Origin of the sequence: Bacillus sp. EKM420B, from assembly GCF_011065565.1 — a bacterium.
Classification (GTDB): Bacteria; Bacillota; Bacilli; order Bacillales; family Bacillaceae; genus Bacillus; species Bacillus velezensis.
In genome coordinates this window covers 57,380-288,065 of record NZ_JAAMNX010000003.1, presented here as the reverse complement: position 1 = coordinate 288,065, position 230,686 = coordinate 57,380, and the positions used below count along the sequence as shown (strand labels likewise).

The following is a 230,686-nucleotide window of genomic DNA, read 5'->3' as shown; positions in this document are numbered from 1 at the left end:
CCTGTCTGCACGGCCCGGAGCGGACGGAAGAAGAGCTTGAACTCATTGTCGATGAAGGCGTCACCATAAAGGACGTCATTATTGAACACCCCGTATACGGCGATTTAACCGCCGCCATAAGAGTCAGCACACGGAAAGAAGTCAAACAATTCATGGATCACATTAACTCGACAAATGCCGCTTACCTTTCACAGCTGACCGGAGGCGTGCACCTCCATACGTTAAGCGCCCCGACAGAAGAGCGGATTGACCAAGCCTGCCAAGCGCTGGACGACGCGGGTATTTTAATAAAAGATTAAAAAAAAAGCCCCTTGAAGGGCTTTTTTTATATCGAATAGGATTGATATGTTCCCAGAAGCTTGACCCGGCAGCCGAGGGCTTCCATCTCTTGAACGGCACCGGGAATGAGAACCTGATCCATCGCCTGTTCAATATCAATAATAAAGAAATAGTTGCCGAGACCCGTTTTTGTCGGGCGCGATTCAATCTTTGATAAATTCAGGTTTCTCCATGAAAAAGCGGACAGCACCCTGTGCAGCGCGCCTGATTGGTCATCTTGGGGAAGCGTTACCATCATCGTCGTTTTCGGCCGTGAAGACAGTTTCGCATTCACTTCGAATGAGACGTCTTTTTCAGGCGAAAGAATGACAAATCTCGTGTGGTTGTCCTGATAATCCTGAATATCCCGCTTCACGATGCTCAATCCGTATGTAGCGGCCGCCATTTCATTTGCAATCACGCCGATCGGAAGGTCCGAATGCTCACTGACATACTTGGCAGCCGCACCTGTTGACTTCGCATACTCATAAGGAACGGACGAAAAATGCCGGTGAAGAAATTTGTGGCATTGCGCAATCGCATGGGAATGAGAATAAATTTTCTCAAGCTTTTTCCACTCATTTTCTCTCGAAGGGTGAACGAGCAGATGCTGGTGAATTGGCAGCGTCATTTCCCCCACGATCGCAAGAGGCTGCTCATGAATCAAGTAGTCAATCGTTAAGTTAACCGAGCCCTCCAGCGCGTTTTCCAAAGGAACAAATGCAAGATCAACTTCTCCCGCAACCGCCGCATCCATGCATGCCGGTATTGTTTGATAAGGTGCTTGTGTCACGCTGTTTTGAAAGCAGGAACTGACTGCTAGATGTGTAAATGTGGCTTCTGGCCCTAAATAACCGACTTTCATGTCTCTTCTCTCCTTACGCGCCTGACCCTAAGATCTCAACTTTTTCTATAAAATCAAATTTTCTCAGTTTATTCATTAACGTATGAATGTTTTCTTCCATTGCGGACGTACTGATTGAGAGCGTGACATTCGCCCTGCCCTGAAGCGGAATCGTCTGGTGAATGGAAAGCACGTTGCTTCCTGAGTCAGCCACCGCCTGCAAAAGCTGGGATAACGCGCCTGACCGATCCTCCAAATGAAAGAAAAGTGTGATTATTTGTTCTTTAACCATCGTGTAAAAAGGGAAAACCGCATCTCGGTATTTATAAAAAGCGCTTCTGCTTAAATCAACTTTCTGCACGGCATCTGCTACCGATTCAGCCTTTTTTCTGTCCAGCAGTTTTTTGACTTCAAGGGTTTTCCGCATCGCATCAGGCAGAACGTCTTCACGCACTAAATAAAATGTCTCTTCTTTCACCTGCACCCCTCCCTTTTACATCAGAGAGCCTGCATTGCAAGCTCTCCGTCTTTTTAATCAATAAATTCAAATTCAAATTCCAGCAGCCGGATGATATCGCCGTCTTTAGCACCGCGTTCTCTGAGCGCTTCATCAACGCCCATACCGCGCATCTGTCTTGCAAAACGCTTGACGGATTCGTCACGGGAGAAGTCAGTCATTTTAAAGAGACGTTCCAGACTGTCACCTGAAAGCACAAACGCGCCGTCCGGATCACGGGTAATGTCAAATGGAATTTCTTCATCTTCCATCGTGTACATTACGCGGTTTTCCGCCAGTTCTTCTTCATCATACAGCGGGAATTCAGGCGTTGTTTCCAGCTGGTTGGCGACTTCAAACAGAAGATCGCGGAGCCCTTCTCTCGTCACCGCGCTGATCGGGAAGACAGGATGGTCATCCTGAAGCTTTTCTTTAAACGCTTTAAGATTTTCAGCCGCTTCGGGCATGTCCATTTTATTCGCAACGATAATTTGCGGACGCTCCGTCAGCCGCAGATTATATTCACTGAGCTCCTGATTAATGGTCACATAATCCTCATACGGATCACGGCCTTCCATCGCTGACATGTCAATAACGTGAACGATGACGCGCGTCCGTTCGATATGGCGGAGAAATTGGTGGCCTAAGCCGACTCCTTCGTGCGCTCCTTCAATCAAACCGGGCAGATCCGCCATGACGAAGCTTCTTCCGTCATCCGTTTCCACCATGCCCAGATTCGGAACAAGCGTCGTAAAATGATAATCGGCGATTTTCGGCTTTGCCGATGAAACGACAGACAGAAGCGTAGATTTTCCGACGCTCGGGAAGCCGACGAGACCTACGTCTGCAAGCACTTTCAGTTCAAGCACGATATAGCGCTCTTTTCCGGGCTCTCCGTGCTCTGACAGCTGCGGTGCCGGGTTGGCCGGTGTCGCAAAGCGGGTATTTCCGCGTCCGCCGCGTCCGCCTTTTGCGATGACGGCGCGCTGCCCGTGCTCTGTCAGATCGGCAATGACCTGTTTTGTATCGTCATCCGTTACGACTGTGCCGGGCGGAACTTTAACAACCATATCGTCCGCATTTCTGCCGTGCTGGTTTTTAGACATGCCGTGCTCGCCGCGTATCGCTTTGAAATGGCGCTGGTACCGGAAGTCCATAAGCGTGCGCAGTCCTTCATCAACCTCAAAAACGACGTCGCCTCCATTACCTCCGTCACCGCCGGCAGGCCCGCCTTTCGGCACATATTTTTCACGGCGGAACGCAACCATTCCGTTACCGCCGTCGCCGCCTTTTACATATACTTTCACCTGATCTACAAACATAATATCCTCCGTTCTAAACCGTAAAAAACCGCTAGTTCATTCCAATTTCGGCCACACATTCATGGCCGGTCAGCTCAAATTGCATGACATCAAAGTCCTCATACCGCGATTTGCGAAATTCATCAAACACATCTGCATTTGCAATCGTTCCATGAAAATCGAGATATACAATAAGCTGTCTGTCAGGGTGATCTGTCTGCAGCGATACGGTCAGATGATTTTCACTTTCATTGCTTACCGCCAGACCGAACAGATGAAACAGTTTTCTCATCAGATTCGACAGCTTTTGATCATATGCCGATAAATCTTTAATTTCTCCGAGCACTTCGTATTCGAGCCTCATATAACGGGACTTCCAATTAAATGTAAGAAAGTCAAACGCCAAGTGCGGGGTTTTCAGGTTTGAGAGCTTTGACTCGTGTTTTGCATCTATGACCATTTCGTCGATTATTTCAACGACCCTGTCATACTTCTGCAAACTTAAGTTTCCTTTTATCAGCTGCAGCTTATTCATCCAATCATGACGGAAATGGCCCATTAATTGGATCAGTTCATTGATCAGAGCCGCATCGCTTACAGGTTCTTCTTGTTTCTTCGATACATCCTTCATTTTCGCACTCCCAATCGTTTAATTTCTTTTTAGGAGTCTTGATAAGTGTGTACTATGAATTATAACAGAGAAGGCTTTGTTAAAAAAACACTTGTTTTTCCTGGTTCATCATGTTCCTTTTTCGGATCGCATACAATGCGGATGCCAGGCAGAAACATTTTTGGTATCACTGCTTGGGGAACATATCCAGTGGGTATGAGAAGCTGATGTCCTCATTCAAGGCGGGGTTCACTCATGCATCCTCTGCTTTTCATTCTTGATGTTACTCCGCTTACTGCAAAAAAAACTCCAGTCAACGACCGGAGTTTTTTGTGTCATTATTGAGCTACAGGATATACGCTCACTTTTTTGCGGTCACGGCCGAAACGTTCGAATTTAACAGTTCCGTCGATTTTAGCAAAAAGAGTGTCATCTCCTCCGCGGCCCACGTTTTCACCTGGGTAGATTTTCGTTCCGCGTTGACGGTAAAGGATAGATCCGCCTGTTACGAATTGACCGTCTGCACGTTTAGCGCCTAAACGTTTAGATTCAGAGTCACGTCCGTTCTTTGTAGAACCTACACCTTTTTTAGAAGCGAAAAACTGAAGATCTAATCTAAGCATGTAACTCACCTCCTATATTTGGTTTGCAGTCAACCGTAAGTGTTCACTGTAATCCCGCTCGATCGTTTCAAGAGAAACAATCATGCCTTCAATCAGCAGCTGTGCTTTTTGCAAAGCTTCCTGATCAGCGGCTTCAGGGAATTCAAAGTAGAAATAACCCCCGTCCTCGCCTATATCAAGAATCGGTTCGAGAGGAGCCAGCGCGATAACCGCATTGACCGCTCCGAAAACGACAGCCGTGACCCCGGCGCAAACGAGATCTCGTCCATGTTCAGCAAAATCGGCATGTCCCGTCATTTCAAAGGACAAAATGCCCCCGTCATCCTGGGATCTTCGAATTGTTGCCTCAATCATGCTTACGCGTTGATTTTTTCGATTGTCAATTTAGTATAAGGCTGACGATGACCTTGTTTTTTATGAACATTTTTCTTTGGCTTGTAACGGAAAACAGTGATTTTTTTCGCACGGCCTTGTTTTTCAACTTTAGCTGTAACTGTCGCGCCTGCAACTGTTGGGTTGCCGACTTTCACGCTGTCTCCGCCAACAAACAATACGTCTTCAAACGTCACTGTTTCACCTGCTTCAGCAGCAAGTTTTTCGATGTAAACAGTTTGACCTTCTTCAACTTTGATTTGTTTTCCGCCTGTTTTAATGATTGCGTACATTCTCTGCACCTCCTATTAGACTAAGACTCGCCAGCAACAGGGGGCTTTAAAGCTCTTATCACCTGTCCCGAGCGGTTGTAGCATTGGTGCTACATCCATAACATTAAAAAATATATCAGAACCAAAAGGATATGTCAATCTATTTCTAGTAAGGCAGCAGCAGGTCTTCCATAGAGGAATCTGTCCGTTTATCGGCAAAATACGCATGAAGCACTTCATTTTCATCGAGCTGGCTGAGCTTTTCTCCGGCTTTTTCAATGATAATGGGGTGCTTGCATCCCCGTTTGAATTCGGCCATGACATGCTTTACTTTGGCATCGGCCGCGACCGTCAAAGGATGCAGCATGGCGACATCGCGGTTTTTGCCGTAGTATCTCTCCAAAAGAAACCTCAGCTGAATATAATGCCGCTTCCGGTATTCATCCCATAAAGAAGCGGCGAGAAAGACGAACAGCACCCATGCGCTGACCTGAAGGGGGACGGCCAGCACAATCCAGCAGCAGAGCAAAAGAGCGGAAACGGCCGATGTCTGCAGGCTGAGGAGATGCGCTTTTTGAAAAGCCATTTGTTTAGAGAAGTATAAAAACACGAACTTGCCGCCGTCAAGCGGCCAGATCGGCAAAAGATTGATGAAAAGAATGGAGAGATTATAAAAGGTAAACATCTCAAATGTCTGCTCACTTGCAAAGCCTGACATGAAAAAGAGCCAGGCTGCCGCCTGAAGCCACACATGCTGAAGCGGGCCCGCCAAAATGACCGCGAATTCCTCTTTTAGCGGCCGGTTTCCGTGCTCCTCCACCTCAACCGTCCCGCCGAAAGGGAGCAGAAAGATGCGTTTAATGCGCCACGAAAAAAACACAGCCAGAGCAGCATGCCCCAGCTCATGAACGGATACGACCAGCAAAAGACACAGCAGCGCTTTGATGTGCCCCGTCATAAGACCGAGCCCCATAATAATCCAAAGAAAAGGATGGACATGAATTTTAAAAAGGAGGATGAGCCATTTATTCATCAAAAGTGATCACCTGGATCGGATCTATGAATTTATCGCCATCCTGGATCGCGAAATAGTACTGGCCTTTACTTTTATCGTTAAGCTTGATCGAACCGATCTTTTTCCCTTTATCGACAAAGTCGTACAATGAAACGTTAACATCTTTTAGCCGGCCGTAAATGCTGCTTGTATTGTCGGCGTGCTGCACCTTCACCGTCAGCCCTGTTTTTTTATCTTTGCTCACTTCCATAATGTAGCCTTCTTTTACGCTGTCAATGGCTTCACTGGCGGTTTCGACGACGACGCCCTCTCCGTTATTTTGAAAGTCCTGCTGGATTTTCCCCGCGGCAGGAACGGCCATATCCTGACTGACCGCCACCTGACCGTCCTTCTTTTTCGTTCCCGGCGTAAGAAAAGCGAGCGGGTTTCCGAAGGAAGATACGAACCAATTGCTTACGGCAGCAAACTGAAATTCTTTTTGAAAGGTTTGTGCGATTGCCGGTTTGATCTGACTCAGCGGCTGTTTGTCAGTTTTATAGGCAATAGCGGAGATCAGTACGAGACAGGCGGCCAGCAGGCATTTTAAAATAATAGAATGAGCGCTGATCAATGGATGCCGCCCGTTAAATTCGGGCGGGTGTTCCGTTTGATATTCGTAGTCCGGAAGAAGCTTGTGCTTTTCCTGCTCCTTGACCGTCTGCCACGCGGGAAAATTCTGCGTTTGAGCGTTTTGAACGAAAGTCCGTTTTGATTCAGGCCGCTGTTTTCTTCTTTTGGCCAGTCTTTTTCTAATTTCATCAGCTCTGTGACTCATCGCCATCATCCTTTGCAATCGTTGGGTTTGTACATCCTATGTCTTGTCCATTGCAAATATGCGCTCTTAAAAAACAAAAAAGACCTGATAAGCTGGGCTTCATCAGATCTTTGTATTCTGGTATATATTATGAACGCACGCCGAAAAATGACTTGATTTTCGCCATCATCCCTTTTTGCTGCTCTTCAAGCACCTGCAAAGGAACGGATTCTCCTAAAATGCGCCGGGCGATATTGCGGTACGCAATGCTGGCGCGGTTTTTGGAATTCATGGCAATCGGTTCGCCGATATTTGAAGCCCTGATCACTTCATCATCGTCAGCAACGATTCCGAGGAGATCAATAGACAGATGATGAACAACTTCATCCACATCCATCGTGTCACCGTTTTTCACCAGGTGATTTCTGATGCGGTTCACGATAAGGCGCGGCGGTTCGATATCTTCCTGCTCCAAAAGTCCGATAATGCGGTCAGCGTCCCGCACCGCTGATATTTCCGGCGTCGTCACAACAATCGCCTTATCAGCTCCGGAGACGGCATTTTTATAGCCTTGTTCAATTCCGGCCGGACAATCAATAATGACATAATCAAATTCCTGCTTAAGCTCCTGCACAAGCGATTTGATCTGCTCAGGGACAACAGCCGTCTTGTCGCTTGTCTGGGCAGCCGGCATTAAATGAAGCAGATCATCAAAACGTTTGTCTTTGACAAGCGCCTGATGCGTCTTGCATCTGCCTTCAATTACATCTACTAAGTCGTAAATAATTCTGTTTTCAAGACCCATTACGACATCAAGGTTGCGCAGTCCGATATCTGTGTCTACCAAACAGACGCGCTTCCCTAAAATGGCTAAGGCGGTACCGAGGTTTGCAGATGTTGTTGTTTTACCTACTCCGCCTTTTCCCGAAGTTATTACGATAGCCTCACCCAATTTCACATTCCTCCCTCAAGCCTTGTTAGATCAGGTCTTAAATGAGCCAATTGCTGAAGGCGTTCAATGACCATATTTCCGTCAGTATCTAAATAAGCACATTCCATGTCGTTCCCTTTTTGAATGTGGTCTGGGGAGCGATTTAACACGTGATTGATCCTCAATTGTGTCGGCATCATTTCGGATGCGGCGATCACAGCCCGGTTATTTCCGTTATAACCCGCGTGGGCAATCCCTTTTAATGAACCGAGAACAAATATATTTCCTCCGGCTCTGATCGTACCGCCGGGATTCACATCTCCGATTAAAAGCAAATCTCCCGTCACGTGAAGCACCTGGCCCGAACGGACGATTTTGGAAACCGAAACAATTTCCTGCTCCTCTTTCATCCGCTGCGCTTCTTCTTTGGCGATGACTTCACTGTCAATTGAATGCACGACTAAATCTTTCTTTGACGCGATCAGATCAGTCAGCTGCTCTGCCTGTTCCTGATACAGATACCGATGCCCGAGTTTAATATGAACACTGATTTTTTGGCCTTTGCCATCAGTATATTGTTCAATCGACAGCATGTTTTGAAGACCATCGAGAAGCTCATCAAAAGAACACGCATCATCCAGATGCAATGTTAAGCCGTTTTTTGTTCCTTTTATTGTTACATATTGCTGCTTTTTGGTCTTCATCAATGTTCACCTCAACAACATACTCTTTTCGTCAAAAAAAGATAAAATCCTTTTTACTCATCTCTTAATTCTTTCTTCAGACTTATATAAAACAGCCTGAAGGGCAGGACTAATATAACGGCTCCCGCGATATTCAGCAAAGCGGTCGGCAAGAACCGCTGAATGACAAAATCGTTAAACGTCATAGTGCCGCTGCGGATTAACGTCTGAATGCCGTAGACGTAAAATTCAAGCACACATACGCTCAGCACCGCGACCAGAATAACCATCAGGGCGTTTGTCTGCAGCACTTTAAACGCTTTGGCCGCCAGATAGCATAATCCGGCAAAACCAAACATATAAACGCCTAAAACACCCGTATAATTGATGTCATAAAGAAATCCGAAAATGAAACCGTAGATCACCGCATGCTTTTGGTTGATATAAGCCGACATAAAAATCAGCGCAAGCAAAAGAAAATGCGGAACGACCTGCTGCTCGACGGAAACGAAAGGAAAACGCACCAGATCGGTATAGATGCTTTCCGCACAAAAGACCAAAATCATAATCAAAGGGAGAAGGAAACGTTTCACGATCCTTCCTCCCCTGTTGCTACGCTTCGGTTCACGACGATGACATGGTCAAGATCGTACAAGTCGGCAGCCGGTTTCACGTAAGCGATTTTCGTCAGGCCGTAAGCATCTGATTCTACATCGGTCACTTCGCCGACCGTCAGCCCTTGAGGAAATACGCCGCCCGTTCCGGAGGTCTCCACGAGGTCGCCTTTTTTCACTTCACGTTTTTCATCCGGTTCAAGGATGGTCATTTTCAGGGTCTGTTTCTTTTTATCATACCCTTCAATTAAACCGTAGCCTTTGCTTCCCTTTTTGCCGGAGATTTTGGTGGCCACTCTGTTATTGCGGTCAACATCGCTCAGCAGCTGAACGGCGGATGTGAAACTGTTGAGTCCGCTGCTTTTGATCTTCCCGACCAGCGCACCCTTTTCGTTCGTGACAGCCATGTCTTTGGCCACTTTGTGCTTCGTTCCCTTATTGATCATGATCTGCTTGTACCATTGATCAGGGTTTCTGGCGATAACGGTCGCTAAAATCGGATCATAGTCGGAAATTGATTTGACATGCCCGAGTTCATCACGCAGCTTCTTGTTTTCATCTTTGAGTTCTTGGAGCTTCGCTTCATATTGTGTCTGTCCGTCCAGCTTTTGTCTTAAGCGTTCGTTTTCTTTGTACGTGTTTTTCAGGTCTTTTATGTCCCCGAAGAACCCTGCAAAATATTCGGCAGGCGTGTGAAAAATGTTTTGAAATACTCCCGTCGTATCACCGATCAGCTTTTCAGGCCAGGTGGTATTACGGCCGTTCTTCAGCGAGAATCCAATCATAGCCACCAATATGATAATACACAGAAGTAATAGCATTAACCGTTTGTTCGGCATCGTGATACACCTCTTCTATTTAACTCCTGATTATCTTGTTTTTCCTTTGAAAAGATGGATGTGCTCCAGTGCTTTTCCAGTGCCGATCGCAACACAATCCAGCGGATCTTCAGCGATAAGAACAGGCATTTTCGTTTCGTCGCTGATGACTTTGTCGAGATTGCGGAGCAGGGCGCCTCCCCCTGTTAATACAATACCTCTGTCCATAATGTCAGCGGCCAGCTCAGGCGGTGTTTTTTCAAGCGTGCTCTTCACCGCATCAACGATTGAGAGAACTGTATCACGCAGTGCATTTGCAATTTCCGTTCCCGTGATTTCGATCGTTTTCGGCAGACCAGTCAGAAGATCGCGGCCGCGGATTTCCATTGACGCATTTTCTTCACCGGTTTCTGCTGAACCGATTTCCATTTTAATGGCTTCCGCCGTACGGTCACCGATCATCAGATTATATGTTTTTCTGATATAGCTGATGATTGAGTCGTCCATTTCGTCACCGGCTACGCGGATGGACTGGGACGTGACAATCCCGCCTAAAGAAATGATCGCCACTTCAGTTGTTCCGCCGCCGATATCAACGACCATGCTGCCCGTCGGCTCCCATACCGGAAGATTCGCGCCGATTGCTGCCGCAAACGGTTCTTCAATCGGATAAGCGTCACGTGCGCCCGCTTGTCTTGTCGCGTCGATGACCGCCCGTTCTTCAACGGCCGTAATACCTGACGGCACACACACCATAACGTACGGCTTTCTCGCAAACAATCCTTTATTTTTCACAGCCTGATTAATGTAGTATTTCATCATTGTCGCAGTTGTTTCATAGTCAGCGATAACGCCGTCTTTCATCGGACGGAGCGCAACCACGTTGCCCGGAGTTCTTCCGATCATGTTTTTCGCATCGTTACCGACCGCAACGATTGACTTCGTATCCGTTTGCAGAGCAACGACAGACGGCTCTCTCACTACGATTCCTTTACCTTTAACAAACACAAGCGTATTCGCGGTTCCCAAATCTATACCAAGGTCTCTTGTACCAATTCCGAACATATGTATGTATCTTCCTTTCTTAAAGCAAAAATACCCTAAAGGGAAAAACTCATAAAATCTATTATATCTTAAATCAACGAAAAAAAAAGTGTTACAAATATCCTTTTTCCTTTAAACTCACAAATTTTTTATCACCAATGACCAAATGATCCAGCAGCTCGATGCCGATTAAATTTCCGCACTCAAAAAGCCGCCTGGTTACCTCTATATCTTCCCTGCTCGGTGTAGGATCTCCTGAAGGATGATTATGAACGCAAATGAAGGACGCGGCGGATCGTTTGAAAGCTTCTTTAAACACCTCCCGCGGGTGGACAATAGATGAATTCAGACTTCCGATAAAAACGGTGCGTTTATGAATGACTTGATTTTTGGTATTTAAATATAAACAGACAAAATGCTCCTGGGATAAAAAGCGCATATCCTCCATCACATACTTCGCCCCGTCTTCCGGAGAGCGGATGACGCAATGCTCCCCGGCGGATGTCTTATGAATGCGGCTCCCCAGCTCAATTGCGGCAAGAATCTGAACGGCTTTCACCGTGCCGATTCCCGGAATGCTGGAAAGCTCCTGGGCAGAGGCGCCTTTTAACAGGCGCAGCCCGTCAAACGTCCGCAGCAGCCGGTGAGCGAGGTTCATGACGGACTCATGTTTCGTTCCCGTCCGCAGCAGGATGGCGAGCAATTCATTGTTAGAGAGATGTTCGGCTCCGAAGTGCAGAAGCCGCTCTCTCGGTTTTTCTTTTTCGGGGAAATCTCTTAATTTTAACGGCAGATCACGGATGATCAACCCCTCCTTGTTCCCCTTCCCGGTTTGAACATCAAGCTTTTATATTAAATTCTTTCAAGGCTCTCATTGTTTTAGCGACAGGAAGCCCGACGACAGAATAAAAATCACCGTCTATTTTTTTCACTAAAAGCGCGCCTTTTCCTTGGATGCCGTATGCACCTGCTTTATCCATCGGTTCTTTTGTTTCAATGTAGAGCTGTATGTCGTCTTCACTGAGCGGCCAAAACGTCACTTCCGTCGTGTCACAGAATGTTTCTTTCCGGTCATGCGTCTGAATGCTGACCGCCGTAATGACTTGATGGCTTCGGCCGGAAAGCCTTCGCAGCATCTGTGCCGCTTCTTCCCTGTCACGCGGTTTGCCGAGGCACTCGCCGTCTATGCACACCATCGTGTCAGCCCCGATAACGACTGCATCGGGATTTTCGGCCAATACAGCACCGGCTTTTTGCTCGGCCAAACATTGGACGTTTTCTTCCGGCGAAAGGTTTCGATTTAATTTTTCTTCTGTGCGGCTCGCAATAATGCTGTAAGGAATCTGAAGAAGATTAAGGAGTTCTTTTCTTCGCGGAGATTGTGATGCGAGTATTAAGCGTTTTGTCATGGTTGTCATCCTTTCAGGGTTTGCTTAAGAAAAAAAGATACTTGTCTATCCTACCAAATCAAACGGGCAACCACAATTTCAGAAAAATAACTTTTTGATGACAAAATAAAAAATCCCGCCGGATGACGGGAAATGAGATACTATTTTACAACACTTAAAAGCTCTTTTTGGGCTTTCCAGCCGGATTCTGCCCCCGACGTTTCCAGCTCTTTCAGCGCTTGAAGCACGGCCTCTTTCTGCTTTTTGTCAGCGGCGTCTGCACCGTCTGCCGCTTTTGCCGCTTCAGCCACTTCCGTTTTTGAAAGATCTTTGCCGGTAATCGCTTTGGCGGAGAGCTCAGATGCCTGTTTAAAAGAGTCTTCCAGCCCTGAATCGACCGCAAAGCTGAGCTCTTTTCCGCCCCAAGCCTCAAAATCATGGTCTATCAGTGTCTGACCCAATTGCTGTGATAAGCTTTTTTCCGCTGCAAGCCCGGCGATCACGTATGTGTATCCGTCTTCTTTTGCCAGAGAGACGGCCGAGTATCCTTTTTCAGTCAGCTGGTCAACAAGCGTTTGCGCTCCTTTTTCTGATGAAAATTTTCCGGCCTGCACTGCATATGTTTTATAGTTTCCCGCTGAAGATTCCGCATCTCCTGTGCCGGCTGTTTCAGATTTGTCTTTAGAAACATCTCCCGCTTTCACTGTCTGCCCTTGTGAACCTTTGTCAGCTGACGCCGGAGCGGAGGCTTCTTTACTTCCCGACATATTTAAGGCAACAAGGCCGAGTCCGGTGCCTAAAACAGCCGCAACGGCAATTGTCGTGACCGCTTTTTTAACTGGAGAAGACGGCTGCTTTTTTTTCGGAAAATGAGGGCCTGTTTTTTTCTTCTGGTATGGCGGAACGACTTTCGGGTCATCTTCAAATACCTCAGAATTCTTCTCATGATCCCAATTGAAATCTTCTTCTTTCGGATCTTCATGGGAAGCGGCGGTCTCCTGTTCCGCCTTTTTTGTTTCTTCCCAATTGGAAAATGTGACGGTCTTCTCCCCGCCTTCATTCACATCTTCTTGTCCATACATCGTTTCTTCTTGTCCGTTAATGGTTACTTTAAGGGCATTGTTTTTAGCTTTGCTGTTCTTTTTGCTCTTCCTTTTTTTCAACGTCTCTTCCCCCTTGCATTCGTCTTGGCCGTACCTTGAACTGATCATGGTTCACACTTTAGCATAGGCGAAAAAAAAAAGAACAAGACTTTTGTCGTCTTGTCCAAAAAACGTTCGCCAAATTTTTCAAGCCCCGCCTGAAGCGAGCTTGATGTAAAACGAAAACAGCTCTTCTCCGTATAAATAACTCAAAGCGCTCCCGGCTGAGATGGCCGGCGCAAACGGAAATGGCTGCTTTTTACCAAGCCTGCCCCGGGCTGCGGCGCACATACCGTATACGGCTCCGATCATAACGGAAAGAAAGAATGCAATGAGCACGAGCTTCACGCCGAGCGTCAGGCCGATCACCCCAAACAGTTTCACATCACCTGCGCCGATGCCTCCTTTACTGACAAACATGATAAAAACTAGCAGAAAAAATCCGCAAACAGCTCCGGCAAAACCCGCATACCATGAATCCAGCGGAGAAAACATACGGCCGGCGATGAAAAGCGGAAGAAAAAACAGCAGAACTTTGTCAGGAATCAGCATATATTGCAGATCCGTCATAGTAACAATCATGAGCAGAGACAGAAATAACAGCGCGACTAACAGTTCTTTTGAGAAACCGAAATGAATGCCTGCAGCCGTGAATAAACACGCCGTCCAGCATTCCGCCGCCGGATACATAACCGACAGCTTCGCACGGCAGTTTCTGCATCTGCCTCTTTGCAGAATATAGGAGACGACGGGCACAAGCTCCCCCCAGGAGAGCGGCAAGCCGCAGAACGAGCAGGCTGAACGCGGCGAAATAACCGAGATTCGAAGCGGGATACGGCACGCTGCTGTATAAAAAAAAGAACCGAAAATCAAGCCGAGAAAAAACAGAATCAAAAGCACTCAGACCACACCTTTACTATCAATCTGGCTCAGATTATAGCAAAGAAAAACACCATGACTGAAATGGCTGAAAATATATTTTCAGCATAAAAACACCCGGCAAAACCGGAAAATGGTCTGCCGGGCATCCGAGGGGCTGTCAGATAAGCCGCTTTCTCATTTCTGAAATAAAATATAAGGAGCCGGTAATGATGATGACATCATCCGCCCCGTCTTTTTGTTCTATCCATTCTTTCACACTGTCCGGGTTCTCATCGAAGCTCTTAGACGCAAGACTGCTTGCATTGTAAAGAGCTTCGGCGCTTGAAGCACGCGGAAAGTCAAATGATACAAAGTGAATGGAATCTGCTTCGGTTTCAAGCTTTTTAATCATTTCCTGATACGGTTTGTCTTTTAATGCGCTGAATACGACATGGACGTTTTTATCGGCAAAGCGCTGCCTGATCGTTTCTGTCAGCGTTTCAACGCCCTCTTCGTTATGCGCGCCGTCCGCAAACACTAAAGGGCGGCTTTGAAGACGTTCAAACCGGCCCGGCCAGGAAGCTTTTTTCAGGCCGTTTCGCATCGCTTCTTCTGAAATGACTGCGGCTTCCAGGCGATTCAGCCATTCAGCGGCCAATATCGCCAATGCCGCATTCTGCCTTTGGTGAATGCCGATCAGCGACGTTTGAATGTTTTCATAGCATTTCGTTTCTGTTTCCAGCGAAAAGCTTTCGCCGGACGGAAGCGCCGCTTCATTAAACAGTCTGCACGTTTTATAAAGTGACTGATACGGAGCCTGCTTTTTTTCGGCTTCCGCTTCAATAACGCCGAGTGCTTCCGGCTGATTGACGCCCGTAATGACCGGAATGGAATTTTTAATGATACCGGCTTTCTGCCCGGCGATCTCCTCGATGGTATTGCCTAAAATGGCCATATGGTCATGTCCGATACTTGTAATGACCGACAGGAGCGGTTTCACAATATTGGTTGAATCAAATGTGCCGCCGAGCCCCGCTTCAAAAATAACAAAATCGATATCAGCCCGCTTCGCAAAATATAAAAATGCACACGCTGTAATGATTTCAAATTCTGTCACCGTTCCGGCATCAGTCTTATCAAGCTCATCGACTATCGGTTTTATGTCATTAACAAGCGTTCTCCATTCCTCATCGGTAATCGGCGTGCCGTTGACGCTGATACGCTCATTAAACGTAATCATGTAAGGCGATGTGAACGTGCCGACCGTATAACCGGCTTCTTGAAGCACGGAACGGATAAAAGAGACGGTTGATCCTTTGCCGTTTGTGCCCGCCACATGAATGGCGCGAATGTTCTTTTCCGGGTGTTCCAGTTTTTCCATCAGCTTTTCCATACGGAGAAGGCCCGGCTTAACGCCGAACTTGAGTCTGCCGTGAATCCAGCTGATCGCTTCTTTGTACGTATTAAACAATGAAATCCCCTCTTTTATACGACAAGGCGGTTTCTTAGGAAACCGCCCCGCTGTTTTATCAGCCTTTCAGCTCTGCAATCCGCTGCCGGACAGCTTCGCGTTTTGCCGTGTAGTCTTTCTCTTTTCCGCGTTCTTCTTCAATGACATGCTCAGGAGCTTTTTTAATGAATCCTTCGTTGCCGAGTTTTTTCTGAACGCGTTCGACTTCTTTTGTCAGCTTGTCGAATTCTTTTTGCAGACGGGCGATCTCCTCATCAATGTTAATCAGCCCTTCAAGCGGCAGAATGACTTCCGCTCCGGTGACGACCGCTGTCATCGCTTTGTCTGCCGCAGTGATATCCGTCCCGATTTTCAGCGTGCTCGGATTCGTAAAGCGTTCAACGTAAGAACGGTTCTTCTCAAGGCGGCCGGCAATGTCTTCGGTAGATGTTTTAATGTAAAGTTCAACCTGCTTGCTCATCGGCGTGTTGACTTCGCTCCGGATATTGCGGACAGAACGGATTAATTCAACGAGCAGTTTCATATCCGCCGCTGCCTCTTTATCCGTATGTTCCGGCACCGGAACCGGCCAAGAGCTGATCGTGATTGACTCGCCTTCATGAGGAAGGTGCTGCCAGATTTCTTCCGTTAAGAATGGCATAAACGGGTGAAGAAGACGCATCGTCTGGTCAAGCACGTATGCCAGAACAGACCGGGTTGTTTTCTTCGCCGCTTCATCTTCCCCGTACAGCGGAAGCTTCGCCATTTCGATATACCAGTCGCACACATCGTCCCAGATAAAGTTGTACAGGTGGCGTCCGACTTCACCGAATTCATAACGATCCGCAAGCTGTGTTACGTCTTCTATCGTTTCATTCAGTCTTGTCAGGATCCACTTATCAGCAACTGATTTTTCACCGGACAGATCAAGCTCGTCATACGTCATGCCGTCCATGTTCATTAATGCAAAACGGGAGGCGTTCCAAATTTTATTTGCGAAATTCCATGTGGATTCCACTTTTTCATAGCTGAAACGGAGATCCTGTCCCGGTGAACTTCCGGTTGCCAGGAAATAGCGCAGGGAATCCGCTCCGTACTTGTCGATGACATCCATCGGGTCCACGCCGTTCCCAAGGGATTTACTCATTTTTCTGCCCTGCTCGTCACGGATTAAGCCGTGAATCAGCACGTCTTTGAACGGACGCTCGCCGGTAAACTCAAGACCTTGGAAAATCATCCGGGATACCCAGAAGAAAATGATGTCATATCCCGTTACAAGAACATCGGTCGAGTAATACCGCTTAAAGTCTTCAGCGTTTTCATCAGGCCAGCCCATTGTAGAAAACGGCCAAAGCGCGGAGCTGAACCATGTATCAAGCACGTCTGAATCCTGTTCCCAATTTTCGCTGTCCTCAGGCGCCTCAAGGCCGACGTACACTTCTTTTGTTTCTTTATGATACCAAGCCGGGATGCGGTGGCCCCACCACAGCTGACGGGAAATACACCAATCACGGATGTTTTCCATCCAGTGCAGGTACGTTTTCTCGAACCGGTCAGGAACGAAGTGAACTTTCTCTTCTTTTGCCTGAAGGTCAACCGCAGCATCGGCCAGCGGCTGCATTTTGACAAACCATTGTGTGGACAGGTACGGCTCAACAACGGCGCCGCTTCTCTCACTGTGGCCGACGGAATGCATATGGTCTTCGATTTTAAAGAGAACGCCGGATTCCTGAAGATCTTTGACGAGTTTTTTGCGGCATTCAAACCGGTCCATGCCGTTATATTGCAGCGCTTTTTCATTCATTGTTCCGTCTTCATTCATGACGAGAATCCGCTCTAAATTGTGGCGGTTTCCGAGTTCAAAGTCATTCGGGTCATGGGCAGGCGTGATTTTAACGGCGCCTGATCCGAATTCCATATCAACATAATCATCGCCGACGATCGGAATTTCGCGGTTTGTAATCGGCAGAATCACCGTTTTGCCGATTAAGTGCTTGTAGCGCTCATCTTCAGGATGAACCGCGACAGCCGTGTCGCCAAGCATCGTTTCCGGACGGGTGGTCGCGATTTCAATTGAGCCTGAACCGTCTGCTAACGGGTAGCGCAAATGATAAAACGCGCCCTGTACGTCTTTGTAAATCACTTCAATATCGGATAAAGCCGTTTTTGTGGCAGGGTCCCAGTTGATGATATATTCGCCTCTGTAAATCAAGCCTTTTTCGTACAACTTGACGAATACTTCACGCACGGCTTTGTTCAGCCCTTCATCAAGAGTGAAACGTTCGCGTGAATAATCGAGTCCGAGTCCCATCTTGGCCCATTGGCTGCGGATGAAATCAGCATACTCTTCTTTCCACTTCCACGTTTCTTCTAAAAATTTTTCACGGCCGAGGTCGTAACGGCTTGTGCCCTGCTCGCGGAGTTTCGCTTCGACTTTTGCCTGAGTGGCGATGCCGGCGTGATCCATGCCCGGAAGCCAGAGCACGTCATAGCCCTGCATGCGTTTCATACGTGTAACGATATCTTGCAGCGTCGTATCCCACGCATGTCCGAGGTGCAGCCTGCCCGTCACGTTCGGCGGCGGAATGACGACAGAATACGGCTGTTTCGTTTGATCGCCGCCCGCTTCAAAATATTTTCCTTTCAGCCAAAAATCATAGCGGCCTTTTTCAATCGCAGACGGATCATATTTTGTCGGCATTGTTTGTTCGTTTGTATCCATGATAACCCTCCAGCATGTTTAGAAATGGCTGAGCAACTAAAAAAGAGCCTTCATCCTGATAAAGGACGAAAAGCTCTTTCGCGGTACCACCTTTTTTCATGAACAGATTTGTTCATGCACTTAAACGGATAACGGGTGCGGCCCGAATTTCTCTACTGTATGTTCAAGAAATTGTGCTCCCGGGCGACCTTCCAATGAGACGGCATAAGAAGCCTTTCAGCACAGTAGCTTCTCTCTCTTCATGCGTCTTTCTTGTACTCTTCCCGTTCAAAGCAGGTGTATTTATATCAGCTCATGATCTTATTTATTATGTTCTTTATTATAGTAAAAGTGTTTTTGATTCGTCAATCATCTTTTCCAAAAAACGCTGCCGTCATACATAAATGGGCATGCACCCCGCCCTTTCCCTTACATACGATACATAGAAAGGCGAATGTGAGGAGGAATTGCCCGTGAGAAAAAAATTCAATTCTTATTCGCTCCCCCAGTGGGCCAGACAGGTCCGCCTTGTATCCGTGCAAGTCATTATCCCGATTACGATCTTTCAGGGGATCAGGACGATTTTCTTTCCGACGACTTTTGATGTCCTGCTGCTTGCCATCCTGCTGTTTTTAGCGTGCGCCCTGCATTTGGATTGGATATAAAAAAACGAGTCCCGTTATGAAGAGGACTCGTTTTCCGCTTTTATTTTTTTCTCCCGCTCAATCTGATGAACCTTCATGAGAAAAGGTTCAACATTTTTCATCTGCCAAAACGCTCTTAATAATTGCGTGCACTCTTCTTTTTCAGAGCCCCTTTGGCCGGTCTGATACCGTTTCAGCACTTTGTACATGGCGGACGGATAAGCCATATAGCTGAGAAACAGGCTGATTTCCGCTTCACGGAGCGGGAATGATTTGTGATACGTATAAAACCAGTCCAGGCATTCCGGACATGCTTTCGGATAGCTTCTGAACATTCTGGAGTAAAAGCTGAGCAGGTCATTTTGCGGAGGACCCAGCGCAGCTTTCTCGAAATTTGTGAAAAAGCCCGATCCCGCATCATTATACAGAAAGTGGCGGCTCGATAAACTGCCGTGGTTGATCACCGCTCTCGTCTTGTCATGATCCTTTGCCGCGTCAAACCATTCTTCTAGACGTTCGAGAGCAAAATTGACGGCGGAAACCGTTTCTGTAAGATACGTAACAGCCTGCAGTTCAAAAGGTGAAAGGTACCACTCTTTTTCCGCCCGGTCGGCGAATTGTTCATAGACAAGTTTATCATTTTCCCAATCTCTTTTCGTTGCTTCATAAAAGCGGCTGATATCTTCAGTCCGGATTTGGATGTCCCGCACAGTCGCAGAATGGAGCTTCGCGACCTCTTTAAAAAGGTAAACATGTTTTTGGTCCCGTTCTTCTTCCTGATCGTACTGAAGCCAAGGCATTAAATAATAAGAATTCTCCGTCTGTCTTCCCGCAAAAAAATCGCCTGCATACGTGCGGCAGATCGGCACAAATGATCGGTAGCCTTTCTCCTCAATCTCAATCATAAGATCCGTAAATTCACTGCTGCGGGCCGGCTTGAGCTGTTTCAAAGCAAAAATGCCGTAGTTTGAGTAGACCTTCCAAACATGCGGGCTGACAGGCTCAATGTACTCAGCCGTCAGCCCGTATTCCTGAAGCACTGATTGGACTGCTTCCATTCCATTCACCACATTTTTACGGCCTCTTTGTGCTTACACATGGCTGTTATTATATTCAGGTATATACAGAAGCTGACCTTCCTCAAGCTCGTCATCAAACGATAAAGCATTCGTTCGGATGAGCTGCTGGGATGTAATGTCATATCGTTCACACACCCGGTCGATTGTATCTTGCTGCTGTACGATACAAATTTTCATTCTTGAAAACTTTTCTTCTTCCCTTGTAAATAATTTTGTCAAGTAATGAGAGTTGTCATTTTCCTTCTGCTCGGTTCCCGGTGCCGCTTCTTCATTCTTTCTTTCAGGCTTAAGCGGCTCAGGCTGTTCAGCTTGCGCCGGCTCCTCCGGCGGCAGTTTGGAAAACTGAAAAGACAAATCGAGAGGCTTCCCGGTTTCCTCCTCCGGCGGCGCCATCTTCCTTACCTCAATTTCAAACCCTTCTTCATCATGAGCCTCTTCTTCAAGCAGCTTAGGAGCGCTGTAAAACTCCTCTTCCTGCCGTTCCGGAACGAACTCACGATAAACGGGCGCCTGCTCTTCTTGAAAAACCGCAGGCTCACCTTCGTCTTCTGCCGCCTTATGATCGCTCTGACGGAGAAGCGGCTCGGCCTCTGGCTGCTCTTCTTTTTGAAGGAAGGGCTGTTCCGCAATTTTTGGTTTTTCTGCATGCGGAGTCAGAGTGAAAGCAGGGAAAACCGGTTCGATATCATCTTTTGGCTCTTCCTGCGCTTCTGCTGAATCATCCTCAAATACGGGTTCATTCCTCACAGCTGACATGATTGCAGGCTCCTCAGCTTCTTCCGGCTCTTCTTCGTGCTGGAAGGAAACGGGAGGAGGAGGCTCAGTAAAGGAAACAGGTTTCGGCACCTCTTCTTGCTCCCTCAGAAGCGGGGCTGCTTCCTGCTCTTCTTCTTCTTGCTCCCTCAAAATCGGGGCTGCTTCCTGCTCTTCTTCTTGCTCCCTCAGAATCGGAGCTGCTTCCTGCTCTTCTTCCTGCTCCCTCAGAATCGGGGCTGTTTCCTGCTTTTCTTCCTCCTGCCTGAGTAAAGGCGGGATTTCTTCCTCGTTCTTCTCTGTTTCTTGTGCTGCTTCTTCTGATACAGTCAAAGGTATTTCAGGCTCATGGCGTATCATTAATTCTGGTTCATTTTCGTCCTCAGAATGATGTCCGGCAAGATTGATCATTTCTTCTCTGGCAAATTCAGGCGCCACGTACAAAGGGATCTCCGGCTCTTTTGGCTCGGATTCCTCAAGCAGCCCTTCAATTGCCAAATCAGCTTGAATGGTTAAGATCCTTGAATCCGTCAGCTGATAATCAAAGGCATCAATAAATACGAAAACATCATTGAGGTGGCTCACTTTATTTTTCGGAATCGTGATGTCCACCGGGAAACAATGAATGAGCTCGGCCGTACCATCCTCCCTCGCCCTCACTTCCTCTACATGCCTCAGCTCACTATTAAGCTCTTCAAAATGACTGCTGTGATCTATGTTGTACTCGCCAGTAAGTTCTAATGACCCTTTAATTGAGACATAATCATTTACTTCCTGCACCCTGATGTCAGGGTCTAATGAAATCGAAAGTAATTCAGAAACTTCCTGTCCTTTTTGGAAACAGATTGATTCTTCAACAGAAAATTGCAATCGGTGATTATGCGGCAAGTTCATATCCTCCTTTCATCTAATCCATACAATTAGATGTCACTAAAGGTGTATGCCGCAATCCGGGAAAATATGATAATGGAGGCATTGAAAAAAGCCGATACAAGTCTTGCTTGCATCGGCTTTTCGGTATCAGCGGCTGATCGCCTGGAACACTTTCTCAGCGGCTTGAATGGTATTTTCAATATCCTCCATTGTATGCGCAGTGGAGAGAAACAATCCTTCAAATTGAGACGGCGGCAGAAATACGCCTGCGTCGGCCATCCCTTTATAATACTTGGCGAACAGCTTTAAATCAGAAGATTTGGCTGCTTCATAGTTAATGACAGGCTCATTGGTGAAAAAGAAGCCGATCATTGACCCCGCCCGGTTAAACGTGTGCGGAATGCCATGTGCTGCAGCTGCTTTTGAAATGCCTTCTTCAAGCATATCGCCTTTTTTCACAAATTCTTGGTAAGATTCAGGTGTGAGCTGCTGTAATGTCTCAAGTCCCGCTGTCATGGCAAGCGGATTTCCTGACAATGTTCCCGCCTGGTAGATCGGACCGCTCGGCGCGATTCGTTCCATGATTTCGGCTTTGCCGCCATACGCACCGACAGGAAGACCGCCGCCGATGACTTTGCCGAGACACGTTAAATCAGGCGTCACGCCGAAATATCCTTGCGCACAGTTATAGTCCACGCGAAAACCGGTCATGACCTCATCAAAAATGAGCAGCGCACCATACTGTTCCGTAATGTCGCGAAGTCCTTGTAAAAAGCCTTCCTGCGGCGGAACAACACCCATATTGCCTGCTACCGGTTCAACAATGACCCCGGCAATATCTTCACCGTACTCCCGGAATGCGAGTGCAACGCTTTCCAAGTCGTTGTATGGAACGGTAATCGTATTCATTGCTATTCCTTCCGGTACGCCCGGGCTGTCCGGCAGGCCGAGTGTCGCCACTCCGGATCCCGCTTTGATCAGCAGCGAATCACCATGGCCGTGGTAACAGCCTTCAAATTTCAAAATTTTGTTGCGGCCGGTATATCCTCTTGCCAGACGCAGAGCGCTCATTGTCGCCTCTGTGCCGGAGCTGACCATCCGCACGATTTCAACAGACGGCACACGGTCAATGACCAATTTGGCCAGTTCGTTTTCCACTTCAGTAGATGCCCCGAAACTTGTCCCGTTCTCGGCTACTTTTTTCAGGCTTTCAACGACCTGGTCGTTCGTGTGGCCCAAAATGAGCGGCCCCCAGCTCAAGACGTAGTCGATATATTCATTGCCGTCAATATCAAAAATTTTCGATCCTTTTCCGCGCTGCATAAAGATCGGGTCCATATCAACTGATTTAAACGCGCGCACCGGGCTGTTCACTCCGCCCGGCATCAGTTTCTGCGCTTCTTTAAAAGCGGCTTTTGATTTTTCATAGCTTCTCATCTGCCTCAGCTCCCGTCAAATGAAATCGTTACTCAGCAAGCCATTTTGCTGCGTCTTTTGCATGATACGTCATAATCAGATCGGCTCCTGCACGTTTCATGCCCGTTAAAATTTCCAGCACCATTTCTTTTTCTTTAATCCAGCCGTTTTGGGCTGCCGCTTTCACCATGGAATACTCCCCGCTCACATTATATGCGACCAGCGGCAGGTGATGGCGGTTTTTCACATCACGCATAATATCTAAGTATGACATAGACGGTTTGACGATTAAAAAGTCAGCGCCTTCTGCCGCGTCTGATTCAGCCTCACGTAGCGCTTCCAGGCGGTTGGCCGGATCCATCTGATATGTTTTTCGGTCACCGAACTGCGGCGTGCTGTCAGCCGCGTCGCGGAACGGACCGTAAAATTCACTTGAATATTTCACGGCATAAGACATGATCGGAATATTCGTGAAGCCTTCTTTGTCGAGCGCTTCCCTGATCACTGTGACAAAACCGTCCATCATATTTGAAGGAGCGATGATGTCAGCGCCGGCTTTAGCCTGGCTGACGGCTGTCTGCGCCAGCAGTTCAAGCGACTCGTCATTCAGGATTACTCCGTCTTTCACGACGCCGCAATGGCCGTGATCCGTGTATTCACAAAGACATGTATCAGCGATGACGATCATTTCAGGATAATGCTTTTTAATTTCAGCAATCCCTTTCTGCACAATGCCGTGATCGTGAAAAGCCTGGGTACCGCAGGCGTCTTTTTCTTCCGGCACGCCGAAAACGATGACCGACTTAATGCCGAGCGATATCAGCTCAGCCATTTCATCCTTTAACAAATCGAGTGATACATGATAAACCCCCGGCATGGAAGGAACTTCTTTTTTTCCTTCGAGTCCTTCAACGACAAATAACGGGTAAATAAAATCTGAAGGGTGAAGACGTGTTTCTTTTACTAAATCTCTCATCGCAGCGTTCGCGCGCAAACGGCGGTGTCTGTTAAATGTTTGATTCATCATTATCTATCCTTTCCCGACATGCTGCACATGACGTCCAGCATGCCTTCAATCGTATAGGTGTCAGGCACATGGGATGAGATCCCGTATTCCAAGAGCGCTTTCTCTGTCAAAGGGCCGATGCTGATATAGCTCGCACCGCTGTTTTCCCACGCTTTTTCTCCGTCTCCGACCGCATGCATAAACGTATGCACCGCCGATGAGCTGGTAAACGTAATAAAATCAAAATGAGAGCGGGATGCAGCCCGTCTCAGCTCGTCCATGCCTTTTTCATCCTGAATGGTATTGTATAACACCCATTCCCTTATTTGATAGCCAAGCGGCTCAAGCTCCGCTTTTATGACATCGCGTGATAAATTGCCCTTTATCACTGAAATGGGTTCGGCAGCTGATGCGTGCCGTTTTAAAGTATCAGCCAGACATTCCGCCACATACTCGTCAGGCATCGCATCCGTCCGGGCTCCCCGCTCTTTCAGGGCGCGCGCAGTCTTTTCACCGACGGCTGCGATTTTTTTCCGTCCCGGAAGCGCAAGGCCATGCTGACCAAGGTAGGAAAAAAAGAACCGGACACCGTTTACGCTTGTAAACACAAGCCAGCCCGGTTCAGAAAGGTCTTCCCGCAGACTGTCCGCACATTCATCCGGGAGCGCTTCCTGAAAAGCGATCAGAGAGGCGGAAACAGCCGTTCCGCCGAGCGCCTCCACTTTTTTTCGGAACGGTGCTGCCTGTCTTTTGTTCCGGGTGACGAGCACGGTCTTTCCTTGTAAAGGAAGGTCAATTGCCATCCTGATCGAGCTCCTGTTTCACGCTGTCGATTAGTGCTTTGGCTCCTTTTTCAGACATCATCGCCGCACAGCGTTTCCCGATTTCTTCCGGATCATGTCCCGCCGCTGTTTCTTTATAAATCGTCTTTCCGTCCGGAGACGCGACAAGACCGACCAATTCAACCTCATCACGGTCATTGACGGACGCATACCCGGCTATCGGCACTTGGCAGCCGCCTTCCATCGCGTGTAAGAAAGCCCGTTCGGCTGCCACAGTGCGCTGCGTATACTCATCGGTAAATTGCGCAAACAGCTTCAAAAGCTCTTCATCCGACTCTCTGCATTCAATGGCAAGAGCGCCTTGGCCGACCGCAGGCAGACAGCGGTCCGGTTCGAGGAATTCAGATACGACATCATCTTTCCAGCCCATTCTCGAAAGCCCCGCAGCCGCTAAAATAATAGCATCGTAATCTTCCGTTTCAAGCTTTTGAAGTCTCGTATCGATATTGCCTCTGATCCACTTAATTGTAAGATCAGGGCGTTCAGCAAGAATCTGGGCGCTTCTTCTTAAACTGCTGGTGCCGATGATGCCCCCTTCTTTTATGCCGTCCAGCTTTTGATGCCCTTTTGAAATGAGCGCATCACGCGGATCTTCACGTTTCGGTATGCAGCCTATGACAAGACCCTCAGGCAAAACGGCGGGCATGTCTTTCATGCTGTGAACCGCCATATCAATCTCCTGATGCAGCAGTGCCTGTTCAATCTCTTTGACAAACAAACCTTTGCCGCCCACTTTTGACAGTGTAACATCGAGGATGCGGTCGCCTTTTGTGACAATCTCCCGGATTTCAAAGTCATAGGAAGGATTCAATTCCTTCAGTTTGTTAATCACCCATTTTGTCTGGGTCATAGCCAGTTTGCTCCGTCTGGAACCTACCTTAATCGTTCTCATTTTCTTTCCTCCCGAATCTGTTTGGGCGCGTGCGTTAACTGAACCAATGGAATTGTGACAGGCTTCCGAGCAGGAAGTAATTAATCATCAGCACGAGAAAACATGCTGAATTCCATAACGCCGCCACTTTCCCCTGCAGTTCCTTAATCATTCTGATATATAAATAGTAGCTGTATAAAAGCAGCACAATAAACGAGCCGAGCACTTTTGAATCAAACCAGTACAGCGTTTCCAGCGACACATACGCCCAGATCACGCCTAATATCAGGCTCAACAGCAGCATCGGAACCCCGATGACATTTAAAACGTAAGCCATATAATCAAGTTTTGACAAATCTTCAATTCTCAACAGCCATTTTCCCCATTTTTTCTTCTTTAATAAAGAATATTGAAACTGATAAAGAAGCGAAAAGACAAAAGAAAGGGAAAAAGCGCCGTAAGACAGAATCGCCATAGTAATATGAATGACCAAAAGCTCTGAGACCAGCTGGCCGGAAAAGGCGGCCGAATGCTGATCCGTCGGTGAAAACGTATGGATCGCAATCATCGAGAAACCGATGACATTCGTGAAAAACACGATAAAATCAACCCGCAGAATCTGCGTGACCACAAGTGAGAGCGTGACAAGCACCCACGCATAAAAGTAAAGGGCCTCTGTAATATTCAAGACCGGAAATCTGCCCGTCTGCCACATGAAATAAGAAAGATAGACGGTTTGCAGAGTCCAGACAATAGAAAGCAACCAGAAGGCTATTTTTCCAGCCTTCCGGTTGTGTTGAAGAAAATCTATAAAGTAAAAAAGGACGCTTACTGCATAAATAACAATTGTCGCTTCATTAAGTCTTGCCATTGCTGTATCAATCATACAGCCCTCACTCACTTACAAGCGGACGTAAGCCCGTTTTTGCTTCTGCCTTTTGAAACGAATGAACCGTCTGGCGGTTATCCAGGCTTTTGTCCAGCTGGCGGCCGGCCTCTTCCTCAATATCGAAAATCTGCATAAACAGCTTCAGCTTTTCATCTGAATCCGCTTCAGCCGCAAGCTCTTTCGCTTTCAGAATCGGGTCGCGCAGCATTTGGTTAATGATGCTTTTCGTATGTTTGCTGAGAAGTTTTTTCTCTCTTACCGTCAGATGAGGCAGCTTGCGCTCAATGCTCTGCATCGTATCGGACTGGATGGACAGCGCCTTTTCACGCAGCGCCGAAATGACCGGCACGACGCCGAGCGTATTAAGCCACTGCTTAAACTCAACAATTGCCGCTTCAATAAACAGCTCGACTTTTTCAGCGGTTTCGCGGCGTTCTTGTAAGTTGGCTTCAACGATTCCTTCAAGGTCATCAATATCGTACAGAAAAACACCTTCAAGATCGTTAAGCGCCGGATCGAGGTCTCTTGGCACAGCGATATCCACCATAAATAACGGACGGCCTTTCCGCTGTCTGCCCGCTCTCTCCATCATCTCTTTAGACACGACGAAATCACTTGCGCCTGTCGAACTGATTAAAATATCAGCTTCAGCGAGTGCATGTTCAAGCTGGTTTAAGCTGCGCGCTTCTCCGGAGAAACGGTCAGCAAGCGCTTTTGCCTTCAAAAACGTTCTGTTGATGACCGTTACTTTGCCGATACCCTGACCGTGCAGGTTTTCTGCGGCGAGCTCGCCCATTTTTCCCGCACCGAGAATCAAAATGTGCTTATTTGACAATGAGCCGAAGATTTTTTTCGCGAGTTCAACGGCGGCGTAACTGACTGAAACGGCATTGGCGCCGATATCGGTTTCGGCATGCGTGCGTTTGCCGACGGTCACCGCCTGTTTAAACAGCTCATTGAAAATGGTGCCGATCGTCTTTTCTGCCTGCGCCGTTTTAAAGCTCGAGCGGACCTGGCCGAGTATTTGCGTCTCTCCGATGACCATGGAATCCAAACCGCACGCCACACGGAATAAATGCTCGATCGCCGCGTCGCTCTCATAAAATTTCAGAAACGGAGACAGCTCTTCTTTCGGCAGCGAGAACCATTCGGATAAAAATGTCTTTATATAATAACGGCCGGTATGAAGCTGGTCGACCACCGCATATATTTCGGTGCGGTTGCAGGTTGACACGATAATGTTTTCAAGAACGCTTTTTTCTTCTTTTAAACGGAGCATCGCTTCTGCAAGCTCATCCGGCTGAAAACTTATTTTTTCGCGTATTTCAATAGGGGCGGATTTATAATCTACTCCCACAACAAGAATATGCATCGCTTTCATGCACCCCCGTACATCGCAATTTATTTATAATCATTCTAACATAGAATTTATTATTTATAATAATTATAACATAGTTTCTTCGGGAAAATGTGAACAGATTTCAAAAATGTTATGCTATAGTATAAAAAGCTCGTTTCCACTGTAATCATCATACTAAAAATCCTTTACTGCGGGTAGGTGACAGGATGAAAAAAACATCAATTTTATTACCGGGACTTCTGCTAGCCGCTTCATTATTCGCATGGCTTCAGAGCGGACAGGTTCACCTGTTTGCGAATCAGGGGGAATGGCCGGTGCTCCTTATGCTCTTGGGAGCCGTGCTCTTGTATCAGGGCAAAAAGGAAGCGGCCGGGCCTCACGTCCTGATCGGCATGCTTCTTTTCGGCATAGGTTTACACTTTTTCGCCAAACCTGAGCTCTCATGGTGGCCGGGAGATTTTGAAATGATTCTCTTCGTCTTCGGATTCTCCTTATTTGCGGCTGCCAGAAAAGAATATGTATACGAAGCGGCTGCCATGATTGGTTTTTCCCTCTTTTTATACTTCTTTAAACAAATTACGGCGTGGCTGGAGTCCGTCCATATTCCGACGGAACACTTCAAAACATACTGGCCGTATGTTTTCATCGGAATCAGCCTTTTATTATTGTTTATCAAGCGGAACAAAACTATACGATAAAACCCAAAACGCACTGCGTTTTGGGTTTTTCATTACCGGCTGATCATTTTTTTAATGGCTCCCCATGCTTCATCTTTGCCTTTTTTCGTTTCAGAGGAAAATAAGATCAGCTCATCTTCAGGATCCATATCAAGCGTCTGTTTGACAACCTTTAAGTGCTTGTCCCATTTTCCTTTTGGAATCTTATCCGCTTTTGTCGCGATAACGATGACGGGAATGCCGTAATACTTCAGGAATTCATACATGTTCACGTCTTCAGCAGACGGCGCGTGCCTGAGGTCGACAATCTGCACGCAGGCTTTCAGCTCTTCGCGGGTCGTCATATAGGTTTCAATCATTCTCCCCCATGCTTCCCGCTCGCTTTTGGAAACTTTCGCAAATCCGTACCCGGGAACGTCGACAAAATGCAATTCATCATTGATGATGTAAAAGTTTAAAGTCTGTGTTTTCCCCGGTTTTGATGACGTTCTGGCCAAGTTTTTCCGATTGATTAATGAATTGATAAAAGATGACTTTCCTACATTTGATCTTCCCGCCAGCGCGATTTCCGGAAGCCCCCCATCAGGGTACTGTTCGGGTTTGACCGCGCTGATCACGATTTCTGACTTTGTGACTTTCATTTCTTCTCTCCTACTAAGGCATGTTCCAAAACGTCATCCAGGTGAGACACGAATATAAACTTCAGTCCTTCTCTGACGCTTTCTGGAATATCCTCTATATCTTTTTCGTTATCTTTAGGCGCAATAATAGTGGTCAGGCCCGCTCTGTGCGCGCCGAGCGCCTTTTCTTTCAGTCCGCCGATCGGAAGCACGCGGCCCCGCAGCGTGATTTCTCCCGTCATACCGACTTCGCGTTTTACCGCACGGTCCGTTAATGCTGAAACGAGCGCCGTGGCCATCGTAATTCCGGCAGAAGGGCCGTCTTTCGGCACCGCTCCTTCAGGGACATGGATATGAATGTCATACTTCTCATGGAATTTCGGGTCAATTCCGAGCTGCTCCGTTTTCGAGCGGACATAACTGAAAGCGGCCTGCGCGGATTCCCGCATGACATCTCCAAGCTTCCCGGTCAGAATCAGCTTTCCTTTTCCCGGTGACAATGACACTTCGATTGACAGCGTATCTCCGCCGACCGTCGTATACGCGAGCCCCGTGACAACCCCGATTTGATCTTCGGTTTCCGCCTGTCCGTATCTGAATATCCGTTTTCCGAGATAGTCGGCCAGATTTTTCTCTGTAACGGTAATGCGTTTTCTCTCCTCAGACACAATGGCTTTCGCAGCCTTTCGGCAAATGGCGGCAATCTGGCGTTCAAGCGTTCTCACGCCGGCTTCCCTCGTATAGTAGCGGATGATGTCCGTAATCGCCTGATCCCGAATCTGCAGGTTGCTCTTTGTGAGCCCGTGCTCTTTGATTTGTTTCGGCAGCAGGTGATCTTTCACAATCTCCAGCTTTTCGTTTTCAGTGTAGCCTGACAGGCTGATAATCTCCATTCTGTCTCTGAGAGGGCCCGGGATGGAAGCAAGGTTATTCGCAGTCGCGATAAACAGTACTTTCGATAAATCGAACGTCTCTTCAATATAGTGGTCGCTGAATGTGCTGTTTTGTTCCGGATCCAGCACCTCAAGCATCGCCGAAGACGGATCGCCTCTGAAATCAGATGACATTTTGTCGATCTCATCCAGGAGAAAAACCGGATTTTGTTTGCCGGCTTTTTTCATTCCCTGGATAATCCGGCCCGGCATCGCCCCGACGTATGTGCGCCGGTGCCCGCGGATTTCAGACTCATCGCGCACTCCGCCCAGTGAAATTCTCACAAAACGGCGCCCCATGCTCGTACTGATTGATTTTGCAAGAGATGTTTTACCGACTCCCGGAGGTCCGGCGAGACAAAGAATCGGCCCTTTCAGCGTTTTCGTCAGCTGTTTCACGGCCAAATACTCCAAAATCCGCTCTTTCACTTTCTCTAAGCCGTGATGCTCTTTATCTAAGATTTCCCCGGCTTTTTTTATATCAAGTTTATCTTCTGTTTCATCCGACCACGGAAGGGCGATGAGCCAGTCGATATAGTTGCGGATAACAGAGCTTTCCGCTGAGCTTGACGGCACTTTTTCGTAACGGCTTAATTCCTTAAGCGCCGTTTCTTTGACACGCTCAGGCATGCCTGCTTCTTCTATCTTTTCCGTGAGCGACTGAACTTCGCCGGTTTTTCCTTCTTTGTCGCCAAGTTCCTTCTGAATGGCTTTCATCTGTTCACGCAAGTAGTATTCCTTTTGAGTGCGTTCCATCGAACGTTTGACGCGCTGACCGATTTTTTTCTCAATCTCCAGCACTTCTTTTTCATTATGAATGGAACGAATGACCTTATTCAGACGTTCTTTAATATCCGCCGTTTCTAAAATGTCCTGCTTGTCCTTTAATTTCAGCGGGAGATGAGAAGCGACGATATCCGCCATTCTGCCGGGCTCTTCAATATCAGTCACAGCCGCATACGTTTCTGCGGAGATTTTTTTAGAAATTTTTATGTACTGGTCAAAATGGTCCAGCAGCGTCCGCATAAGCGCTTCGTCTTCCACGTCTTTTGAATCATCCTCATGCATCAGCTGTATATCGACCGAAGTATAATCTTCGAGTTCGGTGTATTCAAGGATCTGCGCCCGCTGAATGCCTTCTACAAGCACTCTGATCGTACCGTTGGGCAGCTTCAGCATCTGTTTAATTTTTGTATAAGTGCCGACGGCGAAAATATCCTCTTCACCCGGTTCGTCTATCGAAATATCCTGCTGAGTGGCTAAAAAAATCATATGATCATGCATCATTGCCTGTTCAAGAGCCTGAACCGACTTGTCACGGCCTACATCTAAATGTAAAACCATTGTCGGGTATACCAATAAGCCTCTTAAAGGGAGGAGCGGGATGCTGCGTTTTGTATCTTCTGCCATGTGACTGACACCTCCGTGACTTTAGTATGAACCATTATAATACAACTTTTTCATCGTTGTACAATTCCGGGATCGGGCTTTAATCGGCTTATCCGCCTGCCCTGTATATAAAACAGTCTCTTCGTAGTATACCCTTTCTTTCTGTTCTGAAAAAGGAAAAGATGTCCTCCATAAAAAAACCCCATTATAAAAATGGGGTTTATACAGATTCTTTATTCATTTGGATATCAAACGGTTTTTGTTCTGAAGGAGGGTCAACCAATATGACGTCAAGCACTTCCTGGAACGTTTTTACCGCTTTAATGGTGATTCCGTCTATTCGTTTCAGAATGGACTGCTGATTTTCATATGGGATAATGACCGTTTTTGCTCCGGCCTGTTTTGCGGCTTTAATTTTCGGAATGACGCCGCCGATCGGTTTGACAAGCCCCGTCAGGCTGATTTCTCCCGTCATCGCCACCGTATGGTCGATCGGGATGCGGTGAATCGCGGAAAAAATCCCCGCGGCCATCGCGATACCTGCTGAAGGTCCGTCAATCGGGCCTCCGCCCGGAAAATTGACGTGAATGTCATAGTCTGAAGGTTTGATGCCCATTGTGCGGAGAACCGTCAGAACATTTTCCACAGATCCCTTCGCCATGCTTTTGCGGCGGATCGACTTCGATTGGCTGCCGATGCTTTCTTCCTCTGCAATTCCCGTGATATTCAGGCTTCCTTTGTCCTGCGCAGGTGTGACATTCACTTCGATTTCCAGCAATGCGCCGCTGTTCGGCCCGTAGACGGCGAGTCCGTTCACGATGCCGACTTGCGGTTCATCGGCGATTTTCTGCTCATTTTTAGGTGTGAGCTGACTGGAATGAACAACCCATTCTATATCTTCTGTCGTGATTTCTTTTCTGTCCTCAGTCACCGCCATGCCGGCGGCGATCTGGATCATATTGACGGCTTCACGTCCGTTTCTCGTATATGCGGTCAGCACGCTGAGAGCTTCGTCAGAAATCTCTTTCTGAATTTTGTCGGCTGCTTTCTTCGCAACGATTTTAAGTTCATCCTTTTCCAGCTCGCGGAAAAATACTTCAAGACAGCGCGAACGGATGGCCGGCGGAATTTCAGTCGGCATTCTCGTTGTCGCTCCGATCAAACGGAAATCCGCCGGAAGCCCATTTTGAAAAATATCATGAATGTGATTCGGTATTTGCGTATTTTCTTCACTGTAATACGCACTGTCTAAAAATACTTTTCGGTCTTCAAGCACCTTCAGCATTTTATTCATCTGAATCGGGTGAAGCTCGCCGATTTCATCAATAAACAATACCCCGCCGTGAGCATGGGTCACAGCCCCCTGTTTCGGCTGCGGAATGCCTGCCTGGCCCATCGCACCCGCTCCCTGATAAATCGGATCATGCACTGAACCGATAAGCGGATCGGCAATCCCCCGTTCATCAAACCGCGCGGTCGTCGCATCAAGTTCAACAAAAACAGCCTGCTTTTGAAACGGTGACTGTTTATGTTTTTTCGCTTCTTCCAATACCAGCCGCGCCGCAGCCGTTTTACCGACTCCCGGAGGACCGTAAATAATGACGTGCTGCGGGTTCGGTCCGCAAAGCGCTGCTTTTAACGCTTTAATTCCGTCTTCCTGGCCGACAATGTCCTGAAAGCTTTTCGGCCGCACCTTTTCTGATAAAGGTTCTGTTAAACTGATGGCGCGCATTTTGCGCAGCTGTTCCATTTCCTTTTTTGATTCTTTATCTATCGTCACTTTTTGTGTTCGCTGGTTTTTGAGCAGATTCCAAAAATATAGTCCGATGACTATCCCGAAAAACAGCTGTACAAATAATGCGATCCCTGTCCAACTCATGCTGGTCCCTCCTGAAAAAACGATTTATGTATCCAATTCATTCCTCTGTCCGCTAGTATCTCCCAGCAAAGCCCGGAATAAACATTTTCAGAAGGGTCAGGACAAGAAAAAAAACCTCCTGATTAATTCGAGTCAGGAGGTTTTGTCGTGTTATGCTGATGTTTTATCTTGGCCGACAACAGTACCGTCTTTTAATACAAGACGCGGCGCTTCACCGTCTGCGACTGTCGCTCCGGTAATGACACATTTTTCAATATCATCGCGGGACGGCAGATCAAACATGACGTCAAGCATGATGCCTTCAATGATAGAACGCAGGCCGCGTGCGCCTGTTTTACGCTCGATCGCTTTTTTCGCAATTTCAGATAATGCCTCGCCTTCAAATTCAAGCTCGACATCATCAAGTTCTAACATTTTCTTGTATTGTTTGACGAGTGCGTTTTTCGGTTTAGTCAGAATTTCAACCAGTGCCGTTTCGTCAAGCTGCTCAAGGCTTGCAATGACAGGAAGACGGCCGATGAATTCAGGAATCAGACCGAAACGGAGCAAGTCTTCCGGAAGAACTTTAGAAAGCAGTTCTTCTTTTTCCAGGTCTGCCGCTTTATTATCAGAGCCGAAGCCGATGACTTTTTGTCCGAGACGGCGTTTGATGATTTGTTCGATGCCGTCAAATGCACCGCCGCAAATGAACAGAATGTTCGTCGTATCGATCTGGATGAATTCCTGATGAGGATGTTTGCGTCCTCCTTGAGGCGGCACGCTTGCAACCGTTCCTTCAAGAATTTTCAGCAGCGCCTGCTGAACGCCTTCGCCTGATACGTCGCGTGTAATGGACGGGTTTTCAGATTTCCGCGCTACTTTATCGATTTCATCGATATAAATAATGCCTTTTTCTGCTTTTTCCACATCATAGTCTGCTGCCTGAATCAGCTTGAGGAGGATGTTTTCTACGTCCTCACCGACATATCCGGCTTCAGTCAGAGATGTAGCGTCCGCGATCGCAAACGGAACGTTCAGAATACGCGCAAGCGTCTGGGCAAGAAGTGTTTTCCCGCTTCCAGTCGGTCCGATTAAAGAAATATTACTTTTAGAAAGTTCGACATCATCCACTTTACTGTTGGAATTGATGCGTTTGTAATGGTTGTATACCGCAACCGCAAGTGATTTCTTCGCCTGATCCTGTCCGATGACATATTCATTCAGAATCTCGCGGATTTCCTGCGGCTTCGGAACGTCTTTAAATTCGACTTCTTCTTCCGTACCAAGCTCTTCCTCTACGATTTCTGTACAGAGCTCAATACATTCGTCGCATATATATACACCCGGTCCTGCAACCAGCTTACGAACCTGATCTTGCGTTTTTCCGCAGAACGAGCATTTCAATTGTCCTTTTTCCTCGTTGAATTTAAACATTCTTTCACCCCTTAATCTTGTCTCACTTTTTCTTTTACCTGAAGGGCAAAAGAAAACGGTTCTTGCTACGATCGAGTATGTATTGCATTTTACCATACTTTCCAGTAAGACGGTAACAATGTGTTTCGCACTTGCACATTCTATATGTATGACGAAAAACAGCCCGGCAATGACTATCTTGCCCCAAGAAAAAGAGTTATATCATAATTGTACAAAACAAGGCACGAATTAATCGCGCCCTGTTTTATTATGTCTATTATTATGAACCATATTAACGGTTTTCTACAAGAAAATCAATTGCTTTTCGAACTTTTAAATCTTCTTTCATCGCGTCAGTTGAACCGATTGCCTGCTTGATGTTTTCAACCGGCATGTTGTAAGCTTCAGCCATTTTAGTCAGCTCAGCTTCAACTTCTTCGTCCGTTACTTCAAGGTTTTCTGCTTGAGCGATCGCTTCAAGAGTCAGGTTTGATTTTACGCGTTTTGCGGCATCTTCTTTCATTTGCTCTTTTAACGCGTTTTCGTCTTGGCCTGAGAATTGAGTGTAAAGCTCAAGGTTCATGCCTTGCATTTGCAGACGCTGTTCGAATTCTTTCAGCATGCGGTCAAGCTCAGTGTCGATCATCGCTTGAGGAACATCAGCTTCAGCGTTTTCAGATGCTTTCAGAACAAGCTCTTCACGCAATTTAGCGTCAGCTTCGTTTTCTTTTGCTTCTTCAAGGCGTTTTTTTGTTTTCTCAGTTAATTCAGCAAGCGTTTCAACTTCTTCGTCAATGTCTTTTGCGAATTCGTCGTTAAGCTCAGGAAGCTCTTTCGCTTTGATTTCATGAATTTTCACTTTGAAAACAGCTGGTTTTCCGGCAAGCTCTTCAGCGTGGTACTCTTCAGGGAATGTTACTTCAACATCCTTTTCAGCGCCTGCTTCAAGGCCTGTTAACTGCTCTTCGAAGCCCGGGATGAATGAACCTGATCCTACTTCAAGTGAGTAGTTCTCAGCTTTTCCGCCTTCAAACGCTTCGCCGTCAACGAAACCTTCGAAGTCAAGAACGACTGTATCGCCGTTTTCAACAGCGCCTTCTTCTTTCACGACAAGCTCAGCCTGACGCTCTTGAAGCGCTTTAAGTTCGTTTTGTACATCTTCGTCAGTAACGGCAGTGTCATCTTTTTCGATTCCTAAGCCTTTGTAATCGCCAAGTTTCACTTCCGGTTTTACAGTCACTTTTGCAGTGAAAATTAAGCTTTCGCCTTTTTCGATTTTTTCAACATCGATTTCAGGGCGGTCTACAGGCTCAATGCCGGCTTCTTCAACCGCTTTAGGGTATTCTACAGGAAGTAAAATATCTAAAGCATCCTGGTAAAGAGCTTCAACGCCGAAACGCTGTTCGAATAAACCGCGGGGAACTTTCCCTTTGCGGAATCCAGGAATAGAAACCTGTTTTACTACTTTTTTAAATGCATCATCAAGAGCTGTTTTGAACGTATCCGCATCAACTTCAACCGTTAATACGCCTTCGTTGCCTTCTTGTTTTTCCCATTTTACAGACATGTGTTTCCCTCCAAAAATCTATTCAGGTTGTGTCGGTCTTCCATTCTAAAGCAATCCGCGGCTTTGTCAAAGAAAAAACCGCTTTGAATCAGAATCATTATGTAATGAACTGGCAGCCTGTCCAACCGTAATTCTCATTTCAGTTAAACCGCTATACATAAATACAACCACTATATTATAACATAACGCCTACCGCTTTCAACTATATGGTGTGATTTACAAATAAGAAATTTCTTCAATATCCTTAATCATCGTGCAGGCTTCTTCGAGTTCGCGGCTGTCAAACTCGTACATCATATGAAGTTCCTCCGGCTCAATGTCAATGCCGTGCATCTCGTAACCGACCTTATGAAGCGCAGCCGCCCATAAATCCGCGTTCAAAAACTTCGGCATAAAAGGGTGCAGAACGTACAGATGCCTTCTCCACAGCTCCTCGACGGCAGCGTATAATGTAGGGTTTTCATTGCCGAGCGTTTCATCAAGCACCCGGAGAACGCGGTGCAAAATCGGAGCCGCATCAGGCTGAACCGTTTCACTCGGAACCGCGGTCATTGAATCGCCGAATTTTGTAATATGAACCGGCTTGCTGTAGTCATGCTCCGCCATCAGCGTCAAAATCATCGTCTTGATAAGCGGATGCGCGCCCGGATCTTGAAGAATTGTTTTTAAGAGACCCGTGTATTTTGCAATATTGCGGTCTTTAAGAGAATGAATCAGATTCATTTGTTCAGCGGGGCTGTTCAGCACTTTTTCCGCATCAAGAATGTCCTCGTATTCCTCCTCCCACGCCTCATCCTGCTGATCGGGATCGGTCATTTTGCGGCTGAATTCGAGCAGCCGGTAGAATTGCTCCGCACTTTCTGCGGGCAGCTGGTTTTCTTCCAGCACAGCTTCAATTGTGCTTTTGACTTCTTCATATTGTTTCAGCTGAATTAAAATGGTCATGTACACCTGCAGCACGGTGAAATAATGGCCGTACCCTTCATTCAGCATTTTCTCGCAAACTTGTTTTGCTTCTTCCAATTCCCCGAGTTCCAGAAAACAAATCGCCATGCCTAAATGTACGTCGGACTCGGTATCGCCGTGGCTTACCGCCTCTGAAAACAGTTCGAGGGCCTCCTCATACTGTTTATCCTTCATGGCGGCCATCCCTTTATCAACCAAGCGTTCTTTCAGACGGGGGAAAGGAATGATATCAGCTTTTTTCTTGTCATGCGTCATACTTTATTTCCTTTCAGGCGCTATTTTGTTCAAGTGTATCAACACGCGTCATGAAACACAAGAAAGGATGATGCACACGGTAAAAAAAGCCGCCGGACAGATGCCGGGCGGCTTTTTTCAGGCTTGAAGCCATGAACTTCTTTTCGATTCAAACTGCTGAATGTCGTCCTCCAGCAGAAGCGTTAATGAAATTTCATCATAACCGTTAATCAGCATTTCCTTCCAGTGAGGATCGACTTCAAATGAAATCTCTTTTCCTTCACTGTCATGAATGAGCTGGTTTTCCAAATCAACCGTCATGTTAAGAGACTGATTTTCATATTGGCCGGTGAGTTTTTTCCACTGATCATACGGCATACGGATGGGAAGCATACCGTTTTTAAAACAGTTTTGATGAAAAATATCGGCAAATGACGGAGCAATGATGATTTTGAAGCCGTAGTCATCCAGCGCCCAAGGAGCGTGCTCACGGGATGATCCGCAGCCGAAATTCTCTCCGGCAATTAATATGGACGCGCCTTCATAGACTTTGCGGTTTAATTCAAATTCAGGATCAGGCTCACCGTTCTCAAGGTATCTCCAATCAAAAAACGCGAATCTGCCGTATCCGGTTCTTTCAATTCTTTTCAAAAACTGTTTCGGAATAATCTGGTCCGTATCGACGTTGATCCGGTTTAAGACGGCCGCTTTTCCCGTATGCGTTTTTAAAGGTTCCATCTTTTCGCGCACTCCTTACACAACTGTTTTTTCTTGATAAAACTTTCTTACATCGACGAAATGCCCGTGAATGGCCGCCATTGCCGCCATCGCCGGACTGACAAGGTGTGTTCTCGCGCCTTTTCCCTGTCTGCCTTCGAAGTTGCGGTTGGAAGTGGAAGCGCATCGTTCCCCTTCAGGCACGACATCATTATTCATACTGAGGCACATGCTGCAGCCTGATTCTCTCCATTCAAAGCCGGCCTCGAGAAACACGCGGTGCAGCCCTTCTTCCTCGGCCTGCTGTTTCACGCTTTGAGAACCCGGCACCACAATGGCTCTGACGCTGTCGGCGACTTTTCGGCCTTTGATCATATCCGCAGCCTGGCGAAGATCGGTCATCCGCGAATTTGTACAGGAGCCGATAAACACATGCTCGACTTTAATATCTTCAATTTTTTGATTCGGTGAGATTCCCATGTATTCGTACGCGCGGATGGCTTCTTTTTTACCGTCTTCAGAATCAATCGTTTCCGGCGCCGGTATTTGGGCATCGACCGGGAGAACCATGCCGGGATTGACGCCCCATGTTACCATTGGAGAAATCTCGCTGCCGTCTAACACGATGGAATGATCGTATACGGCGCCCGGATCGGTTTTTAACGCTTTCCATTCTGCGGCGGCTTTTTCAAATTCCTCGCCTTTTGGCGCGTATTTACGGTTTTTACAGTATTCGATCGTCGTGTCATCAGGAGCGATCAGTCCCGCACGGGCTCCCGCTTCTATTGACATATTGCAGACGGTCATGCGTTCGTCCATAGACATGTTTCTGAATACTTCCCCGGTGTATTCAATGACATATCCGGTACCGAATCTCACCCCGTATTTTCCGATGACCGACAAGATGACATCCTTCGCTGTCACTCCTTTTTGGAGCGTTCCGTCAACTCGGATTTCAAGCGTTTTCGGCCGCTGCTGCCATAATGTCTGTGTGGAAAGAACATGTTCCACCTCACTTGTGCCGATACCGAAGGCAAGCGCTCCGAACGCGCCGTGAGTCGATGTATGGCTGTCTCCACAAACGATCGTTTTTCCCGGAAGTGTCAGACCAAGCTCAGGCCCGACTACATGAACGATCCCCTGGTCTGCGCTGTGAAGATCCGCAAGACGGACGCCGAACTCCTCGCAATTCCGTTCAAGCGCGGTTACTTGGCGCTTTGCGACTTCATCTTTAATGTCAAAACGGTTGACGGTCGGAATATTGTGGTCCATCGTCGCGAATGTGTTCTGCGGCCGTCTGACCTTTCTTCCCTTCTGCCTTAACCCTTCAAACGCCTGAGGAGACGTCACCTCATGAATGAGGTGCAGATCAATATAGAGAAGGTCGGGTTTTCCTTCACCGCTTTTTACAACATGCCGATCCCAAATCTTTTCGATGATTGTTCGAGGCATCATCTTTGTTTCCTCCCTCTACCTATGAACTAAGACCGCTTTCTTTAAAGCGTCATACTATAGATTTTGTATTCGAGCCGGCTAATGCGGCTTTTACTTTTTCAGTAATGTCATGCGTTCCGGCATATTGGCCGTCCCGGGCGATATCACGTGTACGGCTGCCGTCTGCAAGCACCTTTGCGACCGCTTTTTCCACCGCCTGCGCTTCGTTTTCAAGTCCGAAAGATGTTCTCAAAAGCATCGCCGCTGATAAAATTGCCGCAAACGGATTGGCCATCCCTTTACCGGCGATGTCAGGCGCAGATCCATGCACGGGTTCAAACAAGTGAAGACCTGAACTTGATAAACTGGCTGACGGCAGCATGCCGAGCGAGCCTGTCAGCATTGAGGCTTCATCGCTTAAAATATCGCCGAACATATTCTCAGTTACGATGACGTCAAACTGGCTCGGAGCGTAGATGAGCTGCATCGCGGCATTATCGACAAGCATATGTTCAAGCGTCACATCAGGAAATTCTTTTGCGATTTCATCCGCTGTTTCACGCCACAGCCTGCTTGAAGAAAGCACATTCGCCTTATCAACGGACGTCACTTTTCCTTTTCTGCCGGCAGCCATCTTAAAGGCTTCTCTGACAACGCGTTCGATTTCTTCTTTCTTATAAAAAAGGGTATCGACTGCTTCCTTTTCTCCCGCTTCATTGACATACTGTCTGCTCGGTTCTCCGAAGTAGAGGCCGCCCGTCAGTTCCCTGACGATTACAAAGTCGACGCCGCTGATATATTCTTTTTTCAGCGGAGAAGCCTCAGACAGGCTTTCAAATACGGTCACGGGACGCAGATTGGCAAACAGGCCGAGTTTTTTTCTGATGCCGAGCAGGCCTTTTTCCGGTCTGAGCTCTGGAGGATTTTGGTCCCATTTCGGCCCGCCGACTGCCCCGAGCAGGATGGCGTCGGATCTTTCACAAAGAGCCACCGTCTCCTCAGGAAGGGGGTTTTGATGGGCGTCAATAGCTGCTCCCCCGATCAGCCCGTTTTCAAATTCAAATTCATGTCCGAATTGTTCGGCAACGCTTTTCAATACATCTGCCGCTGATTCCGCCACTTCCGGTCCGATTCCGTCACCGGGTAGCAAAGCAATGCGTTTTTTCAAATCAAACGTTCTCCTTTCTATTACGAGCCGACCGCAGTCTGTCTCTTTAATCCGTCTAAATTGCAATCCAGCACCAACTGCCGGTTCACGGCGTTCAGATAAGCTTTAGCAGAAGCTTCCAGAACATCCTGCGCGATTCCCCGCCCTGATGTTTCTTTTCCGTTCACGGTCACTCTGACGTAAACTTGAGCCAGCGCGTCTTCGCCTTTCCGGTTGGATTGGATGCGGTAGTCTGTCAGTTCAATATTTTTATCGATGCAGCGCCCGAGCGTATTATAAACGGCTTCTACGCTGCCCGCCCCCGTTGCCGCCTCTTGCATCAGCTGTTCGTTTTCCTGATTTTTCAAAGAGACTGTTGCAGTCGGCACCTGAGACGTCCCGTAATGCACTTGCAGAGACAAAAATTCATAGCCGATTTTTTTGTCCGTCACTTTTTCTTCTAAAATAAGAGAAATCAGGTCATCATCGGTGATTTCTTTTTTCTTTTCGGTCAGTTCTTTAAACATCGTAAAATATTTATTGATTTCATCACTATCAAACTGGAATCCAAGCGTATTCAGGCGGTCTTTGAACGCGTGGCGCCCGGAATGCTTTCCGAGTACGAGCGCATCAGCAGTCACGCCGACAAGTTCCGGTGAAATGATTTCATATGTTGATTTTTCTTTCAGGAAACCGTCTTGGTGAATGCCGGACTCATGTGCGAAAGCGTTATCTCCGACGATTGCTTTGTTGCGGGGAACGGCCATGCCCGTCAGTTTGCTGACAAGATCACTCGTCCGCTTCAATTCATGAAGATTGAGAGATGAATCGGCTTGATGCGCGTCATTTCTGACATGAAGCGCAACGGCGATTTCCTCTAGCGCGGCATTCCCGGCTCTTTCTCCTATGCCGTTAATGGCGCATTCAATTTGATCAGCGCCGTTCTCAATTGCCGAAAGTGAGTTGGCAACCGCCATTCCGAGATCATCGTGGCAATGGGCTGAGAGTTTTACCCGGCTGATATTCGGAACGTGTTCCTTCATATATTTAAAGATGTTTCCGTATTCAGCCGGCGTCAGGTAACCTACAGTGTCCGGCAGGTTGATGACGCTCGCGCCGGCATCAATCACTTCTTCTACGATTTCAGCCAGAAACGGAAGTTCGGTGCGGCATGCGTCTTCTGCCGACCATTGAACGATCGGAAAGCGTTCTTTTGCATACTTCACCATTTCAACCGCTTTTTTCTTAACCTCTTCCCGCGTCATTTTCAGCTTATGCTTCAGATGAATGTCAGAGGTGGCGATAAAGATGTGAATGCGCGGGCTGGCCCCGTCTTTCAGCGCTTCCCAGGCTGCGTCGATATCACCTTTGACAGATCGGGCAAGCCCTGTTACCGAACAATTTTTAATCGTTCTTGCGATTTCCTGCACGGCTAAAAAATCACCTCGGGATGAAGCGGGAAATCCCGCTTCAATAATGTCCACCCCGAGTCTTTCAAGCTGCTTGGCTATCGCCAGTTTCTCCCGGGAATTGAGGTTGACCCCGGGAGATTGTTCACCGTCACGAAGGGTCGTGTCGAAAACATTAATTTTGCGCAACGGAGACCACCGCTTCCTTCTTCTTGCCTTGTTTGACAAACGGCATCATTTCACGAAGCTGTCTGCCGACCTTTTCAATCTGATGCTCGTTTTCGCTTGCATTGATCGCATTGAAACGAGGACGGTTCACTTGGTTTTCCACGATCCATTCTTTTGCGAATGTACCGTTTTGAATATCCGTTAATACTTGTTTCATCGATTCTTTTACCTTTGCATCAACTACGCGCGGTCCTGATACAAAGTCTCCCCATTGAGCCGTATCGGAGATAGAGTATCTCATGCCGGCCAACCCTTCTTCATACATCAAGTCTACGATCAGCTTCAGTTCGTGCAGACACTCGAAGTATGCGAGTTCAGGCTGGTAGCCGGCTTCTGTCAGCGTTTCAAAACCCGCTTTGACAAGCGCCGTTAAACCTCCGCACAGAACAGCCTGCTCACCGAACAAATCTGTTTCCGTTTCTTCCTTAAATGTTGTTTCAAGAACCCCCGCACGCGCTCCGCCGATTCCTTTTGCATAAGCAAGAGCCGTATCTTTCGCTTCGCCTGATACATCCTGGTAGATGGCAAACAATGCCGGTACGCCCGCGCCTTGTTCATATGTTCTTCTGACAAGGTGTCCAGGTCCTTTAGGGGCGACAAGGAATACATCCACATCAGCAGGAGGCACGATCTGATGGAAATGGACGTTAAATCCGTGTGCGAATACCAATGACTTGCCCGCCGTCAATTCATCTTTGATTTCAGCTTCATATACTTTTTGCTGCTGTTCATCCGGAAGAAGAACCATAATGATATCAGCCTGGGCAGCCGCTTCTCTTACCGAAAAGACTTGATGACCGTCTTCTTGGGCCTGTGTAAATGATTTGCCTTGTCTGACGCCGACAATGACATCAATTCCGCTTTCTTTTAAGTTCAGCGCGTGTGCATGACCTTGTGAACCGTAACCGATAATCGCTACTTTTTTACCTGCCAATACGTTCTCTTTGATATCACCGTTATAATATACTTTTACCATTTTAATCTCTCCCTTTTTTGTGTTATACAATTGAAATTGTTTTATTGGATGACGCCTTCTGCTGGGTTCCCCTCGCAAAAGCCGTTGTGCCCGTTCTCGCGATTTCTTTAATTCCGTAAGGTTTGAGAAGCTCTATGAGCGCTTCGATTTTATTAGATTCGCCGGTAACCTGAACGACGATGCTGTCTCTTGAGACATCAACGACGGAAGCTCTGAACGGCTCAATGATTCCATTGATTTCCGTTCTGGCCGACGGTGCGGAAACAACTTTGATTAATGCCAGCTCACGCTGTACAATCGATTGGTTTGTAATATCCGTCACTTTCAGGACGTCAATTTGTTTGTTAAGCTGCTTTGTCAGCTGCTCTACGTCATTTTCGCCTTCCACATGGACGACAAATGTAATCCTTGAAACACCGCTTGTTTCCGTGTGGCCTACAGTGATGCTTTCGATATTATAGTGTCTTTTTGTAAACAGGCCGGTGATCCGGTTTAATACTCCCGAGCGGTTGACCACCGTTAATGTGATAATGCGTTTCAAGGTTTCACCCCCACCATTTCATGAAGTCCTTTACCCGGCGCAATCATCGGGAATACTTTCTCGCTTTTGGCGACCCGAACGTCAATAACGGCCGGTTCTTTTGATGAAAGCGCCTTTTTAAGCTCTTCTTCCGCCTCTTCTTCCGATGAAATCCGGACGCCTTTAATGCCGTAGGCTTCTGACAATTTGACAAAGTCAGGCTGCGCCGAGAATTTGGATTCAGAATAGCGTTCTTCATAGAAGATTTCCTGCCACTGTCTGACCATGCCCAGACATTCGTTGTTCAAGATAACCACTTTGACAGGAAGATTCAGCTGCCGGATGACATCTAATTCCTGAAGGGTCATCTGAAAACCGCCGTCTCCGAGGATGGCAACGACCGCGGCGTTACGATCGGCCAGCTGCGCACCGATAGCCGCCGGAAGGCCGAAGCCCATTGTGCCGAGTCCCCCCGAGGTCACCCACTTATCAGCCTTTCGGAAAGGATAAAACTGAGCCGCCCACATCTGGTGCTGGCCGACATCCGTCGCCACAATCGCCTCACCGTTTGTGAATTGGTGAATATACTCAATCAGCTTTTGGGGTTTCAAGCCTTCTTCACTGTCGTCTGTATACCAAAGGGGATATTCTTCTTTCCATTCTGAAAGCTGCTGTTTCCATTCCTCTGTCTGTCCCTGTTTTCCGTTTTGCTTCAATAATTCCTGAAGGACGATTTTACTGTCGCCGACCACCGGAATCTGCGTTTCAATAATTTTTCCGATTTCAGCAGGATCAATATCGATATGCGCTACTTTGGCTGATTTTGCAAAATGCTTCAGATTTCCGGTCACACGGTCATCGAACCGCGCTCCTATGCTGATCAGCAAGTCACAGTGGTAAAGCGCCATATTCGCTGTGTATGTGCCGTGCATCCCCGCCATTCCCAGAAAAAGAGGATGGTCTGCCGGGAAACCGCCCAGACCGAGAAGCGTGTGCGCTACCGGAATTTGCTGCTGTTCGGCATAATTTTTTAAATCTTCTGAAGCTTTACCGTGCAAAACACCCGCTCCGGCTAAAATAACCGGCTTTTTCGCACTGCTGACAGCTTCCACGAGCTTTCGGATCTGCAGATAGTTAGGCTCTTTTACCGGCTGATAACCCGGAAGATTGATCTCGTGATCATATCTGAATTCTCCTTCAAATGCTGCGACATCCTTCGGTATATCAATTAATACCGGGCCCGGTCTTCCCGTCGTGGCGATATGGAACGCCTCTTTAATCACACGGGGGAGATCTTCCGGACGGCGGACTTGGTAGCTGTGTTTCGTAATCGGCATCGTAATTCCTAAAATGTCGGCTTCCTGGAAAGCGTCGCTGCCGATGACCGAAGTGGCAACCTGACCGGTAAACACTACGAGCGGCAGTGAATCAATCATCGCATCCGCAAGACCGGTAACTAAATTTGTCGCTCCGGGTCCGGAGGTAGCAATCACAACCCCCGGCTTTCCGGAGACTCTCGCATACCCTTCTGCCGCATGAATCGCGCCTTGCTCGTGGCGGGGCAGGATGTGAACCAATCCTGATTGATACAGTTTATCGTAAATCGGAAGGACGGCTCCCCCCGGATAGCCGAAGATCATCTCGACATTTTCTTTCTTTAATGATTCAATCAGCATCAGAGCCCCGTTCATTGTTTTTGTACAATCGGCAGACAAAGAATCCGCCTGTACATTTGTGCCCATTTTCAGTTCCTCCTTTTCAATGTTCCCTTCTAAAATCCAATTCATAAAACGCAGCGCCGGCTGACGCAAATAAAAAAGCCTTCCCACCCACATTCAGCCAAGCATTTCATGCGATAGCCAAAAGGGGCGAAAAGGCTTTGCTCTCCGCGGTACCACCCTTGTTTACGGTCATATGCAGACCGTCTCATGGATAATGATTATCCGTTTTGATAACGAGTAAACATTGCGTTCACTCGGCCGAGTCCTACTCTTTACATTTCAGACCGGCACTCTGAGGGGAGTTCACTTTGATTTGTTTTACCGGCTCTCAGCGTTACCGGCTCTCTGTGAAAAACTTCAGCAAAGCTACTTATCCTCTTCTGCGCTTTTTATTATGGCAGCTCTTTTATTAAAAAAGAACCTTCATTTGTTTGTTTTTTTCAGTGTTTTATGATTTTTCTTTTTAGCGTGAATCATTTATTTATTTTTGTTTGAACTCATATTACGCCCGTTTGCAGACAGTGTCAACAGCATTTTTATAATTATTAGACAATTTAGATTAATCAATCTACTTTGTATACGCTTTCATTACTGGTACAAAGGGATCTGTAAATATTAAAAGTTTTTATCATTTTTTTATTAATCTCTCAAGATTACATGAAATTTTTCCGTTCATATACGAATATGTCACATTTTATTACGCGATTTTTCTCTGCCCTTCCGGCATGCTTGTCAGATATTCCGTTCGATTGAACAGGCTCTTTATACAGACATACGCATACACTGTTCTTATCTCGTAAGAAATGAGTGATGTCATGAATAAGATGTTATCAGGCATGCAGGGCCTGCCTCCTGGATTTCCGCCTTTACCGGTCTTACCGCCGCAGTCTTACTATCCTCCGGCCCCGATGCATGCAGCACCATATCAAGGCGGCCCTTCTTTTCAGCAGGGATTTCCGCCATCCGGATACGGACAGCAGACCCCGCAAGGCACGCTGTCATTCGCCGGACAGCAATTCGTTCCGTACCCTTATACATCCGGGTACTACGGCCAAACCTTCAGTGACGTCGGCGGAAGCCTCGGCGCCGGGGCACATCCCGGCGCGCTCGGAGGCGGTTTCAGCGGCCATGCCGGGGGCTTCAGCGCTCCGAGCGGATTCAGATGATACAAAAACCGGTCTCACACGGCCGGTTTCTTTTCTTGTTCACAGAGTATAACGGTCATTCCACTGATTCATTTCCTGCTCCGTATAGTAATCAGCCCTTGAAACCTCAACAATGATTAAACCGCATTGAGTGATTAAAAATTGTTTCAGTTCCTCAAACAGCTCGTCTTTTCCGCAAAAGATCGTTTCTATATTGTGATTTTTATATGCAAATGCGTACTTCAAAAGCTAATTCCTCCTGCTGTCTTTCTAACAATCACCGACAAAACGTATGATAGAAATCAGATAATTTATCACTCAAGGGCGCCTTAAGTATCTTTATACATATATTTATTACGGTAAATATTACATTAAGTTTCATTTATATTAAAATTACTTTACAATTTTCATCAAATACGGAACTTTTGTTTCGTAAAATAAAAATAAAATACAAAAAAACCTCAAACCCATTGTCAGGGCTTGAGGTTTTTTATACGTCCCAGGAGAGATTCGAACTCCCGACCGACGGCTTAGAAGGCCGTTGCTCTATCCGGCTGAGCTACTGGGACATGAAAACAAATATCTGCTGATCATTTTACCATGATATCAGCAAATTGACAATATAGTCATCCGATAAAAAAGGCCAGCGGCATCAGTTTTCACTCTGATGTCACCAGCTCTTTTTTTGTACGTCCCAGGAGAGATTCGAACTCCCGACCGACGGCTTAGAAGGCCGTTGCTCTATCCAGCTGAGCTACTGGGACAGCTTTTGCTTTATGTATCAGCGACAAGATTTATTATATACAGGTTCAAATCATAAGTCAATATTTTTTTAAAAACTTTTGATGGGGAAGAATGAAATCTCCCCCATCACTTGTTAAAAACTGATTGTATTCCCCAAGTCCTTCAATTCCCGACCCGTTTCGTCGTAAAATGTCACGGCGCCTTCTCTTTCTGTAAGAGTAAGAATGGCATAGCTTTTCACATTGCGGACTCTCGGAAGACGAATGCTGCCCGGATTAATCAAAAGCTTGCCCCGAAGCACTTCACTCCCGGCAATATGTGAGTGGCCGAAGCAGACGATATCCGCCCCAAGCTCTTCCGCCCGGTAAAAAACAGTTAAAAGTGACTGTTTAATGCCATGAAGATGCCCGTGAACGGCCAGAATTTTCTTTGAGCCGGCGTCCAGAAGGAGTTCATCCTGAAACCCGCCGCCAAAGTCGCAATTGCCTTTTACCGTGTGATACGGCGTGAGCGCCAGATGTGCGGCGTCAAGCTCTGAATCACCGCAATGAATCATCAGATCCGCTTCGTCTTCGTGCCGCTTTGCAATCGTCTCCAGCTCGTCTTCAAGGCCGTGACTGTCACTTATTATCAGCACTTTCATTGCATACGCTCCCCCTTATGAATCAAGCAGCTTTGACAGTTTCTTGAGCGCCTCAGCCCTGTGGCTGATTTTGTTTTTCTCAGCGCTTGTCAGCTGGGCCATGGTTTTATCTTTATCTTTTACAATAAAAATGGGATCATAGCCGAACCCGTTATCTCCTTCGGGTCCTTCCGCAATATACCCTTCAACATGACCTTCGACCGTTTTTGTTTCCTGCCCCGGCATGCTGACGGCAAGGGCGCAGCGGAAACGGGCCGTGCGCTGCTCTTTTTCGATGCCTTTTAATTCTGACAGCACCTTGTCCATATTCGCCTTATCATCTTTTGCTTCTCCGGCATAACGGGCTGAATAAACGCCCGGTCTGCCTCCAAGGTTGTCCACTGATAAACCGGAGTCGTCTGCAATGACCATTTTGTTGACGGCTTTTGCCACGGCTTCCGCTTTTAAGATGGCGTTTTCTTCAAAGGTATGTCCGGTTTCCTCAATTTCTTCCGTAAATCCGATTTCCGCCAAAGAAGAGACGCTGTAGCCTTTCGGTTCGAGTATTTCCTTGAATTCTTTCACTTTTCCCTGATTGTGTGTCGCAATAATGGCTTCTTTCACGGTGATCAGGCCTCTCTTTCTTATTTCAGTTCAGGCAATGTTTCTCCGAGCACTTCTTTTTGCTTTTGAATAAGCGTCTGGATTCCTTTTTCGGCAAGGCTTAACAGTCCGTTTAAATCTTCACGGGAGAATGTGGCTTCTTCGCCCGTCCCTTGAAGCTCTACAAAACGTCCGCTTCCCGTCATGATGATATTCATGTCGACTTCAGCCGCCGAATCCTCTTCATAATTCAGATCCAAAAGAAGGCCTTCTTCTTTATCCATCCCGACAGAAATGGCCGCGAGATAATCTGTCACGGGAGAGGTTTTGATAACGCCGCTTTTTACGAGTTTGCCGGTCGCAATGGCCATTGCCAAGAATGCGCCCGTAATGGAAGCCGTTCTTGTTCCGCCGTCAGCTTGAATGACGTCACAGTCGATCCAGATCGTCCGTTCGCCGAGCTTCTCCAAATCAACGACGGCCCGGAGCGCGCGCCCGATCAGCCGCTGAATTTCCATCGTTCTGCCGGAGACCTTTCCTTTTGAAGATTCTCTTATCGTTCTTTGATTCGTCGCGCGGGGAAGCATGCTGTATTCCGCTGTGATCCAGCCTTTTCCTCCGCCGCGTAAAAATGGCGGCACCCGGTCTTCCACAGATGCATTACAGATGACCTTTGTATTTCCCGCTGTAATTAAAACAGAGCCTTCCGGGTGAGTGATAAAATCCAAATCAAATGTGATAGGGCGCAGCTCATCGTGCTGTCTTCCGTCGTGTCTCATATTTTACCTCCGATTATATGTACATAAACCTTTTGTTCCGGATTGTGAATAAAGAAAGAGGCAGCCGGAACGCTAACCTCTTTTTTACTAGTATATCAAAAATCGCAAATTAAAAACTACCCGTATTCACTTGTGCCGGCCTCGAAACAGGTTTTGAAAGGGATTCTCCTTTTTCATTCACCAGTTCTGATTTTCCGTTTACTTTTATAGAAACACTTTTAATCGACGGCTGTTCGGTTAACGTGAGAACGATGCTGTCCAGTACGCCCGATGACACCATTTTTGTTTTTTCGTCGGCGCTTCCGTAAATAGAGCTGTTAAAGTCCAGTGTAACCTGGCCGTCTTTCACTTTCGGCTTGCTGAGAAGCTTAACATCGTTATTAAAGTCCGTCAAAAGCCCGCTTGCTTTGCCCGGTCCGTCGGTGAGCTGTTCAACGGCAGCGGTGATGTCATTTGTTTCCGAATTGTCAATCCGCTTTGTAACAGGCACGTAGTATTCGCTTGTCTCTGTTTCCGCCAGATAATATACAGTCAGCGGATGGGTGTCTGTCAGATCATTCACTCCGGCCGTTTCAATATTAATCCCGTCTTTTCTGCTTAAGTCGCCCGTAATCGGCGTGCCGCCCACCGGCATTTCTTTCAATTCGTGCCCGTTGATTCTGATTTTGACTTTATCTATTGAGCTGAATTGGGTAAGCGTCCATGTAATCGATTGCAGGATTTTTTGTTCGTCTTCTTTTTTATAGTTTTTAAATTCCTTCGAAAAATCAGCGACGGCAGTGCCGTCTTTTTTAATATCGACATTTACCGTCGTATCCGCAGGGAGCACCGCTCTGAAGCCGTTCGGCAGGATTTCTGATACAGGCCCTCCCTGAACCAAGTACTCAAGGGCCTGCTTTGCGGTTCCCTCACTGTTCGGAAGAGGCAGTGTCTGTGCTGCGACATAGCCGTTTTTATCAATCAGATACAGCTCTCGCATGACTGTATTGGCCGGCTGGTCGGCTTTAGAAGTGCCGTTTTTCTCTGACTGCTTTGGTTTTGCCTGAATTCCCGCTTCATCCTTTACATATGAAATGTCTTGAGGCGGGTCAATTTCCCCGGCTGTTTTATCGGATTGAAACAAACCGCATCCAGATAACACAAAAGCCGAAGTAAGACATGTTGCAGCAATGACTGCAGGTCCTTTTTTCAGCATACTTTTCCCTCCTAAGGCTGTTTGTACTATGATGTATACGAGCCCTGTCCGGGAAATAGACCGGGAAGCGCAAAAAAACCCGCTGTAAACAGCGGGTTTTTTGATTTATTTTCTGACCGGCTCTTGAAGGGAGATGCACTCGACATGGCCGATTTCGTGGCCGAACCAGTCTTCGGCAATTTTTGCGAAGCCGTTCCGCTCTCCCGTTGTAAGAAATTGATGCTCCGGTGCATGTTTCGATTGGTTTAACAAACCTTTATAAGACAAGATGGTGCTCACTTCTCTCGCCGTCTCGTCTCCGGAGGAAATGATTTTCACATGCTCTCCCATATAATTCTGAATCGGGTCTTTTAAAATCGGATAATGCGTACATCCTAAAATCAAGGTGTCAATTGATGTACCTTTTAAAGGTTCAAGCGATGCTTCAACCGCTTCCTCCGCTGATTCCTGAAGAAACCGTCCGCTTTCCACAAACGGCACGAGCAGCGGACAAGCCGTGTTCTCAACTTGAAGTTCTGCGTTTAACCCGAGCAGCGCCTGCTCATATGCTCTGCTTTTAATGGTATTGACCGTGCCGATGACGCCGATATGCTGGTTTTTCGTGACCTTTATCGCCGTTCTCGCACCCGGCTGAATGACGCCGACAACCGGAATATCCGTTTTGCGCTGAATATCCTCCAAGGCAATGGCCGTGGCCGTATTACAGGCGATCACGAGCATTTTGATATGGTGATTTTCCAGCAGGTAATCGGTCATTTCCCACGTGTATTGAAGAACTTCTTCTTCAGGACGCGGGCCGTACGGGCAGCGTTTTGTATCTCCCACATAGATGATATTTTCCTTCGGTAGCTGTCTCATGATTTCCTTAGCAACGGTTAACCCGCCAACCCCGGAATCAATGACTCCTATCGGCTGTTCCAACAAAATCGCCTCATTTTCTTTTCATTTCATGCTGCAGTTTCAATAATGATTTTTCGAAAGCGGCTGTTTCTTCTTCGGAAAATGTCGCAAACATATCCCGCAAATAAGCCTGTCTTTTCAAAATCACTTCTTGGATAATGCGCTCTCCTTCAGCGAGAAGATGAATTCTGACGACCCGTCTGTCAGCCGGGTCTTTGACCCGCTCGACAAGCTTATTTTTTTCCATGCGGTCTATCAGATCCGTCGTCGTGCTGCAAGCCAAATACATTTTGCCTGATAATTCGCCTATTGTCATATCCCCCAATTCATAAAGCCATTGAAGCCCCACGAATTGCGGCGGTGTAATTGCATATTGGTTAAGGATTTCTCTTCCTTTTTGTTTAATGATCGCAGCGATATGGCGGAGTGATTTTTCGATATCCGCAACATGCTCTACAGATTTTGATGTCATTTGTCCATCCCTCACTCAAGGATCTTTCTGGGCTATGCGCTCCGTGTCTATTTTCCTTCTTTTTTTAAGAAAATGCAAGACTGACGGAGAAAAAGGAAAAACCGGGATTTTCACCGCATGCCCATCAGCCCGGGGCCAACGCAAATAACCGGCTCCTTCTCGAAAAGAAGGAAAACCGGCAAGAATCAGAGCTCTAGCTCACCCATTCTAAGAAGCTCGACAACAGCTTGCGAACGCCCTTTCACACCTAACTTCTGCATGGCATTTGAAATGTGATTCCGTACAGTTTTTTCACTGATAAATAGCTCGCTTGCAATTTCCTTTGTTGTCTTGTCTTGAACGAGCAATTCGAATACTTCTCTTTCTCTTTTGGTCAGCAGCGGCTTTGATTGAAAATCTTTCTCCTTCAAGTATTGTAACCCTCCTTGCTAAGGTGAGAGCGAATCTGAAACGAATGGGTTTATATAGTCAAGATATCATATGTAAAGGGCGCTTCGGAGGTGACGTCTCTTAGAGAAATAGTTATCCGTTCAGGCGAGCAGAATGCCTTTCTCCCGCTCCGTCCAGCTGACCGCTTTGCCGCTTTTCTTCGACACTTGAACCATAACGACGGAACCTGTAAAGCACGGCAGGCCCGACTCATTTTCTCCAAGGTAATGAAGGGTGACGGACGCATTTCCGGCAGCGCTTGCTTTCACATAAATCCGCAGATTTTCATACGGCATCACCTGACGCATATAGTCGCACTGCTGGCTTGCGACGACCGTCATCGTTTCCGAGTTTTGCGCCGTTATGCCCCGCTGTTTAAAATAAGCGATCCGTGCTTCTTCAAAATAGATGAAAGGGGTTACATTATTCATATGGCCGAACATATCCGTTTCTGAAAAACGAACCGATACTTCAGTAAAGAAAGAAAACGACTGTCTCCATTCTTCAAACGGAATATCAATATATTGCGGTTGTTTCATCATCTTCAGCTCCTTATAAAAAAACCTCTCCCGTGCGGAAGAGGCTCTTTTTCTCTTTCTTATACTCTGTCGCTTCCGAAGAAATTACGGAATGCTTGTAAATTGGTATCTCTGTTCAAAGCAGCGATTGAAGTCGTAAGCGGAATGCCTTTCGGGCAGGATTGCACACAGTTTTGTGAATTCCCGCAATCTCCGAGACCGCCGTCTGTCATTAACGCTTCTAAACGTTCTGCTTTGTTCATCGCGCCCGTCGGATGGGCGTTAAACAGACGGACTTGCGACATCGGGGCAGGCCCCATGAATTTCGACTTGCTGTTGACGTTCGGGCAGGCTTCGAGGCAGACGCCGCATGTCATGCATTTAGACAATTCATATGCCCACTGGCGGCGTTTTTCCGGCATTCTCGGCCCCGGCCCCAAATCGTAAGTTCCGTCAATCGGCACCCATGCTTTCACTTTTTTCAGTGAATCAAACATTCTGCTGCGGTCAACCTGAAGGTCACGGACAACCGGGAATGTTTTCATCGGCTTCAGACGGATCGGCTGTTCCAGCTTATCAATCAGCGCCGTACACGACTGGCGCGGTCTCCCGTTGATGACCATGGAGCAGGCGCCGCATACTTCTTCAAGACAGTTCATGTCCCATGCGACCGGAGTGGTTTTCTCTCCTTTTGCATTCACGGGATTTCTGCGGATTTCCATCAGGGCGGAAATCACGTTCAGATTCGGGCGGTAATTGATTTCGAATTCTTCATCGTATGGCGCGCTTTCGGGCGTATCCTGACGTGTAATGATAAACCGTATCTTTTTCTCACTCATGATTATTTCGCCACCTTCTTCTTCGAGTAGTCGCGTTTACGGGGCGCAATCAGTGATACATCGACATCCTGATATTCAAATTCCGGAGCTTCAAACGGACCGGCATGTTTAGCCATCGTCGTTTTGAGCCACTCATCGTCATTTCTTTCAGGGAAATCCGGTTTATAGTGCGCTCCCCGGCTTTCATTTCGGTTATATGCGCCGAGCGTGATGACTCTGGCAAGCTGAAGCATATTGGAGAACTGGCGGGTGAACATCGCCCCTTGGTTGCTCCATTTTGTCGTATCGTTGATATTGATTTTCTTAAAGCGTTCCATCAGCTCTTGGATTTTGTCATCCGTTTTCAAAAGCTTGTCGTTGTGGCGGACCACCGTGACGTTGGCCGTCATCCATTCTCCGAGCTCACGGTGAAGCACGTAGGCATTTTCGTCGCCGTCCATCTTCATGATATCGGCCCATTTTTCTTCTTCTTTTTTCACATAGGAATCAAATAATGAAGAAGACAGGTCTTCCGCTGATGTTTCAAGTCCGGAAACATATTTCACCGCATTCGGTCCGGCCACCATTCCTCCGTAGATGGCGGAAAGCAGAGAGTTCGCCCCTAAACGGTTTCCACCGTGCATTGAATAATCACATTCACCCGCTGCGAACAGTCCGCGGATGCTTGTCATCTGATCATAATCAACCCACAGTCCGCCCATTGAATAGTGAACGGCAGGGAAAATTTTCATCGGAAGCTTGCGCGGATCATCGCCCATGAATTTTTCATAGATCTCGATAATGCCGCCAAGCTTAACGTCAAGCTCTTTCGGATCTTTGTGCGACAGATCGAGATACACCATGTTTTCTCCGTTGATGCCGAGTTTCTGATTCACGCACACGTCAAAGATTTCACGTGTCGCAATATCCCGCGGCACGAGGTTTCCGTAAGCCGGATATTTTTCCTCGAGGAAGTACCAAGGTTTTCCGTCTTTGTACGTCCAGACTCTTCCGCCCTCGCCGCGCGCCGATTCACTCATCAGACGCAGTTTATCGTCCCCCGGGATTGCTGTCGGGTGAATTTGGATAAATTCGCCGTTTGCATAATAAGCGCCCTGCTGATAGACGATTGATGCGGCAGATCCCGTGTTGATCATGCTGTTTGTTGATTTTCCGAATACGATTCCGGGTCCTCCCGTCGCCATAATAACGGCGTCAGAACGGAATGACTCGATTTGCATATTGGTCAGATTTTGGGCTACGATACCGCGGCACGTGCGCTCATCGTCAAGAACGGCGCCGAGGAATTCCCAGCCTTCGTATTTTGTGACGAGACCCGCCACTTCATATCTGCGCACCTGCTCGTCCAGTGCGTAAAGAAGCTGCTGACCCGTCGTCGCTCCCGCGTAAGCGGTTCTGTGATGCTGTGTACCCCCGAAACGGCGGAAGTCCAAGAGCCCTTCCGGCGTTCTGTTAAACATAACCCCCATGCGGTCCAATAAGTGGATAATGGACGGCGCCGCTTCACACATCGCTTTTACAGGAGGCTGGTTTGCCAAAAAGTCGCCTCCGTATACCGTGTCATCAAAATGCTCAAACGGAGAGTCTCCTTCCCCTTTTGTGTTGACAGCTCCGTTTATCCCGCCCTGCGCGCAGACCGAGTGAGAGCGTTTGACAGGAACGATGGAAAACAATTTCACGGCCGTGCCTGATTCCGCTGCTTTAATTGTCGCCATGAGGCCGGCTAGACCCCCGCCGACTACGATAATGCTTGATTGACTCATGATAGCCCCTCTCCCTCTAGTAATCTAGTTCTCTTACACAAACGCAAAAATCGCTTTTAAACCTACGTATGAAAGCGCTAAAAATATAATCAGCGTCACGTAAGTCGAAATTCTTTGAGAACGCGGCGTAACCGTGATCCCCCATGTGACCGCAAAAGACCATAAGCCGTTTGAAAAGTGGAAAATGACCGATAAAACGCCTACAATGTAAAAACCGAGCATAAACGGCGAGCTCAGAATATTCGCCATCATATCGAAGTTGACTTCAGCGCCCATCTGCGCGGCAATCCGCGTCTGCCACACATGCCAGCTGACGAAAATAAGGGTGAGAATACCAGTGACACGCTGAAGCACAAACATCCAGTTTCTGAAATAACTGTAGTGGCCAGCGTTGTTTTTCGCAGTAAATGCTATGTACACACCGTAAACCGCATGATAAATTAAAGGTAAGAAAATAATAAAAATTTCTAACGCATACCTGAACGGCAGACTGTCCATAAAGCCGGCCGCCTTGTTAAACGCATCCGCTCCCCTTGCGGCAAATTGGTTGACGACTAAATGCTGGATCAAAAAGATGCCGACCGGAATAACACCGAGCAAGGAATGCAATCTTCGAAAATAAAACTCTCTGTTCCCAGACATTACTTTACCCCCTGTTTGATTTAAGTGCGAAATGTACTAAAATCTCTGCCCCCACTTCGTTTCAATTGTAAGCACTTTATTAAAATTTATTGACAATTTCATTTTACTCCTCCCTCAAAAGGGCGTCAAGAAAACGTGTACATAAATTATAATTTTCGGAATTGATTATCTCGAGGGAAAATTTTATTTTCCTGCGATATCTTTCTCACATTTTTTCGCGTGTTTTATAGGATCATCCTGTAATCCTCCCCCCTGTTTAAGCTATAATAAACGAAGGAGAGAGGGGAATACATAATATGAAGAATAATTATGAAGCAGCTTTAGAACCTTTAACTGAACTCGACGTCAGCGCATACGGCTACGAATTAATCCGGGAAATCGTGCTTCCGGATATCCTCGGCCCGGATCATTCATCGATGATGTATTGGGCGGGAAAACGCCTCGCCCGCAAATTCCCTCTTCAATCGTGGGAAGAAATCCCCGCCTTTTTTGAAAAAGCCGGATGGGGAACTTTGACAAACGCAGGATCAAAAAAACAAGAATTGGAATTTGAACTGGAAGGACCGCTCGTGTCCAGCAGGCTCAAACATCAGAAAGAGCCTTGTTTCCAGCTTGAAGCCGGTTTTATAGCCGAACAGATTCAATTGATGAACGATCAGATTGCAGAATCTTATGAACAGGTAAAAAAGAGAGCGGATAAAGTCGTCCTGACCGTAAAATGGGATATGAAGGACCCTGTATAATTGAAAAAAGGCGGTGACTCCAAGTCCCGCCTTTTTGCCTGCCCGTTTATACGGCAGACGGCTGTTTAGAAAGCTCAAACGCGTCATGAAGCGCTTCGACCGCTTTCACCATATCATTTTCGCTGACAACCGCTGATACTTTTATTTCGGATGTGCTTACCATTTTGACTTGTACATTTTTTTCCGCCAGTACGGCAAACATGTCCGCGGCGACGCCGGGATTTGAAACCATGCCCGACCCGACAATGGAGACTTTCGCCAGTTTTCTTTCGGTTTCAATTTTTTCATAGTCAAGCGCGTTTTTATATTCTTCAAGCACGGCGACCGTTTGCGCGGCATCTTCCGTTTTCACCGAGAAAGAAATATCCGCTTCCCCATCGTCCGACTGTGTCTGAATAATGATGTCAACGTTGATGTTTCGTTTTGCCAGCGCGGTGAAGATTGTTGAAAGTGTTGTCAGTCCGCTTGCAAGGCCCGTAACGGACACCCTCGTGATCTGGTCTTCAAATGCAATTCCTCTGACGATTAAATTCTGCTCCATTGATGATTCCTCCTCAATTAATGTTCCGGCTTCATGCTCCGTGCTTGACCGCACTTCTAAAGGCACTTGGTAGTTTTTCGCGAACTCAACCGCCCGCGGGTGAAGAACACCCGCTCCGAGATTTGCAAGTTCCAGCATTTCATCATAAGAAATCCCCGCCAGTTTTCTCGCTGACCGGACATACCGCGGATCTGTCGTAAATACGCCCGGAACATCTGTATAAATGTCACATTTATCCGCATCCAGCGCTGCTGCAAGAGCGACCGCCGTCGTATCGGAACCGCCTCGTCCGAGCGTCGTGATGCCGCCGTCTTCCGTTACGCCCTGAAAACCGGCAACGACTGTAATTTTGCCTTCTGCAAGCTGCGAACGAATCGCCGTGATATCAATATCCGTAATTCTCGCATTGCCGTGAACGGCTTCCGTGCGGACACCCGCCTGCCAGCCCGTATAAGAGACGGCGTCATATCCTTTTTCCTGAAGCGCCATGGCCAAAAGCGAAATCGTGACCTGCTCCCCCGTAGACAAAAGCATATCCATCTCGCGCCTGCTTGGTTCAGATGTGATTTCAGCCGCGAGGTTAACGAGCGCGTCGGTTGATTTTCCCATTGCCGAAACGACGACTACGACATCATGGCCTTTTTGCTTTTCAGCAATGGCGCGATTTGCGGCATTTTGAATTTTTTCGGCAGAGCCGACGGAAGTGCCTCCGAATTTTTGTACGATAAGACCCATACTAGACCACCCTTTACATTTTGGTTCGTGCGGGTGAGGAGAAAAGAGCGTTTTGTCCACAATAAAAAAAGCAATGAGAGGAATAGCTCTCATTGCTTTTTCATATCAGTACGATTGATTATGAACAACGAGATAGCCCTCCAAGAAAATGAATTCTTGACAGCCTTACATTTATTTAATGCAAGGCCAGCAAATCACACCGATGGGATGTGATACACTTCGGCGACGCTCCCCTTTCAGCCTTTTTCGCAGAATCCATCATTCTCCAAAGGCTTACTATTGAAGTTCGCACCTCTATCTTCACCATATAACACGATCTTATGAAATTAGTTCACATTCTAGCAGATTTTTCAGGAAAGCACAATACTATTTTTTTAATTTTTCAAACAGCAGCTGGGCCGCCGCGGCCGGGACACCGGCTTTTTTGATATCGTCAAGGCTTGCTTCCTTCATCTTTTTGACAGATCCGAAATGTTTTAAGAGCATTTTTTTGCGTTTTTCGCCGATTCCGGGGATATCATCCAGAACGGATTGAAAGACGCTTTTTCCCCGGATCTGTCTGTGAAAGCTGATCGCAAAACGGTGAACTTCGTCCTGAATGCGCTGAAGCAGGTAAAACTCTTGGCTGTTCCGCTCCAGAAACACCGGTTCAAGCGGGTCGCCGATCAACAGGTTCGATGTCCGGTGTTTATCATCTTTCGCCAATCCCGCTACCGGGACATCAAGGCCGAGTTCATTCTCGAGCACGTCGCGCGCCGCGTTAATCTGCCCTTTTCCGCCGTCAATGATGATTAAATCCGGCAGCGGAAGGTTTTCGCGGAGCACCCTCGTGTATCTTCTTCTGACGACTTCCCTCATTGAGCCGTAATCATCAGGCCCTGTTACGGTTTTAATTTTATATTTGCGGTATTCCTTTTTATTCGGTTTTCCGTCTATAAAGACAATCATGGCCGATACGGGGTTTGTGCCTTGAATATTGGAGTTGTCAAACGCTTCAATCCGATGCGGCGTGTAAATATTCAGTGCGTCGCCAAGCCGTTCGGCTGCACCGATTGACCGTTCCTCATCCCGCTCGATTAACGAGAATTTTTCCCGCAGGGCGATTTTCGCATTTTTGTGCGCAAGCAAAAGCAGCTCTTTTTTCGGGCCTTTTTTCGGCTGATGCACGGCGGTTTCCAACAGCTCGCTGATCATGTCCCTGTCAACGCTGTCAGGCACCAGAATTTCCTTAGGCAGAAAGTGATTGTTTTTGGAATAGAACTGGCCGATGAAGGTCAGAAACTCTTCATCCGCTTCCTGATACATCGGAAACATGCTGACATCGCGTTCGATCAGTTTTCCTTGGCGTATAAAAAAGACTTGGACGCACATCCAGCCTTTATCGTAGGCATATGCAAACACATCGCGGTCCAGAAGGTCATTCATGGTCATTTTCTGCTTCTCCATCGTCGATTCAATGTGAGCAAGCTGGTCGCGGAATTCTTTAGCCCGTTCAAATTCAAGCTTTTCGGCCGCTTCTGCCATTTTCGCTTCAAGCTCTTTTTTGATTTCGTTATGCCCTCCCTTTAAAAAACGGGTGATGTCTTCAACAATCTCCCGGTTTGTCTCCTCAGATATATCCTTTACACATGGGGCGAGGCATTGTCCGAGATGATAATAAAGACAGACGCGGTCCGGAAGCTTTGAGCATTTCCTGAGCGGGTAAAGGCGGTCCAGCAGTTTTTTCGTTTCCCGCGCCGCCTGCACATTCGGATACGGGCCGAAATAGCGTCCTTTGTCTTTTTTGACATTCCGGGTGACAATCAGCCGAGGATGGCGTTCATGGGTGATTTTAATAAAAGGATAGGTTTTATCATCTTTCAGCATGACATTGTATTTCGGATCGTATTTTTTAATCAGATTCATTTCCAAAATAAGCGCTTCAAGATTGGAGGAAGTCACGATATATTCAAAGTCCTCAATCTCCGTCACAAGCCGTTGGGTTTTTGCGTCGTGAGAACCGGTGAAATAAGACCGCACCCTGTTTTTCAAGACTTTCGCTTTCCCCACGTAGATGACTGTTTTTTGACGGTCTTTCATTAAATAACAGCCCGGCTGATCGGGAAGGAGGGCCAGCTTTTCTTTCAGTTGTTTATTCATACGTTACCCTTCCTTACATTCATTTCTCGTGTCCATTCAGTGTATCACGAACATTTGTTTTTCTCCATTCTCAGCTTTTGGAAGATCAAAAAAGGCGATTCCCTTTCAAAGGAATCGCCCTGCCGTAACGGAAGCTTTCGGCTTACAGATGTTTGTTTACAAGCTCTTCAAGAGCTTCTTTCGGTTTGAAGCCGACAGATGTTTCAACGACTTCTCCGTCTTTTAGCACGAGAAGTGTCGGGATGCTCATGACGCCGTATTTACCGGCAGTTTCTTGGTTTTCATCCACGTCGATTTTGACGATTTTCAGTTTGTCTCCCATTTCTTGATCAAGCTCTTCAAGAACGGGCGCGATCATTTTACAAGGTCCGCACCAAGGAGCCCAGAAATCAGCCAATACGACACCTTCACTTGTTTCAGCTGAGAACGATTGATCAGTTGCTTTTACGATAGCCATTTGTTATTCCTCCAATTGTCAAATGATGATTTTTAGTATAGCATCTCCCATTCGTTCATGCTAATTTAATGCTTATATTATTTTCTCCCGAACCCGCCGGAAATAATCTTATTTATACAGTGTATTATAACCGGGCGGCGGGCGTTCAAAACTTAAGATGGATCCGCAGGCAGCGTGATTAATACAATCGCCATCGGAGGAAGCTCCGCCTCAAGTTTTCCTCCCTTTTGAGCAAACCCGGAAAACGGCTTCGGTTTGACGTTTTCCGGACTGCTGAATGTATTGTGGGCATTCATTTTTTCCGCGTGCAGAATCGTTCCCGAAGGCGTCCCTGTCTTTTTCATGCCCCGCAGTTCAATCTTCACGTCAGCTTTGTGCAGATGATCGATATTGCAAATGCTGATATGTATGTCTCCGTTTTGCTGTTTGGACGCTGAAATGCTGACTTGCGGGAGCCGGCCGTCATTCCATTCGTACCCGGCTGCATTAGTTTCTGCCGCCAAAAGAGATGCGTCCTGGTGCACCTTAAACATATCAAACACATGATACGTCGGCGTCAACAGCATTTCTTTCCCTTCTGTCAGGATCATTGCCTGAAGCACGTTGACGGTTTGCGCGATATTGGCCATCTGTACGCGGTCTGCGTGCTGATGAAAAATGTGAAAATGCGCGGCGGCGACAAGGGCGTCGCGGATCGTATTCTGCTGATACAGAAAGCCCGGATTCGTGCCCGGCTCAGGGTCAAGCCACGTGCCCCATTCATCAATGATCAGCCCGACTCTTTTTTCGGGATCGTACTGATCCATGATGGCGCTGTGCCTTGTGATCAATTCATCCATATGCGCCGCTTTTTTCATCGTGATGAACCATTCATCTTCCGTAAACTCCGTCGCTGATCCTTTCCCCTTCCAGAAGTCGCCCGGTATTGTGTAATAATGCAGGCTCAGCCCGTCCATGAGATCCGCGGCTTTTTTCATTAAAGTTTCAGTCCAGCGGTAATCGTCGACATTCGCGCCGCCGGCAATTTTATAGATTTCATTACCGCTGTAATTGCGGACATAGGTTTGGAAGTTTCGGTAAAGGTCGGCATAATACTCAGGATGCATGTTTCCGCCGCAGCCCCAGTTCTCATTTCCTATTCCGAAATATTTCAGCTTCCATGGTTTTTCCCGCCCGTTTTCTTTTCTCCAGTCGGACATCGGCGTGCCCGCTTCAAACGTCATGTATTCAATCCAATCAGCCATTTCTTTAACCGTTCCGCTGCCGACGTTTCCGGCGATGTACGGTTCGCATCCGAGCAGTTCACAAAGCATCATAAACTCGTGCGTGCCGAATTCATTGGAATCAATCGTCCCGCCCCAATGGGTATTCAGCATTGTTTTTCGTTTCCCTACGCCGTTTGCCCAATGATATTCATCAGCAAAACAGCCGCCCGGCCATCTGAGGACGGGAATCTGAAGCTGCTTGAGGGCGGCGGCGACATCCGTCCTGACCCCTCCGGTATTCGGAATATCGGAATCTTTTCCGACCCAGATGCCCTCATATATGCCTCTTCCCAGGTGTTCCGCGAAATGTCCGTATATGTTTTTATTAATGGTTCCCCGTGTGATATCAGTTTGAATGACTGCCGTATTGTGAGACAAACTTGATCATTCCTTCCCCTTAATAAGAATGAAAGCACTACAGCCGATCTATCTGGGATGTATGCTGTATGGATAAGTTTGTAAGCGCTTTACAAAAGCTTATTACATTGGTTCGTACATGTCAATCTGTTGTTTTATTAATCTATAATTTGTACGAATCAATTAACGCAAACCAAAACCCTCTGACAAATAAGCCAGAGGGTTTTGATTATGAATGAATATTGGCATTTTTAAATTCCTGGGTCAGAAGCGGAACCACTTCGAACAAATCGCCGACAATTCCGTAGTCCGCTATTTTAAATATTTCCGCTTCCGGGTCTTTGTTAATGGCAACGATGACCTTACTGTTTGACATGCCCGCCAAGTGCTGAATCGCTCCGGAAATGCCGCAGGCTATATACAAATCCGGCGTGACGACTTTTCCCGTCTGGCCGATTTGAAGAGAATAGTCGCAGTAGTCCGCGTCACACGCGCCGCGCGAAGCGCCCACCGCTGCTCCGAGCACCTCGGCAAGTTCTTTTAACGGTTCAAATCCATCTTTGCTTTTTACACCGCGGCCGCCTGCTACGATAATTTTCGCTTCTGATAAATCCACGCCGTCCGCCGTTTTTTTGACTACTTCTTCAATGACCGTCCGCAAATCTGCCGGAGGCGCCGCAAGCTCTTCAATATCACCCGTCCGGTTCGCGTCTTTTTCTAATGCCTGAATATTATTCGGACGAATTGTCGCCAGAATGAAAGGATCGGTTGAAATCACCTGTTCAAAGGCTTTGCCGGAATAGATCGGTCTTGTAAAAACGATGTTATCTCCGGTAACGCTTACATCCGTGCTGTCTGAAATCAGCCCCGTTTCAAACCGGGCCGCAAGCTTAGGTGACAAATCTTTTCCCATAGAAGTGTGGCCGAAAATGACCGCATCAGGCTTTTCATTTTCAATCAAATCCCCGAGAACCGCGGCATATCCGTCCGCCGTATACTGAGAAAGCCCCGGCGAATCGGCCGTAAATACTTTGTCGGCGCCGTACTGAATGAGTTCTGATGCTGCATCAGCCGCGCCCTTTCCCATCAGCACGCCGATGACAACTCCTCCGCCGGAAATGGTTTTGCCTGCGGCTATGGCTTCAAAGGTGACGTTCCGTAAGGCGCCGTCACGAATTTCTCCGAGTACGATCACTTTTTTTCCCATTCTGACATCCCCCAGTTTCTTTAATATCAGTTTATACGACTTTGGCTTCTTTTCTCAGCAGTGATACAAGCTCCTTCGCCTGCTCAGCGGCTTCTCCTTCGATCAGTCTGCCCGCTTCTTTTTGCGGCGGCAGAAAACGTTCGATCGTTTTGAGCTTCGGTGCGGCATCATCTTCATCAATGCCGAGATCATCGAGCTCAAGTTCTTCCAGCGGTTTTTTCTTCGCCTTCATAATGCCCGGAAGCGACGGATAGCGCGGCTCGTTTAAGCCTTGCTGTGCCGTGATGACTAAAGGAAGTGAGGTTTTAATGATTTCGGTATCCCCTTCGTTGTCTTTCTCTGCCACAGCTTCATCGCCGCTGATTGTCAGTTTTGTAATCGTTGTGACGCAAGGAATGTTAAGCAGTTCGGCAAGCCTTGGAGCCACTTGGCCGGAACCGCCGTCAATCGCGACATTTCCGCCGAGAATCAGATCATATTCCCGGTCCTTGAAATAATGATATAAGATAGTTGAAATGGAGTATTGGTCAGGATCGCTCAAATCATCTTCAATATTGATTAACACCGCCTGGTCACAGCCCATCGCAAGGGCGGTTCTCAGTTCTTTCTCCGCATCTTCTCCGCCGACGGTTACGGCGGTCACGGTTCCGCCGTGCTCTTCCTTCAGCTGAATGGCTTCTTCAATGGCGTATTCATCATACGGATTAATGATAAATTCGGCCCCGTCCTCCTGAATCTTTCCTGCTTCAATGACGATTTTCTCTTCTGTGTCAAACGTCCGTTTCATCAGTACAAATAGATTCATATTCTTATCCCCTTTATCTTCGCCCACCGAATTGAGGCTTTCTTTTTTCGAGAAATGCCTGAATGCCTTCTTTTGCGTCATCTGATGCAAATGCTTCCCCAAATCGCTTTGCTTCAAGCTTTAAGCCGCCGTCATAAGAATAGACCTTGTTTGAATAAAGGAGCTCAAGCAGAGAAGCCATCGACTGCGGGCTTTTTTCCGCAAACTTGCCCGCGAGCGTTTTCGCTTTTTGCAGCAGCTCTTCCTCATGTTCGGCGCCTATCGTGACAAGACCGAGGCTGAGCGCTTCTTCTCCGGTCACAGGTTCTGAAGTGCCGATCATTTCAAGCGCTTTCGCCGTACCGACGTACCGGGGAAGCCGCTGCGTCCCGGCAAAGCCCGGAATAATGCCGAGATTCAGCTCGGGCAGGCCGAGCTTTGCATCCAATGTTGCGATTCTGATATGGCAGGCCATGGCAAGCTCAAGGCCGCCGCCGAGCGCAGCGCCGTGAATCGCCGCGATAACGGGCTTCGGAAACCCTTCAATTCTTTCCATCAGCTGCTGGCCTTTATCCGCCATGGCAGAAGATTGCTCAAGATTTTCAAGCGACGTAAATTCCTTTATATCGGCGCCCGCCGAGAAAAATTTCCCCTCTCCGCGAATGATGATGCTTCTGACGCTGTCATCTGTTTCACAGCGGTCGAACAGACCGGACAACTCATCTAAAACCGCACCGGACAGCGCGTTGGCCGGCTGATGATTAATGGTGATCACCGCAACAGATTGTTCTACCGCCATCGAAAGGCTGTTCATCCGTCAACCCCCTTTAGTTTTGATGAATCCCTGACACCAACAGCTCCAATACCTTGTCTGACAAATCCGGAAGATCATATTTCTGATCGTTCATCACCCATGTTGTCACTGTTTCATCTATCGTCCCGAATATCATCTGCCGGGCGAGGCGGACGTCGAGATTATCTTTCCATTCGCCCGACTCGATTCCTTCGGTCAAAATGGTGTCCAGCATGTTTAAATAACCTTTTAAAATATCATTGATTTTCAGGCGCAGCTTGATATTCGACTGTCTGAGCTCAAGCTGGGTCACAATCGCGAGGTGGCGGTCATTGCCGAGCAGTGTGAAATGCTGCTTAATAACGAGAGCGAGTTTTTCTTTTGCCGTCGTTTTTTCTTTCACTTCTTCTTCCATGCGTTCAATGAACTGGCCCATCTTTTCTTTAAAAAGAGAAATGAGTATATCCTCTTTGTTTTTGAAATATAAATAGATGGTGCCGTCCGCAACGCCGGCCTGCTTGGCGATTTTGGACACCTGTGATTGGTGATAGCCGTTTTCCGCTATGACTTCTACTGCTGCATCAATAATCTGCATATACTTTGGCCGTTTTTGGTTCAATGTCATCGTTCCTTCCTTCGATAAATGAATGACTATTCATTCATAACTTCATAATAAAAAGGAATCCGGATTTTGTCAAGTTTTTCTTTTAAGGCACCTTGTTTTCATGGGAAGCATCTTCCTCTTCGACTAAACGCCTTCTTAATATTTTTCCGACGGCCGTTTTCGGAAGCTCTTTTCTGAATTCGTACAGCTTCGGGACTTTGTACGGCGCAAGCCGCTCTCTTGCAAACGCATCAAGCTCATCGGGATCTGCCTCAGCGCCTTTTTTCAAAACGATAAATGCTTTCACCGTTTCCCCCCTGTAGGAATCAGGAACGCCCGCTACGACGATTTCCTGAACGGCTTCATGCTCATAAAGCGCCTCTTCCACCTCCCGGGGGTAGATGTTGTATCCGCCGGCAATGATGATGTCTTTTTTCCTGTCGGCGATGTAGAAAAATCCTTCCTCATCCATATATCCCATATCTCCGGTAAACAGCCAGCCGTCTCTGATGACACGCGCCGTCTCCTCCTGTTTATTCCAGTAGCCTTTCATGACCTGAGGGCCTTTTACGATCAGCTCGCCGTGTTCATACGGCTCCGCAAGCCCGCCTTTTTCTTCTGAATAGATTCCGGCATCGGTATTGGGCCAGGGACAGCCGATGCTGCCGGGTTTATTTTTTCCCCAGATGAAGTTTGAATGGGTAACCGGTGATGCTTCGGATAATCCGTAGCCTTCCACAAGCTTTCCTCCGGTCACTTTTTCAAATTTCTGTTTGACCTCAACCGGAAGCGCCGCTGAACCGCTCGGACAGCTTTCAATGGAGGACAGATCATACTTATTCAGCTCCGGGTGATGCAGCAGCCCGATGTAAATCGTCGGTGCCCCGGGGAAAACCGTCGGCTTCAGCCTGTCGATTGTTTTCAGGGTATCAAGAGGATTGAATTTGGGAAGAAGGATCATTTCACATCCCTGCATAATGGAAAAATTGAGCACGGCGGTCAATCCGTACACATGAAAAAAAGGCACGATGCCGAGCACCTTTTCGGCTCCCTTTTTCATTTTGTACATCCAGGCGGCGCACATTTCTGTATTGGCCTGAATGTTTCGGTGTGTGAGCATGACGCCTTTCGGATAGCCGGTTGTTCCGCCCGTGTATTGAAGCACTGCGATGTCATGCGCAGGGTCAATATCAAATGGCTCTGCTTCCTCCGCTTTTTCGTTTTTTAAAATATCCGCTAATTTGTGAATTTGTTCGCAGCCGTCATAATCAATATGCACCTGTTGTTTTTGCGTGAGCGTATAAAGCATATTTTTCGGAAACGGCAAAAAGTCTTTTATACTTGTTGTAATAATGCGTTCGACGAGTGATAACGTTTTCATTTTTATCACTTTCGGAAACAGCATATCGAGGGTGATGATCACGCGCGGCGCACTGTCTTTGAGCTGATACTCAAGCTCGTGTTCCGTGTAGAGAGGATTGGTCTGAACGACAATGCCGCCGGCAAACAATACGCCGTAAAAAGCGATGACCGACTGCGGACAATTGGGCAGCATAATGGCGGCTCTGTCACCTTTTTTCAGGCCTGTTTTACGTAAAAAAGCGGCTAGCTTTAATGAATCTGTGAGAACGTCTTGGAATGTGAGTTTTTTTCCTAGAAAATAAATGGCGGTATGGTTCGGGAATTGAGCTGCGGAGTTTGTCAGATTGGATGGCAGGGTTTGATCGGTAAATTCAAGCTCATGCGGAATCTCTTCGGGATATTGAGAAAGCCATGGCTTTTCAGACTGCATAATACCTCTCCCTTCTGTTTTCCTATACGCTATTATTATAGCAGAAGGGTGATTGGAATGGGAAAGCGTTTCATGTGAAATTTCGAGTTTCGGGAGGTGTTGAGTTTGCTGGAAACGCTGCATTTTGAAGAGGGAGTTCCTATCCTGCGCCAGCTGCCGAAGCCGTTTACATCGGCCGCCTTTTTGCTCCATCCCTTTGTCCGGATGCCGGATGGGCGGGAAGAGCAAAAGCGCAAACGGCCTTATGAACATATGTATCCGAGTGATGAGGAGATCATCGCGATGGGCAGACCCGTTTCCTGGCAAACCGTCATGAGCATTTGCGGCCTGCGTTCTGAAAAAGAAACGGCGCTTGCGCTTATGACTGCTGTCACGGCATTGCGGGAGGAATATGCACATCCTGAATCCGCCGAGCGGTTAAATCGGCTCCATCCCGATCTGTACTTGCCGAGCGATGATGTCACTTCGCCATTTTTGATTCCGGGACTTTTGGATGTGTTCCGTTCAAAAGGCATAAAGCGCTGCACTTATTATGAGCCTGTCGAAGAGAAAGGCATATTTTCACTCAATCAAACGGCGGCTTCGGATGTATGCGGACTGCTGCGGGCTGACATGATCATTGCCGATGAAAAACGGCGCGCCGCTTTTATGAGCATATATGATTCTTTTACGACACTCTTTCTCATGGAAGAACAAGACATTCAGTCTGTCGTCCGCGCCATGAATTGGGAGTCCGTCATTTGCTCTGATACGGCCTGCATCAACTGGTATTCTCAATAAAAAAGGCCGCCGATTTGAGTTCGGCAGCCTTTTTTCAGTATTAAGATGTCATGACCAGATAAATAAGTCCGATGAACAGAAAAATCCCCGCTGCCGACAGCAGCACTTTCGCAAGCTTCTCCATTTTTCCCCGTCCCCTTAAATCCCGGCGGCCACCACAAATGACAGGCCGACTGAGATGACAAATGAAATAAAGCCGACAGCTCTGTTATCTTTTTCAATTTCTTTATCAATTTTAAACCGGGGCGTCAGAAATTCAAAGATAAAATAGCTGATTAAAAGCATAATAAATCCGTATACGCCCCAGCCGATCATTTGCAAAAGCGAATTATGCTGGGCGATGCTGTGCTGAAAGACATTCGCGATACCGAGAATTTTCCCTCCGGTCGCCATTGCCACCGCAAGATTGCCTTTTTGGATTTCCACCCAGTTTTTATAGGATGTCACCAATTCAAACACGGTCAGAAAAATGACGAGACACAAGACGGCCACACTGTAATAAGCCGCGATTTCAACAAGCTCATTTTCCCAAAAAGCATTCATGACGTTTTCTCCCTTTTTATTTTAGTTCGACAATCGTTACGCCTGATCCTCCTTCTCCCGCTTCCCCGAACCGCGCGCTTTTCACGCTGCGGTGGTTTTTCAGAAGATCCTGCACCCCTTTGCGGAGGGCGCCCGTGCCTTTTCCGTGAATGATGGACACTCTCGGATAGCCGGCAAGCACCGCGTCATCTAAATATTTTTCGACGCGGCTGAGGGCGTTTTCGTAACGCTCTCCCCTGAGGTCAAGTTCAAGGGATACGTGATAATCCTTCCCTTTTACGGCGGTGATTGCTTTTTCTTTTTTCGGTTCAGTAGCCGATTTGAGAAACTCAAGATCTTTTTCCTTCACCTTCATTTTGAGGATGCCGATTTGGACGTTCCATTCTTTCTCGCCGGTTTTTTCAAGCAGCGCCCCTTTTTGTCCGAATGTGAGCACCTTTACTTCGTCGCCCGGCTTCAGCTCGCGTTTTTTCTCTGTTTTTCTTTCCGGCTGCTTTGATTTTTCAAAAGCCGGCATCGCGTCTCCGAGACGTTTTTTGGCGTCAATCAGCTCGTGTTCCTTAAAGGATCTGTGTTCTTGCTTGATGGACCTGAGCTCGCGGATAATCTGTTCGGCTTCATTTGCGGCGGCTTCCAGTTTTTCCGCAGCTTTCCGCTCGGCTTCTTCCATCATTTTATCTTTTTGGGCATTCAGCTCAATGATTTGCTGCTGAAGCTCTTTGTGCAGTTTTTCTGCTTCTTTTCTGAGTGATTCGGTTTCAGAAAGCTCTTCATCCGCTCTTTTTTTGCTTTTTTCAAGCGATGCGATCATCAAATCGATTTCGTTATGTTCGGCGGTCATTTCTGACTTCGCCTGGCCGATGATATGCTCCGGAAGCCCAAGGCGTCTTGAGATTTCAAATGCGTTGCTTCGGCCCGGCACTCCGATCAGAAGTTTATAGGTAGGCGAAAGCGTTTCAATGTCAAATTCAACGCTGGCATTCATGACGCCTTGTCTGTTATATCCGTATGCTTTCAGTTCCGGATAATGGGTTGTCGCAAGCACTCTGGCGTTTGTCCGGTGAACTTCGTCAAGGATGCTCATGGCAAGCGCCGCCCCTTCCTGCGGATCTGTTCCGGCACCGAGTTCGTCAAACAGCACAAGACTGTTTTCAGACACGTCTTTTAAAATATTGACGATATTGACCATGTGGGATGAGAACGTACTCAGACTTTGTTCGATCGACTGTTCATCGCCGATATCGGCAAACACATTGTCAAATACGGCTGCTTCTGATCCCTCGTCAGCCGGTATGTGCAGTCCTGCCTGCGCCATTATCGTCAGCAGCCCGAGTGTTTTTAACGTAACGGTTTTACCGCCCGTATTCGGTCCCGTGATGACGATCGTTGAATAATCTCCGCCCAGTTCAATATCGTTGGCCACGACTTGATCTTGGGGCAGCAGCGGATGGCGCGCTTTTTTCAGACGGATAAAGCCGTCTCCGTTCATGAATGGTTTTGTCGCCTTAATTGCTTTTGCGTATCTCGCTTTGGCGAAAATGAAATCCAGTGTCTGCAGCACTTCCACATTTTGAGCGATTTCTTGTGTGTGTTCAGCCGTATGCTCCGTCAGCATCCGGAGAATCCGTTCGATTTCCTGTTTTTCTTTTACTTTCGCCTGCTGAAGCGAGTTGTTCATATCTACGATCGCCTGCGGTTCAATAAACAGTGTCGCACCGGATGAAGATGTATCGTGGACAATTCCGCCGTAGCTTGATCTGTACTCCTGTTTGACCGGGATGACAAAGCGGTCATTCCGAATCGTAACGATGGTGTCAGACAGCATTTTAGAAGCGGAAGATGAACGCAGCATCGATTCAAGCCGGTCTCTGACTCTTGATTCAAGCGTCCTGAGCTGTGTGCGGATTCCCCTTAAAGCGGGAGACGCATGATCAAGTACTTCACCATGGTCATCGATGCAGGAGTTAATCTCCCTTTCCAAATCGCCTAATGTAATCAGCTCTTCTGCATGGGCCTGTATCAGCGGAATGCCGACGCCGTCTTCTGTCATTTGGCTGATAAAATGCTTCATTTGTTTAACGGCATACAGCAGCCCGGACAATTCGGTGAATTCCGCCGGCGTCAGCACACTGCCGATTTCCGCCCGCCGTAAAGCGGATCTTATGTCGGTCAGGCCGCCGAACGGAGCATGGCCTCTCAAGCGCATGATTGCGGATGCTTCTTCGACTTCATCCAGCTGTTTTTGGATGTCGGTTAGATCCGTCAAAGGTTTCAGCTGCAGAAGTTTCTCCCGGCCGAGCGATGAGGCGGCATGTGCGGTAATCTGTTCTTTTACTTTATGAAATTCAAGTGATGATAACACTTTTTGCTGCACGGTTTTATGGTCCTCCTTACTTAATCATTGCGCGTCAGAAATGCTTTGACCTCATGTAGCGGCCGGGCGTTTAACACATGTTTTGTCTCCGTCCAGCCTTTGCGCGCAGCGGTCACGCCCGTTTTCATATCATCGAGCATCTCGATATTATGGGCATCGGTATTAATGACCAAAGTCACACCTTTTTCATTTGCTTTGATCAGATGCTCAGTACGTAAATCGAGGCGCGCGGGGTTTGCATTCAGTTCAAGCGCCGTATTTGTTTTGGCGGCGAGCTCAATCAGCATATCGATGTCGACTTCATAGCCGGCCCGTCTGCCGATCAGGCGGCCCGTCGGGTGGGCGATAATGTCCACGTGCTTATTCGTCAGCGCCTGTTCAAGCCGTTTCATAATGACATGCTCCGGCTGGCTGAAACTTGAATGAATAGATGCGATGACAAGATCCATTTCAGACAGAACACTGTCATCATAATCAAGCGAACCGTCGGGGAGAATGTCCATTTCTACGCCTTTAAAAATATGAAAATGTTCAAATTCAGCATTTAACGCGTCAATTTCTTCCGCCTGTTTTTTGAGCCGTTCGGCCGTTAACCCGTTGGCTACCTTTAAATATTGGGAATGATCGGTGATCGCCATGTACTGGTAGCCTTTTGCCATACATGCTTCTGCCATTTCTCTGATGGAAAAAGCGCCGTCACTCCAGGCTGAGTGCATGTGGAGATCGCCTTTTATCGCTTTATGCTCCACAAGGTCCGTTTCTTCCCGGTACGTGTCGACCTCCTGCCCGCTTTCTCTGAGCTCAGGAGGAATAAACGGCAGACCGAAGTGGGCGTAAAACGCTTCTTCGCTCGGGAATGTTTTGACGTCTCCCGTTTCTATGGTTTCTACTCCGTATTCACTGATCCGTTCACCGCGCTCTTTCGCCAGCTGGCGCATTTTAATGTTGTGATCTTTAGAACCGGTAAAATGATGCAGTGTAGTGGCAAACTGTTCCTCTGTCACAAGCCGGAAATCCACACTCGTCTCATATTCAAATGTGAGGATAACCGATACTTTTGTATCCCCGCTCGCTATCACGTCTTTTACGTTCGGGAGGGAAAGAAGCTGTTCTCTGACAGCCTCCGGATGATCTGTAGCGATAATGTAATCCAGATCTTTTACGGTTTCCCGCGCTCTTCTGAGACTGCCGGCCCGGGAATATTTCTGAATATCCGTCAGCCGGGCCAAATGTTCTTCAATGACTGAAGCAATGCTGAGCGCATAGCCGATCGGAAACCGTTCCGGCTGTTTTCCGGCTTCTCCGAGAGCCTGAAGGATTTTCTCCTCCGTTTTTTTGCCGAAACCGGCGAGCCCCTGTACTTTTTGCTGCTCGCATGCTTCTTTCAGCGATTCCGCGTCATGAACACCCAGTTCCTGGTACAGCTTGGCGATTTTTTTGCCGCCGAGGCCCGGAAGCTTCAAAAGAGGAACCAAGCCTTCCGGGACTTCTTTCTGCAATTGGAGAAGCGTGCCGGACACACCTTCCTGCATATATTCACGAATGACGCCGTAGGTGCCTTTTCCGATTCCGGATAAAGACATCATGTCGTCGATTTCCGACAGGCTGCGGTCATCCTGCTCAAGCGCCGCTGCCGCTTTTCGGAAGGCTGATATTTTAAACGGGTTGTCCCCTTTCAGTTCCATATAGACCGCAATCGTTTCAAGCAGCCTGATGATATCTTTTTTATGCATACTGTTAACCCCCAGTCGTTTCCTGCTTTTCATCATACAAATTTTTCTCCTCCGGCACAACTGACGCAGAGCTTGAAAAAAACTTCTCCGGTCAAGAGAAGTTTTTTATGCCCCGTACTGGGCCCACAGTTCTTGCAGGAGCCCTGACAGATACGGCGTATGATGTGTGATGATATTTGCAAGCGTCGATTGTGCGAGCATATCCTGAAGCGCGCTTACCGGCAGTACGGATGCGACGTATAACAGGATAAACGCAAATAAATAGACTTCCAGAAATCCAAGCACCCCGCCCAGCAGTTTGTTGATCTGTTTAATGACCGGAATGCCGGCGATGATATTAAGCGCCGCTCCGATAATCCGGAGCAGAATCTTTGCGATGATAAACAAAATGACAAACGCGATCGCGTTGTAATAAGCCGTCTCCACGTTTCCTTTAATAAACGACAGAGCCGCCTGCCCGCCGGAAAAATCAGGCGCGGGTATAAAACTCAGATGCGGGGCCAGATTTTTGTAAAAAAGCGCCGCAAACGCAATCGAGAGGATGAAGCTCGTTAAATATATAAATTGGAGGATAAACCCTCTTTTTAATCCAAGCAATGTGCCCATTAAGAGCAGAACTAAGATGATGATATCTATCATATGGTGTTCATTCCTTTTCTTTAAGCTGCCGCTCCAGTATTTCATATTTTTCTTGCAGTTTCATATAATCATGCACGACATTGACCGCAGTCAATACAGCGAGCTTATTTATATCAAGATATGGATTTTTCTCGTTGATTTCTCTCATTTTATCATCAACCATTCCGGCCACATGGCGCATGTGCGCTTTGCTTTCTTCTCCGATAATGGTGAAGTGCTGGCCGTAAATGTTTACTGTCGTTTTGGTTTTTTTGCCGTCAGACAACGTTTCTCCTCCATTCCGCGAGAATCCTAGTTCCTATCATACCACGATTATCGTTTGAATGGAAAGACGAGCCTCGGGCTGTTATGATACACTGGTATATACAGTGAAAAGTGCCAAAAAAGGAGATTATATCGTGTCCCATTCTGTTATAAAAGTATCCGCTTCCGCTATGGAACAAATGAAACAATCCTATGCCGGCTCCCTAACTCCCGCCGTTCCGCAGGGCGCCGTCTTCCAGGCCAAGCCTCCGGGCTGTACCATTACAGCCTACCGCTCGGGCAAGGTTCTCTTTCAAGGAAAAAACGCCGGCACAGAAGCGGCCCGCTGGGGAACGGCTGAGGCGCCGAAAGCAAAGAAAACCGTCAAAAAAGCGGCCGACCCGCTTTACGCTCCCCCGGCGGGCATTGCCTCCATGTCAGTGATCGGCTCTGATGAAGTCGGAACAGGCGATTACTTCGGGCCGATAACGGTTGCCTGCGCTTACGCAGACAAAACCAAGCTTTCTTTAATGAAAGAACTCGGTGTGAAGGATTCGAAGGATTTAAAAGATCCGCAGATTATTGAAATCGCCAAACTGTTAATTAAAACCATTCCTTACAGCCTGCTTGTGTTAAAAAACGAAAAATATAATCAGATGCAGGAAAAAGGCATGAGCCAAGGAAAAATGAAGGCGCTCCTTCATAATCAGGCGATTTCCAATCTGCTGAGAAAAATGAACGGCGTTAAACCGGAAGCGATTCTGATTGACCAATTCGCAGAGCCCGGCATTTATTTTAAGCATCTTTCCGGACGGGATATCGTAAAAGAAAAAACGTTTTTCAGCACGAAAGCGGAAAGCATACATCTTTCCGTCGCCGCAGCCTCTATCATTGCGCGATATTCTTTCTTAATTGAAATGGATAAGCTTTCCCGTGAGGCTGGGATGACGATTCCAAAGGGCGCGGGGCCGCACGTCGATGAAGCTGCCGCCAAGCTGATCATCAATAAGGGAGAAGGTGCGCTCAGAACGTTCACCAAACTTCATTTTGCCAATACGCAAAAAGCGAAACGCCTTGTAGAACGGAAACGGTCATAATAAAAAAGCTTGCAGAATGATCTGCAAGCTTTTTCTTTATCCTCTTAATACCGCCTGATACGTTTCTTCCAGCGCTTTCAGCACGTTTTCATGTACTTTTGTCACTTCTTCTTCTGTCAATGTTTGTTCAGGGTTAACATATTGGAGCGAGAAGGCGACGGATTTTTTGCCCTCTTCCATATGCTCACCTTCGTACACATCAAATACGGTGACTTCTTTCAGCAGCGCGCCGCCGGCTTCTTTGATCACGGCTTCGAGCTGTCCGCTTGTAACGGTTTTATCTGCCACAAGCGCAATGTCGCGCGTGACGGACGGGTACTTCGGAATCGGCGTATACACGACAGGTTCTGTTTCCTCGGTCAGAAGCGCGTGCAGATCAAGCTCGAACACATACGTTTCTTTGATATCCAGCTCTTTTTCCATTGCCGGATGCACCTGGCCGATAAATCCGGCAAGCGAACCGTTCAATAGAATGTTTGCCGTCCGGCCGGGATGCATGTTTTTGCGTTCAGACTGGACAAATTCAACCCGGTCTGACACATTCAATTGATGCAGCAGGCCTTCAACGATTCCTTTGGCGACGAAGAAATCAACCGGCTTTTTCTCACCCTGCCATAAATTTTTGCGCCACAATCCGGTTACAGCTCCGGCAACCCGTTCTTTTTCAACCGGTTTTGTGTTTTCTTCTTTCGTCAGAAAAACAGAACCCGTTTCATATAAAGCAACGGAATCAGTCTGTCTGGCCAGATTGTATGAAACGGCTTCAAGAAGATTCGGCACGAGGCTGTGTCTGAGAATGCTTCTTTCTTCGCTCATTGGCAGAGCAAGCATCGTGTTGAATGATTTTTCAATCGCAAAAGCGGCCGCTTTTTTATCATTCGTTAATGAATAAGTGGTCGCTTGTGAAAGACCCGCTCCTTCAAGAAAACGTCTCACTTTCCGGCGTTTTGCCTGATACGGTGTCAAGCCGCCTGTCGTGCCGGCCGTTTCCGGAAGCGTGGACGGAATATTGTCATATCCGTACAATCTCGCCGCTTCTTCAATCAGGTCTTCTTCTATTCTAATATCTCCGCGGCGCGACGGCACCGTTACGACAAGAACGTCTTCAGCTTCACCGACTGCAAACCCGAGGCGCTTGTAAATGCTGATGATTTCTTCTTTAGCGATTGCCATGCCGAGCACGGCGTTCACTTTTTCAACAGACACGTGAATGTTGTTTGCTTCGATTTTCAGATGGTTTTCTTCAACCGTGCCTGAGAGCACTTCTCCGCCGGCATACGCCTGAATGAGACTGCAGGCCCGTTCAGCCGCCAGCAAAACGCGGGCCGGATCAATGCCTTTTTCATATCTGGCGCTCGCTTCGCTTCTCAGTCCGAGGTCTCTCGACGCTTTGCGGACGGTCTGTCCGTCGAAATAAGCGGCTTCCAGTAAAATCGCAGTGGTGTCTTCACGGACTTCAGACTCGGCTCCGCCCATGACTCCCGCAACGGCTTGCGCTTTTTTTCCGTTTGTGATGACCAAATGGCTGCTTGACAGCTTGCGCTCTTGTTCATCCAGCGTCACGATGGTTTCGTTTTCCGCCGCTTTTCTGACGACGACCTCTTTTGAACCGAACCGGTCGTAATCGAAAGCGTGAAGCGGCTGTCCGTACTCAAGGAGGACGAAGTTTGTAATGTCCACGACGTTATTATGCGGGCGGATGCCTGCATTCATCAGCTTCGTCTGCATCCAAAGCGGTGACGGGCCGATTTTGACGTTTTTAATGATTTTTGCGGCATAATGCGGATTGGCCTGCGTATCTTCAATCTTGACGGAAACAGCATCCGCCGCTTTTTCTGCCGCTTTTTCATATGAAGCCGCCGGAAGCTTTACCTCTGCGCCGAGGATAGCCGCCACTTCATAAGCCACGCCAAGCATGTTCATCGCGTCGGCGCGGTTCGGCGTTAAGCCCAATTCTAAAATCGCATCATCAAGCTGAAGGGCCGCCATTGCGTCAGCTCCCGTTTCAGCATCATTCGGAAAAACGAAAATGCCTTCCGCATATTCTTTCGCCACGAGCTTGCTTTCAATGCCGAGCTCCTGAAGGGAACAGATCATGCCGTGAGACGCTTCGCCGCGCAGCTTGGCTTTTTTAATTTTGAAATTGCCGGGAAGCACGGCTCCGACCGTTGCAACGGCAACCTTCTGTCCTTTATCAACATTCGGGGCGCCGCAGATAATCTGCACGGGTTCCTCCGCACCGATATCAACAAGGCATTTGTTGAGTTTGTCGGCATTCGGGTGCTGTTCACGCTCAAGCACGTGTCCGATGACAACGCCTTTTACGCCTTCCCCTTTATACTCAATACCCTCAACTTCAATACCGGCTCTTGTAATTTTTTCTGCAAGCACGGCCGGGTCGATTCCCTGCAAGTCAACGTAATCTTCTAACCATTTATATGAAACAAACATGTGTATCCTCCTCTTACGCCTGTTTAAACTGCGAAATGAATCTGACATCATTGGTATAGAAATGGCGGATATCTTCAATGCCGTATTTCAGCATCGCGATACGTTCAACACCCATTCCGAAAGCGAAACCCTGGTATTCCTCAGGATTGAATCCGGCCATCTTCAGCACGTTCGGGTGAACCATGCCGGCGCCGAGAATTTCGATCCAACCTGTTTTTTTGCAGACGGAGCAGCCTTGGCCGCCGCACTTAAAGCAGGTTACATCCACCTCGACAGAAGGCTCTGTGAATGGGAAAAAGCTCGGACGGAGCCTGATTTCACGGTCTTGGCCGAACATTTTTTTGGCGACCAATTCAAGCGTGCCTTTCAGGTCGCTCATGCTGATTTTGCGGTCCACGACGAGACCCTCGATCTGCATGAACTGATGGGAATGTGTCGCGTCATCGTTGTCGCGGCGATACACTTTACCGGGACAAATGATTTTGACGGGGCCTTTTCCTTTATGCTTTTCCATCGTGCGCGTCTGCACCGGTGACGTCTGCGTTCTCATCAGCATTTCTTCTGTAATGTAAAAGCTGTCCTGCATGTCGCGGGCCGGATGTTCCTTCGGCAGGTTCAGCGCCTCAAAGTTGTAATAATCCGTTTCCACTTCAGGGCCTTCTTCGACGGTATATCCCATGCCGATAAATAAATCTTCAATTTCTTCAATAACGACCGTCAGCGGATGGCGCCCGCCGATGTTTACCTGACTGCCCGGCAATGTGACGTCAATCGTCTGGCTGCTGAGTTTTTTATTCATCTCTTCTTGTTCAAGCTGTTCATTTTTCGCCGTAATGGCTGCTGCAATGCGCTCTCTCACTTCATTGGCGAGCGCTCCCATTTTCGGGCGCTCTTCGGCGGACAGTTTGCCCATGCCGCGGAGAACTTCTGTAATCGGCCCTTTTTTTCCGAGATATTGCACCCGAATGTCGTTAACTTCTTTTAATGAACCCGCCGCTTCTACTTTTTCTGCAGCTTCCAGTTCAAGCTGTTTAAGCTTCTCTTCCATCATGCATCCTCCTTTTATGTAAACCAAACCGTTCTATGCCTTTTTCAGAAAACAAAAAAACCCGCCCCTTGAGAGAAGGGACGAGTTGTGGCCGCGGTACCACCCTTTTTAAGGCAGACTTCATCTGCCGACAGCTTCATTGACATAACGGAAACGATCGTTCCGGTTCACCTTTACGCGCGTTTGGCGCGGTCCCGGTGACAACTCGAGAGGTGAAAATCAATTTCTGTGCTGCGATAAAAATGCTCTCAGTCAGCGGCATTTTCTCCCTGGAAGGCAGCGTGTGCAAAAATTGACGTCCTCTGTCACGGTTTTTACATTATTGCTATCTATTATAGTGAAATCCAAGGCTTTTCGCAACCTATCCTCTGAGATGATAAACAAGGATGGCGGCCGCTACCGCCACATTCAGCGATTCCGCCTGTCCGTACAGCGGAACGTACAGGTTGAGATCGGTTTTTTGCAGAAGGCCGGCGTCCACTCCCGCCCCCTCGTTCCCGACGATTAACGCGAACGTTTCTTCAGGCTTCACGCTTTGATAAGCGGCACCGTTTTCAAGCGCCGTGCCGTAGATCGCGACGCCTTGTGATTTCAGCTCAGCGGTAAACTCATCAAGCGGACGTTTCAAAATGGGAATATGAAAATGAGAACCTTGTGCTGAACGCAGCGTTTTTCCGTTGTACGGGTCTGCTGTCCCCTCACCAAGGACAACGGCGTCGATCCCCGCCGCATCTGCCGTTCTGATCATTGTTCCTAAATTCCCCGGGTCCTGCACGGCATCAATCAGAAGCAGCCGTTTCAGCTGATCAGGCTGCTTATCCGGCATATGGCAGACCGCGGCGATCCGCTGCGGCGTTTCCGTTTCCGTCACGGCTGAAAACGCGTCTTCGCTCAGCACGTAGCACGGAATGCTCATGTCCAGATCGGCCGGGATGGCGCTCTCATCGTTTACGAGAATTTCTTTTACCGTTCCCTTTGATTTGAGCGCTTCTTCTGCCAGATGCTCTCCTTCTATCAGAAATGTATTCGTTTTAAGTCTCTCTTTTTTTGTGTGAAGTTTTTTCCAGTCCTTCACTTTTTGGTTTTTTGCAGAGTCGATTCGTTTCACTTTATGTCTGTGCTCTCCTTTTTTCATGCATGTTGTTATTATATCTCAAGAACAGCACATAATAAACCGCGTGCGCGGTAAGAATATGCGTATCACATTCAGGAAAAAGGAGCGGTTGTAATGGATCTTAATTTACGCAACGCCGTTATTGCCAATGTAACCGGCAATAACCAGGATCAGCTGGAGCATACTATCGTTGACGCCATCCAAAGCGGTGAAGAAAAAATGCTTCCGGGCCTCGGCGTCTTATTCGAAGTTCTTTGGCAGCATGCGTCAGACTCAGAAAAAAATGAAATGCTCAAAACACTTGAAGGCGGATTAAAACCTGCGCAATAAGCATGAACCGGGTGATGGCACACCCGGTTTTTTTGTATAATAATGGCGAGGGGGATCGCCATGCAGTTACAGCCGGAACTGGCAAAGAAATTGATTGCCGAAGTCAAACATATGTACAGCCGCGAAGTGATTATTGCCGATACAAAAGGGATGATCATCGCAGGCACCAACGAGGCGCGCGCCGGATGGTTTCATGAAGGCGCACTGATCTGCGCCCGCGAAAAACGGAATGTCATCATTACGAAAGAAGATGAAAAACGCCTCCAGGGCGTAAAAGCAGGACTGAACCTCCCCGTTTTTTCAGGCCATGAGGTGATCGGAGTGTTCGGTCTGACAGGAGACCCTGACGATATCCTGCCTTTCGGAGAATTGCTCAGGAAAATGACGGAGCTGTTTATTAAAGAAACGCGCCATATGGAAGAAGCGCAGTGGCGTGCGAGAATGCTTGAATCCTTTATCGTTGATTGGCTGCAGCTGAAAGAATGGTCTCCGGGCTTTTTAGAAAAAGCAAAGCTCATCGGCGCAGACCTTCACGCATACCGCCGGATCATACTCATTCAAGGACGTTATGAGCAATATAAAGCGGAGGAGCTCCGGCGGCTCTGGCAGAACGAATGCCCTGAAGACCTGTTTGTCCGCTGGGGAAATGAACGCATTCTCATTAATCATGAAGCAAATTCGGCTTCCAAAACACAGCTCATCAAAAAGATCGGCGCCGTTTTTGGGCAGCCTGTCACCGCCGGCATCGGACGGATCGTTCCGGGAGAGCGCCTCGCGGAATCATACGAACAGGCGGATAAAGCACTTTCAGCCGGAATCGGTGACAAGCAGGCCGTCTTTGAAGAAGATTTAAAACTGGATATGTGTATTGCCGATATCGCACCCGGCACGCGGTCGGAATTTTCACGGCGGGTTCTCAAGCATGTACTCGGCCGGGAAGAACTTCTGGATACGCTGCGCGCCTTTTTCGACCGGCAATTATCGTTAAAGCGCACCGCCGACGACATGCATATTCATATCAATACATTGCGCTACCGTCTTTCCAAACTGGAATCACTGACAAATATGAAGCTTGACCGTCCCGAAGACATAACGGCTTTTTATTTGGCGCTCCGCTTTTTAGATCAACATACAAAAAGTACGTAATCATATCATCATTTTTCATATGTTTCTCCATAGTGTGCGGAATCGTTTTTCTTTACAATGAAATGAAAACGCTTTTCTTATCAGGGAGGTTGGAGAACATGATTTCACGAGAGGCAAAAGAAGCGTTCATCCGGACGGTCGGGAAGGAGAATTATGATGATTCGGCGGCGGGCCGTCTTGTGTATTCTTATGATGCGGCTCCTCAGCTGCAAGCCATGCCGGATGCGGTAATCGCCCCCCGCAGCGCGGATGACGTGTCCCGTATATTAACGATTTGCAGCAGGCATGACATTCCGATCGTGCCGAGGGGTTCAGGCACAAACTTATGCGGCGGCACATGTCCCTCTGAAGGCGGGCTTGTGCTTTTATTCAAACATATGAACCGCATTCTTGAAATCGATGAAGAAAATTTGACGGCAACCGTCCAGCCGGGCGTGATTACGCAAGATATGATCCGTGCGGTTGAGCAAAAAGGTTTATTTTATCCGCCTGATCCGAGCAGCATGAAAATATCGACGATCGGCGGGAATATTAATGAAAATTCCGGCGGACTGCGCGGTTTGAAGTACGGCGTCACCCGGGATTATGTCCTCGGCCTTGAAGCCGTCTTGGCTTCAGGCGATATCATCCGCACAGGAGGGAAGCTGACAAAGGATGTCGCCGGTTATGATCTGACCCGGCTTTTCGTCGGATCAGAAGGGACGCTCGGCGTTGTGACGGAAGCGACTTTAAAGCTGGTTCCGAAGCCGGAAACGAAAAAAACGCTGCTTGCACTCTATGAACATATTGAAGCGGCTGCGGAATCTGTTTCTGCCATCATCGCTGAAAAAATCATTCCGGCGACACTCGAATTTCTGGATCAGCCGACACTGCAGGTCATTGAAGATTACGCCAAGATCGGGCTTCCGACCGATGCAAAAGCGGTGCTGCTGATCGAACAGGACGGTGACATCGAAACGGTCAGACGAGATATGGAAAAAATCGAAGCCATCTGTAAAAACGGAGCAGCCGTATCCGTCCAAACGGCCGAAACCGAGGAAGAGGCATTCGCGCTTACAGAGGCCAGACGGTCCGCATTATCAGCCCTTGCCCGGCTGAAACCGACGACGATTCTGGAAGACGCGACCGTGCCGAGATCACAAATTGCCGGCATGGTCAAAGCCATTAACGAGATTGCAGAAACATACGGCCTGTCCATCTGCACATTCGGCCATGCCGGAGACGGCAACCTCCATCCGACGTGCACCACCGATATCCGAAATACAGAGGAGATGGAACGTGTCGAAAAAGCTTTTGCCGCCATTTTTGAAAAAGCGATTGAGCTGGGCGGGACGATAACGGGTGAACACGGGGTCGGCATCGTAAAAGCGCCGTATTTAGAAATGAAGCTGAAAACAGAAGGCATTACCGCCATGAAAGCGATCAAACAAGCGCTTGATCCCCAAAATCTGCTGAATCCGGGAAAAATATTCGCCAATTCATCAAGGAAACGCGTGGTGGTGATGAAATGACAACGGCTAAAGAGCAGCAACACATTCAAACAGAATTCAAAACCCGCATGGATGAAGGTGAATTGCTGAACTGTATGCGCTGCGGCTTCTGCCTTCCTTCCTGTCCGACCTATATCGAATCGGGATTTCAAGAATCCCATTCGCCGCGCGGCCGGATCGCCCTGATGAAAGCCGTCACAGACGGACTGATCGAGCCGGATGAAGATGTCGAACGCTCACTTTCGCTGTGTCTCGGATGCCGGGCATGCGAGCCCGTTTGTCCGGCAGGGGTCAATTACGGACAGCTGCTTGAAGAAGCGAGGGATATCATTCATCAAAATAAAAAACATAAGCCGGGCGTGCGCCTCTTGCGGAAAGCCGCCTTCACCGGGCTTTTCCCTCACCAAAACCGCATGCAGACAGCCGTGAATCTTCTCGGAATATACCAAAGATCGGGACTGCAGACCGCCATCAGAAAAACCGGTATGCTGCGCGTTTTGCCTGAACATCTGCGCACCATGGAACAAGTGCTCCCGCCCGCCCCGAAACGGAAAGACATGAAGGAAAGGCCGCGTTTTCTTCCTGCCGCGGGTCCCGTCCAAAAACGGGCCGCTTTTTTCTCGGGCTGCTTAATGGATACGATGTTTTTAGCAACAAATCATGCGACAACGGCGCTTTTACAGGCGGCCGGGTGTGAAATCGCGGTTCCGGACGGCCAGGCGTGCTGCGGCGCGCTTCACGGGCACAGCGGAGAAAAAGAGATGGGAAAAGAACTGGCCAAGCGGAATATCGCCGCTTTTGAAGCGCTTGACGCTGATTATATCATTACAAACGCCGGCGGATGCGGCGCCTTTCTTCAGGAATATCCGCATTTACTGAAAGATGAACCTGGATGGGCGGAACGTGCCGAACAATTCGTCCGGAAGCTCAAAGACTTTTCATCCGTACTGGTTGATCTGAAGTTCCATCAAAAAAACCTGCGGGCGCAGTCTCCTCATATCGTCACATATCAGGACTCCTGCCATCTCCGCAATGTGATGCATACGTCAGAGGAACCGCGAACGCTTTTGAAAAGCATTAAAGGGGCTGAGTACAGAGAAATGGAAAAGGCCGACAGCTGCTGCGGGTCGGCGGGAATTTATAATATAACAGAGTCAGAGATGTCTATGAAAATATTAGACAGCAAGATGAAAGCCGCCGGAAAAACGGAGGCGGCCGTCATCGTGACAGCCAATCCCGGATGCCTTCTGCAAATGCAGCTCGGCATTTTACGCGAAGGATTAACAGACCGTGTCCGCGCGGTTCATTTGGCGGATTACCTTTTGGAAGCGGCGGATTTGTCATAAGCCGAAAGCAGAGAGACCGATCGGCTCTCTGCTTTTATGATGCTGCAATGTTCGGGTCGGCCGCGGATTTATCCGGGTATTGAAGCTTCCAGTCTGGCACTCGGATCACGCCATACATTCGCCCATTTTTTCACAGCCGCAATGATAATTACAAGGCCGAGAATGAGCATGATAATGGATAAAACGCCATTCAGCACGTTGTATCCCGCCGCTTCGGGGTTCAAATACACATACCGCACCATCCAATAACCCGCATAGTTGACGGTCACGTACAAATAAGCGAGAGGAATCAGGCATGTCAGCATATAGCGCCGCTTATCCGCTATTTTCAATACGACGGTCGCACCGATAATTAAGCCGACAGACGCCATAAGCTGATTGGATACGCCGAACAGCGCCCAAATGGAGCTGATGTCGCCCGAATACAGAAGATAGCCCCACAGCAGGCAGGCGAGCGCGCTTGAGAAAATCGAGCCCGGCAGCCAGTCTGTTTTTTTCAGCGGCTTATAGACCTCTCCGAAAAACTCTTGAATCAAGTACCTGGCGACACGGGTTCCCGCATCAATCGCCGTTAAAATAAACACCGCTTCAAACATAATGACGAATTGAAAAAAGTATGAAGCCAAATGACTGAAAAACGGAATCTCCGTAAAGATATACGTCATTCCGACGGCAAGCGTAACAGCGCCGCCCGTTCTTCCCTCCAGACTGAGCCCGATTTCTTTGCTCAATTCAGGCAGATGGACGACATTCATCCCGAGGGCGCGGAATATTTCAGGCGTGCTGTTAATAGCAAAATAGTCGGCGGGCTCAAGAGCGGCAGCTGCAATGAGCGCCATAATTCCGACGAGACATTCCACAAGCATCGCTCCGAAAGCAACCGGTTTTATATCACTCCATTTATCCAGCATTTTCGGCGTTGTGCCGGAACCGACAAATGCATGAAAGCCCGAAATGGCGCCGCAGGCAATCGTTATTGAAATAAACGGCCAGACAGGACCCGCGATCACCGGCCCTCCGCCGTGAATAAACTCAGTTACGGCCGGGAATTTAATGGCGGGATTGACGAAAAAGACGCCTGCGATCAAAGCGGCAAAAACCCCGATTTTCATAAAACTGCTTAAATAGTCACGCGGAGCCAGCAAAAGCCAAACCGGAAGCGCCGCGGCGAAAAACGCATAGACGGGAAGCGCCACTGCAAGCGTTTTCGCATCCAGTGTCAGCATGTCCCCGAGAGCCGTTGTCTGCAGCCGCGGTCCGATTACAACACCGGCCATTAACAAAAGAAACCCGACAGTTGATGCGAGTTTGAGATTGCCCGTTTTTTTATAGTAGAGGCCGACCCCCATCGCGATCGGAATCGTAATCCCCACCGCAAACGTTCCCCACGGGTTTTTCTCAAGCGCGTGCAGCACAACCATAGACAGCCCCGCCATCGTGATCGTAATGATAAACAGCATCGAAAGACCGGTGCAAAATCCCGCCACCGGGCCGAGCTCTTCTTTGGCGACTTCAGAAAGCGTTTTCCCGTTTTTCCGCATTGATGCAAACAATACGACAATATCGTGCACGGCTCCCCCGATCACCGCCCCGATTAACAGCCATAAAAGCCCGGGCAGATAGCCGAACTGAGCTGCCAGAATCGGTCCCACAAGCGGGCCGGCAGCGGCGATTGCCGCGAAGTGGTGGCCGAATGACACCCACTTATTCGTCGGCACATAATCTTTCCCATCCTCAAGCACATGGGCCGGAGTCGGTGTCTGATCATTGATTTTTAATACTTTGACCATCATAAAGGTACCGTAAAGCCGATAGGCGATCGCCAAAATACATATAGACGCTATGACGATTGTAATCGCATTCATTTAATCCCAGCCCCTTTTCTCTTTTTCTAAATATTATCACAATTATCAGATAACAGGAGATGATTTTTGCGTGAAAAAAAAGCCGGCAGCGGCAGCCCGGCTTTTCGGAACATTATTTTCCTGATAAACGGATGACATTCCAGGACAGCGGAGTAAAATGTGCCGTTATCCCTTCAGCGTTTGCCGAAGACGTTCCGTTGGAGTGAGGAATGACTTCTTTTCTGTTTTTTTGATTGGTTGCTTTCATATCCTGATGCTCCAGCACGATATGCTCAATGATGCGGTAATCTTCAAACCCTCTCAGTTTGATCTCCGTTTCCATCAGTTCCTTGCTTTTGTTGACGGCAAAAATGGTCAGGGCTTCATCCTCTTCATGGTAAACGGCCGCGGCATCAACATACGGCACATCCGTAAAGTCCGCCGAGTCGTATTTCGGGGAGGTGACCAGCAGTTTCATTGAAGCCCCTCTCCCGTAGACTGAGGCGTGCATGTAAGGGTAAAAGATCGGCTGCCTCCATGCTTCTCCGCCCTTTTCAGTCATGATAGGCGCAATCACGTTGACAAGCTGGGCGAGACAGGCGATCTTCAGTCTGTCCGCATGCTGCAGCATCGTAATCAGCAGTGAACCGATCAACAGCGCATCTTCAAAATTGTAGATGTCTTCGAGAATCGGCCGGGCCGTAATCCATGGCTCCACTTTTTTATCCGCTTCATTTGAGTGATACCACACATTCCATTCATCTAAAGAAAGGTGAATCGTTTTTTTGCTGCGTTTTTTCGCTTTCATATAATCACATACGGCTTTGACGGATTTAATAAAATGGTCTAAATCCATAGACTTCGCCAAATAGTTCTCAAGATCATTTTCATGGTTGCCGTAATACGTATGCAGTGAAATGTAATCCACATGCTCGTACGTATGCTCAAGCACCTCGGCCTCCCACTCGATGAAGGACGGCATGCCGCTGTTTGAGCTTCCGCAAGCCACCAATTCGATCGTCGGGTCCGTCCATTTCATCACCTTTGCTGTTTCAGCGGCAAGCCGTCCGTATTCATGCGCCGTTTTATGACCGATCTGCCAAGGGCCGTCCATCTCATTTCCTAAGCACCATGTTTTGATGCCGTAAGGTTTTTCATATCCGTGCGATTTTCGTAAGTCGCTCCAGTATGACCCTTCAGGATGGTTGCAGTATTCGACGAGGTTCCGGGCGGCATCGATCCCTCTCGTCCCGAGATTGACCGCCATATTCACTTCGGCGTTCACTTTTTTCGCCCACGTTAAAAATTCATTCGTCCCCACTTCGTTCGTTTCTGTCGTCTGCCATGCCAAATCAAGCCTCCGCGGGCGGTCCTTCACCGGCCCGACGCCGTCCTCCCAATTGTAGCCTGAGAGAAAATTCCCTCCAGGATAGCGGATGAACGGCACTTGCAATTCTTTGATTAACTCCTGCACGTCTGTTCTGAAGCCGTCCTTGTCGGCTTTCGGGTGTCCGGGCTCATAAATGCCTTCATACACCGCCCGGCCCATATGTTCTATAAAAGATCCGTACATCCGTTTGTCCACTTCACCGATGATATATTCTTTATCTGCTGTAATCCCCGCTTTTTTCATTACATTTTCTCCCTCTCTCTATCCCTTCACTCCGCCTACTGTAAGGCCGGAAATGAAGTATTTTTGGAAAAACAAGAATATGATGATCACCGGCAGTATCGCAAAAACGGACCCGGAAATCAGCATGTCATAGTTGTTGCCGTACGGACTCAGCAGCCCTGAAAGTCCGATTGGAAGCGTAAACATTTCTTTCGACCGAAGCACGATCAGCGGCCATAAAAAGTTATTCCAGCTGTTTAAAGATTGAAGAATGATCATTGCTCCGAATGCCGGTTTCATGAGCGGCGCCATAATTCTGAAGAAAATGCCGAATTCGGTGCAGCCGTCCATTCTCGCTGAATCAAGCAGATCCTTCGGAAGTCCGAGCGCATATTGCCGGAAAAAGAACACGGCGACAGGCGACACAATAAACGGCAGAATCACCCCCGTATAAGAATCGATCAAATGAAGACCCACCGTCAATTTGAACAACGGAAGCATCATCACTTCAAGAGGCACCATCATAATGATCAGCACAAGAACGAAAATAATATTTCTGCCTTTAAACTCGTAGACACCGAGTCCGTAGCCGATCAAAGAGGAAAAAAACAGCGTGAGAACCGTGGTGAGGACGCCGAGCAGCAGGCTGTTAAAAAACCATTTGAAATAAATGCTCCCCCCGTTGAACAAATAGGTGTAGTTATCAAGGCTCATCACATCCGGATCAAGACGCAGATTCAGCCCGATGCGCATCAGCTCAGATGACGGCTTTAAAGAACCGAGCAATAGACAGATCATCGGAAAGATATACAGCAGGCTCAGCATGATAAAAAACAAGGTAAACGCGACTCTGTACACGGAAAACATGTGATTGTTACGCAACGCTTATCCCTCCCCTTTAAACGAACCGGACAGTTTCAGTGAAACAAGGCTGACTAGTAAGATGACAAGCAAAAGGACAATTCCGATTGCTGCCCCGTACCCCATTTCGTTGTATGCAAGCCCCTGCTGATATAAATAACCGACAAGCGTGAGGCCGATATTGCCCGGGGAATTATTCTGCCAAAGCACATAGCTTTCCTCAAACATTCTGAAACCGCCGATCATACTGATCGTTAACACATAAACGGACACCGGCTTTAAAAATGGAAGGGTGATATGCCGGAACTTTTTCCACGTACTCGCCCCGTCAATTTCAGCCGCCTCATACAATTCTTTCGGCACGTTTTGCAATCCGGCCAGAAAGTAAAGAATGTTAATGCCCATCCACCTCCATGACGCAAGCAGCACCATTAAAAACATGCCGGTACCTTTGTTGTTGAGCCAGTTTTGGGGTGATGCGCCAAGCTTCATCATCAGCTCGTTTGCAAGCGACGTATTCATTTCTCCGAACATCAGCCGGAAAATAATCCCCGCTACGATCGTCGATGTTAAAGCCGGTACAAACAGAGCCGATTTAAACACATTTCTGAACCTGACGAGCTTCGAATTCAGAATCACCGCCAAAAGAAGCGGCACCGGAATCAGCACGATCAGCGTCCAGAAAGTATATTCCAATGTGTTAAATAATGCCGTATAAAAGGTTGGATTAAGAAGAGCGATATAATTGGAAAACCCGACAAATGTAATTTCTCCCGGCAGTATCCGCTGAAAGCTCATGATAAACACGCTGATGATCGGATACAAAAAGAAAACGAGAAACGAAATGATAAATGGCGCCGTAAAAAGATAAGGCGCCGCTTTTTTTGAATACAGCACATTGCGCCGGCGCGGCTTCTTCCGGACTGCAGAAACGGTTTGCGCTGTCTCTGTCTTTACAGGTCTCATAAAAGCTCCCCCGCTTTCACTGTTAAATAGGGCGGCTTCTCCTATTTTTCCAATTGCTCTGCCGCCTCGTCCAAGGCTTCCTCAGGTGTTTTTTCCTGCGTCTTCAGCGCATCGAACAGCACCTGTCTGACGACGAGATCAGCCGCTTTAGAGAAGTCTTCATGCAGATAAATCGGATTGATCTCATCTTTTATTTCAAGAAGCGAGGAAAAAATTGACGTACCGTTCCGGAAGAAATCCGTGTACTTGTTTTTCTCCTTCAATTCTTTTGAATCCCACACGTCCCAGCGGAGCGGGTCAAAGCCGAGCACCGTCCACAGCTTTATGTTCCCTTCCTTTGAACCTTTCGCAAATCCGAGAAATTCTTTCGCGAGCTCCAGATGTTCAGCCTGCTTCGGCACGACGGTGGCTGTTCCGCCTAAACCCGCTGATCTGTCACCGCCTTCTTTCCAGGCCGGCATAGGGTAAATCGCCATTTTTCCTTTTAAATCAGGCATATAATCGATAAACCGTCCCATGTACCAAATGGGCATCAGCACTGAGGCTGCTCCGCCCTGATTCATAAAACCGTAGTATTCTTCGCTGTGATGGCCGCCGCCGGGAGCCGGCAGAAGGGTTTTATCATTTACCATGTCCTTTACATCATTCAGTGTATCTGTATTCTTCTTGCTGTTCAGAATCAATTTTCCATTTTTGCTGTAGTAGCCTGACCCTTGCTGCGAAATCATGGATAGGAATGTGGCGGAATCGTTTGTTTCAACCGTTCCCATCGGTTTCCCAGCGGCTTCACGCACTTTTTTCCCTGCCCGCCGGTAATCTTCCCATGTCTTAATGGAGGCGGGATCAACGCCCGCTTTTTTCATGATATCCATGTTGTAAAACATGACGGTCGTCCCCACATGTGTATCAAGGCCGTACAATTTTCCGTTTTTGCTGTATAAGGCCAGACGCGCTTCCACAAACTTATCGCGGTCTTTTTCAATCAGCGGCGTCAGATCGGCAAGCGGGATATCCTTCCCCTTCAGAAAGTTCGAGAACCGGCTTAATTCCACGTCGGCTATATCGGGAAGCCCTTCACCCGCGATCAGCGAAACCGATAAATTATCATGCATTTGTCCATAAGGATAAACAACGGTATTCAGCTTGATTTTGCGATCCGGATACTTCTGATTCCATTCTTTGACCATTTCCTGATAAAACTGTTCGTGCAGACCGTTAAACGTCCAAAACGTCAGCTCCGTTTCTCCCGGCCGGCCGGCAGTCCGTTCTTGTGAACAGCCGGCGGTAAACAAGAAGAGCATCATCAGCACCAAACATACAGCGGTCGTTTTTTTCATGTCATTACCCCTTCCACTTTAGGCCGTGCGGCTATTGATGCAAATGATGTGCAAAGAGCGCTGCATTTTCATTTATGATGGTTAAACCGGTATAACGGTCTCGCAGTGTGTGCGCATGCTTAAGCGCATCGCTGACAAGGTCCTTTTTTACACCGATCTCATCGAAACAGGCGGGACCTCCCGCAGATGAGAGCCACCCGGCAATTGTTTTGCCGTCGGGAAGCCCTTCATATGCGGACTGAATCGCCTCGCGAAAGTGCGGCGGCAGTTCAGCAAGCTTTTCGTGACAAGCCAGTTCTTTGTAAATATCACTCAGCACCGCGCACGCACAGCCGACCTTCGCACCGTGGAGAATCGGAGGCTGTTTTGCCTTCAGCATTTCCATCTCAATCCAATGCGAGATGTGATGCTCTCCTCCTGAGGCGGGGCGGGAGTGGTCGAGAGCAAGCATGACAAGACCCGAAACGATCAGCGCTTCCATCAGTATCTGAATGCCGGCCTCCGTTCCCATGGCAATGTCAGCGCGGTGATCAATGCACTGCCAAAGCGCGTCTTTCACAAGCTTCGCCCCTGCTTCTGAGTACGGCTCACCCGCAAGCCTGCGGGAAATCTCCCAATCTGCCAGCGATGTTATTTTTCCGAGCATGTCTCCGAAGCCCGCGGCTGTCATTGAACGGGGCGCTTCTTTTAATACATTCGTATCGGCAAATAAGGCGATCGGTGCTTTCGTTTGGATCGTCGTTTTGATTCCGTTTAATATGAGCGGCGCTCCCGCCGATGTAAAACCGTCGACTGACGGAGCGGTGGGGAATGAGATAAACGGCAAACCGCGCTGATAAGCGGCAAACCGCGTAATGTCGTGAATCGTTCCTGAACCAGCCGCAATGATGACATCCGTCTCTTCCGCGAGATTGATCAGCGTATAGACCAATGTCCTCTCATCAGCCGCGGCGGCCCCGGCTTCATGCTCCGGAATGATGACTTTTGACGCTTTGATTCCGCCTGCCCTTAATTCGTCCGCAAGCAGACGTCCCGCCGCCTCGTACGTGTTCCGGTCACAGACGAGGACCGGATGATTCCAGCATTTTTTTTGCAGAAATCTGAGAAGCTCTTCTTTTGCATTCGCCCCGATCACGATATCTTCTATTTGAATCGGTGAGCGGCTGGCCCCTTCCTTGTCAAACTCGGATTGAATGTCCTCAGGAGAACGTTTCATAAAAGGATTCCCTCCTTCGCTAATTCTGTCAGGTCTTTAATAGAATCAAGGACGATGTCAGGTTCATATAGACGGGGCTCCCCAAGTTTGGCCGACCCCGTCAGAACCAATATGCTTTTCATTCCGTACAGCCTGCCCATTGCGATATCAGATTCGAGGCTGTCTCCGATAATGGCGCATTCCTCAGGGGGAAGTCCGAGCGCTTCACATGCCGCCTCAGCCATCAGCCAAGACGGTTTGCCGACGACAAGCTCCGTTTTTGCTCCGGCGGTTGCTTCAATGGCCCCGATCATTCCCGCGACATCCATGGCATGGCCGCCTTCATTCGGAAAGGAGCGGTCCCGGTTCGTGGCGATGATGCGCGCGCCGGAGGAAGCCGCCTTAAAAGCGAGATTCAGATCCTCATAGGTGACGGTTTCATGCAGGGAAATGACAAGCCAGTCTGCCGCCTGCGGATTTTGCGCCAGGGTGACACCCGCTAAAGCGAGTTCATCAGTCAGCCCTTTCTCTCCTAACACCCAGACCTTTGACAAAGGATAATGCTTCTTTAAAAATGATGCCGTCACACTGGAGGACAGCACGATGCTCCGTTCATCCGTGCGGATACCTGCACCCAGCAGTTTCTTTCGGCACATTGCTCTTGATAGATTGCCGCGGTTGCTTAAAAAGACAACGGCTTTGCCCAGTGACTGAAGGGTATGAACGGCTTCTTTTGCACCCTCAATCAGCTCCCGCCCCCTGAATACGGTTCCGTCTAAATCAATCAGAAACCCGGCTGCGTCAAGTTTGGCCATAATAAGCATTCGCCCCGTGTTTTCTGTAAAAATGCTTATCATGCAGCACTCTGTCGATCGGACTGAGCTGTTTGTTCAGCATAAGCGAATGGTAGGCCATTTCCGCTACCGTTTCGAGCACAACGGCGTTATGCAGGGCATTCAGCGCGTCCGTTCCCCAGCAGAACGGGCCGTGGCTGTGGACGAGGATACCCGGATTTTGTTCATACGGTTCGTTTTGAAAGGTTTCGGCTATGACCTTCCCTGTATGATATTCGTAATCTTTGACAATTTCTTCTTCATACATTTCCCTCGTGCAGGGTATAGCGCTTTCAAAGTAATCCGCGTGAGTCGTTCCGAGAGCGGGTATGTCTCTTCCGGACTGCGCCCAGCTCGTCGCCCAGCGGGAGTGAGTATGAACGATTCCGCCGATAGCCGGAAACGCTTTATACAGATAAAGATGGGTCGGCGTGTCAGAAGACGGTTTCAGCGAGCCTTCGAGAATGTCTCCGTCCTCATTCAGGACGACCAGTTTGTCAGCGGTCAGCTCACTGTAATCGACACCGCTCGGTTTAATGACGATTCTCCCGCTCTCTCTGTCAATGCCGCTGACATTCCCCCATGTAAACGTGACAAGGTTATGTTCCTCGAGCTTCAGATTGGCCGCGAGCACTTCTTCTTTTAACGCTTCAAGCATGGCGGCTCCCCCCTTTCGCAAAATCGCGGTTTTTAATGGCTTTCAGGCGTTTCATGACATTGTTTTCTTTGCCGAAGTAGTGTACGAGCTCTTTATATTCCGCATATAAGCTGTCATAAATCTCAGCTCTTTCCCGGTTCGGGGCATAAAAGCCGTCTTTTAATTTCCCCATATGTGCGCATGCTTCAGCAATATTGGAGAATCCCCCGTTTTCCCGTCCCGCGGCGAGCGCTCCGAAAATCGCGGAGCCCAGTGCAGGCGCCTGCGGAGATCCGGATAATTGAATGTCCATATTTGTGACATCTGCGTAAATCTGCATGACAAACGGGTTTTTTTCGGCGATTCCTCCGGCTGCGTAAAGCTCTTCGACCGGAACACCGTTTTCCCGGAACGTTTCGATAATCATCCTCGTTCCGAACGCCGTCGCTTCAATCAATGCCCTGTAGATTTCTTCCGGCTTCGTGTGCAGCGTCATGCCGAGCATCATGCCCGTCAAATCGGCGTCCACCAAGGTTGAGCGGTTTCCGTTCCACCAGTCAAGCGCGAGAAGGCCGCTTTCCCCCGGAACAAGTTCAGCTGCTTTTTTGCTGAGCAGCTCGTGAATGTCTATGTGTTTATCCTCAGCTTCCTTCACATAGTCTCTCGGAACACACGTTTTGACGAACCATTCAAAGTGGTCGCCGACACAGGACTGTCCCGCTTCATATCCCGCATATCCGGGCAAGATGCCGTTATTGACGACCCCGCACATACCGGGGACGATATGTTCTTCGTCGCCGAGCAGCACATGGCAGGTAGACGTTCCCATGATCATCAGCATTTTCCCCGGCTCTGTAATACCGACCGCGGGCACTGACACGTGAGCGTCGACATTGGCGACGGCAACGGCCGTCCCCGGCAGAAGCCCGGTCAGCTCCGCCATTTTTTCGGTCAAACCTCCTGCTTTTTCCCCGACTGAATAAATCGTGCCGCTTAATTTATCCTTTGTAATCGTTTTCATTAACGGGTGGAGCTTTTCGAAAAAATGATCCGGCGGATATCCCGTCTCCTCATTCCAGATTGCTTTGTAGCCGGCCGTGCAGTTGCTTCGCTTCAATGAACCGCACAATTGATAGACGATCCAGTCTGCCGCTTCCACAATCCGATCTGCCGCCTTGTATATATGCGGCGCTTCTTCCGCGATTTGCATGATTTTCGGGATCATCCATTCAGAAGAAATTTTACCGCCGTATCTTTTAAGGAATGGTTCCTTTGTGTCTTCGGCAATCGTGTTCAAACGGTCTGCATGTTTTTGAGCCGCATGATGCTTCCACAGCTTCACATAACTGTGGGGCTCCCGTTCAAATTCCGGCAGCATACAAAGCGGCTGCCCCGCGCCGTCTATCGGTAAAATCGTGCAGGCGGTAAAATCAATTCCTATGCCGATCACGTCTTTTGGATCAGCACCCGCCTGCTCAAGCAGGTTCGGAATCGCCGTTTCCAGAACTTCGATATAATCGGCAGGATGCTGAAGCGCCCAGTCCCGAGGGAGTTTTTCACCCGTCTTCGGCAGCTTGCGGTCGATGACGGCATGAGTGTATTCTTTTACCGCAGAGGCGATTTCTTCGCCCGTGCGGACATTGACAAGCACCGCCCGGCCGGACAATGTGCCGAAATCAACACCAATCGTATACGCCATATCAATTCCCTCCCAGCCGGTATAATACGTCATTCCATTTCAGCTCTTTTTTCAGCTCATGTATTTCGGTATTGCGGGAAATAAAGATGCTTTCAATGCCTGCCATCTCAGCCCAGTCAAGCATCTGTTCAGCCGTAAGCCGGAAAGACATACAGGTATGGTGGGCGCCCCCCGCCAAAATCCATGCTTCCGCAGCTGTTTTCAGTGATGGCTCCGGCTTCCACAGCACCCGCGCCACAGGGAGATTCGGCATATCATGATCAATTTCCCTGCCTTCCGCTTCATTCAGAATGAGACGGAATCGCCCGCCGATATCAATGATGCTGGCGATGATGGCTGAACCGCCGATTCCGTTAAAGACCAGCCGGGCCGGATCTTCCTTCCCTCCGATTGAGAGAGGATGGACTTCGATTTTCGGCTGATCAAGGGCGATCGTCGGACATACTTCAAGCATATGTGATCCGAGAATCATCGCACGCCCCGGTTCAAAATGGTACGTATAATCTTCCATGAAGGAGGTTTGTTCTCCGTCCGCCATTATTTTCATCATTCGCACAAGGGCAGCCGTTTTCCAATCGCCTTCTCCGGCAAATCCGTACCCTTTTTCCATGAGACGCTGAACGGCAAGACCCGGAAGCTGCTTCATTCCGTGCAAAACTTCAAAGGAGGTCGAAAACGCTGTATATCCGCCCCGTTCGAGAAAGGCCGTTAATCCGAGTTCAATTTTCGCCTGTTCTTTAATGGAAGCAACTTTTGCTTCATCCCGCTTCGTTTCGTCGCTGATGACATACAATTTGTCGTATTCCTCATAAAGCGCCTCAATTTCTGCGTCGGTGACGTTGTTCATCACCTCGGTAAGATCGCCGATTCCGTACCCGTCAACCTGCCAGCCGAATTGGATGTGGGCGCCGACTTTGTCTCCGTCAGTAACCGCCACATTCCGCATATTGTCGCCGAACCGGGCTACTTTAATATTCCTGCTTTCATTCCAAGCGGCAGCCGTGTTCATCCATTGCGAAATGTCATGTTTGACTTCCTCATCATCCCAATAGCCTGCGATGACTTTTCTCGTCTGCCCCATTCTTGACTGGATATATCCGTATTCCCGGTCTCCGTGAGCGGATTGGTTGCTGTTCATAAAGTCCATATCAATCGTTTCCCACGGGATGTCGCGGTGATATTGGGTATGCAGATGAAGCATCGGCTTTTGAAAAGCGGAAAGACCTTCAATCCACATTTTCGCAGGGGAAAATGTATGCATCCATGTCACGACCCCGGCACAGTTTTCTTGATACTGCGCTTCCCGCAAAACCTCTCTGATCGTTTCAGATGACGTGACAACCGGTTTATGCCTGATCTTGTATCTTGATGACACCCCGCTGAGACCGTCACATATTCCCTTTGCGTGTTTATCGACAAGCTGCAGCGTTTCCTCTCCGTATAAGTGCTGGCTTCCCGTTACAAACCAAAATTCATATTCTTTGTTCTGAAGCACATTCATTTCCCCTTCCCATCAAAATAAAGCGCTTGCATTTTTAAATAAATATACGTACGAATATAAATAATAAAACTTTTATTCTTTCATTTGTACGAACAACTTTATTATAGTTAAGGAGGAATCAAACTGTCAATCTTTTATTGCAAGTAAAAAAGCCGGACACACATGCCCGGCTGATCAATTAATAGGAAGGCCAGCCTGAACTCCAATCGATATCATTGATGAGCATCTTCGGAATTCCGCTGTTTTCGGCATCATACGCATGACGCACTAAAATATTCCCGTTCACAATGTCCTGACCGCCCGGGCCTTTCCAGCGGTCATTGCCGGAATCAAGAATCGTCCCTCCGCCTTCAGACATGCTTTTCCCGCTTTTATCGAGATATGGGCCGGTGATGCTTTTGGATCTTCCATAAGCGATTTTGTACGTACTATTCACGCCTGAACAGCATTTATCAAACGACACCATTAAGTAATAGTAGCCGTTCTGGTAGGTGATGGCCGGCGCTTCCAAAGCTCCGCCGTTATTCGGCCTGGCAGCGATGGAATAAAGTGATCCCGTCGGTTTCATTGTATTTTTATCAAGCTTTGTCAGCTTAATGCCGCTCCAAAAAGAACCGAAGGCAAGCCAAGGGTTTCCGTCTTTATCAATTGTCAGCTCCGGATCAATTGCATTGTAGTTATCGGCGCTTGTCGAACGGATGACAAGCCCTTCGTCCTTCCAGTTTCCCGAACTGAGGCTTGTAGATGATGCAAGACCGATCGCGGAGGTATTTTTGCCGAATGAAGAAACGGCATAATACAGCCAATACTTTCCGTTAAAATATTGAACATCGGGGGCCCATTGATTCAGCCCGTAATTCGGCACATAATTGCCCCACCATGACAGCGGGGAAGTAAAGATTGATTTCTGAACGGTCCATACGCCGCCGCTGCCCGCCTTTAAGACGCGAAGCCCCCTCTCCCCTTCCAAACCGGTTCCGAAAGCGTACCACGTGTTTCCTTCCTTCGCCATTGTCGGATCATGAAGCAATTCATTTGATGCCCCCCAAAACGCGGCAGATGCCGGAGATGAAGACATCAGAAGCAGACCGGCTGTAACGGCTGCGCATGAAAAGCGGATCATGCGTCTGAATCTGTTTTTCATTTGTAAACCTCCCTTTTTTAAAGCGCTTTCAAAAAAACATGTTGTCAGATTTTTCTATGTCTTTTCTTATTGTAGACGCAAGGCTCATATTTGTACAGACAAAAAAAAGAATCTGCTTAAAAAAGCAGATTCTTCCGTATCTTTATTGATAAGTAATACGGTCAACCGTTTCCCGGTCTAATTTTTTAATCACTTCTGTGATCAATTTTACCGTATTCTCATAATCATCCCGATGCAAAATAGCGGCATGAGTGTGAATGTAGCGCGTCGCGATCGTAATGGACAGCGCCGGCACTCCGTTTGCGGTTAAATGAATGGAACCTGAATCCGTGCCCCCTCCGGCAATGGAATCGAATTGATACGGAATTCCCGCTTCTTCCGCCGTGTTCACGACAAGGTCGCGCAGCCCTTTGTGAGATACCATTGACGCGTCATACAGAATAATTTGCGGCCCTTCGCCGATTTTGCTTTGCGCCTCTTTTTCAGAAATTCCCGGTGTATCTCCGGCAATTCCGACATCCACACCGAACGCGATATCAGGCTGGATCGTATGTGCCGCTGTTTTCGCCCCGCGCAGCCCGACTTCTTCTTGAACCGTTCCGACCCCGTATACTTCATTCGGGTGATCACTGTTTTTCAGATTTTTTAATACATCGATGGCAATCGCACAGCCGATACGGTTGTCCCATGCTTTCGCCAATAAATGCTTTTCATTGTTCATCACTGTAAATTCAAAATACGGCACAATCTGGTCACCCGGAAGAACGCCCCATTCCATTGCTTCTTCACGGCTGGACGCCCCGATATCGATGAACATCTCTTTAATATCGGCGGCTTTTTTTCTGGCGTCAGGAGGCAGAATGTGAGGCGGTTTCGAACCGATGATCCCCGTGATGTCCCCTTTTTTTGTCACGACGGTGACGCGCTGGGCCAGCATGACCTGAGACCACCAGCCGCCGACGGTTTGAAAGCGGAGAAAGCCTTTATCAGTGATTTGCGTCACCATAAAACCGACTTCGTCTAAATGCCCTGAGATCATGATTTTCGGACCGTTTTCTTTGCCGGTTTTTTTGGCGATTAAACTTCCCAGCCGGTCTGTTGTGACATCATCGGCAAATGGTTCTATGTATGATTTCATCACTTGTCTTACTTCTCTCTCATTTCCCGGTATCCCTTTTGCATCCGTTAACGCTTTCAGCATGGTGAGCGTTTCATCTAATTTTGTCATCAATAAACCTCCTTTTTTTCACTACCCTTCTTATTATACAAAACCAATGCTGAAGCATACGATTAATTCGCCTGAAAAACGGGTAAATGTTTTTATCTATTTCTTTTAAAAAAATGAAACTTTTTGTTTTGTTTTTCGTATTACATCAGATCATGACAAAGGTGAGGAGGTGCCTTCACACATATGGCCATTACAGTATTAAGGATTGTCTTGCTTGCACTTCTTATTTATTTTATTTACATGTGCGTCAAATTTTACGCAAACCCGAAAAGAAGGCTCAGACTGGCGCAATCAAAAGAGAATTTTTATTTTATTGACGAACAGAAAAACACGCGAAAAAATCTCCAGCTTACTTATAAAGGAGTGCTCTTTGAAGGAGAAAAGCATATCCCTTCCAAAGATCATCCGCTGTTTATTCATACGATATTTGTATGGACCGAAAATCCGGAAAAGCTGAACCGCTTTTCTGCAGGTGATTTTGAAGAAGTCGAAAAAAAGGTATTGGAGCGTTACCCGAATTGCAAGATTGATTGGGACCAGCCCATCAAAAAAGCGAAAAAAGCAGGCGAGCGATAAGCTCTCCTGCTTTTTATTTTTTATACATCAAATACATGAGCACAAGGGCGGCTTCAGTGAGAAAAAGCAGCGGCACCCCGTATAAAAAGGATTTGTGCTTCGTCTTATGCCTGAAGGTGCGCATGCCGATCCATACGCCGAGTGAGCCGAACATGGCGGCTGTGAGCCATATTCGTTTCTCTGATATTCTCCACCTGTGCGCCTTTGCTCTTCTTTTATCAGCGCCCATGATCCAAAAGCCGTATCCGTTTATCAATACGGCGTAAATGAAGAGAGCCATTGATTGTCACCCTTTACGTAAAAAAACCGCTCCCGGAAAGAGAGCGGCTTTTTCAACTTACTTGTCTAACTGAGCTTTAGCAGCATCAGCAAGCTGATTGAAAGCAGTAAGATCGTTTACAGCAAGATCAGCAAGCATTTTGCGGTTTACTTCGATGCCTGAAAGCTTAAGACCGTGCATTAAACGGCTGTAAGAAAGACCGTTCATACGTGCAGCAGCGTTGATACGAGTGATCCAAAGCTTACGGAAATCACGTTTTTTCTGACGGCGGTCACGGAATGCATAGTTTCCTGATTTCATGACCTGCTGGTTTGCTACTTTGTATAATGTATGTTTTGAACCGAAATAACCTTTTGCTAATTTAAGAACCTTTTTACGACGCTTACGTGTAACAGTTCCGCCTTTTACTCTTGGCATTAGATTTCCCTCCTAATTGTTCCTTGTCCGATTACTTGATGTTGGCAAGCTGTTGTTTGATGCGTTTGAAGTCTCCTGCGCTCACAATAGCACCCTTGCGAAGCTTACGCTTTTGCTTTTGGGATTTGTTGGCGAATAAGTGACTTGTGTATGCATGAGAACGTTTTAACTTCCCAGAACCTGTCTTTTTAAAACGTTTAGCAGATCCGCGGTGAGTTTTCATTTTTGGCATGGGATTTCCTCCTTATTGCTTTTCGTTTTTCGGCGCGAGCATTAAGAACATGCTGCGGCCGTCCATTTTTGGTTTTGTTTCGACTGTCGCAACTTCCGCACATGCTTCAGAGAAACGGTCCAATACGCGCTGGCCGATTTCTTTATGAGTGATTGCGCGCCCTTTAAAGCGGATAGAAGCTTTCACTTTATCGCCTTTTTCAAGGAATTTAATCGCATTGCGCAATTTCGTGTTAAAGTCATGCTCATCGATCGTCGGACTTAATCTAACTTCTTTTAAGTTAATGATTTTTTGATTTTTGCGTGCTTCTTTGTCCTTTTTCTGCTGCTCGAATCGGAACTTACCGTAGTCCATAATGCGGCAGACAGGCGGTTTTGCATTTGCTGCAACTAACACAAGGTCAAGATTTGCGCGGCCGGCGATTTCAAGTGCTTCCTGACGGGACTTGATGCCGAGCTGATCGCCATTTTGTCCGATCAGACGAACTTCACGTGCACGGATACCCTCATTAACCAATTGATCTTTGCTAATAATGAGCCACCTCCATAGTTTCTTCGAATTGATTCACAACGCTTTTTGACTGCATTCTGCAGGCAAACAAAAAGTGTGGGCATGACAACACACCCACACTACGAACATCTGCATAAATAAAAATGTACGGTCAACCTGCCAACTACATGAATGTGTCAATCAGGTGAGAAGCGGGTGCCTCTGCTTGTGATTTATATTCAATTCAATAACTATTCTACACAATACCGGATCATTAGTCAAGAATGACTTCTCCGGATCAACTTTTTCATTTTAACACGATGCCGGGGCGAGCGCAAGGAAAAATGTGAAATTTCGTTCTTTGCCGCACACGGATGCTGCCGGACAATAAAAAACCCGGGTCTATGACCCGGGTTTATCCTCCGATGAGCTGAACGAATACCGGAATGACCAGCACCGTCACCACTCCTACGACGACAACCGCGATACTTGCCATTGCCGCTTCTACTTCCCCCATCTCAATGCCGACCGCAACACCGAGTGCGTGTCCTGATGTGCCGAGAGCCAGTCCCTTAGAGATTGGGTGCTTTACTTTAAACAGTTTTAAGAATAAAGCGCCAAGAGCATAGACGATAACGGCATTGAAAATAACAGCGAAAGCGGTGATGTCGGTGATGCCGCCGATCCCTTTTGACAGCGGAAGGGCAATTGCCGTTGTCGCCGCCTGCGGAAGCATGCTTTTCATAACGGCCGCGTCGAGATGAATGCCTTTTGCGATCAAATAGACAATCGTGACTGAGCAGATAGATCCGACAATGATGGAAGACATGATCTGCCACCAGTATTTTTTCAGCTTGTCACGCTGTTTGTATAAAGGGATGGCAAAAGCGATCGTCGCGGGCTCCAGGAAGAATTTAATAATGTCTCCCCCGCTTTTATAATCTTCATATGAAAAACCGCCGAGCTTCAGAAAAAGGATTCCAAGCACCATCGCGACAAACAGCGGGGTGAAGAGGAAAAAGCCTCTTGTTTTTTTAAATAAATACGTGCCGATGCCAAAGGCCGCAAGTGAAACGACAATACCGAAATATGGACTCATCCGTTTTCCCTCCTAATGCTGCACAAGTTCGTTTTCCTGATTGGAACGGCGCACCGTTTGTTTATCAGCCGGAGCAGCCTTCTGACGTTTTTGGCTGACAGACAAGATCAGCTGAGAAAAAAGGCCCGTCGCCCCTAACAGAATGATGGTGGCGAGTAAGATGACGAGTGCGATCTGCACGCCGTACTGCTGCATGACGCCAAGTGAATTCATCACGGAGATGCCCGACGGGACAAATAAAAATCCGATCAGTGACGTTAATGATGTTCCCAGCGTTTCTACTTGTTCAAGCTTAATCACTTTCAGGCATAAGAGGACAAATAATAACACCAAACCTACTACGGAAGCGGGTATAGGAATGGGGACAATCGCTGCAATCCCATTAGATATGAGCATAATTACGGCAAAAATAAATGCTTGTGTCAGAAATCCGTACACTTTTTTCGCACTCATTTTCTTCACCTCTTTCTCTTTGTTAGGTCCATTATAAAAGAGAAATTGATTTTTAAAGCGCTTTCATAACAAACGGCTGAATATTCATTCTGAAATGCAAAAAACGGCTGCTGAAATGCAAAAGCCGCCTCATATAATATGAAGCAGCTTTTTTAAGTCCTTGGCGTATGTACGGCTGACGGGAATTTTAGAGCCGTCTTTTAAGATCAGATTGTAAGTCGAATTAAACCACGGATGAATTTCCGTAATATGCTCCGTATTCACGATGAATGCGCGGTGCACTCTCAAGAAACCCGTATCAGGCAGTTTTTTCTCAATGACCGCCAAAGTTTCATGAACGGAATAAGACGCGGCAAACGTTTTGACGGAAACGTGTCCGTCCTCCATGCCGGCGTAAATAATGTCCTTCGTATCTAAAATGACAATAGATTCACCGGCTGATACAGCCAGTTTATGCGCTCCGGCTGCGGACGGCTGCTCCGAGACGGCTCCTGCCCTGTCCTGCTTCACTCTTTTAAACTTTCTGATCGTCTGGCGCACTCTTTCTTCATCAAAAGGCTTCGTTAAATAATCGAGCGCGTCGACTTCAAAAGCTTTTAAAGCAAATTGGTCATACGCTGTCGCAAAAACGACGGCCGGCGGATTTTTCATGTTTTTCAGCCGTTTGGCAATGTCAAATCCGTTTTCTCCTGACAAATCAACGTCCAAAAACAGCAGATCCGGTTTTTGATCCATCATACTGTCAAAAGCGGATTCAATATTTTCAGCTTCGTTTATGTCACTTACTTCATTCGTCCGTTTCAGCAAATAAGCTAATTCATCTCTTGCCAGCATTTCATCATCAACGATTAACACCTTCAGCATGTTCTTCTCCTTTAGTCATCAGTTTCAAAGGCAGCTCAAATGATACGTCCGTACCTTTGCCGGCCTCACTTTCCAATCGCAGGGCTGCTTGTGGGCCGAACAGCCCGATCAGCCGCTGATTTAAATTGTAAAGCGCGGTTCCCGTCCCTTCTTTAGACGGGAGCGGACGGTTTCCGAGCACGGACAGCAATTCCGGATCAATTCCCCTACCGTTATCTCCAACCCGCATTAAAACCGACTGACCGGCGGATACCACGCTGACATTGACGGCACAGCTGTCCTGCTTTCTTGAAAATGCATGGCGAAGCGCATTTTCGACGAGAATCTGCAGCACAAAAGGAGGAATTTCGATGTCCTCCAAACCGCGTTCGATTTCAAGACTGATTTTATATTTCCCGGGAAAACGGGCCTGCTCCAATGATAAATACGCCTGCAGATGGTTCAGTTCTTTAGAAAGCGGGATGAGCAGCTGCCTTGCCCCCTGCAGATTGGAACGGAAATAGACGCTGAGCTGCAGCAGAAGCTTTCGGGTTTTTTCCACATCCGTACGGCAAAGAGCAGAAATCGTATTGATCGCATTAAACAGAAAATGCGGATTGACCTGTGCTTGAAGCGCCTTTATTTCTGCGTCTTTCAGCAATTTGCTCTGCAGTTCCGCCTCGCCGAGTTCAAGCTGGGTGGAGAACAGCATGGCGAGTCCTTCTGCAAGCTCTTCTTCAACCCGGCTTAATCCTGACGGGCTTTTAAAGTACATTTTCAGCGTCCCGATCGTTTTGCCGTTTGACGTCAGCGGCAATACGATCGCCGCATGCAGCGGACAGGGATCGTGCGTGCATTCAATTTCTTCCTTTGATGTCGCTTTCATAATATGACCCGTTTTAATGACGCGTTTTGACAATCCGGTGATCAGGCTTTCAGACGGAATATGATGGTCGGCACCCGCGCCGACGTGCGCCAAAATCTTTTCGTTATCCGTAAGCGATACTGCGTCCGTTCCTGTTTGCCTGTGAATGATGGCGGCGACGCTTTTGCATGAGCTTTCATTCAGTCCCTGGCGGAAAAACGGAAGCGTCTGATCGGCAATCATCAGCACCCTGTGGGTTTCAAGGGCTCTCGCCCGTTCTTCCTTTCGGATAATCGACTGAATGATCGAAAGAAAAATGAAAGTCCCTGACCCGTTTACCAATATCATCGGGATGCCGATGATGCTCACAAGCGTCCAAGCATCAGAAAACGGCTTGGCCATCAAGAGGATGAGCAGCATTTGCAGCGATTCCATTCCGAGTCCGACAAGCGCGGCCACACGCGGTGTCGGCATCGCATAGCGTTTTCTGAAATACCGTCCGATCCAGCCGGACAAAATGCCCGCTAAAACGGATGAGACGGCACAGCTGACTGCCGTCGCGCCGCCGAGTGATAAACGATGCAGGCCGGCCAGTATGCCGACGCCGATTCCCACATACGGGCCGCCTAAGAGTCCGCCGATTTCAACGCCCATAATTCTTGTATTGGCAATTGAACCGGACGGATTAATTTGAAACACCCAGTCATTATTCATGATTGTATTCCGCTGAATTTCTATTCCCGTATAGTTGCTGATGATACTGAACAGCGAGAAAATTGAAATCAGCACCGCTTTGCCTTTATAGCTCTCAGGCTGCTGGAGCGCCTGTCTGAACAATCTGGTATGAGCCAGAACAAATCCCAATATGACGATAATTCCGACTCTTTCCAGCATCATGATGATCAAATGCAGCATACTTTTCACCTGTTCTTTCAAATTGTATTTTATCACGTTTTAGAGCCTGAGACAGAATCTGACACAAACCTGCCTGTTTTTTTCAAATCATCTGAAAACATCTTTCACAGTCTATGTATCTATTGTAGAATAAACGGGAGCCTTGCGGCAGAGAGTTTCAGAATATAACAAAGAGGAGAAGATCATGAAAGCCGTATTTTTTGATTTGGACGATACACTGTTATGGGATGAAAAAAGCGTCAGAACAACATTCAGGGAAACATGTTTACAAGCGGAAAAAAAATATGGCCTTGACCCGAATACATTTGAAGAGGCGGTTCGGAAAGCGGCACGGGAATTGTATATGTCATACGAAACCTATCCTTATACGGTCATGATCGGCATTAATCCGTTTGAAGGATTGTGGGCGAATTTTTCCGAGCCGGTCAGCGAAGGATTTAAACAGCTGAATCGGATTGCGCCGGAATACAGACGAAACGCCTGGACGAACGGCTTAAAAAGCGTCGGTATAGACGATGCGGCTTACGGCGAATATTTGGCGGAGTTTTTCGCGGCGGAACGCAGACAGCGTCCGTATGTGTATGATGAAACGTTTGCGGTGCTTGATAAGCTGAAAGGTGTTTATGAATTGCTTCTGCTGACAAACGGCGATCCCAGCCTGCAGAAAGAAAAACTCGCCGGCGTTCCTGAGCTCGCGCCTTATTTTAATGAAATCGTCATCTCAGGCGCTTTCGGAAAAGGGAAACCCGATGCCTCCATATTCGAACATTGCCTCGGCCTCCTGAACCTGAAAAAAGAAGACGCCATGATGGTCGGAGATAACCTCAATACTGATATATTGGGAGCGAAACGGGCAGGCATTACGACAGTCTGGGTAAACCGGACGCAAAAGAAAAATGATACGGACATTGCGCCTGATTACGTGATCAGCGATCTTCACGAGCTGTTTGCGATTATAGAGAAACAAAAAGAAAGATAATTTTATACGCAAAAAAACCCCATTCTGAATGAACGGGGTTTTTGTATTTCCGGTTATTTTTTCGCTTCGGCTACAGCCTTTTTCACAAAATCGTCCAATGAGACGGTTTCTGATTTCTGCTCGCCGTATTTCCGGACGTTTACCGCGCCGTTTTCCGCTTCTTGGTCACCGACCACAAGCATGTACGGGATTTTTTGCATTTGCGCTTCACGGATTTTATAGCCGATTTTTTCGTCCCGGCTGTCAAGCTCGACACGCAGGCCTTCGCGCTGCAGGCGCTCCTGCACTTTTTTCGCATAGTCAAGATGCACGGACGGTGATACAGGAATGACTTGGAATTGCACCGGCGCAAGCCATGTCGGAAGGGCGCCCTTGTGCTCTTCGATTAAGAAAGCAACGAAACGCTCCATCGTTGACACGACGCCGCGGTGAATAACGACAGGGCGGTGCTGTTTGCCGTCTTCTCCGACGTAAGTGAGATCAAAGCGTTCCGGAAGAAGGAAGTCAAGCTGTACAGTTGACAATGTCTCTTCTTTGCCGATCGCCGTTTTCACCTGCACGTCAAGCTTAGGGCCGTAAAACGCCGCTTCGCCTTCCGCTTCATAATAGTCGTGCCCCATCTCATCCATTGCCGCCTTCAGCATGGATTGCGCTTTGTTCCACATCTCATCATCATCAAAATATTTTTCCGTGTCTTCAGGATCGCGGTAAGACAGGCGGAATGTGTAATCATTCAGGCCGAAGTCTTCGTATACGTCTTGAATCAAACGGACGGTGCGGATGAATTCTTCTTTAATCTGATCAGGGCGTACGAAAATGTGCGCGTCATTTAACGTCATGCCGCGTACGCGCTGAAGACCTGAAAGCGCCCCGGACATTTCGTATCGGTGCATCGTTCCCAGCTCTGCAATCCGGATCGGAAGCTCGCGGTAGCTGTGAATGTCCTGTTTGTAAATCATCATATGGTGAGGACAATTCATCGGACGGAGCACGAGTGTTTCATTGTCCATTTCCATCGGCGGGAACATTGTATCCTGATAATGATCCCAGTGGCCCGATGTTTCGTACAGGTCTTTGCTTCCGAGAACAGGCGTATAGACGTGCTCATAACCGAGGCTCAGCTCTTTATCCACAATGTAGCGCTCGATCACGCGGCGGATGGTCGCGCCTTTCGGCAGCCAGAGCGGCAGACCTTGTCCGACTTTTTGAGAGTTGGCAAACAATTTTAATTCTTTGCCCAGTTTTCGGTGGTCACGCTCTTTCGCTTCTTCAAGCATGCGCAAATGCTCTTTTAAGTCATCCTTTTTAAAGAAGGCCGTGCCGTAAATGCGCTGAAGCATTTGGTTTTTGCTGTCGCCGCGCCAGTATGCGCCCGCAAGGCTCAGCAGCTTAAATTCTTTAATTTTGCCTGTAGACGGCACGTGCACGCCGCGGCACAGGTCAAAAAATTCGCCCTGCTCATAAATGGAGACCGTTTCGTCTTCTGGGATGGCATCCAGCAGTTCAAGCTTCAGATTATCGCCGATTTCCGCAAACATGGCTTTTGCTTCATCACGGCTCACTTCTTTTCGGATGATCGGCAGATTTTCACCAATGATGCGTTTCATTTCTTTTTCAATCTTCGGAAGGTCATCCGGCGTCAGCGCCTGCTCCATTTCAACGTCATAATAGAACCCGTTTTCAATGACGGGGCCGACTCCGAATTTCACATCTTTATAAATGCGTTTAATCGCCTGGGCCAATAAATGCGCCGTGCTGTGCCGCATGATGTTCAAGCCTTCTTCTGTGCCTTCTGTAATGATTTCTACGGCACCGTCCTCTTGAATCGGCGTTCTTAAATCAATTTCCTGTCCGTTCAGTTTTCCGGCTAAAGACTTTTTCTTTAATCCCGGACTGATGGATGCCGCGATATCTTCTGTTGTTGTTCCTTTCGGAAATTCCTTTACCGCTCCGTCCGGAAATGTGATGTTGATCATATCTGACATCTTCGTCACTCCTTTTTTTATGCAAATCAAAAACCCCGCCCCCTATGAAAGGGACGAGGTTAAATAAACGGAATCGTGGTTCCACCCTTTTTTCCGCGCGGCCGATTGTTTCGGCACCTGCGGCTCTAAACTCTGTAACGGGAGTTCCCGTCAGCTATTACTGGCGCTTATTCCGGCGTTCACAGCTGAAGTTCAAAGGCGGTAAAGACAATGATCCATAGCTGGAAAGCTTTCAGCCTGGGCTCTCCTCTCTTATAAAGCCGGTATCAATGCTTCATGTCCTTATCAATACGTGTAGCAATCATTAATCTTTTATGTATTATAAAATGTCTGTGAGAAAAATGCAACTCGGTTTTCCGTCTGATTTCGCACAGACAGCCCTGCCGCTTACGCAAGGCCGTCCGAGCGGCTATCCTTCCGTCTTCTCGGCTGCAAACGCGCCCAGCGGAAAAAGGCGCACCCTCTCCTGAAACACGTTTTGAATCGTTCTGGACATCATATGTTCCGGTTTGTCCGTATACAGTTCTACCGTCTCAGGCGCAATGGAGATCAGCGGCGCAAGGAGATGGGAATCAATATACATCGGGTGCTCCCGCACAAACCGTCTGTCTATGTATTTTTTCTGTTCCCGTTCTGACACATAGCGCAGCTCCCACAGCGTAAAAGCCCGGTCATGTACGATGCGGACTTTCTTCATCCGCGGCGGATTGGATGTCACATAATCTCTCAGAGACTGGATAAAGTTTTGATATTCCTGTTCCATCCGGTATTCATCTATCGCAGCCTCCGCGTATTCTCTGAGCCTCTCATAATACCTGCCGAGCCGGAACGTCTGAAACGAACGCACGGAAAAAACACCCGCATCAAGTGAAATCGTCCGGAGCGCATCTGAAATAAACTGTGTGCGCGGCTCTTTCTTCGGCTCAAACGGATGATCCTCAAGCTCTCCTTCCATAATGCTGTGTGCAAGCTGAAGGATTTGCTGCTGTTCATCCTGATCGGTGAAGCAGTATGCGTCCTCAATAAGCGAAAGCATATGCTCGTCTTCTTTGCATTCCAAAAAAAACCTGACAAGTATCGGCTCAATAAAGCGCTGAACGCAAAAAGCCGTTTCAGACCTTGCGATTCCGACTTTTTTTATGCCTTCACGGACAATAAAATGTCTCCGGTCGTCCGATTGCTGAATGAGATGTAAAAAAGCGGCGGTATCGTGGTCATCTTCAAAGATCACTTCAAGCATATTTGTCCCCCCTTACGGCATCTGTTACAAGTATATGGGGGATGTTTTTAAAATAGACGTAAAGGTTAGCTTTCACCGCCGAACAAATGACGCACCTTCTTTTTAAATATAACGGGAAGCGATAAAAATACGACGTAAAGACAGATCACGCAGAGTACGGTCAGCACATTGCCGGACATAAAGCTCGCGCCGAGCACATTCAGGACGATCGTCCCCGGAATGATGCCCGCTGCGGTCGCCAAAAAATACGTTACCGGCCTGACTTTCGATAGGCCCGCGGCATAGCTGATCACATCAAAGTTAACAGGCAGAATGCGCAAGATAAAAATATAAAAGAAGCCATTGGTTTTCATCTGCTTTTGAATGGCTTCCATTTTTCCATGACGGCTTTTCTCATTAAAGGCAAACAGCCCCGCCGCAAAAAAAGACGCGGCGGCAGCGCCCATTGAGCCCGCCAGCGTATACATGGTGCCGAAAAACGGGCCGAACGCCAATCCTCCGGCGACGGAAACGATTGATACGGGAAACAGCACAAAAGGCCTGACGATGGAAATTCCGATAAACACAAGCGGCGCAAAAACACCGAACGATAACACCCACAGCCGGATCTCCTTAGGCGACAGATTCAGATATTTGCGGTTTGCCCACAGCAAAAGACCCGCTCCCGCCGCAGCCGCAGCCCAAGTGACAGCCTTCTTATTCCTCATTCCCTCAAATCCTTCCCATTGGACGCCGGCATCATGAACGGCGGCGGTTTTCCCCGTCAAGACGGACGGGCGAAGCCAAATATAAAATCCGCTCCATCAGTCTTGCCGCTTTTACTTCTTCCTTTTCTCCCCGCTGTGAATACGTAAAATGATGCTTCAGCTCGTCTGGTGAAAAATTAGACGAGAAGAAAGTGGGAAGCTGCTGGCTCATTCTGTGCTGAAGCACGGTGCCGATGACTTCATCCCTGACCCAGCTTGTCATTGATTCCGCTCCGATGTCATCAAGCATCAGTACGGGCGTCGTTTTCACCATATTCAGTTTCGCCTCCAACGACTGATCCTGGAGCGAGTTTTTCAGCTCTCTGACAAATTCGGGAACATATACGATCATTGATGAATACTCTTTTTCCGCCAGTTCGTTGGCAATGGCGGCTAAAATAAATGTCTTTCCGATTCCGAATTTTCCGTACAGATACAGGCCTTTGCCTTTTCCCGTTTCATTATAGCTCTTCAGAAAATCCGTCACATGCTGGAAAATGCCGAGTCTGCTCGGATCGGTAATGTCGATCTGCTGAAACGTCGCGCCGAGAAGATCCTGCTGGATATACATGCTCTTCATCAGGGACTTTTGCCTTTTCTGGCGGTCGAGCTTTCTCTTTTCCGGACATTCGTAATATTCAATATCAATGGAACGCCCGTTGATCACAAGCTTCGGATGGTAGCCTTCAAGCAGGCTGTTCGTCCGGCTGTCTTTCGAACAGAAGGCGCACTGTTTGCTTTGCTGAACGAATTCGTACAGTTTATTTAACCCTCTGTCAATCATGCTTTGATTGATAACATCTTTCTGTTCCTTCAAAAAAGCCTGGACGTCTTCGTCGGCCATGACTTGCTGCTGCATTCGTTCCAGGCGTTTTTGAAAGTCAGGTCTTTTCGTCACGCCTTCTAAGGATCGGCTGATCGGTTCCATTCAATATCACCCCGCTTCTCTGTCTCAATAGGCAGAGTATTTTTTCAGTTTTTTCATTTCTTCCATCATTTTTTTCTTCTGTTCTTCAAGATCCTGTGCGGAAAGAGCCGGCTGTTCTTGTTTCTTCCCGGTTTCTTCTTTCATCCAATCAGGGCGCTTTTCTTCCCGGACGGTTTTTTTGCTGCGCGCCGCGCCGTTTGTTTTGCCGTCCGCCCAATCAAGATATTGTCTGTGCTCTTCGATTGCGAGCTTCATTGCTTCCCGTACCGTTTTGACTTTCTTTCTGGCCCAGTGGGCGGCGATTTTTTGGATATAGTTTTTGGACAGCTTCATATCCGTTTTCAGCATGACATAATAAATCAGCACATTGGTGACGCCGGGCTCAAGCTTTTGTTCGAACATAATATCGGCGATAATCTGCAGGTCGGCTTTAGACGGCTCGGTCCCGTCCGCAATGTCCTGAAGAAGCTTTCTCGGTGATATGGTCTCAAGCTGTGCGATGAGTTCGCCGTTCAATGAATCGTCCTTTTCCGTCCGGTTTTCTCTCAAGGTGACAGGCTGTGTTTTATCAATCAGTTCCGGAAGCTTGCCGCTTCTTTCAATTTGGTACCAGTCGCTGGCCGCTTTCCTCAGCGCTTCTGCCGTTATCGTATCCTGTTCATTAATTGCGGTCATGACGACGTGCTGCATGGAGATAGGATCTATTCCGTATAAATATGAAAGCTTTTTAATGCTCTCCCGTACGTCCTGCGTGATTGATTTACGCGGTATCATCGTTTCTGATAACCCCGCCATGAAAAGCTCAAAATCAAACACTTCCTCCGTCACCGTATAGGAAGGCGCTTGTCCGACAGACGCCGTCTCATAGTCCTCGGGGAGCTTCATCGCCTCTTCCATATCAGGCGTCATTTTCCATTCACTCGGCTGAAAAGAGGCAAAGGCGTGATTAAACGGACGGGTAATTTCCCTTGCGCCCGCGCCGACGGAAGGGTGCGTGTAAAATTGTCTCAGCTGCTGGTATTTCGTTTTACCGACTCTGTTATAAAGAAAGACATTCAGCATGCCGTCTTCAAAAAAATCATTCGGCCTGAGCGGGGGCAGCAGCTCATAAATAAACATCCGCTCTTTTTGCTCGGACTCCCGGATATACACTTTCAGCAGCCCGATTCCTTCAAGCTTTCCCTGTTCATGATGAATCTTTTTTAAATTTGACTGCATCATGCCCATCAGCTGCCTGTGCGTGGATTCCGCTCCCCACAAGCGGTTCTGCTCAAGCTCCCCCCATAAGGTCATATAAAGGGAGAATGCAAAAGAACCGATCAGCGGCTGGTACAGATGTGTCAAAACCTGTCTGTCGACATCCTGAAGAAGCGAACGGCTTTTGACCGTATAAGGATCTACAGGCAATACGTCATTCCAATAGTCAGCCATGATTCTCAAACCTTCCGATATGTTTCTACTCTCATTTTACACCGTTTCTGCGATCTATCAAATGCCAATTTTGCTCATGAGAAAAGAGCCAGACACAATCTCTTAGCTCTCTCAGCGTTCTTTCTTTATTAAATCTTTCAATTCATCGATAAACACGTTTATATCCTTAAACTGCCGGTAGACGGAGGCAAAGCGGACATAAGACACCTCATCGACTTTCGCCAGGCGGTCCATTACCATTTCTCCGACAAGTTCGCTTTTGACTTCAGATACGCCTTGGTTTCTCAGCTCTTTTTCAATGTTAAAGCACATGTCTTCCAATGTTTTTAAAGGAACGGGCCTTTTTTCACAAGCTTTAATTAACCCGCGCAGCATTTTTTCACGGCTGAATTCTTCCCGGACGCCTTCTTTTTTCACGACGATCAGAGGCATCTCTTCAAACTTCTCAAATGTAGTGAAGCGGTAATGGCAGGCTTCGCATTCCCGCCTTCTGCGGATTGATTTCCCTTCGTCCGCAGGCCGTGAATCAAGTACGCGGGAACCGTTATGCTGGCATGAAGGACATTTCAAATTGGATCAGCTCCCATCTGTTTCGTTGCTGTAATGCGGTTCGCAAGCTTCCGGTAAATGCCCGCCAACGTTTCTAGGATGAGCCTATTTGTTGGGAGAGCCGATAGACCGGCCTTATCTTTTCTATTTTACAAAAAAAATGCTTAAAGAAAAAGCAATGCTGTTTTTTTACATTAGAAAAGGAGCATCAGCTTCAAAGCGCGTAATGGCTTTTTCAGCTTAGCTCCCTTGTGTTTGCGTTTTGAAAATTACAGTACTTTCGCTTGTGCCTGTTTAATCTGTACAGGCCCCATTCCTCTCGGTATTTCAATGTTTTCTCTTGTATCTGCATGTAATGCGTCCGCAATGTAATCCGCAGCCACATTAGGATCCAGGTCTCCACAAGTATAAACATCAATGCTTGCATATCCGTGTTCAGGAAAACTGTGAATCGTTAAATGTGACTCAGAGATAATAACGACTCCGCTTACGCCTTGCGGTGCAAATTTGTGAAATGCGACCTCGCGCACCTCAGCTCCTGATTTCAAAGCAGCATTTACAAACGTTTTTTCAATAAAATCCATGTCATTGAGCTTATCAAAATCGCATCCCCACAGCTCGGAGATGACGTGACGCCCCATTGTTTCCATAATCATGGACCCCCCTTAACAAGAATTAAAAAAGTGAATTTCCGAGAACTGACCCGGCCATTTACCACGGGGGAAAGTTAGTCCGGAGAGGTCCTAACCCTTTAAGTAATTCCGAAGCAGTCACGAGCAAGAAGTTCACGAAAGATAGTATACTGTGTTTAAGTTTATTTTGCAAGGTGTGTTTTTTGCGAATATGCCGTTAAGGGTTTTTTTCTAACAAATGTCCATGATCTTTAGTCTACACAGCTGACGGGTGTTTCATTCGCGCGGCGACGTGACGGATAAGATCAACGACCCGGCAGGAATATCCCCATTCATTGTCATACCAGGCGAGCACCTTTACTTTTCGGTCTTCCATCACCATCGTTGTCAGTCCGTCGATGATCGCAGAGTGTGAATTCGTATTATAATCCGAAGAAACGAGCGGCTCATCCGAATAATCAAGAATTCCGTACATCGACGTTTTTGCGGCTCTTTGGAAAGCGGCGTTCACTTGCTCGGCAGACACATCTGTTTTCAGATCGCAGACAAGGTCCACTAATGACACATTCGGAACGGGAACACGCAAAGCAAGACCGTGAAGTTTTCCTTTCAAATGAGGCAGCACGAGCGACAGCGCTTTGGCGGCGCCTGTAGAAGTCGGAATGATGGACTCTCCGCACGCTCTAGCCCTCCGCAGATCTTTATGCGGATTGTCGATATTTTTTTGATCATTCGTGTAAGCGTGAACAGTCGTCATCAGGCCGCTTTCAATCCCGAATTCCTGATCAAGCACTTTGACGACCGGCGCAAGGCAGTTTGTCGTGCAGGATGCATTTGAAATAATGACATGTTCATCGGGATTGAACTGCTCTTCATTTACTCCCATGACAATGGTAACGTCTTCATTTTTGCCCGGAGCCGTTAAAATGACTTTTTTCGCCCCTGCTTCAATATGGCTCATCGCTTTTTCTTTTGAATTAAATTTCCCCGTTGCTTCTACGACGATGTCTATTCCGCATTCTTTCCACGGAAGCTCTCTCGGGTCCCGGCGATTGAACAGCATAATATGTTTTCCGTTGACGATCAGGCTGTCGCCGGCGGTCTCAACTTCTTGATCGTATTTGCCGTGAATTGTGTCATACTTTATCAAATGAGCAAGCGTTTCCGGGGGATAGCTTGCATTAATGGCTGTTATTTGAATTTGATCATCTTCCATTGCTTTTCTGAACACCATTCTTCCGATTCTTCCAAACCCGTTGATTGCTACTTTTACCTTCATGCTCAGGTCACCCCTTTTTAATATGCTACTCTAATTTACCTTTATTTATATATAGTATAACACATTAAAAGAAATCCGCCAGTACAACTTGATAAAAATCCACCCTTATACCGATCAATATGTTGTTCAATCGGTTTTTTTGCATATAAAATGATCTTTCTTCCATAAAAAAAGCAGGATCAGCGTCTCAGGCTGCCTGCTTTTTTCTTATATTTGTCCCGGTTCTTTAAATTTGTCATTTAAAATGCTGTCTTCTAAAACGGAAGACACCTCGCCGTACCGTTTAGCAATATGCATCGCGCCCCAGTCACACAGCGCGTTTAAAATTCTTTCCAGACTGTGCCCGTATTCACTCAGCTCGTATTCCACTTTCGGCGGCACCTGATTGTACACGATCCGGTTGATGACGCCGTCAGCTTCCAACTCCCGCAATTGCTGTGTCAGCATCTTCTGGGTGATGTCCGGCATAAGCCGCTTCAATTCGCTTGTCCGTTTTTTCCCGCGCATGAGGTGGCAGAGGATCACACACTTCCATTTTCCGCCGATCACTTCAAGCGCCGCCTCTACGGATATATTGTATTTTTTCTTCAGCAACGGTAATTCCTCCTCATCTATAGGAACTAAAAAGTGCCTATGGCACTTAAAAGTACGTTCTTTTCAATGACACTTCTATCAATCATAATGACATTTGCCGGCTGAAAAGGAATGTACTCTTATACTTATATCGTTTACCCGGCATCATTTCAACCATACATTATCGTTCAAGGAGGAAAACAGATGTCTTCACATCGCCAAAGCTATTTACCAGCGCTGCTGGCATTAGCCGTCAGCGCTTTTGCGATCGGCACAACCGAATTTATCAGCGTCGGACTGCTGCCGCTTATATCTCAAGATCTGCATATACCTGTGACAACGGCGGGACTTACCGTTTCCATGTATGCTCTGGGCGTGACATTCGGCGCGCCGGTTTTAACGTCTCTCACATCCGGCATGTCGCGGAAAACGCTGCTGCTCTGGGTAATGTTGATTTTTATCGCCGGAAATACACTCGCAGCGAGCGCTTCCTCAATCGGCGTCTTACTGGCGGCACGGGTCATTTCGGCTTTTTCCCACGGCATTTTCATGTCAATCGGGGCAACGATCGCCGCCAATATCGTACCGGAGCATAAAAGAGCAAGCGCGATTTCTATCATGTTCACGGGGCTGACGGTGGCTACGGTGACCGGCGTTCCGTTCGGCACCTATCTCGGCCAGCAATTCGGATGGAGGATTGCCTTTGCCGTGATTGTGGCGGTAGGAATCATCGCATTCCTCACAAACGCGCTTCTCGTTCCGTCACATTTGCGAAAAGGGACGAAAACCGCATTTTCCGAGCAGGTCAAACTCGTCACAAACGGCCGGTTATTGCTTTTATTTATTATTACGGCGTTAGGCTACGGCGGAACGTTTGTCGTGTTTACGTATTTATCTCCGCTTCTTCAGGAGGTAACGGGTTTTCAGAAAGAAACCGTCGCGGCCATCCTGCTCATTTACGGAATTGCGATTGCCATCGGAAACATGATTGGCGGCCGTTTATCAAACCGTAACCCGCTGAAAGCCTTGTTTTATATGTTCATTGTCCAGGCTGCTGTGCTGTTTGTCCTGACTTTTACCGCACCGTTTAAAACAGCCGGGCTGATCACCATTATTTTCATGGGGCTGTTGGCGTTTATGAATGTGCCGGGCCTTCAGGTATATGTCGTGATGCTGAGTGAACGTTTTGCGCCAAGCGCCGTTGATACAGCATCAGCCTTAAATATCGCAGCATTTAATGCCGGAATCGCGATCGGCTCGTTTGCCGGCGGAATCATTACAGACTCAATCGGAATCATTCATACCGCTTGGATCGGGGCGCTGATGGTGCTCAGCGCGGTCGTATTAACCGGATGGAGCAGGAAGCTTGAAAAGCGGGATCGCACTGCCCTTGAAAGGAGGTGAGTTTTTCTTCAGCGCATTTTGATTTTTTCAACAGACAACAAATAGGAGGAATATATACATGACAACACATTTACAAGCAAAAGCAACATTGCATAACGGAGTAGAGATGCCTTGGTTCGGCATCGGAGTTTTCAAAGTAGAGGAAGGCGCGGAACTCGTCAACGCGGTGAAAACGGCATTGGTGCACGGCTATCGCAGCGTTGATACCGCCGCGATTTACGGAAATGAAGAAGGTGTCGGCGAAGGCATCCGCCAAGGGCTGCAAGAAGCGGGATTAAAACGTGAAGACATTTTTGTCACGTCAAAAGTATGGAATGCCGATTTAGGATATGAAGAAACGTTAAAAGCGTTTGACACAAGCTTAGAAAAACTCGGTTTAGATTATTTAGATTTATATTTGATCCATTGGCCTGTCGAAGGAAAGTACATCGATGCGTGGCGGGCGCTCGAAACCCTCTACCGGGATGGACGCATTAAGGCGATCGGGGTCAGCAATTTCCAAATTCACCATCTGAAACATCTCATGAAAGAAACGGAAATCAAGCCGATGATCAACCAGGTGGAGTACCACCCGCGCCTGACACAGAAAGAACTGCTTGCTTTCTGCACTGAACAGGGCATTCAGCTTGAAGCGTGGTCGCCATTGATGCAAGGGCAGCTGCTTGATCACCCCGTCTTACAGGAGATTGCTGAGAAATACGGCAAATCAGCCGCTCAAGTGATTTTGCGCTGGGATTTGCAAAACGGTGTCATCACCATTCCGAAATCAACTAAAAAACACCGTATTGAAGAAAATGCAAATGTCTTTGATTTCGAACTGTCAGCTGACGATATGAAGCGGATTGATGATCTGAACGAAAATCTCCGTGTCGGTCCGGACCCTGACAATTTTGATTTTTAACCAGAAAAACACCGTTCGGCTTTCCGAACGGTGTTTGTTTATGCCCAGCCGCTCAATACTTCCTCAAGCTGGTGCTTTGTATATTCAAGACTGCCGCTGTTATCAATGACGGCGTCAGCTTTTTTTGCTTTGTCCGCTAAAGGCATTTGCGACGTTATCCGGCTCATCGCTTCTTCTTCTGTCAGGGAATTCCGCTCCATCAGCCGTTTGAGCTGAATGTCTGCCGGTACGGTGACGACGAGCACCTTGCCGACTAGATAATCAAGCCCGCTTTCATACAAAAGCGGTATATCCAAAACGACGAACTGCTCTTTTCTCGCAACGGCTTCATCCCGCTGTTTCAGCATTTCCGCACGCACTGCCGGATGAACGATCTGATTCAGCTTCAGACGCTTCTGTTCGTCAGTGAAAACGATAGAACCGAGTTTTTTTCTGTCAATGCCGCCGTTTTCCAGCAGGATGTCTTTTCCGAATGCTTCCACAATTTGTCCGTAAGCCGGCATTCCTTTTTCCACCGCCTGTTTCGCGATGACATCCGCATCAATGACTGTTATTTTTTTGTCGATCAGCATACGCGCTACCGTGCTTTTGCCGCTTGCGATGCCTCCCGTTAAACCGATGACCAAGCTCAAAAAGCCCACTCCTTCTTACATTTTCCAAATCCCGATGATAATCAGCAGGACTCCCGGCAAAAATGTCATTTTATCTATCCAATTCCATCTTGAGAGCAAATGCCCAGCGTTTATGCCGAGTGAAACAAACAGCGAGCTCATCACCCCGACAGTCACGCTCATCATAACCGGAGAAAAGCCGAGAATGGCCGCTCCCAGCCCGGCGCCAAACGCGTCAATGGATAAGGCGATACCGAGCAGAAGCGCCTCGACTCCGTTAATGGTTCCGGATTGATCAATATCGGCGCTGGTCGGTTTTTTCAAAATATGAATGACGATGCCGAGCGATTTCACTTCAAGATTAAGCAGCGTTTTTTCATGCAATAAGTAATCCGGCTCTTTAGCCGGTTTAAAAAATTGCCAGATGACCCATGCCCCGATTCCGATTAAGATCAGCCCGCCCAGTTTCTCCGTGACGGATACGGGAAAAATCTTTGTCAGAAAATGGCCGATCAGCATGGATATAAACATCACAGAGGCTGAACAGCAGGCGATCACGGCAATCGCTTTGAACGGGATTTTCATTTTTCTCAAACCGTACGTAAACCCGACTGAAAAACTGTCCAAGCTGACAGCAAAAGCCAAAAGCAGCAAAGAAACAATCTCCATATCCGTTTCTCCCTTTCTCTTGATCGGCAATTGTGGCATATGCCTATTGGGTGAATCACAATATATATATGGAGAAAGGTCATCAACTGTGTTAGAAAAAAGTCATTCTGCTGCCGCCTGCTTGAACAGCTTCAGTTTATGATTTTTTTTGGCAGCGGGCGCAAAAATGCGTTCCCCTTCCGCCGACCACGATTTTAGAAATCATCGTGCCGCACGTTTTGCACGGTTCATCCTTTTTGCCGTAGACGTAATGTTTGAGCTGAAACATTCCGATTTCCCCTTGAGAATTGATATAAGACCGGACGGTGCTCCCGCCCGCGTCAATCGCTTCCTGAAGGGTGTCTTTAATTTCTGTATGAAGCGTTTTTATCTGCCCGTCCGACAGGCTGTTCGCTTTTGTCTCAGGGTGAATCCGCGCCCGGAATAAAGCTTCATCGACATAAATGTTGCCGAGGCCGACGACCGCTTTTTGGTCGAGCAGGGCGGTTTTCACCGCGCGGTTCGTTTTTGCAAGCCGCTCTTTTAAATAAGCGGCGGTAAATGCTTCATCATCTGGTTCGGGCCCGAGCTGTGAAAGCGGCAATGCAATCCGTTCCTCTCCCGGCGCAAATAAATGCATCGTGCCGAATTTCCGGACATCCCGGTAGCGGAGCTGTGTTCCGTCCGTCATGTGAAACACGACGTGCACATGTTTATCGTCAGGCTCATCGGCCTGATGAAGACCGTATTTCCCCTCCATCCGCAGGTGGGACACCATGACATAATGATCCAGATGGAAAAGCAAAAACTTTCCCCTTCTTCCGATGGATCGGATCGTTTCTCCTGCAATCTGCCGCGCGAATTCCTCCGGCTCGGCGGGTTTTTTGATGATATTCGGCCATCTGATATCCGCCGATTCAATCGTTTTCCCCTTCACAAGACCGGTCAGAGTGCGCCGGACCGTTTCAACTTCTGGTAATTCCGGCACAATCATCACTTCCTTTTTTTCTGTTTATTTTGCATCGTACCAAGACGGCCCTGAAGCATAATCAGCCTTCAGCGGCACGTCTAATGCCAAAGCATGCTCCATCACTTCAGGCACCAGCTTCTCTAATATTTCAATTTCTTCCTTAGGCGCTTCAAAAATCAATTCATCGTGCACCTGAAGCAGCAGCCGCGCCTTCAGGTTTTTCTCTTTCAGCTCAGCTGCCATGTCAATCATGGCTTTTTTAATAATATCGGCGGCGCTTCCCTGAATCGGCGTATTCATGGCCGTCCGTTCCGCAAAGCTCCGCAGGTTGAAGTTGCGGCTGGTCAGCTCAGGGATATAGCGGCGGCGCTGCATAAGTGTCGTCACATATCCTTTTTGCTTCGCTTCCTGCACCGATTCTTCCATATATGCCTTGACGCCCGGGAAGCTCTCCAAATAGCGGTCAATAAAAGCGCCCGCTTCTTTCCGGGTGATGCCGAGGTTTTGCGAAAGCCCGTAATCGCTGATGCCGTAAACGATCCCGAAATTGACGGCCTTTGCCTGGCGGCGCATCGCTTGTGTCACTTCATCTTCACTGACATGAAACACGTCCATGGCGGTTTTTGTGTGAATGTCCATGTCATTCGTAAACGCTTCGATCAGATTTTCATCTTTTGAAATATGCGCAAGCACCCTTAATTCAATTTGTGAATAATCGGCGGCGAAAATAAGCCAGTCCGGTTCGGACGGTACGAAAGCCTGACGGATTTTCCGCCCTTCCTCCAGCCGGATCGGAATATTTTGCAGGTTCGGATCCGTTGAGCTCAGGCGTCCGGTTTGCGTCAATGCCTGATTGAATCGTGTATGCACCTTATGAGAATCCTTGCGCGTGACTTTCAGCAGCCCTTCAATATAAGTCGATTGGAGTTTGCCGATTTGTCTGTATTGCAGAATGTACGCGACGATATCATGTTTGTCTGCAAGCTTCTCAAGCACATCAGCTGAAGTGGAATAGCCTGTTTTTGTTTTCTTTACTGGCGGCAGGCCGAGTTTTTCAAACAGAATGACGCCGAGCTGTTTTGGTGAATTGATGTTAAACGGCTCACCGGCGATGTCATGGATTTTTTCTTCATATTCTTTCAGTTTTGCCTTGAGCTCTTCTCCCATTCGCTTCAGTCTTTCAACATCCACTTTGACGCCCATTGATTCCATTTCTCCGAGAATTAGCGCAAGCGGGAGTTCAAGATCTTCATAAAGCTCAAGCTGATTATTTTCTTCCAAAGCGTCAAGCAGTTTGTCACGGAGGCTGTTAACGGCAGACGCTTTCCGCGCGAGATGATCGGCAAGCTCTTTTTCAGCCGGAACGGCGCGTTTTGCGCCTTTTCCGTATACCGCTTCATCTTTTGAAACGATATTCAGCCCGTATTCTTTCGCTACGCTCGCGACATCGTCGTACGAATTGCCCGGGTTTATAATGTAGGCAGCAAGAAGCGCGTCAAATTCCGTTCCCTTCAGCTCAATTCCCTGCCAGCGCAAAGCGACGACGGAACGTTTGCTGTCGAACACCCATTTTTTCATCGACTCATCTTCAGCCCAAGATTTAAAAGCTTCAGACTGAATGGCGATTTCTTTCGGAATATAATAAAGACCTGTTTCATTCACGATGGAAAAGCCGAGGATCGGTTCTTCGTGATAGTTATCACCGATTTGTTCGACGACCAAAGCGGACGGCGAAACGAGCATATCTTCGGTGATTTCTTCTGCCGTTTCGACATTGATGTCTTCAAAATTTTCTTCCGCCGTTTCCCCGCTTTCTTCTCCGAGCCGCTCAAGAAGCGTATTAAAACCGAGGTCTTTAAAAATGGCAACAACTTGTTCACGGTCAAACCCTTGGTAATCTAAATCTTCGGGCTTGACTTCAATCGGCGCATTTGTCATAATCGTCGCCAGCTCTTTGCTCATCAGGGCTTGTTCCTTATATTCTTCAAGCTTTTCTTTTAATTTTTTTCCGCTGACTTCATCAATGGAATCAAGCAGTTTCTCAACCGAATGGAACTGCTTTAAGAGCTTAATCGCGGTTTTTTCTCCGACGCCGGGGACGCCCGGTATGTTATCGGATGAATCCCCCATTAATCCCTTCATATCAATGATTTGCAAAGGGGTCAGACCGTACTTTTCCTGCACGTGCTCCGGCGTGTAATCTTCTACGTCGGTAATGCCTTTTCTCGTAATGGCAACGGTCGTTTTCCCGGTGGCAAGCTGGGTTAAGTCCTTGTCCCCCGAAACGACCTTCACTTCGAAGCCGTCTTTTTCAGCAGATACGGCAAGCGTGCCGATAATATCGTCCGCTTCATATTCAGGAAGCTCGTAGCGGCTGATGTTGTAGGCATCGAGGAGCTCGCGGATGAACGGCATCTGTTCTGAAAGCTCCGGCGGCGTTTTTTGTCTTCCGCCTTTATATTCTTTAAACGTGCTGTGGCGGAAAGTGGTTTTTCCCGCATCAAAAGCCACCAGCATATGGGTCGGTTTTTCATCTTCCAGCATTTTCATTAAAATCATCGCAAACCCGTATACGGCATTTGTATGAATGCCTTTTTCATTGCTTAAAAGCGGCAATGCAAAAAACGCCCGGTACGCCAGACTGTTTCCGTCGACAAGCACTAATTTTTTTCGTTCCGTCATTCAATATCCTCCTAAGAGCAAAAGCTCGTCATTCCTCTGTTTTTTAATCTCACAGCTTCTCTTATTTTAACAAAGTTCAATTTGAAAGGAAAATGAGCGGACCCCGTGAAAACGCAAAAAAGGACGGGAACAAGAAAACGCGTTCCCGCCGTCAAAATTGGCTCCTTGGATGAAGGGGTTCTGTTATATCCTAACAAGATAGGTTTAACAGGTCATGAAGAAATTGTTAATCCTTTGTAAAGCTGATCACGCTGCCGGCGGCCGCTTCAGCGTCACAGTGAACACAGTTCCCTGTCCAGGCTCGCTTGTGACCTCGATTTTACCTTCATGGGCTTCTATTAAGTGCTTCACGATGGCGAGGCCGAGGCCGGTTCCTCCCGAGTTGCGGCTTCTGTCTTTATCCACGCGGTAGAATCTCTCAAATATCCGCGGGATCTCTTCTTTCTGAATGCCGATTCCCGTATCGGACACTTTGATATCGACAACGGTTTCTTTCACATGTACCGAAATCCCCACCGTCCCTTTTTCAGGCGTGTAGGTCAGGGCATTGTTCGCCAGATTCAAAAATACCTGCTTCAGCCTGTGCGCATCACCCGTCACAAAAATCGGCTCTTCCGGGAGATCGAGCTGAAAGCTGATGCCTTTTTCCTCAGCCTTATGCTGCAAAAGCGCCTCAATTTCATGCAGAATTTTTGCAGCATCAAAGGACTCTACGCGCATCGTAAAGTTTTGCTGCTCCATCTTGGATAAATCCAATAAATCCTGCACGAGAGATTGGAGCCGCTCACTTTCTTTCAGAATGATAGACAGAAAGTCTGAAAGCGCCTTTTCGTCTTTCATCGCTCCGTCTAACAGTGTTTCCGTAAATCCTTTAATCGAGGTGATCGGTGTTTTCAGTTCATGGGAGACATTGGCGACGAAGTCCTTTCTCATCTGCTCCAATTTTTTAATTTCTGTCATATCGTGAAAAACGAGGACGATGCCCTTCCATTCATCATCAGGGCCCATGATCGGAACGCCGTCAACTTCAAAGTAGCGCCGCTCAATGTTGATGGGAAGTCTGAGCAGCTGGCATTTTTTCGTCTCCGTCATAAAAATGTCTTCGACAAGCCGAATGATCTCCTCATGTTCAAACGCATCGTGGTAAAGGCGCCGAAGCAGACGTTCAGGCTTTGTATGAAACTGCTTCGTGTATGACCGGTTCACGAGATTGATAAAACCTCTCCCGTCTATTAAAATCAAACCGGATCCGATATTTTCAATGACGGTTAACAGACGATCGCGCTGCATATCCTGCGTTCTTGTCATTTCCATTAAATCGACCGCCAGGCTGTTCATCGCACGCCCGAGACGGTCCGACCGCCTTGCGTAACCGCTGTAGGAGCGGGCGTCATAATTCCCCTTGGAGAGCTCCGTCGCCACCTTTGTCGCGGCGTCGATTGATTTTTTGTAACGGGACGTCATGTTTGTATAAAAGAAAACGATAATGATAAAAGCGGTACAAAGACTTGCTACCAGCATGCCCCACATTTCTCCGGTAACGCTTGAACCGCCGTTGATCTCCGAGGAAACGAGTACATACCCCGCAATTTTCCCTGCGTCATTTTTTACGGCAGTGCCGCGGATGACTCTGCTTTTCGACTGTACGGCTTCCTCGCTTTTATTGTGAGAAATGAATTCCTTTACGGCTGAATCATCAGCACGACTGCCGGAATGATATACGGCGTCACCCTTCTCGTTGAGCAAGGAGACGTTTATACCGAGGGTGCGGCCGGCGTCACGGATTACCGTTTCATTGCTTTTATTGCCGATTCGGCCGGTGTCAAGAAGGCCCGCTATGTATACCGATTCCTTTTTCAGCTGATCCGCCGTTCTTTCTTCAGCGGATGAAGAAATAAGCTGCTGTAAAAAAAGGCCGAGAACACTGAAAACCAATATGATACATACAACGAGTAAAGCGAACAGACGCACACGGACTTTATTCATTCATTTTTGGCTCCTCCAGTTTATACCCCAAACCTCTGATTGTTTTAATATAGATCGGTTTTTTGGTATTTGATTCGATTTTGTCGCGCAGATGGCTGATATGAACGTCAACAATCCGGGTATCCCCGGCAAAATCATAGTTCCAGACCGCGCTCAGCAGAAGATCTCTCGTCAGCACTCTTCCCTTGTGTTTTCCCAAATACAGAAGCAGTTCAAATTCTTTAGGCGTCAATTCCAGCTGTTCTGACTTAAAATACGCTTCGTAATGCTCAGGAAGAATTTTCAGCTCGCCGATGAGGATCTGCCCGTCCTTTTCCTCTTCTCTGCCTTGTGACAGCGAAGAAATGTCAGCCCTTCTTAAAATGGCTTTCACCCGCGCAGTGACTTCCCGCGGACTGAACGGCTTTGTCATGTAATCATCCGCTCCGAGCTCCAGTCCCAGCACCTTATCAAATTCCTCATCTTTTGCTGTCAGCATCAAGATCGGAACCATCATTTTCTGCTGTCTGAGCTGTTTACAGACATCGATTCCGTCCACTTTCGGCAGCATGACATCCAGTACGATTAAATCCGGATTTTCATTCTCTGCCAGCTCCAGAGCCTCTTCGCCGTCTGATGCGGTTATGACATCATAGCCGGACCGTTCCAGATTATACTGTAAAAGAGTAACGATAGATTGTTCATCATCTACAACTAAAATTTTTTTGTTCATGCTGCGCCCTCCGCTGTCTATTTTCCCCGACATCCAATTTTCTCTATTTTATGTGCTGCATATCACTTTATGATTTCATTTTATCCAATACTGCCCGTTCAGACAATTCGCCTTTTTGATCATTTTCAGAGAAAGGATCGCTCAGGGAAAAAAGAAAACGCTTTCATTAATTGTAAAAAGAGGAAGGCTTCTGATTCGGAAGCCTTCCCTTTTTTCTTATGACAATACTTTCATCACGTTTTTGACAGATTCAACTGATTTACTCAGCTGCGCTTTTTCATAGTCTGTCAGTTCAAGCTCGATGATTTGCTCTAGGCCGTTTCCTCCGATAATCGTAGGTACGCCTAAGTAAATGCCTTCATGACCGTATTCGCCTTCTAAGTAAGCGATGGTCGGAAGCACGCGGCGCTGATCTTTCAAAATGGCTTCTACCATTTCAGTCAATGATGCAGCAGGCGCGTAGTAGGCGCTTCCGTTTCCGAGAAGGTTGACGATTTCCCCGCCGCCTTTTCTTGTGCGTTCTACAATCGCATCAAGACGGTCTTTCGGGATAAGCGTTTCAAGCGGAATGCCGCCCGCATAGGAATAACGGACGAGAGGAACCATGTCGTCACCGTGTCCGCCAAGAACAAAACCGGTCACATCTTTTACAGACAGGTTTAATTCTTCAGCGACGAATGTTCTGAATCGCGCAGTGTCAAGCACTCCGGATTGTCCGATGACGCGTTCTTTCGGGAAGCCTGATTCTTTGTACACCGCATATGTCATCGCATCAACAGGGTTTGTCAATACAACGATAATGCAGTCAGGAGAATATTTCACGATCTCACGTGTGACGCTTCTCATGATTTTTTCGTTTGTAGATACGAGATCATCACGGCTCATGCCTGGTTTTCTCGCAATTCCGGCTGTGATGACGACGATATCAGAACCGGCTGTGTCCTCGTAGTTGGACGTGCCTGTGATTTTCGCGTCAAATCCTTGAACCGGACTTGCTTCGAGCATGTCTAGCGCTTTTCCTTTTGTCGGGTTTTCTAATTGCGGAATATCAACGAGCACAACGTCCGCAAGCTCTTTTTGAGCTGTAAGAAAGGCTGTTGTCGCTCCCGTAAATCCTGCTCCGATAACAGAAACTTTACTGCGTGTTTTTCCCATGATTCTCTTCTCCTTTTTTGGCTTCATTAGAAGTCTGCTTTAGGTTCAGTCCATGTTTTTGATGAGCTCTTCACCGAACTCTGAACATTTCACTTCGGTTGCACCGTCCATTAATCTAGCAAAATCGTACGTTACTACTTTTGAAGCAATCGTTTTTTCCATAGATTTAATGATCAAGTCAGCAGCCTCATTCCAGTTCAGGTGTTCAAGAAGAAGCACTCCTGAAAGGATGACGGATGACGGGTTGACCTTGTCAAGGCCGGCATATTTAGGAGCCGTTCCGTGAGTCGCTTCAAAAATCGCATGCCCTGTTTCATAGTTGATGTTCGCTCCAGGGGCGATCCCGATTCCGCCTACCTGAGCGGCAAGCGCATCAGAGATATAGTCTCCGTTTAAGTTCATTGTCGCTACGACGTCGAATTCGCTCGGACGGGTCAAGATCTGCTGAAGGAAAATATCAGCGATGCTGTCTTTGACGATGATTTTCCCTGCCGCTTCCGCTTCGCTCTGCGCTTTATCAGCCGCTTCTTTTCCGTCTTTTTCGACAATGCGGTCATATTCAGCCCAAGTGAATACTTTATCTCCGTATTCTCTTTCGGCAAGCTCGTAGCCCCAGTTTTTAAATGCCCCTTCAGTGAACTTCATGATGTTCCCTTTGTGGACAAGCGTGACAGACTTACGGCCGTTTTCGATCGCATACTCAATGGCAGCTCTGACTAAGCGGCTTGTGCCTTCTTCAGAAACAGGCTTGATCCCGATTCCTGACGTTTCAGGGAAACGGATTTTGTTAACGCCCATTTCATTTTGCAGGAAGCTGATCAGCTTTTCAACTTCTTCAGAACCTTTCGCATACTCAATTCCGGCGTAAATATCTTCCGTATTCTCGCGGAAAATGACCATATCCGTATCTTCAGGACGTTTGACCGGAGAAGGCACTCCCGTGAAATATCTGACCGGGCGCAGGCACGTAAACAAATCAAGCTCCTGTCTCAGCGCCACGTTCAGAGAACGGATACCGCCGCCGACCGGCGTCGTCAGAGGACCTTTGATGGCGATGAAGTACTCTCTGATGTCTTCCAGTGTTTCGGCAGGAAGCCACTCACCTGTTTTATTATAAGCCTTTTCACCGGCATAAACTTCTTTCCACGTGATTTTTTTCTCGCCTTTATATGCTTTTTCAACAGCGGCTTCCAATACTTTAGAAGCGGCGTTCCAAATATCAGGGCCTGTGCCGTCGCCTTCAATAAACGGGATAATCGGATTATTTGGTACGTTTAATACTCCATTAGAGACTGTAATTTTTTCACCTTGTGACACAATATTACCTCCCAGTATGTAATTCATATTTAGAAAACATTTTATTTTTCTTGTATAAAAAATAAAATGACTTTTCTCAAGATTCTATCAAAATTGTAAACCAATCCGGGCTTGATTAACAAGAGGCTAACGACATGAAAATCACCAGCCTCCCGTTTGATCAGGCTCTTTCATCAATCGGAACAAAAGTCTGCTTATCCGGACCCGTGTAATCAGCGCGCGGGCGGATGAGGCGGTTGTTATCGTACTGTTCAAGAATATGGGCGATCCATCCTGACATTCTGCTGACTGCAAAGATCGGCGTGAACAGATCGTGATCAATGCCGAGACTGTGGTATACAGATGCGGAATAGAAATCAACGTTAGGCGGGAGTTTTTTCTCCGACGTCACGATTTCTTCGACACGGATTGACATCTCGTACCATTTGCTTTCACCCGTCAGATTCGTCAGGCGTTTGCTCATTTCTTTTAAGTGTTTGGCCCGCGGGTCCCCATGCTTATACACACGGTGTCCGAAGCCCATTACTTTTTCCTTTTTCTCCATTTTGCTGCGGATATAAGGCTCGGCGTTTTCCACTTCGCCGATTTCTGTCAGCATTTTCATGACGGCTTCATTGGCTCCGCCGTGAAGCGGTCCTTTTAAAGCGCCGATGGCGGCAGTGATGCCTGAGTAAATATCAGATAAGGTGGCGACACATACTCTCGCCGTAAATGTTGATGCGTTCAGCTCATGATCCGCATGAAGAATGAGCGCTTTGTTAAACGCTTCCACTTCGATCGGAGAAGGCTCTTCACCGTTTAAGGTGTAAAGGAAGTTCTCCGCGATTCCGTACTCTTCCTTCGGTTCAACAGGATCAAGTCCTTTGCGGATTCTTGAGAAAGCGGCGACAATGCCCGGCACTTTCGCCTGCAGACGGATGGCTTTTCTGTAGTTCGCTTCCGGATTCATGACATCGGCTTCACTGTCAGTCAGACCGAGTAATGAAATCGCCGTCCGGAGCGCAGCCATTGGATGTACGTTATTGAGGGGATAGGATTTGAAGTGCTCAATGATTTCTTGTGGAACGGCTGCTTCTTTCGCAAGCTGTTTTTTCAGTTCAGCAAGTTCCGTTTTATTCGGCAGGCGCAGATGCCACAGCAAATAAATGATTTCTTCAAAACTTGCATTCTCTGTCAAGTCGTCAATATCGTACCCTACATATGTAAGGGTATCGTCGATAATAGAGCTTACAGATGATGTTGTTGCTACAACCCCTTCAAGACCGCGTGTTGCTGTCATATTCAACCTCTCCTTTTCAATCAAAATTCCCCTTTAAAGAGTATATAAAACATACGGCTTACTTAAAATGAGTCATGCAAACAATCCCTTTCCCCTTTAAGAAAATGCTTACATTTCACTGGTTGCGGTTACATAACCGGTATGCTTATAGAGGAACATAACAAATTCTTATAAGCTTATTTAAGTTTAAGCCTATTCTTATTATAAACAATAATCTGATTAATTTGTAGACTTTTAACTAAAAATGTTTTAAAAGCCCTATATATCAAGGCTTGGCGTTGATAAATTTAATCACTTGCTTTCAGATGCTTTGTAAAACCATGTATTCTCATGTTTTCATTTGGGGGGGCTTTGGGGAACATTAAAAGGACAGGCGCAACAACTTCACCGCAAATTTCCCCCCCTTCTTTACCGGAGAAGGGGGGATTTTGTTTACTCGACTGAATTAATGTTCGGATCAGCTTCGGAAATCCATGTTTTGGTTTTAGTTGGTTCAAATTTTCTTATAAATATCTTTGTTGTTACTTCGTATTTCGCTTTTGTGTATATAACGATTCTTTTGTATGTTTCTGCGGACTTCAAACGAATATCACCCTTTGAAGCAACATAACCTGTTACCATACTTGTAAATGCAACAGCCGAAGCCCCCGCCTAAATTAAAAGTTGCAGTCAAATATCTTGTAATATGGTACATACCTATACCACCTGATGCCGCCGAAGCAACTGCATAAGCCGGTATCGTATAATCTGGTTTCAATTGCCCGTCCCATTTCGCCTGAACATAAGCTGCATTTTTCAAGACATTGCTTGAGGCATATTAATTTAATCCAGCAGTATGATAAACCATCAAATTTTCAATACTCACATTAGGGTCTAAATCGGAGGTAACAATATATCCTCTATTACCCCCTTCCTTTTCTGTGGCAAAAGCCAAAGTAACCCCACTAAACACCAGTGACCAGGAAATAATACCGATCACCAAAGACTTGTTGGTTCTTAAAAACCCACAGGTCTTTCTCCTTTCAAATACACGTTTAAGTTTGTTTTTGAAAACGCTGCCTTTTTTTAAGTTATTTAAGCTATGATTTGAAATAGGGGGGTGGAAAATGAGGGAATTGATTTTGACAATAATAAACGCAATAATTTGTGGTGTCATCGTTTATTATGTTAGTTCCTTAGGTTTTCTGCTGCTAGTCATTTGTTTGTTTATCCCCACCTATATTATTATGAAAATTAATGTTTTTTTAATAAGAGAAAAAACAAAAATACTTGACAATAAAAAAAGATGCAACCTTTTAAAAGGCCACATCTTTTTTAGTTTTGAAATCATGTTTGCAGTCGCGCAGCTAGTTGTATTACCTCGTTATCAGTTTTGGCTGCATTATGATGAAGATGAGTCGTGTTTCCTACAAAAGCAATTATACCGAACGTAATAGCGAAAGCAGAGACATAGAAACAAATTGCTTTTTTAATATTCATACAAACAATCCCCCGCTGTATTTGAAGTTGAGACTCCACCATCTTATCATAAAAAATTGTAGCCATTTCAAAGTCCTTCATTTCTTTGAAAAAATTTGCTGTTAAAAGTGTCAACTCTTCGACATACGAATACATATGAATATTTTCAAGCTTACTTAAAATTTCCTCAAGGCTTTCTTTGTTAATGGGTTCAGCAAATAAAACGTATAAAAACTCTGTTAATAAGCAAAACAAATTGTCGTCATATTTTACTGCTGTTTTTAAACCTTCTTTTAAAGCTTGGCCTGCCGCGGCTGTTTTCTTTTGTTTAAATAATACTATGGAAAGTGAATAATATGAATGGGGCAGAGTTCTCAATTTCATTTCTTCACCAATCTCAATTGCTTGTCTCAAATACGCTTCGGCCTTTTCTTCTTGTCCCATGTAGTGATAACTTTCACCCAAATTATAAAGAGCAGAGGAAATCAACCTTTTATGACCAAATTCTTGCGAAAGCTTCAAGGCTTCCTTAAGATGCTGTAATCCTTTTTCGTAATGTTTAAAATCAAGATAATTACCCACAATTACAAATAAACTTTGAATTTTTCGGACGGTATAAAGCGGATTTCGATCATAAATTTCTAACGCTTTTAAAATATGATGCATGGATAGAGTGCGTTTGTTTCATATTATAATAAGCCTCTGCCAACTTAAAATGAAACTCAGCTTGTTCTATTTCATCAGAGACATGATGAATTTCCATCTCTGCTTTACGATAAAAATTAATTGCTTCTACATATTGCTTCTGATCAAATTCGTACATTCCGCGAAAAAAATGCGAGTAATATTTTAAGAGGCCGGTAAGTGTTTTTTGTGGTTTCTCAATCTTCTCAAGTAGTTCTGTGGTGGTTGGCCTATCAGACCTATACTTTATTTCTGGGTTTAGATAATCCAGCATAAGTTGATGACGAAAAGTCATGAGCGAGTAATAAATAAGTAAATACTCGTCTTCTTCCATTTCTTTTATTTCGTTTTCCACTTCGGCTTTTAAAATTTCCGCGTCTGGCACACTAAATTGACGAATCATCTTGTACCACTCGTTAATTTTAACGCCTACATGTGAAGACGGTAATACTTGGTCCATGCATTCCCCTCCTCCTCTTTTGATTTATTTTCCACTAATTTCTTATTTTCTGTAAACGAAAAAATACCGAAATTTTCCTAATTAACCGAAAATAACAAAAATTGATAGCGATTTTGGAAATAGAACATCCATGAATAAAGCTTATATACACCCTTGCGGATGCTGAACTTACGATTTTCGTCAAGTATATTTATGCTATCAAGAGAAACTAGAAGTCTATATTTTGCCTTAAAAAGGAGTACAGAAATTATATTCTGTACTCCAATATCTAAATAAAAAATCAATCTTGAGATAAATAAATCCAATTTATATCGTCAAATTCTTTGATAACATAATCTGATCCTATACTACGTAAAATTCTATTAAAGAAAATGATGTCATCTTCATCATCGTAATCATATAAATTCTTTTGAACATATTCTTTAATAATAAAATTCGTTAAATTTGTATGATTAACAAATTCGGAAAAGTAAGATCTTATAAAAATTGAATCATCTTCATTTAATTTTTCATCATTAACAATTGAAATCTTAAAAACATTTAAAATCGCATTAATATCTTCTTCATCCATATAACACAATGGTGCTATTTTTTTGTCTTCTTCTGTAAATGGCTTTCGAGTATCTTCAATTATTACGTAAGATAAAATGTTACCATCTTTCAGCACACGAAAAACTTCTAAATCACGTAATTTTAAAGCTCTATTAAGAGATAGCATTATTTCCCCCTACTCAAATATTAAAACCCAAACCTACTGTTACACCTATTTAAAGCTGCTATTGTTATCACATATGCAGGATTCAATAATATATCAATCCAACTATATTTAGTAATTTTTTTCGTTCTTTATCTAATTTTTCTTGTTTCTTTAACGCTGATTTTCATCTTTGTCTTTGGTCCATAAATGCCGTCAGCAGTCATGCCGTACATGGACTGGAATCGTTTGACTGCATTTGCGCTGTTGTCGGCCCGTAAATATCCTCATCAAACCGTTCATCAATTGAAACTGACTCATTTACTGATGTAAGTGAAGTTAAATAAATGCAGAAAAACCCTCCTCATCTCGAGAAGGGCTCGATTTCTGCTTCTTTTTTCTAAATCAGTCCGAAGAAAAAACTGATGCCGCTCAACTTTTCAATCGAAGGGCTTCATCGGGTTCTCCAATTATTTGCCCCTATGCTTTTCTTTTGCTTTTTGTTTTCTGATTAAATATTTTTGTTCCTTTATTTTTTCTCTTTGTTTTCTATTCAGTTGTTTTTTCTTTTCTTTTCTTGCTTCAAGCTCCTGTTTTATCGCTTTTTGCGCCTTAGTTGATATCCCGATATTTTTCATCTCTTTAGAAGCTTGTCGTTGCAATCTTTTTGGATTTAATTTCTTAGATTTTGCTTTAACACAAACCCCTTCTTGTCCAGTGCGGGAGAGAGTCTGTAAAAGTTGATTATGAACAAAATGCATGATTTCTGAATCCTTGGGCTCTTGTCCAAACAAATGACGAACTGCTCTTAATTTCCCATTATTCACAACTTCAATGACTCCTACCCAAAACTGACCATCGTAGTAAACCGTTAATTTCATAACGATTCCCTCCTCCTAAATTTACTGAAGAATGATGGACATCCCGAGGAGGGGAAGGTTACTGACATTTTAAATCATGCATCCGGACTACCAACCGAATTGTGTTTTTTCATTCTCATTATAAATTTAACAAACTTTCAAATTGAAGGAAAGGGTCTCCGCTTATTTTAACAACACTTCAAGTTTTGATTTGGTTCAAGTGCATAAATTCCATCAGCTTTTAATCCATTCATCAATTGGAACCGCCTTACTGCATCGCTGTCATCGCAAAATATGCGCCGGCGATTCCGAAGTTCTTTGTTACATGGTAAGCCACTTCATTCCTCGGAATAATGCAAATGGCATTTGTCTGAACTACAAAATGCGCTGCAAACTCTTATTTTCACCCGCAAAAAAAAGCAGCTTTACGCCGCTTTTTTACTTTATGAAGTGAATATTTTAACGATTTGCATGGCCAAGTAGGCGATTCCGGCGCCGATTAACGGGCCGACGGCGACGCCTCCGAAAAGCGCGACGGCAAGTATCGTGCCGATGACCAGCGCCGTTGTAATATGAGGGTCGTTTTCCAATAAGGTAAGACCGTTTTTGGCGATTAAGGCAACCGCGATCCCGGCACCGAGAGCGATCCACGCATAATATGATTTCATCGCTTCTCCGAGCTGTTTAAAACCGATATCACCTGTGGCAATCGGCACTAAAACGGCGATTGTAATGACGGTGACCCCCCAGTTGATGCCTTTTGACTGAATAACCGGAAATAGTTTCTGATCAAGACCGACAGCTTTTATCACAATGAGAAAGCCGACGGCAAAAAGCAATGACTGATTTTTGGCTACCAATGCGATGGCCAGCAATAATAGTAAAAATAAATTCGCCTGTGTAAACATCCTGAAAGCACCCTCTTTCATCATATCTGTAATCATATCCTTTTTTTTGACGAATAAACTAATGTAATAGGACGTGCCGACCGAGAGGAGGATCGATGTGAATCCGCACTATGCAACTGTTTTTTTCCGCACGCTGTTTGTACTCGCTGCGGCCGGCGGCGCTTTAGCGGCCGGTTACGCCTCATTTCCGTTAACTTATCCGTTTCTGATCGCCCTTATTCTGTCATCAGCGATCATTCCCGTTGTTGACTGGCTGGACAAACTGACGGGGCTGCCCCGGTCAGTCAATACAGTCATTGTCCTGGTCTTCTTTTTGCTTATTCTTCTCGGCGCGGCGACATTTCTCGTTGCGGAAATCATTTCGGGAACCGCCTATCTGGCCAAAACGCTCCCTCCCCATATCAGCGCCTTTATGACGTATTGCGAAGAGCTGTTCACTTCCCGCATTCAGCCATTGTATCACGAGCTGACCGTCTTATTTAACGGGCTGGAAACCAATCAGCAGGCTTCCATCGTGACACATATTCAGACCCTCGGTGATACAGCCGCTAAAAATGCAGGGCTCATGCTTTCACATCTTTTGGAGCTGGTGCCGAAATGGATTGCCTTCCTTCCCAATACAGCTGCCGTCTTCATTTTCGCAATGCTGGCGACTTTTTTTATGACAAAGGACTGGCATAAGCTGAAGGCGCTGCTTTATTCCATTTTTCCGGAACGGGTTTCGGCAAACGCCAAGGCCGTATCGGGAGAGCTGAAAAAAGCGATGGCAGGTTTCATTAAGGCGCAGGCCGTGCTCATACTTTTCACGATGATCATTGTCTTTATCGGACTTTTTCTTTTAGGGATTGAGCATGCGGCAACCATCGCCTTTTTTATCGGCCTGGTTGATCTGCTCCCGTATCTCGGCGCCGGGTCGGTCTTTGTTCCCTGGATTATGTATTCGGCCATTGCCGGTCAGCTTCCTCAAGCGATCGGTCTCGGTGTTTTATATATTGTGGTTCTCATTCAGCGCCAGCTGACGGAGCCGAAAATTTTAAGCAAGTCAATCGGACTTGATCCGCTTGCGACCTTAATCGCCCTGTTTGCCGGCTTTAAATTGTTCGGAATTTTAGGACTGGCTGCGGGGCCCGCGCTGCTCGTTTTCATTCAGGCCTGTATCACAACGGGCGCTTTAAAAGAAATATGGGCCTATATTACTGTTCAATCCAAATAAAAACAGCAGCCCTGTAAGAAGGCTGCCGTTTTTATTTGATAATGATCCGCTTGTTTTTTGACATTCCTCTCAGCCATTTGAACAAAAGCGGCTTCATGCGGTTCCGAGTGAACGGAATCAGAAGACAGGCCCCTGCAATATCGGACAGAAAACCCGGAAGCATCAAAAGCAGGCCTCCGAAAAAGACGCATATCCCGTCAAGAAGCGCTTCCCCCGGCATTTTGCCGTGCTGCAGGTCGCGCATCACCCGATGATACACATCGGTTCCCTGTCTTTTTGCCACCAAAGCGCCTAACACGCCTGTCAAAATGATGAGAAGGAAGGTCGGAAAAATACCGAGCCATTTTCCCGCCAGCAGAAACAAACCGATTTCAATTGCCGGACATACGATAAACAGTAAGAATAACACTCTCATTTTTCTGCCCTCCTGCCCTTCTAAAAGCGCGTCACCGCCCGCATGGGAATAGGAAAATCAGCCTAAAGACAAAAGAGAAGGGAGAACCCCCCTCTCTTTTTTAAAGCTGTTTAAAGAACGCTTGCGCGGCCTTCATACACAGCGCCGCGGGCAGCGTCAACTGTGATAACCTGTCCTTCTGTTAAAACTGAAGTTGCGTTCTCAAGGCCGACGATAACCGGAATGCCCAAGCTTAAACCGACAACGGCTGCATGGCTTGTCAGACCGCCTTCTTCAGTGATGAGCGCTGATGCTTTTTCAAGTGAAGCGATCATGTCGCGGTCAGTGCTTGAAGCAACCAATACTGCGCCGTGTGTCATTTTTTGTTCAGCTTCTTTCGCATTTTTTGCAACAACGACCGGACCGAATGCAGATTTGCGTCCGATGCCTTGCCCTTTCGCGATAATGCTGCCGACAGTGTGGACTTTCATCAGATTCGTCGTGCCTGATTCACCGACAGAACCTGCTGTAATGACAATCAGATCACCGCGTTTCACGATGCCGCTGTCAAGTGATTTTTGAACCGCGTCTTCAAGCATTTCATCGGTAGAATTTGCGTTTTGGCCGCTTGACGGGAATACACCGAATACAAGGCCGAGTTTGCGTGATACAGACTCATTAACCGTAACGGCTACAATCGGAGCCTGCGGACGGTATTTCGCGATCATACGCGCCGTATGGCCGCTTTCTGTAGGCGTCACGATAGCTGCCGCACTCAGATTGATCGCCGTGTGCGCAACTGATTGGCCGATCGCATCGGTAATCGTCATGCCGACCTGATCTCTGCGTTTAGACAGAATTTCTTTGTAGTTCAGAGATTCTTCCGTGCGTGTGGCGATGTTAAACATTGTTTGAACCGCCTCAACAGGATATTGTCCCGCAGCCGTCTCACCGGAAAGCATGATCGCGTCTGTGCCGTCGAAAATAGCGTTGGCAACGTCACTTGCTTCAGCGCGTGTCGGACGAGGGTTGCGCTGCATGCTGTCAAGCATTTGTGTCGCTGTAATAACCGGTTTGCCGAGCGCGTTGCATTTTTTGATCATTTCTTTTTGCACGAGCGGCACTTCTTCGGCCGGAATCTCTACGCCGAGGTCTCCGCGCGCTACCATTAGGCCGTCAGATACTTCCAGGATCGCATCCAGGTTGTCCACGCCTTCCTGGTTCTCGATCTTAGGAATGATTTGAATGTCAGACGCGTTATGCTCTTCAAGCAGTTCGCGGATTTCCAGGACATCCGTAGAACGGCGTACAAATGACGCAGCGATAAAATCAACGCCTTGCTCGATACCGAATACGATGTCTTTGGCGTCTTTTTCAGTAATTCCGGGAAGGTTGACGCTGACGCCGGGAACGTTTACGCCTTTTTTATTTTTCAGCGTGCCGCTGTTTAAGATTTTTGTTTTGATTTCGTGTTTTTCCGGATTTGATTCCAGCACTTCCAATCCGATTAAACCGTCATCCAGCAGGATGATAGACCCTGCTGACACGTCGTCTGCCAGGCCTTCATAAGAAACTGAGAATTTTTCAAGCGTTCCCAGCACCTGTTTCGTAGAAACGATAATTTCATTTCCCGCCTGAAGCTCAAGCGCGCCGTTTTCCATATCGTGCGTGCGGATTTCCGGACCTTTCGTATCGAGGAGAATCCCCACGTTTTTGCCGAGCTTTTTGCTGGCTTCTCTGATGTTTTTGATTCTTGCGCCGTGCTCTTCGAAATCACCGTGTGAAAAATTCAGACGAGCAACGTTCATACCCGCTTCCATCAATTTTGTCAGCATTTCTACACTTTCACTGGCCGGACCGATTGTACAAACGATTTTTGTTTTTTTCAACTCGTTCACTTCCTTCTGAAATCTTCAGCTTCTTCCGCCTTAAATAGACAGTTCTTTTGAAAGCTGATACATGTTTGGTTCAACAGTATGTTTTGATTCTAAAATTTCTATAATATCATGGTCTACAAGCTTGTTGTTTTGTATACCTACGCAGCGTCCGCCTTTTCCTTTAAGCAGAAGCTCAACCGCGTAAGCGCCGAGGCGGCTTGCAAGAACCCGGTCAGAAGCGCTTGGAGATCCGCCGCGCTGGATGTGCCCTAAAACGGATACCCGTGTTTCAAGGTTCGTTTCTTCTTCGATGCGTTTTCCGAATTCAACCCCGCTGCCTACCCCTTCTGCAACGATGATGATACTGTGTTTTTTGCCGCGGTCGTGCCCTCTCTTCAAACGGCCGATAATTTCCTCCATATCGTAGTCCGCTTCAGGAATTAAAATTGATTCCGCTCCGCCTGCAAGACCTGCCCATAAAGCAATGTCGCCCGCATGGCGCCCCATCACTTCAATAACGTATGTACGCTCATGAGACGTAGCGGTGTCACGGATTTTATCAATCGCATCAATTACGGTGTTTAACGCCGTATCAAATCCGATCGTAAAATCAGTTCCCGGGATGTCATTATCTATCGTACCCGGTACACCCACACACGGAAACCCGTGTTCCGTTAATTTTTTCGCACCCATGTATGAACCGTCTCCGCCGATGACGACAAGACCTTCAATGCCGAGTTTCTTTAAATTTTCGATTCCTTTTTCACGGCCTTCAACTGTTTTGAATTCAGGACATCTGGCCGTATACAGCTTTGTTCCGCCGCGGTGGATGATGTCACCGACCGAACCCAGCTCCAGTTTTTCTATTTTTCCGCTGATTAATCCTGAATAACCGTTATAAATTCCGTACACTTCGACGTCGTGGTAGATAGCTTTCCGCACAACCGCGCGCACCGCAGCGTTCATACCCGGGGAATCCCCGCCGCTCGTTAGTACTCCTATACGCTTCATTTCCTATTCACCTCAGCAACATATATATGTTAAACATATCATGATCATTGCCCTAAAACAATGAAAAGGGACGCCTGAGCTCCCATGAAACCTTACCTATTATACAATTAAATAAATTGTTTTTAAATAAAATTTAAGGAATATCACAAAAATCACAAAAAATAAACGTGAGCCATAGGCTTCACGTCTATTCAGTTTACCCCGATATATTGATCCTCAACCGAAACTTTCCCGATTGCTTTATATTTTTCATAGCGCTGTGAGATCAATTCTTCGGCGTTCAATTGAAGAAGAGATTTTAACGTTTCTTTAAGAATACCGTCAATGTAGCCCGCCTGCTGCTTGATATCATGGTGAGCTCCGCCCTTCACTTCTTTAATCATATCATCAATAATTCCTAATTCTAATAAATCGGGCGCAGTAATCTTCATGGTTTCGGCCGCTTTTTTCGCAAGGCTGGAGTCTTTCCACAAAATGGACGCGGCTCCTTCAGGAGAAATAACGGAATACGTCGAGTTCTCAAGCATCAGCATGCGGTTGCCCACACCTAACGCAAGCGCGCCTCCGCTGCCGCCTTCCCCGATGACGATACAAACGACAGGCACAGTCAGGCCGGCCATCTCGAACAGGTTCTTGGCGATGGCTTCACTTTGTCCCCGTTCCTCCGCCGCTTTACCCGGGTACGCTCCCTTCGTGTCGATGAAGCAGATAATCGGGCGGTTGAACTTATCCGCCTGCTTCATGAGACGAAGCGCTTTGCGGTAGCCCTCAGGGTGAGGCATCCCGAAATTGCGGACAAGGTTTTCTTTCGTGTCTTTTCCGCGCTGATGTCCGATGACGGTGACCGGCATGCCGTGATATTTGGCGACTCCGCCGACAATCGCAGCATCATCTCCGTATGTTCTGTCTCCGTGGCACTCAAAAAAGTCGGTAAACAGGTATTGAATGTAATCAAGCGTCGTCGGCCGGTCGGGAAGGCGTGCGATCTGCACTCTGTCCCACGGCTTCAGGTTTTTATAAATCTCATCCTGGAGCTTGCTGAGCCGGTCTTCAAGCCTTTCGATTTCAGCGCTTAAATCCATCTCCGAATCTTGGGTGAATTTTTTCAGTTCGGCGATTTTCGTCTGCAGTTCAATCACCGGTTTTTCAAATTCTAATCTTGCAGCCACTCATGCTCACCTCCTGTTTGGTGCATGTCCAGCAGAAATGCGAGTTTGTCTTTCATGTCGTTTCGGTGAATCACCGCATCAAGCTGGCCGTGCTTTAATAAAAATTCCGCCGTCTGGAAATCTTCCGGCAGTTTTTCCCCGATCGTCTGTTCAATAATACGTCTTCCTGCAAATCCGATCAAGGCGCCCGGTTCAGCGAAATTATAATCACCGAGAGACGCGAAACTGGCCGATACGCCGCCTGTCGTCGGATGGGTCATGACAGAAATAATCAGTCCCTGCTCCTCACTGAACAGTTTTAATGCAGAGCTTGTCTTTGCCATTTGCATAAGACTTAAGACCCCCTCCTGCATACGTGCGCCGCCGGAAGCGGTAAAGATGATAAACGGGACTTTTTCCTCTTTTGCTTTTTCAATTGCAAGCGTGATTTTTTCGCCGACAACCGAACCCATGCTGCCCATTCGGAATGTTGAATCCATGATCGCGATCACGGCAGGGAAACCGCTGATGGTTCCTTTTCCGGTAACCACCGCTTCATTCAGCGATGTTTTCTCACGGTCTTTTTCGATTTTTTCTAAGTATTCCGGGAAACCGAGCGGGTTTTCAGATATCATTCCCTGGTTGAATTCTTCGAATGAATCTTCATCCAGGAGGCTTTCAATGCGCTGCTTTGCATTCATCGGGAAATGGTGCCCGCAGTTCATGCAGACGCGCAGGTTTTTATCTAACTCTTTTGTGAGCATGATTTTTTTACATTTGGGGCACTTTGTCATAATGCCTTCCGGAACATCATGTTTTGCCTGCTCAGACGGCACGGAAGCATATTTTTTCTTTTTTGTGAATATATCCTTTAACAAATGATTACCTCCCTTTTGTGAAGGGTTCTCTTCACTGCATGTCTTCCGATTAGATAGACTTAATAATAACTTTACCGAAACTATTGTACTTTTTTTGTCAAACGGTGTCATCCTCCATTCGACATTTTTTGCTGCAAAACAGACGGAAACGGACGGATTTCATACCGTAAAAAGCGTTGTTCAGCCTTATCTGTCAGCGTTTTCAAAAGAAATAAGGATTCTGCTGAAATTTTTTTAAGACCTGCCCTTAAAAAAATGCCGGCAGTCCGTATATTGAACAGCAGCGCGTTGTTTTTTCCAACGCGCTGCCATTTCATTTTTGTGTTATTATTCACCGATGACTGTGAGCTGTCTTGTTTTTTCAGCCACTTCTTCAGGATCGACCGTAATTCTTGCGACGCCCGTTTCCATCGCTGCTTTCGCAACAGCTTTCGCAACGGCAGGAGCCACGCGTTTGTCAAACGGAGCCGGGATGACGTAATCAGCGCTTAATTCTTCCTCTGAAACAAGGGAAGCAATCGCTTCAACCGCAGCAATTTTCATTTCTTCGTTGATGTGAGTCGCGCGAACGTCAAGCGCCCCGCGGAAAATTCCAGGGAATGCCAGTACGTTGTTAACCTGGTTCGGGAAATCAGAACGGCCTGTTCCGATGACGCTAGCGCCGGCTGCGCGCGCGTCTTCAGGCATGATTTCCGGATTCGGGTTGGCCATTGCGAAGATAATCGGATCTTTCGCCATGCTCTCCACCATTTCTTTCGTCAGCGCGCCTTCGACTGATACGCCGATAAAGACGTCTGCATCTTTAATGACATCCTGCAGCGAACCGTCGTTGCGGTCTTGGTTTGTAAACTTGGCCACTTCGTTTTTCACCGCGTTCATGCCGGCCGGACGCCCTTCGTAAATCGCTCCTTTAGAGTCGCACATCACGATGTCGCGTACGCCGAAATGGTAAAGAAGCTTAATGATCGCGATGCCTGCGGCTCCCGCTCCGTTTGCCACAACTTTAATGGATGACATGGATTTTCCTGATAATTTCAGCGCATTTACAAGTCCGGCAACGGTTACGATGGCAGTGCCGTGCTGATCATCGTGGAAAACCGGAATGTTTGTTTCTTTTTTCAGGCGCTCTTCGATAATGAAGCAGTTCGGCGCCGCAATATCTTCAAGGTTGACACCTCCGAATGTCGGTTCAAGCAGCTTCACAGTGTCAATGATTTTGTCCACATCGTTTGTGTCAAGCGCGATCGGGAATGCATCCACGCCCGCGAAACTTTTGAACAGCACCGCTTTCCCTTCCATGACCGGAAGTGAAGCTTCAGGCCCGATATTACCGAGACCGAGAACGGCTGATCCGTCTGTTACGACTGCTACCATGTTCCCCTTCATTGTATAATCATATACTTTATTTTTATCGTCATAAATCTCTTTACAAGGCTCAGCTACTCCGGGAGAGTAAGCAAGGCTTAAGTCGTCCGCGTTTCTGACTTCTACCTTTGCTTTTGATTCCAGCTTTCCTTGATTTACTTTGTGTAAATGTAACGCTTCTTCTCTTAATGACATTCTAAACACTCCTTTTAAGTACTTTGTTACATATTCTGCCGCATAGACTGGTACAATCGCTGGAGGTGAAAAATTTCAGAATCTTTAAATAAGATAGCACAATTGTTTCAATTGTATAACAAAACGATTATTGTTACCACTATTTTAACACGACGTTTTCGCGGCCCAGCAGCTCTTTTAAACGGTATAACGCCTGATGGTCCGCCTGAATATGAAAAGTATCCGGCAGCCTGATCGTCTGCTTGTCTTTTTCATAATATAGATAAACGCCGGTTTCCCCTTTATGCTCCAGTAAAATACGCTTCATCTTTTCCAAAAACTCCTGATTGTGCCGGCTGCCTTCGATTTTGATGTAAACAGACGGCGCTCTGTCTGCCTCCGTCTGCTCAAGAAGAGAGGCGGATGACATGATGAATTGTGTCTTCTCCTGACGCTCTTCCATTTTTCCGGCGGCGAATAAAAGCGCGCCTTCTTTTAACAGCGGAGACAGCCTTCTATATTGGTCAGGAAACACGACGGCTTCCATTTCTCCCGTTTCATCGCTTAATGTGAGAAACGCCATATGCTGACCTGTCTTTGTCCGAATCGTTTTGATGCCCGCGAGCAAAGCGCCGATTGACAGCTGTCCCTTCGGCATCTGCCGCGCTGCTGTGATCGCTTGCGCCCCCCGTTTGTTCAGGAGATCCCTGAAAGCAGACAAAGGATGGCTTGAGAAATAAACACCGAGAGCTTCTTTTTCGAACCGAAGCTTGTCCACGAGCGGAAATTCCTCAGCCTCTACATATTTTGGCTTAATGGAAAACGATTCTTCCAAAAACAATCCCATTTGGTCATCGTCTGCACGAAAAAGTTCAGCGTGCTCTAAAGCCACATCAACGGAAGCCAGCAAGGCGGCGCGATTTTGATTGAATTCGTCCATGGCGCCAGAAAATATAAGGGCTTCGATGGTTTTCCGATTTACGCTTTTTGCAGGTACGCGAAAGCAGAAATCGAAAAGATCCTCGAACGGTTTATGTGTTCTTGCTTTATAAATATCTTTCACTGCCGAGACGCCTACGTTTTTAACGGCCCGCAAACTGTATCTGACGGCTCCGTTTTCCGGCGCAAACGGAAAACCGCTTTTGTTTATTGACGGCGGAAGGACTTGAATCCCGCTCCCCTTCGCTTCATGCAGATATTGCGATATTTTGTCCTCATTGCCGATGACGCTCGTCAACAGCCCGCACATAAAATATAACGGATAATGCGCCTTTAAATAGGCGAGCTGATAGCCGATCATGCTGTATGCGACAGCATGGCTTCTGTTGAATCCGTAGTTAGCGAATTTTACAATCAGATCGTAGACCTCGTTTGCAGTGACTACAGAATACTCCTTTTTTAAGCACCCTTCAACAAAATGGCTTCGCTCTCTGTCCAGAATGTCCTTTTGCTTTTTGCTGACAGCCCGTCTGAGCAGATCCGCTTCACCTAATGAAAACCCTGCCATGCGCGAGGCGATCATCATTATCTGCTCTTGATAGACGATGACGCCGTAAGTGTCACTGAGAATATTTCTTACGTCCTCGTGCGGCACTTCCACACGCGCGCGGCCGTGCTTCCGATCGATAAATAACGGAATATTTTCCATCGGTCCCGGCCTGTAAAGCGCGTTAACCGCGACAATGTCTTCCAGTCTTGACGGCTTCAGGCGCTTCAGCACGTTCCTCATTCCTGATGATTCCAGCTGGAAAATACCCGTCGTATCACCGTTTGACAATAACGAGAACGTTTTTTCATCCTGATAAGAAATCTCGGAAAAATCAATTTTCGTATTCGTCTCTTTTTCAATCATCGTTTTAATGGATTCAATAATCGTCAGGTTGCGCAAACCTAAAAAGTCCATTTTCAAAAGACCGAGATCTTCCAGGTGATCCATCGCATACTGCGTTAAATACACGCCGTCATGCCCTTCTTGAAGAGGGACAACTTCCGAAAGCGGCTCTTTACTGAGAACGACCCCGGCCGCGTGTGTTGACGTGTGTCTCGGAAGACCTTCGATTTTCCTTGCAATCTGAAACACTTTATGAAGAACGGAGGATTCGGACAGCCGCCTGTTCAGCTGAGCGGACTGCCGCCTCGCCTCTTCAAGCGTCATTCCCGGTTTTGAGGGGATCAGGCGGGCAAGCTGGTCGGCTTCTTTCGGACTGACTCCGAACACTCTCCCGGTATCCCTTAACGCCGCCTTTGCGGCCAATGTCCCGAAGGTGATAATCTGGGCGACGTGCATGGCCCCGTACTTATTTTGTACATACTGAATGACCTCATCCCTTCTCGTATCAGGGAAATCGATATCAATATCCGGCATGCTGATCCGCTCGGGATTAAGAAATCTCTCAAACAGCAGAGAATGTTTAAGCGGATCCACGTTGGTAATGAAAAGCGAGTAAGCGACAAGCGAGCCTGCCGCGGACCCCCTTCCCGGGCCTGTCACAATGCCCTTTTCATGCGCGTACTTCATAAAGTCCCATACGATGAGAAAATAATCACTGAATTTCATGCGCCTGATGACGTCCAGCTCATATTCAAGCCGGCGGACAGCCCGCTCATCAGGAGTGCCGAAACGGAGACGCAGCCCCTCGTGACAGATCTCCGCCAAATAGTCATCGGCTGATTTGCCGTCCGGCGCCGGAAAAGACGGAAGCTGTGTCTGTCCGAGGCTGACATCGACCCGGCATTGCCGGGCGATACGCGCGGCTGCTTCAATCGCCTCCGGATGCCGCGTGTAAAGCTCTGCCATTTCTTCAGGCGTCCTCAAGTATAAGTCCGGCAGATTCCCGCTCTGATCCTCCCATTTCTCTCCGGCTTTAATAGCGCACAGACAGCGGTACGCATCTTGATCTTCTTTCTTGATATAGCGGACATCTCCCGCAGCGCAGACAGCGATTTCCGTCTCGGCTGACAGGCGGAGAATCTCTTCTGATAACGTCTCATGTCCTTTAAACGGCTGGTACCCTAAATAAAAACGGCCGTCTCCGAACAGCTCCCGGAATCCTTCGGCAGCCCGGACCGCTTCTTCAAACTTCCCGCCTTGAAGCAGGCTTTCAATGTACCCGTTTTCACCGGGCGTAATGGCGATCAGCCCCTCATGATAGCTCTTCATCCATTTTCGCTTCATGCCGCCCTTTGCCATGGATTGCAGCGCACTTGAGATTTTCACCAGGTTCTGATAACCGGTGTTTGTCTCCGCTAAAAGAATGAGCGGGTGCGCTTCAAGCTCCGTATCGTCCGTGTATATAGAAGCCGTCAGACCGATAATCGGCTTAATTCCGTTTGATTTGCATGCTTTATAAAACTCAATGGCGCCGTACATCACATTTTCGTCCGTCAGCGCCAATGATGAATATCCGAGTTCCTTCGCTTGTGTAACAAGCTCTTTTACAGAAGCGGCGCTGTTTAACAGGCTGTAGCCGCTATGTACTTGCAGGTGAACAAAAGACAATGCCGCCACTCCTTTCCATACGTTCATTTTGCCTTTCTACATTATAAGACGGGTTTTCTTAAGAAACAAATGTTCTTTTTTGACTCATCATCATACTTGTCCGTTTCGCTCAATATGATAGAAAAGTGAGGTGGTGTATATATGGATCAGGAAGCCGGCTTTATGGCGAATTTCATCAGCAGTTATTTTATCGCTCTCGGTGTGTTGCTCGGCGGCGCGCTGATCGGCGGCCTCGGAGCTTATTTATCAGGCGAGCCTCCGCTGACGGCGATCACAAAATTGGCGAACAGGCTGAAGATCTGGGCGCTTGTCGCGGCCATCGGGGGAACATTTGACGCGGTATACAGTTTCGAGCGGGGGCTGTTTGAAGGCAACACGCGCGACATCTTCAAACAGCTTCTTTTAATTATTTCAGCAATGGGCGGCGCGCAGACCGGCTGGCTGATTATTTCATGGCTGACCCAGGAGAATATGTCATCATGAGAATTCCAGAGTATTATAAAAAACCGGGATGGCAGCGTTTTTTTGCGGGAATGATGTGCGGAGCCATCGTCAGCTGGCTGTTCTTTCTGTTTACATACGGAACGTTTCAGGAAGAACAGGTGACGTTAATTGAAAAGCAGCGGGAGCACGCGCGGGATTTAAAAAACCAAATCTCCATCTATCAGAAAGATCTTCATAAATTAAATGAGGATAATAAGCAAAGACTTCTCATCCAAAGTGTTGATGTGAAGCTGATTAATTGGGAAAAATACAGAATTGCCCAGCCTGACAAGATGAAATTTGAGGAGCAGGTGAAAGATAATATTTCTGAAGTCATCACAAAGGATATTGAAAGCGTGTATAAAACAAAGGAACTTTTAAAACGGACGATCGAAAACAAAATATACACCATAAATGAGAAGGAATTTAAAGCTGAAGTAAAGGAACTGACGATTTATACGAGATTGTCTGTCGAAATTCATATTTCTTTTGCGACGTAATTATGTCATTTTTAAAAATTTTCCATAGATCTGTCGCTTTTTTCTCCGCTTTTTTATAAACTGTAGATGAGACATTTTCAACGATTCTGAAGGGAGGAAGGGAAAATGGAGGTTTTTAGTGAACGCCGCTTGGCAAAAGATCATGCAGCCCGAATCAGACAAGGCTATTCCGCATATGCAGAAACAGACACACTCGCTTCCCTCATAAAAAAAGAACTCCAAATCTGTAATCTCCGCGTCTACGAAGACCTGACTGAATTCGGCTGCTGGTTCATCCCCGTGACAGATGAACACTAAGAAAGAGGGTCTCCCCTCTACTTGTGTTCGTTACATACCTCTTCCAGATCAGCAAGAATCTGATCGGTTTCATCCCAGCTGAAGATGGATGCGCCGGCCGCAAGCGGATGTCCGCCGCCATTGTATTTCCGGGCAATTCCGTTGATGACCGGACCTTTTGAACGGAACCGGACTCTGATTTGATCGTCTTCTTCTACGAAAAACACCCAAGCGCGGATACCCGAAATATTTCCGAGTGTTCCGACAAGCTGCGACGCTTCAGAAGCGGTGGTTCCATATGTCTCCAAAATGTCTTTTTTAATGAAAACGGAAGCGACGCCGTTTTCAGACAGTGACACATTTTGATAAATAAAGCCGTTAAGCTTCACCACATTTAACTTTGTTTCATACAATTGATTGAACAGCTCTGACGATGAAAATGGGAACTCAATGAGCTCTCCCGCGTATTTTAATGTCTTTTTTGTGGTGTTCGGGAACAAGAAGCGCCCCGTATCACCGACGATACCCGCGTAGATCAGCTCAGCTGCTTTCGTATTCAGTTTCCAGCCGTGCTGCTTTCCTTCCAGGTACAGCTCATAGATCATTTCGCTTACGGAGCTTGCATTCGTATCGACCCATAACAGATCGCCATACGGATCTTCATTTGGATGGTGGTCTATTTTCATGAGCTTTGCGCCGGAATGGTAGCGCTGATCGTCGACCCTGCCTTGGTTTGCGGTGTCGCACACGATGACAAGAGCATCTTTATAGGTTTCATCATCCACCTCATCGAGGGAATATAAAAAAGACAAGGACGGTTCAGGCTGTCCGACGGCAAAAATATTTTTTTCGGGATACGTTTCCCGCAGGATTTCCGTAAGGCCGCACTGCGAACCGTAGGCGTCCGGGTCAGGCCTCACATGTCTATGTAAGATAATGGTGTCATATAATGATATGGTTCTGATCAGTTCGGATTTCATCGTTTTCTCCTTTTCGTTTTTATTCATTTAATCATACTCTTTATCCATGGAAAAGGAAAATCTTTCAGCAACGGTATAAACGGTTTTGCAAACTCATATAATGGAGGATTTCATTTATGCTGGTTTTTGTTTTTCTCATCGGGCTTTCTGCCTGCTTTTACGTGTATTACAAAGTAAAAGGAATCCAGACGAAACGGGCGCTGGAGAAGGAATGTTTTTCGGCTAAATCAAGTATGGCATTAGGCGCGCTGGTGCTTTTGTACGGAGTAAACCAAATGATTCTGTTTCACTCCGTCCTGACCCTGATCATCGGCGGCGTCTTCATTTTAATCGGAGCAGGCAGCGCATGGGCCGGGTATAAAGCCTATAAGCATTATGAGCCCATCCATGCAAAGGAAGCGGAGAGGGACCACGCATAATGAATGCCAAGGGACCCGGGTGCGTCCCTTAACTTCTCTCCATCAGCTGCACCATGAGCATCGCTTTTGAAACGATGCCGCTTTGGCTTGACACTTCCACTTCCATTTTCCCGAATTTCCGGCCCGCCTCTAAAATGCGCGGTTTCACTTCAATGACCGACTCCATCTGTACGGGCTTCAGGAAGAAAATCGTAATGCTTTCAATGACCAGCTCGCCGCGTTTGCGGGAGCGTAAAAATCGGCTGGCGGCCTGGGTTAAAATCGTGGTAAACACCCCGTAAGAAATCGTGCCGAGCTGATTGGTCATTTGCGGCGTGACTTCATATTGATAAACGGCCGGCGTTTTGTTATCTTCCTCTTCTTTAAATCCCCTTGAAACAATATCATCCAGCTTTTCCCCGACCTGAGGCTGCTTTTGAACCATTTGAAGCGCTTTTAAGACATCCTGGCGGCTGATCATTCCGATCAGTTTGTGATGCCCGTCTGTCACCGGAAGCACTTCAATTCCTTCCCAAACCATCATTTGAGCCGCTGAGGCGACAGATGTTTTCCCGATCACCGTGACAGGGTTTTTGGTCATTACTTTTTCAATCGGAACTGACCGGTCATGCCCCGCGATATCTTTCGGCGTGAGGATTCCGTGGATTTTCATCTGCTGATCGATAACCGGAAAGCGGCCGTGTCCGGTTTCATAGTTCTTTTCGTACCATTTCTCCAGTTTATCCTTAGGGAACAGCGTCACTGTCCGATCTGCGGGCGTCAAAATATCTTCCACGAGCACAATCTCTTTTTTTATGAGCTGATCATAGATCGCCCGGTTGATCATCGCGGCGACCGTAAAGGTATCGTAGCTCGTGGAGAGAATCGGAAGCTCAAGCATATCGGCCAGCTCGATAATGCTGTCATCGGTATTAAACCCTCCTGTTACCAAAACGGCCGCGCCCGCTTCAAGCGCCTGGCGGTGGGCGTTGATTCGGTTCCCGACGATTAACAGGTTCCCCGCCGCCGTATAACGCATCATCGCGTCAAGCTCCATCGCCCCGATCACAAACTTATTCAACGTTTTATGCAGACCGGCTTTTCCGCCGAGCACCTGGCCGTCTATCACATTGACGACCTCGGCGTATGTCAGCTTTTCAATATTTTCTTTTTTCTTCTGTTCAATCCGGATGGTCCCCACACGTTCAATAGTGGAAACGAATCCTTTGTTTTCGGCTTCCTTAATGGCTCTGTAAGCCGTTCCTTCACTGACTTTCATTTCTTTCGCAATTCTTCTGACCGAAATTTTTTCACCGACAGGAAGCGAATCTATGTATGATAGGATTTGTTCATGCTTTGTTGCCAAGCGTTTCACCTCTAAGGACAGTCTTCTGCTTTTATTATAAGGGTACGGGGGATTCATTCGCAATGAGACGCCCGAAAAAAGGCGGCATCACAAAAAAGACCTTCTGAATGCTTGATTCAGAAGGTCTTCGACACATATGTCAGGCAAGCTCAATGGTCTCGCCGACCGCCATGACTTTGCCGACGCCTCCGGGCAGACTTTCTGCGAAAGCGTCAGGGTCCTGTTCAATGACGGGGAACGTATTGTAATGAACGGGGACGACCTGTTTCGCTCTCAGCCATTCAGCCGCGAGTTTCGCATCTTCAGGCCCCATGGTGAAGTTATCACCGATCGGCAGAAACGCCAGGTCAATGTGATTCAGTTCCCCGATCAGTTTCATATCTGAAAACAGCGCCGTATCGCCGGCGTGGAAAATTGTTTTGCCGTCAATCGTTAATAAAATCCCGGCCGGCATCCCGGTGTATGTGATGGTTTTGTTTTCTTCATCAGTGACCGCCGATCCGTGGAACGCCTGTGTCAGTTTTACTTTTCCGAAATCAAATTGGTGCGCCCCGCCGATATGCATCGGGTGGACCTTTAAACCTTTAAAGCCGAGATAAACGGCCAGCTCGTTCGGCGCAATGACGAGCGCATCGTTTTGTTTGGCGATCTGCTCTGTATCTCCGACATGGTCATTGTGTCCGTGAGTAAGCAGGATGACATCCGCTTTCACTTCTTCCGGTTTCAAATTTGTCAGACTGTTTCCGGTCAGAAACGGATCAAAAATAATGTTATGGGTTTTCGTTTCCACTTGAATGACAGAATGTCCGTGATAAGTCACTTTCATCGTTTTCACCTCATAAAAAATTAATATTTATCAAGTTCCCTTTTTGACAAACGAAAAAACTTACAGGGATTGATGCCTGTTAATCACATTCAGCCCGCCTGTTGCTTCAATGACCGTTCCGGTTACAAGATCGGAATCTTCTTCACATAAAAAGGCGATGATTCTCGCAATGTCCTCTCCGGTTCCGGACCTGCCGATCGGCGTCTTTTCTTTGCCGATTTTCCGTCTTGCTTCCTCTATAGACGCTTCTTTCATATCTCCTACAATATCACCCGGGCAGACCATATTGGCTGTAATGCCTGATTCGGCTTCTTCAATCGCAATGGTTTTCGTTAACGAAGCCAATCCGACTTTAGCCGCTCCGAAAGCGGAACGGTGAAGCCAGCCGGGGGCATGGTCCGCTCCTTGAAAACCGTATGTAATAATCCGGCCGAACCGCTGCTGTCTCATGACCGGGATAACCGCTTTAAACAGATGGAAAACGGCGCTTAAATTCCCTTCAAGCATGCCATACCATTCGTCATCGGAGTAATCGGCAAGCTTTTTGCGCTCAAATATGTACGGCCCGGCATTGTTAATCAGTATGTCAATCCTTCCAAACCGCTGAAGGGCTGCATCGGCGATCCGCATGAGATCTTCTTTCCGGGTTACATCGCCCTTAACGAATTGCAATCTGTCATGGCACCCGGGATAATCCGCCTTCAGACAAGCGACCGCTTCTTCGTCCTGTCTGTAATTCACTGTGACAGAAAAGCCTTTTTCCAGAAGCATTTCAGTCACTTTTCGGCCCAATCCCTTTGTACCGGCAGTGATTAGAGCATGTCGCACATTGAATACCCTCCCCAGGCAACGTAGCCGCTTCAATAAAATCAAGACGTTTCTCCCTCTACTTTACTATAAACCAACGGCAATATCACTTTTTTGCACTTCGTCCGCACGAAAAAAAAGCCGTCTTTACAGACAGCTTAATTTTCTGAAGGAGCAGAGGCTTCCTCCATGCCGACATAACCGCTTTGGTATGCCTCTGAGATGAGCCTGGCCGTTTCTTCACTTTCTTTTTCATCATAGATGTAACGGTCTTGTTCTTTGCGCATTCCTTCTACCTCCCATCTTTTATAGATGTAGGGTGTCTGATATGACGGGAAAATATGAAGGAAATTTCAGCAAATTAAATGCCGGCGCAGGCTTTTGCTTTTACGAGCGCCTGTTCTACCTGCTGAAAACCCGTTCCGCCGGCGCTCATTCTTTTTTCAACCGCATGATGCGGATCGAGCACTGTATAGATATCTTCTTCAAAGAGACTGCTGGCTTGAAGGAATTCTTCAAATGCCATATTACTTAAATAGATTCCTTTTTCAATACAGCTGTACACAAGCTTGCCGACCACTTCATGCGCTTCTCTGAACGGCATGCCTTTTTTAGCTAAATAATCGGCAAGTTCCGTCGCGTTTGAAAAATCTTGTTTTGTCGCTTGTTTCATGATGTCTTTGTTTACTTTCATCGTTTCAATCATGCCCGTGAAAATCTGAAGGCTTCCTTCTACGGTTTTCACCGTGTCAAACATGCCCTCTTTATCTTCCTGCAGGTCTTTGTTGTAAGCGAGCGGGAGCCCTTTCATAATCGTGAAAAGCCCCATCATATCACCGTATACGCGTCCGGTTTTACCGCGGATCAGCTCCGCCATGTCGGGGTTTTTCTTCTGCGGCATCATGCTGCTTCCCGTCGCGTACGTATCATCCAGTTCAATGAATCTGAATTCCTGCGAGCACCATAGAATGATTTCTTCTGATAAACGTGAAAGGTGCATCATCAGCATGCTGCTGCCGCTTAAAAACTCGAGAATAAAATCTCTGTCACTGACTCCGTCAAGACTGTTCTCATAAATGGAGTCAAAACCGAGCAGCTCCGCCGAATAGTTACGGTCTATCGGAAACGTGGTTCCGGCAAGCGCCCCGCATCCGAGCGGCGATATGTTAATCCGCTTCATAGCATCCCGAAAACGCTCTTTATCCCGTTCAAGCATCCAAAAATAAGCAAGCAGATGGTGGGCGAAAGAAATCGGCTGAGCCCGCTGCAAATGGGTGTACCCCGGCAGAATGGTCTCGACATTGGCCTCCGCTTTTTCGATCAGCGCTTTTTGGAACTGTTCAATCAGCACGATGATATGAGAGACATGATCTTTCAAATATAGATGCATGTCAGTCGCCACCTGGTCGTTCCGGCTTCTTCCGGTATGGAGTTTGCCGCCTAGCGGTCCGATTTCTTCAATCAGCATTTTTTCAATATTCAAATGGATATCTTCATAATCAACAGAGAATTCAAGCGTTCCTTCTTCTGCTTTTTGCAGGAGGGTCTGCAGCCCCTGTCGGATGGCGCCTTCTTCTTCTTCCGTCAGAATGCCGCATTTTTTCAGCATTGCCGCATGAGCGAGAGACCCTGTAATATCCTCTTTGACTAAGTTTTGGTCGAATGTGATGGATGCGCCGAACTCATCGACCCACTTTTCCGGTGTTTTTTGAAAACGGCCTCCCCAAAGCTTCTTCATGCTTCAATCTGCTCCTTCTTTTTCACAATGCTGTTTACTTTTGTCGGCAGTCCCCAAAGCTCGATAAAGCCGATTGCCGCATGATGGTCAAACGCATCGTCTTTTGTATATGTCGCAAGTTTTTCATCGTAGAGTGAATATTCCGACTTACGCCCTTCTACAATGGCATGGCCTTTAAACAGCTTGACTCGCACAACGCCGATGACGTGCTTTTGGGTTTCTTTCAGGAATGCAAGCAGCGCGTCTTTTAACGGCGAGAACCATAAACCGTTATAGATGATTTCAGACAGTTTTTGTTCAATTGCCGGTTTGAAATGGGCCACTTCTTTCACTAAAGTCAGATCCTCAAGCTCTTTGTGAGCCGTAATTAAAGTCATGGCGCCCGGGCACTCATAAACTTCACGGGACTTAATGCCGACCAGGCGGTTTTCCACATGGTCAATCCGGCCGATGCCGTGTTTTCCGGCAGTCTCGTTCAGCTTGAGAATTAAATCAGCGAGCGGGTAGGTTACGCCGTCGATTGAAACCGGAACACCGGCTTCAAATGCGATTTCGATGATTTCCGGAACGTCCGGCGTGTTTTCAAGAGATGCTGTCAGGTCATATGCCCCTTCAGGCGGCGCCGCCCACGGATCTTCTAATATACCGCATTCATTGGCGCGTCCCCATAGATTCTGGTCGATGGAATACGGGCTGTCAAGATTGATCGGAATCGGTATGCCGCGGCTTGCAGCGTATTCAATTTCTTCTTCACGCGACCATTGCCACTCACGGACCGGAGCAATGACCTCCAGATCAGGATTTAATGATTTAATGGATACTTCGAAACGAACCTGATCGTTGCCTTTTCCCGTGCAGCCGTGCGCTACGGCCACCGCGTTTTCCTTTTCCGCCACTTCAACGAGTTTTTTCGCGATTAACGGACGGGATAGTGCAGATACGAGCGGATACTTGCCTTCATACATTGTATGGGCCTGCATAGAAATGAGCGCGTACTCCCGGGCGAATTCTTCTTTCGCATCAATCACATACGAATTTACGGCGCCAACTTCCAGCGCTTTTTGCTGAACGAATGCCAAATCCTTTCCTTCCCCAACATCTAAGCAGCAGGCAACAACATCGTATCCCTGTTCTTGCAGCCATTTTATCGCTACAGAAGTATCAAGACCTCCTGAGTATGCCAATACAACCTTTTTTTGTTCTGCCATGTTAAAAGCTCCCTTTGTATAAAAATTAGTTTTAATTAATAAAAATGCATTTTGTATGTATACACTGTAACAAGTAAATTCTGTTTTTTCAAGCCTTTTATAAAAAAAACCCCACCCAATTTTTTGAGCGGAGCAAAGCCTTTTTATACATTTATAAATCTTTTCGGATTTCCCGGAGCACATGGGGCAGTTCAGGAATAATCAGTTTACTCATTGCAAGCTTTACGGCGCCTGAGGAGCCGGGCGTGCAGAAGACTGCTGTATTTCGGATCACACCCGCTGCCGCTCTGGACAAAATGGCGGCGGAACCGATGTCCTCCGTATAGCTCAGCATGCGGAACAGCTCGCCGAATCCCGGGAGTTCTTTTGAAAACAGCGGCGTGACCGCTTCAATTGTGACATCCCTTTCGGCAATGCCCGTCCCTCCGTTTAACAGCACCGCATCTGTATATTCATCCATACAGCCGGATAAAACGGCTTTCTGCAATTCATCTTTTTCATCTTTTACAATGTCATAAGCGACCGTTTCAAATCCCGCTTCTCTGATGAAATCCATCATGACGCGCCCGCTTTTGTCGGTTTCTTTCGTTCTCGTGTCGCTGACTGTAATCACCTTGCAGCGCACGGCTGACGGGGCTTCTTGTTTATGTTCATGCACACTCATTGCTTCACCTCATCGTTTATGTATTAAACATATCGTAACGTTTGACTCTGGGGCATTCAATAAAAAAGCACACCCTAAAGGATGTGCTTTTTTCGATCATTACTGTGCAAGGCGGACAACGTCGCGTGCGATCATGACCTCTTCGTCAGTCGGAATGATGATGACTTTGACAGGAGAGTGAGGGTAGCTGATAAACGCTTCCTCGCCGCGCACGTTGTTCAGCGCAGGATCCCAATATACACCCATGAATTCTAAGCCGCGAAGCACGCGTTCTCTGACTTCAACGCTGTTTTCACCGATACCCGCAGTGAAAATAATCGCGTCAACGCCGCTCATTCTCGCAGCGTAAGAACCGATATATTTATGGATTCTGCTTGCAAACACTTCAAGAGCCGTTTCCGCTCTTTCGTTTCCTTCTTTTGAAGCTTCTACGATATCGCGAAGGTCGCTGGAGAAACCGGATATGCCAAGCAGTCCGCTCTTTTTATTTAACGTATTTAATACTTCATCTGCCGTCTGATCCGTTTTTTCCATAATGTACGGGATCAATGCAGGGTCGATGTTTCCTGAACGTGTTCCCATCGCAACACCCGCAAGCGGTGTGAAGCCCATTGACGTATCAATGGATTTTCCGCCTTCTACGGCCGCGATACTTGCGCCGTTACCGAGGTGGCAGGAAATCAGACGCAAATCTTCAAGCGGGCGGCCGAGAAGCTCAGCTGCGCGCTGTGTCACGTATTTATGAGAAGTGCCGTGGAAACCGTATTTGCGGATGCCGTATTTCTCGTAGTATTCGTACGGAAGGCTGTACAGGTAAGATTGCTCAGGCATCGTTTGGTGGAACGCCGTATCAAACACTGCAACCGCAGGCACATCCGGAAGCACTTCTTTAAAGGCTTTAATGCCGACGATGTTAGCCGGGTTATGAAGCGGCGCAAGTTCTGAAATCTCTTCAATCTCACGGATTGTTTCATCCGTAAGCAAAACAGAATCGCTGAATTTTTCTCCGCCGTGAACCACACGGTGGCCGATTCCGTCAATTTCGTTTAAATCCTTTATAATACCGAATTCAGTCAGCTTGTGAAGCAGCATCTTCACCGCAACCGCATGATCCGGAATATCTGTCACTTCTGTATTTTTTTCGCCGTTAACAGAGATAGTGAAAACGCTGTCGGCGATACCGATCCGTTCTACTAAACCTTTTGTTAGCACCTTTTCTGAAGGCATTTCGAATAACTGAAATTTTAAAGATGAGCTTCCTGCGTTAATTGCAATAATTTTAGACATAAATGACGCTCCTATCAAAATTCTTCTTCGTTTGTTCGTTCTTTTTTCCCAGACCATAACTGCGGTCCAAAAAATATCTGACTTTTCCATTTAAACATTGTCAACTCAGCATTTCAAGTCAACATCCACATTGGTACCGCTTACAATATGAAGTCGATATTTTCTGATAAATCTCATTTGTGCCAAATGGACGGCACGGCCTTACGGAATGTTATTTTCTTTCCTTAATTTGTGTTTTCGCCCTGATTTCCATTCATTTTAAAAAGCGAAAAGCAGCGCGGGATTTTGCGTCTCACACTGCTTTTTCGCCATTATTTTTCTTTTTGAATCCACTGATCCAATTTTGCCATCATCTCCCGCATCGCCTGCTGGTTCGCAAAAGAAGGAAGATTCGCCAAAAGCGCTTGTTTCGGCGGCTTTGCGTCTTCGCCTTTTTTCTGCAAGATTAAAATGCTCTTTGCCTGCGCTTCGTCTTTAAACATAGTAGCCGGCAGCTGGAGAAGGGCGTTGATATACACTTTTTCCGCAAAAAACCGCTTCAGTTTATCGCTTTGCGCGCTGTCAAACAGATGGTTCGGAATCATAAAAAATAAGTATCCGCCCGGTTTTGTATGTTTGACGCTCTGCTCAATAAATAAGTGGTGGGCAAATGAGTGGCCTTCATCCGCTTTCAGCTCAAACGCTTCAGCGCCTTCGTCATTCGGATAGTAGCCGACCGGCAAATCGCAGATAACCGCATCGGCCGGTTCGATAAATAACGGCTGAAGACTGTCCTGGCAGAACAGCTCCATTTCTTTTTCCTGCAGATTCGCCTGAGCATAAGCGATCTTCAGAAGGACATCGTCGATTTCAATGCCGAAGCTTTTTGCCGCTTTGTCAGAAAGCTGGTTTACCGCGGTCAGCAGAAGATTTCCGGTGCCGCAGGCAGGGTCCAGCAATGTCAGGCCTTTTCGGCCGCCCGTAAATTTATTCACGAGGTAACTGATGAAAAGGCCGATCGTATCAGGCGTCATCTGTCTGTTCGGATGGGACTTATCTTTCAGTCCTTTTAAAATGGCGAGCTGGAACGCCTTGCGGATCCATTCATGCTCCCATTTTCTGAAGTCTGCTTTCGCAAGCAGGCTTTTAAGCTCGCCGGTTTGCTTTTCCTGAAGCGGAAGCTGGTCGGCCGTTTCAAGAAAATACATCTCTCCCGCCTCCGCAAGCCCCTCAATATAAGAAATCTCAAGGCCTTCTGCTATCACTTGAGCGGCTTCATCTAAAAGTTCATAAATCTGACCGACATGGTCGTGTTGCATGCTGTTTCCTCCTTGCCATGAAAAGAGCTCCGCGGCAGCACCCGGAGCTCTTTTTCTCTCTTTACTTGATTAACGCTTTTGCAGCTTCGATAGGCTTTTCATAATTCGGGTGGTTTGTCGCTTCGCTTACGTATTCCGCGTAAACGACTTTTCCGTCCTGATCAAGGACGAATACGGAACGTGCCAAAAGACGAAGTTCTTTGATGTAAACACCGAATGCTTCACCAAATGACATCTCTTTATGATCCGATAATGTTTCCACTTTATCAATTCCGTTCGCTCCGCACCAGCGCGCTTGTGCAAACGGAAGGTCGGCGCTGATTGTATAAACGTTCACATCACCGAGTTTTGCGGCTTCTTCGTTGAAGCGGCGTGTCTGCGCGTCACATACGCCTGTGTCAATGGAAGGAATAACGGATATGATCGTTACTTTCCCTTTCATATCTGCTAATGTCTTCTCTTCTAATCCGTTTGTCAAAACCGTGAAGTCAGGAGCTTGGTCACCCGGTTTCACTTCTTGTCCGATCAGCGTCACGGCTCCGCCTTTAAATGTAATTTCAGCCATTCTGATTCCTCCCTTTATCTATGTATAGCTCTATCATAGTCGAGTTTTATGCAAACTGCAAAGGTTATGCCGCATCGTAAAAAAAGCTAACTGCGGGCGGCAGTTAACTTTTCTGTTATAAATCGATATCCGTTCTTTTTTGGTTCCGGCCTTTTTCATTCTTTTTAAACATATGCTGGATGCGTTCAATCGTTTGAGGCGCGGAGTCTAACAGTTTATCAATCAGATGGGTGTTTTCGTCTAAATGAAGCATACGCACGCCGTTTGTTCCGACAATCAGAAACGCAATCGGCGTAATGGATACTCCGCCGCCGCTTCCGCCGCCGAACGGGAGCTTCTGCTCTTTTCTTTCATCATCATCGGTTCTTTTTTCAGCCGGCTTTCCTCCAAACTCGCTTCCGCCCGCCGCAAATCCGAATCCGACCTTTGAAACCGTTAAGATTACGCTGCCGTCAGGCGTTTCAACAGGATCGCCGATGATTGTATTCACGTCAATCATTTCTTTTAAATTTTCCATAGCGGTTTTCATTAAACCTTGAATGGGGTGGTCTGCCATATGCGCTCCTCCTTAAACTGATGAATCATTCTTTGAAGCAACCGGAACCGGCTGTTTCTTTCGTATGATAGAAAGTCCGTTCCGCCCGTATTTGAGCAATTTGAAAGCTGCACCTATAAGATGTCCAAAACGAAAAAAGAATATACACTGCAAATGCGTCTTGGATGCAGGCACTTGAAAAGACGGAATGACTTCGCACACCGGTTTATGTATGAAACGCAGATGATCATACAGCATCGCCGTAAGGCCTCCCTTTACGGCCCACAATCCGCCGGCGGCGATTCCCGTAACGGCGGCGTCTTTTATTCCGATAACCGTCACCCATTCAAACTTCGTAACACGGACTCCCGCAAGAAATGAGGCGGCGATTTGGCGCATCTGAAAGACTTGGTGCAGAATCATTTCTATTCTGTGAATGCTCTGTTTGACATCTTCATATGTGATTTTTTTCTTCTCTTTTTTCTGACCTTTCATTTCTGATTTCGTGTCCTGTTTGACATCAATAGACGCGTCTTCGCTGTTTACTTTAATGACGGGCAGCGTTTTTTTAAAACGGACCAGCCCGTATAAGGCCGAGAGTTTAAACGTCAGTTTGTCGTTATCTTTATCGTGAAGATATTCGAAAGTCAGATGGATTTTCATCCTCATGAGCAGCCAGACCAAAATGAGAATGAGAATAACAGCTGCTGCGGCATATCCCATAAGCTTCACTTCCTTAGCAGCATTATCGCCAAAACCAAAAAAAATAAACCCGGACGTTTATTCCGGGTTTACTGCTTTTATTTGCGGTACAGCGCTTCGTGAATCACCGTTGTGTCGGCGATCAGATCGTGAATGCCCTGCTTTTTGGGCGTAAACGCAATGACGATATAGAGAATCCAGATTTTATCGATATATCGCCCCACCGCTTCTCTGAAAATGACGGTGCTCCAAGTCAGCGGCTTTCCGGGCGTCAAAGAAGTGACCTTTAACCCGAAGACCATTTTGCCGAGTGTCTGATGAAACCATTTCGTCATGAACACAAAATAGGCGAGGTAGACGATCAGGGTTGTGACGGAATAAGCTGAGATTGTAAACATTCCGCTTGTTGCCGGGAGCTTCATCAGCGTGAAAATCGGTGAAACGATGAGGTGGTTAAGTCCCCAGACCACCAGCCAATCAAGAAGAAACGCCCAAAACCTGATCCAAAAGCCCGCATATGCCTGCTCGGGCGCCCTCTGTTGTTCGGCTTCCTCTTCTTTGCCGTGAAAGCCTTCGTAAGTCGCGTCCATTCTTTCTCCCCCCCTACTTTGCATAGAGATACATCATCCGCGGCGAACCGGATTGCGAAATGAGTTCTTTCATATTCAGAAAATCAATTTCGCTTTTAAACATTTTCGCTGCGCTCATGGAAAAGAGCGAGCCTAATCCGAATCCTTCCTCGTATGTGATGACTGAAGCGTTTTTCATATTTTTATGGTCCTTTTTCATCGCGCTGATCGTATCATCGTAAAAACCCAGCTCATCAACGAGGCCGATTTTTTTCGCTTGTCTGCCGTCGTAAACACGGCCGTCGGCAATTTTTTTCACATCCGCTTTTGACATGTGCCGGCCTTTTGAAATGACATTGACAAATCCTTCATAAGAATCGTTGACCATTGTCTGCATGATCTTTCTTTCTTCCTTCGTCATGTCGCGGGTCGGGGACATGATGTCTTTATGCGCGCCGCTTTTAATGGTTTCAAACTTGATGCCGAGTTCATCGGCGAGCTTGGAATAATTGACGCTTTCCATGATGACGCCCAGTGAACCCGTGAGCGTTTCCGGTGAAGCATAGATTTTATCGGCGGCCGTTGAAATATAGTAGCCTCCCGATGCCGCCATGGAGCCCATGGATACATAAATCGGTTTCTTCGTTTCTTTCTTTAGTTCTTCCAGTTTTTTATGTATTTCCGCGCTTTCGTAAACGCCTCCGCCGGGGGAATTGATTTTCAGTACAATTCCTTTGACGCTTTTATCTTCTTTCGCACGCTCAACCTGTTTTAAAAATGATCTGTGATCATACCCGCCTGAGCTGAGCAGGCCAGCGGACCCGCCGTTATCCTCAATCGTGCCGTCCACTTCAAGCACGGCGATTTTACTGCCGGGGCTGCCCTTATCCAGCGTCACTTCCTCTGTGTCATCTGTCAGTGATGCAAAGTCAGACCCTGTATCTCCGATATTCTTCAGCACCCCGACGGTCACACTTGCAATGACTGATACGCCGAAAATGCCGAGCGCGATGACGAGCGCAATCCATCTTTTTGCATTCATTTGTTCTCCTCCTTTTCTGTCAATATTCGTACGTTCCCCCGTAAAAAAAGATTCATTTTTTTCATGAAACGCTTTCTCTTAACGGATAAACAGGAAACATGTTACACTATTGCCACAGGTATTTTAACACAATACCTGCTGGGAGAAAAACGTAAATATGACAGCAAAGGGGAATGGGGATATGACCGATCTTCGCCGCAATGTTTATTTTTTTCACAAACAAAACAACGAAACAAAAGAACAAGTCAGCTCTTTGAAGCAGCTTGCTGAATCGCACGGTTTTACAGTTGCGGCTCACCCGGAGGATGCCGGTATTATCGCCAGCATCGGCAGCGACGGCTCATTTCTGCAAGCCGTCAGAAAAACCGGATTCCGTGATGACTGCCTGTATGTCGGCATCGCTAAAAAAGGGAAAGCCCATTTGTACTGTGATTTTCACAGCGATGAGCCTGAAAAAATGGCGGCCAGCATGACCGCGGAACAGCTTGAGGTCAGAAAATACCCGCTCATTCACGTAACGGTGGACGGCAGCAATCATTTTCACTGTTTAAACGAGGTTTCCATCCGTTCAAGCATTATTAAAACGTTTGTGATGGATGTGTTAATTGATGATCTTCATTTTGAGACGTTCAGAGGAGACGGGATGATCATTTCCACCCCGACTGGCAGCACCGCCTACAATAAATCTGTCTCAGGCGCCGTTGTTGATCCTTTGATTTCCTGCATGCAGGTATCCGAACTGGCGTCGTTGAACAACAACACATACCGTACACTCGGATCCCCGTTTATTTTAAGCTCAGACCGGAAGCTGACACTGCAGGTGGTGCAGGACGGCAATGAGCATCCGATTATCGGGCTTGATAATGAAGCGCTCAGCACGCGGAATGTCAAAAAGGTTGAGATTACACTATCCGATAAAAAAATCAAAACGGTGAAACTGAAAGACAACTCTTTCTGGGAAAAAGTAAAGCGCTCATTTTTATCATAAAAAAGAGGACGGGCATTAACGCCTGTCCTCTTTTTCATATACGATACGGCCGCCGACGACGGTTTTGACCGCTTCCAATTCATGAAGCTTTTTCGGATCCGTCCCGAACGGATCACCGCTGAGTACGGTAAAGTCGGCATCATAGCCGGGGGCGATCCGTCCGCGGCTATATTCTTTATGGATGATGGCCGCGCTTCCCTCCGTGTAAAGCTGAATGGCTTCGTACACGGTCAGGCACTCTTTTTCATAATAGGCCGGACCTTCCGGATGCTGCTTGCTTGTACGGAGCACAGCCGATTGAATGCCCAGAAGCGGATCGGCCGGCTCAATCGGGGCGTCTGAGCCTCCGGCGCACAGCAGCCCTTTTGACAGCAGTGTTTTCCAGGCGAAAGCCGTTTTCATCCGCTCTTCTCCGAGCCGGTCAATCACCCACGGAAAATCACTGGCCACAAAATGCGGCTGAAGATCAAGTCCGATCGGCAGCCGGGCGGCTCTTTCAATCAATCCGTCATCTAATACTTGCGCATGAATGAGCCGGTCAAGCTGTCCGGGCTTTGCCGGGTATCTTTCGATAACATCGAGCACCTTTTCAAATGCAAGGTCGCCAATCGCGTGCACGGCGATCTCCATTCCTTTCTCTCTCGCTTTATAAACAAGAGCGGCAAGGGTCTCGTCATCGTGCACCTGAACGCCGGAAACTGACGGATCATCATGATAAGGCTTTTTCAACAGAGCGGTTCTGCCTCCGAGCGCGCCGTCAGCAAAAATTTTCATCGCTCCGTATTCCAGATAAGGTCCGGTCGATTTATCCAGAGCACTCCAGCTGTCGACGGCTTCGTGATGAACGAGCAGATGGGCGCGAAAAGGATAAAGGCCGCTGCCGGTTAAAGACTCGTACGCGGCAACGGGAACGGACGCGTCTCCGTAGTATGCCAGATCTTCTGAATGCCCGCCTGTCAGGCCTTTTGACCAGCAGTCCGTAATCGCCGTTTGAAGCGCGCGTTTGACATAGTGAAGTGAGACGGGCGGCAGGGCCTGTGTCACAAGCTCTTGGGCTTTATCCAGCAGAAGGCCTGTCGGACCGGTGCCGTCCCGGACGATAATCCCGCCGTTTGGATCAGGGGTTTCGTTTGTAATCCCCGCCGCGCGCAATGCGGCCGAATTAACCGCAACGGCGTGCCGGCATACCCGCTTCAGCAGGACGGGGCGGTCGGGAAAGAGCGGGTCAAGATCATGCTTTGTGACGTAATCCGGCCGTTCAAACAGGTTTTCATCCCAGCCTTCGCCGATCAGCCATTCGCCATCTTCCAATTCACGCTCTGCTTCTTTTGCGGCCCGCAGGATCGCTTCTTTTGACGTCAGCTGCGACAAATCGAGGCGAAGCTGTTTTTCCCCGTGTCCGATTAAATGCATATGACTGTCCGTAAACCCCGGGAACATGACAGCTCCATGTAAATCGATTTCCTCCGTGTCAGGCGAACCGTATGTTCCTTGGAGCTCCCGGTAGCTGCCCGTCTGCCTGACGACGCCTTCTTCGGTATAAACGGCTTCAGTGACATGGTTCTCGTCAAGCATTGTATAGATGGTGCCGCCGTGCCAAATCGCTTTCATCCCCGCTCACCCTTTATCCTGTATTATGCTTTTTTATCAGCCTTCAGCCGTTCTTCACGCTGTCTCAGCTCCACACGTCTGATTTTTGCGGACGCCGTTTTCGGCAGGCTTTCGACAAATTCAATTTCTCTCGGATATTTGTAAGGCGCCGTAATCGTTTTTACGTGGTTTTGCAGTTCTTTGACAAGTTCGTCACTGCGCTTTTCATCGTCTTGTAAAACGACATAAGCTTTTACGATTGAACCTCTGATTTCATCCGGGCTCGCCACGACGGCACATTCTTTCACTTCCGGATGCTTCACGAGCGCGTCCTCTACTTCAAAAGGCCCGATTGTATATCCGGAGCTGACGATAATGTCATCATTGCGGCTCTCAAACCAAAAGTAGCCGTCCTCGTCTTTTTTCGCGCGGTCTCCTGTAAGAAAGTAATCTCCGCGAATCTGCTTTTTCGTTCTTTCGGGATCTTTATAATATTCCTTGAATAAAGCCGGTGTGCTCAAATGTACGGCGATATCGCCCGTTTCGCCTGTTTCGCATATTTCGCCTTTATCGTTTATAATCTCTACTTGATTTCCGGGGGTCGGTTTGCCCATGCTTCCCGGCTTAATATCCATATCCTTCAGAACGCCGACTAACAGGGTGCTCTCCGTTTGGCCGTATCCGTCTCTCACTTTAATGCCGAAATGGTTCCGGAATACGTCAATGACTTCCCGGTTTAATGGCTCACCCGCAGAAACTGCGCTGTGAATAGCAGAAAGATCATATTTGTCCAGCTCCTCCACTTTTGCCATCAGGCGGTATTCCGTCGGGGTACAGCAGAAGACATTTACTTGATGGCGCTCCAGCAGCTCTAAATACGTCTTGGCGTTGAATCTGCCGTGATAAATGAATCCTGTCGCGCCGCTTCCCAGAACGGCGAGCAGCGGGCTCCACACCCATTTCTGCCAGCCGGGCGCCGCGGTGGCCCACACTGTATCGTCTTCAGAAATATCCAGCCATGCACCGGCTGATGTTTTTAAATGGGCAAAGGCCCAGCCGTGTGTATGTACAACGCCTTTAGGCTGGCCGGTCGTGCCTGAAGTATAGGACAAAAACGCCATGTCCTCTCTTGTTGTATCAGCTGTTTGAAAACTGTCTCCGTCCGCTTCAATCGTTAAGAGGTTTTTCCAGCCGGCATCATTTTCACCGATTGACAATGTCACCAGCTGCTCGGTATTCACCTCGTCAAATGCGTTTATAAATGAAGGATAAACGATAGCGCCTTTCACTTCGGCGTGTTTGATCCGGTATTCAAGGTCTTTGGCGCGCAGCATTTCCGAGCAAGGAATGACGACCATCCCCGCTTTTAAGATCGCTAAATAAACGGCATACGCTTCAAGCACTCTCGGAACCATGACAATCAGCTTATCGCCTTTTTCAAATCCGAGACCTTTCAGGCGGGCTCCGATTTTATTCGTTTCTTCCATCAATTTTTCATACGTCCAGACTTTCTTGCCGCCTGTTTGATCTTCCCAAATAAGCGCGTTCTTCTCTTTGGAACGGCTGAACTTTTCGATTTCATTTACAAGGTTATAGTTCTTTGGGGCGATTAAATCTTCTCGTTTTAACACGAACAACTCCTCACTTTCTTTCCCCATTATACATAAACATAGGCCATTACAATAAAAATATGCATAAATTGCTTCCCGCCTTCTATCTATACTCATGAAAAAAGAGCGGGGAATTCCCCGCTCTCTTAGCCATTATGTGAAGTTGTGATTAAAACTGCTGCTGGCTGCTTCCGCCCATGCTTTGCTGAGCAAAAGAGACAAGACGTTTTGTGATTTCTCCACCGACAGAACCGTTGGCGCGAGAAGTTGTTTCCGGTCCAAGGTTTACACCGAATTCAGAAGCGATTTCGTACTTCATTTGGTCGATAGCTTGAGCAGCGCCTGGCACTAAAAGCTGGTTGCTGTTTCCGCTGTTTGATTGTGACATGTGTATCACCTCCTTGTGAGTATAGAATGTGATAAAACACATGCCTTCATTCAAAAAAACTTTGGTAATTGTATACAGTTTTAAAACAGGCCGGCAAACTTATCGTGAGCTTCCTGCTCTGAGTAAACAGTGATGGTTTCGATGCCGGCAGCGGCCTCTGCAATCAGCGGTTCAAAATCAACGAAGCTTTCGAAGTGCTCGATTTTTTCTTTTTTCGGACGTGTTTTCGGACTTGGCGGCGTAAAGATGGTGCAGCAGTCCTCAAACGGCTGAATGCTTGTTTCATAAGTGCCGATTTCTTTTGATTTCTCGATGATTTCTGTTTTGTCCATTCCGATTAAAGGGCGCAAAACCGGTGTTGCCGTCACGGCATTGATCGCATACATGCTTTCAAGGGTCTGGCTCGCTACCTGCCCGAGGCTTTCTCCCGTAATGATCGCGAGCGCTTTTCGTTCTTCTCTGATTCTGTCCGCGATTTGCAGCATAAGACGCCGCGTCGCCGTCATCGTATAGTTTTCCGGGATTTGTTTTTGAATGAGTTCCTGCGTCTTTGTAAACGGCACGATATGAAGCGTCATACTGCCGCCGAACTTCGCGAGGCATCCCGCGAGATCCATAACTTTCTGCTTTGCCCGTTCGCTCGTATACGGCGGACTGAAGAAATGTACGGCTTCAACTGATAATCCCCGTTTCATCGCGTAAAAACCGGCGACCGGACTGTCAAAACCGCCGGAAAGCATCAGCATCGCTTTACCCGCGGAACCGACAGGAAGGCCTCCGGCGCCTTTTTCGTTACGAATGGTCAGGAATGTCGCTTCCTCCCTGATTTCAATCCGAAGCGGAATATCAGGATTTTTCACATCGACGGTTAATCCATCCGTGTTTTTCAAAATATGGCCGCCGATTTCAGCGTTCATCGCATTCGTATCTAATTCAAACTGCTTGTAAGCCCGTTTGGTCTCGACCTTAAACGTATTCCCCGGTTTATATTCGCCTTCTATCGCGGCTAAAGCCGTTTTTTTAATGTCTTCCAGCTTGCTTTCGCATTTAATTGCGAGACTGAAACTTTGAATGCCGAATATATTCTTTAATAAGGAACAAATTTCCTCCGGGTTTTCTCCATTAAGTGTAATTGACATCCGGTCCCGGTTTGAAAAGTATTTTACTTTTTTATAATCCTTTAATACCAGGCGGATATTCTGTTTTAATCTTTCAATAAAACTGCGTCTGTTTTTTCCTTTTGTGGATATTTCACCAAAACGGATTAAAATATGATCGTAATTCATATGCTACCTCATCATTTTTTTTAGTTTTTGAACAGCCGGCGCCAGCGCGGCCATAAACGGCTCCGTGATGTCAGCCGTATGGCTGAAGTTCAGGCTGACTCTGATGCTGCTTGATGCAATCTGTTCGCCTTTATTCATTTGCAGAAGAACACGGCTCGGTTTGTGCTCTCTTGCCGAACATGCCGCGGTTGTGGAGACATATATTCCTTTTTCCTCAAGCATGTGCAGCAGCACTTCCGCCTTCACGCCCGGAACGGAAAAATTAATGATATGCGGCGCGCTGTTTTCGGCGGGAGTGTTGATGACGACCCCGTCCGTCCCGCTCAGCCTTTCCATGAGCGCATTCTTGGCAGCCTCCACGGAAGAAAGCCGCTCATTCATGTCACGCGCGGAAAGATTGATCGCTTTCGCAAGGGAAACGGCGCCTGCCGTGTGTTCTGTTCCGGCGCGGACGCCTTTTTGCTGCGAGCCGCCCGTTATAAGCGGAATGAGCCGCGTTCCTTTTTTGACGATAAGCGCTCCGGTCCCTTTTAAGCCGTGAAACTTATGCCCTGAAACGGTGCAAAGGTCAATGCCCGCTTCTTCTATAGACAGAGGAACTTTATGAATGCCCTGCACATGATCAACATGAAACAGAATATTCCGGTGCTGCTTCAAAAACCCGCCGATTTCCTTTACGGGCTGAATGGAGCCGACTTCGTTATTGACATGCATGACGCTGACGATTATCGTATCCGGCCTGATAGCCGATTTGACGTCTTTCAAAGAAACGAAGCCGTTTTGATCGGCCGGAAGATATGTGACTTCAAAGCCGAACAGCTCTGTCAGCTGATCAAGCGTCTCCGCCACAGAAGGATGCTCAATCGCCGAAGCAATGATATGCCTTCCTTTACTCATGTTTGCCCAGGCCGCTCCCTTTAACGCAGCGTTATTCGCTTCAGTCGCGCCTGATGTAAATACAATATCATAATTTTTTAAACGTAAGGTTCTTTTTATTTGCTGAGCGGCCGCTTCAAGGAGCTGTTCCGTCTCAGTTCCTAACTGGTGCAGAGACGAAGGATTGCCGAAATAACGGCTGCTCGTCTGTTTATACACTTCCAAAACCTCTTCATACGGCTCGGTCGTTGAGCTGTTGTCTAAATATATCATTTTTTTTACTCCTTTTATGAAAACGGTACATCGTATGATATTTATGCTACCATAACAAAAGTAAATATAAATTCGCAATAAATCGAGTATTGACTTCTCTGTACATTGCCATATAATAAGTAATGTTCGTTTTGTTATATTATCTGACAATTAATTGACAGAATATTTCAACATAGTATTTAGGAGGACTTTTATGAAACACTCACTACCTGTCAAAGATACCGTTATTATCGGTTTCATGCTCTTCGCACTTTTTTTCGGGGCAGGAAATATGATATATCCGCCGGAGCTTGGGCAAGCGGCGGGGCATAATGTCTGGAAAGCGATGGGCGGTTTCTTACTGACCGGCGTAGGACTGCCGCTTTTAGGTATTATCGCCATCGCATTAACGGGCAAAGACGCGAAAGGACTTGCCGATAAGGCTCACCCGGTATTCGGGACTATTTTCACCGTTGTGCTTTATTTATCAATCGGGCCGCTTTTCGCGATTCCGAGAACCGGAACCGTTTCATATGAAATCGGTGCAGTTCCGTTTTTAAGCGGCATTCCGGAAAGATTATCTTTATTTGTTTTCACGTTGATCTTTTTTTCTATTACGTATTATTTAGCTCTTAACCCGTCCAAAATCGTGGACAGAGTCGGAAAGATTTTGACTCCCATTAAATTCGGTATTATTTTAATCATCGTCGTAAAAGCCATTGTCACTCCGATGGGCGGACTGGGTGCCGTACATCAGGCATATTCCGGAACGCCGGTGTTCAAAGGATTTTTGGAAGGCTATAAAACAATGGATGCGCTCGCCTCAATCGTCTTCGGCGTCGTTGTCGTCAACGCTGTTAAAAGCAGGGGCGTCACCCAGCGTAAAGCGCTCGCGGCCGCTTGTATTAAAGCGGGTCTGATTGCAGCGGCGGGTTTGACATTCATTTATTTATCTTTGGCCTATCTGGGAGCGACAAGCACGGACGCTGTCGGGCCGCTCGGCGAAGGCGCAAAGATTTTATCAGCTTCATCTGATTACCTGTTCGGTTCACTGGGAAACATCGTTCTCGGCGCCGCCATCACCGTTGCGTGTTTAACGACAAGCATCGGGCTTGTCACATCTTGCGGCGAATATTTTTCAAAATTGATTCCCGCTTTATCATACAAAATGGTGGTTACGATTGTCACGCTGTTCAGTCTGGCGATTTCAAATTTCGGACTTGCTGAGATTATTGCATTTTCAGTTCCTATTTTATCAGCCATTTACCCGCTGGCGATTGTCATTATCGTCCTTTCCTTTATTGATAAAATCTTTAAGGAAAGACGCGAAGTCTATATCGCCTGCCTGATCGGAACGGGGCTGTTCAGTATCCTGGACGGTTTGAAGGCAGCCGGCATTCCGCTCGGATCATTAGATTCATTCTTAAACGCAAATCTTCCGCTTTACAGCATGGGAATCGGCTGGGTGCTTCCGGGCATTGCCGGAGCGATCATCGGCTGCATCATCACGTTTTTTATCAGCCCGCCCATCGAATTAAATAAAGCAAAATCGTAACATTCAGCGCCTGCGGTTTGATGTATATCAGCCATAGGCGCTTTTTATATTCCGTGAGAAACAAAAAAACTGCACCTCTGATTTCCATCAGGGTGCAGTTTTTGCTTGTGCGTCTATGAAGCAGATTGATCAGCTTTAATTTTTTTCACGGCGCCGGGAGCTGCTTTTTCAACAGCAGCTGCCGCCATCTCATAAGCTTCATTATAGCTGTAAGCGTAAAACAGCCGTTCCGCTTCTTTCAGCTGTTCGGATAAAATATGATTCTGGCTTCGGAAGCGGTTGCCGTACTGGATGATCCGCTCAATCAGCTTCACCTGAATCACAAGTTCTTCCGCCTCTTCGCTGACTTCCGCAACCACCTTTTCAGCTTCGGTCAGATGTTTGGCGGCTTCCTCCATGTTTAACGGCAGCTCTTCCAATTGGCTGACGGTTTCTTCTATATGATGATCTGCCGTCTCGAGCTTGTCCTTGACTTGTTCAGGAATTCCCGGCACGTTGCTTTTTTGCAGCATTCGGGCCGTGTCAGAAATGGTTTTCCGAAGATTCATCAGCGTTTCCCGCGCCTGCAGTTCTTCTTTTCTGAGCGCCTGCAGATTTTCACGGTATTCGGCATGTTCTTTCTGAGCCTCTTCCATCTGCTTTTCGATGGCCTCGACTTCTTCAATCAGCAGCGAGTAAGCGACATGCTCGCCGTCAAGCTTTTCTCTCGCCTGCTCAAGGAGCCGGCCGATCGTTTCCAGCTGTTTTTCGAAAGCATGCTGTCTGCCGATTTCTCCCGCCGTCAGCTGATAGCTTTCCTTGACGAGCTCCGTTTCGGTTTTTGTGCGGTCTTTTTCTTCCTCAAGCTTCTCATACGCGATGATCAGCTCAGGCATTTTGCTTAATACGGACTGTCCGGCTTCCACTTCGCCTTCCAGCTGTTCATACATGGATTGAATGGTTTCATCAATCAGCTGAAGAATGGCGGACGCTTCGTCGACATCTAATTCTTCCAAAAGCGCGCTTTCGGCCCGTTTCAATTGATTTGTGAGTGTCTCCAGCTCTTTTTCGATTTGAATATGCTCCAATTTGTAGCCTTTTTCCGTCATTTCCCGGTAGCCGTCTTTCAGCTTGGCAATCTGGTTCGGCACGGTCTGTTTACAGTCCGCGAGCAGTTTCGGAACGTCATCTATGTATGTTTGAAGCTGATCCAGTCTGCGGTCCTGTTCAAGCAGCACTTTTCTCGCTTTGATGTAATTGCCGCTTTCCGTCTCTTCTTCGAACTTTTTTATGCCGCTCCAGATTTCGTCGAGATCCGTCTCCAGGCTGTTATATAGCTCTCCGTAGAGATGGCTGTACGCCAGAAGGTTTTTTCGCGCTTTTGAATACCGCTCACGCACCTGTTCAATCTCTCCGCGGCTTTTTTCCTCGCTCGTCACAAGGTCGCTGATCTCACGCAGTATGCCTTCTATATTTGATTCGGCTGCAGTGAGGAGGTCGTCGATGTGGACAAGCACCTGATTCGCTTTTTTGAACCGGTATTTGTCGGCGTTCTCTTCGGCATCATAAAGGAGCTCTTCTACTTTCGGCAGATGGGCTGTGACAATTTCATCCCACTCTTCGCGCCATCTTTCAAAGAACTCTTCCGTCTCTCCGGTCATTTTCAGATGTTTGATCTTGGACATTTCTTCCACTATCGAACGGTTTAAAATTTCAATCTTCCATGACTCCAGCCGGTCAATTTCCGTATAAATTTTTTTCCTGAAAAAGTAGCCCGCCGCAAAGAGCGCGAGCAGTATAACCAATAATCCGATGACTAACTCCATAATGAGCCCCCTTGTTGTTCTCTTAATCTGTCAGGGTGTTTTATGTATTCAGAAAGATTTCAATATATGTATTGAGAAAATCTGTCGTTTTCATTGTTATTATGATACCATGTAACCAACATTTTTTGACCAGAAATCAAAAACTTTTTGCATAATTTCGGCAGGATTCTGCAATTTTTTAATGGAGTGACACAAATGGAAAAACGAGACGCTCATATCCACACGCCTTTTTGCCCTCACGGCTCGAAGGATGCGCTGAAACAATATGTCGAAAAGGCCCTGGAAAGAGGCTTTGACTCGATCACATTTACAGAGCACGCCCCCCTTCCTCCGTCATTTCAAGATCCCGTACCGCTTCAGGACAGCGCGATGGATCTCAGACAGATGGAGGTTTATTTGGAGCGGCTGTCACAGCTGAAAAAGGAATACAATGGACAAATCAGCATCCTGACCGGGCTAGAAACTGATTTTATCACAGGGTATGAAGAGGAAACCGCGGCGTTTCTGAACACGTACGGCCCCTCACTGGATGACGGCATTTTATCCGTTCATTTTTTGAAGACCGGTCCGTCTTATATATGCCTCGATTTTGACGAGCATGCGTTTCAGCAGCTTGCCGCGCACTTCGGAAGCGTTGAAGCCGTATATGAACAATACTATGAAACTGTGTATTCTTCCATTGTAACACCTCTCGGCCCTTTTAAGCCAAAACGGGTCGGCCATATCACGCTCGTCAAAAAATTCGCACGCCTTTTCCCTTACAGCATGTCACCTCAAATAAGAGAGCTTGCGGCCCGCTGTCTTGACGCCGTGAAAGAACACGGAATGGAGCTGGATGTGAATACATCCGGGCTCAGAAAGAAGTTTGCCGGGGAAGTATACATGGAGGATTGGATGGCTGAGACGGCGAAGCAAAAAAAAATCCCGCTCATATTCGGGTCGGACGCCCATCAAGCGGAAGATGTCGGCAGTTCCTATGAAACGTACAAAAGCATCATTACTTCATAAGCGCCGCATCAGGCCGTCGGAACACGCTTTCGATCCATATCTTCACCTCTTCAAAATACCTTTTATAAAAGTACGGTTCATGAGGCTGCATATAGAGCACCTCCGTAATGTATTGAGGCTGAAGATACGGCATCATCAAGAGGGATTTCAACTGCAGAATAAAATGCGGCACGGGCAGCGTCAGCCGTCTGTGGCGTGACTGCCCTTCTTCAATCATCAGCTGGAAAATATATTTTTCTTTCATTAAGTAAGTAGACATAATTTCCCTGATAAGCACGGAATCAATCGTCACTTCCCGGTACACAAACCGCGTTAATTGACGGTTATCGTGCTGATAGGATAAAATATCGAAAATCACCCGCAGGATGCGTTCCTGCGCGTCTTCACCGTTCATACTGACGGCGGCTTTTTCCAGCGCTTCAGTATAGCCTTCGTAAAACTCGGAAACTAAATGTTCCATTAATCCGCCTTTCCCTTTAAAATAGTAGGAGATGTGCGCAACATTTACATCAGCTGACTTTGCGATTTCACGGACGGACGTGCCGGAATAACCTTTTTGGTTAAACAGCTGGACAGCGGCGTTAATAATTTTGTCTTTGGTGCTTACTTTCATACGGCTCACCCCTTTATGTGTAACAATTCAAGCAGAAAGGCGCCGTTCCTGTAAGAACTTCTCGACAAATGCCGGCAGAACGGCCGGAACTTTGTTTGATATTATAGAAAAAGTGAGGGTTTTCCATGTTTCATGTCGAAAAACAATCCGGAGATAAAGAAAAAAGTTATCAGCTTCTGCTTAAACAGCTCGAAGCCATGACAGAAGATGAAACGGATGCGATCGCAAATTACGCGAATGCATCAGCGCTTTTATACCATTCATTACATGAAGTCAACTGGGCGGGGTTTTACTTTGCGAAAGAGGGCGAGCTCGTGCTCGGACCGTTTCAAGGACTTCCTGCCTGTGTGCGCATCCCGTTCGGCAGAGGCGTATGCGGCACTGCCTACTCTAACGGCGCCGTGCAGCGGATTGCCGATGTGAATGCGTTCCCGGGACATATCGCCTGTGACGCGGCTTCCCAGTCAGAAATCGTCCTCCCGATCCGCGTAAACGGTGAAGTGATCGGTGTGCTGGACATTGACAGCCCTGTGAAAAACCGTTTTGATGAAACGGACGAAGCCTATTTAGCAAAGTTTGTTGAAACGCTTGAAAAACGATTAGGATAAAAAAAGGAGCCCGGCCGGCAGGCCGGCTCCTTTTTTATGTCGTCGTGCTGTTTTGATGGATGATCAGCCGGTTTTTGCCGTTCCGTTTGGCGATATAAAGCGCCTCGTCCGCTTGCTGAACGAGCATTTTCAACGGCATCGGGCCTGTCTTTGACCAGCAGGAAACGCCGCAGGAAATCGTCACGCGCGGCTCGGTGTTTTCCCGGATGGCGCGAACAAGCCTTTTAGCGATGCGTTCTCCGGATGACACGTTGATATTCGGCAGATAGACAGCCAGCTCCTCGCCCCCCCACCTTGCAGCGACATCGTGCTCACGAATATGGTTTTTCATAACGGAGGCCACCTGAATCAGGATCGAATCTCCCGTTTGATGACCGTATGTATCATTAATGGTTTTGAAATTATCGATATCAACGAGGATGAATACACCCCGTTTATGAATTTTCATGCTGTATTGAATTTTCTCATCCAAATAGGTTCTTGAATACAGCTCCGTCAGCTGGTCTGTCTGAACAAGATGCTCAAGCCTGTCGCGCAGCATGGAGTTCGTGACCGCCAATGTCGCATGGTGAATGAGCGCTTGAAAAAGCTTATACATTTCAAACGTAAAAGCATACAAATCCTTTTTCAATAAAATCGCGAACCCGAAGACGGTGTCATTTTCGATCATCGGCACCGCCATCAGCGAGCCGAAGCCATTTTCGCCGAATACAGTCTTTCCGCTGCCGATAAACACGCCCTTTTCTCCCTCGAACAGCTTTTCTTTCACAATGCTGATATAGGGGTTCGCACGTTCTGTCTTAAAAAAAGCGGTATGTCCCGGAAGCAGATTTTGCGTCTCAAAATGATCAATATGAAAAAAAGCCACTTCTTCCGCATGAAATGATTGGGTCATAATGGCGGCGAGTTCCCGCATCGTGTCAGTGAGTCTGAGGCGCTGATTCAGCTGGCGCGATGTTTCATTAATGAGCTCCAGATTCGCAATGCTTTTTTTCGATTGCTCATAGAGCTGCGCATTTTCAAATGCTTTTCCCGCTGCGCCCGCAAGCAGCAGCATTTCACTGAGAGTACTGCACGAAAGAACGGCATCCTGCAGCCCCTCCGTCTTCAGAACCCCGTAAGTCCCCTGCTGGCCTTTGATCGGCAGGTAAGCAGATGACCTGCCTTTTCTGAGCAGTCTCCCCGATAAATAAACCTTCAGGGCAGACGGATCGGCATCTTTTCCATCCATATGTAATTCTTTTGCGGGAAGCTGTCTGTCCGTATCCTGATCCTGCGTGATAAACAGTGAAAAGCGGAAAGACCGGAAAGCCGTACTCAAACTTGCCTGCAGTTTTTCCAAAACCTCATTTTGATCCAAAAGCGAATGGAACATTTCTGTCATTCTGTGAATTTTCCGCTGATGCTTCGTTTTGTCAAACAGCCCGCTTTGTCTCACAGATTGATTGATAAACTGAGTAACGATCTCAGGCAATGATTCTGGGATCGGCAGCCCGCCTTCCGAGCGCAGATAAAAGGATCTGCCGGACGTCTGATTCCTGATCATAAAACGGCCGTCACTCTCTTTCAGCGGAGCATAATGCGGTTCATCTTCTGTTTTTATGGTGAAACGTGTTGATTCTGCCGGTGAAAGGGTCAATGAAAGAGATGTAAAGCAGGATTCTAGAGCTGAGGCCAGCCATAACAGCGAGTCGGATAATGAGACGGATTCAGATTTCGTTAAGAAAAAAGAAAGCATTTTCTGATGAAAGGCCGTCACTTCATCAATTGTTTGTTTTTTCATTTTTATCACCTAAACATGTACTACTCATTTTTGTACATTATATCATAAACCGGCACTCTTCATGGAGAAATGGTTGACGGCGGCGGGGAAAAATCATATAATGTTCTTTGTGTGAAATATTGCAGCCTTTTTGTTCAGCTTCTGTGTTTGCATTTTGTTCCTTAGCTGTAAGGTGTATCGTGTAACTCTCTGCTGCTGGAGCGAGGATACATGAAAACAAAATGTGCACGGTCGGATCGAACAGACGGTTTTTATTTTCCACAAAATAAAACCAAAGGAGGAGTCACATTATGGCTCGCTATACAGGTCCATCTTGGAAACTGTCCCGCCGTTTAGGAATCTCTCTTAGCGGTACAGGTAAAGAATTAGAAAAACGCCCTTACGCACCAGGTCCCCACGGTCCGGGACAGCGTAAAAAACTATCAGAATACGGTTTGCAATTGCAAGAAAAGCAAAAACTTCGTCACATGTACGGTGTAAACGAACGTCAATTCCGCACATTGTTTGACAAAGCTGCAAAAATGACTGGTAAACACGGCGAAAACTTCATGATTCTTTTAGATGCACGTCTTGATAACGTTGTGTACAAGCTCGGTCTTGCACGCACTCGCCGTCAAGCTCGCCAATTAGTTAACCACGGTCACATCCTTGTTGACGGAAGCCGCGTTGACATTCCGTCTTACCAAGTAAAACCTGGTCAAACAATCGGTGTTCGCGAAAAATCAAGAAACCTTTCTATCATCAAAGAATCTGTAGAAGTAAACAACTTCGTTCCTGAGTACCTTACTTTCGACGCTGAAAAGCTTGAAGGTACATTCACTCGTCTTCCAGAGCGCTCTGAGCTTGCTCCGGAAATTAACGAAGCGCTTATCGTTGAGTTCTACTCCCGTTAATTGAAATGCTCTTTAAAGAGCATTGGATTAAACCCTAGAAACGTTGTTATATCAACATTTCTAGGGTTTTTCTTTTGGATTCAGCTATGCAGAATATTGTATTTCCCCTTATTTATTTGGGGGGAGATTGGGGGAGATTTTGGGGGATTAAAAATGGTGGACAGATGCTCCCTCTCTTTATTAAAAAAAGCCCTGTCAGGGGCTTTTGTTTTTTTATGTGCCTACTGGCCGCTCTGCTAATTTTAGAGTACCCACCGGTCGCTCTGTTATCTTAACATCCGATGATGCATGATTAATTTTGACTACAGCTAAACCACTTAACGCAACGAAGGTTAGAGCTGCACAAAGAATAATTTTTTTCAATTATAATCCCTCCAGGTGCCTCATTTTCTCCTCGGCTAAAATAGCATGCTTAGAAAATTCAAGCGCCTCTTTATAGAGTCCATGCTTCTCACAGTGTTCTGAAATAACCAAAGAAAGATCAAAGACGCTATCAAGGTCATTTACTTCATATAAGTAAGAAATACCACCTCGACAAGTTTCAATGCTTTTCCTCTGATCCTGCTGCAGAAGTCCGCAAATAATATTTATTTTAGCCTCATACACCTTATTCTCTTTTCGTTTAAAATATTCCTTTGTCTTTTTATAATAATATGGCATTTTATTTACATCCCCTATTTTATAAAGCTCTTTCAGAAACATATACAGGGAATTTATATAATAAACCGAGTCCCTCCAATCTTTATTTCTGATGGCTTTTTTCAAGGCATTTATACAGTCTTGGGAACGATTTGCTGCAGAATATGTAATACCTAAATTATGATGTATTAATGCGGTAAATAGTGAATCGTGTAGAACTCTCGAAATTCTGATTGCTTCTAAAAAACTTTCCTCCGCTTTTTCGTAAAGCCCTAAATCAGTGTAGTTTTGCCCGACAATCATAAGAGACGTGGCAAGCTTTCGTTTATAGCCTTCGTTCTCTCTATAAATTTGTACAGAGTCATTGATATAATTCAAAGAAATTAGACTCTGCCGCAGCATCATATACATAGACGCCACTTTCGAATAAAATTCAGCCCGCTCTATACAATCGGGTATATCTTTCAATTTTTTCTCGGCTATTTTGAACAAAGTAATTGCTTTCTCAAAATTCCTTTTGTGCGACTCATATAACGCTTCAAATAGAAAGAAATAATATTCAATCATATGGTCTGTTTTTTTTATTTCCTCAGCGTGGTTTTCATTAAAATATGAATGAGGCGGAAGCTCCTCCCCTTTCACCTGATACAAAAGCATTTTATGCCTTTCCTCCAACAAAGAATAATACATCAAAACTTCCTGATCCTCTTCCATCTCATCAAACAATGGTTTGACCTCTTCAAAATATTTCTCAGCAGACTCAGCGTCTTGTTGTTTTATCGCGATATACCAATCATTTAATATATTTGCAACACATTCAGAAGCCAGTTTACTCATAAGATAAACCCCTCTTTCTACAAATATTCTAAATTTTCTCAAACAATATTCTAGCATACCTTTAACATAAAATGTAATTAATAGGATTTTTTTCGACATCACGCAATTTTCTCTTTCGACATCGCGCAATTACAAAAAAAGGCTATTTACCCACTTTTTCAGAACGGTATTATAGCGGACTATTTATCTCCATTGTCGAATTTACACTTCGCTGTCCCTATTCTTAAAAAATAACAATACCGGTATAATTTGGGTCGTAACGAATATACAATAGGGAGTGTGATTGTTTGAAGAAATTCAGGTCAGCTTTACTTTTGTTTTTGGTCACTGCATTGGTTGTAGGTATTATGCCCAACTTTAAAGCCAAAGCAGAAAGCAATGAAATGTTGAACATCCCTGCATCAATGTCAAATGATACTGTAGGTGAGAATGTTTTTGAGATTGATGGGGAAAAGTATGTCTATTCTTACGACTTTACTGACCCAGCTGTGAATAAAGCTAAAGTTACTGAGGAAAATGGGGCAGTTACAAAATTTGAATACAACAACGAAACAAACACACTTTATAAAAACGGTGAGGTCGATTTTAACCTTACTATGGAGGAAGATGGGGTATTTTCTTCTTCTAATATGTCAACTATGAAGATACCGCCCGGTGGAAAATACATGGGGAAATACAATTATAAATACAATTTGAAAGGCGTTTCTGTCGGTGTGGCAGCCACAGCTATTTCAACAATAACAAAAACACCTTACAACGTAGTATTCGCTATTGTAGGGTTTTTAGCAGGTACCCAAACAACTGCATACTATACAGTATTCCAATATCGTTATGCCTTTAAATGCAGCGCATACCCTTATGCTAATAGAACAAAATTCTACGAAGACTCTAAAAGAAAGAAAGTCCTTAAAACGGCAGACAGTCCCAAATTCTTTGGAAGCAGGCCAATCCCATCAACTTGCCGACCATAAAAACGAGGTGAAAAAATATGCAACAAGAAAAAACAACGTCTAATATTAACAGGATATTAAAAAGATATATCCTACTGTTCCTTGTTTTATGTGCATGTTATTTTGTTTACATGGGCGTTTTGGGTAATAAATTCACTCCAGTCCCATTGATTATTTTCATCGCTGGATCAATTATTGGGGAGTTAATCAGAATAGGAAGAATGAGAAGATAGGGGGTTACATCCTCCTATCTTTTTTAAAACACACAAGCTTCACAAATTTGTTTTTACCCATCTTTCTTTTATGCTCGGTATATGACAGTGAAGACAATAACATCGAAACAGATGAAGTTAAGTGTACGCAAAAGAATTTAATTTTTAGTCTTGGGGAATTTGTACATTCTTTCATTTGATGTTCTGTTCCCAAATCCTCCATCCTCCGTCGTTGTCTACCGGCCATGACACGAGGCGCATAAGGGCCCATTTACTTGAGGTTCATACCGCCTTTATGCGGAACGATATGATTGATAACTGTCGCCAGGGTTCTTCTTCCTTGCATTAAGCAGACAGCACATAACGGATGCTTGGACAGGTAACCAGCGCACGACGGCCTCCACTTGCTGTTATACCCCCGTTTGGCAGCTGATGATTCCCGGTATTGGTCATAGGCCGGTTTGGTTCGTTTGTGCTGTTCTCTGTGCTGTTCGCAGTAGTCCTCTCGTGTCAGGATAGGACATCCGGGTTTATTGCAAGGCTTCAAAGCTTTCTTCATTCCAATCCCTCCAATCATATTCTTCTTATACTGCTCCCCGCACTCAGAGCGTTCACCGCCGATAGTCATCCTGAGATTTAGCAGACACAGTTTACAGAGAATATAAAAAAAGGTGATTATGACTATTTCAGAGCTTTCCCTCTACCCTGAAACGATCCTTTCCTTCAATGTTCATTTGCACTCGAACCTGCACTACTCAAATAAAAAAGCGTCATCCCTAAAATAAAAACGCCTTCCCGTTTGGGAAGGCGCCTAATATAATTTCAACTGTCTAACCTGGAAGACTTTTCTTAAAAACGAACCAAAAGATATAATCACCATTATTTTTTTTTATTTATTTTCCGGTTTTTTTTCGCTAGTTTCTTTAGGTTTTTCTTTTTATTTTTATTTTGATTGGTTTTCCTTTTAGGATTAGTTCTTTTTTTCTCAGATGAAGGAAAGTAATGATTAAAAGGCCTAGCCTCAATACCTTTATTTATATAACTAAACTTACGAGTTTGATAAACAATTTCGGCTAATCCTATACAAGTCCTCATTAATTTAAAACATTCTTGAATAAACTCTGTTAAATATAAACTTTCCGTACTACCTCTACTTACATCACCTGAAGGGTAATATTTCAACTTCTGCGTATCAACATTATAGATGTAACTTCTATGTGCTATTGCATTTCGTAATCGATTATCAACTTTTGAGACAAATATTTTATCAAAGCTTTCTTGTCCATTTATAAATTCCAGCTTTCTCCCCTTTTTTTGCATTTTTTGATAATCCTTAATTTCTTGGATACTATCAATTACATTACTTTTCATTTCTTTAAAATCACCACGATGTTTCAAATTATTGTAAGCAACGATTAAATTTAAAACATCGCTTATATCTTCAAAAGTGTCTGTATAAAAATCCTTGATATCCTCAAAATCAACCGTTGTCAATCCAAGTTGTTTTATTGATTCCTCTCTGTGTTTTATGTCTGAATAAAAATCCAATCCAAAAATAGGAATAAACATATGGAATTTTTGGACAAACTTATCAAGAGTATTGAATAATTTTTTCTCGTAAGATCCTAAATTATTTTCAAAATGATTTGCAAGTAATAACAATTGTGTCGAGTTTATATTTTTAAGTTCATTAAATATATGATCTGTTATTTTCTTGAAATATCCTCCCGCAAAAATTTGAATAAACCGAGTATTTAAAAAATGGACTGCTCTCAACAATTCTAATTCGTTATCTACAGGAAACGGTGTTTTATCTAAGACATTATGAAGTTCTTTTCTCAAATATCCATGGCTCTCATTGAACCATAATTCATTAATCCGTTTAACTATAGGCCATTCATTATCAATTTTATAAAGGAATAAAAGAGTGCTTCGCTTGAAATGTTCTATATTCTCCCCCATAACAAAAACACCATTTTTAAAAAAGGGACTGAAAACGTCACTCTTCGATTCAGTATATATACGTATCTTATCTGTTAAAAGCTCACCTGAAACTTCCACTATAAAATCAGGCAATTGACCTGGATCAAGAGGATTGACATTTTTTAATTTAATAGAATACCCTGCATTTTTCTGGTCTAAATATACATTTCCATATATAGAAATTTTGCAATTTCCACATCTGATTCTAACTGGATATTTATCTAGCCAACCCAGCTGAACCTTTATACGAGTAATACCTTTACATACATTACACTGATAGTCTCCTGTAACAACCATAAACTTCACCACTCTTTAATATATGCCTACCATCTCTCTTAGACAATCAGTTAAACTTTAAACATAAGCGTTTTATTGATTTTTCTTATTTTATGTTTCGATAATGCTTTTTTGGCTTCACATATTATTATCGGTTAAAAACTAATTTATTTGGTACTATTTACGAAAAATGCCGAAAGATTTTTTCGGTGTTCGAATAAAAAAATGATCGTATTCGTATATATTCTTTCTAAACCGATTCCGTACTCAACCGTTACCAGCCAATCTTTTATCCCGGGAATTACCGGGAGCAGTTTACAGAGAAATATAAAAAAGGGACCCCGCTCATCAGCAGTGCCGCTTCCTTTACCATAATACTATATCTAAAACAAAATGGTGTGCCGTTATCCTGCCAAGTTTGTGCCAAAATTAATTCGAGTTGCTACTGTCTTTCATAATGATCGGCGCAAAAATCGCACCAGTAACCTTCAAACAACCATTTACCTTCATGGTTTATACTTATACGTTGTCCACATTTAAAGCACTCCTTGATTTCGTGTTCCGCAAAACAAATCGCACAGACTCCAGGATCTACTCCTAACCTATTGTCTGCAGCTACCGACTGTTCTGAGCATTCGTCGCATACCCAATCTAAAACTATTTGGGGAGCCCCATTCTTAACTGTATCGTACTCATACCAATAAATGTCGTTTCTGATCATTTCCTTTCTAGCTTCTTCAGCCCTTTCTTGAACTATTACATAATAATCAGTGCCTTCAATATAACTAAAATAAAACTCATGATAATTGGCTAAGACATCTTCTAACTCCACACTAAGTTCTAAATCAATAAAGCGTCCGATGTAATGTAACAGAAACAGCATATTTTCTTCTTTTTCTTGTCCAAATGCAAACTCATAATGAACGGCTGAATCTCTAAGTAGCTTTAAAATGTCGTAAGCACTCTGCTCATCATCAGTTATTGGGTTTTGTAATACTGCTTTTATTCTTCTGTATGCGTTCCCCACGTGAACTGTGGCTCTATAGCCTGTATCATAATCCTCCTTTTTATTATTATTTGATGCAAAAATTGCTTCTTCTCCTTCAACTTGTCGAAGTTTTTCTAATACAAATAAATCTAATGAATTTATTAGATTGATAATAGATTGCTTTATATCTGAAATTGAAAGCCTTTCCTCATATTCCTGTAAATGATGTAATCCGTGCTGTAAATAATCTATTGCATTATCTAGCAAGCCTAGGTTTCCCATTTAAAGAAGCCCCCTAATAAATTATGATTTGAATTATAACATGAGACGTCAGTTCCGAATTACCCATATGTTATATACTGTGCAACTGCCCGAAGCCCGTCAGCCCTCGCCACCCTTGTTTTCAAGCAATATGACTAAAATGAATTCCACATATGCTTTTTGAAGGGAATCAATAAAAATATGCAAAAAAAAGGCTCATCTTGTTTATGAGATGAGCCTGCTTATATCTTGAATTTCTTCATAGCGTTGTTCATGGCATCCTGATTGATTCCAATGAATCGAAGGGTTGTCCGTCCTGCAGCATGGCAACATCTTTTGTTTGCTTGTAAAAATGGTACCCGAATATTTTCCTCAGCGTGTGCGTGCCTATATCATCCAAACCGACATACTCAGCGGCAGCCATCGACGGGACAACCCGCTCTAATTCCCTGTTCGTTCTGTTATCTAGAATAAAAAAGCACCCAACCCGGGTGCTTCATACATTAAAATCATCGTCCTTCCTTCTTCAATCACACCATACTCAGCTGCGGTTCGAATAATTCATAGTGAATGGATTCCGGCGGTGTATTGAATTCAGAAATCAGCTTTTTCATTTCTTTAATGAACGACGGTGATCCGCACATGTAAAAATCAGCATCTTTATCTGTCATCACTTCTTCTAACAGCTGTTTGTCAATCCGGCCTTCCCGAAAACGAATGTTTTCTGAACGGTCTTGTTCGGACGGCTCGCTGTAAATAAAGAGGGTGTCAACGGATGAGTGTTCCGCGGCTTCTTCAGCTTCATGCCGCAACGCATGATACTCTCCGCTCCTTGCCGCATGGATAAAGAGAACATTTCGCTGCGGCTGGGTTTTGGCAACCGTCTTTAACATGCTGATCATCGGGGTAATTCCGACACCGGCACTGATCAGAACCAGATTCTTTTTGGAATCAGGGTCTAATACGAAATCCCCGGCCGGAGCGCTGATCTCAATTGAATCCTTTTCGTGTAATTGGTCATGCAGATATGAAGAAACAATTCCGTCTTTTTTCACGGAAATCCGGTAATAATCCTTACCGGATACATCCGACAAACTGTACTGGCGGATATGCGTATAACCCGTGTCCGGAATGTATACTTTTACACTGATATACTGTCCCGCTTTGAATTCGGGGAGAACTTGTCCGTCTTCCGGTTTTAAATAAAACGACGTTATCTCTTTGCTTTCTTTTACCTTTTTATCAATTTTAAATGCCTTATCGTCTTTCCAGCCGCCTTTTTGCGTTTCCGCTTGTTCATACATGTCCTTCTCAATTCCGATAAAAGCATCTGCAATGACGCCGTATGCTTTTTCCCATGCCTGAATGACCTCAGGAGCAGCCCCGTCTTTTAGCACATCCTTTATCGAGATTAACAAGCACTTTCCAACGATTGGATAATGCTCGGGCTTAACACCGATACTCCGGTGCTTATGGCTGATTTGTTTGACGACGGGTACTATGTTTTCCAGCCGGTCAATATTGGCTGCGGCCGCAATCACAGCATTCGACAAGGCCGTACGCTGTGTTTTTTTCTTTTGATTCGTCTGATTAAAGATATTCAGCAGCTCAGGGTGATGCTGAAAAAGCAGGTCATAAAATCGGCCTGTGATTTCTTCACCATGCTCTTCTAAGACCGGCACTGTGCTTTTAATGATTTCAATCGTTTTTTCATCGAGCATTCTGAAATCCCCCTAAAGATGTATGCATCTCGATTGACCTGAGAAAAGAATCGTTTTTGAATTCTTTTTTATAGATTTCCCCGTTCAAAAAGGGTTAGCCATACCAATTTGAGACGGATTCAGGAAAAACCAGAAAAACGAAATTGCAGCTGAAAAATTGTGGACTTGCCATGGTGTACTTGTCCGATGCAAAATCCTCCTTTTCAGCATTTAATAAAGTACGGGAGGTGAGATGAATGGGTAAAAAATCGAAAGTGTATTACTGTGACCCTAAGTATATTGTGACTGACAAGTATACTGACAAAGAAGTGGTTTACGTCCATCCCATCAAACACATTAACAGAGAACATATCCGTTATGTTCCCCGCCACGTTTATCAGGAAGAAACAATTCACGAAGTCATTGATCCGGGCGATCCGGGGAAATGCGGGTGTAAAAAGGATAAAAAAAGACGCAAAAAGTAATTGGTTCGATTTCTTGCCTCAGCAGACCTCCGTACCTTTTGGCTCCTCTTTTTCAGAGGGGTCTTTTTTCATGCCGTATCTTCAAGCAAATACGTTGTGAGGCGGCAATCCGCCTGATATTCTTGTCATATACAAATTCACAGGAGGCATGATGATGAGCAAAAAAATCGCAGTTCTGATGACAGATCAATTTGAGGATATTGAATATACAAGCCCGGCGGAAGCATTTAAAGAAGCGGGCCACAGTGTGGTGACAATAGATTTAGAAGCAGGGAAAGAAGTGACGGGCAAGCACGGTGAGAAAGTAAAGATCGATCAAGCGATCTCAGACGCAGACCCAAAAGAATTCGATGCGTTATTGATTCCCGGAGGCTTTTCACCGGATCTTCTGCGCGGAGATGACCGCCCGGGTGAATTCACTAAAGCATTCGTGGAAAATCAGAAACCCGTTTTCGCGATCTGCCACGGCCCGCAGCTGCTGATTGATACCGACCTTCTTAAAGGAAAAGATATCACGGGATTCCGCAGCATCCGCAAAGACTTAATCAATGCCGGCGCACATTATAAAGATGAAGAAGTCGTCGTGAGCCATAACATCGTAACGAGCAGAACGCCTGACGATTTGGAAGCCTTTAATCGTGAATCATTGAACCTGCTGAAATAAGCGAATAAAAATGCACAGACCCGTTCAGTCTGTGCATTTTTTTATGGATTGATAAAGAAACACCAATAGTTAGACCTATTCTCTTCCCCATCCATAATAAGTAAAATAAAGAGTGGGTTTTTCAACACTCGACGGGAGGTTCACTTATGTGGATGATCATTTTGCTGCTGATCATTTTAATCGGTTTTACCGGTAATATCATCTCGCTTTTGAGAGCGCAAAAACACGCATCTCAAAGAATAATTGAGCTTTTAGAAAAGCAAGGCCGAAAATAATCTGTTAGCGTTGTGTTACCCGTAATAGTAATAATAATTCCGGCAGATTTCCTGAAATATGATTTGATGCCCTTTCTCGTTCGGATGAAGACCTTCTGACATGCACATGCTGCGGAAAGCGGGATTATACGGGTCGATGAGATCTGTATCAAACAGGTCGGCATACGGTACAGAGAGGAGTGTGCAGGCTTCTTTTTGGGCTTTCACATAGTCAGCCAGCTTCAGACCCAGTTTATTTTTATCAGTATCACGGCGGACGATTTTTCCTTTTGATATTTTTGCTTGTCTCGTTGGGGTCACCACAATGATGCTCGCGCCTTTATTTCCGCTTCGCAGCTGCTGAATCACTTGACAGAAGCCTCCGTAAAATGTGGTGATATCCTTTTCATCTGTGCCGATGGGAATGTGGTTGCACCAATCATCATCTGTTCCCTGGACAATGATGACATCATGTCCCTTTGTTTTAAGCGCCTGCTGATAAATGTTATCGCTTCCGTTGTTGCTCATGTTAACGCCGCTGACAGACAGATTGGTTATATCAGCGTTTGTCCGGTCTTTCAGAATGTCACCAAAGCCGTATTCCGCACGCAGCCCCCGGGCGACGCTGTCACCTAAGATCGCGATTTTTGAAGCCTTCCGCAGCCTGCTTATACTGATGAAGTCAACGCTGATATGCCCGCTGTCCGTGATATGCAAAAGCTTGCTGCTTATGTTTTGCGAAGAGACTGTCTTTCCTTCAGAGTTATAAAAATCCTCATTCAGCTTCATTCGGCGTCATCCCTTCCTTTTTATCCTCCGGCATCTTTTTTTGACATGAAAAACGGACACGAACAAACAGCGCCATGTTGTCAGTTCAGTGTCCGCAGATGATGATACCGGATCTTTTATGCAGTTCTCTTGCCATTATAGCAGATCTCCGTTACTTGTAATAGAGTCTGCAGTCAGCATTTAAAACAGCGCTTGCGGGTACGTTTTTGATGGGACCGTCTGCTGCGTGAACGGTGTGTCCGGTGATGGCTCCGTCTTCTGCTGCGGGAGCGGTGTGTCCGGTGATGGCTCCGTCTTCTGCTGCGGGAGCGGTGTGTCCGGTGATGACTCCGTCTTCTGCTGCGGGAACGGTGTGTCCGTTTTCTGCTGCGGGAACGGCCCGAACATTTTTTAGAAACCGGTTCTTGGTATAAATACTCCCCTAAACCTTCTCTTTCCGCAACGGCAACTCCATGTTCAATTTCTTTAACAGAAATAGCGTTCAATTCTGTTCACCTCCCTTTTTCTTTACAACATAACGTATGAAATGAACCCCTCACGTGTATAAGCTTCTCTCTCATATGAGCGAGAAATAGTCATTTATACAACAAAAAGACCCGTGGGAACGGGCCTTTTGCAGGCATTTTGCCGGGAACAAACGCAAACATAAGATCGATTTATTTCTTCCTCTCGCTCTCCGGCTCGGGGTGAATCATTACCTGTGCTTGTTTGAATTCATTCGTAATATCTCTTTCAATGCGGTCACACAGGTCGTGCACGTCTTTAATCGTCACGTGAGAGGCTACGACCAGGTGAAAATCAATATACTCCTGCGGGCCGGAGCGTCTTGTACGAAAATAGTGAATTTCAATAAATTCCTGTTGAAATGTTTCAATAATCTTTAAAATTGTTTTTTCTTCCTCTTCCGACAAACGGGTATCAATCAGCGGCGGGAATGCTTCTTTCATTAACTTAAACGCTTCATATATGATATACATCGCCAGCACCATACCTATAATGGGATCAAGTATGTACCACTCCGTTACGGTAACGACCAAAAGGCTTGCCGCTACGCCTAATGATGTGTACACGTCAGTCAGTAAATGCAGGGCATTTGATTTCATTGCCACGGAATTAACCTTTTCGGCTTCTCTTTTTACGAACTTCGAAACGATCAAATTAATGAGAGCCCCCGCAAGCATCACAACAATGCCCAATACGGGCAGATGAACCGGCGCCGGGTTGACCAGTTTTTGAACGCATTCATATATCATCCAAATCCCTGCCGCAAAAATCAGAATCGTCTCGATAGTCCCCGACAGATTCTCGACTTTTCCATGACCGTACGGATGCCCTGTATCAGCCGGCTTTTTTGAAATCCTGACGGAGATAAAGGCGATGAAGGCGGCGATCAAATCTAAAAAAGAATGAATGGCTTCCGAAAGTATCGCGACAGATCCGGTTATTATCCCCACCACTATTTTTAGCATGACGACCAGGGAATTGCTTATAACCGATAAAAAAGCGATTTTAGAGGTGTTTTCCACCGTGATCCTCCTCTTTTTGACTTCTTGTATTTATCGTATCAAACGGCATTCGTGTGGGTCTACGGCAACGTTTTTCACAAAAGCCATACATGTAACTCATCATAAACTAAGTTGGAAAGCGACAAAACAGGCGAACCTTTCTTTCAGCACTCAAGTCCCATTGACAAGATATAACCGCTTACATTATAGTAGTTTCATGAATAACCACTACGGAGGATGTTTATGGACGATGTTCTGAAAGAATTACAGAAGTTTGGATTTTCTCAATATGAATGTAAAGCATATATCGGCTTGTTGAAACACTCGCCTGTTACCGGATATGAAATCAGCAAAAGGTCAGGCGTCCCCCGCTCAATGATCTATGAGGTATTGGGGAAATTAGTTGATAAAGGCGCTGTCCATATTGTGCCGTCTGATCCGGTTACATATGCCCCGCTGGCCGGAAAGGAATTAATCGACCGGCTCCGGCACGATTTCGAGAGCTCATTCGGCTACCTTGAGGAAAAGTTATTGGCGCTGGAAAGCGAGCAGGAGATGAATGTCATCCGCCGCATCAGCACGAATGATCATGTCATCAATGAGATGAAGGAAATGATTGAAAAAGCCGAGGAAGAGTTGTGGCTGTCTGTCTGGGAACAGCAGATTCCCTTTATTCAAGAAGCCGCTAATAAACGCGCCGCCGAACAATTGCCCGTCTTTTCGATTGTGTTCGGCCCTCCGGAAGTGAAGCTCGGAAATACGACAAATCATAATATGTCTCCTGAAGTGGCGGAGAAACGGATGGGCGGAAGATTAACGATAGCTGCCCGAGATAATAAAGAAGTCTTAATCGCCAATTTTTCTCCGCAGACGAATGCCTGGGCTATTAAATCAGAAGATCCCGCTCTCGTTCTCGTGGCCATGGAATATATGAGGCACGATCTGATGTTCGCGGAGCTTGTGAAAGAAGTCGGGGCTGAAAAAGTTGAAGGCCTGATGAAACAAAACCATTCGTTATTTCATGTCGTCACCGGAAATCGGTTCATATAAATGTGAACCGTATTTTCTTTGATTTTTTCATTAGTCGTTATCATTATAATCTCTATGAAAGGAGTATAAAAAATGATTAACACAGAAGTGCAAAAAACCGCCGTTTCCCGGGAAATGAACGATACGTTTTTACAGGGGGTGCGGGATTGTGTGCCTACGCTGCTGGGCTATATGAGCATCGGTTTTGCTTTCGGCATCGTCGGGGTTGCCTCTCATCTAAGCATTCTTGAAATCTGTTTGTTATCCTTGTGTGTCTATGCCGGCGCCGCCCAATTTATTATTTGCTCGCTCCTTGTTTCCGGGAGTCCGATTTCCGCCATTATTTTAACGACGTTTATCGTCAATCTGCGTCACCTTCTGCTGAGCCTGACCATCGCGCCGTATTTCACGAAATACTCTCTGGCGAAAAATATCGGCTTCGGGGCTCTGCTTACTGACGAATCTTTCGGAGTAGCGGTGAACAAAGCGGCTCAGAACGGCAGGTTATACGATAAGTGGATGAACGGCCTCAATATAACCGCTTACATGTGCTGGGTTATTTCCTGCGTGATGGGCGGGCTTCTCGGGCAATGGATATCTGATCCTTACGCGCTCGGCCTGGACTTTGCTTTGCCCGCTATGTTTGCGGCGCTGCTTGTGCTGCAATTACAGTCGTCCGCTTCGGAAAAGCTGAAGCACAGCCTCTCCTTAATTCTCTATATGATCATTTTTATGGTCTTGTTATCGTATTTCGTCCCGTCACACATCGCGGTCATCGTCTCAACCGTAATTGTGGCAACGATCGGGGTGGTGACGGACAAATGAGCATCAGCACACAAATGATCTGGATTATACTCGGCTGCATGATTGTTACACTTGTGCCGCGCATTGTTCCGTTTATATTTGTCCGGAACATTCAGATGCCTGAATTGGCTTTAAAATGGCTCTCCTTTATTCCGCTTTGCATTTTGACTGCTCTGGTAACGGAAAGCATGATTGTGAAAACAAACAGCGCTTTGACCTTTGATTGGAAAGCAATGATCGTTCTCATCCCGACATTGCTTTGCGCGATGCTGACAAAAAGCTTATCCATCACGGTCATCACAGGAGTCGTGCTGATGGCCGCCGTCAGGCTGATATGGTGACAATCAAAAGCCTCCATTCCGCAGAATGGAGGCTTTACCTTTATGATGTCGGATTTTCTTCTTCCGTCTCTGATTCCTCGGCTTCGGCGTTTATGCTTTGCTGCTGTTCCCAATGATCCCGCTGCAATCTTTCTTTGGCGATGGTAAACATGAAATTCACGGCGCAAGCACCCCTTCCCTGTTTTGCTTATACCATGTACTGTACTCATTTCCCCGTGCAGTATTCACAAAACATAAAAAAGCAGCCTGCCGCATGGAGCGGCCGGACTGCTTTTTATTTTCAGTACGTGATCAGGAAGTATTTTTTCTTTCCGCGGCGCAGTACGGTAAATTGATCTTCAATGCGGTCTTCCGCAGTCAGAAGATGCCCGATGTCCGTCTGGCGCTCGCCGTTAATGTAAACAGCTCCGTTTTGAATGTCTTCGCGGGCCTGCCGTTTTGAAGGCGATAATTTAGATTCCACTAGCACGTCTACTAAAGACAGTTCTTCAGAGCGGTCTTTTTCAAACGAAGGTACATCTTTGAATCCTACCTTGACGTCTTGAGCGGAAAGCTCTTTAATATTGCCGCTGAACAGCGCCTGGGAGATATGAACGGCCTGCTCAAGCGCTTCGCGGCCGTGTACAAGAACCGTCACCTCTTCAGCGAGACGTTTCTGCGCTTCTCTTTTCTCAGGAGCCGTCTCCGTTTTTTCAGCATAAGCTTCAATTTCCTCTTTTGACAAGAAAGTAAAGTATTTTAAGTATTTGACGACGTCGCGGTCATCTGTATTGATCCAGAACTGGTAGAATTCGTACGGCGATGTTTTTTCTTTATCAAGCCAAATGGCGCCGCCTTCCGTTTTGCCGAATTTCGTGCCGTCAGCTTTTGTGACGAGCGGAATGGTAAGACCGAAAGCTTTCGCCCCTTCTTCTTCTGATTTTCTGATCAGTTCAAGACCGGCCGTGATGTTGCCCCACTGGTCACTGCCTCCGATTTGGAGTTTGCAGTTCTTTTCTCTGTACAGATTCAGAAAATCGTAGGATTGCAGGATCATGTAGCTGAATTCCGTGTAAGAAATTCCGGTTTCAATTCTTGAGCTTACAGTATCTTTCGCAAGCATGTAGTTAATTCCGAAGTTCTTTCCGACGTCGCGGAGAAATTCAATGATGCTCAGCTTTCCGATCCAATCAAAGTTGTTCGCTATGACAGCGGGGTTTTCTCCCGCCTCGAAATCTAAAAATCGGGAAAGCTGATTTTTAATTTTTTGCGACCATTCGACAACGATATCCTGAGTATTTAACGTACGCTCCGCTTTTTTGCCGCTCGGATCGCCGATCAGTCCCGTCGCGCCGCCTACAAGCGCAATCGGATGGTGGCCTGCAAGCTGGAAACGGCGCAGTGTCAATATCGGCAGAAGGTGTCCGATGTGCAGGCTGTCAGCCGTCGGGTCAAACCCTGAGTATAAACGGATTTTTTCTTCGTTCAGCTGTTTATTCAGTCCTTCTTCATCCGTCATTTGCTGGATTAAGCCGCGGAATGATAAATCCTCTAATAAGTTAGTCATTTTGTCTGCTCCTTTGTTTATGAAAATAAAAAACGCCCCTTCGTTTAAAACGAAGGGACGATATAATCGCGGTACCACCCTACTAATAAAAGCATAAAAAAGCTTTTATCACTCTTTTTGATAACGGACCGTGTCCGTTCTTTCACTACTGAAAGCCTTGGAATGACTTTGTTCGCAAAAGCGGTTCATGAGTGTATTCGGCATATCTTATGTGCTGATTTTCACCGGCCATCAGCTCTCTGGAACAATCAGATATCCTACTTGTCTCAATCCAAACCTTTTCGTATGAAGCTTACTCATTTTTAACATAAATAAAATACGATGTCAACGCCGTCTTTAATCTTCCATTGTGGACAGGTCGCCTGCCGGCAGGTTCAGCTCCCACGCCTTCAGCACACGTCTCATGATTTTTCCGCTCCGTGTTTTCGGAAGTTTATCTTTGAATTCAATTTCCCGCGGTGCGGCATGCGCGGCAAGCCCCTGTTTTACAAAGAGGCGAATGTCCTCCTTCAGCTGATCGGATGGCTCATGCCCTTCTCTGAGCGCGATAAACGCTTTAATAATTTCTCCCCGGACAGGGTCCGGCTTTCCGATGACCCCGGCTTCGGCAATCGCCGGATGTTCAACAAGTTTGCTTTCGACTTCAAACGGGCCGACGCGCTCGCCGGATGTCATAATGACATCATCGACTCTGCCTTGGAACCAGAAATAACCGTCTTCATCCATATAAGCAGAATCTCCGGAAACATACCAGCCGCCCGGCATGAAATAAGAATCATATTTCTCTTTGTTGTTCCAAATGGAATCCATCATCGACGGCCAGCCCTTTTTAATGGCGAGATTTCCCATCCGGTACGGCGGAAGCTCATTTCCCTGATTGTCAACGATCGCCGCTTCCACTCCCGGAATCGGTTTCCCCATTGAACCCGGCTTGATCTCCATGCAAGGATAATTGCAGATGAGCTGTCCGCCCGTTTCTGTCATCCACCACGTGTCGTGGATGCGCTTGCCGAATACTTTATGTCCCCACTTGATGACCTCGGGGTTCAGAGGTTCTCCGACACTCAGGACGTGACGAAGTGAAGTAAGGTCAAATTTGGATGCCATTTCATCTCCGGCGCCCATAAGCATTCTGAAAGCCGTCGGAGCGCTGTACCAGACGCTGACACCGAGCTTCTCAATCGTGCCGTACCAGTTTTCCGGACTGAATCTGCCGCCGACGATCACGTTCGCCGCTCCGTTCAGCCACGGCGCAAATATCCCGTACACCGTCCCGGTCACCCAGCCCGGGTCCGCAGTGCACCAGTAAATATCGTCTTCTTTAAGATCAAGCACCCACTTGCCGGTCTGGTATTGCTGAATCATGGCTTCATGAACATGGAGCACACCTTTGGGCGTTCCGGTAGATCCTGATGTGTAGTGAAGCAGGTAGCCGTCTCTTCTGTCCATCCATTCAATATCAAGTCTCGTGCTTTCTCCCTCAGCCGCTTTATCATAATGGATGATTTTATCTCCCGCTTCTTTGCTGCCGCCGACAATGAAAATATGCTCGAGGTCGGGCAGGCTGTCCGCCGGAATCCGTTCGGCCAGTTCAGGTGTCGTCACGACAACCTTTGCCTGGCTGTTCAACAGGCGGTCTTTGACGGCGCCTTCCATAAACGCTTCAAATAAAGGGCCGGCGATCGCACCGATTTTAATTGCGCCGAGCAGGATAAAGTAAAGCTCCGGCGAACGCGGCATGAAAATAAAAACGCGGTCCCCTTTTTCCACGTTTCCATACCGTCTCAGTACATTTCCCGCCCGGTTCGATTCCTCCATCATTTCTTTAAATGTATATTTTTCATTCCGGTTTGCGTCCTTGTAATACAGCGCTACTTTGTTTTTTCGAAATGATTCGGCATGACGGTCAATCGCTTCGTACGCCGCATTCAGCTTCCCCGTCTGATGCCAGGAAAACTCCGCTTCGACCTCTTTCCAATCGAAGCTGCGGTACGTTTCCTCATAATTTCGCAGATGATAATTCCCCTTTTCCGCCGGCAACGCTTTCAAATTCATGCAACATCCCCCTTTGCTTATCTATAGACTAATTATAGTAGATGTTCACAGTTTTCTCAATTTTTAAAATATAAATTACAACACTATTGAAAACGCTTTATATTTTGTTATGCTTAAGAGAGATGTGTTTTTATTAAGAACCGACAGGCGGTGAATCAGTGAAACATCATAAAACGTACCATTCTTCATCAATTCAGACAGCAGCCGGCCCTCTATTGGTAGAAGGGCCCGTTCCTCCAGAGGACCTAGCACAGTATGAGTTTCATGAAGGCCTGACAGCCTTTCGCCTTCCTCATGAACAGCACAAAGCGTTAATCGAGATCGCCGGGCTTCCTGAAGGTCGGATCATTATCGCCAGGGACGGACAGACGATTATCGGCTATGTGACGTATTTATATCCTGATCCGCTTGAACGGTGGTCTGACGGAAATATGGAAGACCTCCTTGAACTCGGTGCGATCGAGGTCGCTCCCGGCTACAGGGGCTGTTCTGTCGGAAAAACGTTGCTGACAGTCAGCATGATGGATGAACAGATGGAACGGTACATCATCATGACGACGGAATATTACTGGCATTGGGATTTAAAAGGAATGAAAAAAGATGTGTGGGAATACAGAAAGATCATGGAAAAGATGATGAATGCCGGGGGTCTTGTCTGGTTTGCAACGGATGAACCGGAAATCAGCTCTCATCCAGCCAATTGTCTGATGGCCCGCATCGGCAGGCACGTCAGTCAGGAGTCAATTGAACAGTTCGACAGGCTTCGTTTTTATCAGCGATTTATGTATTGACTGACATACAAAGGGGATAAAAAGATGATTGCAGAACAAATCATGAAACGGGACGTCATCACCGTCTCAAAACACGACTCCATTGAAACAGCCGTCCGGAAAATGAAGATATATCATATCCGCCATCTCCCTGTCATCGACGACGAGCTGCACGTCACCGGTATTGTCACAGACAGAGACATTAAACAGGCCGGCCCCGGCAGCTTTGAACAAAAGGAACGCGGCGCGTTTCTGACAAACAAAGTGGAGACCATTATGAAGCGGGATGTCATCTGCGCCCATCCGCTTGACTTTGTGGAAGAAATATCCGCCTCCTTTTATGAGCACGGCATCGGCTGTCTGCCGATTACGGTAAATCATAAGCTGACGGGCATTTTAACGAAAACCGACGTGCTCCGGACTTTCGTCAGCCTGACAGGCGCGGCCCAGCCGGGATCCCAGGTGGAAATCCTGGTGACGGATATGACAAAAAGCCTTGCTGATCTCAGCTGCATGTGCCGTGATCTTCAGCTGCAAATCCTGAGTGTGCTCGTCTATCCCCATGATTCCGCCGGGTCGAACATTCTCGTCTTCCGGGTGAAGACGATGAATCCGCTCCCTTTTATCCGTGCCGTTCATGAAGCCGGATACAATGTCTTATGGCCGAAACATTTGAGGGATCAGCCATGAGAGACAGCGTTTTTGTTTACTCGCCTTCTTATCAGACGTATCAATTTCATCAGGATCATCCGTTCAATCAGCAGCGCGTGCTTTTAACATACGATCTGCTTCAGGCGGCGGAAGCGTTTGACGAAGGAGACATCGTCACTCCGCGCACGGCCTCTAAAGAAGAGCTGGCTCTCGTTCATACAGAGGATTATATACAGGCGGTGGAACTTGCGGGTGCGGGCCGGCTCCCTGCCGCAGAAGGAGAAAGCTACGGTCTCGGAACGGAAGACACCCCCGTTTTTGCCGGCATGCATGAAGCTGCGTCGCTTCTGGTGGGCGGCACCTTAACGGCGGCTGATTACGTCATGACGGGACAAGCTAGGCACGCCTGCAATTTAGGAGGCGGCCTTCACCACGGCTTCCGCGGCAGGGCGTCAGGCTTTTGTATCTATAATGACAGCGCCGTGGCCATCCAATACATCCAGAAGAACTACGGGGCAAAAGTGTTATACATTGATACAGACGCCCACCACGGCGACGGCGTTCAATTTACGTTTTACGACAGGTCTGATGTCTGCACTGTTTCTTTTCACGAGACCGGGCGTTATTTATTTCCCGGGACGGGGCAGGTACTGGAAAAAGGAAGCGGGCAAGGCTACGGCTATTCTTTTAACATTCCGCTGGACGCTTTCACAGAGGACGATTCCTTTCTCCACGCTTACAAAACGGCCGCCTCAGAAATCGCGGCTTTTTTTAAGCCGGATGTCATACTTACCCAAAACGGTGCGGACGCCCATTATTACGACCCGTTGACACACCTGTCCAATACAATCTCCATTTATCAGGAGATCCCGCGGCTCGCTCATTCATTAGCCCATCAATATTGCAGCGGCAGATGGGTCGCGGTCGGCGGCGGCGGATACGATATTTGGAGAGTCGTCCCGAGAGCATGGAGCCGCATTTGGCTTGAGATGAAAGGGATTGATCCCGGGGAGCGCATACCGCAGAAATGGATTGATAAATGGCAGAAGCACTCCCCCTGCACGTTGCCCGCTTTTTGGAGTGATCCTGAACAATTATATCCTCCGATTCCCCGCAAAGAAGAAATTTCAGAAAAAAATGCCCAAACCGTGGAAAAAGCACTTTTTGCCATCCGGTCTGAGCAGCGGTATAAAACAAAATAAAAACGACCTTATGAGGAGGTCGTTTTTTTGATCACAATTTCTACACGGCGGTTTTCTTTCATATGTCCGGGACTTTTGTTGTCCTTCACAGGTTTCGTATCCGCATACCCGGCAGAGATAAACCGTTTGGCGGAAAAGTCTTCATTCGCGGTAAAATACCGGATCACACTCGCCGCTCTTGCAGAAGACAGCTCCCAGTTCGATGGGAATTGATAGGTGGAAATCCGGCGGCTGTCCGTATGGCCCTCTACCTGTATGTCATTCGGAATTGTTTTTAAAAGCACCGCGATCTGATGCAGAACCGGCTCGGCGTTTTTCAGCACATCCGCTTTTCCCGTCTGAAACAGAACGGCCTCCTGCAGCACAAGAACCACTCCGCGCTCATCGCGCTTCGCCGTCAATTTGGAACTCAAATGATGCGCTTTTATGTATGTCTTCACGTTTTGTAACAGCAAATCCTGTTCTTTATTTTCGTTTGCTTTGTCTGATGACGCCGGTCCACCCCCGCCGCCGTTTGTATGAATCGATGAAACGGCAGATTGAAATTTTTCCGCGTCTATTTGCGACATCGAAAAAAGCAAGATAAAGAACACGAGAATGAGCGTGATCAAGTCAGCGAACGTCACCATCCATCTTGGTGAACCGCCGGAATTTTCCGGTTTGTTTCTTCTTTCAAAACGCTCTTTTCTAAGCTTCATGGACAGCGCCCTTTTTCTTGTTCGCAGGCTGTCCTTTACGCCAGTCTTCTCTTGAGCTGAAGACGACGAGCTGACTTTCGAGGTTGCGGGGATTTTTGCCCGATTGGATGCCGACAACCCCTTCGATCATGACCTGTTTGATGAAAATTTCACTTTCCGTTTTTTCTTCAAGCTTTGCCGCGATTGGGATAAACACCAAATTGGCAAGCAGCGCTCCGTACAGCGTCGTCAATAGCGCAACGGCCATGTTCGGTCCGAGGGTATGCGGATCATTTAAGTTTTTGAGCATGAGAACGAGTCCGACGAGCGTCCCGATCATTCCCCAGGCGGGTGCGAAATCACCGGCTTTTTCAAAAACGCGTCTTCCTTTTCTGTGTCTTTCTTCCATTGCGGCGATCTCAGAATCCATCACCAGCCGTATCGTTTCCTCGTCCCAGCCGTCAATCGCAAGCAAAAGCCCTTTTTTTAAAAACGGATCATTGATCTCCCGCGCCTGGTCATCCAGAGACAGCAGCCCCTGCCTGCGCGCCTGCTCCGAAAGGCTGACAAATACTCTGACAAGCTCTTTCACATTGTCATCCTGACGGGAGAATACCTGTTTCAGAACAGAAGGGGTTTTCTTTAAATCCCTCGGCGGAAAGCTGATAAAGATCGCCGCAGCAAGGCCGCCAGTGACGATTAAAAAAGAAGTCAGATCCAAAAATGAACTGATTCCCGCCAGTCCCGTCCCTGACAGAATACCGATTGCGACGATAATACAGCCTAACATAAAGCCAACGGGCGTCAGATAATCAAAACGTTTCATATCTTCTCCTTACTCAAGTAAAAAAGCAAGATTCCACCCCTCAGAGTGAAGCTTGCTTTTCCGTTTTTTTATGACTTGGTTGATTGTCTTAATTCGATGCGGTGAGGCAATTCGACGATATGCTCTTCAACCGGCTCTTTGTTCATCAGTTTTGTCAAAAGTCTCATCGCCACGGCGCCGATATCGTACGTAGGCTGCACGACTGTTGAAAGCTGAGGGCGGACCATCAGGCTCAATCTCGTATTGTCAAAACCGATAATATCAAGATCATCAGGTATCGAAAGACCTTGATCTTGGGCCGCATGGATAATGCCGAGGGCCATTTCATCCGTCGCAGAAAGAATCGCCGTCGGTTTCCGGTCAAGGCCCATCAAACTTTGAAGCGCCTCCATACCGGAATCATAAGTGTAATCGCCTTCCGCTACGAATTGCTCGTTAAACGGAATCGCCGCTTCTTCAAGCGCCCGTTTGTACCCTTGCAGTTTTTTCGAACGGTTGATCGGCTCTTGCATCGGTCCGGAGACGAAAGCAATATCGCGATGCCCTTTATCAATGAAAAGCTTAACGGCATCATAAATCGCCTGTTCATAATCAATGGCGACAGAAGGCGTCTCGCCCTGTTCTTCCACTGATGCCGCCAAGACGATCGGCACAGGAGAGCGCTTAAATTCTTCGACATGCTCGTCCGTAATGTTGCCGCCCATAAATACGATACCGTCCACTTGTTTGCCGAGCATCGTATTTAACAGATGCAGTTCTTTCTCAAGATTTTGGTCCGAGTTGCTTAAAATAATATTATATTTGTACATCGTCGCGATATCTTCAATTCCACGCGCAAGTTCCGAGTAGAAAATGCTTGAGATATCAGGGATGATGACGCCGACCGTTGTCGTTTTTTTGCTTGCAAGCCCTCTTGCCACCGCGTTCGGGCGGTAGCCGAGCCGGTCAATGGCTTCCAATACTTTTTTTCTGGTCGTCGGTTTTACATTCGGGTTGCCGTTCACGACGCGGGAAACAGTCGCCATACTGACATTTGCTTCTCTGGCCACATCGTATATCGTAATGTTGCTCACTGAAACCACTCCTTTTACTGGATACACTTATCCTTATCTATAGCATAAACACTTTATGTAAAGAAATGTCGTACGATTTCGCATTCTGTCGTTTATGATTGTAAGCGTAAGTCAGTAGTGTACATTATTTTTCATTATTCATCAAATTTAAATATCTCTCATGAAATTATACACGTTTTTCCCAGTGATGAAAACGTTCACTTTCATTTTATAATTAAATAAAATGAAGAAACGAAAAAAAGCCGCGCAAGGCGGCCTTTAAAGAGCGGAACATTGTATTATGCTTTTACTTTCAGCATCGGCTTTAATTCGTTCAGCCATTTCTCGAATTCAGGGATATCCATCTGCTGCGCAGAGTCTGAAAGTGCAACGGAAGGATCAGGGTGAACTTCGGCCATCACGCCGTCAGCGCCGATCGCAAGCGCCGCTTTTGCTGTCGGAAGCAGGAGATCGCGGCGGCCTGTTGAGTGTGTGACGTCAACAAACACCGGCAAGTGAGTTTCCTGTTTCAAAATCGGCACGGCAGAGATGTCGAGCGTGTTTCTCGTTGCCGTTTCGTACGTTCTGATTCCGCGCTCACAAAGAATGATTTGGTCGTTTCCTTGTGACATGATGTATTCAGCTGCATTGATGAACTCTGAAATTGTTGCGGCAAGACCGCGTTTTAACAATACCGGCTTTTTAACGGAGCCGGCGGCTTTCAGCAATTCAAAGTTTTGCATGTTCCGCGCGCCGATCTGAATGACGTCAATGTAATCAATCGCTTGCTCAATGTGGGCGGGCGTTACGATTTCACTGATCACCGCGAGGTCATATTCATCAGCGACGCGTTTGAGAATTTGCAGGCCTTCTACGCCGAGACCTTGGAAATCATACGGACTTGTGCGGGGTTTAAACGCGCCCCCGCGCAGGATTTTAATGCCTTGTTTTTTCGCTGCGGCCGCGACTTCGGCAACCTGCTCATAGCTTTCTACGGCACAAGGTCCGACGATGAATCTCTGATCGCCGTCACCGATTTTTTCGCCTTTAATGTCAACGATCGTATCTTCTGCTTTTTTCTTCCGGGAGACGAGCAACGCTTTGCTGTGATCCTCTTCTTGAAGTTCAAGTCCGGCTTTGAAAATTTCTTTGAAAATATGCTGGATCGTTGAGTTTTCAAATGGGCCGTCATTGCTTTCAATAATGCGGTTAAGCATTGTACGCTCTCTGACAGGGTCAAATCGGTTGACACCCTGTGCTTCCTTTGCTTTACCGATTTCTTTTACAACGGCTCCGCGTTCATTGATTAATTTAAGGATTTCTAAGTTTAGTGCGTCTGCCTGCTGTCTTAGGCTCTCTAATTCCTTGTTGCTCATCTTTTTCATCCCTTCTATGCTATGTTTTATTTTAATGGTTAACATGCATCTTACTACAGTTATGCGAAAATAGGAATATGAAATAATAAATTTTTTCACATTCGACTTTATCACCAAAACGCTTTTAAGCTTTTATGCGTTGAAGCAGTATATATTGATATCCTACATGATCCGGCTGAAATGATCAATAGTTTTTTTCAAAAAAAAACCGCCGGTATCAACCGGCGGCCAGCAATTATGAAAGGTGCTGCTCTATTGCGTTTTTTGTGATTTGTGAATGAGACGCGTGCCATTTCACTTCGCCGTTTGTAATGACGAATACTTGCGGGCTTTCATGTTTCACGCCGTATGTCTCGGCGATATAGTTCGAAAGCGGCCGGCTGTCCTGCACATGCAGGTAATAAGAAGGTACTTCTGAATGCTCCGATGCAAAGGCGTCAAACTCCTGAAACGCGGCTTGGCTGATCGGGCAGGTTGTGCTGTGTTTTAAAAACACGAGCGTGTTTTCTTTCTCAGCGGCATTTTTGAACTCTTCTTCAGACGATATCAGCTGTTTTGTCATGTCGGTTATCTCTCCTTATTGAAGATCAGCGATTTGCCTGACCGGCTTTTTCCCCGGCGTCTTCCGCTTCGGCCTTGATGCTTTGGGCCGTGTCCTGCATTTCGCTTCTCGTCTCTTCGGCTTTCTCGGTTAGTGTGCTCTTAGAACGGTCTTTTAAATCCTTCACTTTATTCATAATCTGGCCTGACTGATCAGCTACCAGCTGGGTGATATTAGATGTTTTGTCCTTGGCGATGCTGACATATTGAGAGCCTTTTTCTTTCGCGTCGGCCGTCATTCTGTCCGTCTTATCCTTTAACGCAGAAGCCTGACTGCCGAGATCGTCGCGCAGCTCCTTACCTGATTTAGGCGCCAGAAACAACGCCGTTGTCGCGCCGATAATTCCCCCGATCAGCGTTCCGATTAAAAAATCCTTACTATTGATTCCATCTTTGCTCATTATGATTCCTCCTTAGTGGATTTTTCTTATGATTAAAGCGATGTTTTTTTCTTTTGCTTCCACTTGTCCCATATTTCCATAGCGGCCTGGCTCCAGGTGACAACCTGACTGATCTTATCCTGATTCTCTCTTACAGAGGCCGTAACGGAACCTGCTGCCTGCTTTATGGATGTATTAAACTGCTGGACGGAAGTTCCCACTTCCTGAACAGCATGGACAACCGTATTTAATTTCTCTGATTTTTCCTGAATGTCTTCCGCGAGACGGTTTGTCTTATGTAACAGCTCGGCTGTCTCTGCGGTAATGCCTTTCATCTGTCCTTCAAGGCCGTCTAAAGTCGAGGCTACGTTTGTTAAAGTCATCTGTACGGACTTTAATGTTTTGGACAGATAGATGACGAGGATGAGAAATGCAACGGCAATGAGTGCGACGCTTAAGTAAAGAATGATGATCATCTAATACCTCCTTATAATGCAGGATATAGTGGTATATACCCAATTCTTAAAATGATAAACATATATGAAAGGTCTGTATGTATACTATTTCTCCGTTTATCGGTAAATCCCTTTTGCAGCACGTGCAAAAAAGCAGTGAGAGCCCCACTGCTTTTTTGTTACGCTATGACGTTTTCATAGGCTCTCATATATTTTTGAATGTCTCCGGCGCCCATGAAGATCAGCACTGCGCCTTCATGCGCTTTTAACACGGATGTGTCATTTTCTTCAATGAGTTCTGCGTTATCGATTTTTTCCTGAAGATCCGTGATCGTGAGCTTGCCGACGTTCTCACGGGCAGAGCCGAAAATGTCGCACAGATACACGCGGTCGGCCGCGCTTAAGCTTTCTGCGAATTCATCCAGGAATGATTGCGTCCGTGTAAACGTATGCGGCTGAAATACCGCGATGATTTCACGTTCGGGATATTTTTGGCGCGCCGCCTCAATCGTGACTTTGATTTCAGTCGGATGGTGTGCGTAGTCGTCGATCAGCACCTGGCTGCCGATCACTTTTTCATTGAATCTGCGTTTGACGCCGCCGAATGATTCAAGTCCGAGCTTAATCATGTTCACGTCTATCTCTTCATAGTGGCAGAGCGCAATGACCGCTAAGGAATTGAGGACATTGTGATGGCCGTATGCCGGGATGTAGAACGTATCGTAAAACGTATTGCGGACAAAGACGTCAAATGTCGTGCCTTCCGTATTTTTTACGATGTTTCTCGCTTGAAAATCGTTTTCTTCTCCCGTGCCGTAATAAACGACAGGCACATTGGCGTGAATTTTCGGCAGGTACTCGTCATCACCACAGGCAATGATGCCTTTGTTGACTTGAAGCGCCATGTTTTGGAAAGCATCAAACACATCGTCAATGTTGGCGAAATAATCAGGGTGGTCAAAATCAATATTCGTCATAATCGCATAATCAGGCTGATAGCTTAAGAAATGACGGCGGTACTCGCAAGCTTCAAATACAAAGTATTCGCTGCTTTCATTTCCTCTGCCCGTCCCGTCCCCGATAAGAAACGAAGTCGGCTTCGCCTGCTGCATCACGTGTGCCAAGAGGCCCGTTGTGGACGTCTTGCCGTGTGCGCCCGTTACCGCGACACTTGTGTATTTTTTCATATATTCAGCTAAAAATTTATGATATCTGATGACAGGAATCCCTTCATCGAGCGCCTTTGCGATTTCCGGATGAGAATCAGGAAATGCGTTTCCGGCGATTACCGTTAAGCCGGGTTTGATGTTATCGGCGCTGAACGGATAGATCGGGATATTTCTTTTTTCAAGGGCAGCCTGAGTGAAAATCTGCTTCTCGATATCCGATCCCTGCACCTGATACCCTGTATCATGCAGGATTTGAGCAAGCGGGCTCATACCTGTCCCTTTTATTCCAACAAAATGATAAACAGTCATAATCGTACCTCCAACAAACGTCTATCTGTTCCCCAGTATATGACGCTCATTTCATTTTGCGACCGCAGCGGGCGAAAAGCCCGCACAGCGGCGCTTCCATTTATTTTTACGTTATCGTCAGTATCTGTAACTTTCTTTTTGATTAAACCTGCCGCATGATATTTCAGCGCGTGACAGTGATGCAGTTTTGATGGTCCATCCACTATCATACCATGTTTGTGAGAAAAATGAACGATATTCTTATTCTTGAGAAATGTCAGCGGCCGTAATCAGCACTTCACGGGGTTTGCTGCCCTTCGCTTCTGAGATCATGCCTTCGGCTTCCATCATGTCAATCAGCCTCGCGGCGCGGTTATAACCGATTCTGAACCTTCTTTGAAGGCTTGAGGTGCTGGCGCTGTTTTGCTCCACGACGAATTGGCACGCCTCAGGAAACAGTTCGTCTTCTTCCTTAAGGGCGGTTCCCTGCCTGATCAGTTCTTCCTGTTCAAACAAATAAGAAGGCGGCAGCTGTTTTCTGACATGAGAGACGACGCGGTCAATTTCTCTGTCGGACACAAAGTTGCCCTGCAGGCGCACCGGTTTTCCGGTACCGTTTTCCCAGTACAGCATGTCGCCTTTTCCGAGCAGCTTTTCCGCTCCCGCCATGTCGATGATCGTTCTGGAATCTACCTGGCTTGAGACGGAGAATGCAATCCTCGTCGGTATGTTCGCCTTGATCATTCCGGTAATGACATCGACAGACGGACGCTGTGTCGCGACAAGCAGATGAATGCCGCAGGCTCTCGCTTTCTGGGCGATTCTGGCGATGCTTTCTTCCACATCGTTCGGCGCGACCATCATTAAATCGGCAAGCTCATCAATGACCACTACGAGGTACGGGAGCTTTTCGCCTGTCTTATGATCGGCCGTTAATTCATTAAAGCGGCCGATATCTCTCACACCCGAATGGGCAAACAGTTCATACCGCCGTTCCATCTCTTCCACAACCCATTTTAACGCGGCGGTCGCGGCTTTGGCGTCCGTGATGACGGGGCTGACCAAATGCGGAATTTGGTTATAAGGCGCAAGCTCGACCATTTTCGGATCAATCAGAAGCATTTTGACATCACTCGGATCCGCCTTATAAAGCAGACTGACCAAAATGGTATTGATGCAGACGCTTTTTCCCGATCCTGTCGCACCCGCTATCAACCCGTGCGGCATCTTTTTCAAATCAATGACGACCGGGTTTCCGGAAATATCGACACCGAGCGCGGCTGTAAGCGGAGACGGATTCGTCCTGAAAGCGGCGCTTCTGATCATCTGCCTTAAATCGACGACTTTGCTTACGCGGTTCGGAACTTCAATGCCGATCGTGTTTTTACCGGGAATCGGCGCCTCAATCCGAATATCCTTGGCAGATAGGCTCAGTTTAATATCATCTGCTAAGTTTGTAATTTTGTTCACTTTCACTCCGGGCTCAGGATGCACTTCAAAACGTGTGACGGACGGGCCTTGTGTGACATGAACGACTTGGGCGCGCACATTAAAGTTTTTCAGCGTAACGTTTAAAAGCTCGCGCTGTTCTTCAATCCACAATTGGTCGTCATGTCTTTGCGCCGGCGGTACGTCCAGAAGCGACAGATTCGGAAAGACATAGCTCGCTCCGCCCTCTGGCGTCTTCGTCTGCTTGTGTTTATCGCTTTTAAGCATCATGACGTTAAACGGAACATTGCGCTCTTTCGGCCGCTCCGCTTTTCTCACAGTCTGAGGCTGTCCGTGATGCTCCGTTTTTTCTTCGGCAGGCCGGGACGGGGCATCGGCCGTCTCAATGCTTACAGGTTCGGGCGCGGGGTCTGAATGCCGCTCTGCTTCATTGTACTCAGGCTGAGAGTCTGCTTCCTGTTTCGCGTCGGTTTCAGCTGATTCGGGCTTGTCTTCAGGCTGCGGCTGAACTTCCTCATCGTATCCGGGTTCTGTGTATGTATACACCGGTTCTTCTGCGGTTTCAAAAGGCGGTGCTTTTTCCGGCTCAGGCTCCTGATATTCCCCCTGCAGCGCCGCTTGTTCCTCTGTGTTTTCAGCCGTTCGGGATGCTTCATACTCAGGCTCTCTTATAGGCTGCGGGCGGGTTTGTTCATGCTCTTGTTCTTCTGTAAAGCCGGCAGACTCCGCGCTTTCGGTGTGCTCCCGCTCTTCAGCCTGCTGCGGTTCTGGTGCTGCAAACACTTGCTCTTTTGCATTCTCAGCCTCGGTGTGAAGCTCCTCTTTTTTAACGGCCTGGATTTCTTCCGTTTCTTGTTTCGCAAACGGGTCTGGCCGGTCATTCGTCTGTTTTGTTATGCCGGATGTTGTGAAGACGGGCTCTTTTTCCGTTTCCTGACCGGATTTTGGCGGAACAAATTGCTCCTCTGACAGCAATGTTACGTTCTCTTCACGCCGCTTTTCGGAAATAGGCGCTTTTTTGATGCTATGCTGAGATTGAAAGCCGTAAACCGGTGAAGGAATGGATGACGGTTTAAAGGGCTTTTTCACGGCATCAGGCTCTTTATGTGTATGCTGTTTCCGCTCGGTTTGCTCCTTCCCGGCGGCATAACCCCGGGACGGCTGGCGGCGTTCGTGCCTTTCCCGCTGTCTTTGGTTTTGCTCCGTTCGCTTATAGCCGTCCGGAACGACAGGGAAGCGGAAATTCCCTTTCGGATATTCGTAATATATTTTAGGATCTTCCATGCGCGTTAATTTGCCTTCTGGCTGATCCGGTATGTGCTGTTTCGGGATTTGGGCATGCGTGTTCGGTTCACGTTCATGCTCTTCTTCTTTTTCACCTAAAAATAAGTCAAAAAATTTATTCAGCCAACTCATGTTTAATCACTCTCTAACTCCCTTTTTAGTAGTCTGGGACGATATTTAGTATACCATTGCCGGGCGGCTCAGAAAAGATTAAGCTCCCAACTGAAGAAAGCCGTTAAGCAGGCCTGCTTAACGGCTTTCTCTCACATCATTCGATTCTGTGCGCTTATTTATGGGAGTTAGAATTGAAATGCTTCGCCGGCCTCGCGGCTGTCTTCAAGAACAAGAATCCCTTTTTCCGCCGGCGCATCCGGCAAAGCGAGTTCTTTCGCGGAGCAGATCATGCCGCTTGACGGAACGCCTCTTAATTCAGCGTCTTTAATCACAAGTCCGCTCGGCATTACCGCGCCGACTTTAGCGACGACGACTTTTTGCCCTTTGTCCACGTTCGGCGCGCCGCAAACGATTTGAAGGGTTTCCTCTCCCACATTCACTTGGCAGATATTCAGTTTATCCGCATTCGGATGTTTTTCTTTCGATTCAACGTGACCGACAACAAATTTCGGAGAAAGGTCAACCGTCAGCGTTTCTGAAACGCCGTTTCTGTTCAGTATTTCATTCACATCCTGAACGAATGTCTCAGACAAAGCGACGGGGCCGTTGTCCTCAATCTGTAAGTAAGAAGACACGTTAAAAATGTTAAAGCCCGTCGTTTCTTTTGTTTCTTTGTTAAAGATTCTGACGACATCGCCTTCTCTTTCATAGCCGATTTCTTCGCGTGCTGCATCTTTAAGAGAGATCAGAAGCGTATCTCCCACACCTTCTTTATTGTAAAAAGCGTTCATAAGAAAAATCCTTTCTAATCCTTTTTCGGCCGGCTTTTCGCCATGATAAACACAGGTTCCAGTCTGCCTTCATTATACAGAAATGAAAGGGCCGTAATCGGCACCGTGCCGCTTGCAAAGAAGCTCATGGACATTTGCCCTAAAATATCATACCCCGATTCATTTCGAATGTCAGCAAGTATTAATACATCCTGATGCGGAACGGAAATCGCCAATTCGCCTTCAGCGGCCTGCTTGTATTCATGAAGAATCGAATCATTGAGAATCCGGCTGGCGTCATAGCCGTCATTCGCCCTGAAAAAATAAAAATAATTGTCCGCAACCGTATCCTGTTTCACGACCGAAGGAAGAGAGCGGAGATTGAATGACGCCGTCTCCCTGATGCGTTCTTTTGTCCAGTTTTCTTTCTCGAGCATACGGCTGTCAATTAAGCGGTACGTCTTACCGAGATCAAGCGCGTAGTAGATTCTCGTTTCGGCCGTATGGTCATCATACACGAGCGGAATGCCGTCGCTCGTTTGATCGGGAAATGACGTGGAGCGGATGACCGGGTAGATTCCGGCTTCCTTTCCGGACATCTCCTGTCCGCTGCCTTCCATCGCCTCCATCGCTTCTGACACATAGTAGACGATTTCGTCGATCGCTTCTTCTTTTTTTGTCTCCCACTTCGCAATGATCGGCGGGAGCTCCAATGTGATGCCTTTTTTGGTCGTTTGATCCTCAACACGGAGGGTGTCTTTTTCTCTGTCAAAAAAGAAGGATCGGTTCTCGTGCTGCAGGCGCTGTTTTAATAAATCCGCCAGCTTCCTTGACGTCATTTTCAAAGCCCGTGGCCTCCTTTATGCTTTAGCAAGGGAATCGGTTAAAAATTGCTCAATTTCTTCTTTTGTTTTACGGTCTTTGCTGACGAAGCGGTTCACTTCTTTTCCGCCGTTAAACACAACAAAGCTCGGAATGCCGTAAATTTCCCATTCCGCGCATGTATCAATAAATTGATCGCGGTCTACGTAGTAATAAGTGAATTCAGGAAAGTCCGCTTCCAGCTCAGGAAGAAACGGCTCCACAAAGCGGCAGTCCGGGCACCAATCCGCTGAAAACATAAATACCGCCCAATCGTCTTGTACCGCTTTTTGCAATTCTTCCGTGCTTTCAATCTTTTTCATTGTCATTCCTCCATCTGGATTATGAGTTTTTTATATGCTGATGTTTGTCCAATTGGATCATACCAGACTGTTTACGGCAAGACCAACTATATGCAATATCATTATCATATTTCATTTGCATTATCAAGCAAGTTTCGTTTACCATTTTGCTTGTAGCCGTACGAAATTCTGAATATGCACATAAGGAGGGGCAAAAGATGCAGTTTGTCGTGTATTTAGCGGGTGAAATCCACAGTGATTGGCGGGATGAAATCAAACAAAAAGCAAAAGCGTTGAACCTGCCGATTACGTTTGTCGGTCCGATGGAAAACCATGAACGCTCAGACAATATCGGAGAAGAGATTATGGGCGTGCAGCCCGATTCTGTTTTAAAAGACGCCAGAGCTTCTGATATCAACAATTTCCGTACAGAGGTGCTGATGGAAAAAGCCGATTTTGTGATCGCCCTGTTTGGCGAGAAATATAAACAGTGGAATACCGCGATGGATGCTTCTTATGCCATCGCAAAAGGAAAGCCGCTCATTCTCATCCGCCCGAAAGAACTTCATCATCCGCTGAAAGAGCTTTCCGGAAAAGCGAATATTACGGTCGAAACCGTAAATCAAGCGATGAAAGCACTCTCTTATTTATTTGAAACAGAATAAGCAGGCCGCCTTTATGCGGTCCTGCTTACCTAAACTCACCACTTCAGTATGAATCAGTTCAAGAGGAAATTTTATGTTTGTCTTTTTTGTCATAATCATACCTCCTTGCAGAACAAATAAAAAATGCAAATGACTCGACTTTTGTGAAATCGCTGCTCATCTCAATGCTTGCAGCATGTTTTTGATTTAAAAACGTTTATCATTGCAATAAAGATTCGTGGTTGTTTATTTGGATTGGAACCATTTTGATAATAATATTGAAAAATAATATGTGTTACCTAATTCTATTTTCAATACGCTTTAATGAACTGTCTCGATCATGCGGCTTAAAACAGAATGTAAAAACAGCAGTCAATAAGTATTCAAAGGGACTTATTGACTGCTTATTTTTTTATACATTTTCTCTGATCGTTTCGACCGTCTGTTTGTCACTCGCCATGACAAGCTTAATGAGCATTTCTTTCGCCGCTGCATAATCATCGACATGGATGATAGCGGCATTTGTATGAATGTATCTTGAACAAATGCCGATGACGGCAGACGGAACCCCGCTGTTTGATATGTGGACCCGTCCGGCATCCGTTCCTCCGCCTGAAGCGAAATATTGATAAGGGATATTGTGCGTTTCCGCCATATCAAGGACGAACTCTCTCATCCCGCGGTGCATGACCGTCGTTCTGTCGAGAATGCGGAGCAGCACCCCCTCGCCGAGACGGCCGAACAGCTCCTTATCGCCGCTCATATCATTTGCCGGGCTGGCATCAAGCGCGAAGAAGAGATCAGGCTGAATCATGTTGGCCGCTGTCTGCGCCCCTCTCAAGCCGACTTCCTCCTGAACGGTGGCCCCGGCGTACAGATTGTTCGGCAGGTCTTTTCCGTGCAGCTCTTTTAATAGTTCAATGCTTAACCCGCAGCCGTAGCGGTTATCCCACGCTTTGGACAATATTTTCTTCTCGTTGGCCATCGGGGTGAACGGGCAGACCGGCACGACCTGCTGTCCCGGTCTGATCCCCATTTTGACCGCGTCCTCTCTGTCATCGGCACCGATATCAATCATCATATTTTTGATCTCCATCGGCTTTGCGCGCTGGGCATCCGTTAAAATGTGGGGCGGGATGCTTGAGATGACGCCGATAATCGGTCCGTTATCCGTCTGCACCTCGACGCGCTGGGCAAGCAGCACCTGGCTCCACCAGCCGCCGAGCGTCTGAAATCTCAGCATGCCGTTATCCGTAATCTGTGTCACCATAAACCCGACTTCGTCCATATGCCCGGCTACCATAACGGTCGGCGCGTCTTCAGCGCCGCGCCTTACTCCGAAAACACTTCCGAGTCTGTCCTGCACGATGTCATCCGCATATTTCGCAAGCTCCCGTTTCATAAAGGAGCGGACCTGATGTTCATTCCCCGGTGCGCCGGGAAGCTGCGTCAGCGTCCGGAAAAGCGTTTTCGTTTCCTCATTCATATTTTCCCCTCATTTCTATGTAATGCTTTTATTTTATTAGAAAAACAACTGTTTTCCAAGCGCTCAGATTGAATGGGCTGTAAAACCGCCGCTTTACTTAACACCGTCTGGCATCTTCTGTATAATAAAAACTACGACATAATTGGAGGTGCTTCATATTGAAATTACGTCATTTTCTCTTAGGTGCAGGAGTCGGATTATGCGCTGCCATCGCAGTGAAAAAGTATGCGATGAAACCTTATATCTCTTCAGAAAAAGCGCTCCGTATCGTGAAAGCGGCTTTTAAACAGCGCGGGCCGATAGACGGATCATGGATTTACACAGAGCCCGAGCCCTACCAGGTAAACGGAGAAACCATCCAGGTATACAAAACCGGCGTGACACGTTCGGCATTCGGCGAACTGGAGCAATATGAAGTTATGGTCAATGCAAAAACAGGCCAGATTGTCGATGTCATTGATTCTGTCGCCTCATAATTCGGACAAGCAAAAAATAAAGCCCAAAACCATCAGCGTTTTGGGCTTTATTCGGTTACATCGGCCGAATTCGTTTATATACAGGGTTCCACATCGCGTCCTGCACCGCTTGGATCAGATCCTCGGGTTCCGTTTCCGCTACACCGTCCTGAATCGCAGCTTTAGCTACGGCTACCGCCACTGTTGCCGATACCGTCCTGAGGTCCTCCACTTTCGGAAGCATCGGCGCTCCCGGCTTGCCGACGTCCACCATACCGGCGATGGCATTCGCGCAGGCAACGAACATATTGTCCGTAATGAGCCTTGCTTTTGTCACAATCGTGCCGAGCCCGAGTCCCGGGAATACGAGCGCGTTGTTCGCCTGTCCGATATGGTAGGTAACGCCGTTATACGCAACAGGCGGAAACGGACTTCCCGTTGTGACAAGCGCGCGGCCTTCCGTCCATTTAATTAAATCTTCAGGTTTTGCTTCTGATAATGTCGTCGGATTTGACATCGGCAAAATAGCCGGCCGTTTGACATGTGAGGCCATTTCTTTGACGATTTCTTCCGTAAATGCGCCTGAGACGGTGGATGTGCCGATCAGGATCGTCGGCTTGGCCTGACGCACCGTCTCCGCCAGATCAATTGATCCGCCTTCACCGCTGCGGCCGTACTCTTTCACTTCATCAGCAGGGCGGGCGTACGGAACCTGAAAATCACGCAAGTCCTTCATATCATCCGTCAACAATCCGTTTCTATCGATACACCAAAAGCGGCTGTATGATTCTTCTTCGCTTAATCCGTCATGCACCATAGCTTCGCGCAGCTGCTCAGCAATTCCGATACCGGCCGTTCCCGCGCCGAAGACGACGACTTTATGCTCTTTTAAAGGCACTTTTGACGCTTTCGCACACGCTAAAACAGCTGCAAGTGACACCGCGCCCGTTCCTTGAATGTCATCGTTAAACGTACAGACTTTATCTTTATACCGTTTTAATATGCCGCGGGCGTTAGCCGTACCGAAATCCTCCCAATGAAGCAGCGCATTCGGGAATGTTTCCCGGGCAAGCGAGACATACTCATCAATAAAGCGGTCATATTTCTCGCCGCGCACTCTTGAATGCTGGTTTCCGACGTACAGCGGGTCATTTAAGAGGCTTTCCTGATTTGTCCCGGCATCTAATACGACCGCAAGCACTCGTGACGGATCAATTCCGGCGGCTGCCGTATACACCGCGAGTTTTCCGACAGAAATGGCGATGCCGCCGACGCCCCAGTCACCGATTCCCAGAATACCCTCCGCATCTGTGGCAACGATTAAGTCAATGTTTTCATTTTTTCCGAACTGCTGAAATGCGGCGCGCATTCCTTCAGGATCATCTATTGACAAATACAGACCGCGGGGTTTTCTGTACTCGTGGCTGTAACGCTGGATCGCGGTGCCGACGGTCGGCGTATATACGATCGGCAGCATTTCGCCTAAATGATCATTTAACAGCCTGTAAAATAACGTTTCATTCCGATCATGGAGAGCGGTCAAGTAGACATTTTTGCTCAGCTCATCAGGCTGCGAACTGAATTGTTCGTAGGCCCGCCTCGCCTGCTCTTCGATTGTCAATACTTTCGGCGGCAGAAATCCCTCGAGCCCGAGTTCCTTTCTTTCCTCCTGTGTAAAGGCCACCCCTTTATTTAAAAAAGGCGTAGAAAGCACTTCTAATCCGCGCAAAGTTGTTTTGATTTCTCCATCTTTCGTCACTTGAAATTGATTCACCTGTCTCTTCCTTTCAAAGCAATTTGTCTTAGGTTTGCTTTTATTCCCGAAATTCATACAGGTAAATCATCGATCCGCCTATTTTTTCTCCCGTCTGACAGATGCAGCCACTTCGCCGTCTTCTCCCCATTTTACCGCTCTGTAAATCGCATCGTGATAGAAGATCAGCCAGGCGTCTTTTTCTGCCGCGAACGTCTGCCATTTCTGCTTTTCTGGAATGGAGGTCATCGGATAATCATCGTATGCCAGCACCCATAGCGGATTTTTATGCGCATTCGTCGGCATCAGGTCGGCAAAATGCACAGCCGTCTCCCCGCCGTCTTCTAAGACGATGACGCTGTGGCCGTCGCTGTGGCCGCCGGTGTGGTGCATCGTAATGCCTTCTGTCAGCTGATACTCGTTCTCAAAGGTTTCGACCTGATCTTGTACCGCCTCCCAATTTTCTCTCCAATATGTATTTTTCGATCTGATATTAGGGTTTCTCATTTCGCGCCACTCTGTTGCAGAAGTGATAATGCGGGCATTCGGGAAAACAGAGACAAGCTCCTCTCCGCTGTATTCCGTCAAGCCGCATGCATGGTCAAAATGAAGATGGGTCATCGCCGCAATATGAATGTCCTCACAGGAAAGCCCGAGTTCACGAAGAGAGTGTTTTAAATTGGATTCCTGTGTTACACCGTAATTCCTTTTTTGTTTATCAGAAAATTTCCCTCTGCCGATACCCGCGTCAACCAATATATTCAGGCCGTTTGTTCTGATCAGAATCGGGTCTGTTCTTAATTCAATCTGGTTTTTGTCATTTACGGGGTATTTTCTCGACCATAAAGGCTTCGGGACAACGCCGAACATCGCTCCGCCGTCCATATGCGTTACACCGCCGTCCAGCCATGTTAATGAAATATTCCCAATATTCAATGTCTCCATCTTGATCCCTCCTGATGTAATGGTAGCAAATGGCGGCATAAAAAAACAGACTCCCGCATCAGAGTCTGTCTTTTGTTCTCCATTCAACTTCGGCCCGGTAAATCGGCTGGCCGAGCGCGGAGAATTTTTCTTCGTATTCTGTCATAATATTGCCCTTCGGATCGCTGTTGTGCAGATCAAGACTGACTTCCGTCAGAAGCAGGCCGTATTCGGAAAAGCTTTTCAGAGAGTATTCGAATAAACCGCGGTTATCGGTTTTAAAATGAATCTCACCTGTTTCGCCCATCACTTCTTCGTATTTTTTCAAGAACGTTTTAAATGTTAAACGGCGCTTTTCGTGACGGTTTTTCGGCCACGGGTCAGAAAAGTTTAAATATACGCGCTTGATTTCGCCCCGTTCAAATACGTCATTCAGTGTTTCCGCGTCTATATTTAACAAACGGACATTGTGAGCCCCGCTGTCCTTTACTTTTTGGACGGCAGTGACGATGACGCTTTTAAACAGTTCGATCCCGATATAGTTGATATCCGGATTCTGCTTGGCCATTCCTGAAATGAACTGCCCTTTTCCCGTACCGACTTCAATATGGATCGGGTTGTCATTGCCAAAGACCGTGTTCCACCGCCCTTTATACTGGGCCGGATCACTGATGGCGATGTCAGCGTTTTCTGCCAGAAAATCATTCGCCCAAGGTTTATGGCGCATTCTCATATGATTGACACCTCTATCTATAATTTCGAGTAACAACATACCATGAAACATAAAGAGCCGCAAGCGCCTTTTAAAGGCGCCGGCTGCATAAAAAAAGAGGCTCCCCCGGTCCGGAACACTCATGTGATGCATAAAACCGCACCGCTTTGCACAATGTATGACACAGAAAGGATGTGTATATGAATCATGGGCTTAACAAGCGAACATCAGGTCCGGTTATTAAAGGACATATTGGCCGACCATCAATTGGATTGCTGCGGCACGGTTGCCGAGTATGAACAGCTGGAGCGCGTCATCAAATCACTGATGGCCAACACCGGGCTTGATTCAAATATAAAAAACGTGCTCGAGGACGTCTACCGCTACAGCCAGTCCGGCATCACGGCCGATTCCATCGACACGCATATTCAGGAGCACCAAAACCATTTGTCCCAATGGGTGGAGCAGATGGATTCGTACTCCTGACTACTTGACAATCCGCTTCATCAGGGCATGAAGCTCTTCCATGGCATCATGATACGCTTTGTCGTTTCCTTTTGATTTGTGCCAGGCGATGAAGGTGATGGTCTCCGATAACATGTACCACGCCATCCGCAGCCGAAGCCCTTCCGTGAGCTTCATGCCGTACATCCCAAGCCAGCTGTCCCACGCTGGCTCTTCGACGTAATGATACAATAAAGGGCCGAGATCCATGGCCGGATCGGCTATCATAGCGCCGTCCCAATCTATTAAATACAGCTGGTTGTCTTCTGACAGAAGCCAGTTATTATGATTCACATCACAATGGCAAACGACTTTTTCACCGAATTGCACCTGATCCACATGAGCTTCCAAATAAGCAAGGCCTTCCTGAATAAGCGGCGAAAATTGCCGCACGGCAAAGACGGCCTGCTTCAGCTGCGTCAAAAGGGCGCCCGGATCAAGCGGTTCTTTTCCCAATCTTTTCAGCATGTCGAGCAAAGCTTTTGATGTGTGGATTTTGCGGAGCAGCTCAGCCACCGGGCGTCCGCTCATATCCTTTGCCTTCAGCTCCCTGCCCGCCATCCAATGCTGAGCCGTAATGACGTCTCCGTTTTCCATCCGTTTTGTCCAAACCAGCTTCGGAACAATGCCTTCGGCGGATAACACGGCTAAAAAGGGCGAGCTATTACGTTTTAAAAAAAGCTGTTGGCCGTTATGTTTCGCATAATATGCATCTCCTGTAGCTCCTCCGGCGGGGAAGATCTCCCAATCGCTACCTAGTAATTGTCCCAACCAGTTCATATCAATGTTCAACCCATCATTTCTTAAAATATTTTAGAATAGGCCTCCAGCCTTTCTCTATTGGCGGAGCGGCCTGTCATAAACAATTTCATGAGAATAAAAAAGACAGCTATTGAGAGTCTCATATGCTAATCAATAGCCGTCCTATAAATTTTAGCGCTACAGCACAAACTTCGTCAAGCAAAACTAGCAAGAACACCTGTGAATTCTGAAGATTTATGCCGCGAACCGCTCTTTGCCGTGAAACATTTGACGGGTTTCATTTGTTTATTATGTTTTTATTTTCAACGGCGCGCCGCCCGGCATAAGCCGAAACGGCGTCGTTCCGATCAGCTCGCCGTCAGCGTGAAACGGAATTTTCCCATCTGTTTCAAAAACGAATTCCTTCCCCTTTATCATCGTCACTCCGTCCATTTTGATATGCCGGCCGAAGCTCATCGCCCATAAAAAACGATACAGCGAGAAAAAGGACAGGTTTTCTGCAATGACAATATCAAAATGGTTTTGACGGGGATTTGCTGAAGGCGCCGCTTTCATGCCGCCTCCGTAATAAGGATGATTAGCCGCAATGACAAACCAGACATTGCGGAATTCACGCCTCTGGCCGTCTGCCGTGCAAACAAATCTGAACGGCTGAAACCCCGAGGCCGTATGTAAATGCGCGAGCGGGTAAATCACAAAACCGAGACGCAAAAACCGAAGAACGCGCGATAACGGAAAATTCGCGGCTGCCTTCAAAACTGAGGCATCGAAACCGACAGACAGGTGGTTAATAAAATAAAGTGATTGCGCTTTGTCATGAAAAAAGTTGATGTTTCCCGCAAAAAATTTCCGTGTGAGCGGGCGGTGCAGACTTTTGATTTCTTGGAGGAGCGCCGACTTCTTAATACCGAGCCCTTTGGAAAAGTCATTGTACGAACCGGCGGGCACAAAGGTCAGCTCAATCTGATCCGTTCCTTTCAGTCCGTTAATGACTTCATGCATCGTCCCGTCACCGCCGATGACGAACAGCCGCTTAAGCTTATGATCCTGCATCATTGAAATCTGTCTCGCCAGCACCTCCGCATGTCCGGGATGCCCGGTCAAAAAAGAGCGGTGGCTGACCCCGCGCCTGGTCAGCTCTTTTTGAACTGATTTCCAGACACGCCGGCCCCGCCCGCCTCCTGAGACCGGATTAATAATAAAAAACCATTGACTCATCGTTTGTTTCACCTGCTTCATAGATGAAGAGACAGCCGGCAAACGTCCGCTTTAATCAAGCCATTCCTGTCTCCGGCTTGAATCGCTCAACCCGTAAGACAAAAGAGCCTTCGCCGCCTTCAGCTGGTGGTGCTTGATCGGCGCCGTATTTTTCTGCTGCTTTTCCAGCCACCCTGCGGCAGTCCGTTTATCAGCTATTTCCAGCCCGTACGGCGGCTCCGGGTAATCAATATAAGACGTTCTGCTGAGCAAAAGCTTCCGCACGGGAATGTCGGCCTGCTTTTCTTTTATGATTTGCGAAACGACCGAGCCCGTCCGGTGCAGGCTGAGAGACGGATTCAATACTTGGCGCGTGCTGCCGGAGCCTCTTTCTTCCCAAAAACGGTGTTTTGATCCGATATATACGCTGTCCTCTTCTGCTTCCATAAAAGCGGCGCAGAAAATCTCCAGCGGCGAGATGATGATAATGCTCAGTTCGACGGACGCCTGCTGAATTTGCAGAACCGGATGATACATCACAAAATAGGAATCGGGCAGCTTTTGAGCCAGCATTTTTAACATCCTGTCCCTTTTGACCGCCTGCGAAAGCTCAGACTTTTGAGAAAGCGTGGAGCTCGCCCATTTTAATTGAAAGTCATACAGCTGATCTTTGAAAAAAGGCGCGAGCTCAGACTTTTGAGACGGAAGATTCCCGAACAGCGCCTCTTCTCCCTCCGGTTCATCAAACCATTGGTGCCTCTTTTCATTTATATCGGCCGTATTTTCTTCTTTTCTCTTTTTTAAGGAAAATTTTTTCCTGGCCGGCGCTTGATCGGTTTCCCCGCCGGCAGCCGTTTCCGTTTCCGTTTCTTCCGTTATCCGGTCAAACGCTTCAAGAAGCGCCTCCCAGCGTTCTTTCTTCAGCCGGATAAACTGGTTCATATAATGGTATGGATCAAGTTCATATCTGGATATGCAGTCGTGAATTTTGATGATCTGTGCCATGTGATTTCTCCACTCCGAATATTTGTTTATGTCAATTGAAACTGTGCGATTTCTTCGTATTTAGGCGACCGGTCAAGATGGGTCTGAAACAGGGAAAACCGGCTGACGGCACTTTGCACCCTGCCGCTTTCAAACGGCACATCGTCAGGAAACGGCCGGTCTCCCGCCCACTTCCGCGCCATCGTCATATGAGGGTGATACGGCCGTTTTTCCACTTGAAAACCGGCTTTCAAAACAGCCTGTTTTGTTTTTTCCCGCAAATCAAAGAGCAGTTCATTCCGTTCGGGCTCAAGGTGAAGCACTCTCGGCTGTCTGCGGTCGCCGAAAATATCCAGATGCTGAAACTGTACGGTAAACGGCTGCGCTGCCGACGCAGCATCTGCGAGCAGAGACGATAATTTCGCAAGCCGTTCTTCATCCGCGGCTCCGAGAAAAATGAGCGTAATATGATAGTCATGCGGGTGCACCCATTTTTTGAATGATAACGCCGGCTCCTTTTTGGCTGCTTCCCAAATCGGTTCAGCAATGTCAGCCGGAATCGGAATGCCGATAAAATAATGCGGCAATGAAGCTTTCATACGAGGATCTCCCCCTCTTTGGTTATGGTGTTATTATAAAACGGATAAGCGGAGAGGAGAACCCTGTCCGCTCATTATGATAGGATATTATGTACCGAACGTTTTATACAGAAAGGAATGAGCCGGCCTTGAAAATCGCAAACAGCACGGCGGAGCTGATCGGCGGCACACCGATCGTAAAGCTCAATCGCCTTCAGCCAGAACATGCAGCACAGGTCTATTTAAAATTAGAATCGTTTAACCCGAGCGGCAGTGTCAAAGACAGAGCGGCTTACAATATGATCATTGAAGGGGAAAACAGCGGGCATTTAAAACCCGGCTCTGTCATCATCGAACCGACAAGCGGCAACACAGGCATCGGCCTGGCGATGAACGCGGCGGCGCGCGGCTACAAGGCAATTCTCGTCATGCCTGACACGATGACGAAAGAACGCATCAACCTCCTGAAAGCGTACGGCGCGGAGGTTGTGTTAACATCGGGGGCGGAAAGAATGCCCGGCAGCATCAAAAAAGCGAAAGAACTCGCCGAACAGATTCCGGGAAGTTTTATCCCGATGCAATTCGATAACGGCGCAAATCCAGATGCCCACCGAAAAACGACCGCCATTGAAATCTATCAGGCCGTTCAGCAGCTCAACAGACCGCTCGGTGCTTTTGTGGCAACGGCGGGAACGGGCGGAACCATTACCGGAACCGGAGAAACGCTTAAAGAGCTTTTTCCGGATATGCTTGTTCATGTCGCCGAGCCTGCGGGATCCCCCGTCCTGTCTGGCGGAAAACCCGGCGCTCATAAGCTTGTCGGGACAAGCCCCGGATTTATTCCCGGCATACTGAATCAGGACGTTTACGATGAAATCATGAAAATATCTGATGAAGATGCGTATACGACAACACGGCGTCTGGCCCGGGAAGAAGGCATACTCGTCGGCCCGTCTTCAGGCGCCGCCTGCTTCGCCGCCATTGAAACCGCCAAACGCCTCCCTTCCGAACAGATCGTCATCTGTATGACGGCCGATACGGGAGAACGTTATTTATCAACGGATTTATGGTCATTTGAATGATAAAAAGGGATGCCGCTTTCGGCGTCCCTTTTTATTATCACTTGGCAAGCTCATAAATGGCTTCGGCATATAAAGCCGTTGACCTGAGAAGGTCATCGATTTCAATGTACTCATCCTTTTGATGCGCGCTGTCAGGCCGGCCGGGGAACAGCGGCCCGAACGCGACGCCCGCCGAAAGGGATCTCGCATACGTTCCTCCGCCGATTGAAATCAGATCCGCTTTCTTTCCCGTTTGTCCTTCGTAAACCTTTTGAAGCGTCTTTACGAGCGGATGATCGGCAGAAACGTGGTGCGGTTTGCTGTCTTTAAATTCTTCAAGCCGGAATTCTTCAGCAGACGTAAAAGCATCACGGATGACTTTGCTGTCTGAAGTGACGGGATAACGGATGTTGATGCCGAGTTCTCCTTCCTCACCCTTTCTGTATGTAAAGGTGCCGACATTCAATGTAAGCTCTCCGCTGATGTCATCCCTGCAATCAATTTTCAGCTTTTTGCCTCGTGTATCATTTGAAAAATAGTCACTGACGGTTTTGACAAAGCGCTTTCCGGCTCCATCCAGCTCTGTTCCGTTAAGGCATTCAGCAAGCTTTAAGCCGGCATTGACACCATTATCCGGTTCCATCGCGTGGCATGATTTTCCGTACACCCGAAGCGTCAGTTTTCCATTTTCCGAAACTGCTTCACCTTGTGTTTTTGACTGCTCAAGCCATTTGCTGAAATACGCGTGCACGGCATCAAGACCGTTCCCTTCAATAACCGCTTCAGCCGCATCCGGCACCATGTTCAAACGCAGTCCTGAACGGAATGACAGAAGCACGTTTTTTGCGTCTTTGTCAGAAGCGCTTTTTACAATGCGCAGTGACGCATCTATAATTCCTTTTTCCGCGTTAATGATCGGAAAATCTGCGTCAGGAGCAAAGCCGATGTCAGGCATTTTTTCGTGTTTGAAGTAGTGATCCACGCATCTCCAATCACTTTCTTCATCCGTTCCGATGATGATTCTCACGCGTTTGGATAAAGAGAGCTGCATGTCTTTGACGATTTTCAGCGCATAAAACGCCGCCATTGTCGGCCCTTTATCATCAATGGCGCCTCTGGCATATATCCGGCCGTCCCTGATATCGGCTGAAAACGGATCGCTCGTCCAGCCGTCTCCGGGCGGAACGACATCGACGTGGCACAAAACGCCGACGATTTCGTCACCCGTTCCCCATTCAATATGGCCCGCATAGCCGTCAAGATTCTTTACGGTGAAGCCTTCTTTTTTACCGAATTCCAGCAGTGACGTCAGGCTGGCATTGACGCCTTCTCCAAACGGCCGGCCGGGACCGGCTGTTGATTCGTCCATTACGCTGTTGATCTGCAAAAACTTCTGCGTGTCACGGATCAGATCTTCTTTGTTTCTGATGACTTCAACTTCCCAGTTCATCACAAATCCCCTTTCTTGATAAAGACTTGCAAAATGTCGATAAAACGAATAATATAGATGATGTTTTGAAAAAATGTTCGTCATTGGAGGTACTTATGTTTCATCTCGACAAGCATCAAACGACAATAAAAAGAGAAATTACCGCGGGTTTGACCACCTTTTTCACAATGGTGTATATCATTGTCGTCAATCCGGTGATCCTTTCCAATGCGGGAATTCCGTTTGACCAGGTGTTCACCGCGACGATTATCGCTTCCATTGTCGGAACTTTATGGATGGCTCTCGCTGCGAATTTTCCGATCGCCATTGCCCCCGGCATGGGCTTAAACGCGTATCTCGCCTTTCACGTTGTCGGCACAGGCAGCGGCATTACGTATCAGACGGCTTTCAGCGCCGTTTTTATCGCGGGAGTCATCTTTATTATTTTATCGTTAACGCCTTTAAGAAAACAACTTATAGAAGCGATTCCGGACAATTTAAAATACGGAATTACGACCGGCATCGGCTTATTTATCGCTTTTATCGGCTTACGCCAATCCGGAATCATCACGGCTGATAAATCCAATCTGGTCGCACTCGGCGATCTTCATTCGCCCGCCGTCATTTTAACGCTTATCGGACTTATCATCAGTATCGTGCTGATGGTGCTGAATGTAAACGGGGCTCTGTTCATCGGAATGGCGCTGACCGCCGTCATTGCCTTTTTGACCGGACAGATCCATTTTGCGAAAGGGTTCGTTTCATTCCCGCGCCTGCCGGAGGGGCTTTTGATCACAAATCCGTTCGGAGCCCTCGGGGATGTCGTGCATCACGGTCTGTACGCCGTTGTGTTTTCTTTTCTTCTCGTTACGATTTTTGACACGACCGGCACCATGATCGGTGTCGCCGAACAAGCGGGATTGATCAAAAACAATCAGCTGCCGAATGCCAGAAGAGCGCTGTTGGCTGATTCGACCGCTACGACGGTCGGAAGCATCTTCGGCACCAGCCCGACGACCGCGTTCGTTGAATCTTCAGCAGGTGTGGCCGCCGGCGGAAGAACGGGTCTGACGGCGCTGACGATTGCCGTTATGTTTGCCGTTTCCATGTTTTTCAGCCCGCTTGTCAGCGTCTTATCGGAAGTGTCCGCGATTACGTCACCGGCTCTGATTATTGTCGGCAGCCTGATGATGGGTGCTGTGTCGAATATCCGCTGGAATGAGCTTGACGAAGCGTTCCCGGCCTTTCTCGTCATTTTGGCGATGCCTTTAACGTCCAGTATTTCAACCGGAATCGCACTCGGCTTCATTTCATATCCGCTTGTTAAAGCAGCTAAGAAAAAATGGCGCGAAATCCATCCTCTAGTCCTCATCTTCGCCGTGCTGTTTTTTATTCAGCTTTTTATTTTGAACGGACATTAAGAAAAATCCCTTTCCTTTTCGGAAAGGGATTTTTACATATAAAGAACGGAAAGAATCGCGGCAATGAGACACCAGGCGGAACAGATGATTTGGATGACGGTTAATGCGCTGTTTCGCGCCCGGAAATAGTCATCGCTGTCTCTCTTGATACCGCTTAAAACCGGTTTATCCGTGATCCGGTCAAATAAAAGTGACGCGGCATAGCGGCTGACGATCGCAAATAAAATAAGGACTGCCGGCTTCACTAAGAGCGGAAGAACGAGAATAAGAGCCGTAAAAGCCGCGGTTAAAAGGTAAAGCTGCCGGAGATACCCGCCGTTTCGGATCAGCACTTTAAAAAACAATTCTTTCCACGCCGTATACGCCGACCGTTTTGTAAAGATGTGCTTTGAGCCGGGATATAAAAACGGCTTGTTCCGCCCTTTATTTTTACCATTCGGGAGCTGCACATCATGGCTGAGCATCAAAACTGAGGCGGCGAGTGAAAGCTTCCGCCTGTTCTCCTCAAGCACTTCTTCCTCAAAGGCTGATAATGTCTCCGTCCCTTTCCAAGTCAAAAAAGCGGAACAGATGAACAATATACATCCCGCCGGCCAAAGCCAATACCATTCGGCGGCAAAGGTGATCATAAAAAATGCACCCGCCGTCAGAACCATCACTTTCAGCCAGCCCGCCGCCTGATTCCCGAATGTCCGCCTGCTGTTTTTTCTGTGCCGGTGCACCGCTAATATCGCGGTATGGAAGCCGAACAGACAGCAAAACATACCTGAATATGCCGGTAAGGTACAGTCACCGTACTGGCGCCATAAGGGAAATAATAATACGGCAAGCGCACCCCATTTGATAAGGGAAAGGAACATCGAATACAAAAGCGCGTACCGTTTCAGCTTTTGCATCAGATGTTTTGCATGCACCAAAAACACGTGATCCGCTTCCAGCAAAAAGGTATGAATAAAACCCGTGCACAACAGCAGGGCACTGAATACATACAGCCAGCCCCATCCCAATACTCCTGCAGCTCCACTAAGAAGCCCCCTGCCGTTCAGCCATTCAGCATATTGATAAACAGCAAATGCGGCAGCGGGAAGAACGATATACAGCGCGACCGTCCAATCAATGACCGTCTGAAACACCTTCCATTGATACCGCCAATAATGAAACAGCCTTTGAAAAAACAAAGCCCGCCCGGTCATCGCTGACTGCTCCGAACCGCTGAATAAAAGCAATCCAGCAGTGAACGGCTCCCCGTTTTTTCCTGAAGCTCCTCTAACGTGCCTTGAAGAAGCAGAGCGCCCTGATCCAGCAAATAAAATCGGTCGCAGATTTTTTCCGCCGTATCCAGAACATGCGTGCACATCAAAATCCCCGCGCCCCTTTCTTTCTCAGCAATCAGCATGTCGGTAAACAGCTTTGTTGAGATCGGATCAAGTCCGATAAAAGGCTCATCAATGATGTAAATATCCGGCTTCGCCAAAAATGCCTGTATGAGCATCAGCTTTTGCTGCATCCCTTTTGAAAAACCGGAAGGCAAATCATGTTTTACAGACGTCAGCGAAAACTCTTCAAGCAGCCGCCCTGCCCGCTCACGGCACTCTTCCCCTTCTATACCCCGCAATGACCCGGTCAGCTCGAGGTGCTCCCAAAGCGTCAGTTCATCGTAAAAACTCGGACGCTCCGGTATGTAAGCATAAGATGAATCATTCCACTCAATACCGCCTTCTATATCCCGGGACAGCCCGAGAACCGCCTTTATCACTGTACTTTTCCCCGCGCCGTTCGCTCCGATTAAACCGGAAATTTCACCAGCGTTGACTGACAGAGATACATTCGAAATCACCTTCGGCCTGTCAGCATAACCGGCGCAGACAATGTTTGCATTCAATAATTCTCCCAAACTTCTCACTCCCCCGTTTTCATACGGACATGTATAAAAAAAGTTTCAGTTTCCATAATAATAAAAGCGGGCCGGACATAGTAATGCACCAAGGCTGTACCCATTTGAAAAAATTACCTGCGCTTATTCCTAGATTCATGTCGTCCATATCGTGTATAATGGAGGCAGTTAAAAGAGAAAAAACAGAATGTCATCCTTTGTTGCTTATTCGTACGAAGTTTTAGAGTCGAAAGTTGTGGTATATCAAGTCCATCCGATCTTATGATAGGGAGTGGTTTTTTGAAACCTTCAACAAATCGTATGCTGACTCGGATTAAATCAGTTTACATGTTCATCCAGGAAAAAGGCCTTGTGACAACACAGGAACTGGTTGATGAATTCGGCATTACACCTAGAACTATTCAGCGAGACTTAAATGTGTTAGCATACAATGATCTTGTTCATAGTCCTAGCCGAGGCAAGTGGGAGACAACACGAAAAAAAGTGAAAATTACATCTTAAGCGAACAATTACATAAGGCCCTTTTCGGCCTGACATGCTGCAAGGCAAAGCAGCGTCTTTGCCTTGTTTTTTGTTCCTCTATTTGCCTTGTTTTTTGTTCCTCTATATAAAAAGCCCAAAACAAATCTGTTTTGGGCTTTTCTGATATCGATTACACTTCTGCGCCTCTCAGCGTTTCGAGCTCCTCTTCAGTCAGCTCGCGGAATTCTCCCGGTTTAAGATCCGGGTCAAGAGAAACAGCCCCCATCGAAAGCCGCTTCAAATAAGCCACTTCATTTCCGACAGCCTTTGCCATCAGCTTCACCTGATGATATTTGCCTTCTGTAATGGTCAAGTGAATCACCGTTTCATCCGGGCTTTCTGTAATGATTTCAACGGCTGCCGGCTTCGTCTTATAGCCTCCTTCAATGACGACGCCTCTTTCCAGATGAACGATGTCTTCCGGTGACAGAGGTGAAGTTAACCGGACCTCATATGTTTTAGGCACATGCTTTTTCGGAGAAAGCAGGCGATGAGCGAGCTGCCCGTCATTGGTCAGAAGCAAAAAGCCTTCCGTATCCTTATCAAGACGTCCCGCCGGAAACGGTTCAAATCGCTGTTCTTCAGGCGTCAGCAGATCAACCACCGTTTGCTGGCGGCTGTCTTCTGTAGCGGACAGCACTCCTTGCGGCTTATTCATCATGACATAAATAAATTCACGATAGTCTGCCGGCTCTCCGTATACCGTGATGTCCTGTTTTTCCGGATCGACATGGGTTTTCACATCTTTCGCCGGCTCTCCGTCAATCATGACAGCCCCGGCCTTGACGATTTTTTTCACATCTTTTCTTGAGCCGAATCCGCTGTTGGCAAGCAGCTTATCAAGTCTCATCCTGATCCTCTCCTTTAAAAAGAAAAGCCCGCGATAAGCGGACTATTCATTATTTCTCAATGGGCGGAATGCCTGCCTCTCCTCAAAACGCGGGGCAGACGGTTTCCAAACATTTTCTGTAAAAATCCGATTCGGTATGCGGCAAACATGTACACCACACCGCCGACAGCGGCGCAGACAAAGACGACAATCGCCGCATGCACCTGGCCGCTTTGGTATGTTACAAAGAAGCTGAGCAGCCATTGAGTCAGCTTGACCGCGACTCCCATCACGGCGGACAGGACTGCGATTAAAATGACCCGTTTTATAAGTACCGTATACGAATAGCCCGCATGGCGCTTAATCATGATAAAACCGTACAGAAGAGAAGCGATATAACCGAGCGCCGTTGCCAAGATGGCCCCGTCTCCCTGAAACAGCTTGATCAGCGGCACGTTCAGCACCACTTTGATAATGACGCCGATGAAAAGGCTCACGACAGCAAATTTCTGCTTATTAATCCCTTGCAGGATCGCGGCGTTTACGGTAAACAGAGAAAACAGAATCGCGACAGGCGCGTACCAGAACAATATATCCTGTCCGATATCCGGGCGAAGACTTTCAGAGCCGTAGAAGAACGTATAGGCCGGACCCGATAACACGGACATCCCGACAACGGCGGGAATAACCAAAAACAGAATGATTTGCATCGTCTGGTTAATCTGCTGATTCAAAAGCTTATAATTCCTGCTCGTAAACGATTCAGTAATCGTCGGAATCAGCGTCAGACCGAAAGCGGTCGCCAGAGAAACCGGGATCATCACAAGCTTCGGCACATAAAGGGTGACAATCGCAAGCATGTCCTGGCTGATATCCTTATGGCCCGCCGCAATCATCGCTTTATTAAACGTATTCGTATCGATATATGAATACAAAGGAATCGCCAGTCCGACAAATACATAAGGAGCGGCATAACTGAAAAGCTCAATGAACATTTTTTTATAACTTAAGTTCGCAGACGGGACGAGATTCGGCTTCATCGCCAGAAGATCGCCCTTCCGCTTATTCCAGTAAATATAAAGGACAACAAGCCCTCCGAATGATCCGATCAGCGCCGCGAAAGTCGCGTATCCGACTGCGATGACAAGGCCTCCGTTGATCACTCTTAAAATCAAATACGTTGCGCCCAATAAAAAGATGATCCGGGCAAGCTGCTCCACAACCTGTGAAACGGCTGTCGGCCCCATCATCTGATGACCTTGGAAAAAACCGCGTACAAGGCTCATAATCGGCACGACCAAAAGTGCCAGACTGACCATCCGGATGACATAAACGACGTGGTCAATCGTAAGTCCGTTGTTACTCGTGCCGCCGAGAGATGTTTCCGCAAAAAACGGCGCCGAAATATAAAGAATTGAAAAAGCGATCATCCCGGTTACGAGCATAACCGACATTCCCGCTCTCAGCATCCGCCTGCTCGTCTCATAGTCTCCTTTGGAGTTATATTTCGAGACAAATTTTGAAACCGCGGCGGGAAATCCCATCGTGGCAATGTTTAAAAACAGTGTATATTGATTATATCCGTATTGAAACAAAGCTCCGCCCGTCGCTCCGACCATCGCTCCGAACGGGATCAGATAAATCATCCCTAAAATCCGCGATATATAGGTGCCGAGCGTCAGCACGAACGTGCCCCTTAACAATTTGCTTGACATGTTTCCTCATCACCATTTTCTACGAAGATTCAACTTTTCTATTTTAACACAACTGGGCAATTAGACGGTAATAATTACAGCGGGAAACTTTTTGGGAAAGCTCTTTAAAAAACAAAATACGTTTAAGGATTCCCTTTCTTTCGCTATAATAGCAGAAAGCGGACATTTCCGCCTATTATACGTGAAAAAGAAAGTTGTTGATGAAATATGAAACATTATGACGTCATTGTGATCGGCGGCGGTCCCTCCGGTTTAATGGCTGCGATTGCCGCAGGCGAAGAAGGGGCGGACGTATTATTAATCGATAAAGGAAACAAGCTGGGACGGAAGCTGGCGATTTCCGGCGGCGGACGCTGCAACGTGACCAACCGCCTCCCCGTTGAAGAAATCATCAAACACATCCCCGGCAACGGCCGCTTTTTATACAGCGCGTTTTCCGAATTTAATAATGAAGATATCATCGCCTTTTTTGAAAAACTCGGCATTCAGCTGAAAGAAGAAGACCACGGGCGCATGTTCCCGGTGACGGACAAAGCGCAAAGCGTTGTCGATGCGCTTTTGAACCGATTAAAACAACTGAATGTCACCATCCGCACAAATGAAAAAATCAAAGAGGTGCGGTACGAGAACGGCAGGACAGCGGGCATTACGACAAACAATGACGAACACATTAACGCAGACGCCGTCATTATCGCGGTCGGCGGAAAATCAGTCCCGCATACCGGCAGCACCGGAGACGGCTATGCATGGGCGGAAGCGGCCGGTCATACCGTGACCGAACTCTTTCCGACGGAAGTGCCGGTTACGTCGTCAGAACCGTTTATTAAACAAAAAACACTTCAGGGGCTGTCCCTTAGAAACACGGCCGTCAGCGTCCTGAATAAAAAAGGCAAACCTATCGTCACACACGTGATGGACATGCTGTTTACCCATTTCGGCTTGTCAGGCCCCGCCATTCTCCGCTGCAGCCAGTTTGTCGTCAAAGAACTGAAAAAGCAGCCCGATGTCAAACTACGCATCGATCTGTTTCCCGGCATCAACGAGGAAGAGTTATTTCAAAAGATGCACAAGGAACTGAAAGACGCACCGAAAAAAGCGCTCAAAAACGCGCTGAAGCCGTGGATGCAGGAACGGTATCTGCTTTTTCTTCTGGAACGGAATGGTCTTGATCCGCAGACAAGCTTTACGGAACTGCCGAAGGATCAATTCAGGGCTTTTGTCAAAGACTGCAAACAATTTACGGTTGCCGCTGACGGAACGCTTTCTTTGGACAAAGCGTTTGTCACAGGCGGAGGTGTTTCCGTAAAAGAGATTGAGCCGAAACAAATGGCGTCTAAAAAAATGGAAGGCTTATATTTTTGCGGAGAAATACTCGACATTCACGGCTATACCGGGGGCTACAATATCACTTCAGCCTTTGTCACGGGGCGTCTCGCCGGTTTGAATGCAGGACGTTTCTCACGCTCGCTGTAAATGGTTTAAAGCGCATTTACCTGAGCGTCCCCGTTGATAATTGACCAAAAACATGATACAGTTTTCTGCGTTTTGTTTCACCTGATTGAGGGAACAGGAAGAAAGGACTGATCTGCAATCGTGCGACCATACTAAAAAGTGGCGTATTGAAAAAAATAGTCAGAGGGTGAGAACGTTTGAAGAAGAACATCTCCAGTGTTTTTTGGATTGTGATTGTCATCACAGCCGCTGCGGTTTTATGGGGGGCCATTTCTCCTGACAGCCTGCAGCAAGTCACTGATACGGCACAAAAATTTATTACGGATTCTTTCGGCTGGTATTATCTGCTGGTCGTTTCTATATTTGTCGGTTTCTGTCTCTTTCTCATTGTGAGTCCGATCGGCACAATAAAACTCGGAAAACCCGGGGAAAAACCGGAATTCGGCTTATTATCATGGTTTGCCATGCTTTTCAGCGCGGGCATGGGAATCGGTTTGGTATTTTACGGGGCTGCGGAACCGATCAGCCATTACGCCATCAGCTCTCCCTCAGGTGAAACAGAAACACCCCAAGCATTTCGTGATGCGCTCCGGTACACGTTTTTCCACTGGGGGCTGCACGCTTGGGCCATCTATGCGGTCGTCGCTTTATGTATCGCTTATTTTCAATTCAGAAAAGACGCGCCCGGTTTGATCAGCAGCACACTGACACCGCTTTTGGGCGATAAAGTAAACGGGCCGATCGGCAAAGCAATTGACTGTATCGCGGTGTTTGCGACCGTTGTCGGTGTGGCGACAAGCTTAGGGCTCGGAGCGACTCAGATCAACGGCGGTCTGCATTATTTATTCGGCATTCCGAAAACATTTTCCATTCAGCTGATCCTGATCGCTGTCGTGACCGTGTTATTTTTGATTTCTGCGTGGAGCGGAATCGGCAAAGGGATTAAATACTTAAGCAATACCAACATGGCGCTCGCGGCTATTTTAATGATCTTTATGCTCATTGCAGGCCCGACGGTGCTGATTATGAACTCATTTACCGATTCTATCGGCCAATACATCCAAAATATCGTGCAGATGAGCTTTCGCTTGTCTCCGAATGATCCCCAAAAACGCGAATGGATTAACAGCTGGACCATTTTCTATTGGGCCTGGTGGATATCCTGGTCGCCGTTTGTCGGCATTTTTATCGCCCGTGTATCAAGGGGCCGGACGATCCGGGAATTTTTAATCGGGGTGTTGGTGACACCTTGTATATTGGCTTTCTTATGGTTTGCGATTTTCGGTGTATCCGCGATGGATCTTCAGCAGAAAGGCGTATTCAATGTCGCGGGTATGTCAACGGATACGATGCTGTTCGGCGCACTCAGCAACTATCCGCTGACAATGGTGACATCCGTATTAACGCTTGTTCTGATCGCTGTATTCTTTATTACATCAGCGGATTCAGCGACATTTGTGCTTGGAATGCAAACGTCTTACGGCTCTTTGGACCCGTCAAACCGGGTGAAAATCATCTGGGGCGTCATCCAGTCCGCCGTGGCAGCTGTATTATTATATTCCGGCGGTCTGGCCGCACTGCAAAACACGGCCATTCTCGCCGCGGTTCCGTTTTCAGTCGTGATCCTTCTGATGATCGTGTCTCTGTACAAGTCATTAGCGAGCGAAAGAAAAGGAATCAAACAAGCGGAGAAATACCAAAAACCGAGAAGTCCCCGCGTCAAAAAAGCATAATGCATAAAAAAGCCCGGTATTTCATCCGGGCTTTTTTATTTTCGGTATAAAATGAGAGCGGAAAAACAATAAAGCTGCTCACCTTCAGGATCACAGGCCGCCGCTACCGTATATTTAATATCAACGAGCTGTTCATCAGAAATCCCCTTTAAAAATGTATTGACTTCAGTCTGCAGATCCTTTTCATGCTCCTCATCAAAAACAGCTATCTTCAGCACATCACCCTCTCCTTTCTCTATCAATTTATTCCGGTTCAATTGAAATATGATAGAGAAAAACAGATTTTCTTTTTTACTGATTTTTACTAAAAGTAACCAAAAATAGTTATTGAAAACGCTTACTAACATATGATAATATCATTTTAACAATAACCAGGTCATTTCTGTTTAGTAAATATTTAGTAAAAAGGAGATGCGAAATGGTCCGTCTCAAAGATATTGCCTTACAGGCATCTGTATCCAGCGCGACAGTATCGAGAATTTTGAATAAGGATGACTCTTTGGCCGTGACTGATGAAACAAGAGAAAAAGTTCTGAGGATCGCCGATGAGCTGGGCTATCAGCCGTCGGCAAAAAAACGGAAGAACCGCAGCCGCAGCGATTCTGCGCCCCTGATCGGCGTTGTCAGCTGCCTGTCACCGGAAGAAGAACGGCAGGATCCTTATTTTTCAGCGATTCGAAAAGGTATTGAGGAAGAATGCTTTCGGCAAAAAG

General features: G+C 47.0%; 223 protein-coding genes, 2 tRNA genes, 5 pseudogenes, 1 riboswitch and 5 other annotated features (2 of these 236 cut by a window edge). Of the genes and pseudogenes, 44 read left to right on the top strand and 186 right to left on the bottom strand.

All coding sequences use genetic code 11. The features are described 5' to 3' along the window. Positions 1–299 carry the 3' portion of a transcription repressor NadR gene (locus tag G9F48_RS11465; RefSeq protein ID WP_165409509.1) on the top strand. 244 nt of this gene lie to the left of the window's left edge, so 299 of the gene's 543 nt are visible here — the last part of the coding sequence; its start codon lies beyond the left edge, outside the window; the stop codon is at positions 297–299. A 26-nt stretch (positions 300–325) separates the two neighbouring features. On the opposite strand, the gene pheA is transcribed toward G9F48_RS11465, so the two are convergent. From pheA to G9F48_RS11365, 20 genes are all read right to left on the bottom strand, one after another. After that, positions 326–1,183, bottom strand: a complete 858-nt coding sequence (pheA, locus tag G9F48_RS11460; RefSeq protein ID WP_003152668.1) for a prephenate dehydratase — start codon at positions 1,181–1,183, stop codon at positions 326–328. 13 nt (positions 1,184–1,196) lie between these two features. Next, positions 1,197–1,640 (bottom strand): transcriptional regulator ThrR, encoded by a 444-nt coding sequence (gene thrR, locus G9F48_RS11455; RefSeq protein ID WP_007408173.1) that lies wholly within the window; start codon positions 1,638–1,640, stop codon positions 1,197–1,199. A gap of 53 nt (positions 1,641–1,693) precedes the next feature. Next, positions 1,694–2,980, bottom strand: a complete 1,287-nt coding sequence (obgE, locus tag G9F48_RS11450) for a GTPase ObgE (protein ID WP_003152665.1) — start codon at positions 2,978–2,980, stop codon at positions 1,694–1,696. Between the two features lie 31 nt (positions 2,981–3,011). Continuing rightward, the gene (locus G9F48_RS11445; protein WP_003152664.1) at positions 3,012–3,590 is read right to left on the bottom strand and encodes a sporulation initiation phosphotransferase B; all 579 of its coding nucleotides are present in this window, start codon (positions 3,588–3,590) and stop codon (positions 3,012–3,014) included. 317 nt (positions 3,591–3,907) lie between these two features. Continuing rightward, the gene (rpmA, locus tag G9F48_RS11440; protein ID WP_003152662.1) at positions 3,908–4,192 is read right to left on the bottom strand and encodes a 50S ribosomal protein L27; all 285 of its coding nucleotides are present in this window, start codon (positions 4,190–4,192) and stop codon (positions 3,908–3,910) included. A 12-nt stretch (positions 4,193–4,204) separates the two neighbouring features. Further along, positions 4,205–4,546, bottom strand: coding sequence for a ribosomal-processing cysteine protease Prp (locus tag G9F48_RS11435; protein ID WP_165409508.1), 342 nt, complete (start codon positions 4,544–4,546; stop codon positions 4,205–4,207). A 2-nt stretch (positions 4,547–4,548) separates the two neighbouring features. Continuing rightward, positions 4,549–4,857: a 50S ribosomal protein L21 gene (gene rplU, locus G9F48_RS11430; RefSeq protein ID WP_003152660.1), complete on the bottom strand. Its 309-nt coding sequence runs from the start codon at positions 4,855–4,857 to the stop codon at positions 4,549–4,551. Positions 4,858–4,870: 13 nt separating this feature from the next. After that, positions 4,871–4,944 (bottom strand) — a sequence feature (ribosomal protein L21 leader region). Between the two features lie 58 nt (positions 4,945–5,002). Then, positions 5,003–5,869 carry a M50 family metallopeptidase gene (locus tag G9F48_RS11425; protein ID WP_003152659.1) on the bottom strand — a complete coding sequence of 289 codons (867 nt, stop codon included), beginning with the start codon at positions 5,867–5,869 and terminating at the stop codon, positions 5,003–5,005. After that, positions 5,862–6,665: a M23 family metallopeptidase gene (locus G9F48_RS11420; RefSeq protein ID WP_007408168.1), complete on the bottom strand. Its 804-nt coding sequence runs from the start codon at positions 6,663–6,665 to the stop codon at positions 5,862–5,864. The genes G9F48_RS11425 and G9F48_RS11420 overlap by 8 nt, the downstream gene beginning before the upstream one ends. Positions 6,666–6,792: 127 nt before the next feature. Beyond that, positions 6,793–7,596, bottom strand: coding sequence for a septum site-determining protein MinD (minD, locus tag G9F48_RS11415; protein WP_003152655.1), 804 nt, complete (start codon positions 7,594–7,596; stop codon positions 6,793–6,795). A 2-nt stretch (positions 7,597–7,598) separates the two neighbouring features. Further along, on the bottom strand, positions 7,599–8,279 hold the full coding sequence (gene minC, locus G9F48_RS11410; RefSeq protein WP_003152653.1) for a septum site-determining protein MinC: 681 nt from the start codon (positions 8,277–8,279) through the stop codon (positions 7,599–7,601). Between the two features lie 53 nt (positions 8,280–8,332). Continuing rightward, the gene (gene mreD, locus G9F48_RS11405; RefSeq protein ID WP_003152650.1) at positions 8,333–8,851 is read right to left on the bottom strand and encodes a rod shape-determining protein MreD; all 519 of its coding nucleotides are present in this window, start codon (positions 8,849–8,851) and stop codon (positions 8,333–8,335) included. Further along, positions 8,848–9,711: a rod shape-determining protein MreC gene (gene mreC, locus G9F48_RS11400; RefSeq protein ID WP_003152649.1), complete on the bottom strand. Its 864-nt coding sequence runs from the start codon at positions 9,709–9,711 to the stop codon at positions 8,848–8,850. The genes mreD and mreC overlap by 4 nt, the downstream gene beginning before the upstream one ends. A 30-nt stretch (positions 9,712–9,741) precedes the next feature. Continuing rightward, a complete protein-coding gene (mreB, locus tag G9F48_RS11395; RefSeq protein ID WP_003152647.1) occupies positions 9,742–10,755 on the bottom strand; it encodes a cell shape-determining protein MreB in 1,014 nt (337 codons plus the stop codon). 91 nt (positions 10,756–10,846) lie between these two features. Beyond that, positions 10,847–11,542, bottom strand: coding sequence for a RadC family protein (gene radC / locus G9F48_RS11390; RefSeq protein ID WP_007408165.1), 696 nt, complete (start codon positions 11,540–11,542; stop codon positions 10,847–10,849). Positions 11,543–11,573: 31 nt separating this feature from the next. Then, on the bottom strand, positions 11,574–12,143 hold the full coding sequence (locus tag G9F48_RS11385) for a Maf family protein (protein ID WP_070082167.1): 570 nt from the start codon (positions 12,141–12,143) through the stop codon (positions 11,574–11,576). A 140-nt stretch (positions 12,144–12,283) separates the two neighbouring features. After that, on the bottom strand, positions 12,284–13,285 hold the full coding sequence (locus G9F48_RS11380) for an SPOR domain-containing protein (protein WP_165409507.1): 1,002 nt from the start codon (positions 13,283–13,285) through the stop codon (positions 12,284–12,286). Positions 13,286–13,411: 126 nt separating this feature from the next. After that, entirely contained in the window at positions 13,412–14,164 is a 753-nt protein-coding gene (locus tag G9F48_RS11375) for a prepilin peptidase (protein ID WP_060674737.1), read from the bottom strand. Between the two features lie 139 nt (positions 14,165–14,303). Continuing rightward, positions 14,304–15,596 carry a bifunctional folylpolyglutamate synthase/dihydrofolate synthase gene (locus G9F48_RS11370; protein WP_077722653.1) on the bottom strand — a complete coding sequence of 431 codons (1,293 nt, stop codon included), beginning with the start codon at positions 15,594–15,596 and terminating at the stop codon, positions 14,304–14,306. 58 nt (positions 15,597–15,654) lie between these two features. Then, positions 15,655–18,297, bottom strand: coding sequence for a valine--tRNA ligase (locus tag G9F48_RS11365; protein ID WP_070082171.1), 2,643 nt, complete (start codon positions 18,295–18,297; stop codon positions 15,655–15,657). Positions 18,298–18,355: 58 nt separating this feature from the next. Further along, positions 18,356–18,577 (bottom strand) — a binding site (T-box leader). 172 nt (positions 18,578–18,749) lie between these two features. On the opposite strand from G9F48_RS11365, the gene G9F48_RS11360 reads away from it, so the two are divergent. Beyond that, on the top strand, positions 18,750–18,941 hold the full coding sequence (locus tag G9F48_RS11360; protein ID WP_060674742.1) for a hypothetical protein: 192 nt from the start codon (positions 18,750–18,752) through the stop codon (positions 18,939–18,941). Between the two features lie 14 nt (positions 18,942–18,955). On the opposite strand, the gene ysxE is transcribed toward G9F48_RS11360, so the two are convergent. The 8 genes from ysxE to hemA form a co-directional block, all read right to left on the bottom strand. Then, positions 18,956–19,978: a spore coat protein YsxE gene (ysxE, locus tag G9F48_RS11355; protein WP_070082724.1), complete on the bottom strand. Its 1,023-nt coding sequence runs from the start codon at positions 19,976–19,978 to the stop codon at positions 18,956–18,958. 33 nt (positions 19,979–20,011) lie between these two features. Further along, a complete protein-coding gene (locus tag G9F48_RS11350) occupies positions 20,012–21,640 on the bottom strand; it encodes a LysM peptidoglycan-binding domain-containing protein (RefSeq protein ID WP_165409506.1) in 1,629 nt (542 codons plus the stop codon). Positions 21,641–21,772: 132 nt separating this feature from the next. Continuing rightward, a complete protein-coding gene (gene hemL / locus G9F48_RS11345; RefSeq protein ID WP_165409505.1) occupies positions 21,773–23,062 on the bottom strand; it encodes a glutamate-1-semialdehyde 2,1-aminomutase in 1,290 nt (429 codons plus the stop codon). 28 nt (positions 23,063–23,090) lie between these two features. Then, the gene (gene hemB, locus G9F48_RS11340; protein WP_003152632.1) at positions 23,091–24,065 is read right to left on the bottom strand and encodes a porphobilinogen synthase; all 975 of its coding nucleotides are present in this window, start codon (positions 24,063–24,065) and stop codon (positions 23,091–23,093) included. 2 nt (positions 24,066–24,067) lie between these two features. Continuing rightward, positions 24,068–24,850, bottom strand: coding sequence for a uroporphyrinogen-III synthase (locus G9F48_RS11335; RefSeq protein ID WP_156735613.1), 783 nt, complete (start codon positions 24,848–24,850; stop codon positions 24,068–24,070). Further along, on the bottom strand, positions 24,840–25,781 hold the full coding sequence (gene hemC / locus G9F48_RS11330; RefSeq protein ID WP_077722658.1) for a hydroxymethylbilane synthase: 942 nt from the start codon (positions 25,779–25,781) through the stop codon (positions 24,840–24,842). Before hemC ends, G9F48_RS11335 begins: the two co-directional genes overlap by 11 nt. Before the next feature lie 34 nt (positions 25,782–25,815). After that, the gene (locus tag G9F48_RS11325; protein ID WP_003152629.1) at positions 25,816–26,646 is read right to left on the bottom strand and encodes a cytochrome c biogenesis protein; all 831 of its coding nucleotides are present in this window, start codon (positions 26,644–26,646) and stop codon (positions 25,816–25,818) included. A 7-nt stretch (positions 26,647–26,653) separates the two neighbouring features. After that, positions 26,654–28,021 (bottom strand): glutamyl-tRNA reductase, encoded by a 1,368-nt coding sequence (gene hemA, locus G9F48_RS11320; protein WP_003152628.1) that lies wholly within the window; start codon positions 28,019–28,021, stop codon positions 26,654–26,656. A gap of 194 nt (positions 28,022–28,215) precedes the next feature. Between hemA and G9F48_RS11315 the strand changes: the two genes are divergently transcribed. Further along, positions 28,216–28,707 (top strand): hypothetical protein, encoded by a 492-nt coding sequence (locus tag G9F48_RS11315; protein WP_014305520.1) that lies wholly within the window; start codon positions 28,216–28,218, stop codon positions 28,705–28,707. Between the two features lie 32 nt (positions 28,708–28,739). Here G9F48_RS11315 and yihA read toward each other — a convergent pair whose 3' ends face one another. The 13 genes from yihA to ilvB form a co-directional block, all read right to left on the bottom strand. Continuing rightward, positions 28,740–29,327: a ribosome biogenesis GTP-binding protein YihA/YsxC gene (gene yihA, locus G9F48_RS11310; RefSeq protein WP_003152626.1), complete on the bottom strand. Its 588-nt coding sequence runs from the start codon at positions 29,325–29,327 to the stop codon at positions 28,740–28,742. Next, entirely contained in the window at positions 29,324–31,648 is a 2,325-nt protein-coding gene (lon, locus tag G9F48_RS11305; protein WP_165409504.1) for an endopeptidase La, read from the bottom strand. Before lon ends, yihA begins: the two co-directional genes overlap by 4 nt. 199 nt (positions 31,649–31,847) lie before the next feature. Next, positions 31,848–33,506: an ATP-dependent protease LonB gene (gene lonB, locus G9F48_RS11300; RefSeq protein WP_165409503.1), complete on the bottom strand. Its 1,659-nt coding sequence runs from the start codon at positions 33,504–33,506 to the stop codon at positions 31,848–31,850. A 150-nt stretch (positions 33,507–33,656) separates the two neighbouring features. Further along, a complete protein-coding gene (gene clpX, locus G9F48_RS11295) occupies positions 33,657–34,919 on the bottom strand; it encodes an ATP-dependent protease ATP-binding subunit ClpX (protein WP_003152620.1) in 1,263 nt (420 codons plus the stop codon). Positions 34,920–35,190: 271 nt separating this feature from the next. After that, positions 35,191–36,465 (bottom strand): trigger factor, encoded by a 1,275-nt coding sequence (gene tig / locus G9F48_RS11290; protein WP_003152618.1) that lies wholly within the window; start codon positions 36,463–36,465, stop codon positions 35,191–35,193. A gap of 216 nt (positions 36,466–36,681) precedes the next feature. Then, on the bottom strand, positions 36,682–37,686 hold the full coding sequence (gene ddcA / locus G9F48_RS11285; RefSeq protein WP_070082174.1) for a DNA damage checkpoint antagonist DdcA: 1,005 nt from the start codon (positions 37,684–37,686) through the stop codon (positions 36,682–36,684). Positions 37,687–37,803: 117 nt separating this feature from the next. Then, complete coding sequence (leuD, locus tag G9F48_RS11280; protein ID WP_165409502.1) at positions 37,804–38,403, bottom strand: 3-isopropylmalate dehydratase small subunit; 600 nt, start codon at positions 38,401–38,403, stop codon at positions 37,804–37,806. Between the two features lie 15 nt (positions 38,404–38,418). Beyond that, a complete protein-coding gene (gene leuC / locus G9F48_RS11275) occupies positions 38,419–39,837 on the bottom strand; it encodes a 3-isopropylmalate dehydratase large subunit (protein WP_165409501.1) in 1,419 nt (472 codons plus the stop codon). A 49-nt stretch (positions 39,838–39,886) separates the two neighbouring features. Continuing rightward, on the bottom strand, positions 39,887–40,984 hold the full coding sequence (gene leuB / locus G9F48_RS11270) for a 3-isopropylmalate dehydrogenase (protein ID WP_014418560.1): 1,098 nt from the start codon (positions 40,982–40,984) through the stop codon (positions 39,887–39,889). A gap of 20 nt (positions 40,985–41,004) precedes the next feature. Further along, on the bottom strand, positions 41,005–42,561 hold the full coding sequence (locus tag G9F48_RS11265) for a 2-isopropylmalate synthase (RefSeq protein ID WP_165409500.1): 1,557 nt from the start codon (positions 42,559–42,561) through the stop codon (positions 41,005–41,007). Then, positions 42,548–43,576: a ketol-acid reductoisomerase gene (gene ilvC, locus G9F48_RS11260; RefSeq protein ID WP_007408142.1), complete on the bottom strand. Its 1,029-nt coding sequence runs from the start codon at positions 43,574–43,576 to the stop codon at positions 42,548–42,550. The genes G9F48_RS11265 and ilvC overlap by 14 nt, the downstream gene beginning before the upstream one ends. 22 nt (positions 43,577–43,598) lie before the next feature. Then, positions 43,599–44,117, bottom strand: a complete 519-nt coding sequence (ilvN, locus tag G9F48_RS11255; RefSeq protein WP_003152598.1) for an acetolactate synthase small subunit — start codon at positions 44,115–44,117, stop codon at positions 43,599–43,601. Next, the gene (ilvB, locus tag G9F48_RS11250; protein ID WP_165409499.1) at positions 44,114–45,838 is read right to left on the bottom strand and encodes an acetolactate synthase large subunit; all 1,725 of its coding nucleotides are present in this window, start codon (positions 45,836–45,838) and stop codon (positions 44,114–44,116) included. The genes ilvN and ilvB overlap by 4 nt, the downstream gene beginning before the upstream one ends. A 119-nt stretch (positions 45,839–45,957) precedes the next feature. Further along, positions 45,958–46,209, bottom strand: a binding site (T-box leader). 423 nt (positions 46,210–46,632) lie between these two features. Between ilvB and G9F48_RS11245 the strand changes: the two genes are divergently transcribed. Then, positions 46,633–46,983, top strand: a complete 351-nt coding sequence (locus G9F48_RS11245; protein ID WP_165409498.1) for a DNA helicase — start codon at positions 46,633–46,635, stop codon at positions 46,981–46,983. Positions 46,984–47,022: 39 nt separating this feature from the next. On the opposite strand, the gene G9F48_RS11240 is transcribed toward G9F48_RS11245, so the two are convergent. The 14 genes from G9F48_RS11240 to sdhC all read right to left on the bottom strand — a co-directional run bounded on the left by G9F48_RS11240 (position 47,023) and on the right by sdhC (position 56,468). Beyond that, positions 47,023–47,208: a hypothetical protein gene (locus G9F48_RS11240; protein ID WP_007408136.1), complete on the bottom strand. Its 186-nt coding sequence runs from the start codon at positions 47,206–47,208 to the stop codon at positions 47,023–47,025. 249 nt (positions 47,209–47,457) lie between these two features. Then, positions 47,458–47,531 (bottom strand) — tRNA-Arg (locus G9F48_RS11235). Positions 47,532–47,652: 121 nt separating this feature from the next. Beyond that, positions 47,653–47,726: transfer RNA gene (locus G9F48_RS11230), tRNA-Arg, on the bottom strand. Positions 47,727–47,839: 113 nt separating this feature from the next. Further along, entirely contained in the window at positions 47,840–48,349 is a 510-nt protein-coding gene (locus G9F48_RS11225) for a YfcE family phosphodiesterase (protein ID WP_165409497.1), read from the bottom strand. A gap of 15 nt (positions 48,350–48,364) precedes the next feature. After that, positions 48,365–48,961, bottom strand: a complete 597-nt coding sequence (locus G9F48_RS11220; protein WP_087920775.1) for an XTP/dITP diphosphatase — start codon at positions 48,959–48,961, stop codon at positions 48,365–48,367. Positions 48,962–48,972: 11 nt separating this feature from the next. Beyond that, positions 48,973–49,710: a ribonuclease PH gene (rph, locus tag G9F48_RS11215; RefSeq protein WP_003152583.1), complete on the bottom strand. Its 738-nt coding sequence runs from the start codon at positions 49,708–49,710 to the stop codon at positions 48,973–48,975. Between the two features lie 109 nt (positions 49,711–49,819). After that, on the bottom strand, positions 49,820–50,905 hold the full coding sequence (locus G9F48_RS11210) for a GerMN domain-containing protein (RefSeq protein ID WP_003152582.1): 1,086 nt from the start codon (positions 50,903–50,905) through the stop codon (positions 49,820–49,822). 105 nt (positions 50,906–51,010) lie between these two features. Then, positions 51,011–51,829, bottom strand: coding sequence for a glutamate racemase (racE, locus tag G9F48_RS11205; RefSeq protein WP_012118125.1), 819 nt, complete (start codon positions 51,827–51,829; stop codon positions 51,011–51,013). Between the two features lie 7 nt (positions 51,830–51,836). After that, positions 51,837–52,277 (bottom strand): MarR family winged helix-turn-helix transcriptional regulator, encoded by a 441-nt coding sequence (locus tag G9F48_RS11200; protein ID WP_003152580.1) that lies wholly within the window; start codon positions 52,275–52,277, stop codon positions 51,837–51,839. Positions 52,278–52,462: 185 nt separating this feature from the next. Next, positions 52,463–52,687, bottom strand: coding sequence for a spore germination transcription factor GerE (gene gerE, locus G9F48_RS11195; RefSeq protein ID WP_003152579.1), 225 nt, complete (start codon positions 52,685–52,687; stop codon positions 52,463–52,465). A 120-nt stretch (positions 52,688–52,807) separates the two neighbouring features. After that, a complete protein-coding gene (locus G9F48_RS11190; protein ID WP_012118126.1) occupies positions 52,808–53,245 on the bottom strand; it encodes an acyl-CoA thioesterase in 438 nt (145 codons plus the stop codon). A gap of 59 nt (positions 53,246–53,304) precedes the next feature. Then, on the bottom strand, positions 53,305–54,063 hold the full coding sequence (gene sdhB / locus G9F48_RS11185; protein WP_003152575.1) for a succinate dehydrogenase iron-sulfur subunit: 759 nt from the start codon (positions 54,061–54,063) through the stop codon (positions 53,305–53,307). A 2-nt stretch (positions 54,064–54,065) separates the two neighbouring features. After that, a complete protein-coding gene (sdhA, locus tag G9F48_RS11180) occupies positions 54,066–55,826 on the bottom strand; it encodes a succinate dehydrogenase flavoprotein subunit (RefSeq protein ID WP_003152573.1) in 1,761 nt (586 codons plus the stop codon). 33 nt (positions 55,827–55,859) lie between these two features. Further along, the gene (gene sdhC, locus G9F48_RS11175) at positions 55,860–56,468 is read right to left on the bottom strand and encodes a succinate dehydrogenase cytochrome B558 (protein WP_003152571.1); all 609 of its coding nucleotides are present in this window, start codon (positions 56,466–56,468) and stop codon (positions 55,860–55,862) included. Positions 56,469–56,764: 296 nt separating this feature from the next. Between sdhC and G9F48_RS11170 the strand changes: the two genes are divergently transcribed. Next, complete coding sequence (locus tag G9F48_RS11170) at positions 56,765–57,211, top strand: YslB family protein (protein ID WP_003152568.1); 447 nt, start codon at positions 56,765–56,767, stop codon at positions 57,209–57,211. A gap of 46 nt (positions 57,212–57,257) precedes the next feature. Here the strand turns inward: G9F48_RS11170 and G9F48_RS11165 are convergent, their stop codons facing one another. From G9F48_RS11165 to G9F48_RS11125, 9 genes are all read right to left on the bottom strand, one after another. After that, on the bottom strand, positions 57,258–58,487 hold the full coding sequence (locus tag G9F48_RS11165; protein WP_017418306.1) for an aspartate kinase: 1,230 nt from the start codon (positions 58,485–58,487) through the stop codon (positions 57,258–57,260). 125 nt (positions 58,488–58,612) lie between these two features. Next, positions 58,613–58,792, bottom strand: a riboswitch (Lysine riboswitch). Between the two features lie 61 nt (positions 58,793–58,853). After that, positions 58,854–60,626, bottom strand: coding sequence for an excinuclease ABC subunit UvrC (uvrC, locus tag G9F48_RS11160; RefSeq protein ID WP_071391533.1), 1,773 nt, complete (start codon positions 60,624–60,626; stop codon positions 58,854–58,856). Between the two features lie 142 nt (positions 60,627–60,768). Then, a complete protein-coding gene (trxA, locus tag G9F48_RS11155; RefSeq protein WP_003152560.1) occupies positions 60,769–61,083 on the bottom strand; it encodes a thioredoxin in 315 nt (104 codons plus the stop codon). 152 nt (positions 61,084–61,235) lie between these two features. Next, positions 61,236–62,726 (bottom strand): alpha-N-arabinofuranosidase, encoded by a 1,491-nt coding sequence (locus tag G9F48_RS11150; RefSeq protein WP_165409496.1) that lies wholly within the window; start codon positions 62,724–62,726, stop codon positions 61,236–61,238. 208 nt (positions 62,727–62,934) lie between these two features. Next, positions 62,935–63,912, bottom strand: coding sequence for an electron transfer flavoprotein subunit alpha/FixB family protein (locus tag G9F48_RS11145; RefSeq protein WP_165409495.1), 978 nt, complete (start codon positions 63,910–63,912; stop codon positions 62,935–62,937). Positions 63,913–63,943: 31 nt separating this feature from the next. Next, complete coding sequence (locus tag G9F48_RS11140; RefSeq protein ID WP_017418310.1) at positions 63,944–64,717, bottom strand: electron transfer flavoprotein subunit beta/FixA family protein; 774 nt, start codon at positions 64,715–64,717, stop codon at positions 63,944–63,946. 13 nt (positions 64,718–64,730) lie between these two features. Further along, positions 64,731–65,510 (bottom strand): enoyl-CoA hydratase, encoded by a 780-nt coding sequence (locus G9F48_RS11135; protein ID WP_003152548.1) that lies wholly within the window; start codon positions 65,508–65,510, stop codon positions 64,731–64,733. Positions 65,511–65,523: 13 nt separating this feature from the next. Beyond that, positions 65,524–66,108, bottom strand: coding sequence for a TetR/AcrR family transcriptional regulator (locus G9F48_RS11130; protein WP_014470798.1), 585 nt, complete (start codon positions 66,106–66,108; stop codon positions 65,524–65,526). A gap of 88 nt (positions 66,109–66,196) precedes the next feature. Beyond that, entirely contained in the window at positions 66,197–67,885 is a 1,689-nt protein-coding gene (locus G9F48_RS11125) for an AMP-binding protein (protein ID WP_156735622.1), read from the bottom strand. 105 nt (positions 67,886–67,990) lie between these two features. Here G9F48_RS11125 and G9F48_RS11120 point away from each other — a divergent pair, with 105 nt between their 5' ends. Further along, complete coding sequence (locus G9F48_RS11120) at positions 67,991–68,665, top strand: DUF2711 family protein (protein ID WP_165409494.1); 675 nt, start codon at positions 67,991–67,993, stop codon at positions 68,663–68,665. Between the two features lie 138 nt (positions 68,666–68,803). Here G9F48_RS11120 and G9F48_RS11115 read toward each other — a convergent pair whose 3' ends face one another. From G9F48_RS11115 to zapA, 5 genes are all read right to left on the bottom strand, one after another. After that, a complete protein-coding gene (locus G9F48_RS11115; RefSeq protein WP_003152541.1) occupies positions 68,804–69,208 on the bottom strand; it encodes a DUF350 domain-containing protein in 405 nt (134 codons plus the stop codon). A gap of 16 nt (positions 69,209–69,224) precedes the next feature. Beyond that, the gene (locus G9F48_RS11110) at positions 69,225–71,582 is read right to left on the bottom strand and encodes an endonuclease MutS2 (protein WP_165409493.1); all 2,358 of its coding nucleotides are present in this window, start codon (positions 71,580–71,582) and stop codon (positions 69,225–69,227) included. 20 nt (positions 71,583–71,602) lie between these two features. Further along, positions 71,603–73,315 carry a DNA polymerase/3'-5' exonuclease PolX gene (polX, locus tag G9F48_RS11105; RefSeq protein WP_077723170.1) on the bottom strand — a complete coding sequence of 571 codons (1,713 nt, stop codon included), beginning with the start codon at positions 73,313–73,315 and terminating at the stop codon, positions 71,603–71,605. A gap of 105 nt (positions 73,316–73,420) precedes the next feature. Next, positions 73,421–73,954 carry a CvpA family protein gene (locus G9F48_RS11100; protein ID WP_003152534.1) on the bottom strand — a complete coding sequence of 178 codons (534 nt, stop codon included), beginning with the start codon at positions 73,952–73,954 and terminating at the stop codon, positions 73,421–73,423. Positions 73,955–73,961: 7 nt separating this feature from the next. Then, on the bottom strand, positions 73,962–74,219 hold the full coding sequence (gene zapA, locus G9F48_RS11095; RefSeq protein ID WP_003152533.1) for a cell division protein ZapA: 258 nt from the start codon (positions 74,217–74,219) through the stop codon (positions 73,962–73,964). A 133-nt stretch (positions 74,220–74,352) separates the two neighbouring features. Here zapA and rnhC point away from each other — a divergent pair, with 133 nt between their 5' ends. Then, entirely contained in the window at positions 74,353–75,294 is a 942-nt protein-coding gene (gene rnhC, locus G9F48_RS11090; protein WP_012118136.1) for a ribonuclease HIII, read from the top strand. Between the two features lie 36 nt (positions 75,295–75,330). Here rnhC and pheT read toward each other — a convergent pair whose 3' ends face one another. The 3 genes from pheT to G9F48_RS11075 form a co-directional block, all read right to left on the bottom strand. After that, positions 75,331–77,745, bottom strand: a complete 2,415-nt coding sequence (gene pheT, locus G9F48_RS11085) for a phenylalanine--tRNA ligase subunit beta (protein ID WP_165409492.1) — start codon at positions 77,743–77,745, stop codon at positions 75,331–75,333. Between the two features lie 13 nt (positions 77,746–77,758). Continuing rightward, entirely contained in the window at positions 77,759–78,793 is a 1,035-nt protein-coding gene (gene pheS / locus G9F48_RS11080) for a phenylalanine--tRNA ligase subunit alpha (RefSeq protein ID WP_003152530.1), read from the bottom strand. A 361-nt stretch (positions 78,794–79,154) separates the two neighbouring features. Beyond that, a complete protein-coding gene (locus G9F48_RS11075; protein WP_071391527.1) occupies positions 79,155–79,901 on the bottom strand; it encodes a TrmH family RNA methyltransferase in 747 nt (248 codons plus the stop codon). 120 nt (positions 79,902–80,021) lie between these two features. Here G9F48_RS11075 and sspI point away from each other — a divergent pair, with 120 nt between their 5' ends. From sspI to G9F48_RS11055, 4 genes are all read left to right on the top strand, one after another. Then, a complete protein-coding gene (gene sspI, locus G9F48_RS11070; protein ID WP_003152527.1) occupies positions 80,022–80,237 on the top strand; it encodes a small acid-soluble spore protein SspI in 216 nt (71 codons plus the stop codon). Between the two features lie 60 nt (positions 80,238–80,297). After that, positions 80,298–81,383 carry a CdaR family transcriptional regulator gene (locus tag G9F48_RS11065; RefSeq protein ID WP_165409491.1) on the top strand — a complete coding sequence of 362 codons (1,086 nt, stop codon included), beginning with the start codon at positions 80,298–80,300 and terminating at the stop codon, positions 81,381–81,383. Between the two features lie 98 nt (positions 81,384–81,481). Further along, a complete protein-coding gene (gene glcD, locus G9F48_RS11060) occupies positions 81,482–82,894 on the top strand; it encodes a glycolate oxidase subunit GlcD (RefSeq protein ID WP_094247674.1) in 1,413 nt (470 codons plus the stop codon). Then, entirely contained in the window at positions 82,891–84,219 is a 1,329-nt protein-coding gene (locus G9F48_RS11055) for a (Fe-S)-binding protein (protein WP_165409490.1), read from the top strand. Before glcD ends, G9F48_RS11055 begins: the two co-directional genes overlap by 4 nt. 68 nt (positions 84,220–84,287) lie before the next feature. On the opposite strand, the gene cstA is transcribed toward G9F48_RS11055, so the two are convergent. The 12 genes from cstA to G9F48_RS10995 all read right to left on the bottom strand — a co-directional run bounded on the left by cstA (position 84,288) and on the right by G9F48_RS10995 (position 99,076). Then, a complete protein-coding gene (gene cstA, locus G9F48_RS11050) occupies positions 84,288–86,084 on the bottom strand; it encodes a carbon starvation protein CstA (RefSeq protein WP_057080675.1) in 1,797 nt (598 codons plus the stop codon). Positions 86,085–86,196: 112 nt separating this feature from the next. Beyond that, positions 86,197–87,696 carry an arabinosylfuranosidase ArfA gene (arfA, locus tag G9F48_RS11045; protein WP_165409489.1) on the bottom strand — a complete coding sequence of 500 codons (1,500 nt, stop codon included), beginning with the start codon at positions 87,694–87,696 and terminating at the stop codon, positions 86,197–86,199. 18 nt (positions 87,697–87,714) lie between these two features. After that, a complete protein-coding gene (locus G9F48_RS11040) occupies positions 87,715–88,542 on the bottom strand; it encodes a carbohydrate ABC transporter permease (protein WP_007612991.1) in 828 nt (275 codons plus the stop codon). A gap of 18 nt (positions 88,543–88,560) precedes the next feature. Beyond that, positions 88,561–89,502: a carbohydrate ABC transporter permease gene (locus G9F48_RS11035; RefSeq protein WP_165409488.1), complete on the bottom strand. Its 942-nt coding sequence runs from the start codon at positions 89,500–89,502 to the stop codon at positions 88,561–88,563. A 41-nt stretch (positions 89,503–89,543) separates the two neighbouring features. Then, a complete protein-coding gene (locus G9F48_RS11030) occupies positions 89,544–90,839 on the bottom strand; it encodes an ABC transporter substrate-binding protein (protein ID WP_165409487.1) in 1,296 nt (431 codons plus the stop codon). Between the two features lie 31 nt (positions 90,840–90,870). Then, positions 90,871–92,055 carry a sn-glycerol-1-phosphate dehydrogenase gene (locus tag G9F48_RS11025; RefSeq protein WP_165409486.1) on the bottom strand — a complete coding sequence of 395 codons (1,185 nt, stop codon included), beginning with the start codon at positions 92,053–92,055 and terminating at the stop codon, positions 90,871–90,873. After that, positions 92,052–92,858, bottom strand: a complete 807-nt coding sequence (locus tag G9F48_RS11020; protein ID WP_441394794.1) for an HAD-IIA family hydrolase — start codon at positions 92,856–92,858, stop codon at positions 92,052–92,054. The genes G9F48_RS11025 and G9F48_RS11020 overlap by 4 nt, the downstream gene beginning before the upstream one ends. Next, a complete protein-coding gene (gene araD / locus G9F48_RS11015) occupies positions 92,836–93,525 on the bottom strand; it encodes an L-ribulose-5-phosphate 4-epimerase (protein WP_165409484.1) in 690 nt (229 codons plus the stop codon). The genes G9F48_RS11020 and araD overlap by 23 nt, the downstream gene beginning before the upstream one ends. After that, complete coding sequence (gene araB, locus G9F48_RS11010; protein ID WP_165409483.1) at positions 93,518–95,203, bottom strand: ribulokinase; 1,686 nt, start codon at positions 95,201–95,203, stop codon at positions 93,518–93,520. Before araB ends, araD begins: the two co-directional genes overlap by 8 nt. Position 95,204: 1 nt before the next feature. Then, positions 95,205–96,698 carry an L-arabinose isomerase gene (gene araA, locus G9F48_RS11005; protein ID WP_022552845.1) on the bottom strand — a complete coding sequence of 498 codons (1,494 nt, stop codon included), beginning with the start codon at positions 96,696–96,698 and terminating at the stop codon, positions 95,205–95,207. Between the two features lie 184 nt (positions 96,699–96,882). After that, the gene (locus tag G9F48_RS11000) at positions 96,883–97,848 is read right to left on the bottom strand and encodes a glycoside hydrolase family 43 protein (protein WP_012118149.1); all 966 of its coding nucleotides are present in this window, start codon (positions 97,846–97,848) and stop codon (positions 96,883–96,885) included. A 142-nt stretch (positions 97,849–97,990) separates the two neighbouring features. Then, positions 97,991–99,076 carry a M42 family metallopeptidase gene (locus G9F48_RS10995; protein ID WP_007408096.1) on the bottom strand — a complete coding sequence of 362 codons (1,086 nt, stop codon included), beginning with the start codon at positions 99,074–99,076 and terminating at the stop codon, positions 97,991–97,993. A 183-nt stretch (positions 99,077–99,259) separates the two neighbouring features. Here G9F48_RS10995 and G9F48_RS10990 point away from each other — a divergent pair, with 183 nt between their 5' ends. Next, positions 99,260–99,652, top strand: a complete 393-nt coding sequence (locus G9F48_RS10990) for a hypothetical protein (protein WP_003152498.1) — start codon at positions 99,260–99,262, stop codon at positions 99,650–99,652. 13 nt (positions 99,653–99,665) lie between these two features. Here the strand turns inward: G9F48_RS10990 and G9F48_RS10985 are convergent, their stop codons facing one another. The 8 genes from G9F48_RS10985 to G9F48_RS10950 all read right to left on the bottom strand — a co-directional run bounded on the left by G9F48_RS10985 (position 99,666) and on the right by G9F48_RS10950 (position 105,245). Then, a complete protein-coding gene (locus G9F48_RS10985; protein ID WP_003152496.1) occupies positions 99,666–99,932 on the bottom strand; it encodes a DUF1294 domain-containing protein in 267 nt (88 codons plus the stop codon). A gap of 57 nt (positions 99,933–99,989) precedes the next feature. Continuing rightward, positions 99,990–100,349 (bottom strand): 50S ribosomal protein L20, encoded by a 360-nt coding sequence (rplT, locus tag G9F48_RS10980; RefSeq protein ID WP_003152495.1) that lies wholly within the window; start codon positions 100,347–100,349, stop codon positions 99,990–99,992. A 31-nt stretch (positions 100,350–100,380) separates the two neighbouring features. After that, positions 100,381–100,581 carry a 50S ribosomal protein L35 gene (gene rpmI, locus G9F48_RS10975; protein ID WP_003152493.1) on the bottom strand — a complete coding sequence of 67 codons (201 nt, stop codon included), beginning with the start codon at positions 100,579–100,581 and terminating at the stop codon, positions 100,381–100,383. A gap of 12 nt (positions 100,582–100,593) precedes the next feature. Further along, positions 100,594–101,115, bottom strand: coding sequence for a translation initiation factor IF-3 (gene infC / locus G9F48_RS10970; RefSeq protein WP_071543361.1), 522 nt, complete (start codon positions 101,113–101,115; stop codon positions 100,594–100,596). Positions 101,116–101,173: 58 nt separating this feature from the next. Continuing rightward, positions 101,174–101,304: a sequence feature (ribosomal protein L20 leader region), on the bottom strand. 181 nt (positions 101,305–101,485) lie between these two features. Then, a complete protein-coding gene (gene lrgB, locus G9F48_RS10965; RefSeq protein ID WP_007408093.1) occupies positions 101,486–102,169 on the bottom strand; it encodes an antiholin-like protein LrgB in 684 nt (227 codons plus the stop codon). A gap of 12 nt (positions 102,170–102,181) precedes the next feature. Beyond that, complete coding sequence (lrgA, locus tag G9F48_RS10960; RefSeq protein WP_003152485.1) at positions 102,182–102,622, bottom strand: antiholin-like murein hydrolase modulator LrgA; 441 nt, start codon at positions 102,620–102,622, stop codon at positions 102,182–102,184. A 129-nt stretch (positions 102,623–102,751) separates the two neighbouring features. Beyond that, positions 102,752–103,486, bottom strand: coding sequence for a LytR/AlgR family response regulator transcription factor (locus G9F48_RS10955; protein WP_014305554.1), 735 nt, complete (start codon positions 103,484–103,486; stop codon positions 102,752–102,754). Continuing rightward, entirely contained in the window at positions 103,464–105,245 is a 1,782-nt protein-coding gene (locus G9F48_RS10950; protein ID WP_031379151.1) for a sensor histidine kinase, read from the bottom strand. Before G9F48_RS10950 ends, G9F48_RS10955 begins: the two co-directional genes overlap by 23 nt. Positions 105,246–105,429: 184 nt before the next feature. Here G9F48_RS10950 and G9F48_RS10945 point away from each other — a divergent pair, with 184 nt between their 5' ends. Next, positions 105,430–106,224, top strand: coding sequence for an HAD family hydrolase (locus tag G9F48_RS10945; RefSeq protein WP_165409482.1), 795 nt, complete (start codon positions 105,430–105,432; stop codon positions 106,222–106,224). Between the two features lie 53 nt (positions 106,225–106,277). Here G9F48_RS10945 and thrS read toward each other — a convergent pair whose 3' ends face one another. The 9 genes from thrS to G9F48_RS10900 all read right to left on the bottom strand — a co-directional run bounded on the left by thrS (position 106,278) and on the right by G9F48_RS10900 (position 115,608). Next, on the bottom strand, positions 106,278–108,209 hold the full coding sequence (gene thrS, locus G9F48_RS10940) for a threonine--tRNA ligase (RefSeq protein WP_015417978.1): 1,932 nt from the start codon (positions 108,207–108,209) through the stop codon (positions 106,278–106,280). A gap of 409 nt (positions 108,210–108,618) precedes the next feature. Next, on the bottom strand, positions 108,619–109,449 hold the full coding sequence (gene ytxC / locus G9F48_RS10935) for a putative sporulation protein YtxC (protein WP_003152478.1): 831 nt from the start codon (positions 109,447–109,449) through the stop codon (positions 108,619–108,621). 65 nt (positions 109,450–109,514) lie between these two features. Then, positions 109,515–110,156: a TVP38/TMEM64 family protein gene (locus tag G9F48_RS10930; RefSeq protein WP_070082726.1), complete on the bottom strand. Its 642-nt coding sequence runs from the start codon at positions 110,154–110,156 to the stop codon at positions 109,515–109,517. A gap of 31 nt (positions 110,157–110,187) precedes the next feature. Beyond that, positions 110,188–111,123: a primosomal protein DnaI gene (dnaI, locus tag G9F48_RS10925; RefSeq protein ID WP_007408085.1), complete on the bottom strand. Its 936-nt coding sequence runs from the start codon at positions 111,121–111,123 to the stop codon at positions 110,188–110,190. Between the two features lie 24 nt (positions 111,124–111,147). After that, positions 111,148–112,554: a replication initiation and membrane attachment family protein gene (locus G9F48_RS10920; protein ID WP_165409481.1), complete on the bottom strand. Its 1,407-nt coding sequence runs from the start codon at positions 112,552–112,554 to the stop codon at positions 111,148–111,150. A gap of 111 nt (positions 112,555–112,665) precedes the next feature. Then, a complete protein-coding gene (nrdR, locus tag G9F48_RS10915) occupies positions 112,666–113,124 on the bottom strand; it encodes a transcriptional regulator NrdR (protein WP_165409480.1) in 459 nt (152 codons plus the stop codon). Between the two features lie 248 nt (positions 113,125–113,372). Further along, complete coding sequence (speD, locus tag G9F48_RS10910) at positions 113,373–113,753, bottom strand: adenosylmethionine decarboxylase (protein WP_003152471.1); 381 nt, start codon at positions 113,751–113,753, stop codon at positions 113,373–113,375. A 238-nt stretch (positions 113,754–113,991) separates the two neighbouring features. Then, positions 113,992–115,014: a glyceraldehyde-3-phosphate dehydrogenase gene (locus G9F48_RS10905; RefSeq protein ID WP_003152470.1), complete on the bottom strand. Its 1,023-nt coding sequence runs from the start codon at positions 115,012–115,014 to the stop codon at positions 113,992–113,994. Positions 115,015–115,221: 207 nt separating this feature from the next. Then, entirely contained in the window at positions 115,222–115,608 is a 387-nt protein-coding gene (locus tag G9F48_RS10900; protein WP_003152469.1) for a winged helix-turn-helix transcriptional regulator, read from the bottom strand. Positions 115,609–115,791: 183 nt separating this feature from the next. Between G9F48_RS10900 and G9F48_RS10895 the strand changes: the two genes are divergently transcribed. Together G9F48_RS10895 and G9F48_RS10890 are read left to right on the top strand one after the other, a co-directional pair. Further along, positions 115,792–116,991, top strand: coding sequence for an MFS transporter (locus G9F48_RS10895; protein ID WP_014305559.1), 1,200 nt, complete (start codon positions 115,792–115,794; stop codon positions 116,989–116,991). Positions 116,992–117,049: 58 nt separating this feature from the next. Further along, complete coding sequence (locus G9F48_RS10890; RefSeq protein WP_003152464.1) at positions 117,050–117,892, top strand: aldo/keto reductase; 843 nt, start codon at positions 117,050–117,052, stop codon at positions 117,890–117,892. 38 nt (positions 117,893–117,930) lie between these two features. Here the strand turns inward: G9F48_RS10890 and coaE are convergent, their stop codons facing one another. From coaE to G9F48_RS10815, 15 genes and pseudogenes are all read right to left on the bottom strand, one after another. After that, a complete protein-coding gene (gene coaE, locus G9F48_RS10885; RefSeq protein WP_003152462.1) occupies positions 117,931–118,524 on the bottom strand; it encodes a dephospho-CoA kinase in 594 nt (197 codons plus the stop codon). Between the two features lie 15 nt (positions 118,525–118,539). Beyond that, positions 118,540–119,172 carry a sporulation membrane protein YtaF gene (gene ytaF, locus G9F48_RS10880; protein ID WP_014305562.1) on the bottom strand — a complete coding sequence of 211 codons (633 nt, stop codon included), beginning with the start codon at positions 119,170–119,172 and terminating at the stop codon, positions 118,540–118,542. Positions 119,173–119,308: 136 nt separating this feature from the next. Then, entirely contained in the window at positions 119,309–120,139 is an 831-nt protein-coding gene (mutM, locus tag G9F48_RS10875) for a DNA-formamidopyrimidine glycosylase (RefSeq protein WP_146284226.1), read from the bottom strand. A 24-nt stretch (positions 120,140–120,163) separates the two neighbouring features. After that, on the bottom strand, positions 120,164–122,803 hold the full coding sequence (gene polA / locus G9F48_RS10870; protein ID WP_138092749.1) for a DNA polymerase I: 2,640 nt from the start codon (positions 122,801–122,803) through the stop codon (positions 120,164–120,166). Positions 122,804–123,049: 246 nt separating this feature from the next. Beyond that, complete coding sequence (gene pnpS / locus G9F48_RS10865) at positions 123,050–124,789, bottom strand: two-component system histidine kinase PnpS (protein ID WP_165409479.1); 1,740 nt, start codon at positions 124,787–124,789, stop codon at positions 123,050–123,052. Beyond that, positions 124,782–125,501, bottom strand: a complete 720-nt coding sequence (locus G9F48_RS10860) for a response regulator transcription factor (protein ID WP_003152457.1) — start codon at positions 125,499–125,501, stop codon at positions 124,782–124,784. The genes pnpS and G9F48_RS10860 overlap by 8 nt, the downstream gene beginning before the upstream one ends. A gap of 216 nt (positions 125,502–125,717) precedes the next feature. Next, on the bottom strand, positions 125,718–126,656 hold the full coding sequence (gene mdh / locus G9F48_RS10855; RefSeq protein WP_003152455.1) for a malate dehydrogenase: 939 nt from the start codon (positions 126,654–126,656) through the stop codon (positions 125,718–125,720). A 45-nt stretch (positions 126,657–126,701) separates the two neighbouring features. After that, positions 126,702–127,973 carry an NADP-dependent isocitrate dehydrogenase gene (icd, locus tag G9F48_RS10850; RefSeq protein ID WP_003152454.1) on the bottom strand — a complete coding sequence of 424 codons (1,272 nt, stop codon included), beginning with the start codon at positions 127,971–127,973 and terminating at the stop codon, positions 126,702–126,704. A gap of 160 nt (positions 127,974–128,133) precedes the next feature. Further along, positions 128,134–129,252: a citrate synthase gene (gene citZ / locus G9F48_RS10845; protein ID WP_003152453.1), complete on the bottom strand. Its 1,119-nt coding sequence runs from the start codon at positions 129,250–129,252 to the stop codon at positions 128,134–128,136. An 817-nt stretch (positions 129,253–130,069) separates the two neighbouring features. After that, positions 130,070–130,408 carry a hypothetical protein gene (locus G9F48_RS10840; protein ID WP_165409478.1) on the bottom strand — a complete coding sequence of 113 codons (339 nt, stop codon included), beginning with the start codon at positions 130,406–130,408 and terminating at the stop codon, positions 130,070–130,072. A gap of 312 nt (positions 130,409–130,720) precedes the next feature. Next, positions 130,721–131,854, bottom strand: a pseudogene (locus G9F48_RS10835) (response regulator aspartate phosphatase). 280 nt (positions 131,855–132,134) lie between these two features. Continuing rightward, entirely contained in the window at positions 132,135–132,572 is a 438-nt protein-coding gene (locus G9F48_RS10830; protein WP_077722691.1) for a terpene synthase, read from the bottom strand. A gap of 128 nt (positions 132,573–132,700) precedes the next feature. Then, positions 132,701–132,814, bottom strand: a pseudogene (locus G9F48_RS10825) (peptidoglycan-binding domain-containing protein); the annotation flags it as partial. A gap of 204 nt (positions 132,815–133,018) precedes the next feature. Then, on the bottom strand, positions 133,019–133,429 hold the full coding sequence (locus G9F48_RS10820) for a YjdF family protein (RefSeq protein WP_077722693.1): 411 nt from the start codon (positions 133,427–133,429) through the stop codon (positions 133,019–133,021). 422 nt (positions 133,430–133,851) lie between these two features. After that, the gene (locus tag G9F48_RS10815) at positions 133,852–134,316 is read right to left on the bottom strand and encodes a DUF441 domain-containing protein (RefSeq protein ID WP_003152447.1); all 465 of its coding nucleotides are present in this window, start codon (positions 134,314–134,316) and stop codon (positions 133,852–133,854) included. 97 nt (positions 134,317–134,413) lie between these two features. Between G9F48_RS10815 and ytvI the strand changes: the two genes are divergently transcribed. Beyond that, positions 134,414–135,529, top strand: a complete 1,116-nt coding sequence (gene ytvI / locus G9F48_RS10810; RefSeq protein ID WP_109567115.1) for a sporulation integral membrane protein YtvI — start codon at positions 134,414–134,416, stop codon at positions 135,527–135,529. Between the two features lie 31 nt (positions 135,530–135,560). Here the strand turns inward: ytvI and G9F48_RS10805 are convergent, their stop codons facing one another. From G9F48_RS10805 to dnaE, 7 genes are all read right to left on the bottom strand, one after another. Continuing rightward, entirely contained in the window at positions 135,561–135,944 is a 384-nt protein-coding gene (locus G9F48_RS10805) for an FxsA family protein (protein WP_012118168.1), read from the bottom strand. Positions 135,945–136,054: 110 nt separating this feature from the next. Beyond that, entirely contained in the window at positions 136,055–137,812 is a 1,758-nt protein-coding gene (gene pyk / locus G9F48_RS10800) for a pyruvate kinase (RefSeq protein WP_165409477.1), read from the bottom strand. 39 nt (positions 137,813–137,851) lie between these two features. Beyond that, the gene (gene pfkA, locus G9F48_RS10795; RefSeq protein ID WP_003152443.1) at positions 137,852–138,811 is read right to left on the bottom strand and encodes a 6-phosphofructokinase; all 960 of its coding nucleotides are present in this window, start codon (positions 138,809–138,811) and stop codon (positions 137,852–137,854) included. Between the two features lie 191 nt (positions 138,812–139,002). Further along, on the bottom strand, positions 139,003–139,980 hold the full coding sequence (accA, locus tag G9F48_RS10790; protein WP_165409476.1) for an acetyl-CoA carboxylase carboxyl transferase subunit alpha: 978 nt from the start codon (positions 139,978–139,980) through the stop codon (positions 139,003–139,005). Further along, positions 139,965–140,837 (bottom strand): acetyl-CoA carboxylase, carboxyltransferase subunit beta, encoded by an 873-nt coding sequence (gene accD, locus G9F48_RS10785; RefSeq protein WP_003152441.1) that lies wholly within the window; start codon positions 140,835–140,837, stop codon positions 139,965–139,967. Before accD ends, accA begins: the two co-directional genes overlap by 16 nt. 327 nt (positions 140,838–141,164) lie before the next feature. Next, entirely contained in the window at positions 141,165–142,397 is a 1,233-nt protein-coding gene (locus G9F48_RS10780; protein WP_003152440.1) for an NAD(P)-dependent malic enzyme, read from the bottom strand. A 139-nt stretch (positions 142,398–142,536) separates the two neighbouring features. Further along, positions 142,537–145,875 (bottom strand): DNA polymerase III subunit alpha, encoded by a 3,339-nt coding sequence (dnaE, locus tag G9F48_RS10775; protein ID WP_165409475.1) that lies wholly within the window; start codon positions 145,873–145,875, stop codon positions 142,537–142,539. Positions 145,876–146,016: 141 nt separating this feature from the next. Here dnaE and G9F48_RS10770 point away from each other — a divergent pair, with 141 nt between their 5' ends. From G9F48_RS10770 to G9F48_RS10760, 3 genes are all read left to right on the top strand, one after another. After that, the gene (locus G9F48_RS10770) at positions 146,017–146,358 is read left to right on the top strand and encodes a YtrH family sporulation protein (RefSeq protein WP_003152438.1); all 342 of its coding nucleotides are present in this window, start codon (positions 146,017–146,019) and stop codon (positions 146,356–146,358) included. Next, complete coding sequence (gene ytrI, locus G9F48_RS10765; RefSeq protein WP_071391505.1) at positions 146,355–146,858, top strand: sporulation membrane protein YtrI; 504 nt, start codon at positions 146,355–146,357, stop codon at positions 146,856–146,858. The genes G9F48_RS10770 and ytrI overlap by 4 nt, the downstream gene beginning before the upstream one ends. Before the next feature lie 105 nt (positions 146,859–146,963). Further along, complete coding sequence (locus G9F48_RS10760) at positions 146,964–147,155, top strand: hypothetical protein (protein WP_003152436.1); 192 nt, start codon at positions 146,964–146,966, stop codon at positions 147,153–147,155. Positions 147,156–147,172: 17 nt separating this feature from the next. On the opposite strand, the gene G9F48_RS10755 is transcribed toward G9F48_RS10760, so the two are convergent. Then, complete coding sequence (locus G9F48_RS10755; protein ID WP_003152435.1) at positions 147,173–148,114, bottom strand: DHH family phosphoesterase; 942 nt, start codon at positions 148,112–148,114, stop codon at positions 147,173–147,175. 116 nt (positions 148,115–148,230) lie between these two features. Here G9F48_RS10755 and G9F48_RS10750 point away from each other — a divergent pair, with 116 nt between their 5' ends. Further along, positions 148,231–148,533 carry a YtpI family protein gene (locus G9F48_RS10750; RefSeq protein ID WP_156735645.1) on the top strand — a complete coding sequence of 101 codons (303 nt, stop codon included), beginning with the start codon at positions 148,231–148,233 and terminating at the stop codon, positions 148,531–148,533. A gap of 28 nt (positions 148,534–148,561) precedes the next feature. Here G9F48_RS10750 and G9F48_RS10745 read toward each other — a convergent pair whose 3' ends face one another. From G9F48_RS10745 to sppA, 14 genes are all read right to left on the bottom strand, one after another. Then, positions 148,562–149,878, bottom strand: coding sequence for a CBS domain-containing protein (locus G9F48_RS10745; protein WP_003152433.1), 1,317 nt, complete (start codon positions 149,876–149,878; stop codon positions 148,562–148,564). Between the two features lie 139 nt (positions 149,879–150,017). After that, positions 150,018–150,704 (bottom strand): metal-dependent hydrolase, encoded by a 687-nt coding sequence (locus tag G9F48_RS10740; RefSeq protein ID WP_003152432.1) that lies wholly within the window; start codon positions 150,702–150,704, stop codon positions 150,018–150,020. 60 nt (positions 150,705–150,764) lie between these two features. Then, positions 150,765–151,532 carry an SDR family oxidoreductase gene (locus G9F48_RS10735; protein ID WP_003152431.1) on the bottom strand — a complete coding sequence of 256 codons (768 nt, stop codon included), beginning with the start codon at positions 151,530–151,532 and terminating at the stop codon, positions 150,765–150,767. Between the two features lie 137 nt (positions 151,533–151,669). Then, on the bottom strand, positions 151,670–151,798 hold the full coding sequence (locus G9F48_RS19930) for a hypothetical protein (RefSeq protein WP_003152430.1): 129 nt from the start codon (positions 151,796–151,798) through the stop codon (positions 151,670–151,672). Between the two features lie 74 nt (positions 151,799–151,872). Next, the gene (gene argH, locus G9F48_RS10730; protein ID WP_165409474.1) at positions 151,873–153,249 is read right to left on the bottom strand and encodes an argininosuccinate lyase; all 1,377 of its coding nucleotides are present in this window, start codon (positions 153,247–153,249) and stop codon (positions 151,873–151,875) included. Next, positions 153,246–154,457, bottom strand: coding sequence for an argininosuccinate synthase (locus G9F48_RS10725; RefSeq protein ID WP_165409473.1), 1,212 nt, complete (start codon positions 154,455–154,457; stop codon positions 153,246–153,248). The genes argH and G9F48_RS10725 overlap by 4 nt, the downstream gene beginning before the upstream one ends. 151 nt (positions 154,458–154,608) lie before the next feature. Then, a complete protein-coding gene (locus tag G9F48_RS10720) occupies positions 154,609–155,121 on the bottom strand; it encodes a MogA/MoaB family molybdenum cofactor biosynthesis protein (protein WP_003152427.1) in 513 nt (170 codons plus the stop codon). A 99-nt stretch (positions 155,122–155,220) separates the two neighbouring features. After that, entirely contained in the window at positions 155,221–156,408 is a 1,188-nt protein-coding gene (locus G9F48_RS10715) for an acetate kinase (RefSeq protein ID WP_003152426.1), read from the bottom strand. A 311-nt stretch (positions 156,409–156,719) separates the two neighbouring features. Beyond that, positions 156,720–157,706, bottom strand: coding sequence for a class I SAM-dependent methyltransferase (locus tag G9F48_RS10710; RefSeq protein ID WP_165409472.1), 987 nt, complete (start codon positions 157,704–157,706; stop codon positions 156,720–156,722). Positions 157,707–157,767: 61 nt separating this feature from the next. After that, positions 157,768–158,271, bottom strand: coding sequence for a thiol peroxidase (gene tpx, locus G9F48_RS10705; protein WP_007408050.1), 504 nt, complete (start codon positions 158,269–158,271; stop codon positions 157,768–157,770). A gap of 115 nt (positions 158,272–158,386) precedes the next feature. Next, entirely contained in the window at positions 158,387–158,827 is a 441-nt protein-coding gene (gene ytfJ, locus G9F48_RS10700) for a GerW family sporulation protein (protein ID WP_003152423.1), read from the bottom strand. 12 nt (positions 158,828–158,839) lie between these two features. Beyond that, entirely contained in the window at positions 158,840–159,529 is a 690-nt protein-coding gene (locus G9F48_RS10695; RefSeq protein WP_109567118.1) for a DUF2953 domain-containing protein, read from the bottom strand. A gap of 77 nt (positions 159,530–159,606) precedes the next feature. Next, entirely contained in the window at positions 159,607–160,098 is a 492-nt protein-coding gene (locus G9F48_RS10690) for an RDD family protein (RefSeq protein WP_007408048.1), read from the bottom strand. A gap of 13 nt (positions 160,099–160,111) precedes the next feature. After that, on the bottom strand, positions 160,112–161,119 hold the full coding sequence (gene sppA / locus G9F48_RS10685; protein WP_003152419.1) for a signal peptide peptidase SppA: 1,008 nt from the start codon (positions 161,117–161,119) through the stop codon (positions 160,112–160,114). A gap of 181 nt (positions 161,120–161,300) precedes the next feature. Between sppA and G9F48_RS10680 the strand changes: the two genes are divergently transcribed. Further along, positions 161,301–162,107, top strand: a complete 807-nt coding sequence (locus tag G9F48_RS10680) for an NAD kinase (protein ID WP_003152418.1) — start codon at positions 161,301–161,303, stop codon at positions 162,105–162,107. A gap of 15 nt (positions 162,108–162,122) precedes the next feature. Here G9F48_RS10680 and G9F48_RS10675 read toward each other — a convergent pair whose 3' ends face one another. From G9F48_RS10675 to G9F48_RS10655, 5 genes are all read right to left on the bottom strand, one after another. Beyond that, the gene (locus G9F48_RS10675; protein WP_165409471.1) at positions 162,123–163,718 is read right to left on the bottom strand and encodes an amidohydrolase; all 1,596 of its coding nucleotides are present in this window, start codon (positions 163,716–163,718) and stop codon (positions 162,123–162,125) included. 23 nt (positions 163,719–163,741) lie between these two features. Continuing rightward, positions 163,742–165,328, bottom strand: coding sequence for an acyl-CoA synthetase MbcS (mbcS, locus tag G9F48_RS10670; protein ID WP_165409470.1), 1,587 nt, complete (start codon positions 165,326–165,328; stop codon positions 163,742–163,744). 148 nt (positions 165,329–165,476) lie between these two features. Continuing rightward, entirely contained in the window at positions 165,477–165,695 is a 219-nt protein-coding gene (locus G9F48_RS10665; RefSeq protein WP_003152415.1) for an alpha/beta-type small acid-soluble spore protein, read from the bottom strand. 80 nt (positions 165,696–165,775) lie between these two features. Continuing rightward, positions 165,776–166,981, bottom strand: a complete 1,206-nt coding sequence (gene thiI / locus G9F48_RS10660) for a tRNA uracil 4-sulfurtransferase ThiI (protein ID WP_032858466.1) — start codon at positions 166,979–166,981, stop codon at positions 165,776–165,778. A 3-nt stretch (positions 166,982–166,984) separates the two neighbouring features. Further along, positions 166,985–168,130, bottom strand: coding sequence for a cysteine desulfurase family protein (locus G9F48_RS10655; protein WP_165409469.1), 1,146 nt, complete (start codon positions 168,128–168,130; stop codon positions 166,985–166,987). A gap of 193 nt (positions 168,131–168,323) precedes the next feature. Between G9F48_RS10655 and brnQ the strand changes: the two genes are divergently transcribed. Continuing rightward, positions 168,324–169,664, top strand: coding sequence for a branched-chain amino acid transport system II carrier protein (gene brnQ / locus G9F48_RS10650; protein WP_003152412.1), 1,341 nt, complete (start codon positions 168,324–168,326; stop codon positions 169,662–169,664). A gap of 113 nt (positions 169,665–169,777) precedes the next feature. Here brnQ and ezrA read toward each other — a convergent pair whose 3' ends face one another. After that, on the bottom strand, positions 169,778–171,469 hold the full coding sequence (gene ezrA, locus G9F48_RS10645; protein WP_165409468.1) for a septation ring formation regulator EzrA: 1,692 nt from the start codon (positions 171,467–171,469) through the stop codon (positions 169,778–169,780). Positions 171,470–171,664: 195 nt separating this feature from the next. On the opposite strand from ezrA, the gene hisJ reads away from it, so the two are divergent. After that, positions 171,665–172,477, top strand: coding sequence for a histidinol-phosphatase HisJ (hisJ, locus tag G9F48_RS10640; protein ID WP_165409467.1), 813 nt, complete (start codon positions 171,665–171,667; stop codon positions 172,475–172,477). On the opposite strand, the gene refZ is transcribed toward hisJ, so the two are convergent. Next, positions 172,467–173,090, bottom strand: coding sequence for a forespore capture DNA-binding protein RefZ (gene refZ, locus G9F48_RS10635; protein ID WP_007613118.1), 624 nt, complete (start codon positions 173,088–173,090; stop codon positions 172,467–172,469). The genes hisJ and refZ overlap by 11 nt on opposite strands. A gap of 125 nt (positions 173,091–173,215) precedes the next feature. Between refZ and G9F48_RS10630 the strand changes: the two genes are divergently transcribed. Then, entirely contained in the window at positions 173,216–173,698 is a 483-nt protein-coding gene (locus G9F48_RS10630; RefSeq protein ID WP_025853271.1) for a GAF domain-containing protein, read from the top strand. A gap of 34 nt (positions 173,699–173,732) precedes the next feature. Here the strand turns inward: G9F48_RS10630 and G9F48_RS10625 are convergent, their stop codons facing one another. Next, positions 173,733–175,481, bottom strand: a complete 1,749-nt coding sequence (locus G9F48_RS10625; protein WP_003152407.1) for a sensor domain-containing diguanylate cyclase — start codon at positions 175,479–175,481, stop codon at positions 173,733–173,735. A gap of 290 nt (positions 175,482–175,771) precedes the next feature. Here G9F48_RS10625 and rpsD point away from each other — a divergent pair, with 290 nt between their 5' ends. Further along, a complete protein-coding gene (rpsD, locus tag G9F48_RS10615) occupies positions 175,772–176,374 on the top strand; it encodes a 30S ribosomal protein S4 (RefSeq protein WP_003152406.1) in 603 nt (200 codons plus the stop codon). A gap of 213 nt (positions 176,375–176,587) precedes the next feature. Here the strand turns inward: rpsD and G9F48_RS10610 are convergent, their stop codons facing one another. Both G9F48_RS10610 and G9F48_RS10605 read right to left on the bottom strand, forming a co-directional pair. Next, the gene (locus G9F48_RS10610; protein WP_162885924.1) at positions 176,588–176,737 is read right to left on the bottom strand and encodes a PhrK family phosphatase-inhibitory pheromone; all 150 of its coding nucleotides are present in this window, start codon (positions 176,735–176,737) and stop codon (positions 176,588–176,590) included. Continuing rightward, positions 176,738–177,850, bottom strand: a complete 1,113-nt coding sequence (locus G9F48_RS10605; RefSeq protein WP_165409466.1) for a response regulator aspartate phosphatase — start codon at positions 177,848–177,850, stop codon at positions 176,738–176,740. Between the two features lie 287 nt (positions 177,851–178,137). Between G9F48_RS10605 and G9F48_RS10600 the strand changes: the two genes are divergently transcribed. After that, positions 178,138–178,821, top strand: a complete 684-nt coding sequence (locus G9F48_RS10600; protein WP_146284211.1) for a hypothetical protein — start codon at positions 178,138–178,140, stop codon at positions 178,819–178,821. Between the two features lie 427 nt (positions 178,822–179,248). Here the strand turns inward: G9F48_RS10600 and G9F48_RS19775 are convergent. From G9F48_RS19775 to hmpA, 5 genes and pseudogenes are all read right to left on the bottom strand, one after another. Beyond that, a pseudogene (locus G9F48_RS19775) lies at positions 179,249–179,571 on the bottom strand (HNH endonuclease signature motif containing protein). Positions 179,572–179,891: 320 nt separating this feature from the next. Next, entirely contained in the window at positions 179,892–181,292 is a 1,401-nt protein-coding gene (locus G9F48_RS10595; RefSeq protein WP_165409465.1) for a metal-binding protein, read from the bottom strand. Between the two features lie 421 nt (positions 181,293–181,713). Continuing rightward, positions 181,714–182,541 (bottom strand): hypothetical protein, encoded by an 828-nt coding sequence (locus G9F48_RS10590; protein ID WP_156735652.1) that lies wholly within the window; start codon positions 182,539–182,541, stop codon positions 181,714–181,716. Between the two features lie 221 nt (positions 182,542–182,762). Then, positions 182,763–182,941: pseudogene (locus tag G9F48_RS19770) on the bottom strand (site-specific integrase); the annotation flags it as partial. Positions 182,942–183,050: 109 nt separating this feature from the next. After that, positions 183,051–184,241, bottom strand: a complete 1,191-nt coding sequence (gene hmpA / locus G9F48_RS10580) for an NO-inducible flavohemoprotein (protein WP_165409464.1) — start codon at positions 184,239–184,241, stop codon at positions 183,051–183,053. A gap of 236 nt (positions 184,242–184,477) precedes the next feature. Between hmpA and G9F48_RS10575 the strand changes: the two genes are divergently transcribed. The 3 genes from G9F48_RS10575 to G9F48_RS19925 all read left to right on the top strand — a co-directional run bounded on the left by G9F48_RS10575 (position 184,478) and on the right by G9F48_RS19925 (position 185,644). Beyond that, positions 184,478–184,705, top strand: a complete 228-nt coding sequence (locus G9F48_RS10575; protein WP_003152402.1) for a hypothetical protein — start codon at positions 184,478–184,480, stop codon at positions 184,703–184,705. A 154-nt stretch (positions 184,706–184,859) separates the two neighbouring features. Next, on the top strand, positions 184,860–185,369 hold the full coding sequence (locus G9F48_RS10570; RefSeq protein ID WP_025285115.1) for a type 1 glutamine amidotransferase domain-containing protein: 510 nt from the start codon (positions 184,860–184,862) through the stop codon (positions 185,367–185,369). A gap of 146 nt (positions 185,370–185,515) precedes the next feature. Beyond that, on the top strand, positions 185,516–185,644 hold the full coding sequence (locus tag G9F48_RS19925; RefSeq protein WP_003152400.1) for a hypothetical protein: 129 nt from the start codon (positions 185,516–185,518) through the stop codon (positions 185,642–185,644). A 15-nt stretch (positions 185,645–185,659) separates the two neighbouring features. Here the strand turns inward: G9F48_RS19925 and G9F48_RS10565 are convergent, their stop codons facing one another. The 4 genes and pseudogenes from G9F48_RS10565 to G9F48_RS10555 form a co-directional block, all read right to left on the bottom strand. Further along, a complete protein-coding gene (locus G9F48_RS10565; RefSeq protein WP_077722710.1) occupies positions 185,660–186,412 on the bottom strand; it encodes an SGNH/GDSL hydrolase family protein in 753 nt (250 codons plus the stop codon). Positions 186,413–186,592: 180 nt separating this feature from the next. Then, on the bottom strand, positions 186,593–186,799 hold the full coding sequence (locus tag G9F48_RS10560; RefSeq protein WP_154066734.1) for a hypothetical protein: 207 nt from the start codon (positions 186,797–186,799) through the stop codon (positions 186,593–186,595). A 47-nt stretch (positions 186,800–186,846) separates the two neighbouring features. Next, positions 186,847–186,897, bottom strand: a pseudogene (locus G9F48_RS20075) (hypothetical protein); the annotation flags it as partial. A 171-nt stretch (positions 186,898–187,068) separates the two neighbouring features. After that, positions 187,069–187,938, bottom strand: coding sequence for a cation diffusion facilitator family transporter (locus G9F48_RS10555; protein ID WP_165409463.1), 870 nt, complete (start codon positions 187,936–187,938; stop codon positions 187,069–187,071). 222 nt (positions 187,939–188,160) lie between these two features. Between G9F48_RS10555 and G9F48_RS10550 the strand changes: the two genes are divergently transcribed. From G9F48_RS10550 to G9F48_RS10540, 3 genes are all read left to right on the top strand, one after another. After that, positions 188,161–188,967 (top strand): TrmB family transcriptional regulator, encoded by an 807-nt coding sequence (locus tag G9F48_RS10550; protein WP_003152396.1) that lies wholly within the window; start codon positions 188,161–188,163, stop codon positions 188,965–188,967. A 72-nt stretch (positions 188,968–189,039) separates the two neighbouring features. Further along, positions 189,040–189,771 (top strand): AzlC family ABC transporter permease, encoded by a 732-nt coding sequence (locus tag G9F48_RS10545; RefSeq protein WP_003152395.1) that lies wholly within the window; start codon positions 189,040–189,042, stop codon positions 189,769–189,771. Next, positions 189,768–190,091: an AzlD domain-containing protein gene (locus G9F48_RS10540; RefSeq protein ID WP_003152394.1), complete on the top strand. Its 324-nt coding sequence runs from the start codon at positions 189,768–189,770 to the stop codon at positions 190,089–190,091. Before G9F48_RS10545 ends, G9F48_RS10540 begins: the two co-directional genes overlap by 4 nt. Before the next feature lie 40 nt (positions 190,092–190,131). On the opposite strand, the gene sr7p is transcribed toward G9F48_RS10540, so the two are convergent. From sr7p to acsA, 3 genes are all read right to left on the bottom strand, one after another. Further along, a complete protein-coding gene (gene sr7p, locus G9F48_RS20070) occupies positions 190,132–190,251 on the bottom strand; it encodes a small protein SR7P (RefSeq protein ID WP_003152393.1) in 120 nt (39 codons plus the stop codon). 120 nt (positions 190,252–190,371) lie between these two features. Further along, complete coding sequence (tyrS, locus tag G9F48_RS10535; protein WP_007613147.1) at positions 190,372–191,637, bottom strand: tyrosine--tRNA ligase; 1,266 nt, start codon at positions 191,635–191,637, stop codon at positions 190,372–190,374. Positions 191,638–191,687: 50 nt separating this feature from the next. Next, positions 191,688–191,920: a binding site (T-box leader), on the bottom strand. Between the two features lie 53 nt (positions 191,921–191,973). After that, positions 191,974–193,692, bottom strand: a complete 1,719-nt coding sequence (acsA, locus tag G9F48_RS10530) for an acetate--CoA ligase (protein ID WP_165409462.1) — start codon at positions 193,690–193,692, stop codon at positions 191,974–191,976. Positions 193,693–193,850: 158 nt separating this feature from the next. Between acsA and G9F48_RS10525 the strand changes: the two genes are divergently transcribed. From G9F48_RS10525 to G9F48_RS10515, 3 genes are read left to right on the top strand one after another with little or no spacing between them, the layout of a single operon-like run. Continuing rightward, on the top strand, positions 193,851–194,483 hold the full coding sequence (locus tag G9F48_RS10525; RefSeq protein ID WP_015240397.1) for a GNAT family N-acetyltransferase: 633 nt from the start codon (positions 193,851–193,853) through the stop codon (positions 194,481–194,483). A 24-nt stretch (positions 194,484–194,507) separates the two neighbouring features. After that, the gene (locus G9F48_RS10520) at positions 194,508–195,152 is read left to right on the top strand and encodes an acetoin utilization AcuB family protein (RefSeq protein WP_071391488.1); all 645 of its coding nucleotides are present in this window, start codon (positions 194,508–194,510) and stop codon (positions 195,150–195,152) included. Then, positions 195,149–196,315, top strand: coding sequence for an acetoin utilization protein AcuC (locus G9F48_RS10515; protein ID WP_165409590.1), 1,167 nt, complete (start codon positions 195,149–195,151; stop codon positions 196,313–196,315). Before G9F48_RS10520 ends, G9F48_RS10515 begins: the two co-directional genes overlap by 4 nt. 8 nt (positions 196,316–196,323) lie before the next feature. Here the strand turns inward: G9F48_RS10515 and motS are convergent, their stop codons facing one another. The 12 genes from motS to G9F48_RS10455 form a co-directional block, all read right to left on the bottom strand. Continuing rightward, a complete protein-coding gene (gene motS, locus G9F48_RS10510) occupies positions 196,324–197,013 on the bottom strand; it encodes a flagellar motor protein MotS (protein WP_165409461.1) in 690 nt (229 codons plus the stop codon). Beyond that, the gene (gene motP / locus G9F48_RS10505) at positions 197,003–197,818 is read right to left on the bottom strand and encodes a flagellar motor protein MotP (RefSeq protein WP_156735661.1); all 816 of its coding nucleotides are present in this window, start codon (positions 197,816–197,818) and stop codon (positions 197,003–197,005) included. The genes motS and motP overlap by 11 nt, the downstream gene beginning before the upstream one ends. Before the next feature lie 68 nt (positions 197,819–197,886). After that, on the bottom strand, positions 197,887–198,891 hold the full coding sequence (ccpA, locus tag G9F48_RS10500) for a catabolite control protein A (RefSeq protein ID WP_003152385.1): 1,005 nt from the start codon (positions 198,889–198,891) through the stop codon (positions 197,887–197,889). A 278-nt stretch (positions 198,892–199,169) separates the two neighbouring features. Further along, positions 199,170–200,246: a bifunctional 3-deoxy-7-phosphoheptulonate synthase/chorismate mutase gene (locus G9F48_RS10495; protein WP_003152383.1), complete on the bottom strand. Its 1,077-nt coding sequence runs from the start codon at positions 200,244–200,246 to the stop codon at positions 199,170–199,172. A 235-nt stretch (positions 200,247–200,481) separates the two neighbouring features. After that, the gene (gene ytxJ / locus G9F48_RS10490; RefSeq protein ID WP_017418385.1) at positions 200,482–200,808 is read right to left on the bottom strand and encodes a bacillithiol system redox-active protein YtxJ; all 327 of its coding nucleotides are present in this window, start codon (positions 200,806–200,808) and stop codon (positions 200,482–200,484) included. 25 nt (positions 200,809–200,833) lie between these two features. After that, positions 200,834–201,247: a YtxH domain-containing protein gene (locus G9F48_RS10485; protein ID WP_003152380.1), complete on the bottom strand. Its 414-nt coding sequence runs from the start codon at positions 201,245–201,247 to the stop codon at positions 200,834–200,836. A 32-nt stretch (positions 201,248–201,279) separates the two neighbouring features. Further along, on the bottom strand, positions 201,280–201,702 hold the full coding sequence (locus G9F48_RS10480) for a DUF948 domain-containing protein (RefSeq protein ID WP_003152378.1): 423 nt from the start codon (positions 201,700–201,702) through the stop codon (positions 201,280–201,282). Between the two features lie 158 nt (positions 201,703–201,860). Beyond that, complete coding sequence (murC, locus tag G9F48_RS10475; RefSeq protein ID WP_003152377.1) at positions 201,861–203,159, bottom strand: UDP-N-acetylmuramate--L-alanine ligase; 1,299 nt, start codon at positions 203,157–203,159, stop codon at positions 201,861–201,863. 240 nt (positions 203,160–203,399) lie between these two features. Beyond that, the gene (locus tag G9F48_RS10470; protein ID WP_165409460.1) at positions 203,400–206,003 is read right to left on the bottom strand and encodes a DNA translocase FtsK; all 2,604 of its coding nucleotides are present in this window, start codon (positions 206,001–206,003) and stop codon (positions 203,400–203,402) included. A gap of 167 nt (positions 206,004–206,170) precedes the next feature. After that, positions 206,171–206,776, bottom strand: a complete 606-nt coding sequence (ytpR, locus tag G9F48_RS10465; RefSeq protein WP_003152375.1) for a YtpR family tRNA-binding protein — start codon at positions 206,774–206,776, stop codon at positions 206,171–206,173. Between the two features lie 14 nt (positions 206,777–206,790). Continuing rightward, positions 206,791–207,600 (bottom strand): DUF1444 domain-containing protein, encoded by an 810-nt coding sequence (locus G9F48_RS10460; protein WP_012118213.1) that lies wholly within the window; start codon positions 207,598–207,600, stop codon positions 206,791–206,793. A 15-nt stretch (positions 207,601–207,615) separates the two neighbouring features. Next, the gene (locus tag G9F48_RS10455) at positions 207,616–207,939 is read right to left on the bottom strand and encodes a thioredoxin family protein (RefSeq protein WP_003152373.1); all 324 of its coding nucleotides are present in this window, start codon (positions 207,937–207,939) and stop codon (positions 207,616–207,618) included. Between the two features lie 197 nt (positions 207,940–208,136). Here G9F48_RS10455 and G9F48_RS10450 point away from each other — a divergent pair, with 197 nt between their 5' ends. Beyond that, positions 208,137–208,583 carry a YtoQ family protein gene (locus tag G9F48_RS10450; RefSeq protein WP_003152372.1) on the top strand — a complete coding sequence of 149 codons (447 nt, stop codon included), beginning with the start codon at positions 208,137–208,139 and terminating at the stop codon, positions 208,581–208,583. Between the two features lie 391 nt (positions 208,584–208,974). Here the strand turns inward: G9F48_RS10450 and G9F48_RS10445 are convergent, their stop codons facing one another. Further along, positions 208,975–210,048, bottom strand: a complete 1,074-nt coding sequence (locus G9F48_RS10445) for a M42 family metallopeptidase (RefSeq protein ID WP_003152370.1) — start codon at positions 210,046–210,048, stop codon at positions 208,975–208,977. 158 nt (positions 210,049–210,206) lie between these two features. Here G9F48_RS10445 and G9F48_RS10440 point away from each other — a divergent pair, with 158 nt between their 5' ends. Further along, positions 210,207–210,524, top strand: a complete 318-nt coding sequence (locus G9F48_RS10440) for a PepSY domain-containing protein (protein WP_003152366.1) — start codon at positions 210,207–210,209, stop codon at positions 210,522–210,524. Between the two features lie 55 nt (positions 210,525–210,579). Here the strand turns inward: G9F48_RS10440 and G9F48_RS10435 are convergent, their stop codons facing one another. From G9F48_RS10435 to trmB, 3 genes are all read right to left on the bottom strand, one after another. Beyond that, positions 210,580–212,277 (bottom strand): NAD-dependent malic enzyme, encoded by a 1,698-nt coding sequence (locus tag G9F48_RS10435; RefSeq protein WP_024085698.1) that lies wholly within the window; start codon positions 212,275–212,277, stop codon positions 210,580–210,582. A gap of 78 nt (positions 212,278–212,355) precedes the next feature. Further along, the gene (locus G9F48_RS10430) at positions 212,356–213,201 is read right to left on the bottom strand and encodes a YtnP family quorum-quenching lactonase (RefSeq protein WP_039063468.1); all 846 of its coding nucleotides are present in this window, start codon (positions 213,199–213,201) and stop codon (positions 212,356–212,358) included. Positions 213,202–213,259: 58 nt separating this feature from the next. After that, entirely contained in the window at positions 213,260–213,913 is a 654-nt protein-coding gene (gene trmB / locus G9F48_RS10425) for a tRNA (guanosine(46)-N7)-methyltransferase TrmB (protein ID WP_003152359.1), read from the bottom strand. 186 nt (positions 213,914–214,099) lie between these two features. On the opposite strand from trmB, the gene G9F48_RS10420 reads away from it, so the two are divergent. Further along, positions 214,100–214,378, top strand: coding sequence for a YtzH-like family protein (locus tag G9F48_RS10420; protein ID WP_003152357.1), 279 nt, complete (start codon positions 214,100–214,102; stop codon positions 214,376–214,378). On the opposite strand, the gene G9F48_RS10415 is transcribed toward G9F48_RS10420, so the two are convergent. From G9F48_RS10415 to thpR, 4 genes are all read right to left on the bottom strand, one after another. Further along, entirely contained in the window at positions 214,379–215,176 is a 798-nt protein-coding gene (locus G9F48_RS10415; RefSeq protein ID WP_060562763.1) for a phosphotransferase family protein, read from the bottom strand. Between the two features lie 270 nt (positions 215,177–215,446). Further along, a complete protein-coding gene (locus G9F48_RS10410; RefSeq protein WP_138092787.1) occupies positions 215,447–216,376 on the bottom strand; it encodes a YegS/Rv2252/BmrU family lipid kinase in 930 nt (309 codons plus the stop codon). A 51-nt stretch (positions 216,377–216,427) separates the two neighbouring features. Continuing rightward, the gene (locus G9F48_RS10405; protein ID WP_153986680.1) at positions 216,428–217,360 is read right to left on the bottom strand and encodes a hypothetical protein; all 933 of its coding nucleotides are present in this window, start codon (positions 217,358–217,360) and stop codon (positions 216,428–216,430) included. A 26-nt stretch (positions 217,361–217,386) separates the two neighbouring features. Further along, the gene (thpR, locus tag G9F48_RS10400) at positions 217,387–217,938 is read right to left on the bottom strand and encodes an RNA 2',3'-cyclic phosphodiesterase (RefSeq protein ID WP_012118221.1); all 552 of its coding nucleotides are present in this window, start codon (positions 217,936–217,938) and stop codon (positions 217,387–217,389) included. A gap of 89 nt (positions 217,939–218,027) precedes the next feature. Between thpR and cysK the strand changes: the two genes are divergently transcribed. Further along, positions 218,028–218,999 (top strand): cysteine synthase A, encoded by a 972-nt coding sequence (cysK, locus tag G9F48_RS10395; RefSeq protein WP_165409459.1) that lies wholly within the window; start codon positions 218,028–218,030, stop codon positions 218,997–218,999. 37 nt (positions 219,000–219,036) lie between these two features. On the opposite strand, the gene pepV is transcribed toward cysK, so the two are convergent. Further along, positions 219,037–220,428, bottom strand: a complete 1,392-nt coding sequence (gene pepV / locus G9F48_RS10390; protein ID WP_165409458.1) for a dipeptidase PepV — start codon at positions 220,426–220,428, stop codon at positions 219,037–219,039. Between the two features lie 95 nt (positions 220,429–220,523). Between pepV and G9F48_RS10385 the strand changes: the two genes are divergently transcribed. Beyond that, the gene (locus tag G9F48_RS10385) at positions 220,524–221,828 is read left to right on the top strand and encodes an NCS2 family permease (protein WP_070082232.1); all 1,305 of its coding nucleotides are present in this window, start codon (positions 220,524–220,526) and stop codon (positions 221,826–221,828) included. 32 nt (positions 221,829–221,860) lie between these two features. Here G9F48_RS10385 and G9F48_RS10380 read toward each other — a convergent pair whose 3' ends face one another. Beyond that, positions 221,861–223,021, bottom strand: coding sequence for an ABC transporter permease (locus G9F48_RS10380; RefSeq protein WP_060562754.1), 1,161 nt, complete (start codon positions 223,019–223,021; stop codon positions 221,861–221,863). Then, positions 223,018–223,722: an ABC transporter ATP-binding protein gene (locus tag G9F48_RS10375; RefSeq protein ID WP_003152339.1), complete on the bottom strand. Its 705-nt coding sequence runs from the start codon at positions 223,720–223,722 to the stop codon at positions 223,018–223,020. Before G9F48_RS10375 ends, G9F48_RS10380 begins: the two co-directional genes overlap by 4 nt. Positions 223,723–224,001: 279 nt before the next feature. On the opposite strand from G9F48_RS10375, the gene G9F48_RS10370 reads away from it, so the two are divergent. Continuing rightward, positions 224,002–224,223, top strand: coding sequence for a DeoR family transcriptional regulator (locus tag G9F48_RS10370; RefSeq protein WP_003152337.1), 222 nt, complete (start codon positions 224,002–224,004; stop codon positions 224,221–224,223). 151 nt (positions 224,224–224,374) lie between these two features. Here G9F48_RS10370 and G9F48_RS10365 read toward each other — a convergent pair whose 3' ends face one another. Then, a complete protein-coding gene (locus G9F48_RS10365; protein WP_007408795.1) occupies positions 224,375–225,094 on the bottom strand; it encodes a pseudouridine synthase in 720 nt (239 codons plus the stop codon). Between the two features lie 56 nt (positions 225,095–225,150). After that, positions 225,151–226,788, bottom strand: coding sequence for a putative polysaccharide biosynthesis protein (locus G9F48_RS10360; RefSeq protein WP_165409457.1), 1,638 nt, complete (start codon positions 226,786–226,788; stop codon positions 225,151–225,153). A gap of 207 nt (positions 226,789–226,995) precedes the next feature. Here G9F48_RS10360 and G9F48_RS10355 point away from each other — a divergent pair, with 207 nt between their 5' ends. Both G9F48_RS10355 and opuD read left to right on the top strand, forming a co-directional pair. Next, positions 226,996–228,261 (top strand): NAD(P)/FAD-dependent oxidoreductase, encoded by a 1,266-nt coding sequence (locus G9F48_RS10355; RefSeq protein ID WP_060562756.1) that lies wholly within the window; start codon positions 226,996–226,998, stop codon positions 228,259–228,261. Positions 228,262–228,437: 176 nt separating this feature from the next. Continuing rightward, complete coding sequence (opuD, locus tag G9F48_RS10350; protein WP_165409456.1) at positions 228,438–229,973, top strand: glycine betaine transporter OpuD; 1,536 nt, start codon at positions 228,438–228,440, stop codon at positions 229,971–229,973. Positions 229,974–230,008: 35 nt separating this feature from the next. Here opuD and G9F48_RS10345 read toward each other — a convergent pair whose 3' ends face one another. Further along, positions 230,009–230,191, bottom strand: coding sequence for a sporulation protein Cse60 (locus G9F48_RS10345; RefSeq protein WP_003152309.1), 183 nt, complete (start codon positions 230,189–230,191; stop codon positions 230,009–230,011). Positions 230,192–230,391: 200 nt separating this feature from the next. On the opposite strand from G9F48_RS10345, the gene G9F48_RS10340 reads away from it, so the two are divergent. Beyond that, positions 230,392–230,686: the start of a LacI family DNA-binding transcriptional regulator gene (locus G9F48_RS10340; RefSeq protein WP_044053540.1), read on the top strand. It continues 731 nt past the right edge of the window; 295 of the gene's 1,026 nt are visible here — the first part of the coding sequence; it begins with the start codon at positions 230,392–230,394; its stop codon lies off the right edge, out of view.

Bases quoted from the DNA above. Each gene is read 5' to 3' on its own strand.
- pheA (WP_003152668.1), bottom strand. From the start codon at position 1,183: ATGAAAGTCGGTTATTTAGGGCCAGAAGCCACATTTACACATCTAGCA.
- obgE (WP_003152665.1), bottom strand. From the start codon at position 2,980: ATGTTTGTAGATCAGGTGAAAGTATATGTAAAAGGCGGCGACGGCGGT.
- G9F48_RS11445 (WP_003152664.1), bottom strand. From the start codon at position 3,590: ATGAAGGATGTATCGAAGAAACAAGAAGAACCTGTAAGCGATGCGGCT.
- rpmA (WP_003152662.1), bottom strand. From the start codon at position 4,192: ATGCTTAGATTAGATCTTCAGTTTTTCGCTTCTAAAAAAGGTGTAGGT.
- G9F48_RS11435 (WP_165409508.1), bottom strand. From the start codon at position 4,546: ATGATTGAGGCAACAATTCGAAGATCCCAGGATGACGGGGGCATTTTG.
- rplU (WP_003152660.1), bottom strand. From the start codon at position 4,857: ATGTACGCAATCATTAAAACAGGCGGAAAACAAATCAAAGTTGAAGAA.
- G9F48_RS11425 (WP_003152659.1), bottom strand. From the start codon at position 5,869: ATGAATAAATGGCTCATCCTCCTTTTTAAAATTCATGTCCATCCTTTT.
- G9F48_RS11420 (WP_007408168.1), bottom strand. From the start codon at position 6,665: ATGAGTCACAGAGCTGATGAAATTAGAAAAAGACTGGCCAAAAGAAGA.
- minC (WP_003152653.1), bottom strand. From the start codon at position 8,279: ATGAAGACCAAAAAGCAGCAATATGTAACAATAAAAGGAACAAAAAAC.
- mreC (WP_003152649.1), bottom strand. From the start codon at position 9,711: ATGCCGAACAAACGGTTAATGCTATTACTTCTGTGTATTATCATATTG.
- mreB (WP_003152647.1), bottom strand. From the start codon at position 10,755: ATGTTCGGAATTGGTACAAGAGACCTTGGTATAGATTTGGGAACCGCG.
- G9F48_RS11385 (WP_070082167.1), bottom strand. From the start codon at position 12,143: ATGACAAAACGCTTAATACTCGCATCACAATCTCCGCGAAGAAAAGAA.
- G9F48_RS11365 (WP_070082171.1), bottom strand. From the start codon at position 18,297: ATGGATACAAACGAACAAACAATGCCGACAAAATATGATCCGTCTGCG.
- ysxE (WP_070082724.1), bottom strand. From the start codon at position 19,978: ATGGAAGCAGTCCAATCAGTGCTTCAGGAATACGGGCTGACGGCTGAG.
- hemL (WP_165409505.1), bottom strand. From the start codon at position 23,062: ATGAGAAGCTATGAAAAATCAAAAGCCGCTTTTAAAGAAGCGCAGAAA.
- hemB (WP_003152632.1), bottom strand. From the start codon at position 24,065: ATGAATCAAACATTTAACAGACACCGCCGTTTGCGCGCGAACGCTGCG.
- G9F48_RS11335 (WP_156735613.1), bottom strand. From the start codon at position 24,850: ATGGCAATTGACCTTCCTTTACAAGGAAAGACCGTGCTCGTCACCCGG.
- hemC (WP_077722658.1), bottom strand. From the start codon at position 25,781: ATGAGAACGATTAAGGTAGGTTCCAGACGGAGCAAACTGGCTATGACC.
- G9F48_RS11325 (WP_003152629.1), bottom strand. From the start codon at position 26,646: ATGATTGATACAGCAATGGCAAGACTTAATGAAGCGACAATTGTTATT.
- hemA (WP_003152628.1), bottom strand. From the start codon at position 28,021: ATGCATATTCTTGTTGTGGGAGTAGATTATAAATCCGCCCCTATTGAA.
- G9F48_RS11315 (WP_014305520.1), top strand. From the start codon at position 28,216: ATGAAAAAAACATCAATTTTATTACCGGGACTTCTGCTAGCCGCTTCA.
- yihA (WP_003152626.1), bottom strand. From the start codon at position 29,327: ATGAAAGTCACAAAGTCAGAAATCGTGATCAGCGCGGTCAAACCCGAA.
- lon (WP_165409504.1), bottom strand. From the start codon at position 31,648: ATGGCAGAAGATACAAAACGCAGCATCCCGCTCCTCCCTTTAAGAGGC.
- lonB (WP_165409503.1), bottom strand. From the start codon at position 33,506: ATGAGTTGGACAGGGATCGCATTATTTGTACAGCTGTTTTTCGGGATA.
- clpX (WP_003152620.1), bottom strand. From the start codon at position 34,919: ATGTTTAAATTCAACGAGGAAAAAGGACAATTGAAATGCTCGTTCTGC.
- tig (WP_003152618.1), bottom strand. From the start codon at position 36,465: ATGTCTGTAAAATGGGAAAAACAAGAAGGCAACGAAGGCGTATTAACG.
- ddcA (WP_070082174.1), bottom strand. From the start codon at position 37,686: ATGACGCATGACAAGAAAAAAGCTGATATCATTCCTTTCCCCCGTCTG.
- leuD (WP_165409502.1), bottom strand. From the start codon at position 38,403: ATGGAACCTTTAAAAACGCATACGGGAAAAGCGGCCGTCTTAAACCGG.
- leuC (WP_165409501.1), bottom strand. From the start codon at position 39,837: ATGATGCCTCGAACAATCATCGAAAAGATTTGGGATCGGCATGTTGTA.
- ilvC (WP_007408142.1), bottom strand. From the start codon at position 43,576: ATGGTAAAAGTATATTATAACGGTGATATCAAAGAGAACGTATTGGCA.
- ilvB (WP_165409499.1), bottom strand. From the start codon at position 45,838: ATGGGCACAAATGTACAGGCGGATTCTTTGTCTGCCGATTGTACAAAA.
- G9F48_RS11245 (WP_165409498.1), top strand. From the start codon at position 46,633: ATGAATAAGATGTTATCAGGCATGCAGGGCCTGCCTCCTGGATTTCCG.
- G9F48_RS11225 (WP_165409497.1), bottom strand. From the start codon at position 48,349: ATGAAAGTGCTGATAATAAGTGACAGTCACGGCCTTGAAGACGAGCTG.
- rph (WP_003152583.1), bottom strand. From the start codon at position 49,710: ATGAGACACGACGGAAGACAGCACGATGAGCTGCGCCCTATCACATTT.
- G9F48_RS11210 (WP_003152582.1), bottom strand. From the start codon at position 50,905: ATGCTGAAAAAAGGACCTGCAGTCATTGCTGCAACATGTCTTACTTCG.
- G9F48_RS11200 (WP_003152580.1), bottom strand. From the start codon at position 52,277: ATGACATCAAAATCTGTAGAGCATGTTGCGGATATCGAAAAATCACTC.
- G9F48_RS11190 (WP_012118126.1), bottom strand. From the start codon at position 53,245: ATGAAACAACCGCAATATATTGATATTCCGTTTGAAGAATGGAGACAG.
- sdhB (WP_003152575.1), bottom strand. From the start codon at position 54,063: ATGAGTGAGAAAAAGATACGGTTTATCATTACACGTCAGGATACGCCC.
- sdhA (WP_003152573.1), bottom strand. From the start codon at position 55,826: ATGAGTCAATCAAGCATTATCGTAGTCGGCGGGGGTCTAGCCGGCCTC.
- sdhC (WP_003152571.1), bottom strand. From the start codon at position 56,468: ATGTCTGGGAACAGAGAGTTTTATTTTCGAAGATTGCATTCCTTGCTC.
- G9F48_RS11170 (WP_003152568.1), top strand. From the start codon at position 56,765: ATGAAGAATAATTATGAAGCAGCTTTAGAACCTTTAACTGAACTCGAC.
- G9F48_RS11165 (WP_017418306.1), bottom strand. From the start codon at position 58,487: ATGGGTCTTATCGTACAAAAATTCGGAGGCACTTCCGTCGGCTCTGCC.
- uvrC (WP_071391533.1), bottom strand. From the start codon at position 60,626: ATGAATAAACAACTGAAAGAAAAGCTGGCCCTCCTTCCCGATCAGCCG.
- trxA (WP_003152560.1), bottom strand. From the start codon at position 61,083: ATGGCTATCGTAAAAGCAACTGATCAATCGTTCTCAGCTGAAACAAGT.
- G9F48_RS11145 (WP_165409495.1), bottom strand. From the start codon at position 63,912: ATGGGAAAAAAAGTGATCGTACTCGGAGAAATTCGTGACGGCGCCTTA.
- G9F48_RS11140 (WP_017418310.1), bottom strand. From the start codon at position 64,717: ATGAATCTATTTGTACTGATGAAACGGACGTTTGACACAGAAGAGAAA.
- G9F48_RS11135 (WP_003152548.1), bottom strand. From the start codon at position 65,510: ATGAACAGCCTTTCGATGGCGGTAGAACAATCTGTTGCGGTGATCACC.
- G9F48_RS11125 (WP_156735622.1), bottom strand. From the start codon at position 67,885: ATGCAGTCTGAAAAGCCATGGCTTTCTCAATATCCCGAAGAGATTCCG.
- G9F48_RS11115 (WP_003152541.1), bottom strand. From the start codon at position 69,208: ATGAATGCTTTTTGGGAAAATGAGCTTGTTGAAATCGCGGCTTATTAC.
- polX (WP_077723170.1), bottom strand. From the start codon at position 73,315: ATGCATAAAAAAGATATCATCAGGCTGCTTGAAACGATTGCGGTCTAT.
- G9F48_RS11100 (WP_003152534.1), bottom strand. From the start codon at position 73,954: ATGATAGATATCATCATCTTAGTTCTGCTCTTAATGGGCACATTGCTT.
- pheT (WP_165409492.1), bottom strand. From the start codon at position 77,745: ATGTTTGTTTCATATAAATGGTTAGAAGATTACGTTGACTTGCAGGGA.
- pheS (WP_003152530.1), bottom strand. From the start codon at position 78,793: ATGGAAGAGAAGCTTAAACAGCTTGAACTGGAAGCTGCAGAAAAAGTA.
- sspI (WP_003152527.1), top strand. From the start codon at position 80,022: ATGGATCTTAATTTACGCAACGCCGTTATTGCCAATGTAACCGGCAAT.
- G9F48_RS11065 (WP_165409491.1), top strand. From the start codon at position 80,298: ATGCAGTTACAGCCGGAACTGGCAAAGAAATTGATTGCCGAAGTCAAA.
- glcD (WP_094247674.1), top strand. From the start codon at position 81,482: ATGATTTCACGAGAGGCAAAAGAAGCGTTCATCCGGACGGTCGGGAAG.
- G9F48_RS11055 (WP_165409490.1), top strand. From the start codon at position 82,891: ATGACAACGGCTAAAGAGCAGCAACACATTCAAACAGAATTCAAAACC.
- cstA (WP_057080675.1), bottom strand. From the start codon at position 86,084: ATGAATGCGATTACAATCGTCATAGCGTCTATATGTATTTTGGCGATC.
- arfA (WP_165409489.1), bottom strand. From the start codon at position 87,696: ATGAAAAAAGCGGGGATTACAGCAGATAAAGAATATATCATCGGTGAA.
- G9F48_RS11040 (WP_007612991.1), bottom strand. From the start codon at position 88,542: ATGTTTTCCGTGTACAGAGTCGCGTTTACCTTGTTTTTTATCATGCTG.
- G9F48_RS11035 (WP_165409488.1), bottom strand. From the start codon at position 89,502: ATGAGACCTGTAAAGACAGAGACAGCGCAAACCGTTTCTGCAGTCCGG.
- G9F48_RS11030 (WP_165409487.1), bottom strand. From the start codon at position 90,839: ATGAAAAAAACGACCGCTGTATGTTTGGTGCTGATGATGCTCTTCTTG.
- G9F48_RS11025 (WP_165409486.1), bottom strand. From the start codon at position 92,055: ATGAAACGTTCTCCTGAGGACATTCAATCCGAGTTTGACAAGGAAGGG.
- G9F48_RS11020 (WP_441394794.1), bottom strand. From the start codon at position 92,858: ATGCTTATTATGGCCAAACTTGACGCAGCCGGGTTTCTGATTGATTTA.
- araD (WP_165409484.1), bottom strand. From the start codon at position 93,525: ATGCTTGAAGCGTTAAAAGAAGAAGTGCTCGCGGCCAATCTGAAGCTC.
- araB (WP_165409483.1), bottom strand. From the start codon at position 95,203: ATGGCGTATACGATTGGTGTTGATTTCGGCACATTGTCCGGCCGGGCG.
- G9F48_RS11000 (WP_012118149.1), bottom strand. From the start codon at position 97,848: ATGAAAAACAGATTCAGACGCATGATCCGCTTTTCATGCGCAGCCGTT.
- G9F48_RS10995 (WP_007408096.1), bottom strand. From the start codon at position 99,076: ATGACAAAATTAGATGAAACGCTCACCATGCTGAAAGCGTTAACGGAT.
- G9F48_RS10990 (WP_003152498.1), top strand. From the start codon at position 99,260: ATGGCCATTACAGTATTAAGGATTGTCTTGCTTGCACTTCTTATTTAT.
- G9F48_RS10985 (WP_003152496.1), bottom strand. From the start codon at position 99,932: ATGGCTCTCTTCATTTACGCCGTATTGATAAACGGATACGGCTTTTGG.
- rplT (WP_003152495.1), bottom strand. From the start codon at position 100,349: ATGCCAAGAGTAAAAGGCGGAACTGTTACACGTAAGCGTCGTAAAAAG.
- rpmI (WP_003152493.1), bottom strand. From the start codon at position 100,581: ATGCCAAAAATGAAAACTCACCGCGGATCTGCTAAACGTTTTAAAAAG.
- lrgB (WP_007408093.1), bottom strand. From the start codon at position 102,169: ATGAGTCCATATTTCGGTATTGTCGTTTCACTTGCGGCCTTTGGCATC.
- lrgA (WP_003152485.1), bottom strand. From the start codon at position 102,622: ATGAGTGCGAAAAAAGTGTACGGATTTCTGACACAAGCATTTATTTTT.
- G9F48_RS10955 (WP_014305554.1), bottom strand. From the start codon at position 103,486: ATGCTGAAGGTGTTAATCGTTGATGATGAAATGCTGGCAAGAGATGAA.
- G9F48_RS10950 (WP_031379151.1), bottom strand. From the start codon at position 105,245: ATGCTGCATTTGATCATCATGATGCTGGAAAGAGTCGGAATTATCGTC.
- G9F48_RS10945 (WP_165409482.1), top strand. From the start codon at position 105,430: ATGAAAGCCGTATTTTTTGATTTGGACGATACACTGTTATGGGATGAA.
- thrS (WP_015417978.1), bottom strand. From the start codon at position 108,209: ATGTCAGATATGATCAACATCACATTTCCGGACGGAGCGGTAAAGGAA.
- ytxC (WP_003152478.1), bottom strand. From the start codon at position 109,449: ATGCTTGAAGTGATCTTTGAAGATGACCACGATACCGCCGCTTTTTTA.
- G9F48_RS10930 (WP_070082726.1), bottom strand. From the start codon at position 110,156: ATGAGGAATAAGAAGGCTGTCACTTGGGCTGCGGCTGCGGCGGGAGCG.
- dnaI (WP_007408085.1), bottom strand. From the start codon at position 111,123: ATGGAACCGATCAGCCGATCCTTAGAAGGCGTGACGAAAAGACCTGAC.
- G9F48_RS10920 (WP_165409481.1), bottom strand. From the start codon at position 112,554: ATGGCTGACTATTGGAATGACGTATTGCCTGTAGATCCTTATACGGTC.
- speD (WP_003152471.1), bottom strand. From the start codon at position 113,753: ATGGAAACAATGGGGCGTCACGTCATCTCCGAGCTGTGGGGATGCGAT.
- G9F48_RS10905 (WP_003152470.1), bottom strand. From the start codon at position 115,014: ATGAAGGTAAAAGTAGCAATCAACGGGTTTGGAAGAATCGGAAGAATG.
- G9F48_RS10895 (WP_014305559.1), top strand. From the start codon at position 115,792: ATGTCTTCACATCGCCAAAGCTATTTACCAGCGCTGCTGGCATTAGCC.
- G9F48_RS10890 (WP_003152464.1), top strand. From the start codon at position 117,050: ATGACAACACATTTACAAGCAAAAGCAACATTGCATAACGGAGTAGAG.
- ytaF (WP_014305562.1), bottom strand. From the start codon at position 119,172: ATGGAGATTGTTTCTTTGCTGCTTTTGGCTTTTGCTGTCAGCTTGGAC.
- polA (WP_138092749.1), bottom strand. From the start codon at position 122,803: ATGACGGAACGAAAAAAATTAGTGCTTGTCGACGGAAACAGTCTGGCG.
- pnpS (WP_165409479.1), bottom strand. From the start codon at position 124,789: ATGAATAAAGTCCGTGTGCGTCTGTTCGCTTTACTCGTTGTATGTATC.
- G9F48_RS10860 (WP_003152457.1), bottom strand. From the start codon at position 125,501: ATGAACAAAAAAATTTTAGTTGTAGATGATGAACAATCTATCGTTACT.
- mdh (WP_003152455.1), bottom strand. From the start codon at position 126,656: ATGGGAAAAACACGCAGTAAAGTTTCTGTTATCGGAGCAGGATTTACG.
- citZ (WP_003152453.1), bottom strand. From the start codon at position 129,252: ATGACAGCAACACGCGGTCTTGAAGGGGTTGTAGCAACAACATCATCT.
- G9F48_RS10840 (WP_165409478.1), bottom strand. From the start codon at position 130,408: ATGACACCACAAATTATTGCGTTTATTATTGTCAAAATCAATTCCCTC.
- G9F48_RS10830 (WP_077722691.1), bottom strand. From the start codon at position 132,572: ATGCTATCTCTTAATAGAGCTTTAAAATTACGTGATTTAGAAGTTTTT.
- G9F48_RS10820 (WP_077722693.1), bottom strand. From the start codon at position 133,429: ATGAAATTAACGGTTTACTACGATGGTCAGTTTTGGGTAGGAGTCATT.
- G9F48_RS10815 (WP_003152447.1), bottom strand. From the start codon at position 134,316: ATGTTTACACAGGCGAATTTATTTTTACTATTATTGCTGGCCATCGCA.
- G9F48_RS10805 (WP_012118168.1), bottom strand. From the start codon at position 135,944: ATGAGAGTGTTATTCTTACTGTTTATCGTATGTCCGGCAATTGAAATC.
- pfkA (WP_003152443.1), bottom strand. From the start codon at position 138,811: ATGAAGCGTATAGGAGTACTAACGAGCGGCGGGGATTCCCCGGGTATG.
- G9F48_RS10780 (WP_003152440.1), bottom strand. From the start codon at position 142,397: ATGTCATTAAGAGAAGAAGCGTTACATTTACACAAAGTAAATCAAGGA.
- G9F48_RS10770 (WP_003152438.1), top strand. From the start codon at position 146,017: ATGGATCAGGAAGCCGGCTTTATGGCGAATTTCATCAGCAGTTATTTT.
- ytrI (WP_071391505.1), top strand. From the start codon at position 146,355: ATGAGAATTCCAGAGTATTATAAAAAACCGGGATGGCAGCGTTTTTTT.
- G9F48_RS10760 (WP_003152436.1), top strand. From the start codon at position 146,964: ATGGAGGTTTTTAGTGAACGCCGCTTGGCAAAAGATCATGCAGCCCGA.
- G9F48_RS10755 (WP_003152435.1), bottom strand. From the start codon at position 148,114: ATGAAATCCGAACTGATCAGAACCATATCATTATATGACACCATTATC.
- G9F48_RS10750 (WP_156735645.1), top strand. From the start codon at position 148,231: ATGCTGGTTTTTGTTTTTCTCATCGGGCTTTCTGCCTGCTTTTACGTG.
- G9F48_RS10740 (WP_003152432.1), bottom strand. From the start codon at position 150,704: ATGAAAGTGACTTATCACGGACATTCTGTCATTCAAGTGGAAACGAAA.
- G9F48_RS19930 (WP_003152430.1), bottom strand. From the start codon at position 151,798: ATGCGCAAAGAACAAGACCGTTACATCTATGATGAAAAAGAAAGTGAA.
- argH (WP_165409474.1), bottom strand. From the start codon at position 153,249: ATGAAGAAGCTTTGGGGAGGCCGTTTTCAAAAAACACCGGAAAAGTGG.
- G9F48_RS10725 (WP_165409473.1), bottom strand. From the start codon at position 154,457: ATGGCAGAACAAAAAAAGGTTGTATTGGCATACTCAGGAGGTCTTGAT.
- G9F48_RS10720 (WP_003152427.1), bottom strand. From the start codon at position 155,121: ATGAGTGTGCATGAACATAAACAAGAAGCCCCGTCAGCCGTGCGCTGC.
- G9F48_RS10715 (WP_003152426.1), bottom strand. From the start codon at position 156,408: ATGTCTAAAATTATTGCAATTAACGCAGGAAGCTCATCTTTAAAATTT.
- G9F48_RS10710 (WP_165409472.1), bottom strand. From the start codon at position 157,706: ATGCAACACGACCATGTCGGTCAGATTTATGAACTTTTAGATGAAGCC.
- tpx (WP_007408050.1), bottom strand. From the start codon at position 158,271: ATGGCTGAAATTACATTTAAAGGCGGAGCCGTGACGCTGATCGGACAA.
- ytfJ (WP_003152423.1), bottom strand. From the start codon at position 158,827: ATGGCAGACCACCCCATTCAAGGTTTAATGAAAACCGCTATGGAAAAT.
- G9F48_RS10695 (WP_109567118.1), bottom strand. From the start codon at position 159,529: ATGGGATATGCCGCAGCAGCTGTTATTCTCATTCTCATTTTGGTCTGG.
- G9F48_RS10690 (WP_007408048.1), bottom strand. From the start codon at position 160,098: ATGGACGCGACTTACGAAGGCTTTCACGGCAAAGAAGAGGAAGCCGAA.
- sppA (WP_003152419.1), bottom strand. From the start codon at position 161,119: ATGAATGCAAAAAGATGGATTGCGCTCGTCATCGCGCTCGGCATTTTC.
- G9F48_RS10680 (WP_003152418.1), top strand. From the start codon at position 161,301: ATGACCGATCTTCGCCGCAATGTTTATTTTTTTCACAAACAAAACAAC.
- G9F48_RS10675 (WP_165409471.1), bottom strand. From the start codon at position 163,718: ATGAAAGCGATTTGGCACGGCGGCACCATCTATACAATGCTTGACGAG.
- G9F48_RS10665 (WP_003152415.1), bottom strand. From the start codon at position 165,695: ATGTCACAATCAAACAGCGGAAACAGCAACCAGCTTTTAGTGCCAGGC.
- thiI (WP_032858466.1), bottom strand. From the start codon at position 166,981: ATGAATTACGATCATATTTTAATCCGTTTTGGTGAAATATCCACAAAA.
- G9F48_RS10655 (WP_165409469.1), bottom strand. From the start codon at position 168,130: ATGATATATTTAGACAACAGCTCAACGACCGAGCCGTATGAAGAGGTT.
- brnQ (WP_003152412.1), top strand. From the start codon at position 168,324: ATGAAACACTCACTACCTGTCAAAGATACCGTTATTATCGGTTTCATG.
- ezrA (WP_165409468.1), bottom strand. From the start codon at position 171,469: ATGGAGTTAGTCATCGGATTATTGGTTATACTGCTCGCGCTCTTTGCG.
- hisJ (WP_165409467.1), top strand. From the start codon at position 171,665: ATGGAAAAACGAGACGCTCATATCCACACGCCTTTTTGCCCTCACGGC.
- refZ (WP_007613118.1), bottom strand. From the start codon at position 173,090: ATGAAAGTAAGCACCAAAGACAAAATTATTAACGCCGCTGTCCAGCTG.
- G9F48_RS10630 (WP_025853271.1), top strand. From the start codon at position 173,216: ATGTTTCATGTCGAAAAACAATCCGGAGATAAAGAAAAAAGTTATCAG.
- G9F48_RS10625 (WP_003152407.1), bottom strand. From the start codon at position 175,481: ATGAAAAAACAAACAATTGATGAAGTGACGGCCTTTCATCAGAAAATG.
- rpsD (WP_003152406.1), top strand. From the start codon at position 175,772: ATGGCTCGCTATACAGGTCCATCTTGGAAACTGTCCCGCCGTTTAGGA.
- G9F48_RS10605 (WP_165409466.1), bottom strand. From the start codon at position 177,850: ATGAGTAAACTGGCTTCTGAATGTGTTGCAAATATATTAAATGATTGG.
- G9F48_RS10595 (WP_165409465.1), bottom strand. From the start codon at position 181,292: ATGGTTGTTACAGGAGACTATCAGTGTAATGTATGTAAAGGTATTACT.
- G9F48_RS10590 (WP_156735652.1), bottom strand. From the start codon at position 182,541: ATGGGAAACCTAGGCTTGCTAGATAATGCAATAGATTATTTACAGCAC.
- hmpA (WP_165409464.1), bottom strand. From the start codon at position 184,241: ATGCTCGATGAAAAAACGATTGAAATCATTAAAAGCACAGTGCCGGTC.
- G9F48_RS10575 (WP_003152402.1), top strand. From the start codon at position 184,478: ATGGGTAAAAAATCGAAAGTGTATTACTGTGACCCTAAGTATATTGTG.
- G9F48_RS10570 (WP_025285115.1), top strand. From the start codon at position 184,860: ATGAGCAAAAAAATCGCAGTTCTGATGACAGATCAATTTGAGGATATT.
- G9F48_RS19925 (WP_003152400.1), top strand. From the start codon at position 185,516: ATGTGGATGATCATTTTGCTGCTGATCATTTTAATCGGTTTTACCGGT.
- G9F48_RS10565 (WP_077722710.1), bottom strand. From the start codon at position 186,412: ATGAAGCTGAATGAGGATTTTTATAACTCTGAAGGAAAGACAGTCTCT.
- G9F48_RS10560 (WP_154066734.1), bottom strand. From the start codon at position 186,799: ATGTTCGGGCCGTTCCCGCAGCAGAAAACGGACACACCGTTCCCGCAG.
- G9F48_RS10550 (WP_003152396.1), top strand. From the start codon at position 188,161: ATGGACGATGTTCTGAAAGAATTACAGAAGTTTGGATTTTCTCAATAT.
- G9F48_RS10545 (WP_003152395.1), top strand. From the start codon at position 189,040: ATGATTAACACAGAAGTGCAAAAAACCGCCGTTTCCCGGGAAATGAAC.
- G9F48_RS10540 (WP_003152394.1), top strand. From the start codon at position 189,768: ATGAGCATCAGCACACAAATGATCTGGATTATACTCGGCTGCATGATT.
- tyrS (WP_007613147.1), bottom strand. From the start codon at position 191,637: ATGACTAACTTATTAGAGGATTTATCATTCCGCGGCTTAATCCAGCAA.
- acsA (WP_165409462.1), bottom strand. From the start codon at position 193,692: ATGAATTTGAAAGCGTTGCCGGCGGAAAAGGGGAATTATCATCTGCGA.
- G9F48_RS10520 (WP_071391488.1), top strand. From the start codon at position 194,508: ATGATTGCAGAACAAATCATGAAACGGGACGTCATCACCGTCTCAAAA.
- G9F48_RS10515 (WP_165409590.1), top strand. From the start codon at position 195,149: ATGAGAGACAGCGTTTTTGTTTACTCGCCTTCTTATCAGACGTATCAA.
- motS (WP_165409461.1), bottom strand. From the start codon at position 197,013: ATGAAGCTTAGAAAAGAGCGTTTTGAAAGAAGAAACAAACCGGAAAAT.
- motP (WP_156735661.1), bottom strand. From the start codon at position 197,818: ATGAAACGTTTTGATTATCTGACGCCCGTTGGCTTTATGTTAGGCTGT.
- G9F48_RS10495 (WP_003152383.1), bottom strand. From the start codon at position 200,246: ATGAGCAACAAGGAATTAGAGAGCCTAAGACAGCAGGCAGACGCACTA.
- ytxJ (WP_017418385.1), bottom strand. From the start codon at position 200,808: ATGACAAAACAGCTGATATCGTCTGAAGAAGAGTTCAAAAATGCCGCT.
- G9F48_RS10485 (WP_003152380.1), bottom strand. From the start codon at position 201,247: ATGAGCAAAGATGGAATCAATAGTAAGGATTTTTTAATCGGAACGCTG.
- G9F48_RS10480 (WP_003152378.1), bottom strand. From the start codon at position 201,702: ATGATCATCATTCTTTACTTAAGCGTCGCACTCATTGCCGTTGCATTT.
- murC (WP_003152377.1), bottom strand. From the start codon at position 203,159: ATGACTGTTTATCATTTTGTTGGAATAAAAGGGACAGGTATGAGCCCG.
- G9F48_RS10470 (WP_165409460.1), bottom strand. From the start codon at position 206,003: ATGAGTTGGCTGAATAAATTTTTTGACTTATTTTTAGGTGAAAAAGAA.
- ytpR (WP_003152375.1), bottom strand. From the start codon at position 206,776: ATGAACGCTTTTTACAATAAAGAAGGTGTGGGAGATACGCTTCTGATC.
- G9F48_RS10455 (WP_003152373.1), bottom strand. From the start codon at position 207,939: ATGAAAAAGATTGAAAGCACGGAAGAATTGCAAAAAGCGGTACAAGAC.
- G9F48_RS10450 (WP_003152372.1), top strand. From the start codon at position 208,137: ATGCAGTTTGTCGTGTATTTAGCGGGTGAAATCCACAGTGATTGGCGG.
- G9F48_RS10445 (WP_003152370.1), bottom strand. From the start codon at position 210,048: ATGAATGAGGAAACGAAAACGCTTTTCCGGACGCTGACGCAGCTTCCC.
- G9F48_RS10430 (WP_039063468.1), bottom strand. From the start codon at position 213,201: ATGGAGACATTGAATATTGGGAATATTTCATTAACATGGCTGGACGGC.
- trmB (WP_003152359.1), bottom strand. From the start codon at position 213,913: ATGAGAATGCGCCATAAACCTTGGGCGAATGATTTTCTGGCAGAAAAC.
- G9F48_RS10420 (WP_003152357.1), top strand. From the start codon at position 214,100: ATGGGCTTAACAAGCGAACATCAGGTCCGGTTATTAAAGGACATATTG.
- G9F48_RS10415 (WP_060562763.1), bottom strand. From the start codon at position 215,176: ATGAACTGGTTGGGACAATTACTAGGTAGCGATTGGGAGATCTTCCCC.
- G9F48_RS10410 (WP_138092787.1), bottom strand. From the start codon at position 216,376: ATGAGTCAATGGTTTTTTATTATTAATCCGGTCTCAGGAGGCGGGCGG.
- G9F48_RS10405 (WP_153986680.1), bottom strand. From the start codon at position 217,360: ATGGCACAGATCATCAAAATTCACGACTGCATATCCAGATATGAACTT.
- thpR (WP_012118221.1), bottom strand. From the start codon at position 217,938: ATGAAAGCTTCATTGCCGCATTATTTTATCGGCATTCCGATTCCGGCT.
- cysK (WP_165409459.1), top strand. From the start codon at position 218,028: ATGTACCGAACGTTTTATACAGAAAGGAATGAGCCGGCCTTGAAAATC.
- pepV (WP_165409458.1), bottom strand. From the start codon at position 220,428: ATGAACTGGGAAGTTGAAGTCATCAGAAACAAAGAAGATCTGATCCGT.
- G9F48_RS10385 (WP_070082232.1), top strand. From the start codon at position 220,524: ATGTTTCATCTCGACAAGCATCAAACGACAATAAAAAGAGAAATTACC.
- G9F48_RS10380 (WP_060562754.1), bottom strand. From the start codon at position 223,021: ATGACCGGGCGGGCTTTGTTTTTTCAAAGGCTGTTTCATTATTGGCGG.
- G9F48_RS10365 (WP_007408795.1), bottom strand. From the start codon at position 225,094: ATGAGACTTGATAAGCTGCTTGCCAACAGCGGATTCGGCTCAAGAAAA.
- G9F48_RS10360 (WP_165409457.1), bottom strand. From the start codon at position 226,788: ATGTCAAGCAAATTGTTAAGGGGCACGTTCGTGCTGACGCTCGGCACC.
- G9F48_RS10355 (WP_060562756.1), top strand. From the start codon at position 226,996: ATGAAACATTATGACGTCATTGTGATCGGCGGCGGTCCCTCCGGTTTA.